Raw genomic sequence first — 225,536 nt, 5'->3', positions numbered from 1 at the left:
GAAGTGCTGACCCGCGTTCTGGGCCGTGGGGCCGTGGGCAAGATCGCCCTCATCCCCTGAACATCACCCTCCGATCCGGCCCACTTTCTGCACCATCTCGACCAGACGGGGGCCAAGGTCGTTCTCGATCCTGTCGCGCGGCAGGATATAGGCCGGACCGCCCAGATTGAAGGCCAGCATCGGCGCATCCCCCTGCGGCGAGCGATAGGGGACGGCGACCGAGTTCACATCCGATTGCCAGCTTCCCAGATTCGCATAGAAGCCGCGCGTGCGGATCTGTTCGGCGGCATCGGCAATCTCGTCCCGGATGCGGGGCCAATCGGCGGGATCGGTGCGGGCCTCGATCATCTCCATGATCTGGGCGCGTTCCACCGCATTGGTGCCCGCGATATAGGCCCGCCCCATGGCCGAGCGCGCCAAGGAGATGCGCGAGCCGACGTTGAGTTGCAGCGAAATCATCCCCCGCACCGCCCGCGCGCAGGCGATATAGGTCATCGAATGATCGTCGCGCCCGCCAAGGGCCACCATCACCCCGTCGCCGCAATCATCGGCCAGTTGCTGCATCAGGGGCTGTGCTGTTTCGCGCACTTTCAGACCGCCAAGGCAGGCATAGCCAAGGCTGAGCACGGGCACGCCCATACGGTAACGCCCCGTTCCCTCGTCATAGACAAGATAGCCCAGTTTCAGCAGCGTATAGGTCAGCCGGGATACGGTGGAATTGGGCAGCCCGGTCCGGTCGGCCAGATCACGGTTGCCAAGCCCCGACCGATCAGCAGGTGTGAAGGCGCGCAGGATGTCCAGACCACGATGCAGCGCGGTCACGAATTGCCTGTCTTCGCCGTGGTCCTTCTCGTCCACTTCGGGCGCTGTCTCTGCCGCTCTTTTCCTCACGCTGTCGTTCCTGTCCTGCTGTCTGTCTGTGCCGCGAATTCCGCTTCGGTCAGGACGCGCCACAGCACCTTGCCCGCGCCCGATTTCGGCAGGCTGTCCATGAAGGTCACCTGCGTAGGGCACTTATACGCGGCCATCTGTGTCTTGCACCAGTCGATCACATCCTGCCCTGTCAGCCGGTCTCGTGCAGCAGGGCTTGGCACGATGCAGGCCTTGACCGTCTCGCCCCGGCGGGGATCGGGGCTGGCGATGACGCAGACCTCGGCGATATCGGGATGCCGGTGCATCAGCGCCTCGACCTCGGCGGGCCAGACCTTGAAGCCAGACGCGTTGATCATCCGCTTCACGCGGTCCACCATGAAGAAATAGCCGTGCTTGTCGTAATAGCCCAGATCGCCGGTGCGAAAGAACGGCTTGCCGTCGATGGTCAGGAACGCCTCATCCGTGGCTTGTGGGTTGTTCCAGTAGCCAAGAAAGACCTGCGGACCGTGGGTCACGATCTCGCCCACCTCATCGGGGCCAAGTTCGGTGCCATCGGTCACCGACAGGATACGGCAATCCACATCGAACACGGGCACGCCAAGGCATTGCCGCTTGGGCGCGTGGACGGGGTTGATATGGGTCGCGGCCATGGTCTCGGACAGGCCATAACCTTCGATATAGTCCAGCCCCGTGATCGCCTTCAGCTTCGCCGCCACCGCCTCGGGCATCGCGGCCCCGCCGCCCCCCAGCGCCTTGAGGCTGCTCAGGTCATAGCTGGACACGTCCGGGTCGTTCACCAGATCAATCGCCATTGTCGAGATCGAACGCCAGCGCGTCACGCGATAGCGTTGTATCAGCCGCGCGGCATGGGCGCGGTTCCAGCGGATCAGGATGACGATGCAGCCGCCCGCAAGGATCGGGCCGTTCATCGCGGCCTGCATCCCCGTGACGTGGAAAAACGGCAGCGTCGCCAGATGCACATCGGTTTCGCGCGAGGGGTTCCAGACCACGCCGCCATAAGCCGTTTCCATCACCGTGCGGTGGCTGTGCATGCAGCCCTTGGGTTGGCCCGTCGTGCCGGAACTGTAGGGGATCAACGCCAGATCACCCGGCTTTGCCAGATGCGGGCCGGGGCGGTGCCCTGCGGCCAAGGCGTCAGCCCAGCGGGTCAGACCGGGTCCTGACACATCGGCGCTGTCCAGACCGGCCAGCATGTCGGGCAGCGGAATGTCATGGGCGGGGTCGGTTCCTGCGGCGTAGGTGGCAACCAGAACCCGGTCCAGCAGACCTGCCGCGATCAGCGGGGTCGCATCGTCCAGACCATCCTGACCGCCCAGCATCAGCCGTGCGCCGGTGTCGCGGGCCAGATGCTCAAGCTCTGCCCCCTTGCTCATGGGGTTGACGGGCACCACCACCGCATCGGCGCGCAGGATTGCATAATAACCGATCACGAAATGCGGGCTGTTTTGCAGGCAGAGCAACACCCGGTCACCGCGTGCGATCCCCGCCTCGGCCTGCATCCACCCGGCCAGCCGTTCGACCCTGTCCAGCAGATCGGCATAGGTGATCTCCTGCCCGTAGAACACCAGCGCCGGACGGTCGGGAAAGCGGGCGGCACTGGTGGCCAGATTGGCGAACATGGTCTGGTCGGGCGCGTTCAGGGACTTGGGCATCCCCTCGGGCCAGATCGCGTGATGCAGGGTCATTGCGGGCATCGGTCAGACCTTCATGCCGGGCAGATTGAGCGAGGCGGTATTGCCCCCGTCCACCGGAATCGCCTGCCCGGTGATATAGCTGGCGTCTTCGCTGGCAAGGAAGGCGATGACGGCCGCCACTTCCTCAGGCCGGCCATAGCGGCGCAACTCGCAGCGGGCGCCCAGACGGTCCTCTTTCCCGACGCTGCGGGCGTAGTCGAAGATCGGCTGAGTCATCCCCGTCTCGATCAGGCCGGGACAGACCGCATTCACGCGGATGCCATGCCCGCCCAGATCGCAGGCGGTGGTCTGGGTCAGGTTGATCACCCCGGCCTTCGACGCGGAATAGACATTGCCCCCCGCCCCCGACCTGATCCCCGCGACCGAGGCCGTGTTGACGATGGCACCACCGCCTTGGGCAATCATCGCGGGGGCGGCATGTTTGATGAAATGTGCGGTGCCGAACAGATTGACGCCCATCACGCGCGCCCAATCGTCCGAGTTGATCTCGGTGATCGGGGCATGTGTGCAGGTGATGCCCGCGTTGTTGCACAGCACGTCGATCCGCCCGAAACGCGCCAGCACGGTGGCGATGCAGGCTTTGACCTGCGCCTCATCCGCCACATCGCAGGGGACCGACAGATGCGGACCACCCGCCGTTGGCAGGGCGCAATCGACCAGATCGACCAGCACGACCGCTGCGCCCTCTGATGCCAGCCGGGCGGCTGTGGCACGTCCGATCCCCCCTGATGCGCCGGTGACCAGCGCAACCTTTCCTTGAAATCTCACCCGGTCCTCCCACCGTTTTGTCAAAGCTTGCACAAAGGCAAGGCCGGATCAACTGTGCGAAATTTCTTTCCGCAGGTCGGGATACGGCGCGGGTCCGGGCAACCGGCAGGCGTGGCGCGCGGATTCTGCGCCGGAATCCCCATCCTGCTGCATATTGGATTTTCCTTGCGCGCAACTTCGGATAACAAGGCGCCGATGCGGCGGGTCCGGATGACGGATGCCCCGCGCCTGCCCATGAAAGACGAGGAACCGGAACCGCCATGCCCGACACAGACACCGTCCTGTCCAGCCCGTTGATCCCCGCCGAACTCACCCCCGTGATGCAGGCGCTTTGCGCAGTGGGCGTGGAACTGGCAGGGATCATCGCACGCGGACCTCTGGGGCAATCGCTGGGGCATGAGGTCGGCGAGAACGCAGGCGGTGACGGGCAGAAGGCGCTGGACGTGCTGGCCGACGAGATGTTCGAAGCGGCGCTGCGCCAGACCTCCGTGCGCTGGTATGCATCGGAAGAGCAGGATGTTGTTCTGGCGCTGAACCCCAAGGGGCGTTACGCGCTGGCCATTGATCCGCTGGATGGATCGTCCAATATCGATGTGAACGTCTCCATCGGCACGATCTTTTCGATTTTTGAGGCCAAGGACGACGCGGATGCCAGTTTCCTCCGCCCTGCCTCGGAACAGGTGGCAGGTGGCTATATCATCTTCGGCCCGCAATGCTGCCTTGCCGTGACCTTTGGCAAGGGCACCCTGATGTTCGCGCTGGACCCTGCCACCGGGCAGTTCGTGCTGGTCAATGACGGGATGCAGACGCCGGGCATGTCCAAGGAATATGCCATCAACGCCTCGAACCACCGGCATTGGGATGCGGCGATCCGTTCCTATATAGAGGATTGTCAGGCCGGCAAGACCGGGCCGCACGGGCAGGACAGCAACATGCGCTGGGTCGCGTCTCTGGTGGCGGAAACCCACCGGATTCTGACTCGGGGGGGCATCTTCCTCTATCCCGGCGATGCGCGTCCGGGCTATGAGAAGGGACGCCTGCGCATGGTCTATGAGGTGGCGCCGATTGCCTTTCTGATCGAACAGGCTGGCGGTCTGGCGACCGATGGCCGGACACCCATCATGGAGCAGGCCGCAGATGCGCTGCACGCGCGCAGCCCGCTGGTTTTCGGCAGCCCCGAGAAGGTGCGCCAAGTGGCAGGATATTACGACAAGGCGCACTGATCGCAGTCGCCGCAACATTCACCGGACGCGCGGGCGCCGGGACATATCGACCTTGAGGGGATGACTACACATGGCACTTATCACGATGCGTCAACTGCTGGATCACGCGGCCGAGCATGGCTATGGCGTGCCGGCCTTCAACATCAACAACATGGAGCAGGGCCTTGCGATCATGAACGCGGCCAAGTCGGTTGATGCGCCCGTCATCATCCAGGCCAGCCGTGGCGCGCGCAAATACGCGGGCGATCTGATGCTGCGCCATATCATGATGGGTCTGGTCGAGATGTTCCCCAATATCCCTGTCTGCATGCATCAGGACCACGGCAACAACATGGGCACCTGCCTGAGCGCGATCCGCCACGGCTTTACCTCGGTCATGATGGATGGCAGCCTTGAAGAGGATATGAAAACCCCCTCGGACTATGACTACAACGTCGATGTCACCCGCCGCGTGACCGAAGCCGCCCATCTGGTCGGCGCCTCGGTCGAAGGGGAACTGGGCGTTCTGGGCAGCCTTGAAACCGGCGAGGCCGGTGAAGAGGATGGATCGGGCGCTGTTGGTAAACTCAGCCATGACCAACTTCTGACCGACCCGGATCAGGCCGTCGATTTCGTGATGAAGACCAAATGCGATGCGCTGGCCATTGCCTGCGGCACCAGCCACGGCGCCTACAAGTTCAGCCGCAAGCCCGATGGCGAGATCCTTGCCATGTCCACGATCGAGGCGATCCACGCCAAGCTGCCCGACACCCATCTGGTGATGCACGGATCAAGCTCGGTCCCGCAATACCTGCAGGACCTGATCAACGCCCATGGTGGGAAAATGCCCCAGACCTATGGCGTGCCGGTCGAGGAGATCGAGCGCGGCATCAAGATGGGCGTGCGCAAGGTCAATATCGACACCGATTGCCGCATGGCGATCACCGGGCAGTTCCGCAAGATCGCGATGGAACACCCCGACGAGTTCGACCCGCGCAAGTTCATGATCCCCGCCATGGCCGAGATGGAAGCGCTGTGCCGCGACCGTTTCGAGCGTTTCGGCACCGCTGGCCATGCCAGCGCGATCAAGGTGATCAGCATGGATGACATGGCCGCGCGCTATGCTTCCGGCAAACTCGACCCGCGCGCGACGGGCAGCAAGGCTGCGTAAGTCACGCGTGAAGGCGGGGGGCCTTGCCCCCCGCGTCGAACTGTGTTCGACGCTCCCCCCAGAATATTTGGGGCAAGATGAAGCAGGCTGACGTAGGAGAGACGACATGAGCCTTGATCGTTCCATCAAGATCGCGCCGTCGATCCTGTCGGCGGATTTCGCCAATTTCGGGGCCGAGATCCGCGCGATCGAAGCACAAGGCGCGGATTGGGTGCATGTGGACGTGATGGACGGGCATTTCGTGCCCAACCTGACCTTCGGCCCGCCCGCCGTGGCGGCCTTTCGCAAGCATGTGACCACCGTGATGGATGTGCATCTGATGATCGCACCCGTCGATCCCTATATCGCGGCCTTCGCCGAGGCGGGGGCCGATATCATCACTGCCCATGTCGAGGCGGGGCCGCATGTCCACCGCACGATGCAGGCGATCCGCGCGCACGGTATCAAGGCAGGCGTGGCGTTGAACCCCGGCACGCCGGTCGAGGCGGTGGATTACCTGCTTGATATGGTGGACATGGTGTGCGTGATGACGGTCAATCCCGGTTTCGGCGGGCAGAAGTTCATCCACAGCCAGATCGACAAGGTGGCCCGCCTGCGCGCCATGATCGGCGACCGGCCCATCCATATCGAGATCGACGGCGGCGTGACGGTGGAAACCGCCCCTCTGGTCGTGGCAGCGGGCGCCGATGTTCTGGTGGCGGGATCGGCCGTGTTCAAGGGCGGTTCGGTCGAGAACCCCGCGCCTTACGGCGACAATATCCGCGCTATCCGTCAAGCAGCCGAGGCCGCGCGGGGGTGAGGGCCATCGTCTTTGATCTGGACGGCACGCTGATCGACAGCGCGCCGGATATCCGCGCGGCGATCAACCGGACCCTGACGGATGAAGGCCATGCCGCGCTGGACCTGCCGACGGTGGTGTCCTTCATCGGGCATGGCCTGCCCAATCTGGTGGCCAAGGCGATGGGCGCGTGCGGGATTCCGATGGCTGACCATGCACGGCTGACCGCCGCAACACTTGCGCATTACAACGCGGCATCCAATGACCTCACGCGCCCCTATCCCGGCGTGATGACTGTGCTGGAGGGGTTGCGGCGTGATGGCCATCGCCTTGGCATCTGCACCAACAAGCCCGAAGCGCCCGCCCGCAAGGTTCTGGCGCAGTTCGGCGTGGCGCATTTGTTCGACGTTGTGGTAGGCGGCGATACGCTGGCCACCAAGAAACCCGATCCCGCGCCCCTGCACCATGCCTTCGCCGCGCTGGGCATGGACTCGGGCCTCTATGTCGGTGACAGCGAGGTGGACGCGGAGACGGCACAGGCGGCGGGCGTGCCCTTCGCCTTTTTCACCCAAGGCTATTGCCACATCCCGCATGCGGACGTGACCTGCATCGCGCGCTTTGATCACTTCGACACGCTGCCGGGGATCGTGGCAGAACTGGCCGCTACTGTCCCAGATCGCTGAGGCGCGCCAGCAGCAGCCCGGTATTGCGCACCTCGAATTTCCGCATCAGGCGGGCGCGCACATCCTCGATGGTGCGGGGCGACAGGCCCAGAACCTGCGCGATTTCCTTGGATGTCTTGCCGCGCGCCAACCATGTCACCACCTGCCGTTCGCGGGGCGTCAGGGTGGGGCCGTCGCGGCGTGTGGTGATGGGCGCAAAGCTCATCACCACACGGGCCAGCGGATCATCCGGCGTCAGGGTCCGGGCGCGAAAACGGCACCAGACGGCGTGACCATCGGCATGACGCAGCATCCGTTCATCGGCATAGTCCCCGGCGCGGCGCAGCGGTTCCAGCCCGATGTCGCGGATCTGGATGAACTCGGCCTCGGACCCGTAGAGCAGGCGGAAGCTTTGCCCCAGAAGCGCGGCGGAGGGATAGCCGGACAGATCGCAGAAGGTGGCGTTGCATTGTTCGATCACGCGGTGCCGGGTCATCACGATGCCGACCGGCGCGTGGTCAAAGGCGATGCGGGCGATGTCGTCCATAGGGCCTACCGTGGTTATACGGTATTGATACCGTAGTTGCGGCAAAGCATGCTGATCTTTCCAAGGCAAGGGTAAAGGAGCGTGCGATGTCCCTGACTGACAGGCTGGACGAAGCGGTGGTGGCGCGACGCGACGATCTGATCGCGCTGACACAGGACCTGATCCGTATCCCGACGCTGAACCCGCCCGGCGACAATTATCTTGAGATTTGCGAATACCTTGACCGCCGCCTTGGCGCGCAGGGGTTTCAGACCGAACTGGTGCGCGCCTTTGGTGCCCCCGGCGACAGCGACAAGCACCCGCGCTGGAACATCGTGGCGCGGCGCGAAGGGGCCTATAAAGGCGAATGCGTGCATTTCAACAGCCATATCGACGTGGTCGAGGTCGGGCGTGGCTGGACCACCGATCCCTTCGGCGGTGAACTGAAAGACGGCAAGATCTACGGACGTGGTGCCTGCGACATGAAGGGCGGGCTGGCGGCCAGCATCATCGCGGCCGAGGCGTTTCTGGCGATCTGCCCCGATTTTGCGGGCGCCATCGAGATCAGCGGGACGGCAGACGAGGAATCCGGCGGCTTCGGCGGTGTCGCCTATCTGGCCGAGAAGGGCTATTTCAGCCCCGAACGTGTGCAGCATGTCATCATCCCCGAACCCCTGAACAAGGACCGGATCTGTCTGGGCCATCGCGGTGTCTGGTGGGCCGAGATTGAAACCCATGGCGAGATCGCCCACGGTTCCATGCCTTTCCTTGGCGATTGCGCCGTGCGCCACATGGGCGCGGTGGTGGCCGAGATGGAAACCTCGCTCTTCCCGGCATTGGCGCAGAAACGCACGGATATGCCGGTGGTGCCGGACGGAGCCAAGCAATCCACGCTCAACATCAACTCGATCCATGGCGGCGAGGATGAGCAGGACGACGATTACACCGGCCTGCCCGCGCCCTGCGTGCCCGATAGCTGTCGCATGGTGATCGACCGCCGCTTCCTGATCGAGGAGGATATCGACGAGGTCCGCGAGGAGGTGATGCAGATCCTGCGCACCGTGGCCGAGCGGCGCGCGACGTTCCGCTATGACGTGACCGAATTGCACCGTGTCCTGCCCACGATGACCGAGAAATCCGCCCCCGTGGTGCAGGTCGTGGCAAAGGCCATCGCCGACACGATGGGACGCGAGGCGGAATATGTCGTCTCGCCGGGGACTTACGACCAAAAACATATCGACCGGATCGGCAAGCTGAAGAATTGCATTGCCTATGGTCCCGGCATTCTGGACCTTGCGCATAAACCGGATGAATATGTCGGCGTGGATGATATGCTGGATTCTGCAAAGGTGATGGGGCGGTCATTGATCGCATTGCTGGCACGGGACTGAGCAGCTTGCTCAACAGGGAGAGAACAACATGACTTATGTGAACTTCACGCGCGGGATGGTCAGTGCGCTGGCACTGGTGGCCGGTGTCGGCATGGCGCAGGCCAAGACGGATATCGTTGTCGGCATGCAGCTTGAACCGCCGCATCTGGACCCGACCAGTGCCGCCGCAGGTGCGATTGACTCGGTTCTCTATGCCAATGTGTTCGAGGGTTTGACCCGTTTCGGCCCGGATGGATCGGTGAATCCCGGTCTGGCCGAAAGCTGGGAGATCTCGGAGGACGGGACCGTCTATACCTTCAAGCTGCACGAGGGCGTGACCTTTCACGACGGCACCACGATGGACGCCGAGGATGTGAAGTTCAGCCTTGACCGTGCCCGCGCCGAGGATTCGGTGAACGCACAGAAGGCGCTGTTTGCCGGGATCACGGATGTGACCGTGGTCGATCCGCTGACCGTGCAGGTCACGCTGGCTGCGCCGAATGGCGCTTTCCTGTTCAACATGGCTTGGGGCGATGCTGTGATCGTGGCCCCCGAGAGCATCGAGAACATCAAGACCAACCCTGTGGGCACTGGTGCCTTCAAATTCGACAACTGGGTGCAGGGCGACCGCATCGACATCGTGAAGAACCCCGATTACTGGGGCGAGCCTGCCAAGCTGGACCGTGCCACCTTCAAGTTCATCAGCGATCCGACTGCGGCCTTTGCCGCCGTGATGGCCGAGGATGTGCACGCTTTCGCGGGCTTCCCGGCCCCCGAGAACCTGCCGCAATTCGATGCTGATCCGCGCTTTCAGGTGCTGGTCGGCTCGACCGAGGGCGAGACGATCCTGTCCACCAACAACAAGCAGGCCCCCTTTGACGATGTGCGCGTGCGCAAGGCTTTGGCCCATGCGATTGACCGTCAGGCGATCATCGACGGGGCCATGTTCGGCTATGGCACGCCCATCGGCAGCCATTTCGCACCGCATCATCCCGATTATGTCGATCTGACCGGCAATTCGGCCTATGACCCGGAACTGGCGAAATCGCTGTTGGCCGAGGCGGGTTTTCCCGATGGGTTCAGCACCACGCTGAAACTGCCGCCGCCGTCTTACGCGCGGCGCGGGGGCGAGATCATTGCGGCCCAGTTGCGCGCAGTGGGGATCGAGACCGAGATCACCAATCTGGAATGGGCGCAGTGGCTGGAGCAGGTGTTCACGGGCAAGGATTTCGGCCTGACCATCGTCAGCCATACCGAACCGATGGATATCGGGATCTATGCCAATCCCGAATATTACTTCCAGTATGACAATGCCGATTTCCAAAAGATCATGGCCGATCTGACGGCGGCAACCGATCCGGCCGCGCGTTCGGCGCTGCTGAAACAGGCGCAGGAGAAAATCTCGGCGGATTATGTGAACGGCTACCTGTTCCAACTGGCAGCACTCAGCGTGGCCAATGCCAAGGTCGTGGGCCTGTGGGAGAATGCGCCGACGCAGGCGACCGATCTGACAGCGGTTTATTGGCAAGACTGAACCCGTTCGCGCCGGAAAACCCCGCGTGCCTGTGGTGCGCGGGGGAGCGCGCCGCGCGGGAGTATTTTGGGCAAGATGAAGTTGAGGGCGCGCGCCACGGCTTGACCGGTCAGTTGCGCGCGAGAGACGGGGCGAATGCTGCGCTATGTGCTGAAACGGCTGGTGTCGCTGGTGATCTCGCTGGCCGTTGCAAGCCTCGTGATCTTTCTGGCGATCGAGGTCGTTCCGGGCGATCCGGCCGCCTATATGCTGGGCATGAACGCCCAAGCCGACACGCTGGCGGCGCTGCGCGAGCAATTGGGCCTGAACGGCACCATCCTTGAACGCTACCTGTCATGGGTCGGCGGTATGCTGACAGGGGATTTCGGCACCTCCTATACCTATCGCACACCCGTGGCCGAGATGATTTCAGAGCGCCTGTGGATCAGCCTGCCGCTGGCGCTGTATGCGTTGACGCTCAGCACGCTGATCGCCTTTCCGGCGGGTGTCTGGGCGGCCTCGCGGCGCGGGTCGGCGGTGGATATGGGGGTGATGGGGGTCACGCAGCTGGGTGTGGCGATCCCGAATTTCTGGTTCGCCATGCTGATGGTGCTGGTCTTTGCCATCAACCTGCGTTGGTTCTCGGCTGGCGGCTTCGCAGGCTGGGAGCAGGGGATCTGGCCAGCCATTAAAAGCCTGACGCTGCCCGCCATCGCGCTGGCCTTGCCGCAGGCCAGCATCCTGACGCGGGTGATGCGATCAAGCCTGCTGGATACGCTGTCCGAGGATTTCATCCGCACGGCGCGGGCCAAGGGCCTGACGCGGCGACAGGTCTTGTGGCGTCACGCGCTGCGCAATGCGATGATCCCGGTGCTGACGATCATCGGGATGCAGTTTTCATTCCTCATGGCGGGCGCGATCATCATCGAGAATGTGTTTTTCCTGCCGGGGCTGGGGCGGCTGGTCTTTCAGGCGATTTCCGCCCGCGATCTGATCGTGGTGGAATCCGTGGTGATGCTGCTGGTCTTTGCCGTGATCGTGGTGAATTTCGCCGTGGACGTGGCCTATGCCGCCGTCGATCCACGGCTGAGGGGGCGGCGATGATCCGCGCAGCCCTGACCAACCGCGCGCTCGTGATCGGGCTGGCGCTGTCGCTGATCTTCGTCGGCGCGGCGCTCATCAGTTTCATCTGGGTGCCGCAGGACGTGGGCGCGATGGATATTCCCAACAAGATGAAGCCCCCCTCGGCGGCGCATCCTTTGGGCACGGATCATTTCGGGCGCGATATCCTGTCGATGATCATGGTGGGCGCGCGCACCTCCATCGCCGTGGCGGTGGTCGCCGTGGTGATCGGCATGGGGCTGGGCGTGCCCTTGGGGCTGGCCGCCGCCGCGCGGCGCGGCAGCCTGCTGGACGAGGTGATCATGCGCGGCAATGATCTGGTCTTTGCCTTTCCGTCCCTGCTGATCGCCATCATGATTACCGCCGTGTTCGGGCCATCCGCGCTGAACGCGATCATCGCCATCGGCATCTTCAACATCCCCGTCTTCGCCCGCCTCACGCGCGGCGCGGCGCTCAGCCTGTGGACCCGCGATTACGTGCTGGCCGCACGTGTGGCGGGCAAGGGCGCGGTCCGGATCAGTGCCGAACATATCCTGCCTAATGTCACCAACCTGTTGATCGTGCAGGGCACGATCCAGTTCAGCCTTGGCATTCTGGCCGAAGCGGCGCTTTCCTATGTCGGCCTTGGCGCACAGCCGCCTATTCCCAGCTGGGGGCGGATGCTGGCCGACAGCCAGACGATGATCTCTCTCGCGCCGCATATGGCGATATTCCCCGGCATGGCGATCCTGCTGACGGTTCTGGGGCTGAACCTGATGGGCGACGGATTGCGCGACCTGTTCGATCCACGGATCAGGAGGGACCGGCGATGACCCTGCTGCGGATCGAGGCGTTGAACCTGGCCATCCATGATTATCCGATCCTGCATGACGTGTCCTTCACCGTCGCGCCGGGGCAGATCGTGGGCGTTATCGGCGAAAGCGGGTCCGGCAAATCCATGACCGCGCTGGCCGTGATGCGACTGCTGCCCGACGGCGCACGGGCCACGGGGCGGGTGATCCTTGACGGGCAGGATGTAGTGCACCTGTCCGAGCCAGAGCTGTGCGGGATGCGGGGCCGCGTCATGGGCATGGTGTTCCAAGAGCCGATGACGGCGCTGAACCCGATCCAGAGCATCGGCGATCAGGTGGCCGAAACCATTCTGGTGCACGAGCGCGTCAGCCGGGCCGAGGCGATGGAGCGCGCGCGGGTGGCGCTGGCGCGCGTCGAACTGCCCGAGGACCGTTTTCCCCTGACCCGCTATCCGCACGAGTTGTCGGGCGGGCAGCGCCAGCGCGTGGTCATCGCTATGGCCATCGCGCTGCGGCCCAAACTCCTGATTGCGGACGAGCCGACCACCGCGCTGGACGTGACAACCCAGGCGCAGATCCTGATCCTGCTCAAACGGCTGGTGCAGGAGGATGGGATGGGCCTGCTGATGATCAGCCACGATCTGGCCGTGGTGGCCGATATGGCCGATCATCTGGTCATCATGCGCCATGGCCGCGTGGTGGAAGCTGGGCCATCGCCCGCCTTGTTCCACCGCATGCAGCATCCCTATTCAAAGGCGCTGCTGGCCGCATCGACCCATCAACCCGACCGCGCCGCACAGCCGCAGGACACCCCGCTGTTGCAGGTGCAGGGCGTGATCCGCGACTATGCCACTGCCCGCAGGGGGATCTGGGGCAAGCCGGGCACGTTCCGCGCGGTCGATGATGTCAGCTTCCAGATCCGGCGCGGGGAATCGCTGGGGCTGGTCGGGGAATCCGGTTGTGGCAAATCCACCCTGACCCGCGCCATTCTGGGGCTGGAGGAGGTGCAGGGCGGCACGATCCAGTTGGACGGCCAGCCCGTCTTTACTGGTCATAAACCCAATCGCGCCGTGCGCCGCCGGATGCAGGTGGTGTTCCAGGACCCCTATGGCAGCTTCAACCCGCGCCACCGTGTGGACCGGCTGGTCAGCGAGCCGTTCCATCTGCTGGACACGCCCCCGCAGGGCACCGCGCGTGATGCCGCGATTGCCGAGGCGCTGGAAAGCGTGGGTCTGACGCCCGAGGATCGGCACAAGTATATCCATGAATTCTCCGGCGGGCAGCGCCAGCGCATCGCCATCGCCCGCGCGCTGATCATCAAGCCCGATCTGATCATTCTGGACGAGGCCGTGTCGGCGCTGGATGTGTCGATCCGGGCGCAGATCCTTGATCTGCTGGCCGATCTGGGGGATCGTCTGGGCCTGACCTATCTGTTCATCAGCCATGACCTGTCGGTGGTCAAACAGGTGACCGACCGCGTTCTGGTGATGCAAGCGGGCAAGATCGTGGAGCAGGGCGTGACAGCAGATGTGTTCGCGGCCCCAAGCCACCCCTATACACGGCAGCTTCTGGCCGCGACGCCACGCCTGCCGGAATTCGAGAATACCTGAGGAGGATGACGCATGAGCGATGATCTGGGACTGTGGTTCGACCCGTCCAAATGCCTGATTGCCGGGGAATGGGTGGCGCCCTCGGGTGGGCAATACCTGCCGCTGGAAAACCCGTCCACCGGCGAGGTGATCGGCCAGATCGCGCGCGGCACCGGGGCGGATATCGACGCGGCGGTGGCCGCCGCCGAGGCGGCGCGGCATGGCCCATGGGGGCGGATGAGCGCCGCCGAGCGGGGCCGCATCCTGATGACACTGGGCCGGATGGTTCTGGAGCGTGTCGATGATCTGGCCCGGATCGAGGCGCTGGATGTCGGCAAACCGCTGAAACAAGCCCGCGCCGATGCCGTGGCGCTTGCGCGGTATATGGAGTTCTACGGCGGGGCCGCCGACAAGCTGCATGGCGAGACGATCCCCTATCTGGACGGCTATACCGTCTATACCTTGCGCGAACCGCATGGGGTGACGGGGCATATCGTGCCGTGGAACTATCCGATGCAGATCATCGGGCGGTCGGTCGGGGCGGCCCTGGCCACGGGCAATGCCTGCGTTCTGAAACCTGCGGAGGATGCCTGCCTCACCGCGCTGGCCTTTGCGGAAATGGCCAAGGCAGCGGGCCTGCCCGATGGCGCGCTGAACGTGGTGCCGGGGCTTGGGTCCGAGGCAGGCGCGGCCCTGACCGCCCATCCCGGCGTGCATCACATCAGCTTCACCGGGTCGGTGGGCACCGGCGTGATGGTGCAGGAAGCAGCGGCGAAGAACGTGATCCCCGTCACGCTGGAACTGGGTGGCAAATCCCCGCAGGTCGTGTTCGAGGATGCCGATATCCCCGCCGCCCTGCCGTTTCTGGTCAATGCGGGCATCCAGAATGCGGGCCAGACCTGCTCTGCCTCATCCCGCATCCTTGTGCAGCGCAGCGTGTACGATCAGGTCGTGGAACGCATGGCCCTGCGCTATGACGCGCTGAAAGTGGGCCGCGCAATGGACGATCTGGACGTGGGGCCGCTGATCTCGGCCAAGCAGAAATCCATCGTCAGCGGCTTCATCGACAAGGGCGCCGATCTGCAGATCGCAGGGCAGGGACAGCTAGTCAGCGCCCCCAATGGCGGCAACTACGTGCGCCCGACGCTTTTCGCCAATGTCAGCCCCGATCACTGCCTTGCGCGGGATGAAATCTTCGGTCCTGTGCAGGTGATCATCCCCTTCGAGGATGAGGAGGAGGCCGTCACTATCGCCAATGGAACCGATTATGGCCTTGTCGCCAGCGTCTGGAGCCAGAACGGCGCGCGCCAGATGCGGATGGCGAAACGCATCCGTGCCGGGCAGATCTTCATCAACAACTATGGCGCGGGCGGTGGGGTCGAGCTGCCTTTCGGGGGCATGGGCAAATCCGGCCATGGCCGCGAAAAGGGCTTTGAGGCGATGTATGGCTTTACCGTGCTGAAAACCGTGGCCGCCTTTCACGGCTGATCCAGAGACAATGAAAAGGACAACACCATGAGACTGACAGGAAAAACCGCCATCGTGACAGGCGGCGCCAGCGGCTTTGGCGCAGGGATCGTTCGCAAATTCGCGGCTGAAGGCGCACGGGTGCTGGTCGTGGATATCAATGCCGATGGCGCGGCCTCGATGGCCGAGGAAGTGGGCAACGGTGCCCTCTCCATCGCCTGCAACGTGGCGGATGGCGCCAGCGTGGCCGAGATGGCCGCCTATGCCATCAAGGCATTCGGACAGGTTGATATTCTGGTCAATAACGCAGGCATCACCCATCTGCCCAAACCGATGGAGGATGTGACCGAGGAGGAATTCGACCGCGTCTTCGCGGTGAACTGCAAATCCGTCTACCTGACCGCGCGCGAACTGGTGCCGCATATGAAGGCCAATGGCGGCGCGATCCTCAATGTCGCCTCCACCGCCGGCCTCAGCCCGCGTCCGCGTCTGAACTGGTATAATGCTTCCAAGGGGTGGATGATTACCGCGACCAAAACCATGGCGGTGGAACTCGCCCCCATGAAACTGCGCGTCAACGCCATCTGCCCCGTGGCGGGCGAGACGCCGCTTCTGGCCAGCTTCATGGGCGAGGACACGCCCGAGATGCGCACCAAATTCCTCTCCACCATCCCGCTGGGCCGTTTTTCCACGCCCGAGGATATGGGCAATGCCGCCTGCTTCCTCTGCTCGGACGAGGCCAGCATGATCACCGGCGTCGCCATGGAAGTGGACGGCGGCCGCTGCATCTGACGCATACGGCCAGCGTTCAGGCGCTGGCCATTTCCTCTCCATCCGTCTCGCGGCGGAAGGGCTGCGTCGCGCGGACCGCCAGAACGCTCAGCCCGGCGACGGGCTGACCGGCATCCATGCGCAACGTGGCGCGGCTGAATTGGGGTGCTCCGAAGCCCGCCTGTTCCAGCAGACGCGCGACATAAGCGGCGGAATGGGCATAGCGGCGCGAGGGGCGCAGGCGCAGTTCGCCCTCATCCTCGGGCAATTCCTCCAGCGTGAAGGCCAGAACGCCACCCGGCGCAAGGCTTGCCGCAGCCCAGCCCACGATCTGCTCCAGCGCGCCGATATAGATGAAGACATCGGCGGCAAGGATCAGGTCGAAGCTTTCGTCTGTCAGGTCCAGACTGGACAGATCGCGTTTGTGCAGCGCGTCGTAGATGCCCTTGGCGCTTGCCTGCACCAGCATCCGGGCGGAAATGTCATAGCCCTCCAGCCAACCTGCATGGGGGCGGATCGCCTGCCCCATCAGCCCGGTGCCGCAGCCCAGATCCAGCACGCGCTCGAACCGCGTCCGTCCGGCCAGCAAGAGTGCCTCCACGATCTGCGCGGGGCCTTGATAGCCAAGCTGATCGACAAGCGAGGTCTCGAAACGCGCGGCATATTGATCGAACAGGGTTTCGACAAAGGCGGCGGGCATCGCTTCGGCCATCGGGACGCTGCGCGCCAGATCCAGCCGCAAGCCCGCGCCCAGATGATCCACCGGGTCAATCTCCAGAGCCTTGCGCCAACTGTCCCGCGCGGCATCTGCATCGCCCGTCGCCTCTTGCCATTCGCCAAGGCGGAACCATCCGGCAGCCCAACGCGGCGCAAGATCCAGCGCCTGTTGCATGAGGTCCAGCGCCGCAGGCAGGTCGCCCGCTTCGGCCAGCGCCAGCGCGTAATCCGCGCGGCGGTCGGCGATCAGATCGCCCGAGGAAAAATCATGTGGTGTCATCGGATGGCGGCGGCGAACCCCTGACCCGGTGCCTGTCATCCGGGTTGCCGATCAGATGCCCCTCTGGCCGCGTTCCGTCAAGTGGGTGCCCCGTCCACCGGTCAGAAATACACGCCGCAAGCCCAAGGTCACGAGTCCCGATCCATCACCTTTCGGCGGAAAAGCCATTTCAAAAACTGATCTTTTCATACCTTGCACAATTCTTGGGCACATGGCACCCAAAGGCGCGATTTCGGGGAGGAAATCTGATGCGTCTTGGCCTGATCCTGCTCTGTGCGGGTTACGTTCTTAGTCAGTTCTTCCGGGCCTTTCTTGCCGTTCTGAGCCGCGTTCTGGAACAGGATGTCGGCGCGGGGCCAGAGGATCTGGCCTTCGCCTCGGGCCTGTGGTTCCTGACCTTTGCAGCCGCCCAAATCCCCGTCGGCGCGGCGCTGGACCGGATAGGCCCACGCCGCACGGCGGCTGTGATCCTGGCCATCGGTGGCGGCGGGGGGGCGGCCCTGTTCGCCATGGCCACGACGCCCCTGCACATCTGGGTCGCGATGGGGCTGATCGGGGTGGGCTGCTCTCCCGTTCTCATGGCCTCCTACTTCATTTTCGCGCGGATGTTCCCCGCAGCGATGTTCGCAACATTGGGCGCTGTGATGATCGGTGTCGGCTCTCTGGGCAATCTGGCAGGGTCCGCCCCGCTGGCCTGGGCCATCGGCGCCTTTGGCTGGCGCGAGACGATCTGGGGGCTGGCAGCCCTGTCGCTGATCCTGTCCGTCGGGATCTGGCTGACGGTGCAGGACCCGCCCCGGATCGTGACCGATGCGAAAGGCTCGGTTCTGGATATCCTGAAGATGCCCGCGCTGTGGGTGATCTTTCCGCTTCTGATGGTGAACTATGCCCCTGCCGCCGGGTTGCGCGGGCTGTGGGTCGGGCCCTATCTGGCCGATGTGCACGGTGCGACCGAAGGTCTGATCGGCACCGGGACATTGGTCATGGGACTGGCCATGATCGCCGGGTCGTTTCTGTACGGACCATTGGACCGCATCTTCGGCACCCGCAAATGGGTGATTTTCGGCGGCAACGCGATGTCCTGCGCGGCTCTCACCGTTCTGGCGCTATGGCCGCAGCCGGGCTTCGTGACCGCCGTGATCCTCTTCGCGGTCATCGGCTTCTTCGGCATGTCCTTTCCCCTGATCATGGCGCATGGGCGCAGCTTCGTGCCGCCGCATCTGGCGGGCCGCGGCATTACGCTGATGAACCTGATCAGCATCGGTGGCGTCGGGGTCATGCAGATGACGACGGGACCGCTCTATCGCGCGGTGGCGGACCCTGCCGCCCCGGCGGCACAGCCCTATGCGGTGCTCTTCGGCTTCTTCGCGGCTCTCGTCCTGATCGGGCTCGTGGTCTATCTGTTCAGCCGCGACAGGCTGGACTAAGGCGAATCCGCTTTAATTCAGGGCCAAGCTGCGATATGAGCGCGACGTTCTGAACATAAGGAGTTGTCCCAGATGGGCTACAAGGTTGCCGTCGTCGGTGCCACGGGGAACGTGGGCCGTGAAATGCTGAACATACTGGACGAGCGCCAGTTTCCGGTGGATGAGATCGTGGCTCTGGCCAGCCGCAAATCCCTGGGCACCGAAATCAGCTTTGGCGACAAGACCCTCAAGACCAAGGATCTGGACACCTTCGATTTCACCGGATGGGACATCGCCCTGTTCGCCGTCGGGTCCGAGGCGACCAAGATCTATGCGCCCAAGGCCGCTGCGGCGGGATGTATCGTGATCGACAACTCGTCGCTCTATCGCTACGACCCGGATGTGCCGCTGATCGTGCCCGAGGTGAACGCCGATGCGATCCACGGCTATTCCAAGAAGAACATCATCGCCAATCCCAACTGCTCGACCGCGCAGATGGTCGTCGCGCTCAAGCCGCTGCATGACCGCGCGCGGATCAAACGGGTCGTCGTCAGCACCTATCAATCCGTCTCGGGTGCGGGCAAGGAAGGCATTGACGAGCTGTGGGACCAGACGAAAAGCATCTACAACCCCACCGACAACAAGCCGCCCAAAAAGTTCACCAAGCAGATCGCCTTCAACGTGATCCCGCATATCGACGTTTTCCTTGAGGATGGATCCACCAAGGAAGAATGGAAGATGGTGGCAGAGACAAAGAAGATCCTTGATCCCAGCATCAAGGTGACCGCGACCTGCGTGCGCGTGCCGGTTTTCGTGGGTCATTCGGAATCGATCAACATCGAATTCGAGGATCACCTGGACGAGGCCGAAGCCCGCGACATCCTGCGGGAATCGCCGGGGATCATGGTGATCGACAAGCGTGAGAACGGTGGCTACGTCACACCGGTCGAATGCGTTGGCGACTATGCGACCTTCATCAGCCGGATCCGTCAGGACAGCACGATCGACAATGGCATCAACCTGTGGTGCGTGTCCGACAACCTGCGCAAAGGGGCTGCGTTGAATGCGGTGCAAATCGCCGAAGTGCTGGGCCAGCGGGTTCTGAAAAAGGGCTGATCCACAACGGGATCACTCAAATTGACAGCGCAAGCCCCTCTGCCGGTGATATGGCAGGGGGCTTTCCTTTTCCGGTGTCCCGTCAGGGGCGGTGCCCGGTCAGACCGGCAGGAATTCCCGTTTGGCGGGGTCGAAATATTCCAGCGAGCCTTCGCCGATATCGGTCCACAGACCGTGAAGCGACAACTGCCCGCCTTTCACCTCTTCCGCGATCAACGGAAAAGTCATCAGGTTGTCCAGCGAGACAAGGACTGCCTGCTTCTCCAGCGCGCGCTGCTGGGTCTTGAGGTCGGCGATGTCCTTGATCCGCTCGTAACCGGGGCGCAGGATATCCATCCAGCGGCCCACGAAGCTGCTTTTCTGTTCCAGTTCCGGTGCCTTGCCGGTGCACATGTCCAGACAGCCCTGCACCCCACCACAGGACGAATGGCCCAGCACGATCAGATGCGCGACCTTGAGGACGCTGACCGCGTATTCCACGGCCGCAGATGTGCCATGCGCCTCGCCATCGGGCTCATAGGGCGGCACCAGATTGGCGATATTGCGATGGATGAAGAACTCGCCCTGATCCGCCCCGAAGATCGAGGTGACATGCACCCGGCTGTCGCAGCACGAGATCACCATCGCGCGCGGATGCTGGCCGACTTCGGCCAGACGGCGATACCAGCTCTGGTTTTCGGCATAGGAGGTGGCCTTCCACCCCTGATACCGCTGGAGCAGATAGCCGGGCAAAGGTTTGGCATGGTCCATCGGGTGATCTCTCGCTCTGGTTCCGGACTGCGGCGCGTGCCACTGGCTCGTGGTCTTAGTGCGTATTGTCCGAGAATTCGAGAGAAAACAGGCACCGACCTCAACCTTTTGGGAACCTCTGTGACGGCATGTTCAGCGCGCCGTGGGGGCGTGACGTCAAGGATGAGATGGTGGAACAGGTAGTGATGCTGATGCAGGACGAAAGGGTCCGGCTGGATCAGGACCGGCTGGCCGAACTTTATGCCCAATTGGGCGAGTCGGGGGCCGTAGATGTGATCTGTCGCGCGATGGAGGAACTGGCGGCGCGACTGTCGCATGCGGCACGCATGTATCGGCAAGGGCACGTTGCCGATATGCGCAAGAGCGTGCGGTCGATGGCCGCGATCTCCGAGCAGATCGGGATGCACATGCTGGCCCGGGTGGCGCGTGACGTGACCGGATGTATCGACGCGGGCGACGCCAACGCGCTGGCCGCCACATTGGCGCGGCTGATGCGGATCGGCGAGCGGTCGCTGACCGAGATCTGGGACTTGCAGGATATGACGCTCTGACCCCAACGGGTTACGCGCCCCTCTTGCGGTCGCGGGCAGGACGGATAGGCTGCGGGCCAAGCTGATGGCGGCCGCCCGCTGCCGCGACCCTGTGACAGTTCAAGACCGGAAAGGCCCGCAAATGACCATGACTTTCGCCGCCGACAGCACCGATGCGCTGCCCGTGCATGTGATTGATGCCGCAGCACTGGACGGCTGGCTGGCCGGGCAGGCCGACAAGGTGACAACCTGGGTGCAGGCGACAGGCTTTGCCGGCGCGCTGGGCAAACATGTGATCGTGCCGGATGCCGATGGCAAGCCTGCGATGGTTCTGGCCGGATATGGCAATCCGGCGCAGCGCGCGCGGGGCCGGTTCCATCTGGCGGCCGTGGCCAGCGCCCTGCCGGGCGGGACATACCGCATCGCCTCGGGTCTGCCGGAGGATCGCATGACGGAAGAGGCGTTGGGCTGGCTCTTGTCCGCCTATGCCTTTGACCGCTACCGCAGCCAGACCCGCAACCCGGCCCGTCTGGTGGCCCCCGCCGGTGTGGATGCCGCGCGGCTGGAGGCAATCGCAGCCGGTGAGGCGTTGACCCGAGATCTGATCAACACGCCCGCCAATGACATGGGGCCGGATGCGCTGGAGGCGGCCTGTCTGGATCTGGCCCATCGGTTCGGCGCCAATGCGCATGTGATCCGGGGCGACGCCTTGCTGGAACAGAACTTCCCCATGATCCACGCGGTCGGCCGCGCCGCCGCGCAAGCCCCCCGTCTGATCGACATGCGCTGGGGCGAGGCGGGCCCTGCCCTGACGCTTGTGGGCAAGGGCGTGTGTTTCGACACCGGCGGGCTGAACATCAAACCATCTTCCTCGATGGGGCTGATGAAAAAGGACATGGGCGGGGCGGCGAACGTGCTGGGTCTGGCGCAGATGATCATGGCGCTGGGTCTGCCGCTGCGGTTGCGGGTGCTGATCCCTGCGGTCGAGAACGCGATCAGCGCTGGCGCGATGCGGCCCGGTGACATCCTGCCCTCGCGCAAGGGTCTCACGGTCGAGATCAACAACACCGACGCCGAAGGACGGCTGGTGCTGGCCGATGCGCTGGCGCTGGGGGCCGAGGAAAATCCCGATCTCATGGTGTCCATGGCCACGCTGACCGGCGCCGCGCGGGTGGCGGTGGGGCCGGACCTGTCGCCATATTTCACCGATGATCCCGGCGTCGTTGCCGCGCTGGAAGGGGCGGCGGCGCGGGTCGCCGATCCGGTCTGGCGCCTGCCTTTCTGGACCCCTTACGAGGCGGATATCGAACCGGGCATTGCCGATCTGGACAATGCGCCCAAATCCGGCTTCGCTGGGGCGATCACGGCGGCCTTGTTCCTGCGCCGCTTCGCGGGCGATGCCGTGCGCTACACCCATTTCGACATCTACGGCTGGCAACCCAGCGCAGCGCCCGCCCGTCCCAAGGGCGGCGTCGGCATGGGGGCAAGGGCGCTGCTGGACGCGCTGCCCGAGGTGCTGGGGCTGTGAGCCCTGATCCGCGCTTGACCCCGGCCAATGGGCGCGTCGCCGCGCTGTCCCTCAAGGGGCAGGTAAAGGCTGCAACCTTTGTGGATGGCTGGACGCGCCATGTCGCGCGGCCCGTGGTGGCGCTGCGCAACGCACCGGACGGACGGCGCGAACGCGAACTGCTGCGCGGCGAGGCGGTGACCGTGTTCGAGGATCGGGACGGATGGTGTTTCGTGCAGGCCGCACGGGATGGCTATGTCGGCTATCTGCCCCGCGACGCGCTGCATGAGATGGACAGACCCGATCTGCGGGTCTGCGTGCGCGCCACCCATGCCTATGCGCGGGCTGATCTGAAATCACCGGATCTGATGACCCTGAGTTTCGGCAGCCGTCTGCGCCATTTGGGGCAGGAGGGGCGGTTCATCCTGACCGATGCGGGCCATGTGCCGGTCATGCATCTGGCCCCGGTCGAGCGGTGCGAGGATGATCCCGTCTCGGTCGCGACCCTGCTCTTGGGCACGCCCTACCTCTGGGGCGGCAACAGTGCCTTCGGAATCGACTGTTCAGGTCTGGTCCAGACGGCCTGTCTGGCCTGCGGGATTGCCTGCCCCGGTGACAGCGATCTGCAAGCCGCTGGATTGGGTCATGCCGTCACGGATGGCAGCGCGCCACGCCGGGGCGATTTGCTGTTCTGGAAAGGTCATGTGGCCTGGGTATCGGGCCCCGACACGATCCTGCATGCCAATGCGCATCACATGGCCGTCGCCTTCGAGGGGCTGGCCGAGGCGGTGACGCGGATCGATGCGCAGGGCGGCGGTCCGGTCACGGGCCACAGGCGTTTGGGCTGAGGACGCGGTTTTGAGTATTTGGGGAACAGTGAAGGGGGCGGATCACGCCCCCAGATCGCGTTTCAGCTTAGCCAGTGCCACCAAGGCCACGTCGCGACGGCGGGCCAGGTCTGCCGGGCTTTGTCCCTCGGTCGCCTCCTCAATCCCCGCGACAAGCGTTTCGATCAGCTCAGGAGTAAGGACAGGCGTGGTCTGATCCGCCCAACGTGCGACCTGCGTCGGTCCCAGATGATCGAGGTAATGGCGATACCCGCCCGCGCCGCCGCCCAGATGATAGGTCAGATGCGGCCCCATGAAGGCCCAGCGCATCCCCGGCCCATGGGCGATGGCGCGGTCCACATCCTCGACCGTGGCGACACCTTCGGCGACAAGGCTCACCGCCTCGCGATACAGCGCCGAGGTCAGGCGGTTCGCCAGATGACCCACCCGTTCCTGTCGCACCACGACCGTCACCCGACCAATACCGTCATAGAAAGCGCGGGCGGCGGCGATGCTGGCGGGATCGGTGGCGCGCCCTGCGACCAGTTCCACCAACGGCACCAGATGCGGCGGGTTCATCGGATGGGCCACAAGGATGCGCCCGGGATGGCGGGCCACGGTCTGAATGTCGCTGGCCATCAGAGACGAGGTCGAAGAGGCGATGATGGCATCAGGTCCCAGCGTGGTTTCGATCTGCGCCACGATCTGCTGTTTGATCGCGATGCGGTCGGGACCACATTCCTGCACCAAGTCGGCCTCTGCACAGGCCATGGCAATGTCCTGCGTGACATGCAGCATCTCAAATGGGGGGGCTGCGGCGATTTCGTCCAGTTGCGCCAGATCGTGCCACGCGGTCGTGATGAAGGCGGGCAGGCCGTCCAATGCCTGCCGGGACGGATCGCTGACCGTCACCCGCAGCCCCTTGGACAGGAACAGCGCGGCCCAGCTGGCCCCGATCAGGCCGGCACCGATGATGGCGACATGGCGGATCATGCTGTCTGGCTTTCACGGGTGGGCAAGGGTCAGTCCACCGCACGGATCAGCTTGCGTTCCAGCACATGCAGCACGGCCCGCAACTCGTGCCCGCGCTTGAGGACCTGCCCATCCATGCCGATGACGGCGTAGAGCCCCTGCTTGTTGCGCAGCTTGGGGCGTTTCTCGATCCGGTAGATCGGATTCTCCGCGGTGCGCCGGAAGATCGAGAATACGGCCACCTCGCGCAGATGGGAAATCCCGTAATCGCGCCATTCACCCAGCGCCACCATGCGACCATAGAGGGTCAGGATCTGACCAAGTTCCGTACGATCAAAAGCCACCTGTTCAGGGGCCTGCGTGGCGGCGAGGGGGATGGGAGGTGGCAAGGACATGCGCCCAGAGTTGCGCCGATATCCGCTGAAATCAAGCCCTATGCGGGCAAAGCCATGTGGAAGCGTCGGGCAAGGCTGCTGTCGGGCGGCGGCATGGCGGCGATTTCACCCTCGGCGCTGTCCAGCCAGTTTTCCGTGCCCGGTGTGAGATGCCGATAGACCGCCGCCACGCGGGCGCGCGGGTCCTCTTGGGCCAGATCACCGCTCAGCACCTCGGGGGGCAGGTCGGGATACCGCAGGACGATACGCCGCCAGCGATGCACCAGCAGGATGCGGGCGGCGGCATGGGTGAGCGGATCGCCTTGCAGGGTTGCAAGATGATCGAGGTCATCCAGCAGGCGGCGCAAGGCGGTGGCATGTTCGGCGCTGATCAGGCTGTCGCGCATGGCAGGCGTCAGATCGGTCAGGCGCCCGACAAGGCGGAAAGCGGGTTTGGCGGGCTGCGGCGTATCCGCCGGCGCAAGCCAGAGCCCGCCAAGCGCAAGGGCCGTTTGCGGCGTGCCGTCCGAAGACAGGGACCATGCGGTGACCGGCGACAGGCGGGGGGCGGCGTAAATGCGGCTGGTGGCTTCGGTGAACCGCGCCAGACCCGAGGGGCTCAGGCGGTAATGGCTGAGGCGTCCTGTGCGTTCGCTATCCACCCAGCCATCCCGTCCCAGACGCGAAAGGGCCGTGCGCAGCGCCCCCGGCTCTACACCGATGCGGCCCAGAAGCCGCCCGAGCCGCGCGGTCGAGATGGCCCCGCCGCGATGCTGCACGCAATCACCGAAAACGGTGATCACCAGCGACCAGACGCGCAGGCGGGATTCGGCGTGCAGCGCCGTGATGACAGGGTCAAGCGGGTCCATATCCGCCTGTTACACGCATTGCGCGCGCGATTGAACCGTTTGTCTGCGATGGCGCGGGCGGATGGATATTTGGAGCAAGAAGAAGCATCAGCCGCGCGTATAGGCCACCATGGTCAGAAGCTCGTATTGCGCCACCTGATCGCCATCCTGATTGGTCAGGGTCGCGTTCCACGCCACCTCGCCATAGCTGTCGGTGCGCCGCGTCTTGCGCTTGCAGGTCAGCGCCACGCGGATGCTGTCGCCGGGGCTGACAGGCTTCTGGAAGCTGAGGGCGTTGAGGCCGGTATTGGCCAGAACCGGGCCGGGATCGGGTTGCACGAACAGGCCCGCCGCAAAGCTGAGCAACAGATAGCCATGGGCGACGCGACCGGGGAAAAACGGGTTCGCGCGGGCGGCGTCCTCATCCATGTGGGCATAGAAGGTGTCGCCGGTGAAATGGGCGAAATGCTCGATATCCTCCAGCGTGACGGTGCGGGGATCGGTGTGGATCGTCTCGCCGATCTGGATCTCGGTGAAGGTCCGCTGGAACGGATGGGTGGCATTCGTCGTTTGTGCGCTGCCATTCACCCATGTGCCGGTGATGGCACTCAACATGTCGGGGCTGCCCTGAATGGCCGTGCGCTGCATGTAATGCAGCACGCCGCGCACGCCGCCCAATTCCTCGCCCCCTCCCGCGCGGCCCGGCCCGCCATGGATCATATGGGGCAGGGGGGAACCATGTCCCGTCGCCTCGGCCGCCGATGTGGCGTTGTTGATATAGATGCGCCCATGCCAGGCGGCGCTGTCCAGCACGATCTGACGCGCGACGCTTGGATCAGCGGTGAAGAGCGACGAGACAAGCGAGCCGCCGCCGCGATTGGCGAGCGAAGCCGCATGGGCCGTGTCGCGGTAGGGCATGAGGGTCGACAGCGGCCCGAATGCCTCCACCTCATGCACCGCACGCGCCGCATCGGGATCAGCGCAGGACAGCAGCATCGGCGGCAAGAACGCTTGATCGGGGTCCGCATCCACCAGCGTTATCTTGCCGGGATCGCCATGGATCAGCCGCGCCTCAGCCTGCAACTGCGCCAGTCGCGTCAGAACATCGGCCTTCTGCGCATGAGAGGCGAGCGCCCCCATCCGCACGCCCTCAGCCGCCGGATTGCCCACCGTGATCGAGGCCAGTTTCTCGGACAGCGCCTCGCCCACCGCCTCCATCATCGCCGCGGGCACGATCAAACGCCGCGTGGCGGTGCATTTCTGCCCGGCTTTCGTGGTGATCTCGGTCACGGCTTCCTTGATGAACAGGGCAAATTCCGCACTCTCCACCCCCGCATCCGGCCCAAGGATCGACGCGTTCAGACTGTCCTGCTCCGCCATGAACCGCGTCGAATGGCGCATCAACGCCGGATTGCTCCGCAGCATCAGCGCGGTATCCGCCGATCCGGTAAAGGCCACCACATCCTGAGCGCCCAGACGGTCCAGCATGTCCCCCGTCCGCCCGATCACCAGTTGCAGCGCACCCTCAGGCAGGATGCCGCTGTCAACGATCAGCCGCACGCAAGCCTCGGTCAGATAGCAGGTCTGCGTCGCAGGCTTGACGATCGACGGCACCCCCGCCAACAGGGCCGGGGCCAGCTTCTCAAGCATCCCCCAGACCGGGAAGTTGAAGGCGTTGATCTGCACCGCCACACCTTGCAAGGGCACCGCGATATGCTGCCCAAGGAAGGTGCCCTTGCGGCTGAGCATTTCCACATCGCCGTCGATATAGACATGACCATCGGGCATCTCGCGCCGCCCCTTGGCGGCGAACAGGCCCATTGTGCCGATCCCGCCGTCGATATCCACCCAGCCATCCCGCCGCGTCGCCCCGGTCATGGGGTTCAACGCATAAAGCTGCTCTTTTCGCTTATCCAGATACCCGGCCAGCGCCTTGATCATACGGGCACGGTCGTGAAATCCCATCGCGCGCAGGGCAGGGCCACCCACAAGCCGCGCATGATCCAGCATCGCCTGCATGTCGAGCGCGGCGCCACCCGCCCGCGCGATCACCTGGCCCGTGACGGGGCCGATGATATCCGCCGCCGCAGCGCCCGGCGCGATCCATTGGCCGCAGGCATAGCTATGGGGTCTGAGCATCGGAAATCCTCCCTTGAGATCGCGCATCATGCCGCGCAGCATGGCGCAGGTTGCAGGTCAAAGCAATACTCTTGACCGCGTGGTCGGTTTTGTGCAGGCTGCGGGAAATGTCAGGGGGAGGAGAGACCATGACGCCTCAGGAACGCGCCGAACGCTCGGCGGCTGCGATGTGGTCCACCGATGTGGCCTCGCAATCCCTTGACCTGAAACTCACCCGGATCGCCCCCGGTCAGGCCACGATGACCATGACCGTGCGGCCTGAACACTTGAACGGGCATGGCATCTGCCACGGCGGCTATATTTTCACGCTGGCCGATACCGCCTTTGCCTATGCCTGCAACAGCCACAACAAGCTGGTCGTCGCGCAGGAGAATACGATCACCTTCCTCAGCCCCGGCAAACCCGGCGAGGTGCTGACCGCGACAGCCACCGAGGTGCATCTGGCCGGACGTTCCGGCGTCTATGACGCACTGGTGACGGGCGAGGATGGGCGCAAGGTCGCCCTGTTCCGTGGCCTGTCGCGGCAGGTGTCCGGCGAACATTTCAAGGAAAAGACAACGGAGGACAAGGCATGAGAGAGGCATTCCTGTGCGAGGGGCTGCGCACCCCGATCGGCCGCTATGGCGGGGCACTGTCCTCGGTCCGGCCCGATGATCTGCTGGCCGGTGTGATCCGCGCCGTCACGGCGCAGTTTCCCGGCATGACGGTGGATGAATGCATCATGGGCTGCGCCAATCAGGCGGGCGAGGATAACCGCAACGTCGCCCGCATGGCCGTGCTGCTGGCGGGCCTTGGCGAAGGCGTGCCGGGCGTCACCGTGAACCGCCTCTGCGGCTCGGGCCTCGATGCCGTGGGCCAAGCCGCGCGCGCCATCAAGACGGGCGAGGCCGAGGTCGTTCTGGCAGGCGGCGTCGAATCGATGTCGCGCGCCCCCTTGGTGATGCCCAAGGCCGACAGCGCCTTTTCCCGCCGGGCCGAGATCTATGACACCACCATCGGCTGGCGATTCGTGAACCGGGCGATGCACAAGGCCTACGGCACCGATTCCATGCCTGAAACCGCCGAAAACGTGGCGGCGGATTTCAACATCTCCCGCGCCGATCAGGATGCCTTCGCCCTGCGCTCGCAGATGCGCGCCATTGCGGCCATCGAAAGCGGGCGGCTCGCGCGTGAGATTGCTCCTGTGACGATCCCGCAGCGCAAGGGCGATCCGGTGGTGGTCTCGCAGGACGAACACCCCCGCGCCACAACGATCGACAAGCTGGCCGCGCTGCCCACGCCCTTCCGCGAGGGCGGCTCGGTCACGGCGGGCAACGCCTCGGGCGTGAACGACGGGGCTGCGGCGCTGATCATTGCCTCTGCTGATGCGGTGGCGAAATACGGGCTGACGCCTAAGGCGCGGATCGTGTCGATGGCCACGGTCGGCGTGCCCCCCCGCATCATGGGCATCGGACCTGCACCCGCGTCGCAGGCTTTGCTGGACCGGCACGGGCTCAAGATCAGCGATATCGACTTTGTCGAGCTGAACGAGGCCTTTGCCGCCCAAGGTCTGGCCACGATGCGCCAACTGGGCCTGCCCGATGACGCGGATCACGTGAACCCCCACGGCGGGGCCATCGCGCTGGGCCATCCTTTGGGCATGTCCGGTGCGCGGCTGGCGCTGACGGCGGCGATCAACCTGTCGGATGCAGGGGCCAAACGCGCGATCTGCACCATGTGCATCGGCGTGGGCCAGGGCATCGCCCTGATGTTGGAGGCTGTGTGATGGAAGACCTCTCCCCGAAACCCGGCGATCTGGAACCGATCGAGACCGCCAGCCGGGACGAACTGTCGGCGCTGCAACTGGAGCGGATGAAATGGTCGCTGCGCCACGCCTATGACAACGTGCCCCATTACCGCGCCAGTTTCGACGCGGCGGGGGTGCACCCGGACGATCTGACATCCCTTTCCGATCTGGCGAAATTCCCGTTCACAACGAAAGCCGATCTGCGGGCCAATTACCCCTTCGGCATGTTCGCCGTGCCGCGTGAACAGGTCGCGCGGGTCCATGCCTCATCCGGCACGACCGGTCAGCCCACGGTGGTCGGTTATACCCGCGCCGATCTGGATGTCTGGGGCTCGGTCGTGGCGCGCAGCTTGCGCGCGGCGGGGCTGCGTCCGGGGCATATCCTGCACAACGCTTATGGCTATGGGCTTTTCACCGGCGGCTTGGGGATCCATCTGGGGGCAGACAAGCTGGGCCTGACCACGGTGCCGGTATCCGGTGGCATGACACCCCGGCAGGTCCGCCTGATCGAGGATTTCCGCGCCGACGGGATCACGGTGACGCCCTCCTACGCGCTGTCGATCCTGGACGAATACGCCAAACAGGGGCTCGACCCGCGCAAATCGCCGCTCAAGGTGGGGATCTTCGGGGCCGAGCCATGGACCAATGCCATGCGCCGCGAGATCGAGGATGCCTTTGATATGCATGCCGTCGATATCTACGGCCTGTCCGAGGTGATGGGGCCGGGGGTCGCCAATGAATGCGTGGAAACCAAGGACGGTCTGCATATCTGGGAAGATCACTTCTACCCCGAGGTGATCAACCCCGACACGGGCGAGGTGCTGCCGGATGGCGAGCTGGGCGAGCTGGTCTTCACCTCTCTCACCAAGGAGGCGTTCCCGATTGTCCGTTATCGCACCCGCGATCTGACCCGGCTGATGCCGGGCACGGCGCGCAGCATGCGGCGGATGGAAAAGATCACCGGGCGCAGCGACGACATGATCATCCTGCGCGGCGTCAACGTCTTCCCGACCCAGATCGAGGAAGTGCTGATGCAGGTCCGCGACCTTGCCCCGCATTTCCAGATCGAACTGCACCGCAAGGGGCGGATGGATGCGATGCGCGTGCTCTGCGAAGCCTGCGAGGGGGTCGGCCCCTCTGGACGTGAGGCGGCGGCACGGGACATGTCCCATCGGATCAAGCAGATGGTCGGCCTGTCCGTCGAAATCCATGTCTTCGATCCGGGCGGCGTGGCCCGCAGCGAAGGCAAGGCCGTGCGCATCATCGACAACCGCCCCAAGGGCGACTGACATGGCGGGCGACTGACATGGCGCGCGGACTGGCACGCGATCACGATGAAAAACGCGCCGCCCTGCGCAAAGGGGCGGCGGACTACTTTGCGCAGCATGGCTATGACCGGGCCTCGATGACCGGGGCCGCCAAACATTGCGGCGTGTCCAAGGCGTTGATCTATCACTATTATACCAGCAAGGAAGACCTGCTGTTCGATATTCTGGACGACCACCTGGGCGCGCTGGTCGATGTGGTTGAATCCGCCAGCGGCGAGGGGTTGCGCGGTGTGATCCGGGCCATTCTGTCCGCCTATGAAGATGCGGATGCCGAGCATAAACTGCAACTCGACGCGCTGGAGACACTGCCGCCCGAACGCCAGGCGCCCCTGATCGCCGCGCAGCGACGGCTGGTGACGGTGATGGCCGAGGCGGTGGACGCCGCGCGCCCCGGTCTGGACGCCGATCACCTGCGCGCTCTGACCATGTCGGTCTTCGGTATCCTCAACTGGTTCTACATGTGGCACCGCCCCGGCAAGGGCCTCAGCCGTGCCGCCTATGCCGATCTGGCAGCCGAATTCGTGCTGGGCGGCCTGCGCGCCGTCTGAGGCGTCGGATTTGAGTATTTGCAGCAAGATGAAGGGGCATGCGCGCCCCGCTTCATCTTGCCGTAAATACTCAATTCAGACCTGTCACGCAAAGCTGCCATGGCAGAACCAGCCACGCGACATGGCTGCCCCATGCGCAAAGTAGAGCCACAGACGGCTACCGCATGCGGTGGTGACGATCCAGTAATCCCGCGTGCCGCTGCGCCAGTCGGGCTCGTCCAGCCACCATTCCGGCGCGATGCGCTCGGGGCCTTGCGCGCAGGCCAGCGCCAGATCGCGCCGCCGCCAGCGAAACCGCGCGGGCGGGTGAGGGGTGTCCGGGGCCGTCACGGGTTCGGGCCGCCATAGCAGCGCCGGGCGCGGGGCGGCAGGGGCGGGCCAGTCGGGGGCGGGCTCCGACCATGCGGCGGCCAGGATTTGTGCCGCTTTCTCCGGGATATGGCTGTTGCCGGGATGATGGCGGGTGATCGCCTCCATCCCGATGCGGGCACCAAGGCGGGTCGTCAGATCCTCGATCGCGGTGTCACGCGCGGCGCGGCTGGCGGCGGCGCGGGCAGCCTCCAGATGGCCGCTGGACTGTTTGTCATGCAGCGGCTCGGTGCGCAGCGCCTCAAGCCGGAACATGTCGATCCCGAAACCCGCGTCAATCTGATCCAGCCGCATCGCCAGAAGTGGACGGATGCGGGCGGGGTCATGGCTGGCGCGGGCAAGGGTCAGGGTAATGTCCTGCCGCTGGCCATCGCTGCGATACGCCTCAAGCCGCAGGATGCGCGCACCCTGCCGCTTGTCGTGCAGCATCTCGCACAGGCGCGGCAGCAGACGGTCGAGGGCGGCCAGCATGTCCGCCTCAAGCCCGATGGGCTCCGGCAGGCTGAGGCGCGTGGCAAAGGCCGTGTCGGGGCGGGCGGGGCTGATCGGCTCGGGCGCGCTACCCAGGGCCTGATCCAGCCGCAGCACCAGCCCCTTGCCAAAGCGCCGTGCCAGCGCCGCGCGGGGTTGTCCGGTCAGATCGCCCACATGGCGCAGGCCCAGCCGCGTCAGTTCCGCCACCGTAGCGGGGTCCAGTCGCAGCGCCGCTACGGGCAGACGGGCCAGTGCGGAATGGGTCTGGCCAATCGCCGCGATGGCAGGGGCGAAGGTTGTGGCGCCGGGGCCGGGCGCATGGCGGGGCCGTGCCGCGGCGCGCGACCGGGTGGCGCGCGCCTCCTGCTGGATGGCGTCCCCGCTGCGGCCTGTCGCGGCGCGGCCTCCGGCATGCCGTGCCAGCGCCCAGGCGGCCCCCGGCGTATCGGCCAGACCCGCCTGCACCGACAGGCCCATGCCTTCAAGCGCGGCACCGATCCGCTCGACCATCGCCGCCTCGCCGCCGAACAGATGCGCGCAGCCCGTGATGTCAAGGGTCAGCGCATCGGGCGGCTCTTCCGCCACCAGCGGCGCGAATTGCCCGGCCCAGCGGCGCAGCCGCGTCAGGAACGCCGCCTCTGCCGCCGCATCCCGGGCCTGCGTCGCAAGCTGGGGGCAGATCGCCAGCGCATCGCGCAGCGGTTGACCCGGATAGACCCCCGCCCCCTGTGCCAGCACCGAGACCGAGGCGATCCGCTGCATCTGTCCGGTCTGTTCGACCACCGCGAAAGGCTTATCGGGCAGGCCGCGCATCGCGCGCAGCAGCCGTTCCGCGCCAAGGCGGGGAAACCAGAGCGAGAGGATTCGTTTGGGGGCCATGAGCAGCTTTACGGCAAAATGTTCACTATTTGTTCTTATCTAGCGCCGCCCCTGCACAGAGTCGAGTCCGCCAACGGTCTCAGCCGCACCAGATCCGCGTGATCCGGCCTTGGGCGTCATAGGTCACGTTCAAACGGTCGGGGCGATAATCCATCGTCATCGGACTGCCATCGGCCATGATGCGCCGGGCCGCGATCGCGGAAAAATCCTGATCGGCGACAGGCGCACCCAGCAACTGTTGCAGGGCGGCCGCGCCGCAGGCGTCCTCGGCGGGCAGGGCGACGTTCGGCTCTTCCGGCACGCAGGCGGCCAGAATGAGGATGGCGCCAAGGGCGGCGGGGGCGGGATGATGCATGATGTCGGCCTTTGCAGCATTTGATCCGCTTGCAGCCTAGACCGAAACCGCGCCGCCGGGTAGGAGGAGGTTGAATATCGGCGCGCTTTCGCAAAAGGTGGCGCCCAACAACAGGAGGACGCGAGACATGCGCACACGTGCCGCAGTGGCCCTTGAGGCCGGCAAACCGCTGGAAGTGATGGAAGTGAACCTTGAAGGACCGAAAAGGGGCGAAGTCCTGATCGAGGTCAAGGCGACCGGCATCTGCCACACGGATGAATTCACCCGCTCGGGCGCGGACCCGGAGGGGCTTTTCCCCTGCATCCTCGGCCATGAGGGCGCAGGGATCGTGATCGAGGTGGGCGAGGGCGTGACCACGCTGAAGCCGGGCGATCACGTGATCCCGCTTTATACGCCGGAATGCCGCGAATGCTATTCCTGCCTGTCCGGCAAGACCAACCTCTGCACCGCGATCCGCAACACCCAAGGGCAGGGTCTTATGCCCGATGGCACGACGCGGTTCTCGATGCTGGATGGCACCCCGATCTATCATTACATGGGTTGCTCGACCTTCGCCAATCACACGGTCATGCCTGAAATCGCGCTGGCCAAGGTGCGCGACGACGCGCCTTTCGACAAGATCTGCTATATCGGCTGCGGCGTGACGACAGGCATTGGTGCTGTGATCAACACGGCAGGAGTCGAGATCGGATCGACCGCGGCGGTCTTCGGTCTGGGCGGGATCGGCCTGAACGTGATTCAGGGCCTGCGGATGGCCGGGGCCGACATGATCATCGGTGTCGATCTGAACGACGACAAGGAAGCGATGGCCCGCAAATTCGGGATGACGCATTTCATCAACCCGAAGAAGATCGAAGGCTCGGTCGTGCAGGAAATCGTCAACCTGACCAAGCGCGGGATCGACCATATCGGCGGCGTGGATTACTCCTTCGACGCGACCGGCAACGTCAAGGTGATGCGCGACGCGCTGGAATGTTCGCATCGCGGCTGGGGCGTGTCGGTCATCATCGGCGTGGCCCCCGCAGGCGCGGAAATCAGCACCCGCCCCTTCCAGCTGGTCACGGGCCGCGTCTGGAAAGGCACGGCCTTCGGCGGCGCCAAGGGCCGCACGGATGTGCCGAAATTCGTGGACTGGTACATGGATGGCAAGATCGAGATCGACCCGATGATCACGCACACCCTCAGCCTTGATGAGATCAACCACGGCTTTGATCTGATGCATGAGGGCAAGTCGATCCGCGCGGTCGTCACCTATTGATCCCTACCCCGTCGGAGGCGTCTGGCCGCAGGGCCGGATGCGCTCCGCGCGGGGATATTTACAGCAAGAAGAAGCAGAGTTGCGCGATGAGTGACATAACGATGCGCGCGGCCACGGCGGCGGATCATGCAGCGGTCTGGGATATCCTGCGCCCGGTGTTCCGCGCGGGTGAAACCTATGCCATTGATCCGGCCATATCGCAGGCCGATGCGCTGGCCTATTGGTGCGGGCCGGGGCGTGAGGTGCGCGTGGCCGAGGCAGGCGGCGCGGTGCTTGGCAGCTATTACATCCGTCCCAATGCCGAAGGCGGCGGCGCGCATGTGTGCAACTGCGGCTTCGTGACGGCTGCGTCCGCGCAGGGCCGCGGCGTGGCGCGCGCCATGCTGGCTGATGCGCTGGACCGTGCGGCGCAATCAGGCTACCGTGCGATGCAGTTCAACTTCGTGATCAGCACAAATACCCGCGCCGTGGCCCTGTGGCAGACCGCCGGGTTCGATATCGTGGGACGCCTGCCCGGCGCCTATCTGCACCCGACACAGGGTTATGTGGATGCGCTGGTGATGTATCGCAGCCTGTTGCCCGACGTGGTAGCAGACGCAACCTGACAGACTGGACAGACCATGGACAACCCTTCCCGCCCGCCGCTTCTGGCCGTGCTGATCGACGCCGACAATACCTCGCCGCGCTGGACCCGCGCCATTTTCGAAGAGATTGCGGGCATGGGCGAGGCGAGCGTGCGCCGCGTCTATGGGGATTTCTCCAGCCCGCAGATGAATGGCTGGAACAAGGTGCAGGCCGAATTCGGTCTGGTGCCGCATCATCAGCCCGCCAATACCGTGGGCAAGAACGCATCCGATATCGCGCTGGTCATCGACGCGATGGACCTGATGCATTCGGGACGGTTCGACGGCTTCGTGCTGATCTCGTCCGACAGCGATTTCACGCGGCTGGCCAGTCGCATCCGCGAACAGGGCTTGGATGCCTTCGGCATCGGCGCGCAGAAAACGCCCGAGGCGTTCCGCAAGGCCTGCAAGCGGTTCATCTTCCTCGAAAACCTGATGGGCGCGGACCCGACCGACAAACCCGCCGCCAAGACCACGCCGTTGCCCGCCAGCAATCTGAGCGAGGCGCGCGATCTGATCCTCAAGGCGATGGACAGCATCGACCAGGAGGATGACTGGTATGCGCTGGGCCCCTTGGGCCAGTTCATCACGGCGGCCAATCCCGATTTCGACACGCGCAGCTATGGCAAGAAGAAGCTGAGCGATCTGGTCGCGGATCTGAAGATATTCGAGACCAAGCGCGGATCGGGCAATCAGCTTCTGGTGCGGCGGATCGACTGATCCGTCAAGGCTGCGTGCCGTACCGGGCAAGGAAGGTGGTCACGGCACCATCGACCACGCGGTCGATCTCGGCATCCGTGAAGCTGGTCTGAATCCCGAAGACAGCGCGTGTCCACAGATCAGCCTTGCACAGTTCGGCGAATTGATCGGCGGCCAGTTCCATATCGGCAATCGCCACTTCGCCGCGTCCGCGGGCCTGCGACAGATAATCCATGATCCGGGCACGCCCCAAGGCGGGGCCGCTGTCATAAAAGGCCTGCCCCAGTTCGGGAAAGCGGTCCGCCTCGGCCACGCAGACACGGAAGATGCGCTGCGCGAAATCGGACAGAAGAATGCGGATCAACCGATGCGCGGCAAGCCGGAGCACCTGTGCGGGCGGGGCGTTCATGTCGATCACCTGCAAGGCGGCGGCGGCCTGACGGCCACATTCGCGTTCGGCCATGGCCGTGAACATCAGCCGCTTGTCGGGGAAATAGCTGTAGAGCGTGGCCTTGGACACGCCCGCCGCGCGGGCGATATCATCGACCGAGGCCCCCTCGAACCCGGCCACAAGAAACACTTCGCGCGCGCCGTCCAGCACCTGGTCGTATTTGCGCCCCTTGCGGGGTTTTACACGCGTGTGAACCGCACTCATGTTCATGATGTTATCCCCCTGCACCCTCCAATAGCTTAAACTGATTGGTTCAGTTTCGACAAGCGATCTGCTGCGCGCCATCGCACTTGCCGCAGGATGGGGAATGGCTTAGATTAGAACAATTCTAATATTCCGGGAAGCCGATCCATGTCCTTTCTGTCCCATCGTCGCCAGTTCCGTGATCTGAGCGAGCGTGAGGTTCTGGCGCTGGCGATCTCGTCCGAGGAGGACGACGCCCGCATCTATCGCAGCTATGCCGAGCGTCTGCGCGCCGATTATCCCGACACCGCGGCGCTGTTCGACGGCATGGCGACCGAGGAGGACGGCCATCGCCGCCGCCTGATCGACCTGCACAGCGCCCGCTTTGGCGATGTCATCCCCTTGATCCGGCGCGAACACGTGGCGGGCTATTATGCCCGCCGCCCGGTCTGGCTGATCGAGAATCTGGGAATCGACCGCATCCGCGCCGAGGCCGAGGGGATGGAGCGCGAGGCGGAAGCCTTCTACCTCAAGGCCGCGCAGCGCAGCACGGATGCGGCCACGCGCAAATTGCTGGGCGATCTGGCCGCAGCCGAGGCGGGGCATCAGGCGGTGGCCGGTGATCTGGAATCGCGGCATCTGGCCGGTGATGCCAAAGCGGCCGAGGCGCGCACCTCGCACCGACAGTTCGTGCTGACATGGGTGCAGCCGGGCTTGGCCGGGTTGATGGACGGCTCGGTCTCGACCCTTGCGCCGATCTTTGCCACGGCCTTTGCCACGCAGGATACCTGGACCACGTTTCAGGTGGGTCTGGCGGCGTCCATCGGGGCAGGGATTTCGATGGGTTTCACCGAAGCGGCCTCGGATGACGGCGAATTGTCCGGGCGTGGATCGCCCGTCAAGCGGGGTGTCTCCTCTGGCGTCATGACCACAGTGGGCGGTTTGGGCCACGCGCTGCCCTATCTGATCACCGATTTCTGGACTGCGACAGTGATCGCCATCGCGGTCGTCTTTGTCGAGCTGTGGGCCATCGCATGGATCCAGAACCGCTATATGGAAACCCCGTTTTTCCGCGCCGCCTTGCAGGTGGTGCTGGGCGGGGCGCTGGTTCTGGCAGCGGGTGTGCTGATCGGCAGCGGGTGATCGGGCATGGGGCAGGGCGTGGGCATCTTCGGTCGCACGGGACGCGCGCATCTGAGATTGACGCCGCCCCCTGCCATGCTACCAACGGCTGATGTTCGAAATTTTCCTGAAGACCCTGCCTTTCTTCATGGTGATCGGCGTCGGCTACGGCGCGGGGCGGACCGGCTTTTTCACCGAGGCCGCGACGGCATGGCTGACCAAGTTCGTCTTCTATTTCGCATTGTCGGCCATGCTGTTCCGCTTTTCCGCGAACCTGTCGCTCGCGGCGGTCTTTGATCTGACCTTCGTGAAGGCCTATCTGTTGGGCACGGTGGTGGTCTATCTGCTGGCGACAGGCGTGGCGATCCTGCGCCGCATCCCGGTGCAGGAAGCCGCGGTCGAGGCGCAATGCGCCACTATCGGCAATGTCGGCTTTCTGGGCATCCCGATGCTGGTCCTGCTGCTGGGCGAGGCGGCGATTGCCCCTGTGATGCTGGTGCTGGCGGTCGATCTGATCGTGTTCGGCAGCCTGATCGTGATCATCATCACCGGCGCGCGCGACGGGCGGCTGTCCTTCGGCATCTTCCGCAGCATCGGGATCGGGCTGATCAAGAACCCGATGATCGTGTCCATCGTGCTGGGCCTGACATGGTCGGGGCTGCAAATCCCCATCCCGGGCCCGCTGAATGAATTCGTGATCCTGCTGGGCAATGCCGCCACCCCCGGCGCGCTGTTTGCCATCGGGGCCTCGCTCGCGTCGAAATCGGCGGAGCGGGTGTTCGTGGCGGGCTGGCTCTCGTTCTGCAAACTGGTCCTGCATCCGGCGGCGGTGGCCGTGGCGGCCCTCGTGATCTTTCCTGTCGAACCCTATGCGGCAGGTGTCATGATCGCGGCGGCAGCCCTGCCTGTGGCGGGCAATGTCTATATGCTGGCGCAGCATTACGGGATTGCACCGCATCGCGTCTCGTCCTCCATCCTGATTTCCACGGCGCTCAGCATCGTCACCGTCTCGCTGGTGATCGGCTGGGTCTCGCTGCTCTGACCAATGACCAACACCACAAAGGAGCGTTCACCCATGCAAACCATCTCGGAGAATGCCTGTTTCGGCGGTGTGCAGGGCGTCTATAAACACGCCTCCAAGGCCACGGGCACCGACATGACCTTCGGCCTGTTCCTTCCGGCCGAGGCGAAGGACGGCCCCGTCCCCGTCCTGTGGTATCTGTCGGGCCTGACCTGCACGCATGAAAACGCGATGGTCAAGGCCGGCGCGCAGGGTTGGGCGGCGGAACAGGGCATCGCCTTGGTCTTTCCCGACACCAGCCCGCGCGGCGAAGGCGTGGCCGATGACGCGGCCTATGATCTGGGGCAGGGGGCGGGCTTTTACGTCAACGCGACGCAGGCGCCATGGGCCCCGCATTTCCGCATGTGGGATTATGTGGCCGAGGATCTGCCGGGCCTGCTCTTCAACGAATTCGCCCTCGACCCGGAACGGCAGGCGATCACGGGGCATTCCATGGGTGGTCACGGCGCACTCACCCTCGCCATGGGCCTGCCGGGGCGCTTCCGTTCGGTCTCGGCCTTCGCGCCGATCTGCAACCCGACGGGCGCGGACTGGGGGCGCAAACAACTGACTGCTTATCTGGGCACGGACGAAAGCACTTGGGCGCGCCACGATGCCAGCCTGATGATGCGCGAGGTGGGTCTGGATATCCCGCTGCTCTGCGATACCGGCACCAAGGACCAGTTCCTTGACAACCTCCGCCCCGAAACGCTGGCCCATGCCGTGATGGCCCGCCGCGCGCAGGCCACCCTGCGCCTGCAACCGGGCTATGATCACAGCTATTTCTTCGTCTCCACCTTCATGGAGGATCACGTGACCTTCCACGCCGAGGCGCTTTATACGTGAGCACGCTCTTCATCGACGCCGACGCCTGCCCGGTCAAGGAAGAGGCTGAACGCGTGGCCACCCGCCACGGCATCGCGATGAAACTTGTCAGCAACGGCGGGCTGCGCCTTTCACGCAATCCGCTGGTCGAGGTGGTGATCGTGGATGCTGGCCCTGACGTGGCCGATATGTGGATCGCCGACCGCGCCGGGCCGGGCGATGTGGTGGTGACGGGCGATATCCCCTTGGCCGCGAAATGCGTGGCCGCTGGCGCGCGCGTGCTGAAACATAATGGCGAGGCGTTGACACAGGCGAATATCGGCAATGTTCTGGCAACGCGCGACCTGATGACCGACCTGCGCGCCGCCGATCCCTTCCGCCAAGGCGGTGGCAAGGGTTTTACAAAGGCGGATCGGTCGCGCTTTCTTGAGGCGCTGGACCGCGAACTCCGCGCGGCCCTCCGGCAGGGATAGCAGAGGGAGAGGCGAATGTCCGTTCAGGCCGTGATCTTCGATATCGGCAATGTGCTGATCGAATGGCAGCCCGAACGGTTCTATGACGCCACCATCGGCCCTGACCGCCGCCGCTCCATGTTCGCGGATGTGGACCTGCACGCGATGAACGACCGTGTCGACTCCGGTGGTGATTTCGCCGGGGAAATCCAACGCACCGCAAGCGAATTCCCTGCTCATGCCGAGGCGATCTTGATGTGGCACCAGCACTGGCTCGACATGGCCCGCCCCGACATCCCCCATTCCGTGCGCCTCATGCGGGCCCTGCGCGCCCGTGGCGTGCCGGTCTTTGCCCTGTCCAACTTCGGGCTGGAACCCTTCGCCATGGCGCGCGCCAGCTATCCCTTTCTTGATGAGTTCGACCAGCTGTACCTCTCGGGTGCGCTGGGTGTGACCAAACCCGCCCCGCGCATCTATGAACTGCTCGAACAGGACTGCGGCATCCCGCCCTCCGCGCTTTTGTTCACCGATGACCGGGCCGAGAATATCGCCGCCGCCGCCGCGCGCGGCTGGCAAACCCATCTCTTCGACGGACCCGAAGGCTGGGCCAACCGCCTGATATCCCAAGGTCTCTTGACCGCAAAGGAGGCCGCATGACCATCCCCATGATCCCCATGATCCCCATGATCCCCTTCACCGCCGAGGCGCATCTGGACTGGCTGGACCTGACCCGCGCCATCACCCACGGCCACACCCTGCCAAAGGCCGAGATTGCGGATACCTTCCTCTATCGCACCCCCGACACGCTGCTCAATCGCGCCGCATGGATCGACGGGCTGGGGCTGGCGGTGAAATCCGCCACGATCTTTCCGGGCAACGCCGCCATCGGCAAACCTGCCGTCAATGGCGGTGTCACCCTCTATTCCGACCGCGACGGCATGCTCGAGGCGATTGTCGATTTCCATCTGGTAACCAAGTGGAAAACCGCAGGCGACAGCCTCTGTGCCGCGCTGCGCCTTGCCCGCCCCGACAGCCGCAAAATCCTGATCGTGGGCGCAGGCACCGTGGGCCGCTCTCTCCGGCAGGCTTATGGCGCGGGCTTTCCCGACGCCCAGTTCACCGTCTGGAACCGCACAAGGGCCGGGGCCGAGGCTTTGGCCGCCGACTGGCCTGATATGACCGTGGCCGATGATCTGGCGCAGGCCGTGACACAGGCCGATATCATCACCTGCGCCACCATGAGCACGAACCCGATCATCAAGGGCGATTGGCTCCGCCCCGGTCAGCATCTTGACCTGATCGGCGCCTATCGGCCCGACATGCGTGAGGCCGACGACACCGCCCTGCAACGCGCCCGCATCTTCGTGGACAGCTACGACACCACCATCGGCCATATCGGCGAGATCAAGGACCCGCTCGCCCGCAACGTGATTTCGCGCGCCGATATCCTTGCCGATTATTACGCGCCCGACGCTTTCGCGCGCCGGTCAGAGGACGAGATCACCCTGTTCAAGAACGGCGGCGGCGCGCATCTGGACCTGATGACCAGCCGCTATATCCTTGACGCGTGGAGGGCGGCGCAATGACATGGGTCTTGTTACTGCTGGCCCTCGTGGCCGTCATCGCCCTGTTCCCCTTCGCCCGTGAGGCCATGCGCCAACCCATGAACGCAGAGGCGCGCCGCGATGCCCCCGGCGACGTCGTGCACCTGTCGCAAGGGATCACCCATTTCCGCTGGATCGGCCCCGTGCGCGGGCCTGTGGCCGTGTGTGTGCATGGCCTGACCACGCCGTCGATGGTCTGGGATGCGGTCGCCAAAGGTCTGGCGCTGATGGGCTTTCGGGTTCTGGTCTATGACCTCTACGGGCGCGGCTATTCCGACCGCGCGCCAGGTTTGCAGGATCAGGATTTCTTTATCCGTCAACTAGAGGATCTGCTGAACGATCAGGGCATCACCGAGGATGTGACCCTGCTGGGCTATTCCATGGGCGGGGCCATCGTCACCGCCTTTGCCGCGCGCCACCCCGAACGGGCGCGCCGCCTGATCCTGCTGGCCCCGGCGGGCATGGGTCATGATCTGGGCAAGATGGCCCGCTTCACCCGCGACACGCCGATCCTTGGCGATTGGCTGATGCTGTTGCGCTATCCCGCCGCCCATATGCAGGGCACCGAAGCCGAACGTGCCCTGCCATCCGAGGTCGAGGGCATCATCGATTATCAACAAGCGGAACTGTCCAAGCGCGGCTTCATCCCAGCCGTCCTCTCATCCCTGCGCGGGATCCTGCCCCGCTCGTTGGAGGAAGCACATCGCCAGATCAGCCGCGAAGGCATCCCCGTGCTGGCCATCTGGGGGCGCGAGGACAAGGTGATCCCGATCCGTGCCATGGGCCAACTGGCGCAATGGAACCGCACCGCGCGCCACGAGGTGATCGAGGGCGCGGGCCACGGCCTGACCTATACCCATGCCAGCGCCGTGCTGCGGGTGATCGAGGAAACCCTCACCGCCGAAGCGGTCGGTGACTGACAAAGCCCGCCTCAGGCCGCCGTCGCACCCAGCGGCATCGGCTTTTCGCGCACCGGCAGATGCACGATGGCGCTGAACGCCCCCACGCCCACGCCGATCCACCAGACCAGCGTGTAATCGCCCGTCAGGTCATACATCTTGCCACCCAGCCAGACGCCCATGAAGCTGCCCAACTGGTGGCTGAAAAAGACGATCCCATAGAGCGTGCCCATGTAGCGCAGCCCGTAGATATGCGCGATCAGCCCCGAGGTCAGCGGCACCGTGGCCAGCCACAGCGATCCCATCGCCGCCGAGAACAGCAACACGGTCGCAGGTGTGATCGGCGTCATGATGAAGGCCGCCGCCACCACTGTGCGCCCGGCATAGATCCCGGCCAGAAGGTACTTCTTGGAATAGCGCTTGCCCGCCCAGCCAGCCGTCAGCGTGCCCACGATATTGGCCAGACCGATCAGCGAAATCGCGACCGCCCCCAGCGCCGAGGTGGTTGTGACCCCGATGTTGTGCAGGATGTCACCCGGCATGATGGGGCCACACATTTCCGTCACGAAGGCCGGAAAATGCGCCGTGATGAAACCCAACTGATAACCACAGCTGAAAAAGCCAAGGAAGATCAGCGTATAGGACGGATCGCGGAACGCTTTGGTCAGGATCGCGCCCATGCTTTCCTCAAGCTCGGCCTTGCTGGCGGGCGGCGTCGGGGCGCGCATCAGGGGCAGGAACACCAGCATCCCGAGGATCGCCGCGGCAAAGACCAGAAACACGTTCTGCCAACTCATCATGGTCAGCAACCACTCCGCCAGCGGCGCGCCGAACACTTGCCCCGCCGATCCCGCAGCGGTGGCGATGGCAAGGCTCATCGACCGGTTCTCATCGCTGGACGCGCGCCCCACGACGGCCAGGATCACGCCAAAACCGGTCCCCGCCACGCCGAAGCCGACAAGGATCTCATAGATCTGATGTTCGGTCGGCGTCACGGCATAGGAGGACAGCACCAAACCTGCCGCATAGACCAGCGCACCAAGGATGATCGCCTTGCGGTTGCCCACCTTGTCGGCCATCGCCCCGAACAGCGGTTGTCCGATCCCCCACGCAAGGTTCTGGATGGCGATGGCAAGGCTGAACTCGGCCCGCAACCAGCCGAATTCCTCGGCAATCGGGATCTGGAACACGCCGAAACTGGCGCGCACCGCGAAAGAGACCATGATGATGAAGCAACCGACGATCAGCACCGGCGTGAAGATCGAAGCGGGTTTCGCGGGGGCAACACTGTGCATTTGGGAATTCCTGAAAGGCTCGGGCGAAACCTAAGCTATTCATTTGCAGCGTCAATTGACGAAATGTGAGGATGCGCCACAGCTTTGCTGATGGTGAGGCGTCTTTTCATGGATCAGGGCGCGGGCTAAGGAGAGGGCATGACAACACTGCTCCAGATCTACGAAGCCCGCGTCCGCGATGGCAGCCTGACCGCCGATGACGCGCAGCTTGAAGCGCTGCCCGAGTTCGAGCGTATCCGCGCCGCATTGGCCCAGCCGGTGAAGCGGGGCCTGTTCCGCAAACCCCCCGAACCGCCCAAGGGCCTGTATCTCTGGGGCGGTGTGGGACGCGGCAAGTCCATGCTGATGGACCTCTTCGTCGAGAATCTGGACGTGCCGGTGCGCCGGGTGCATTTTCACGCCTTCATGCAGGAAATCCACAACGGCATGCACAAGGCCCGCCAGCGCGGGGTCGAGGATGCGATTGCCCCGGTCGCCGCCGATGTCGCGGCCTCGGTCAAGGTTCTGGCCTTCGACGAGATGCAGATCACCGACATCACCGATGCCATGATCGTGGGCCGCCTGTTCGAGGCGCTGTTCAAGGCCGGTGTCGTGGTGGTGACCACGTCGAACCGTGTGCCGGATGACCTGTATAAACACGGGCTGAACCGGCAGATCTTCCTGCCCTTCATCGCGCTGCTGAAAGACCGGATGGTGGTGCATGAACTGGTCAGCCACCGCGATTACCGGCAGGATCGGCTTGAGGGCTCGCCCGTCTATTTCACACCGATCAACGATGCCGCCCGCACCGCCATCGCGCAGGTCTGGACCGATCTGACAGGCGGTGCGGCCGAACCCCTGACCCTGCATGTAAAGGGCCGGCAGGTCGAGATCCCGGCCTTCCGCAACGGTGTGGCACGCGCATCCTTCTATGACCTGTGCGGCAAGCCCCTCGGTGCGGCCGATTATCTGGCACTGGCCGAAGCCGCACGCGTGCTGGTGCTTGAGAATATCCCCAGTCTCGGGCGGTCGAATTTCAACGAGGCCAAGCGTTTCGTTACCTTGATCGACGCGCTCTACGAGGCGAAGGTCAGGCTGATCTGTTCCGCCGCCGCCCCACCGGAATATCTGTATCTCGAAGGCGAAGGCACCTTCGAGTTCGAACGCACGGCCAGCCGCCTGCGCGAGATGCAATCGGCGGATTGGGCGCGTCAGCCCGGCTGATCGGCATTCCCTTGCCGACGGTCAAAGAACCTGTTCTGTCAGCGCAGGCAGCAGAGTATCAGGTTTTCAGGTTTAATTTGTCCGAGGTCGTGATGGTATCCTTTTCCCGCCGTGCAGCCCTTGGTTTGATCATGTCCCTTGCCGTTGCGGCCTGCGGACGTGCGGACCGGGCCTCCGAGGAGGCGATGCCCTCCGGCGCGACGCCGCTCTATCCCAACGAAACCCCCGAGTTGCGACGCCTGATCGAGGCCGCCGCGCGCGAAAACGACGTGCCGGTGGCGCTGGTGCAGCGGGTAATCGTGCGCGAAAGCACCCACCGCCCCGGCGCGCGCAACGGCCCCTATTACGGACTGATGCAGATCCTGCCCGCGACCGCCCGCACGATGGGCTTCCGCGGTCAACCGTCCGATCTTCTGGATGCGGAAACCAACCTGCGCTACGCGGTGCGTTATCTGCGCGGGGCATGGCTTCTGGCGGATGGCAGCCATGATCGCGCGGTGATGTGGTACGCGCGCGGCTATTACTACGAGGCGAAACGGCGCGGAATGCTCCGTGAAACCGGCTTGCGCACCTAGATCTGCGGGATCGTGCCGCACAAAAAGAAAGGGGGCCGTTGAATCGACCCCTCTTTCGTTTCCTGCCTGCCTTGTCCTGTAACGCACAAGGCGCGCCGATTGACCGCAACTGAACCGCGCGCCGCAAATCCTGATCAACGTATAGGCGAATCGATTCGAATCAGTCAACAGAAAGTGATTCGCTTGCCCAGAGAATCGCACAAGTGAGTCCCGATATGCCTGTCGCGCGCGCCTAGCCGTTGTCGCGCAGCACGCCGCCCGCCAGATAAAGCGACCCGCAGATCAGGACGCGCGCCCGCGGATCATGCGCGGCGATATCACCCAGAGCCTCGGCCACCGAACCCGAGATCGTGGCCGCAATCCCCGCCGCTGTCGCGGCTTTCGCGGTTTCTTCGGCGGGCAGGGTGGCCGCCGTGTCAGGAATGCTGACGGCATGCAGGCTGGCGACATGCGGGGCCATCGGGCGAAGATAGCCACCGATATCCTTGGTGTTCAGCATCCCGCAGATCAGATGCGTAGGCCGCCGGGGCAGGGTCGCCAGGTGCGCGCCGATCGCCTCACCCGCCGCAGGGTTATGCCCGCCGTCCAGCCACAATTCGATCTCGGGGGCCAGATCCACCAACGGACCCTGCCGCAAGCGCTGCATCCTGGCCGGCCAGAAGGCGCGGGTCACGGCGGCCTCATATGTGACGTCAGACTGGCCCAGATGGCGCAAGGCGGCCAGCGCAGCCCCCGCGTTCTGGATCTGATGCGCGCCGGGCAGGTTCGGCAAAGGCAGGTCCAGCAGGCCGTTCTCATCCTGATAGACCATCCGGTCGCCTTCCCGCATTACATGCCAATGCTGCCCGTGGATCAGCAGCGGCGCACCAACACGCGCGGCAATCGTTTCAATCGCCTCAAGCCCTTCCTCGGATTGCGGCCCGACAACGCAAGGAACGCCGCGCTTGAGGATGCCTGCCTTCTCACCCGCGATCTTGGCAAGGGTGTCGCCAAGATACTGCTCATGGTCCATAGACACGGGCGTGATGATGCAAAGCGCGGGCTTTTCGACCACGTTCGTGGCATCCAGTCGCCCACCCAGACCAACCTCCAGCAAGGTGTAATCCGCAGGCGTCCGGGCAAAGGCCAGCAGGGCGGCGCAGGTCGTGATCTCGAAATAGGTGATGTTCGCGCCCGCATTGGCGGCGTAACACTCCTCCAGCAGCGCCGTCAGATCTTCCTCAGAGATCAACGCGCCTGCCAGCCGGATCCGTTCGTGAAACCGCGCCAGATGCGGTGAGGTATAGGCATGCACGCTGTGACCTGCCGCTTCCAGTCCGGCACGGATCATGGCCTGCGTGCTGCCCTTGCCATTGGTGCCCGCGATATGGATCACGGGCGGCAGCCGGTCCTGCGGATTGCCCAGGGCGTCCAGCAGACGCCAGACCCGATCCAGCGTCAGGTCGATGATCTTCGGGTGCAGCGCCATCATCCGTTCAAGGATGACGTCCGATCCGGGGGCTGTCATGGTCCGGTCAGGTCTTGCTGGCGGGTGCGGCAGGGGCCGCGTCCGGTGCGGGCAGATCTCCCCAGACGGCAGGCGTCTGGCGCAGCAGCATCCGGGTAATGGTGATCAACTCCTCGCGCAGTTTGGTCCGGGGTGTCACGCGGTCCAGCATCCCGTGATCCAGCAGATATTCGGCGCGCTGGAACCCTTCGGGCAGCTTCTCGCGGATCGTCTGTTCGATCACGCGGGGGCCGGCAAAGCAGATCAAGGCACCGGGTTCGGCGATCTGCACATCGCCCAGCATGGCATAGGACGCGGTCACGCCGCCCGTGGTCGGATGGGTCAGCACCACGATGTAAGGAAGCCCCGCCTCTTTCAGCATCTGGATCGCCACGGTGGACCGCGGCATCTGCATCAGGGACAGAATCCCCTCCTGCATGCGCGCGCCACCGGCAGCCGAAAACAGGATCAGCGGCCGCTTCAGCTTCACCGCCTCTTCGGCGGCGGCGATGATCGCATTGCCCACATACATGCCCATGGACCCGCCCATGAAGCTGAAATCCTGCGCCGCTGCCACGATGGGCGTGCGCCCGATCTCGCCCGCTGCCACCAGCATCGCGTCACGTTCGCCGGTGGATTTCTGCGCCGCCTTCATCCGTTCGGGATATTTCTTCTGGTCGCGGAACTGCAAAGGATCGGCCAGCGGCTCGGGCACGGCGACTTCGGTGAAGATGCCGCCGTCGAACAGCGCCTTGAACCGCGCGCGGGGCGTGATCGACATGTGATGTCCGCAGGACGTGCAGACATTCTGGTTGTCGCTCAGCTCACGGTGAAACAGCATCGTCCCGCAGGCATCGCATTTCGTCCAGAGGTTCTCGGGCACTTCACGGCGCGAGAAGATCGAGTTGATCCGCGGGCGGACGTAGTTGGTGATCCAGTTCATGGGCGGCGGGCCTTTTTACGGGGTCGTGTGTCCTGATGGACGCTTCAGGGGCCGAGTTAAGCCCTCGGGCGACAAATTGCAATCAGCGCCATATTGCAATCCGCGCCGCGATCCACAGCATCACGATACCCGCCATATCCAACACAAACACCAGATCAAAGGCGGGTGGGTCCACGAATGCCTCCTCCGGCAGGGCATCGGGAAAGGCACCGGGCGCCAATTCCGACGGAAACAGGAACAGCGCCAGACCGGAATCCATCCCCTGCGCCTCGCCATAGATCAGGAACGCCATGGCATTGTTCACAAGATGAAAGCCGATCGCGGGGCCCAGATGTCCGCTGCGCGCCGTCAGATCGGCGGCCGCCACCCCGAAACAGAAGGCCCATAGCAGGTATTGCACCGCCTCGACATAGGACATGTCCGGCGAAAAATGCGCCGCAGCGAACAGCAGGCTGGGCAGCACCATCCACACCCACGGCGTGTCATACCGCGCCGCCAGTTGTTGCTGCACATAGCCGCGATAGAACAGCTCCTCGGCCCCCGATTGCACCAGTATGGCCGCCAGCGACAACGGCAAGAGCGCCAGCCACGGCCCAAGGGGGCGCATCTCGGCATAGCGCAGCATCTCGGGGTCCAGCCACAGGATCTGCACTGCCAGCATCAGCCCGCCCGCGATCACCGTTACTTGCATGGTCTGGCGCAGCACCGGCCCAACCGGGCCAAGCAGGCTCAGGAAGCCGCGCCCATGAAGACGCCGCACCACCAGCACCACAGCCAGGCCGAGCGTGACAAAGCTGAATAATTGCACCCGCAGGCCTGCCGGAGTCGAGCCGTTCCTCACCTCATACGCGGGGATCACATCTAACAGCGTGAAAAAAGGGTCGATCAGATGCGACGTGGCCAGATAGATCACCTCGACCAGCAGAACACCCACCACCAGAAGGCGCAGATCAGACACCGCCCGCGCCGGTTCGATGAAACGCGCATGCGCGGCATAGGCGGCGCGCGGCATCAGCGGCGGATCGCCAGACGTGCGGCCAGCCAGCCGATCAGGATCATTGTCGCGTCGATCAGCAGATAGGGGCGCAAGGCCACCGGGTCGGCCATGTCGATCTGCAACCGGAACAGCGCCAGCCCCGACAGCGTCCCTTCCGCCGACAGGATCAGCAACGCACTGGCATTCGACATGAAATGCAGCCCGATCGCCGGCCCCAGAGTGCCCGCCCGCGCGGTCAGATCAGCCGCAGCCAGCGCAAAGCCGGCGGCCCAAAGCATGATCAACCCACCGTTGGCCCCGGCATCCGGGCGGTAATGCAACACCCCGAACAGCAGCGCAGGGACGACCATCCAGATCACCGGGCTACGAAACCGCGCTGCCAGTTGTTGTTGCAGATAGCCGCGGAACAAAATCTCCTCGGCCGATGTCTGGATCAGGACGGCCAAAAGCGCCAAAGGCAAAAGCAAAAGCCAACGCAAGGGGGGCAGGCCCGCGCTGACCGGATCGTCAAACCCCCATGGCGGCAACACCGCAATGGCGATTCCCAACGCGATCAGCACCGCCACCACCGCCCCGAATTGCCGCATCATCAAGGGGATCGGCCCCAAAAGGGTCAAAGGACTGCGCCGGTGCAACTGCGCGGTCACCACCACCACGGCCAGCGTCATGATCAGAAAGCTGTAAAGCAGGGTCAAGACCCCGGCGGCGGTCTGGCCCGTCCCCTCCAGCCGGGTGATGTCGCGGTGCAGCGCGTCACCGCCATAGGTCAGGACGGCCATGTGAAACAGAGCAGTCAGGCCAAGCACGATCGCCACGATCAGGACAAGCCCTAACAGCAGACGCCAGATCTCGGCCCGGCGGCGTGCGGGCGCGACAAAGGCGGAATGGGCATCATATCGCATCGGGGCGGCCTGCAAGACATTCTCCGCCCGAAACTAGCGCGCCGGACCGATGCCGAACAGGGGGGTCGTCCCCCGACATCATGTCTTTGCCTCAGGCCGGCCGGGACGAGGCGATGCGCAGCACGTCCAGATAGGTCTCGGCGATCTGCATCCGTGCCGCATGGCCCCGCGCCACCAGCATCCGGTGCAGACGTGGCAGGTTCCGCGCGGGCACATGCATCACCAGATGATGCTCAAGATGGTAATTGACCCAATAGGGCGCCACCAGCAGCCGCATCAACGGCCCCGCCTTCGTCGTGCGCGTGTTGCGCAAAGGATCATCCACCGCCTCGACCGCGCCATGTTCCGCGATATTGCGGATGCGCAGGACCAGCTGGAACCACGTCAGCAGCGGCAACACCCAGAAGGCCAGCCACCACCACCACGCGCCCACCGCCCACATCAGCGCGAACAGCACCGCATTGGCAATCAGCGCCCGCCCGATCACAGGGCCGGAAAACGCCTGCGCCAATTCCTGTGCGCCGGGCTGGCCTTCCACCTCGCCTGCCATCTTCAGCGCGAACATGATCTGCTGGCTGCGCTGCTTGATCCCCGTGCGCCCCGTGATGTCGCGCCACAGTTTGCGCCGCAGCGACGCGCGGGTCGTGGGAAAGGGTTTCGACAGGATCAGATCGGGGTCTTCCTCCGTCTGCGTATGCCGATGGTGTTTCAGGTGATAGCGCCGATATTCGGCCAGATCGGCCAGAATGGGCCGCCCGCACAGCCACTCGCCCACCCACTCATTCAGGGCGCGCGACCGGAACAGCGCGTTATGCGCCGCCTCATGCATCAGGATCGCCAGACCCAGCTGCCGCGACCCGATGATCACCACGGCCAGCAGGAATGTCAGCGGATTCGGCCACACCCCGAACAGCGCCAGCGCCAGCGCGATGGTGCCCCAGCAATGCAGGATCAGCCACCCGCCCCAAAGGTCGGATCGTTCCGCCAGCGCCCGGATCTCCTCGGTCGAAAAGAAGTCGCGCCCCAGCGCCTGATGGGACTTGCCCGCCATATCCATCGTGCTGTCCGGTGCCATCTCGTCCTCCCCTCCGCGATGATGGGCACAGTCTTTGCCTGCAAACCGCATGTGTCAACGCCGCAGCAGGCCCGCGCGCCCTGTGACGCCACGTCCGTCAATCACCCTTGTGCCATGCCAAACGCTTCTTTATTCCGAACCGGACACAGTTACCGGGGAGGCCGCCATGTCCACAAAACCGCGCATCGACAAATCCAAGTTGCCCAGCCGCTATGTGACCGAGGGGCCCGCGCGCGCGCCGCATCGGTCATATCTCTACGCCATGGGCCTGAACGAGGAAGAGATCCACCAGCCTCTGGTCGGCGTCGCGACCTGCTGGAACGAGGCCGCCCCCTGCAACATCGCCCTGAACCGTCAGGCGCAAGCCGTGAAGATGGGCGTCAAGCAAGCCTTCGGCACCCCGCGCGAATTCACCACGATCACCGTGACCGACGGCATCGCCATGGGTCACGAGGGGATGCGCTCATCCCTCGCCAGCCGCGAGGCGATTGCCGACACGGTTGAACTGACCATGCGCGGCCATTGCTATGATGCGATTGTCGGTCTGGCCGGCTGCGACAAATCCCTGCCCGGCATGATGATGGCCATGGTCCGCCTGAACGTGCCGTCCGTCTTCATCTATGGCGGGTCGATCCTGCCGGGCCGCCTGAACGGCAAGGACGTGACCGTGCAGGACGTGTTCGAAGCCGTGGGCCAGCATCAGGCCGGCAACATGTCCGATGCCGAGCTTGAAATTCTGGAACGCGTCGCTTGCCCGACCTCGGGGGCTTGCGGCGGTCAGTTCACCGCCAACACTATGGCCTGCGTGTCCGAAGCGATCGGCCTTGCGCTGATGAACTCCTCCGGCATGCCCGCCCCCTATGAAAGCCGCGACCAGTATGGCGAGGCGTCGGGACGTGCGGTCATGAACCTGATCGAAAAGAACATCCGCGCCCGTGACGTGGTCACGCTCAAGGCGCTGGAGAACGCGGCCCGCGTCGTGGCCTGCACCGGCGGCTCGACCAACGCGGGGCTGCACCTGCCCGCAATCGCCCACGAGGCCGGCATCGACTTCTATCTGGACGATGTCTGCGAAATCTTCCGCGACACCCCCTATTTCGTGAACCTCAAGCCGGGTGGCGATTACGTCGCCAAGGATCTTTATGAAGCGGGCGGCGTGCCGGTCGTGATGAAGGAACTGCGCAAGGCGGGTCTCATCCACGAGGATTGCATCACCGCCAGCGGCTACAGCATCGGCGAGGAACTGGACAAGATCACCCGCGAAGCGGATGGCAAGGTCATCCACACCGTTGCCAACCCGATCACCAAGACCGGCGGCGTCGTCGGCCTCAAGGGCAATCTGGCCCCCACCGGTGCTATCGTGAAAGTGGCGGGCATGTCCGAGGATCAGCAGTTCTTCACCGGCCCCGCCCGCGTCTTCGAATGCGAGGAAGACGCCTTCGCCGCCGTGCAGAAGCGCGACTACAAAGAAGGCGACGTCATCGTCATCCGCAACGAAGGCCCCGCAGGCGGCCCCGGCATGCGCGAGATGCTGGCCACCACCGCGGCCCTGTCCGGTCAGGGCATGGGCAAGAAGGTGGCGCTGATCACCGATGGCCGTTTCTCTGGCGCGACCCGTGGTTTCTGCGTCGGCCATGTCGGACCCGAGGCGGCGCATGGTGGCCCCATCGCCCTGATCAAGGATGGCGACATGATCACCCTGAACGCCATCAAGGGCGAAATCAGCGTCGCTCTGACCGATGCCGAACTTGAGGCGCGCAAAGCCGACTGGAAAGGCCCGCGCCCCACGATCTATGCCAGCGGCGCGCTCTGGAAGTACGCCCAGCAAGTCGGTGAAACCTACAAGGGTGCAGTCACCCATCCGGGTGCCAAGGCCGAGAAACATATCTATATGGATCTCTGACATCGGTATCCGGGTGCCAACACGGGCAGCGATTGCCCTGTCGCTGGTTATGATGCTGGCGGGCTGTCTTGCGATGACGGGCGGGCCTTCGGGCGTGCCCGTCCTGCGCGAGGCGACCTTGGCCGGCGGCGCAGTCGTTTTGAAACCGCCGCCCGGCTATTGCATCGACGCGCGCAGTTTCAGCGACAGGCCCGGCGGTGGCTTTGCCCTCATCGGCAGTTGCGCCAGCCTGACCGGCGAAGCGGCGGGCGTTCTGGTGGAACCCGCGATCATCACGATTTCGGCCTCCCCCGCCCAAGACGACGCGGTGGCGACCGACAGCCGCGCCTTCCAGACAGCTTTGGGGCGCGGGCGCATCCTCAAGGCCATCAGCCGCGACGACGGGCTCAGCCTCCTGCAGGTCGAAGGCGGGTCCCGCGTGCCGCCGAGCGCCGACCCGCGTCACTGGCGGGGACTGATGACGGTGCAGGGACAGGTTCTGGGCCTCGCGCTTTATGCCGGGATCGACAGCCCCATGGTCGCGGATCCGGGGATGCAGATGATGATCGATCTGGCCGATGCGATCCGCAGCGACAGTGCAGCCGCGGCGACAACGGCGGCGAATGCGGCCGAGTGATCGCCTCACAGCGTTTCCCGAATTGCATCAGTCGAAAGCGTCGTTAAATATTGTTTCTGTAAATGTCGTTACAGGCTTGCGGGTGGCGACAAGGGCCACAGGTCAGGCAACCGGGTAAAAGGGCGGATCAAGGCAATGGCAGAGTTGGGCGGCAAAATGTTTCAGGCAATCGCCTTCGCGCGCAGCCGCAACCGCTGGGCCAATGCCGCACGCCAGGCAGACAAGACCGACCTCTCCGAATTGCGCGTGCAACGCCAGCGCGCACGCCAGTTGCGCCGCCATCTGGACGAGCTGATTCATGTCGCCGAAAGCCGGCTTGCCCTGCCGATGATCGGCTCCACCGCCTTCCGCCGCCCGCATGGCTCGGACTGGGGATGGCGGCCCGAACTGTGGCGCGGCCCGCTGCCAACACCCGGTCTTGCCTCGGTCCAGAGCAAAAGCATGCTGGGCAGCGAAGTGACCCTGTTTCACGACTGCGACCGCTCCGAACTGACTCTACGCCAGCTACGCAACCGGCGCGAACAGGATCTCGCCCCCTTCGGCCTGCGGATGGATGTGTTCCGCTTCGATGGCTCCTTTCTGTCGCTTGTGGTGGATCTGCCGCCTGACGCGGTCGCGGGCCTCAAGCGGCGGCACCTGATCCGCATGAACACCATCGTCGAGATGGAAAAGCCGCTGGAAATCTTTGCCCGTCTGAACATCCGGCACGGCCCCAATACCGAACAGATCGTGCGCGAACTGCCCCTGCATGAAGAGGACATCATGGTCGAATTCGATCTGGCCTATTCCAACATGAACGAAAAGCGGGTCGAGAAAGCCTGGATCGACCTGATCTTCGAGGGCCCAGAAATGAACCAGGTCGTTCTGCGCGACCTGACTTTCAGCCGCCGCCCCCGCGCCGAACTCTAGAACCTGCCCAAGTCTCGTCATTTACCCGTAAGGATGGTCCCGTGAGCGATCTGAAAGTCACCAAGACACGCCTGTTTCAAGGCATATGGGAAGGGCTCGTCACAGGCACAGCCCCCGGCCACCGTCCTGCGATAGCCGTGACCCATCTGGAACAGCCCGTCCCCGGCGCCGAACTGCTTGAGGCACCTGAAACCGCAGGCGGCTGGCTCCTGCGCATCCCTGTCCCGCGTGAGGCGCTCAGCGACGGGATACACACCTTCCTGATCCGCAGCGCCGACACAGGCGAGACTCTGGCCAGTTTTGCCATTCTCGCGGGCGAAGCTCTGGCCGACGATATCCGCGCCGAAATGGACCTCCTGCGCGAGGAACTGGACCTTCTCAAGCGCGCCTTCCGGCGGCATTGTCTCGAGACGATGTAGAAAAGGACAGCCCCATGATCACCGAAATCGTCACCTTCCCGATCCCCGACGGCATGACCCGCGAACAGGTCATCGCCAATTTCGAGGCGACGATGCCCGGCTGGGCCGCCAATCCCGATCTGATCCGCAAGAACTACCTCTACGATCCCGAAGGGCGGCGCGGCGGCGGCGTCTACCTGTGGAAAACGCGTGAAGCCGCCCAATCAGGCCATGACGCGGCATGGTGCGAAAAGGTGCGCGGCATCTACGGCGCGCCACCCAGTTTCGCCTATTTCGAGACACCCTTCGTGCTGGACAACACCCTCTGACGGCGATGCCCGCCTCCTGACGCTGGGTTTCTGGTGACAAACGCCCCGTCCCGCGTTCAGATGCCCCCAAACCGGAGGGCTTCACCATGACCGATTATCCGCATCTTCTGGCCCCGCTCGATCTGGGCCACACCACGCTCAAGAACCGCGTCCTCATGGGCTCGATGCATACCGGGCTGGAGGAGACGAAGGATTGGAACCGCGTTGCTGAATTCTACGCCGCCCGCGCGCGCGGCGGGGTGGCGCTGATGGTGACGGGCGGCATGGCCCCCAACCGCGAAGGCGGTGTCTTTCCGGGCGCGGCGGGTCTGTTCACCGACAAGGACATCGCCAACCACCGCATCGTCACCGACCGGGTGCATGACGCAGATGGCAAGATCGCCATGCAGATCCTGCACGCGGGCCGCTACGCTTACGGCCCCGAATGTGTTTCGGCCAGCCCGATTAAATCCCCGATCTCGCCCTTCCCGCCCCGCGAACTGGACGAAGACGGGATCGAAAAACAGATACACGACATCGCCACCGCCGCCGCCCGCGCCCGCGAAGCCGGCTATGACGGGGTCGAAGTGATGGGCTCCGAGGGGTATTTCATCAACCAGTTCCTCGTCACCCACACCAACAAACGCACCGACCGCTGGGGCGGCTCCTATGAAAACCGCATGCGCTTGCCCATCGAAGTGGTCAAACGCGCCCGCGCCGCCGTGGGCGATGATTTCATCATCATCTACCGCCTCTCGATGATCGATCTGGTCCCCAACGGCTCCACCTTTGACGAGGTGGTCACCTTGGCCAAGGAAATCGAAAAAGCCGGGGCCAGCATCATCAACACCGGCATCGGATGGCACGAAGCCCGCGTGCCCACCATCGCCACCTCGGTCCCCCGCGCCGCCTTCGCATGGGTCACAAAGAAACTGATGGGGCAGGTGGGCATCCCCGTCATCACCTCGAACCGCATCAACACCCCCGAAGTGGCCGAGGATGTTCTGGCCACGGGTTGCGCCGACATGGTCTCGATGGCGCGCCCCCTGCTGGCCGATCCCGATTTCGTCGCCAAGGCCATGGCAGGCCGCGCCAAACAGATCGCCCCCTGCATCGCCTGCAATCAGGCCTGTCTGGATCACACCTTCTCGGGCAAGATCTCAAGCTGCCTCGTGAACCCGCGCGCCTGTTTTGAAACCGAACTGGTCATCGCCCCCGCCGCCACACCCAAAACCGTGGCCGTGGTGGGTGCAGGGCCTGCGGGCCTGTCGGTGGCCCTCACCGCCGCAGATCGCGGCCACAAGGTCACGCTGTTCGACCGCGGCGCACGCATCGGTGGACAGCTCAACATGGCGCGCCAGGTGCCGGGCAAGGAAGAATTTCACGGCCTTGTCGATTGGTATGAGGAGATGGTCGCGGCCTCCTCCATCGACCTGCGCCTGAACACCGACGTCACCGCCGATGATCTTGCAGGTTTTGACGAGGTGGTGATCGCCACCGGTGTCATCCCCCGCGACCCAAGCATCCCCGGTCAGGACCGGCCCAATGTGCTCTCCTATATCGACGTGCTGGCGGGCAAAGCCCCCGTCGGCAAAACCGTCGCCGTGGTGGGCGCGGGCGGCATCGGCTTCGACGTGTCCGAATACCTTGTCCACGAAGGACACAGCCCCACGGAAAGCATCCCCGACTGGATGCGCGAATGGGGTGTCACCGATCCTGCACAGGCCCGTGGTGGACTCGCGCCCGAAGGCCCCCGCCCCGACGCCCCCGCCCGGCAGGTCACGTTGCTGCAACGCAAGGCGGAACGCCCCGGCAAACGTCTGGGCAAGACCACCGGCTGGATTCACCGCGCTGCCCTCCAGATGAAGAATGTCCAGATGATCGGCGGCGTGAACTATGAGCGCATCGACGATGACGGCCTGCACATCACCTTCGGCGAGGCGCGCGAAAACCCCCGCGTGATCCCGGCCGAAACGGTCGTCCTCTGTGCCGGGCAACTGTCCGAGCGCAGCCTCGCCGACGCATTGGCCGAACGGGGGATCACCGCCCATGTCATAGGCGGCGCAGACGTGGCCGCCGAACTCGACGCCAAACGCGCCATAGATCAAGGCACAAGACTAGCCGCGACCCTCTAACCCCTCTTCATCTTGCCTAAAATACTCCGGGGTCCGGGGCAGCGCCCCGGCTCTGCCCCGGTATCACACAGTATGCAGATACAGATCGTAATCCACATCCGAAATCGTCCGCGCCACGCGGGCATATTCCGCCGCTTTCACCGCCACGAAGGTGCGGTGCATATCCTCGCCCAAAGCGCCCTTCAGAAAGCCCGAGTCCCGCGCCGCCGCGATCGCAGCGCCCCAGTCGCGCGGGATGCTGTCATCGCCCCCCGCCTCGTCATAGCCATTCCCGGTCGTCTCGGGCCCCGGATCCATCCGCTGCGCCAGCCCGTGCCTGATCCCCGCCAGCACGGTCGCCGCCACCAGATAGGGGTTTGCATCCACCCCCGCCGGGCGATGCTCGATCCGCCGCGCGCGCTTGTCGCCCGCCGGGATGCGCAGCGCCACGGAACGGTTATTGACCCCCCAACTGGTGGACACGGGCGCATAGCTCTGGTTGGCGAAGCGCCGCCATGAATTGGCATGGGGCGCGAACACCAGCATCGATTCCCCCATCGTGTCGCGCAACCCGCCCAAAGCGTGCAGCAAAGGCTCTGACCAAGCCCCTTCAACGCTTTCGGTAAATACATTCCGCCCCTCGGCGTCCTGCAAGGACACATGGAAATGCATCCCCGAACCGGCATAATCCTCGATCGGCTTGGCCATGAAACAGGCGGTCACCCCATGCGCCCGCGCCTGCGCCCGCACGATCCGCTTCAACCGCATCAGATCATCGGCGGCCTGCATCACATCAGTGCGGTAATGCAGCGTCAGCTCATATTGCCCCGGCGCATATTCCGAAATCATCGTCTCGGCCTTGATCCCGGCCTTTTCCGCGCCCGCGTAAATGTCGGAAAACAACGGTAGCATCCCATGCAGGTGATCGACCGAATAGACTTCCGTCCGGTGGCTCGCCCGCCCGTCCAGCACATCCGCCGCAGGGCGCACCCGCCCATCCGCCCCGCGCTCATTGGCCAGCAGGAAGAACTCCAATTCAAACGCGCCTGCGGGATAAAGCCCCTCCGCCGCCATCGCATCCACCTGCGCCTGCAAGGCATGGCGCGGGTCCGATGTCATCGGCTCCCCCTCCAGTGTATAAAGCGACATCAACACCTCGCCGCGCGGCGGCACGGTGCCGTGCAGGGGCTTGAGCGTGCCGGGAATGGGCCAGGCCCGCAGATCGCCGTCCCCCTGATCCCAGATCAGCCCGGTCTCATGCACATCCTCGCCGCAGATATCCAACCCCAGGATCGAGATCGGCAGAAACCGCCCCGACTGGTAGAACGCCAGCAGTTCGTGCCGCCGGATGATCTTGCCCCGCCCGATCCCGTTGGAATCATGCAGCACGATATCGAAGGCCTCGATCTCGGGGTGCGCCTCAAGAAAGGCTTCCGCCTCGGTCACACTCGCGCCCGAAGGGGCATGGGTCTTGTTCGTCATCTCAATCCTCATCCGGCTCGAACAGCAGGGCCAACGTCTCATCAAACGCGGCAATCAGCCGGTCGATCTGTGTCGTCGTGGTCACCGGGCTGACCAGCATCATGTTGTGAAAGGGCGCGATCAGACAGCCTCGGTTCAGAAGGCAGGTATGCACTACCCCCTCCACCTCCGGCTGATGCGCCGCCTCCGCCTCGGTCCCGTTGCGCAAAGGCCCCGGCGCACAGATGAATTCCACCCGCGCCCCCACCCGCACCACATGCCATGGCGCGCCATGCCGGGCGATGGCGGCACTTAACCCCGCCTCCAACCGCGCGGCTCCAGCCTCCATATGAGCATAAGCCTCCGGCGTCATCACCTCGGCCAGCGTCGCGCGCAAACAGGCGAATTGCATCGGGTTCGCCGACAGCGTGGTCCCCATCCCGGAATGGCCGGGTGCGCGCATGGCATTATAGGCGGCAAACCGCGTGGCCACATCATCCCGCAGCCCCCAGATGGCCGTCGGCATCCCGCCCGCCACGCATTTGCCCGCGACGAAAATATCAGGGTCCAGCCCATGCACGGAGGTGTAACCACCCAAGCCGCTGGACACCGTATGCGTCTCGTCAATGATGAGCAGCGCGCCATACTGCCGCGACAGCCGCCGCAGCCCCTCATGAAAGCCGGGATCGGGCAGGACCATGCAGGAATTCGTCATCACGGGTTCGGTCAGGATCGCCGCCACCTCGCCTGTGGCCAGCGCCGCCTCGACCCCTGCCAGATCGTTGAACTCCACCGCGACGGCGGTCCGGGTCAGATCTGCCACCTGCCCGGTCAGGCCGGGCCGCGCGACGGTCTGACCGTCCCGCAGGGCCACCATCGCCTCATCCACCGTGCCATGATAGCAGCCGTTGAACACCAGCACGCGTGGCCGCCCCGTCACCGCGCGTGCCACGCGCAGCGCGAAACGGTTGGCATCGGTCGCGGTCGTGGCGATCTGCCAGCGGAAATCCCCGAACCGTTCGACCAGCAGCCGCCCAGCCTCCAGCGCCGCTTCGGTCGGCAGCATATAGGTCAGCCCGTCCCTTGCTTGCCGCCTGATGGCGCGCGCGACAGGGGCAGGGGAATGGCCGAACATCGATCCGGTATCGCCCAGACAGAAATCGTCGATACGGTGCCCGTCCAGATCGGTCAGCCGCGCCTTGCGCGCGCGTGCCACCAGCATCGGAAAGGGCATCGGCCAGTCCTTCATCCAGTGCATCGGCACACCGTCCAGCCAAGCCTCCGTGCCATCGACCAGCGCCGCCTTTGTAACAGGACGCGCGGCGGCATAGACAGCCGCCTCACGCGCGCGCACCGTTTCCAGTCGCGCGACCCGCACGCCTGCGATGATATCCGCGCTCTGTTCCCTTACCCCGTCCATGGCGTCATCACCCCGGCTCAAGCCTCTTTCCTGCTGTATCCATATATTTGATCAAATGTGAATGGAACAATTTTGATCCATCTTGCTGATGTTCCTCTGAAATCCTTGTATTTGATCATATTTTCAGCCGCCTCTCTGCAAGAGGCCCCACGACAGGCGCAGCCTGTGCCCGGTTGATCCGCCGCGATTATGGATATTTCCGGCAAGAAGAAACAGACGGGTGACGGACTGTTTCCCCGTTTCCATGCCATTAACGATCCCTGACAATACCCTGATATTGTCCGCACCCTGCCGCAGTCGTGCCCGATTTCGACGCGATACCGGAAACAACGCAATGAAAAGGGTGTCGCGCATGGATCGTCTGACGGAAATGGAGGCCTTCGCCACGGTTGTGGATCAAGGTGGCTTCACCGATGCGGCCAAGAAGATGGGTATCTCGAAATCGGCCGTGTCCAAGCATGTGTCCAGCCTCGAGGCGCGTCTGGGGGCGCGTCTGCTGAACCGCACCACGCGCCGAGTCAGCCCGACCGAGATCGGCCTTGCCTATTACGACCGCGCCCGCCGCGTCCTGAACGATGCAGGCGAGGCGGATGCGCTTGTCACCTCGATGCAATCGGCGCCATCGGGTCTGTTGCGGATTTCGGTGGCCACGGATTTCGGGGTCAATCACCTGTCGCCGGTGCTGGGCGATTTCCTGTCGGAATTCCCTGATATCACCGTGAACATGGTGCTGAACAACCGCTATGTGGAACTGATCAGCGAGGGCTTCGACATGGCCGTGCGGATCGGCGAACTGGAGGACAGCACCCTGCGCGCCCGCAAGCTGACCGAGACGACCAAGCGGATGATCGCCAGCCCCAGCTATTTCGCCAAATATGGCCGCCCGCAGAAGATCGACGATCTGAACGATCACAAGCTGCTGCACTACTCCAACCAGTCCAACGGCAACGTCTGGAAACTGACCGCCCCTTCGGGCGAAAAACGGCAGGTCCGCACCGCGGGCTGGCTCAGCGTGAATGACGGCCAATCCCTGCTGAACGCCTGTGTCGCGGGGCTTGGCATCGCCTATCTGCCCAGCTTCCTCTATGCCGACGCGATGGAGAAAGGTCTGGTCGAGGATGCCATTCCCGACCTGCCGGTGGAAACCCAGGGCATCTACGCGGTCTATCCGCCGGGCCGGTTCACCCAGCCAAAGGTGCGCGCCTTCATCGACTTTCTGGTGCATGAATTCGCAGACAAGGGGCCGACCGAGTGGTGATCCTCATCTGATGACACGGCAAGCCCGCCCGCGCCCTCGGTGCGGGTTTGTCATTTCTGCGCGGCGCGTCCGGCGAAATGCGCGCGCAGCAGCGTGACCAGTCGCCGTTGCAGCGGGCGATGCCGCTGCCGCAGGGGCAGGGCGGCGAACACCGGCTGCGGAATACGCGGCGCACCCGTCACCGCATGGGCCTGACCTGACGTGATCAATGCCTGCGCCGTATCCTCCAGCACATAACCCGCGCCATCCAGCGCAAGGATCAACCCCGTGACGGTCGCGTTCTGCCCGCTCGACACCGGCGCAGCCGTCAGTTGCGGCAACAACCCCGCATGGGCGGCGCTGAACGCGGGCGAGATATTGGCCCGCACATAGCGTTCACCGGGCAAACCGGACAAAGTGACGGGACAGGTCGAGATCATGCGATAGGACAACTCCCCCACCGTCTCGAAATGCAGGTCCGGCTGCGGCTTCGGCGTGAACAAAAGCGCCAGATCCAGCGCCCCGCTGACCAGATCGGCACACATCTGCGCGGAATAATCCGCCTCGATATAAAACGCCGCCTCCGGCAATGCGGCGCGGAACTGGCGCATCCAGTCGCCGATATGATGATCCGTCAGATCGCGCTGCAACCCGATCCGCAGGGTCATGGCGCGGCTGCCCGACCCGGCGGTATCCTGCAACGCCTCGGTCCAGCCTTGGCGCAGCGCCCGCGCATGCGGCTCGAATCGCAGCCCCTCGGTCGTCAGCCCCGTGCCCGCGCGGGACCGATGAAACAGCCGACACCCCAACGCCGTCTCCAGCGCCCGCACCCGCCCCGAAATGGTGGATTGTGTCACCCCCAACCGATCCGCCGTGCGGTTGAAGCTGCGCGTCTCGCACAGGTCCAGAAAGGTTTCCAGAAGCTCGGTTTGCATCATCGCACCTGATCGGTTTTTCCGATCAATAAACCCAAGTGCTGCGGATTGATAGAGGGCGTGCCCGCGCCGATAGTCGCTCTGACAGACGACAAGGAGCAGGGCATGGCAGAGTTTCCGACACAGGCGCGCGTGGTCATCATCGGTGGCGGCGTGGTGGGGACTTCCGCGCTCTATCATCTGGCCAAGGCGGGATGGACCGACTCGCTTTTGCTGGAGCGCAACGAGCTGACCGCAGGCTCCACATGGCATGCCGCAGGCAATGTGCCGACCTTTTCGTCCAGTTGGTCGATCATGAACATGCAGCGCTATTCCGCAGACCTCTATCGCCGCTTGGGGGCCGAGGTGGATTATCCGATGAACTACCATGTCACCGGATCGCTGCGTCTGGGCCATTCCCGCGAACGGATGCAGGAATTCGCCCGCGTCGTCGGCATGGGCCGCTATCAGGGGATGGAGCTTGACCTGCTTGGCCCCTCCGAGATGCGCGGCCGCTATCCTTTCCTCGAAACCCACGATCTGCAAGGCGCGCTCTATGATCCCAATGATGGCGACATCGACCCCGCGCAACTGACGCAGGCTTTGGCCAAAGGCGCGCGGCAGATGGGCGCGCGGATCGAACGCTTTTGCCCCGTCACCGCTGTCCGCCGCGAAGGCGACGAATGGGTGATCGTGACGCCGAAGGGCGAGGTGCGCTGCGAAAAGGTCGTGAACGCCGCAGGCTATTACGCCCGCGACGTGGGCGCGATGTTCGGCCGCGACGTGCCCATGATGGTGATGAGCCATCAATATCTTCTCTTCGACACGATCCCCGAACTCGCCGAATGGTCCGCCACACAGGGCGCGAAACTGCCCCTCCTGCGCGATGTGGACAGCAGCTACTACCTGCGGCAGGAAAAGAACGGCTTCAACCTCGGCCCCTACGAATCCAACTGCCGCGCCCATTGGATCACGCCTGACGATCCCATGCCCGAAGATTTCAGCTTCCAGCTTTTCCCCGACGATCTGGAGCGGCTGGAATGGCATATCGCCGATGCCATGGCCCGCGTGCCCCTGCTGGAAAAGGCCGCGCTGCAAAAGGTGATCAACGGCCCGATCCCCTATACCCCCGATGGCAACCCGCTCATCGGCCCCATGCCCGGCTTGCCCAATGCGTTCGAGGCGTGCGTGTTCACCTTCGGCATCTGCCAGGGCGGTGGCGCGGGCAAGGTTCTGGCCGAATGGGTGACCGAAGGCGGCACCGAATGGGACATGTGGTCCTGCGACCCCCGCCGCTTCACAGGGTTCGAGGATCGCGATTACTGCATCGCCAAGGGGATGGAGGTTTACGGCCATGAATACGGCATGCACTTCCCCCATGCCCGCTGGCCCGCAGGCGCCGACAAGAAACTCTCGGCCCTGCACTCCCGCCTGAAAGACGAAGGCGCGCAATTCGGCGCCTATAACGGCTGGGAACGCGCCAACTGGTTTGCCGCCCCCGGCGATGACATCAGCTGGGACGGCAGCCAGACATGGGACCGCGCCGGCCCATGGGCGCCTCGCGTCGCCGCCGAATGCGCCGCCGTGCGTGATACATGCGGCGTGCTGGCGATTTCCGGCTTCACCCGCCTGTCGGTCGAAGGGCCGGGCGCGCAGGACTACGTCAATTCCCTCACCGCCTCGCGCATCCCGCGCGTGGGCCGCGTGGGTCTGGCCTATTTCGCCGATACCAAAGGCCGGATCGTCACGGAAATGTCCGTGATCCCGCGCAGCGCAGATTGCACATGGCTGATCACCGCAGGTGTCGCGCAAAGCCACGACCGCGAATGGATCGCGCGCACAGCCCCGGATGGCATCACCGTCCATGACCGCTCGGATAAATACGACTGCCTTCTGGTCACCGGCCCCAAGGCCCGCGCCATCCTCGCTCCGCTCACCGATGCCGACCTCACCCTGCCATGGCTCTCGGCCCAGGACGCCACCGTCTGCGGCGTCGATTGCACCCTGATGCGTGTCTCCTTCGCAGGCGAACTGGGCTGGGAAGTGCATTGCCCCGCCGCCGACGCCCCTGTGATCTGGGACGCCGTGACCGCTGCGGGAGCCAAACCCTTCGGCATGTTCGCCCTCAACGCCCTTCGCATCGAAAAGGGCTACCGCGCGTGGAAGGGGGATCTCTCCACCGATTATACCCTGCTGCAAGGCGGGCTCGATCGCTTCATCGACTGGTCCAAGGACTTTCCCGGCAAAGCCGCCCTGCTGGCCGAACAACAGGCTGGCGTCACCAAACGTTTCGTGACCCTCACGGTCGCAGCAGGCGATCAGGACGCGCCCTATATGTCCACCCTCTGGCATGACGGGCAGGTCGTGGGCGAAACCACCAGCGGCGCGTGGGGCTACCGCGTCAACGCATCCCTCGCGCTGGGCATGTTGCGCGCCGATCTGGCCCAACCGGGCACCCTGTTGGAGGTTGAAATCTTTGGTAAGCGTTATCCCGCAACAGTGATGCCGGATGGCCCGATCTGGGACCCGGCCAATGAAAGGATACGCGCATGACCAAGATCACACTTCTCGACGGTGGCATGGGGCAGGAACTGGTCCACCGCTCCGGCGACCGGCCCACCCCGCTGTGGTCCACCCAAGTCATGGTCGATCATCCGGGTATCGTGCAGGCTGTGCATGCCGATTACTTCGCCGCAGGGGCCACCATCGCCACCACCAACAGCTATGCCGTGCACCACGACCGCCTTGCTGGCACCCCGTTGGAAGGGCAATTCGACGCCCTCATCGCACTCTCGCTCGCCGAAGCACAAGCCGCCCGCGCCGCCCATGGGTCAGGCCGCATCGCAGGCAGCATCGGCCCGCTGATCGCCAGCTACCGGCCCGATATCCACCCCGCCCATGATATCGCCGTTCCCCTCTATGCCGAGGTGGCCAATGCGCTGGCCAAAGGCTGCGACCTGATCATCTGCGAAACCGTCGCCAGCATCGCTCATGCCAAAGCCGCACTTGAGGGCGCAAGCCAATCCGGCAAACCTGTCTGGCTCTCGCTGACCGTGAATGACACCGACGGCACCCGCCTGCGCTCGGGCGAGGCACTCTCGGATGTCCTCGCCATCGCGGGTGACGCCGCCGCGATCCTCATCAACTGCTCCATGCCCGAGGCGATCCCCGCCGCTCTGGATATCCTCGCACAAGGCGACAAACCCTTCGGCGCCTATGCCAACGGCTTCACCAAGATCACCGAAGCCTTCCTTGCCCACAAACCCACCGTCGATGCCCTCTCGGCCCGGCAGGATTTGGGACCAGAGGCTTACGCCAAACACGCCATGGGCTGGATCGCCCAAGGGTCCACCATCGTCGGCGGCTGCTGCGAAGTTGGCCCCGCCCATATCACCGAACTGGCAGCCCAGATCCGCGCTGCGGGACATGAGGTTGTCTGATGTCTGATCTTCCCGCCCGCGCACAGGCTGTCATCATCGGGGGCGGGGTTTCCGGCTGCTCCGTTGCCTATCATCTGGCCAAGGCTGGCTGGACCGATATCATCCTGCTGGAGCGTAAACAGCTCACCTCCGGCACCACATGGCACGCGGCGGGCCTCATCGGGCAGCTACGCGGCAGCCAGAACATGACCCGCCTCGCGAAATATTCCGCCGATCTCTATGTCAAACTGGAAGCGGAAACGGGTGTCGCCACCGGCATGCGCCAGACCGGGTCCATCTCGGTCGCCCTCACCCCACACCGGCTCGAAGAACTCCGCCGTCAAGCCACGCTCGCCCGCGCCTTCGACGTGGACGTGGCCGAAATCTCCCCGGCCGAGATCAAAGCCATGTATCCTCACCTTGAGGTCGGCGACGTGCTGGGCGGCGTCCACCTGCCGCTGGATGGCCAATGCGACCCCGCCAATATCGCCATGGCGCTGGCCAAAGGCGCACGCATGCGCGGCGCGCGCATCGTGGAAGGCGTCAAGGTCACCCGCGTCACTGACAATGGCACCAGCGTCACAGGCGTCGATTGGGAAACGGCGGACGGCCGCGGCCATATCGCCGCCGATGTCGTCATCAACTGCGGCGGCATGTGGGGCCGCGATTTGGCCGCGCAATCCGGCGTCACCCTGCCGCTGCATGCCTGCGAACATTTCTACCTGCTCACCGAACCCGTCGAAGGCTTGGGCCGTCTGCCCGTCCTGCGCGTCCCCGACGAATGCGCCTATTACAAGGAGGACGCAGGCAAGATGATGCTGGGGGCCTTCGAGCCGAAAGCCAAACCCTGGGGCATGCAGGGCATATCCGAGGATTTCTGCTTCGACAGCCTGCCCGAGGATTTCGACCATTTCCAACCCATCCTCGAACACGCCATGCACCGCATGCCCCTGTTCCAGACGGCGGGGATCCACACTTTCTTCAACGGCCCCGAAAGCTTCACCCCCGATGACCGCTACTATCTGGGCGAGGCCCCGGAAAAACGTGGCTACTGGATTGCCGCAGGCTACAACTCCATCGGCATCGTCTCATCCGGCGGGGCAGGGATGGCGCTGGCCCATTGGATCACTGAGGGCGCGCCGCCCTTTGACCTGTGGGAAGTGGACATCCGCCGCGCCCAACCGTTCCAGCGCAACCGCCGCTACCTGCGCGAACGCGTGACCGAAACGCTGGGTCTGCTCTACGCCGATCACTACCCCTACCGCCAGGTTGAGACCGCGCGCGGTATCCGCCGCTCGCCCCTGCACCAACATCTGGCCGACCGTGGCGCTGTTTTTGGCGAAGTCGCTGGCTGGGAACGCGCCAACTGGTTCGCCAAACCGGGGCAGGAGCGGGAATACCGCTACGACTGGCACCGCCAGAACTGGTTCGACAACCAGCACGCCGAACACATGGCCATCCGCAACGGTGTCGGCCTGTTCGACATGACCAGCTTCGGCAAGATCCGGGTCGAAGGGCCGGGCGCACTCCCCTTCCTGCAACGCCTCTGCGCCAATCAGATGGACGTGCCCGCAGGCCGCATCGTCTATACCCAGATGCTCAACGACCGGGGCGGGATCGAATCCGATCTGACCGTCACGCGCCTGTCGGAAACCGCCTTCCTTCTGGTCGTGCCGGGGGCCACGCTGCAACGCGATCTGGCATGGCTGCGCCGCCATCTGGGGGATGACCTCGCCGTCATCACCGATATGACCGCATCCGAGGCCGTGCTCTGCCTCATGGGGCCAAAATCCCGCGACCTGATGGCCCGCGTCAGTCCCGATGACATGGGCAATATCGCCCATCCTTTCGGCACCGCGCGCGAGATCGAGATCGGCATGGGCCTCGCCCGCGCGCATCGCGTCTCCTATGTCGGCGAACTGGGGTGGGAGCTGTATGTCAGCACCGACCAAGCCGCCCATGTCTTCGAGGCGCTGGAGGAGGCAGGGGCCGACATGGGCCTTACCCTCTGCGGTCTGCACACGCTGGACAGTTGCCGGATCGAGAAAGCCTATCGCCACTGGGGCCATGACATCACGGACGAGGATCACGTGCTGGAAGCGGGCCTTGGTTTTGCCACCCGCACGGGCAAGGGCGATTTCATCGGCCGCGACGCGGTGCTGCGCAAACGCGAGGCGGGTCTGAACCGCCGCATGGTGCAACTGCTGCTGCAAGACCCCGAACCGATGCTCTTTCATAACGAGGCGCTGGTGCGCAACGGGCAGATCGTCTCCATCGTCACCTCCGCCAATTACGGCCACGCGCTCGGTGGCGCGGTCGGCATGGCCTATGTGCCTTGCGCGGGCGAAACCGCCGAACAGGTGCTGGCCTCCACCTATGAAATCGAAGTGGCGGGGCGGCGCTATGCCGCCAAAGCCTCGCTTGACCCGCTGTATGACCCCAAGGGCGAAAGGATGAAGGCATGACTGAGCTGATTGTCGAAGGCTGCGCACCCGAACGTGCAAAGCGATCCGCGCTGCGGTCAGGCGGGCGGGCCGCCCGTGTCGCCGCACGCGGCGCACCCTTGGCGGATAACATCCGCCCCGTGCGACCGGGCATGTCCGGCGGGCAATACAAACCCCTGACCGAGGCCGGGATGCAGCGCATCCATCAAGCCGCTCTCGACGCGCTGGAAACCATCGGTTTGGCCGACGCGCCCCCAAGCGGCGTGGAAATCATGACCCGCGCAGGTGCGATCCTCGGCACCGATGGCCGCCTGCGCTTCCCGCGTGCCTTGGTCGAGGATATGCTGGCCCTCGCCGCCCGCGACATCACCCTGTTTGGCCGCGATGCGAAACATGATCTGCACCTGTCGGGCAGCAAGGTCCATTTCGGCACGGCGGGGGCGGCTGTGCATATCGTCGATCTGGAAACCAACAGCTACCGCGACAGCACGGCGCAAGACCTCTACAATGCCGCGCGCCTGACCCATCATCTGGACAATGTGCATTTCTTCCAGCGCGCCATGGTCTGCCGCGATGTGCTCGACAATTTCCAGATGGATATCAACACGCTCTACGCCTGCTGCGCGGGCACCACGAAACATGTGGGCACGTCCTTCTCGGACCCCTCCCATGTGGAGGGCTGCTTTGACCTGCTGCACATGATCGCGGGCGGCGAAGACGCATGGCGCGCCCGCCCCTTCGTCAGCAACTCCAACTGCTTTGTCGTGCCGCCGATGAAATTCGCGACCGAAAGCTGCCAGACGATGGAGGCTTGCATCCGCGCGGGTATGCCCGTCCTGCTTCTGTCCGCTGGCCAAGCCGGGGCCACCGCCCCCGCCCCCATCGCGCTGGCCATCGTGCAGGCGGTCGCAGAATGTCTGGCGGGCGTGGTCTATGTCAACGCCATGGCACCGGGCCATCCGGCCATCTTCGGCACATGGCCCTTCGTGTCCGACCTGCGCACAGGCTCCATGTCCGGCGGCAGTGCCGAACAGGCGCTGCTGACCGCAGGCTGCGCCCAGATGCACCAGTTCTACCGCCTGCCGGGCGGTGCCGCCGCTGGCATCGCCGACAGCAAACTTCCCGACATGCAGGCGGGTTGGGAACAGGGCATCTCCAACGTCCTCGCGGGCCTCTCCGGCCTGAACATGGTCTATGAGGCGGTGGGGATGCATGCCTCCCTCCTTGGCTTCTGCCTTGAATCGCTGGTTCTGGGCGATGACATGCTGGGCCAGGTCATGCGCTGCGTGCGCGGCATCGACGTGACCGAGGACAGCGTGAGCATCGAAGCGATGCGCCAGGTCTGCCTCGAAGGTCCCGGCCATTATCTCGGCTCCTCCCAAACGCTGGCCCTGATGCAGACCGAATATATCTACCCCGAAATCGCCAACCGCATGAGCCCAAAGGAATGGGCCGAGGCGGATAAACCCGACCTGCTCCGCGTGGCCCGCGCCCGCATGGACCGTATCCTTGCGCACTCAGGTTCGCTGATAGACCCCGCCACCGACGCAGCCGTGCGCGCCAAGTTCCAGATCGCCTTTGACGGACGGCCAGCATGATGCGGCTGGGTTTCATCGGTCTGGGCAATCTGGGCGGTCATCTGGCGGCAAGCCTCCTGCGCGCAGGGTTCCCCGTCACGGTCCACGACCGCGACCGCAGCTTGGGCGACCGGCTTCTGACGATGGGGGCCACATGGGCGGACAACGCCGCCGATGTGGCCGCCGCGTCGGATACCGTTCTGACCTGCCTGCCATCCCCCGCCGTGTCCGAGGCGGTGCTGCACCAGATGCTGCCCGCCATGAAACCGGGCAACACATGGGTCGAGATGTCCACGCTGGGCCGCGACGACATCCTGCGACTGGCGGCCATCGCCGGGGCGCATGGTGTGCGGATGCTGGAATCCCCCGTCACCGGCGGCGTCCATCTGGCCGCGCGGGGCGAGATCACCGTGCTGGCCGGTGGCGACAAGGACGTGTTCGAGGCGCATCGCACGGCGCTGAAGGCGATGGGCAACCGCATCTTCCACATCGGCCCCTTGGGATCGGCGGCGGTCATCAAGGTCATCACCAATATGCTGGCCTTCATCCATCTGGTCGCCGATGGCGAGGCCTTGATGCTGGCCAAACGTGCAGGGCTGGACCTCAAGACCGCGTGGGAGGCGATCTCCGCCTCCTCCGGCACCTCCTTCGTGCATGAAACCGAAGGCCAACTGATCCTGAACGGCAGCTACGACATCGCCTTCAGCATGGATCTGGCGCTGAAAGATCTGGGCTTCGCCATGGGCTTTGGTCAGGAATTCGGCGTCCCGCTGGATCTGGCGGGGCAGGTGCAGCAAACTTTCGTCAAGGGCCGCGCCGCCTACGGCGGTCAGGCGCAATCCACGCAGATCGTGAAACTGCTGGAAGATGTGCTGGGCACGGACCTGCGGGCCGAAGGCTTTCCGGCTCGGTTGGAATGAGTATTTTTGGCAAGATGAAAGGCAGGACGCACAAGCCTTAGCCTGTGATCCAAAACCCTGTCGCGCAAAACCGGATGGAGGTTCTGCGCGACAGGATCAAGGCGACCTTAGGCCGCCTGCAATTCCAGCCGCACCAGCGTCTGGTTCAGCAGCATATAGGCAATCTCGCCAAAGGTGACCGGCCCTGTGAAAGACCCGGTCGCCTTTCCCTCAAGCTCGCCATACAGGTAGTTGAGGATGCAATTGCAGGAATACTGCCCCTCGCCCCCCACGCCCAATTGCCGCGAAAAGGCGGCGGCATAGTCATCCAGCGGCTTGGCAAAGCGATATTCCACGCCCTGCATCACAGGCGCGTAGAACGCGACCTCGCCGGACTCGTGATTGACGCTTTGAACTGAAACATTGATCAGCGCGCCCCCGTAATTGGCGATCAGCGGCAGACGTGTGTCGATGTCATTGTCGCGCAGATAGGCGGCAAGCGACATCTCGCGCCCGTCGATCAGGGCGGTCTTGGCCGCGAAACCGCTTTGCGGGAAACGGAACGCGGGGGCGGTCGCGTCATTCTGGGCGAAAATATTGACGATATCGACCTGCGGGACCAGTCCCTCGGACAGGGACAGATGCATCACGACCGCTTCCTCCCCGTAGGATCTGCCGCTGCGGCCATCAAAGACCTTGGGTACGACACGTCCGATATCGTCAAGATGCACGCCCGAGATCCAGCCGACCAGCGGTTGGTTGAAAAAGCCGGCGTAGCTGGGACCATCCACGGCAAAGACGGAATGGGCCCTGGAAAAGGCGGGGATCAGGATGATGGACAACCCGCCCGTCGCATAGCCCTGTGCGATCTGCGGCAATTCATCTGCCCCCAGAACGCGGATCTGCGCCACCGTCGCCTCGGGCAAGGTGGTGCAATACAGCTTGTCGCGGATCACCGCCCCGCCCGCTTCAGTGACGAAATAGACCGAGGTGCCGCCGATCCAGTTGCCGCGCGGCAGTTGCGCCAGAAGCGCCTCATCGCCCGCGATGGTCATCACGGCACCCGTGGCAATACGCGCCGCCGCAGCGTCGAGTGAAAGAAGTTCGTTTTTCATGAGAGTGTCCGTCCGGTTCAGATATGGGCGAGATCGTCGGCGGCGTAGCGATTGACGCGCACGAACTCCATCAATTCGGTGACCTTGGCATCGATCAGGGTCGGGTTGTTGCGGACCTCGATCCGAAGGCGGCCAAGAAGGATGCGTGTCGCCAGTGAGGCGCTGGAAATGTTGTCCTCTGACTGGATGAGTGTTTTCAGCTTGCTGGGGTTTGGAAGTGCCATAAGGGGTGATGACTTTCTTTTGGGTTTCGTTTCGCGCGTGACCCAACAGAATGAACGGCCTTGCAGCGGTCCCGTTTAACGGATGGTCGATTATGTCGCAGCCCGTCGGGATATGCTGGCGGCCATGACACCAAAACAAAAGCCTGCCGTGTTGCTGGACACGGCAGGCTTCGATGGTCTTTTGACAGGAACGCGGTTTCCCGTTTCCCTCAGCCGCGCAGCGCGCCCCCGGTGGCCTTGGTCACCTTTTCGATGATCTTTGCCCCCACGGCCTCGATCTCGGCTTCCTTCAGGGTCTTTTCCGTCGGCTGAAGCCGCACGGTGATGGCCACGGATTTCTTGCCCGCCCCCATCTGCGCCTCGGCCTTGGGTCCGGTGAACTCGTCAAAGACGCGGACCTGATCGACCAGCGCCTTGTCGGCCCCAAGCGCGGCATTGACGATGGTCAGCGCCTCGACGTGGCTCTCCACGACAAAGGCGAAGTCACGCTCCACCGCCTGCAGGTCACGCATCACCAAGGCGGGGCGCGTCGCACCCGTCTTGCGCGGCGCGGGGATGGCCGCGGGCCAGAGGGTAAAGGCCACGGCGGGCCCCTTCACATCCATCGCAGCCAGCACGCGTGGGTGCACTTCGCCGAACACCGCCAGCGGGTTCTTGGGGCCAAGGCTGATCACCCCATGACGACCCGGATGCCACCACGCCGCGCCATTGCGAAGGATCTGCACCCGCTCGGGCGCGCCAAGCGCGGCCAGAACCGCCTCGGCATCGGCCTTGGCGTCGAACACATCCACCGCCCGTGCGCTTCCATGCGGATCACGCGGGCCGGTGCGCCCGACCAGCAACCCGGCCACCTGCACCACCTGCTCGCCCGGTTCACCGCCGGTGAAGGCATGGCCCACCTCGAACAGCGCCAGATCCGCGAACCCGCGCGCCTGATTGCGCGCCGCCGCCTGCAACAATCCGGCCAGCAGATCGGGGCGCATATGGGACATGTCGGCGCTGATCGGATTGGCCAGCATCGTCGCATCCGTGCCACCACCGAACAGCGCGGCCGCCGCCTGATCAATGAAGCTGTAGCTGACGCATTCGTTATAGCCCAAGGCGGCAACGGTCCGCCGCGCGATCTGCTCGCGCCGCTGGCCCAGCGACAGGATCGGCTTGGGCACACCCACATCCGCGCGCGGCAGGGGTCGACCGACCAGCTTGGTCAGCGACGCGATCCGCGCCACTTCCTCGACCAGATCAGCCTCGCCCAGCACATCGGGACGCCAGCTTGGCACCTGCGCCATATTGCCTTCCAGCTTGAAGCCCAGCTTCGTCAGGGTCTGGCGCTGCTCGCTTTCGGGAATGTCCATACCCACCAGAGACTGCACCCGCGCGGGGTCCAGCTTGTAGGCGCGGGTGACATCGGGCACCTTGCCCGCCACCACAACCTCGGACGCCTCGCCGCCGCACAGATCAAGGATCATCTGCGTTGCCAGATCGACCGCTTCCATGTTGAAGGCCGGATCAATCCCCCGTTCATTGCGGTACCGCGCATCCGAGTTGATCTTGAGCGCGCGCCCCGTCATCGCGATCTGCACGCGGTCCCAGACGGCGGCTTCAAGGAACACATTCACCGTGTCATGGGTGCAGCCCGTCGCCAGACCGCCCATGATCCCCGCAATGCTTTCCACGCCATGATCGTCCGAGATCACGACCTGACCCGCATCGAAACGATAGGTCTTGTCGTCCAGACCGACCAGAGTCTCGCCGCCTGTCGTGCGGTGGATACGCAGGTTGCCTTTCACCTTGTCCGCATCGAACACATGCAGGGGACGGTTGCGGTCGAAGGTGAAGAAGTTGGTCACATCCACGAGGGCCGAGATCGGGCGCAACCCGATGGCGCGCAGTCGCGTCTGCAACCAGTCCGGGCTGGGTCCGTTCTTGACGCCACGGATCAGACGGCCCGCAAAGACCTCGCAGCCACCGACGCGCGTATCGTCATCAATGCTCACACCGATGGGGCAGGGGAAGCTGCCCCGGATCTCTGCCTCTTTCGCGGGCTTCAACGTGCCAAGGCCCCGCGCCGCCAGATCGCGCGCAACCCCGCGCACGCCCAAGGCATCGGGCCGGTTCGGCGTGATCGCAATCTCGATCACCGGATCGACCTTGGCCGGATCGTTCTTCGCCAGCCAGTCGATGAAGCGCTCACCCACCTCGCCTGAGGGGAGTTCGATGATCCCGTCATGCTCTTCGGACAGTTCCATCTCGCGCTCGGAACACATCATCCCGAAACTCTCGATCCCGCGAATCTTGCCCACGCCGATGGTGGTGTCGATGCCGGGCACATAGGTCCCCGGCTTGGCCACCACAACGGTGATCCCTTCCCGCGCATTGGGCGCCCCGCAGATGATCTGCGTCTCGCCTTCATCCGTCAGCACCTTGCACACGCGCAGCTTGTCGGCATCGGGATGCTTTTCCGCATGCACCACCTTGCCGATGGTGAAATCAGCCAGACGCGCGGCAGGGTTCTCGACGCCTTCGACCTCAAGCCCCAGATCGGTCAGCGCATAGGTGATCTCATCCACCGAAGCGGTGGTGTCGAGATGTTCCTTCAGCCAGGAGAGGGTGAATTTCATGATACTGTCCCGTCTCGTTTGGTGGGATATGCCCCACCCATGTCCTTGATGCGCCGGGTTTTTCCCGCGCGTTGGTTATCGCGAAAGGCCGCCATGCAGCGTAGGCTGATCCAAGGATGCAAAGCCGTAATGCCGCAGCCAGCGCAGGTCTGAATCGAAGAAGGCCCGCAGATCGGGGATGCCGTATTTCAGCATCGCGATCCGGTCGATCCCCATGCCAAAGGCGAAACCCTGCCACTCATTGGGATCAATCCCGCCCGCCTGCAAGACCTTGGGGTGCACCATGCCCGAGCCCAGAATCTCCAGCCAGTCATCGCCTTCGCCCACTTTCAGCGTGCCACCCTCCCACGAGCAGCGGATATCCACTTCCGCCGACGGCTCGGTGAAGGGGAAATGCGAGGCGCGGAAGCGCAGCTCGACATTGTCCACCTCGAAAAACGCCTTCACGAATTCCTCAAGGCACCATTTCAGGTTGGCCATGGAAATATCGCGGTCAATCGCCAGCCCCTCGACCTGATGGAACATCGGCGTATGGGTCTGGTCGTAATCGGCGCGATACACACCGCCGGGGCAGATGATGCGGATGGGCGCGCCATGCGCCTCCATCGACCGGATCTGCACCGGGCTGGTATGGGTCCGCAGCACATGCGGCGGGCGCGGATCATCCGCGGCGCGGTGCATGTAGAACGTGTCCATCTCGGCCCGCGCCGGGTGATGCGAGGGGATGTTCAGCGCGTCGAAATTATACCAGTCCGTGTCGATGCGCGGGCCTTCCGCGACCGAGAATCCCATATCCGCAAAGATCGCCGCCACTTCCTCGGACACCTGGCTGATCGGATGGATCGTCCCGGCCCGGCGCCCACGCCCCGGCAGGGTCACGTCCAGCCACTCGGCCCGCAACCGCTCATCCAGCGCGGCATCGCCCAGGGCGGCCTTCTTCGCGGCCAAGGCACTCGTGATCTCATCCTTCAGCGCATTCAGCGCGGGACCGGCCACCTGCCGCTCCTCCGGGCTCATCTGGCCCAGTTCGCGCATCTTCAGGCTCAACTCGCCCTTCTTGCCCAACGCGGCAAGGCGCACATCCTCGATGCTGGCCTCATCCCCGGCGCTTGCGATCAGATCAAGATATTTGCGTTTCAGATCGTCCATCACATGGCGTCCCTTGCTGTTGTGACCCACCCCGAAAGGCATGGCCCGTTCATGCAAGAAGCCGCAAGACCCTGACAGGTCCGCGGCTTCCTTATTCTGCAACTCCGAAGAGGGAGTGGCTTACGCGAGCGCGGCCTTCGCCTGTGTGACGATGGCCCCAAATGCTTCGGGCTCATGCACGGCCAGATCGGCCAGAACCTTGCGGTCCACTTCGATCCCGGCCAGCGCCAGACCGTTGATGAAACGCGAATAGGTCATGGTCTCATCGAAGGCACGCACACCGGCGTTGATCCGCTGGATCCACAGCGCGCGGAAATTCCGCTTGCGGTTATGCCGGTCGCGGGTTGCGTACTGGTTGGCTTTATCCACGGCCTGTGCGGCAACGCGGAAGGTATTCTTGCGACGACCATAATAGCCTTTGGCGGCTTTGATGATCTTCTTGTGACGGGCGTGGGTGACTACACCGCTTTTGACGCGAGACATATCAGCTTCTCCTTAACGATCGTACGGCATCATCGACTTGATGATCTTCTCATCAGGGGCCGACATGACTGTGGTGCCGCGGGCGTTGCGGATGAACTTCTTGTGACGCTTGATCATGCCATGGCGCTTGCCGGCCTGCGCGGTCAGGATGCGTCCTGTCGCCGTCACCTTGAACCGCTTCTTGCAGCTCGACTTGGTCTTCATCTTGGGCATTTCCGTCTCCTTGACTTTGGGTCGGTTCACGCGCGACTCGGCATGCCACATTGGCCGGTCCCGCAGGTAAGAGCGCGCGATATACGAAGGATCGGCCCCACTGGCAAGCCCAAAGCGGCCCGGATGTCCGTGACTTTGCCGGGTTTTCGCAGAAATACCGCGGACGCGGGGGGCTGCCGCGTTTTCACAGCACGTCGGCGATCACCTTGATGAAGGCGCGTGGCACATCCTCGATCCGGTAGCCGCCGGGATTCTGCGTCAGCGCAAACAGCACCAGACCACCACCCAGCACAAGCGTCACCATGGCGGTGCGCGGTGTCCGCCCGTCCGAAAAGGCGCTGATGATGGCGGGGGCCGTAAAGATCAATATCATCAGGCCGATGACCAATGCCAGATCGGTATTCATCTCCGGGCCTCCGCCTGCACAGGATCGCGCCACGCTCGCGTAGGTGCAGATTACTCCGGATCGGTGGCGAAGATCAAACGTTCCTCGCAGGGGGCGACACGCAGGATGTTGGTCGTTCCCGCCTTGTTGAAGGGCACACCCGCGATGACCAGAATCTGATCCGTCTCGGTCGCATAACCCTGCGCACGGGCGGCGCGGGCGGCATTGACGACCGCCATCTTGAACCGGTCCAGCGCCCCGGTCATCACGCAATTGACGCCCCATGTCAGCGCCAGACGCCGCGCCGTGCCGCGCAGGCTTGTCATGGCGATGATCGGCACGCGGGGCCTTTCGCGGGCGGTCAGCAGCGCGGTCGTGCCCGACTGGGTATAGCAGCAGATCACCTTGATATCCGTGGTCTCGGCAATCTCGCGCGCGGCGGCGACGATCCCGTCGGCCACCGTGGTGCGCGTCGCTCTCCGGCTGGCCTCGATGATCTCGCGATAGGTGGGGTCGCTCTCCACTTCCACCGCGACATTGTTCATCGTGCTGACGGCTTCGACCGGGTAATGGCCCGCCGCCGACTCCGCGCTCAGCATGATCGCATCCGCCCCCTCATAGATGGCGGTGGCCACGTCCGACACCTCGGCCCGCGTGGGCATCGGGCTCTCGATCATCGATTCCAGCATCTGCGTCGCCACGATCACGGGTTTCGCCACGGCCCGGCAACGCCGCACCAGACGCTTCTGGATCGGCGGCACGTTCTGCACCGGCAGCTCCACCCCCAGATCACCGCGCGCGACCATGATCCCGTCGCTGACCGCCAGAATATCGTCAAAGCATTTCACCGCCGCCGGCTTCTCGATCTTGGACAGGATCGCAGCGCGCCCCGCAGCCAGTTCCCGCGCCTCGATCACATCCTCGGGGCGCTGCACAAAGGACAGCGCCAGCCAGTCCACGCCCAGCGCGCAGGCGAATTCCAGATCCTTGCGATCCTTGTCTGACAGGGCCGCCAGCGGCAGCACCACATCCGGCACATTCACCCCCTTGCGGTTCGAGATGGTGCCCCCCACCGCCACCGTGCAATCCGCGAAATCCGGCCCGCAGCGGTCCACCGTCAGGCGGATCTTGCCATCATTCACCAGAAGATTGGCACCCGGCTCCAGCGCCGCGAAAATCTCGGAATGTGGCAGGCAAACGCGGGTCGCATCCCCCTCGGCCGGGTCCAGATCCAGACGGAACCCAGCCCCCTCGACCAATTCCTCTTCACCCTTGGCAAAGCTGCCGACCCGCAGCTTCGGCCCCTGAAGATCGGCCAGAATGGCGATCGGGCTGTCCAGATCCTGTTCGATCTGCCGGATGATGGCATGGCGCGCGCGGATGTCGTCATGGGTGCCATGGCTCATGTTCAGGCGGAACACATCCGCCCCCGCCTCGTGCAAAGCGCGGATCATCGCGTAATCATTGGACGCAGGCCCAAGCGTTGCCACGATTTTCACATTCCGGTGCCGTCTCATGCTGTCATCCTCTGGTCTGCAACCTTGAATCTCATGTTATCGCTAACAATCGCTGAATCCCGACCGCTGTGCAATTCCATTCCGCCCTGTTCTGTCCTAGGTCTTCGCCAAAGGAAATGACAGCCCCATGACGCAGGTGACATGACATACGCCCCCTTTGAAATTTCCGGTGCGGACCGGGTCTCGCGCTGGCTGGTGACCTGCGACCACGCCGCCAATACCGTGCCCGCTTTCGTGAACGGCGGCGATCTGGGTCTGGCCCGGTGCGACATGGAACGCCACATCGCCTATGACGTGGGCGCCGCAGGCGTCAGCCGCGCCTTGGCCGATGCCTTGGGATGCCCCGCGATCCTGTCCAATTTCTCGCGCCTCGTGATCGACCCCAACCGGGGCGAGGATGATCCGACCCTGCTGATGAAACTCTATGACGGCACGATCATTCCGGCCAACCGCCACGCGGGGCGGGACGAACTGGAAACACGCCTCAACCGCTGCTACCGCCCCTATCACACGGCGCTGGCCGAACTGGCCGCGCGGCGCGACGATACCGTGATCGTCTCGATCCACAGCTTCACCCCGCAACTGATGGGCCGCCCGCCGCGCCCCTGGCATGTGGGCGTCCTCTATGCCGCCGACACCCGCTTCGCCCGCCCCCTGTTGGCGCGCCTCCGGGCCGAGGCTGATCTTTGCATCGGCGAGAATGAACCCTATGGTGGTCATCTGCCCGGCGACGCCATCGCCCGCCACGCCATTGCATGGCAACGCCTGAACGCGCTGATCGAGGTCCGCAACGACCTCATCACCAAACCCGACCAACAGGCCCGCTGGGCCGCCCGCCTTGCCCCGATCCTGCAACAGGCGCTGGCCGATACCGGCCAGTAAGCCACCAGAAGGAGACCGATCATGGACGACCAGACCCGTATCGAACTCGAGGCCGCCGCCTTCCGCGCCCTGCGCGATCACCTGATGGTCAAGCGCCCGGATGTGCAGAATATCGACATGATGAATCTGGCCGGCTTCTGCCGCAACTGCCTCAGCCGCTGGTATCAGGAGGCGGCGAACGAACGCGGCATCGCGATGACCAAGGACGAGGCCCGCGAAATCTACTACGGCATGCCCTACGACGACTGGCGCGCCCAGAACCAGACAGAGGCCAGCCCCGAAAAGCAGGCCGAATTCAAGGACGCCTTCGCCCGCAACGTGGGCAAACCCTAGTCTGCATCTTGCCTGTTCATCACGCGCTGTGACTCCGGCTTGTCGCTGGACACGACTGGCGAAAGCGTGAACACTCCGGCTGGTGATTCATGGTCCCGTCAAGGGGCCGGTGCCTGTGCAGGTGGTGTGATGAGTGTGCTGTTGCTGGTGTTCATGCCAATGCTGATGATGGCCGGCTACCTACTGGATGACGTCTTTTCCAACGAGGACGGAGACGATGCCGCGGCCGACACTTCGCCGGACTCCGGGATGGCCCCTCGCACCGACGACGATCTGCTGACGGGCACGGCAGGCAATGACGCCCTTGACGGTCAGTCAGGCGATGACACCCTCTCCGGCCTCGATGGCAATGACACGCTGATGGGCGGCGCGGGCGCAGATCTGCTGGAAGGCGGGGCAGGGGATGATCAACTCTCCGGCGGTGCCGGGGTCGACACCCTGTCCGGCGGTGATGGCGACGACAGTCTGGATGGCAACGGCGGCGACGACCTGATCGCCGGGGGCGCGGGCGAGGACACGCTGCAAGGCCAGTTCGGCGATGACACCCTGCGCGGCGGTGCGGACGACGACATCCTTTTCGGCGGCACAGGCAATGACCTGCTGGACGGCGGGGCCGGAAATGACGTGCTCACGGATTACGAAGGGGCCGATACGCTGCGCGGCGGCGGCGGCACTGACGCGCTTCTGGGCTTTGTCGCGGGGCGCTTCACACCTTACGGCGCGGAACTCTACGGCGATGCAGGCAATGACTGGTTGGTCGGAGACCGCCTCGACACCCTCACGGGCGGAGAAGGGTCAGACTCCTTCACAATCTACGATGTCGCCGATGGGGCCGCCCTCATCACCGATTTCGACCGGGCCACCGATTCCCTGCGGATCGTCGTGGATGGCGTCAGCGGCACCGACCCGGCCAGTCTCACGCTGCAACAGCGCCTTGCCGCCGATGGCAGCGGGCTTGAAATCGTTGTGAATGGTCAGGTGATGGCGAAACTCGCCGGTCTGGGCCTGACCCCGCCCATCACCGTCGATCTGGCGATCGAGGGGCTGACCTGACGGCCAGCCGCCCCTTGCCGCGTCAGACAGCCGCCTTCATGCTCTCATCCAGATAGATCTCGCGCAGCCGCGCCGCCACCTTGCCCGGCGCGCCGCTGCCGATCCTGGCCCCGTCGATCTCGACCACCGGCATCACGAAGGTCGAGGCCGATGTGATGAACGCCTCATCCGCGGCTTGCGCCTCGGCGATGGTAAAGGGCCGCTCCTCCACTTCCATCTGCGCCTCCTGCGCAAATCGCAGCACGGCGGCGCGGGTGATCCCGTGCAGGATGTCATGGCTCAACTGCCGCGTGATGATCTTGTTGCCCTTGACGATATAGGCATTGTTGCTGGTGCCCTCGGTCACCGCCCCATCCTCGACCATCCAGGCGTCATCGCACCCGGCTTTCTTGGCCATCATCTTGCCCATCGACGGATAGAGCAACTGCACCGTCTTGATGTCGCGCCGCCCCCAGCGGATATCCTCGATGCTGATGACCTTGATGCCCTTCTTGGCCACCGGATTGGCCGCCAGACCCGGCTTGTTCTGCGTGAACAGCACCAATGTCGGTTTGGTCACCTCCGGATCAGGGAAGGCGAAATCCCGGTCACCGGGCGCGCCCCGCGTCACCTGCAGATAGATCATCCCCTCCTCGATCCCGTTCAGCCGCACCAGTTCGCGGTGGATCTCCAGCAGGTCGTCGAACCCCTCGGGCTTGTCCATGTCCAGCTCCGACAAGGACCGCTCCAGCCGCTTCAGATGCCCGTCAAAGTCGATCAGCTTGCCGCCCAGCACGCTCGTCACCTCATAGACGCCATCGGCCATCAGGAACCCGCGATCAAAGATCGACACTTTCGCCTCATTCTCGGGCAGGTAGTCTCCGTTCACATAGACGGTGCGCATGATCTAATCTCCTTGCTGCGGGTCAGCCCCAAAGGCCCGGTTCGGGCGGATGCACGCCCGCCTCGTCGAACAGAAGCGGTGTGTCGCGGTCTTCGGCCAGAAGCAGCGGCCCGTCAAGATCCGTCACCATGGCCCCCTGCGCCACCAATGTCGCAGGCGCCATGGCAAGCGAGCTTCCGACCATGCAGCCGACCATGACCTTGAACCCCTGCGCCACCGCCGCATCGCGCAGCGCCAGCGCCTCGGTCAGGCCCCCGGTCTTGTCCAGCTTGATGTTCACCACATCATATTTCCCCGCCAGATGCGGCAGGCTGGCGCGGTCATGACAGCTTTCATCGGCGCAGACCGGTACAGGCCGGTCCATCCCGATCAGCGCCTCATCCTCACTGGCAGGCAGGGGCTGTTCCACCAGCGCCACGCCCAGCCGCACCAGATGCGGGGCCAGATCGGCATAAACAGCCGCCGACCAGCCTTCATTCGCGTCCACGATGATCGTCGACTTCGGTGCACCACGCCGCACCGCCTCCAGCCGGGGCATGTCGTCCGGCGTGCCCAGCTTGATCTTCAACAGCGGCCGAAAGGCGTGCTTGGCGGCCTGCGCCTCCATCTCGGCGGGCTCCGCCAGCGACAATGTATAGGCCGTCACCTCGGGTCCCGGCTTGGCCAACCCCGCCAATTCCCAAACCCGGCGACCCGTCCGCTTCGCTTCCAGATCCCACAGCGCGCAATCCACCGCATTCCGCGCCGCCCCTGCGGGCAACAGGTCATACAGCGCCGCCCGCGTCAGCGCCCCGGACAGACCCTCGATCTGCGCGGTCACAGACTCCAGCGTCTCGTCATACCGGGCATAGGGCACGCATTCCCCCCAACCCGTCACATCCCCATCCGTGATCCGCACCGTCAGCACCTTCGCCTCGGTCCGCGACCCGCGGCTGATGGTGAACACCTGCGCCAGCCTGAACACATCCCGCTCAACCGTGATCTGCATCGCCGCCCCCCTTCATCTTGCCAAAAATACTCAAATCCCCCGGCGCAGCTGCAGCGCGCCAGAGGATGCCTGTCCAAGACCTCTCAGATCGCGGCCAACGCGTCCACCAGCTTGTCCGCGCCATAGCGGAACGGGTCGGTGGCCGGCAAACCCAGCCGCGCCTCGACATCCGCCAGATAGGTCTGCGCCTCGTCTTCGGTCATGTGCTGGGTGTTGATCGCATAGCCGATCACCTGACAGGCGGGATTGGCCACCTTCGCCAGATCCAAGGCCATGTCCCGCACCTGCTCCAGCGTCGGCAGCTTGTATCCCGGCAGACCGCGCATATGCTCGCGCGTCGGCTCATGGCAGATGACCAGCGCATCGGGTTGCCCGCCATGGATCAGCGCCAGCGTCACCCCGGAATAGGAGACATGGAACAAACTCCCCTGTCCCTCGATCATGTCCCAATGATCCGCGTCATTGTCCGGCGTCAGCCATTCGATGGATCCGGCCATGAAATCCGCGATCACCGCATCCAGCGGCACGCCGTCCCCGGTGATCAGGATGCCGGTCTGCCCGGTGGCGCGGAAACTGGATTTCATCCCGCGCGCCTTCATCTCGCGGTCCATGCACAGCGCCGTATACATCTTCCCGACCGAGCAATCCGTGCCCACCGCCAGACAGCGCTTGCCGCTGCGCTTGACCCCATTGGCGATGGGATATTGCACGGAAGGCACCCGCACATCATGCAACTGCCGCCCGGTCGCCTTGGCCACCGCCACCAGATCAGGCTCGTCCCGCAGCAGGTTATGCAGACCCGAGGCCAGATCGAACCCTTCCTCCAAGGCCTGCACCAGCACCTTCTTCCACGCGGCCGAAATCACGCCGCCCCGGTTCGCCACACCGATCACCAGCGTTTTCGCCCCGGCGGCCCGCGCCTCTTCCAGCGTCATGTCGGGCAGGCGCATGTCGGCGCGGCACCCCTCCATCCGGAACTGGCCGACCGCGTTCTGCGGGCGCCAATCCTTGATGCCCTGCGCAACCTTGGCGGCCAAAGCGTCGGGCGCATCGCCCAGAAACAGAAGATATGGAGTCTCGATCATCGGGTTGCCCTTTCTCATGGCTTTGCGCCAGCGTTACGGATTCTGCATGGGATTGCATTGCAAATCCGCGGCTGTCGCAGCTATTTGCGCAAGATCCTCCGGTGCTTGCCGAAAATCTGCGCAGGATCTTCGCAGGTATCGCCTGTTCCGCGCCGGAGATGCGGCGTTGCGGCAAGAATGCCGCGTCTGCAAAAGCCGCTTGCACCCCTTGGCGCAATTTCATACCCAAGGGCGCCAGAAATAAGCAATATCCTTACCCGAAAGGACCAAGCCGATGAGCTTTCGCATCCAGCCTGCTGCCCCCGCCCGTCCGAACCGTTGCCAACTGTTCGGCCCCGGCTCGCGCCCCGCGATCTTCGAGAAGATGGCGACCAGTGCGGCGGATGTGATCAACATCGACCTCGAGGATTCGGTGGCCCCCTCCGACAAGGACAGCGCGCGCGCCAATGTCATCACGGCGCTCAATGACATGGACTGGGGCACCAAATACCTGTCGGTCCGGATCAACGGTCTGGACACACCATGGTGGTATCGCGACGTGGTCGATCTGCTGGAAAAGGGCGGCGAGCGTCTGAATCAGATCATGATCCCCAAGGTCGGCTGCGCCGAGGATGTCTATGCGGTCGATGCCCTCGTGACCGCCATCGAACGCGCCACAGGCCGCAAGACCCCCATCACCTTCGAGGTGATCATCGAATCCGCCGCCGGCATCGCCCATGTCGAAGCCATCGCCGCCTCCAGCCCCCGCCTGCAAGCCATGAGCCTTGGCGCTGCCGATTTCGCGGCCTCCATGGGGATGCAGACGACGGGCATCGGTGGCACGCAGGCCAATTACTACATGCTGCATGAGGGGGCCAAATACTGGTCCGATCCGTGGCATTGGGCACAAACCGCCATCGTCGCCGCCTGCCGCACCCATGGCATCCTGCCCGTGGATGGCCCCTATGGCGATTTCAGTGATGACGAAGGCTTCCGCGCACAGGCCCGCCGCTCTGCCACGCTGGGCATGGTCGGTAAATGGGCGATCCACCCCAAGCAGGTGGCGCTGGCCAACGAGATCTTCACCCCCTCCGACGAGGCCGTGGCCGAGGCCCGCGAAATCCTTGCCGCGATGGAGGCCGCCAAGGCCCGCGGCGAGGGCGCGACTGTCTACAAAGGCCGTCTGGTCGACATCGCCTCGATCAAGCAGGCCGAGGTGATCGTCCGCCAGTCCGAGATGATCGCCCGCTGATCCGCCGCGCCCCATCGCCCCGTCGCGCAGGCGGGGCGGTGGCGTCTTGGATATTTGAGGCAAGAAGAAGCAGAGCGGCGTGAATCGATCAGCCGCGCTCGTCCTTGGGAGAGCCCATCACCACAAAGGACGTGATCGAATTCACCTGCGGCAGCGTGCCCAGCACATCGGTGTGAAATCGTTTATAGGCCGCCAGATCCGCCGCCTCGATCCGCAGTAGATATTCCACATTGCCGGTGATGTTGTGACACTCCCGCACCTCGGGCGCGCGGGCAATGGCTTTCTCGAACGCCTCCTGCACGGATTTCGTATGCGCGTTCAGCCCGACGGTGATATAAGCGGTAAATCCCACGCCCATGGCCAGCGGGTCCAGAATGGCCCGGTAGCCACGGATCACCCCGCGCCGTTCAAGATCCTGAACGCGCCGCAGACAGGCCGATGGCGACAGACCGACGCGATCAGCCAGATCCGTATTGCTGATCCGGCCGTTGCGGGAAAGCTCTCGCAATATGTGTGCGTTGATTTTGTCTGTATCTGTCATTTGTTGTGATTATAGCGGTAGAATCGCTAAAAAAGCAACCAAATTGCGTCAGGCCTCGCATAGTGTTGCGCCATGATACCTGATGCGCTCCTGGCCCTCGCGGCCTTTGCCCTTGTCTCGTCTATCACGCCGGGACCCAACAACCTGATGCTCATGGCCTCGGGGGCCAATTTCGGTTTTCGCCGGACGGTGCCTCATATGCTGGGAATCGGGATCGGATTCGGGGTGATGATTCTGCTGGTCGGGCTGGGTCTGGTGCGGATTTTCGACGCCTTTCCGGTCGCGCATCTGGTGCTGTCCGTCATCGGCGTCACCTATCTTCTGTGGCTGGCATGGAAAATCGCCAATGCCGGCGCCCCTGACGCGGCGCGCAAGACAGCGCGCCCGTTCAGCTTTGTCCAAGCCGCCCTGTTCCAATGGGTCAACCCCAAGGCATGGCAGATGGCCCTGACGGCGATCACCCTCTATGCGCCGGATCGTTCCGCCGTGGCCATCCTCTGGGTGGCGCTGGTCTTTGCCCTGATCAACCTGCCCTCGGTCAGTGTCTGGACCGTCATGGGACAGCAGATGCGCCGCGTCCTGTCCAGTCCGGCCCGCCTGCGCGCGTTCAACTGGAGCATGGCGGGATTGCTGGTTCTGTCGCTGGTGCCGGTGCTTCTGCCTCTCGTCGCGTAAGCAAGGCGCGGCCCAATCCGCATGATCCCGTTGCATCCGGCGGCGGAGAAGGCCATATACCTCACGTTTACAGCCGGAGTGAGCGGATGACCAACTACCTCGATTTCGAACGCCCCCTTGCCGAGATCGAAGGCAAGGCCGAGGAACTGCGCGCCATGGCGCGGCAGAATGCCGAGATGGATATCGAAGCCGAGGCGGCGGCGCTGGACAAGAAAGCCGCCGATCTTCTGGTTTCGCTCTACAAGGATCTGTCGCCCTGGCGCAAATGTCAGGTGGCGCGCCATCCCGAGCGCCCCCATTGCAAAGACTATATCGAGGCGCTGTTCACCGAATACACGCCCTTGGCCGGTGACCGGAACTTTGCCGATGATCACGCGGTGATGGGCGGCCTTGCCCGCTTCAACGACATGCCGGTGATGGTGATCGGCCATGAAAAGGGCAATGACACCAAAAGCCGGATCGAACGCAACTTCGGCATGGCCCGGCCCGAAGGCTATCGCAAGGCGATCCGCCTGATGGATATGGCCCACCGTTTCGGCCTGCCGGTCATCACGCTGGTCGACACGCCCGGCGCCTATCCCGGCAAAGGCGCGGAAGAGCGCGGCCAGTCCGAAGCCATCGCCCGCTCCACCGAGAAATGCCTCCAGATCGGCGTGCCGCTGATCAGCGTCATCATCGGCGAGGGCGGCTCGGGCGGGGCTGTCGCCTTTGCCACGGCCAACCGTGTGGCGATGCTGGAACATTCGGTCTATTCCGTCATCAGCCCCGAAGGCTGCGCCTCGATCCTGTGGAAGGATTCCGAGAAGATGCGCGAAGCCGCCGAAGCCCTGCGCCTGACCGCGCAGGACCTCAAGAAACTGGGTGTGGCTGACCGGATCATCCCCGAACCCGTGGGTGGCGCGCATCGCGACAGCCACAAGACGATCCATGCCGTGGGCGAGACGATTGCCGCGATGCTGGCCGAACTGACCGACCTCAAAGGCAAGAAACTGGTCGAGGATCGGCGGCGCAAATATCTGGAGATGGGGAAAAAGGGTCTGGCCGCGTAAAGACCGCACAGATCAGCTTGCCAGCATCTTCAACCCCTGCGTCACATCCGACCTGACCGCCAGCCGCAGCCCCGGCTCATCCCCCGCCTTCAGCGCGGCGATGATCAGCCGGTGGTAATGCGGCGGGTCCTTGCGCTTCAGCCGCACATAAAGCGCCCGCATCGTCGGCCCCATCTGCAACCATACCGTTTCCGCCATGGCCAGCATCGCAGGGGCCTGCGCGCGCAAGTAAAGCGTGCGGTGAAATTCCAGATTGGTGCGGATATAGGCCACCGCATCCTGCCGCATCGCCGCATCGCCCACGGCGGCGTTGATGGTCTGCAACCGCTCGATCAGTGCCATATGCGCGCGGGGCAGGGCACGACTGGCCAGTTCCACCTCGATCAGCGAGCGCAATGCCGCCAGCTCCTCGATCCGCTCGTTGCTCAGCTCCGGCGTCGATACCCGCCCGGATGACGACAGCGTCAGCGCGCCTTCCGCCACCAGACGGCGCACGGATTCCCGCGCAGGCGTCATCGACACCCCGTATTCCTTGCCGATCCCCCGCAGCGTCAGCGCATGACCCGGCGCAATATCGCCATGCATGATCCGGCTCCGCAACCCGCGATAGACGCGGTCATGGGCAATCGGCAGGGGATCGGGGCGCGGCGGCGATGTCAGCATCCGCTCATGTGATCACATATCCCGGCAAGGTCAATCGCGGATCAGTCCCCAAAGCGGTAGCGGTGCAGATCGCCACCCTTTTCCCGCAACCAGCGGCGCGGGGCGCGGTAGTCGCCGTAAAGCCGCGTCACCACCGACCAGAAGGCATCGGAATGGTTCATCTCGGCCAGATGGGCCACCTCATGCGCGGCCACATAGGCCAGAACCTCCGGCGGGGCCATGACCAGCCGCCAGGAATACATCAAGCCGCCATCCGCCGTGCAGGACCCCCAGCGCGAGCGGGTGTCGCGCAGGCTCAGCCGCGCATAGCCTCGCCCCAACCGCGCGGCATAGTGATCCGAGGCGGCGGCCAGCCTGTCGCGCGCCGCCTGCTTGAGGAAACCCGACAACCGCGCCGCCACACGGTCCGCCGCGCCCGGCACCAGAAGCAGATCACCCTCGGGCCGCACCAGCCGACCGGAACCGGCCGCGATTCGCAGCAGGCGCCCTTCGAAAGGCAGCTCGCTGCCAATCCCGATACTGGCGGCGGCGGGTTGCACCGTCAGGTGATGGCGCAGCCAGTCAGCCTTCTCCTGCGCAAAGGCCAGCGCCTCGCGGTCGGGGGTGCGCAGCGGGCAGGTCAGTGTCACGCGCCCGTCAAGCCGCGAGATGCGCAGCGAAATGCGCCGCGCCTGTGCCGTCTTGCGAAGCGTGATTTCCACCGGGGGGTTGCCCGGCAGGACATGCTGTCCCATATGCTCTCCTCTGGCCGTGCCAAGCGCTCTGTTAAAGCCTTTGACAGTCGTGACCCGTTATGGCAGTTGGCGCGGATCGTCGACAAGACACAAGATTTGAAAGGGATATCCATGCCCAAGGAAGAATGGGGTGTGAAGCGCATCTGCCCGACAACCGGCAAGCGCTTTTACGACCTGAACAAGACCCCGATCGTCAGCCCCTACACAGGCGAAGTCGTGGAATTCGACATCGGCAAAAGCCGCATGATCGCCGCCGACGCCGAGGATGCTGCGACCAAGAAGATGAAGGTGGTCGATCTGGACGCCGATGAGGACGTTCTGGACGAAGATGAAGTCGATGTGGATCTGGATGATGATCTGCTGGACGACGACGAAGATGATAACGTCTCGCTGGACGATATCGCCGACGTCGCCTCGGATGACGACGAAATCTGACCCCGACAAGACACGACGCGGGCGGAATTTTCCGCTTGATCCCGCCCGCGCCATTGCCTAAAGAACCGCGACGGTCCGACAGGGCCGACAAGATGGGGCCTTAGCTCAGCTGGGAGAGCGCTTGCATGGCATGCAAGAGGTCAGGGGTTCGATCCCCCTAGGCTCCACCAAATCACTGTAATCCCGCACAATATGCCGCGTAGGCGCATCCTCTCCGGCACCGTTCCGGCGCTTGGGGTTGGCAACGCCGTCTGTCTGGCCCGCGCAGGATCGTTGCGCGTGACGGGTTCCCTGTGCATATCATGGGCCACAGCCTGATCCGGCAGATAAGCCGGACAGGTCCAGCCACGCGAAAGGGACGTAATGATTAAGGAATTCAGGGACTTCATCGCTCGCGGCAATGTCATGGACATGGCCGTCGGGATCATCATCGGGGCAGCCTTCACAGCCATCGTCAGTTCGATGGTGGCCGACCTCATCAACCCGATCATCAGCCTGTTCATCGGCGGGATCGACTTCTCGGGGATGTATGTGCTGCTGGGCAGCGGCGAATACGCCTCCATCGCCGCGGCCGAAGAGGCGGGGGCCGCCGTCTTTGCCTATGGGCGCTTCATCATGGCCGTGATCAATTTCCTGATCGTGGCCTTCGTGGTTTTCATGCTGGTCAAGGCGGTCAATCGCGCGCGTGAGGCCGCCGTGAAAAAGCCCGAGCCCGCCCCCGCGGCACCTGCCGGGCCGACCGAGCTCGAGATCCTGATGGAAATCCGGGATGCGCTGAAAAAGTGACCGAACCGGCACAGCAGCCCTTCAAAACAACGTGAAACCCAAGGCCCGCACTGCCCGTGCGGGCCTTTTCATGCGATCTGTGGCAGGTTCAGTGCGGATATGGCGCTGGGCCTGTGTTGCCTATTTCCGCCAAAAGGTTACCTGTTGACCCTGATTTGACATGCTGCCGACCGGATACTGACGCAGCCCCGTATCATGACCGCAGCGCCCGCGTTGCCCGCGACCGTCCGAGGAACCAAGATGTCCCTGTTCAAACAGACCCTCCTGTCTCTTGTGGCGCTGGCCGTTGCCCTTGCCGTCTGGATCGTCTTCGTGCCGTCGGCGCAACCCGTGCTGGACCGTCTGGGTGTGTATCGTCTTCTGGGGATGGAACCTGCGGCACAGGCTGCCCAAGGGGCAGGCGGCCCGGCCTTCGGCGGTGGTGGTCCGTCCAAGGTGGTGCTGGATACCGTCACCGAACAGGTGCTCAGTCAGCGTGTCAGCGCCATCGGTGATGGCCGCGCCCTGCGCTCCGTCAGTGTGCGGGCAGAGCGGACAGGCAGCGTGCGCGCGGTCGAAGTGACATCAGGCCAGTATGTCGACGCGGGCGCAGTCATGATTCGCCTTGAGGACCGGGCCGAGGTGATCGCGCTGGAACGGGCACGGCTCATGCTGGCCGATGCCGAAGATGAACTGCGGCGCCTGACCCAATTGGGGGATTCCGGGGCGGTGACAGCGGTCCGCATCCGCGAGGCCGAACTGGCGATGCAGAACGCCCGGCTGGCGATCCGTCAGGCCGAAGTCGATCTGGAGCAGACCGTCGTGACCGCCCCGATCTCGGGCTGGTTGGGTCTGGTCGAGGTCGAGGTCGGGGATCGCCTCTCCGCGCAGGATATTGTTGGTGTGCTGACCGACAGGTCACAGATCACCATCGATTTCCGGGTGCCCGAACGCGTGATCTCGGGCCTTGAACCGGGGATGCCTGTCGAACTGCGCTCGATGTCCGGTGTCCCGGTCCCGCTGGCGGGCACATTGACGGCGGTGGACAATATCGTCGACCGCGCCAGCCGGACATTGCGGGTGCAGGCTGTCGTGGAAAACACCGGGGACAGTCTGCGCGAAGGGATGGCCTTCGAGGTGACGATGGAGTTTCCGGGCGAAACCTATCCCTCCGTGGATGCGCTCGCCGTGCAATGGTCCAGCCAGGGATCTTTCGTCTGGCTGGCGCGCGAGGGCAAGGTGCAGCGTGTCCCCGTGGTGATCCGGCAGCGCAACCCCGACCGCGTTCTGGTCGAGGGCGATCTGACGGCGGGCGATGCCGTTGTGATCGAAGGGGTGCAAACCCTGCGCCCCGGCTCCGAGGTTGTTCCCGCCAACGAAGCAGCCGTGGCGCGTGACGCGGCCCCCTCCGCGGCGCAACTTTAGGGCAACCGGATGAAGAACCCCGCCACCCCCGCACCGACAACCGCCGGCACAGCAGTCTTCGTGCGCCGCCCGATTCTGGCCTTCGTGCTGAACGCGCTGATCGTGATTGCGGGTCTGGCCGCGCTATTCGGCGTCGAAGTGCGCGAATTGCCCGATGTGGACCGCCCCGTCGTCACCGTGACCACCAACTTCTCGGGGGCCTCGCCGGAAACCGTGGATCAGGAACTGACCGGCCGCATCGAAGGCGCCGTGGGCCGCGTGTCGGGCGTGCGCACCATCTCGTCCGAGTCCCGCTACGGACGCAGCCGTGTGACGCTGGAATTCACCGACGGCGTCGATCTCGACGTGGCCGCCAACGACACCCGCGATGCCGTCTCGCGGATTGCCAATGACCTGCCCGATGACGCGGACGAACCGCAGATCGTCAAGGCCGATGCCAATGCCGATGCGGTGATGCGGATCGCCGTCACCTCGGACACGCGCAGCCCGCAGGATCTGACCCAATTGGTGCGCGATCAGGTCGAAGACCGCCTGATCTCGATCCCCGGCGTGGCCGACCTGCAAGTCTATGGCGACCGCGAGGCGATCTTTCGCGTCGATATCGACCAGTTGGAACTGGCCAGCCGCGGCCTGACCCTCGCCGACATGGCCCGCGCCCTTGGCGACGTGGCCTTTGACGTGCCCGCCGGCGATCTGGAAGGCAGCCGCCAATCCATCAACGTGCGGACAACCGCCACGGTGATCACACCCGAAGCCTTCGAAGACCTCGAACTCAGCCCCAATGTCACCATCGGTGACGTGGCCCGCGTGACGCTGGGACCCGCCCCGAACGAAACCGTGCTGCGCGCCAATGGCGAAAGCGGCGTCGGCATGGGCATCATCCGCGCCGCCACCAGCAACACGCTCGAAATCTCCGAAGGCGTGCATCAGGCGATCGACGACTTGCAACGGATCCTGCCCGAGGACGTGAAGATCTTCGTCACCTCCGATGATGCGGTCTTCATCAATGGCTCCATCAAGGAAGTGATCACCACCCTGGGTCTGGCCATCGCCATCGTGGTGGCGATCATCTTCCTCTTCCTGCGCGACTGGCGCGCCACCCTGATCCCGACGCTGACCCTGCCCGTCGCACTGGTGGGCACCTTGGCCGCGATCTATCTGGTGGGCTTCTCGGTGAACATCCTCACCCTACTGGCACTGGTTCTGGCCACCGGCATGGTCGTCGATGATGCCATCGTCGTGCTGGAAAACATCGTCCGCCGCCGGTCCGAGGGGATGGGCCCCCGCGCCGCCGCCGTTCTGGGCACGCAGCAGGTGTTCTTCGCCGTCGTCACCACCACCGCCACACTCGCCGCCGTGTTCATCCCGCTCTCCTTCCTGCCCGGTCAGGCAGGCGGGCTCTTCCGCGAATTCGGCTTCACCCTCGCCATGGCCGTCATGCTCTCCTCGGTCGTCGCGCTCACACTCGCGCCCGTTCTGGCCAGCCGCCTGCTGACCCGCGCCGAAAGCGCCACCCCGCAAAAGGGACCGATGGTCAGCCTCGGCAACGGGCTGGCGAATATCTACGCCAGCACCCTGCGCTGGGCACTGGGCGCGCCCATGGTGGTGGTCCTCGTCGCCGGCCTCTTCGCCGTCACCGCCGTGATGGTCTCCGGCGGCATCCGTCAGGAACTCACCCCGCGCGAGGATCGCGCCGTCATCCTCATGTCGATCACCGCGCCCACGGGTGTCTCGCTCAACTACACCAGCTCCAAGCTGCAAGAGATCGAAACCGCCATGGCCCCGCTGCGCGACAGTGGCGAGATGACCAACATCTTCTCGATCACCGGCTTTGGCGCCTCCAACCGCGGCTTCGTCGTGATGACCCTGGCAAACTGGGATGACCGCAGCCGCAGCCAGCAAGAGATCGTGGGCGATGTGAACCGCAACCTCGGCAGTATCGTCGGCGTCAGGGCCTTCGTGATCCAGCCCAACTCCCTGCGCATCCGGGGGGCGGGGCGCGGACTCAGCTTTGCGATCACCGGCACCAATTACGAACAATTGTCCCAGGTCGCCGATGATCTGGTGGTCGCGATGCAGCAGAACCCGGCGATGGGGCAGGTCCGTCTGGAATATGAAACCACGCTGCCGCAGCTGTTCGTAGAAATCGACCGGACCCGCGCATCGGATCTGGGGATCAACATCACCGGTCTGGGCGAGGCGTTGCGCGCGGTTCTGGACGGGCGCAGCGTCGGCTCGGTCTTCATCGACGACACCTCCTATGACGTGCAGATGCTCTCCAGCTCGAACCCGGTCAACGACCCGACCGATCTGGAAAACATCTTCGTGCAGGCCTCCGACGGCAAAATGGTGCCGATGTCCAGCTTCGTGCAACTCGAAGAACGGGCCGTCGCCCCCGAACTGAAACGCGAAGGCAAGGCGCGGTCGGTCGAGATCACCGCGGGTCTGACCCCCGACATGTCCCTCGGCGACGCCATGGCCGAGGTGCAACGCCTGTCCGACGGCATCCTTGCCCCCGACAATACGATCGTGCCTCTGGCCGAAGCGGCAGCACTTGATCAGACATCCTCCGGCCTGTTCGTGACCTTCGGTTTCGCGATCCTCGTGGTCCTCCTGGTGCTGGCCGCGCAATTCGAAAGCTTCGTCTCCGCCGTGGTCGTCATGGCCACCGTGCCCTTGGGGCTGGCCTGCGCGATCTTCGCCCTCCTGCTCAGCGGGATGAGCCTGAACGTCTACAGCCAGATCGGGCTTGTGATGCTGATCGGCATCATGGCCAAGAACGGGATTCTGATCGTCGAATTCGCCAATCAGTTACGCGACAAGGGCGCGGATGTGAAACAGGCCATCTTCGACGCCTCGACCATCCGCCTGCGCCCCGTGATGATGACCATGACCTCTACCGTGCTGGGCGGGGTGCCGCTGATCCTGTCCTCCGGCGCAGGGGCCGAAGCACGCGAAGCGCTGGGCTGGGTCATCGTCGGCGGCTTGGGTCTGGCCACGCTCTCCACCCTCTACCTCACCCCCGTGGCCTATCTTCTGCTGGCACGGTTCAGCGCCCCCAAGGCCGAGGAAGAACGCCGCCTCACCCGCGAATTGGAAGAGGCGCAGCGGGTGTGATCCGCCGTAGGGTGCGTGCTTGCACGCACCATTCCCCCTCCGCCGCAAATAAACGGTGCGTGCTTTCACGCACCGTGAATTGATACCGAGGGCAATGGTGCGTGCAAGCACGCACCCTACGCCCGCTGACCCGCGAATTGGAGGAAGCGCAGAGGGTTTAACTGGTGATAGCGAGGGCACCAACAAACTCCAGTTTGCAACTTTTGGTTTGCAAATGTCTGTGTTCTGTTATTTGCCAGTTATAGCTCGAGGCGGGGGTGTTAATTTCTTGGTTTCACAGCTCCAGTTAGTGTCTACCACCGATCTCTACTACATCTGCCAGATGGTTGACGGCGTCACGCGGGACCCTGGTGCATATGTGCGGAATGTTGAAGACATATTCGGTGATATGTCATCATCTCTTCTTGTCCAAAAGTATCCAAAATGGACCAGTTTTCATGTGTTTGTAGAGTCACTCATTTCAAGCGTGATTTTTGATGACGTCGAGAGATCCGGAGGCAGTCCAGGCAAATACTGGATAGATTACCTGCTCCGATCAAACAGCATCAGCTACTCATCAGTTAACCCTTCTGACTTTGACCAGTACGACGGTTACGAGTATCTGGACGCTCTCCAGCAAGAAGACCTAGTCGCTGAAGTATGTGATACAGTATCAAAGCAGGTCTTTCACGTTTTGTTCTCGAATCGCGGGACTATGTCGGCTTTTGGGCATATGGTAAGCGACTACGTCCTGAACGCTGCTCCGACGTTCGTACCATACGCATTCAACAAAGCTGGTTATCTGTTAAGGGCGCCAATCCCAACATGGGCAAAGAGTGCCGTGTTTCATAGGGACAAGGGTCGATGCGTACTCTGTCAGACTAACCTCACCAAACTGTTCAGTCAGCAGTCACAGATCCATTACGACCATATCCTTCCATTAGCACTTGGAGGAATGAACTGCATAACGAACCTCCAATTGACTTGCTCAGGATGCAACCTAGGAAAGGGTGCGCGTTCAGCGGCTACCTCTCGAGAATATGAAGTTTGGTATGACTATTAATTTTCTTGGAGCCCCGCATGGCCGACCAACACTCCATGTCAGCAAAAAATATTGACAAAACCAGTTTTATAGTTTTTTATCTTCTCATGACAACCGCAAGCCCCATATCCCGCGCTCTGGCCGCTCTGGGTCATGATGTGCGCCTCGCGATCTACCGCCTTCTGGTCAAGGCGGGGCAGGGGGGCTTGAGCATCGGGGAGGTGATCGACCATCTGGACATCGCGCCCTCGACCTTGGCGCATCACCTCTCGACGCTGGTGGATGCCGGGCTTGTGACGCAGGAGAAACAGGGCCGCACGGTGATCAACCGGGTCGATTACGATGTAATGCACCGGACCGTCGATTTCCTGACCGCCGAGTGTTGCAGCGGCGTGACCCTGTCCAAGACATGCAAGGTGGCCTGATTTTTCCGGCCCTATATAACCATAAAATTAGGGATTTAGACATGACTGACGTAACCCTCGACCCCCGCCACCCGGCAGCTCTGGCGCGTGTGGTCTGGACCAGGCACCGGGTCTGGCTGGCATCAATCCTGATCCTTGCCGTGCTGGCCGTGACGGATGCAGCGCAGGCGCGGGAATCAGCGCAGTTCGCGGCGGCGGCCCTTCTGAAAACCGCGCCTTTCCTGCTTCTGTCCATCGGCATCGCCGCATGGGCGGGCGCGACCGGGGCCGACAACCTGATCGCGCGGGCCTTCACCGGCGCGCCCGCGCTGATGATCGTCATGGCCGCACTGGCCGGGGCCGTCTCGCCCTTCTGCTCCTGTGGTGTGATCCCGTTGATCGCCGCACTTCTGGCCATGGGCGTGCCCCTCTCGGCGGTCATGGCCTTCTGGCTGGCCTCGCCGGTCATGGACCCCTCGATGTTCGTGCTGACCGCTGGCGTGCTGGGCGTTGAATTCGCACTGGCCAAGACATTGGCGGCCATCGGCTTGGGCCTGATGGGCGGCGCCGTGGTGCATTGGATCACCAGCGCAAGCGGCCTCGTCACGCCCTTGCGCGACGGCATCGGCAACGGCGGCTGCGGCGGCGCGCGCGTCCGCGCCCCCAAGCCCGTCGTCTGGCGCTTCTGGGATGATCCGGCGCGGCGCGGCAAATTCGGGCGCGAGGCGCTGAATGTGACCCTGTTCCTGACCAAATGGCTGCTGCTGGCCTTCCTGCTGGAAAGCCTGATGCTGGCCTTCATCCCCGCGGAAACCGTCACCTCCGTGCTGGGCGGGACGGGTATCGCCCCCATCGCCATCGGTACGCTTGTGGGTGTGCCCGCCTACCTCAACGGCTACGCCGCCTTGCCTCTGGTCGGTGGTCTGGTCGCCCAGGGCATGGCCCCCGGCGCGGGTCTGGCCTTCCTCGTGGCCGGCGGCGTCACATCGCTGCCCGCCGCCATCGCCGTCTGGGCGCTGGTCCGCCCGCCGGTCTTCGCGCTCTACCTCGCGCTATCCCTGACCGGCGCGTTCCTGTCCGGCATCCTCTTCCACCTCTGGACGCTGGCCTGACCAAAAGGGCGCGGCAGGTTCCCCCCGCCGCGCCCCCGCAGATCACGCCACCAAGGACCGCGGATCGACCGTCGCCATCCCCAACGCCTCGCCCACCGCGGCATAGGTCAACTGCCCCGCATGCACGTTCAACCCGGCCAACAGATGCGCATCCTCGGCGCAAGCCCGCTTCCACCCCTTGTCCGCCAAGGCCAGCATGAAGGGCATCGTCGCATTCCCCAGGGCCAGCGTCGATGTCCGCGCCACGGCACCCGGCATATTCGCCACGCAGTAATGCATGATCCCGTCCACCTCATAGATCGGGTCCTGATGCGTCGTGGCGCGCGATGTCTCGAAACATCCGCCCTGATCGATCGCCACATCCACCAGCACGGCACCGGGCTTCATCACCCCCAACTGCGCCCGTGTGATCAGCTTGGGCGCCGCCGCCCCGGGGATCAGCACCGCCCCCACGACCATATCCGCCTGCGGCAGCAACTCCGCCAGCAACCCGGCCGAGGAATAGCCCGTCTTGAACTGCCCCCCGAACACATCATCCAGATAACGCAAGCGCGGCAGCGACCGGTCCAGCACCGTCACATCCGCGCCCATCCCCGCCGCGATCTTGGCCGCATGCGTCCCCACGACGCCGCCCCCGATCACCAGCACCTTCGCGGGTCCCACGCCGGGCACGCCGCCCATCAGAACCCCACGCCCGCCATTGGCCTTCTGCAAGGTCCATGCCCCGACCTGCGGCGCCAACCGCCCCGCCACCTCCGACATCGGCGCCAAGAGCGGCAACCCGCCCGCCCGGTCCGTCACCGTCTCATAGGCAATCGCCGTGCAGCCCGAGGCCAGCAGATCCCGCGTCTGCTCCGGGTCCGGCGCCAGATGCAGATAGGTGAACAACACCTGCCCCGGGCGCAGCATCTTGCGCTCCCCGGCCTGCGGTTCCTTGACCTTCACGATCATGTCCGCCTGCGCGAACACCTCCGCCGCCGTGCCGATGATCACAGCCCCCGCCGCGACGTAATCCGCATCGGCAAAGCCCGCGCCCACACCCGCGCCGGTCTCGATCATGACTTGATGGCCATGCGCCACAGCCTCCATCGCCGCATTGGGCGTCATGCCCACGCGGAATTCCTGCGGTTTGATTTCCTTCGGGCATCCGATTTTCATGGTGGTCCTCTCCCTTGTTGGTTTTGTTTTCCCCATCATCGCGCGAAACACACGCAAATCCCTTGATTTCGGGGTCGCATTTCAGGCCGATTTGCGGATATCCTTCGATCAACTGGCCCATTCATCGAAGGAATCTGCGTTTCATGGCGCTTGACCCGACGGATCGACGTATTCTTGCGGTGCTGCAACGCCGGGGCCGCATCTCGAACGCGGACCTCTCCGAGGAAGTGAACCTCTCCGCCTCCGCCTGCCACCGCCGCGTCCAGCGGCTTGAGGAAGAGGGCTATATCAGTAGCTACGTTGCTCTGCTCGACCTGCGCAAGATGGGTCTGCCCACGCTGGTCTTTGTCGAGATCACGCTGTCCGGCCAGGCGGATGAACTGCTCGACGCCTTTGAAAAGGCCGTCTCGCGCATCCCTGATGTGCTGGAATGTCACCTGATGGCAGGCACCGCCGATTACATCCTCAAGATCGTGGCCGAGGATACCGAGGATTTCGCCCGCATCCACCGACAGCACCTCTCGCGCCTGCCCGGTGTCGCCCAGATGCAAAGCAGCTTCGCCCTGCGCACCGTGTTCAAAACCACCGCGATCCCGGTCTGATCCGACCGCGACCAAGGAGAAACGCCGCAATGAGCTGGGATTACATCATCGTGGGGGCGGGCAGCGCGGGTTGCGTCCTTGCCAAACGGTTGACCGACGCCGGGCACCGTGTCCTCCTGCTCGAAGCGGGCGGCACCGACACCTATCACTGGGTGCATATCCCGATGGGATATCTCTACTGCATCGGCAATCCGCGCACCGACTGGATGTATCGCACTGCCAATGAACCGGGCCTGAACGGGCGCTCCCTGATCTATCCGCGCGGCAAGGTGCTGGGGGGCTGCTCCTCGATCAACGGGATGCTGTATCTGCGCGGTCAAGCCGCCGATTATGACGGCTGGCGGCAAATGGGCCTGACGGGCTGGGGCTGGGATGATGTCCTGCCCTATTTCAAGAAGTCCGAGGATTTCGTGGATGGCCCCTCCGACATGCACGGCGCGGGCGGCGAATGGCGGGTGGATAACCAGCGCCTCCATTGGGACGTGCTGGACGACTGGAAAGCCGCCGCCGTGGCCGCGGGCCTGCCCGAAACCACCGATTTCAACACCGGCGACAACGAAGGCGTCGGCTATTTCCGCGTCAATCAGCGCAAAGGCTGGCGGATGAACACGGCCCGCGCCTTTCTGCGGACCCGCACAGGGCAGGGCTTGCAGGTCGAAACCCACGCACAAACCCGCCGCGTGCTGATCGAGGATGGTCGCGCGGTCGGCGTCGAATACCTGCAAGGAGGGCAGGTCAAGACCGCCCGCGCTGGGGCCGAGGTGATCCTCTCCGCAGGCAGCATCGGATCGGTGCAGGTGCTGCAACTCTCGGGGCTGGGGCCCGCCGATCTGCTGGCGCGCCATGGGATCAACGTGATCCGCGATATGCCCGGCATCGGCGCGAACCTTCAGGATCATCTGCAACTGCGCTGCGCGTGGAAGCTGAAAGGGGCCAAGACCCTGAACACCACGGCGAACTCCCTCTGGGGCAAGGCGATGATCGGGCTGGAATATGTGCTGCGCCGTTCGGGGCCGATGTCGATGGCACCCAGCCAGTTGGGGGCCTTCTCCCGTTCGCGCCCGGATCTGGCCACCGCCGATCTGGAATATCACGTCCAACCCCTGACGCTCGAGGCATTCGGCCAGCCCCTGCACGACTTCCCCGCCATGACCGCGTCAGTCTGCAACCTGCGCCCCGAAAGCCGCGGCACGGTGGAAATCACCAGCAATGATCCGCGCGACGCGCCGCGCATCGCGCCCAATTACCTCAGCACCGAAGGTGACCGCCGTGTCGCCGTGGACGCGATCCGGCAGGCGCGGCAGATCATGGCGCAATCGCCCATGGCGAAATATGCGCCCGAAGAAATGAAACCCGGCCTCACCGCCCAAACCGATGCGGAACTGGCGCAGGCCGCAGGCGATATCGGCACCACGATCTTCCATCCCGTCGGCACCGTGCGGATGGGCACCGATGACGCCGCGCCCCTCGACGGTCAGTTGCGTCTGCGCGGTGTGGCCGGTCTGCGGGTCGTCGATGCCAGCGTGATGCCGCTCATCACCTCGGGCAACACCAACTCACCCACCATCATGATCGCGGAAAAAGCCGCCGACATGATCCTTGCGGAGGCACGCTGATGGCGGGAAATGTGGCGATCCCCTACGACTCCGGGCGCGGCCATACGCTGCGTCTGGCCGAAGTGATCGCGGCCGCGCTGGGCGAGGGCGGCTGTGACGCGCGACTGATCAACGTCAACACGATGGACGAGACCGACTGGCACGCCCTCGATGCCGCCGATGCCATCGTCATGGGCGCGCCCACCTATATGGGCAGCGCCTCCGCCGGGTTCAAAACCTTCATGGATGCCAGCGGCGAAATCTGGGCGGCGCAGGGCTGGGCCGATAAACTCGCCGCAGGCTTCACCGTCGCCACCTTTCCCGGCGGCGACAAGCTGAACACGCTGATGCAACTCAGCATCTTCGCCGCGCAGCATGGCATGGTCTGGATCGGTCAGGACCAGATCGGCGCGCCTGCGAACAAGGACAACCCCGGCATCAACGCCAGCGGCGTCTGGCTGGGTCTGGGGGCCACATCCTCGCGCGACAAGGCGCTGATGGTGGAAGCGGGCGATCTGGAAACCGCCCACCGCTTCGGCCTGCGCATCGCCCGTCTGGTGCGGCGCTGGCAGGTGTGAACATAGCCGTCACGAAGGTTGAAATTCGGTAAACGCGGCCGCGTAACCCTTTGATATCGCTTGATCCGCAAAATGTCCCACGGTGGGACACCATGGCCCCGGACAAAAACAAACCCCCGGGCACAGGGCACGGGGGTCGTCATCTTCTAGCGTTCAGGCTGTTGAGAGAAGGAGGCTTAAAGCCCGCCTTCGCGCTGGGCTTTCTTACGCGCCAGTTTCCGGGCACGGCGAACAGCTTCGGCTTTCTCGCGCGCTTTTTTGACGGAGGGTTTCTCGAAATGCTGCTTGAGCTTCATTTCGCGGAACACGCCTTCACGCTGCAGCTTTTTCTTCAGAGCCCGAAGGGCCTGATCGACATTGTTGTCACGAACACTAACCTGCATGTGGTTTTCACCACCTTTCTAAGTTTGAGTTGCAAGAATTTGCAGGAGGTGGCCGTATAGCAAAGCGTGCCCTACTTGTCTAGGGTAAGCCCGGTGCGCCGCAGCGGGCATGACGGACAAGAAGGAACCCCGGATGACCGACACAGATGTGAAAGACCGGCTGCTGGACGCAGCCCTGATCCATGTGCCCTTCGACGGCTGGTCCGAAGCGACCTTCGCCGCCGCGATCCGCGATGCGGGCCTCGACCGCACAGTGGCGCGGGCGGCCTGCCCACGCGGCGCGGTGGATCTGGCGCTGGCCTATCATCAGCGCGGCGACGCGCAAATGCTGGCGCGACTGGCCGCCACGGACCTGTCGGCCTTGCGGTTTCGCGACCGCGTGGCGCTGGCGGTCCGCTACCGGCTGGAAGCGGCAGAGGACAAGGAACTGGTGCGCCGGGGAACCACGCTGTTTTCCCTGCCGGTCTATGCCCCCGACGGCGCGCGGGCCATATGGAACACCTGCGACCAGATCTGGACCGCACTCGGTGACACCTCCGATGATATCAACTGGTACACCAAGCGCGCGACCCTCTCGGGCGTCTATGGGGCCACGGTCCTGTTCTGGTTGGGAGATGATTCGCTGGATCATCAGGCCACATGGGCCTTTCTGGACCGTCGGATCGACGACGTGATGCGGATCGAGAAGTTCAAGGCGAGCGTGCGTGACAACAAGGCGCTCAGCAGCCTGCTGTCCGCGCCGATGGCCGTGCTTGGCAAAATCCGCGCCCCCGGCAAAACTGCGCCCGAGGGTGGTTGGCCGGGCCGATGGGATGGCCGGGGCTGAGGAGCAGACACAGAAGATGAAGGACAGACAATGACCCAGACCATGCGCGCCGTCGAGATTTCCGAACCCGGCGGACCCGAAGTGCTGCGCCCCTGCACCCGCCCGGTCCCGGAGCCCGGCCCCGGACAGGTCGTGCTGAAACTGGCCTATGCCGGGGTGAACCGGCCCGATGCCCTGCAACGCGCGGGTCTTTACGCGCCGCCGCCCACCGCCAGCGATCTGCCGGGACTTGAGGGCGCGGGCGAGGTCGTGGCTTTGGGGGCCGGTGTCAGCGATCTGTCGGTGGGCGATCAGGTCTGCGCCCTGCTGCCCGGCGGCGGTTATGCCGAATATGTGGCGACACCCGCCGCGCATTGCCTGCCTGTGCCGAAAGGGATGGACCTGAAACAGGCAGCCTGCCTGCCCGAGACGTTCTTCACCGTCTGGTCCAATGTGTTTCAAAGGGGCGGCCTGCGCGCCGGTGAGCGGTTTCTGATCCATGGCGGATCAAGCGGAATCGGCACCACGGCGATCCAGTTGGCCCGCGCGTTTGGCGCGCGTGTTTTCGTGACGGTCGGGTCCAACGACAAGGCCCGCGCCTGCGCCGATCTGGGGGCCGAGCGTGCCATCATCTACCGTGAGGAAGACTTCGTCGAGGTGATGCGGGGCGAAGGTGGGGCGGACCTGATCCTTGATATGGTCGGCGGCCTTTATATTCCACGCAATTTCCGGGCGCTGGCCGATGATGGACGTCTGGTGCAGATCGCCTTTCTGCAAGGTGCCAAGGTCGAAGTGAATTTCAGTGATCTGATGCGTCGTCGCCTGACCATGACCGGCAGCACGCTGCGGCCGCAAAGCGACCTGGCCAAGGCCCGTATTGCAGATGATCTGCGCGCCGAAGTCTGGCCCCTGCTGACTGCGGGGCGCGTTGCCCCGGTGATGGACAGCGAGTTCGCGCTGGACGACGCCGCCGCCGCGCATGACCGGATGGAAAAAGGCGCGCATATCGGAAAGATCGTCCTCAAGGTCGCGTGACCTGACCGGACAGTGAAGACAAAGACCAAGGGAAGAGGAACCCATATGACGACCATGGCCAAGACAGTGGTGATCGAGGAATTCGGTGGCCCGGAAAAGATGAAGCTGGTGGACCGCGAGGTCGGCGAGCCGGGGCCGGGGCAGGTGCGTATCCGCCACCATGCCTGTGGACTGAATTTCATCGACGTCTACCAGCGCACGGGACTTTATCCGCTGCCGCTGCCCCATGCTTTGGGGATGGAAGCCGCCGGTGTGATCGAGGCAGTGGGAGAGGGTGTGACCCATCTCAAGGTCGGTGACCGCGCGGCCTATACCTCACAGCCGCCGGGCAGTTATGCCGAGGCGCGGGTGATGCCTGCCGCACAAGTCTGCCCGCTGCCCGAGGGGATTTCCTTCGAGCAGGGCGCCGCCATGATGCTGAAAGGCATGACGGTGGAATACCTGTTCCACCGCACGGTTCCGTTGAAACGCGGTGATACTGTTCTGTTTCAAGCGGCTGCGGGTGGGGTCGGGCTGATTGCCTGCCAATGGGCCCGTTCTGAGGGGATCACGCTGATCGGCACCGCGGGGACGGATGAAAAATGTCAACTGGCGCTGGATCACGGTGCAAGTCATTGCCTGAATTACCGCGAGGGTGATTTTGCGGCGAAAGTCCGCGAATTGACCGATGGAAAAGGTGTCGATGCGGTCATGGATGCTGTCGGAAAGGATACATTCGAGGGGTCGCTGAACAGTTTGCGCCCGCTGGGAATGATGATTTCCTTTGGCAACGCTTCGGGGAAAGTGCCGCCCTTTGATTTGGGTATCCTTGGTGCGAAGGGATCATTGAAACTGACGCGTCCGACGATTTTCACGCATATTTCCGATCACGCCACCTGTCAGGCGATGGCCGCGCATCTGTTCGAAAAAGTCCAGTCCGGCGATGTTGCGATCCGCATCGACCAGCATTTCCCGCTGGCCGAGGTCGCTGCCGCCCACAGAGCGCTTGAAGCGCGGGAAACAACGGGCAGCACGATCCTGCGACCCTGATCTCCGTCAATTGAAGCAACGGGAAGGGAGGCCGCCGGGCCTCCCTTTTTTCATGAGCTACTCTGTGATTCGGTCAGGGTGAGCGCATGAAAGATCGCACTATGATTGCGCGATATGTCAGCAATTCATCCATAACGATCATGAATTCGGGAATAAGAATGGAAATTGATGACGAATTAGCGATAACTTTTGGCAATTCTTTCGGTATTCGATAATTTCGTTTTGCCTTATCTAAACTGGCGAGTATGGTCCGGCCCATACAGAGTGCTGCCGAAGTGAGGCAGCATCGCTTTTGCGAAAACCCTGTTTTTTGGTGTAATGAATGGATCTATCCCTGATGGCACATATCGACCTCGAAGAAATGTCTCTGGCCGACCTGAAAGCTCTGCAGAAGAAAGTGGCGAAAGCCATTGAAGGATTTGAAGAGCGTCAGAAACTTCAAGCACTGGCCGCTCTGGAAGCGAAAGCCAAGGAAATGGGCTTTTCCCTTTCGGAATTGACCGGCGCGCCGCAGGGCAAAACAAAGCGCAAGCCCGCCGCCCCGAAATACCGTCATCCGGATGATGCCAGCATCACATGGACCGGCAAGGGCCGTCAGCCTGCATGGTTCAAGACCGCCGTGACTTCGGGCGTATCGCCCGACGATCTGCTGGTCTGATGTGACCTAGCGCAGCGGGTCGAACAACGCGTCCCGCAGCGTGCAGTCACGGACAACATCGCGCCCGCACGGCACCGGGTTCAGGTCTTTGGACAGGCACAGACGCGCCTCCTGAATCCGGCCTTCGCGGCAGGTGATGGTCAGCATGTCCGGCTCTAGACCGGGATTGTCGCGCAGAAACGCCTCTTCGATCAGGCTGGCAGGCAGGCGGACGGGGCGTTCAAGCTGTCTGAACACGTCCGGCCGCGTGATGCTGTCATAGGCCCGTCGCGACAGATCGAAATAGGCCCGCGCCGACAGCCCGCTGCAGACCCCATGCTTGCGCCACTGATGCCAAGCGAGGCCCGGCGTGCCCATGATATCGGCCATCGCTGCGGTCATGGCCGGGGTGGGCTGCGGCTCGGTCGTGCGGCAAAAGCTGGGCCAGCCGCGATGATATTGCGGCCACAGGCCGTGCAGCATCCAGCCATGCCCGCTATCCGCGCGACATTGCGGAGAGCGGCGCGCGTCTCCCTCCAGCGCACACCAGTTGGGCGACCAACTCAGCGCCATGACGTAATAGTCGAACTCTCCGGGTCTTTCGCCGTCGGCGCGCAGGGGCGCGGATGTCAGGCTTGCGGGAATGATCAGTAGGGCAAGGATCAGGCGAAAGAGGACGGTCATCGGCTCTCCGGCGGCGGGGTGGGTCATCAGGGCTGGGGCCGCCCGATTCATTCGGGCTTTTCTTGGCGCGGCTTCTCTACTATATAGCCGTCAAGTTCCCCGACAACGGTAACCCGCCCCGACCGGGGCAGCCTTTTCAGGCGGCGGGAAAGATTTGTCGCAAGGGGAGGTTTTCGGGTCAAGGAGATGATGACATGACCAAACCGATCATGGCCAGGGCAACCGCTGTCTGGCTGGTGGACAACACCACGCTGTCCTTCAAGCAGATCGCCGACTTCACCGGCATGCACGAGCTTGAGGTTCAGGGCATTGCCGATGGTGATGTGGCCACGGGCGTCAAGGGGTTTGATCCCATTGCCAACAATCAGCTGACCCAGGACGAGATCGACAAGGGGCAGGCCAATCCGCTGCACAAGCTGAAGCTCAAGTTCAACCCCGCCGCGGTGGGCGAGGAAACCCGTCGCGGCCCGCGCTACACCCCGCTCAGCAAGCGTCAGGACCGCCCTGCCGCGATCTACTGGCTGGTAAAGTTCCATCCCGAACTGACCGACGGTCAGATCGGCAAGCTGGTGGGCACAACCAAGCCGACCATTCAGGCGATTCGTGAGCGGACCCACTGGAACATCGGGAACATCTCGCCGATCGACCCCGTGGCCCTGGGGCTGTGCAAGCAGTCCGAACTGGATGCCGCCGTGCAGAAAGCCGCCGCCAAGCGTGCCGCCGAGGGCGTGGTGATGAGCGATGACGAGCGTCGCAAGCTGGTGAGCACCGAGCAGTCGCTGGGCATGGATGACGCGCCCCGTCTGCCCACCGCCATCGAAGGGCTGGAAAGCTTTACCCTGCGCGAAGACGACGAGGACGAGAAGCCCGAGACGAAGTATGACGCGGACAGCTTCTTCAACCTGCCCGATTCCGACGATGACGAAGATGACGAGGATCAGGGCAGCCGCCGCTGATCCACTGACGTTAGCCGATCGTTCAAGCCCGGGCCTTCTGCCCGGGCTTTTTCATGCGGATGAGTGGGTTCCGGCTTGGCAGCAGACGCCGCCTTGGGCAGTCTGGGCCGAACATCTGAGCAGGAGGGCAGAATGGTCATAGCCGTGATCGGCGCAGGGATGATCGGGGCCGCCGCCGCCCGCCATCTGACGCAGGACGGACATGAGGTTGTGCTGATCGGTCCGCCCGAACCGCAGGATAAATCCACGCATCACGGCGTCTTCGGCAGTCATTACGATGAAGGCAGGATCACCCGTGCGCTGGACCCCTGGCCATTCTGGAGCAGGGCCAGTCGCGCCAGTATCGCCCGCTATCGCCAGATCGAGGCTGACAGCGGCATCCGTTTTTTCCATGAGACAGGCACGGTCATGGCCGGGGATGAGGACAGCCCCTATATCCGCCGCCTCTGTCAGGTGCAGCAGGATCAGGCCCTGCCTTGCGACAGGCTGCAAGGCGACGAGTTGGCGCGACGCTTTCCCTTCTTCCAGTTCGATCCGGGCACGCTGGCACTGTTCGAGGGGCAAGGGGCGGGGCATATCAACCCGCGTGCGCTGGTCCGGGCCCAGATCAGGATCGCCGAACGCGCGGGGGCGCGACGTCTGCCCGATACCGTTCTGGGACTGGACGAGACAGCGACAGGCCTTCGTATCCGAACCGATCAGGGTGATGTGCTGGCCAGTCAGGTGCTGGTGGCGGCGGGTGGCTTTGCCAACATGATCCTGCCCCAGCCTCTGCCGCTGGTTGTCTATGCGCGCACGGTTGTGCTGTTGGAGATTGACGCGGCTGAAACCGCGCGTCTTGCCGCGATGCCCTCGCTGATCTGGCTGGAGCCGGATGGCAATGATCCATACCTGTTGCCGCCGATCCGCTATCCTGACGGCCGTACTTACCTCAAGATGGGGGGCGATGTGGTGGATGTGGTCTTGCGTGACACGCAAGATATTCAGGATTGGTTCCGCGGGGGCGGCAATGCCGCTGTGGGCCGGATGCTTGAGGCGCAGGTGAAGGCAAGGATGCCGGGACTTGTGGTGCAATCCGCGCATGTGCAGCCCTGCGTGACCACCTTCACCCCGCAGAACATCCCCGCGCTGGACCGGCTCAGCCCGCGCCTTTCCGTCGCTGTCGGGGGCTGTGGCCGGGGTGCCAAATGCAGTGACGAACTGGGTCGTCTGGGGGCCGAACTGGCGCTGGGGCGCAACCTGCCGGCCTGGGCGAAAGAGGCGGCGGTGCCCACGTGATGAACAGGCCCGCCGACCCGCGACAGAGGCGCGTGAGGTATTTTTTCGAGGGGTTCCTGAAAACATCTTGCGCCAGAACGGAACTGGACTTAAGTGCGCGACCATAGACGCCAACGCACGCGCCTCTGGCCGAGGGACCGAAAGCCCTCATGTGTTTACGTAGCGACGGTAACGTCTCCTTTTTGAACTGGTCGGGCCGATGGCCCGGGTCCTATTGGAGATGACCATGAACGCCTACGTGAACCCCCATCTGGGTGGCGATGCCGTCCGCGCATCCCATCGCATCGAGTCCTATATCCGCCAGACATCCTTCGACCGCCCCACGCTGGTTCTGGATACGCAGATCGTGGCGGATCAGTATCGCGCGCTCAAGGCCGGTCTGGGCCGGGCCGACATCCATTATGCCGTCAAGGCGAACCCGGCGCGGGGCATCCTGTCGACGCTCATCGCGGAAGGCTGCCATTTCGACGCAGCCTCGCGCGGCGAGATCGAACTCTGCCTGAGCCTTGGGGCCCGGCCCGAGACGATCTCGTTCGGCAATACCGTGAAACGCGCTGCGGACATCGCCTTTGCCCATGCCGCCGGGATCACCATCTTTGCCGCTGACGCAGAAGAAGAGCTGGAAAAACTGGCCCTGCACGCCCCTGGTGCGCAGGTCTATATCCGATTGCTCGTCGGCTCGACCGAGGCTGACTGGCCGCTTAGCCGCAAGTTCGGCTGCGCGCCGGAAATGGTCGTGCCGCTGATGACGCGCGCCACCGCATTGGGCTTGCGGCCTGTGGGTCTGTCCTTCCATGTCGGCAGCCAGACCCGTCGCGCCGAGATGTGGACAAGCACGCTGGATCATGTCGCCGCCGCATGGGCCACGGCCCGCGCGGCCGGGTTCGATCTGGACCTGCTGAACATCGGTGGCGGCTTTCCCGCCTTCTATGGCGAAGAGATCGAGGCGCCCTCCATCTATGCCGCCCGCGTGATGGAGATGGTCGAGGCGCGGTTCGACGGTGCCGCCCGCGTCATGGCCGAACCCGGCCGTGGCATGGTGGCCGAAGCCGGGATGATCGCCGCCGAGGTGCTGCTGGTTTCGCGCAAGTCGGAGGATGACATCTGTCGTTGGGTTTACCTGGATATCGGCAAGTTCTCGGGTCTGGCCGAAACCATGGACGAGGCGATCCGCTATCAGTTCATCACTGACCGGGACCATGAGGAAACAGGCGCCTGCATTCTGGCCGGTCCGTCCTGCGACAGCGCCGACGTGCTTTACGAAAAGCGCCCGGTGCAGTTGCCGGTCGGTTTGCGCGCGGGGGATCGCTTCATCATCCGCAACTGCGGGGCATATACATCGACCTATTCCTCGGTCTGCTTCAATGGCTTTCCGCCGCTGGACGTGGTCGAGATCTGACAGCCTGCAGGCGCGCGCTGCAAGTCCGCGCGCCTGCTTCTTCTTGCTGTAAATATCCATTGCACAGCCTGTGCCACGCAGCGGGTCGCTTGGGTCGGGTCAAACCTTCCGCCGCGCGTTCAGGGCTGCCGTGATGGTGCCATCGTCCAGATAATCCAACTCGCCCCCGATCGGGACGCCCTGCGCCAAAGAGGTGAGCGCGACCCGGTCTTCAAGCTGATCGGCGATATAATGGGCGGTGGTCTGGCCATCCACGGTAGCGTTCAGGGCCAGGATGACTTCGGTCACGCCTTCGCTTTCGACCCGGTCGATCAGGCGCGGGATGCGCAGCTGTTCCGGGCCGATCTGATCCAGCGCCGAGAGTGTGCCGCCCAGAACATGATACCGTCCCTTGAACACACCAGAGCGTTCCAGCGCCCAAAGGTCGGCCACATCCTCGACCACGCAGATCATGCCATTCGCGCGCTTCTCCGAGGCGCAGATGTCGCAGATATCGCCCGTTCCGATATTGCCGCAGTTCAGACATTCGCGCGCACTGGCGGCCACCTTCTGCATCAGGTCGGCCAGCGGTGTCATCAACAGGCTTCGCTTGCGGATCATGTGGAGCACCGCCCGCCGTGCCGAGCGCGGGCCGAGGCCCGGCAGCCTTGCCATCATGTCGATCAGGGCCTCGATCTCGCGCGTGGCGCTCATGTGCGGTTGTCCGGTCCGGGGCTGGAGAGTGGAATGAGTGAGAGCAGAACGATGACAGGGCCGGGTTCTGAGCAGGTCAGAAGGGCAGCTTCATGTCCTTGGGCAGTCCCAGACCTTCGGTCAGTTTGCCCATCTTGGCCTGCGCTTTCTCGGACGCCTTGCCTTGCGCATCCTTGATCGCGGCAAGGATCAGGTCCTCGACGACTTCCTTTTCATCCGGGTTGAAGATCGACGGGTCGATGTCCAGCCCCTTCAATTCGCCCTTCACGGTGCAGGTGGCCTTGACCAGCCCGGCGCCGGATTCGCCGGTGACGGTCATCTGCTGCATCTCTTCCTGCAGTTGCGCCATCTTCTGCTGCATGTCCTGCGCGGCTTTCATCATCTTGGCCATGTCGCCAAGCCCGCCTAGTCCCTTGAGCATCGTGTCATTCCTTTTTTGTGCGTTGTGGTTGCGGAGCGTTCAGTCATCCTCGAACGGGTCCCATTCATCCTCGACCTCGGGCAGGGCCTCGGTCTGTGCGGCGGCGGCCAGTTTGTCGGGTGTGCGGATTTCAGTGATCCGGGCCTTGGGAAAGGCGCTGAGCACTGCCTGCATCATCGGATGCGCCTCCACTTCGGCCTTAAGGTTGGCCTCGGTCGCGTCGCGCGCGGCAGCGATGGAGGGGGCACCGCCTTCGTTCACAAGGCTGACCGCCCAGCGGTTGCCGGTCCAGAGTTGCAGCCGCTGGCCCAGCCGCTGCGCCAGATCAGAGGCGGCCCCTTCGGCGGGGACGAATTCGATGCGACCGGGGCGGTAGGCCGCCAACTGGACGCCGGTTTCCACCTCGACCAGCAATTTCACATCGCGATTGGCGCGGATCAGATCGACCACATGGTCAAAGGTCGGAAAGCGCGCCAGCGCCTGATCGGCGTCCAATGCCACAGCCTGCACCGTGCTGCCGCCACCATTTCCCGAGGGAACGCTGCCCCCCCGCGTCATGGCCGACGCGCCGCTATCCATTCCGCCTGCGACCATGCCACCGCCGGGGCCACCGCCCGGAGAGGGTGGAGGCAGGTCGGGCAGTTTGCGCACCAGTTCTTCGGGCGTGGGCAGGTCGGCGACATGGGTCAGGCGGATCACGGCCATCTCGGCGGCCATCATGGCGTTGGGGGCCTGCGCCACCTCGTCCAGTGCCTTGAGCAGCATCTGCCACATCCGCGCCAGCGCCCGCAGGGGCAAGCCTTCGGCCATCGTCTGCCCGCGCGCACGCTCGTCCGGGCCCACGGTCGGGTCCTCGGCGGCATCCGGGGTGATCTTGACCACGGAAATCCAGTGCGTCACCTCGGCCAGATCGCGCAGGACCGCCATCGGATCCGCCCCGTCGGCATATTGCGCGCCCAGTTCGGCCAATGCGCCGCCCGCATCGCCGCGCATGATCATGTCGAACAGATCCAGCACCCGGCCACGATCCGCCAGCCCCAGCATCGCGCGCACCTGATCGGCGGTCGTTTCGCCCGCGCCATGGGAGATTGCCTGATCCAGCAGCGACGTGGCATCGCGGGCCGAGCCTTCGGCGGCGCGCGTGATCAGGGCCAGCGCGTCATCGCTGATCTGTGCGCCCTCGGCCCCGGCGATCTTGCGCAGCAGGGCGATCATCACCTCGGGTTCGATCCGGCGCAGGTCGAATCGCTGGCAGCGGGACAGGACGGTGACCGGCACCTTGCGGATTTCGGTCGTGGCGAAGATGAACTTCACATGCGCGGGCGGCTCTTCCAGCGTCTTGAGCAGCGCGTTGAACGCGCTGGTCGAGAGCATGTGCACCTCGTCGATGATGTAGATCTTGTAGCGGGCCGAGGCGGCGCGGTAATGCACGCTTTCGATGATCTCGCGGATGTCGCCCACGCCGGTGCGGGAGGCGGCGTCCATTTCCATCACATCGACGTGGCGGCCTTCCATGATCGCTACGCAATGTTCGCACTGGCCACAGGGATCTGTGGTAGGCCCACCTGTTCCGTCCACACCGATGCAGTTCATTCCCTTGGCGATGATCCGCGCGGTTGTGGTCTTTCCGGTGCCCCTGATGCCGGTCATGATGAAGGCCTGCGCGATACGGTCGGCGGCAAAGGCATTGCGAAGGGTGCGCACCATGGCATCCTGACCGACCAGATCGGCAAAGGTTTCGGGCCGGTATTTCCGGGCCAGAACGCGGTAGCCGGTGGCTTGTGTCTGGGTCATGGGGCCTCGGGTTCAGGGGTCAGACCTCAACCTAGGCAATCGGCCCGCCCGCGTCCAGACGTGGCCGCACAAGAGGCAAGGTGAATCCGGGCTTTTCCGCTACCGTCTTTGGTGTAGTCTGGTCTGGTCATGCTGGGTTCCGGGGGGGATCGACGATGCGGCTCAAGGACGTGCGGCGCAGCCGCAATATCGAGGACCGGCGCGGTCAGGCGCGGCGCGTCGGCGGAAAGGCGGGCCTGAGCGGCGTAGGCCTGCTTGTGGTGCTGGCCATCGGGTATTTCGCAGGGATCGACGTGACGCCCCTGTTGCAGGATCAGGACCCGCGCGGTCAGATCACCCAGCGCACGCCCACCGAGGCCGAGAATCATGCCGCCGACTTCACGGCCCGCGTTCTGGCCACGACCGAGGCCGTCTGGGATCAGGTCATGCCCGCGCAAGCAGGGGTGGATTATGTTCCGCCGGTGCTGGTGCTGTATTCCGGTGTGACGCAAAGCCCCTGCGGCGGAGCGTCAGGGGCGACGGGACCGTTCTACTGTCCGGCGGATCGCAAAGCCTATCTTGATACGGAATTCTTCGCCACGCTGTCGCGCGAATTGGGGGCCAAGGGTGATTTCGCGGCCGCCTATGTCATCGCTCATGAAGTGGCGCATCACATCCAGAACGAGCTTGGCATTCTGGGAGAGGTGCATCGCGCCCGGCAGGCGGCCAGCACGGCCGAGGGCAATGCCCTGACCGTGCGGTTGGAGCTTCAGGCGGATTGCCTGTCGGGTGTCTGGGCGCGGGCGGTAGACGGTCTTCTGGAGCCCGGTGATCTGGAAGAGGCGTTGAATGCTGCGCGGATGATCGGGGATGATCTGCTGCAAAAGCGGGCAGGGCGCGTGCCGCAGCCCCATACATTCACCCATGGCACCAGTGAACAGCGCGCGCGCTGGTTCACCATCGGTTATGACAGCGGCGAGATCGGGCGCTGTGACACCTTTGGGGCAAGGACGCTCTGACATGTCGTCGCTGGTCATCCATGCACTGCCCGTGGCTGGTGGCATTCTTGCCATCGCTCCCATGCCGGGCGGGCGTGGCGACTATGCTGCGGACCTTGCGCATCTGCGCGAATGGCAGCCTGCGTTGTTGATCAGCCTGACCACGCGGATCGAATTGATCGAAACCGGATCGGAGCGACTGGGTCAGGACATGCAGGAACGCGGCGCGCGCTGGGTGCATCTGCCGATCGCGGATTTCGGCATACCCGATCGCGAGACCGATGCCCGCTGGCGCGAGGTCAGCGCCATGGCGTTGAAAGCGCTGTCCGGCGGCGGCCGGGTGCTGGTGCATTGCAAGGGAGGTTGCGGGCGGTCCGGCATGATCGCCCTGCGCCTGATGATCGAGGCGGGAGAGGCGGCGGGACCGGCCCTGAAACGCCTGCGGGCCTTGCGCCCCTGCGCGATCGAGACCGAGGCCCAGATGGATTGGGCGTTGCGGCGGCGGACGAAAGCCCGCTCCTAGCCCTTGCGGGGCCCCTTGCCGGGCTTGGGAGCTTTGGCGTTGCGGTTCGCGTCTTGTTCGGCTTTGTGGGCGCGGGTCAGGGCACGCGCGCGGCGGCGGCTGACGGTCATAGAGGTCGTGTTGAGCGCATCCTCGGATGTCAGTTTCCGCCAGCGATCCAGCCGCGCAGGGTCCACGGTGCCTGCGGCGACCGCAGCCTGCACCGCGCAGCCTGGCTCGGCCATGTGCTTGCAGTCGCGGAATTTGCATTGCGTTGTGAGAAGGGTGATATCCTCGAACAGCTCGGCGATGCCGCCAGCCACGTCATGCAGTCCCAGCTCGCGCATTCCCGGCATGTCGATGACCAGCCCACCGCCCGCGATCAGGTGCAGCGAGCGCGCCGTGGTGGTGTGGCGGCCCTTGGCATCGTCCTGCCGCATGTCGGCGGTGGCCTGCACGCTGCCGGTCAGGGCATTGATCAACGTGGATTTGCCGACACCTGATGATCCGACAAAGGCCACGGTGCGACCCGTGCCGCACCATGCGGACAGCAGCGTGATCTGCGAAGGGTCCTTGGCATTCAGGGCGATCACGCCGTCCAGCTTGTCTGACAGGGCGCGGGCCTGATCGACATAGCGCTGGGCATCTTCGGTCTGGTCCGTCTTGGTCAGCACGATCACGGGGGCCACACCGGCATCAAGGGCCAGCACAAGATACCTCTCAAGCCGCGCCGGGTTGAAATCTGCATTGCAGGAGGTTGTGATGAAGAGCGTATCGACATTTGCCGCCAGAAGCTGCGGCTTGGCCTCAACCCCTGCGGCGCGGCGGCTGAGAACAGACAAACGTTCCAGCACCTTTGCGATCCGGCCCGTGTCGGGATCGACCAGCACCCAGTCCCCAACGGCCAGTCCGCCCGCCCGCAATTCCGGAGGGAACCCCAAGGGGTGTTCGCCATCCGGATCAAGCCCGGTCGCCATTGCGCGCTGGACCGAGATGATCCGCATCGGCAACAAGGCCGCCGCATCCTCGCATTGATCCGCGAAATATGCGGACCAGCCCAGATCCGACAGCGTCAGCGCGGCGCCGGTCGGGTCTGGCAAGAGGGGTTCGTCGTGCATCTGCGCCTTTCAGGCAAGGTTCCGGGTCAGCCATGATGCTTGGCCCGTTTCGGTCGCGCACGCAAGGGGCGCGGCACAGTGTCGTTGAAAGGGGGGTAAGGTGAGAGGCTGGACAACGACCCAAGCGGGGCTCGTTACGGCTGCTTCCTTCCGGACCTGACCGGGTTGGCGAGGTGCCTGCCCGCGCCAACCTCTCGACGCTTCATATAGGGGGCAGGGGCCGGATATGCAAGACGGTGCTTGATCTGCGACACCTGACCTGATCCGGGTCAGAAATGCAGTCGGAACCGGGCAAAGCCGTCTGGCGCCGTGCCGGCCCGTTCGATGCAGATCCCGTTCAATTCATGAAGCGTATCAGCGGCGGCCGGGGCGCTGTCGAACAGGACAGAGGTGCCGGGCGATGGCGCAAACCGCCAGACGGGTCGTGTGACGGGGATGACCACGCCACAACGGGCGACATAGTTGGCCAGCACTTCGGGGATGGTCTCGGGCGCATAGGGGCTGCCAGCATCCAGCGCGACGGAGTGCATCTCGACGGCAGCGGCAAAACCACCACCACCGCTGGCGCGATAGCTGTTGGTCGCCACGACGAACTGGTCATCCGCCGCCACCGGGTTGCCGTTCCAGGTGATGTCACCCACCCGCCGCGCGTCCGGGTTGATCAATCGCCCGTCAGGGGCAAAGCGGGCGGGTTGCGAGGGGTCGATGACATAGCGCAATCCGCAGATCACATCGAAATTGTAGCTGGGCACAGCCGGATCCCGCAACATCTGGTCCTGTCCGCCATGCAAGATCTGGTTGAACTGCCCCGCCGCGTGTTCCAGCCAGTCCGACAGCGCCGCCCCGGTGACCTGCACCGCGCACAGGCGGTTCGGAAAGAGGTATAGATCGGCCAGATTGCGCACGCGCAGAGGACCTGCCGGCACATCGGTGAAATGGTCTGGGCCTGCGGGACCGCCAGCCTTGAACGGGGCGACGGCGGACAGCAGGGGCAAATGCGCGCTTTCGGTTCCATGCAGAAGCTCTGCCACCCGTGCCCGCTGCGCTTCGGCAACCAATTGGATCGAGGGGTCGTCGGCCACCAAAGCAAAGAAGGAATGGACAGGCTTGCTGACATGGCCGAGCGGGCGGCGGATATGGGCCAGGGTCCGGGAATGAACGGCGCGGGCCAGCGCAAGAACGGCGGGATCATCCGCCACCAGCGCGCGCCTGCGTCCGCCCGCCATGTCCTGCCGGCAGATTGGGCGCAGGCTGACGCGATGGCGCGCCACATGCCACCCTGTGGCATCGCGTTCAAGGGTCAGGTCGATCAGCCCAAGATGCGAGCCCCAGAACCCCGCCATCACCGCCGGGGTGCCATGCAGCGTGCCCGCCGCGTTGTCCACGCCAGTGATTCCGGCAAAGGATGGGCCCGGAAAGCTTTCATGCTGATGCCCGCAGAGGATCGCATCGACACCCGGAAGCGCCGCCAACGCGAGGGCGGCATTTTCCAACCGCCCGGTGCCACCTTCGGGCGCGATCCCGGAATGGCACAGGATCACGACCAGATCCGCGCCCGCCTCGCGCAGCCGAGGCAGGTGCGCCCTGGCGGTCTGCACCATGTCGCGGGTTTGCAGGCAGCCCTCAAATTGGGGCCTGTCCCAGATCTCGATCTGCGGCGGCAGAAGGCCGATCATCCCTATTCTCAGATCATGCCATACACCGTCCCGATCCTGCACCCTGCGGGTCAGGATCGCCGAGGGTGGCAATAGTGTCTCATCCTCGCAGGGTGTGGGGCCAAGGCTGCGGGCGACATTGGCACAGAGCATGGGAAACGCGGCTTGCCCAAGGCTGCGCATCAGGAATGCGACGCCATGGTCGAAATCGTGATTGCCGGGCGTTCCCGCATCATAGCGCAGGTGGTTCATGGCCGCGATCATCGGATGCACCCGGTCCCGTGTTGCCATGCGTGGCATTGCACAGAGATCGCCAAGAGCATTCCCCTGCAACAGATCGCCCGTGTCCAGCAGCAGGCTGTTTGCTGCCTCCTTCCGGGCGGCGCGGATCAGGCTGGCCAGACGGGACAGCCCCATCCTGTCGGACTCGCGGTCCGACAGATAGTCATAAGCCAGCAGATGTGCGTGAAGGTCCGTGGTCTGCATCAGGCGCAGATCCAGGGGCGCAAACGAAGGTCCTGACCGGGGCAGTCCGGTCACCGGGGAAAAAGACACGTGCTACCACACAAAAACGACGCCGGTGCCGGACCTGCGACCAAAGATCAACGGATCGCGCGAGGGCGTGGCGCGTTCCGTCTGGTAGTATACGGGATCAATTTACTACCGGAAAGCGAAAATGATTGAAAGCGGTGCGGATGCTTTGCATTCCCCTTGCTGCAATGCCAATCTTGCGCAGAAAAACGCGGCAAGACGGGTTCAGAGGCGCAAGGCAGAATGAAAATAGCGGAAACGGTGACTTTCGGAGGCTCTGGTCTGGACAGGGCGGCCGAGTTGCGAGGCGATGCCGCAGCACTGACCAGTGCATTGGCGGCGGCTGACAGCCGCACTGTCCTGTTCTGGCGTGGCAAGCCGCTGCTGGCTGATGGCCCCGAAGGCCGGACATTGGCGCGACTGCCATTGTCTCACCCGGTGCTGGCCGAGGCCGCGCCCGACCCGTTTTTTCTGGGGCGCGAGGATGGTGCGGCGGTCTTTGCGCATGATCTGGCCGACTGGACACCTGCCGATCAGGACCTGTCATCCGTCAACAGCTTTGTCGATCGCAGCGAGCAGGTCCATCCCGCCTTGCCCGAGACGCACCGTTTCGCCGAACTGCGCACCGTGATGACACGGATCAGCCCGCGCGATGCCGAACTGGCGGCCAGCGCCCGCGCGCTTTTGAACTGGCATGCCACGCATGGGTTCTGCGCTGTCTGCGGGGGGCGCAGCCACGTGGCCAAAGCGGGCTGGCAACGCGATTGCGCTGCCTGTGGCGCGCATCATTTTCCGCGCACAGACCCTGTTGTCATCATGCTGATAACCCATGGGAATTCGGTTCTGATGGGACGCTCGCATGGCTGGCCCGAGGGGATGTATTCCCTGCTTGCAGGTTTCATCGAACCCGGCGAGACGATCGAGGCCGCCGTGCGCCGTGAAGTCTGGGAAGAAGCGGGTGTCCGCGTGGGGCAGGTGGACTATCTGGCCAGCCAGCCCTGGCCCTTTCCGTCATCCCTGATGCTGGGTTGCCGTGGCGAGGCGACGAGTCGCGACATCACCATTGATCCGGTTGAGATCGAGGATGCGATCTGGGTCAGTCGTGACGAGATGCTGGAGGCTTTTGCCGGGCGTCATCCCAAATTGCTGCCGGCACGCAAAGGGGCGATCGCCCATTTCATCATCAGCCATTGGCTTGCGGACAGGCTTGATTGACATGGGCTTGCGCACTGGCCCCTGTGTCCGCTATGCGCGATCCGGATCAACGTCCGGTCCGTTGTCCTTCCACCCCGTTGCGCCAGGAGCAGGTCCTGCCGTAGATATGTTTGATGAGTGATCCGTCATGAAGTTCTCTGCGAAAGAAGATATCGAGGCGCCGATCGAGCAGGTCTTTGCGCTGGTCAGCGATTTTGCAGCATTGGAGCGCGCCGCCTTGCGGCGTGGTGCCGAGGTGCAGCGGACCGACAGCCTTCACAAGCCCGGTGTCGGCATGAGCTGGACAGCCGCCTTCATGGCGCGCGGACGTCAGCGCAAGCTGGATATCGTGATGACCACCTATGAGCCGCCCCACGCCATGAGATTCGACTCGGTCGCACAGGGATTGCATTCCAACATGACGGTAGAGCTGGTGGCCCTGTCGCGTGGCCGGACCCGCCTGAGCGTGGACCTTGAGCTGAAACCCAAGTCGATTTCGGCACGGCTGTTCGTGCAATCGCTCAAGCTGGCGCGGAATACCCTGAACAAGAAGTTCCATCTGCGGATGGCAGACTATGCCAGCGATCTGGAAGATCGGGCCAGGCGCGCGACCTGAGGCGTGGATCACTTTTGCGGACTGGCCTCGGGATTGGCCATGTGGATTGGCGCGCCTTCTTGGAACGCGTTGATCTGGTCGTAGATATCACCGAATTGCATGTCCAGCTCATCCTCGGTCACATAGCCTATATGGGGCGTGCAGATCACGTTGGGATGCGACATCAGCGGATCGGCAGGATTGGTCAGCGGTTCCGTGTCGAACACATCCAATGCGGCGATGCCGGGATGCCCGGCATTCAGCCCGTCAAGCAAGGCCCCCGGAGCGATCAGACCCGAGCGTGAGGTGTTGACCAGAACCGAACCCGCCCGCATCTGTGCCAGATCGGCGGCGGTGATGATCCCGCGTGTCTGTGGCGTCAGTTTCACATGCAGGCTGATCACGTCGCAACCGCCAAAGAACGCCTCGCGGCTGTCAGGCACATGCAGACCGTCCGAGCGCGCGCGGATACGGGCGTCGTCGGACCCCCACACATGCACCGGCATCCCGAAGGCGCGCGCATAGCCGGCCACCACGCCGGAGACCCGACCATAGCCATAAAGTCCCAGCGGTCTGCCACGCAGCGTGCGCCCCACACCCATCTGCCAGTCGCCGGCACGGAGCGAGGCCATCTGCTGCGGTATCTGGCGCATCGCCGCCAGGATCAGACCCCATGTCAGCTCTGCCGCCGCATAAGAGGGCAGACCCGCGCTCATGTTGGATGACAGCAACACGCCATGGGCCGTGCAGGCTGCCACATCCACATGCGGATAAGGTCCGCGTTGCGAGATCAGGCGCAGACCGGGCAACCGTTCCAGCAGCGCCGCCGTGACGGGCGTACGCTCGCGGAACAACACCAGCACCTCGGCCTCTGCCAGTCGCTGGGCCAGCACATCCACATCCTCGACATGATCGGTCCAGACCGTCACGTCATGGCCCTGAAGCTTTGCGAACGAGGGCAGGCCACGCAGCGTATCGAACCAGTCGTCGAGGATATGGACTTTCATGGAGTTCCTTTCATCCGTCTGCGTGGGGTGCATCAGAACCGCTTGGGGTCGGCGGGATAGACACCCAGGATCGTCAGCTCATTGGTGAAATAGCGCAACTCTTCCAAAGCCAGTCGGACATTGGCATCTTCGGGGTGTCCTTCGATATCGGCGTAGAACTGTGTCGCGGTGAAGGAGCCGCCCACCATGTAGCTTTCCAGTTTGGTCATGTTGACGCCATTGGTCGCAAAACCACCCATCGCCTTGTAAAGCGCGGCCGGAATGTTGCGGACCTGAAAGATGAAAGTGGTCATCATGTGGTCCGACCGGCGGCTGAGATCGGCTTTGGGTGCCATCAGCAGGAATCGCGTGGTGTTGTGTCCGTGATCCTCGATGTCGCGGGCCAGCACTTCGAGGCCGTGAATCTTTGCCGCCAGTTCGCTGGCCAGCACACCCTGATCTGCGGCACCGCCACGCGCCAGTTCGGCAGCAGCGCCGGCGCTGTCTGCGGCGGCTTCGGCGGCTATGCCGCGGGCGTCAAGGAAGGCGCGGGCCTGCGGGATCAGCACCAGATGGGCGCGCACCTTGCGTATCTTGTCCAATGGCGTGCCCGGCCGTGCCATCAGGCAGATGCGGACGCGCACGAAAACCTCGTCCACGATGTGCAAGCCGGACTCGGGCAGCAACCTATGGATATCGGCGACCCGGCCATAGGTCGAGTTCTCGACCGGCAGCATCGCCATCTGAGCGCGTCCGGAATTGACCGCCTCGATCACGTCCTCGAAGGTCCGGCAGGGCAGCGCCTCCATGTCCGGGCGCGCCGCGACACAGGCCTCGTGCGAATAGGCGCCGAGGTCTCCCTGAAAGGCGATACGATTGCTCATATGGGTCAATTCCTGTCGAATGCGGCTCACTTTTTGCCCACAAGGGCGTTTGGTCGCGGTAACTATACCTTGCCACGCAGAAGGGGAAGCAATAGATACCCGCCCGATAGCGACAAACAGCAAACCGATTCAAAACGGACGGGCCAGACATGCTTGACACGATGACCTTCACCAAGACCCTGGGTGCTTTCTGTGGTGCCCTGCTGATTTTCCTGCTGGCCAAATGGGGCGCGGAAGAACTTTATCACACGGGCGGTGGTCATGGTGACGTGCAGCAGGCCTATGTGATCGACACCGGTGAAGAGGAAGTTGCCGCAGAGGCCGAAGAAGAGGTTGATTTCGCAACCCTGCTTGCGTCGGCCGACGTCGGTGCGGGTGCGCGGCAGTTCAACAAATGCGCCGCCTGCCACAAGCTGGAAGAGGGCGCGAACGGCACCGGGCCGCATCTGTATGGCGTGGTTGGCCGTCCCAAGGCGTCGGTGGATGGTTTCGGTTATTCGGGCGCCATCGGCACCGATGACGTGTGGTCGCCCGAGAATCTGTCTGCTTTCATCGAAAATCCCCGCGGTTATGCCCCCGGCACCTCGATGGCTTTTGCTGGTTTGAAGTCGCCCGAGGATCGCGCCGACCTGATTGCCTATCTGGACAGCATCGACAACTGATCTATCGCTGGGTCACATCGTTTCGAAAGACCGCCGCTGCGCTGCACCGGCGGTCTTTTTCATGAACGCTTGCCGGCTTTCGCGTCGATCACGGAAAGATCACCTAATCTGAACTTGAATATGGTTATTCTCGGCCTTTAGCTTAGGTAGATCATGCAAGACCGGATCGCACCGGTCGCGTCAGCAGGAGGATGAGCACTTGAACCGGCCCCGCAACAGCGCCGCCGCGCGCACCGTCCCACCCTTTTCGTTCCTGCCTATGCCGGCCTTCATGGCGCTGGTCGCGGCCTGTGTTGTGATGATGACGGCGATAGCGCCTGTCAGGGCGGAAGAACGTATCATCCGCGCTCACGGCATTTCCACTTTTGGCGAGCTGAAATATCCCGAAGGTTTCGCCCATTTCGACTACGTCAACCCTGAGGCACCCAAGGGCGGCACGTTCTCGACCTGGGGTTTCGGCACTTTTGACAGCCTTTCGCCCTATATCCTCAAGGGCAACGCGGCGGCGCTGTCCAGCGTGTTCTTCGACACGCTGATGACCGGATCGCTGGATGAGCCTGACGCGATGTACGGGCTTGTCGCCCATACGATCGAGTATCCGGAAAGCCGGGAATGGGCGATCTTCTACATGCGGCCCGAAGCGACATTCTCTGACGGAACGCCCGTGACGGCCCATGACGTGGTCTTCAGCTACGAAGTGTTGCGCGACAAGGGTCAGCCTTCCTATCGCGTGCTGTTCAGGGATTTCCAGTCGGTCGAGGCGCTGGATGACCACACGGTGAAGTTCACATTCAACCCCGATGGCGCCCTGCGCGAATTGCCGATGAGCGCGGCGGGCCTGCCTATCTTTTCGCGCGCCTATTACGAGACACGCGACTTCGCGGAATCCACGCTGGAACCGCCGCTCGGGTCCGGGCCCTATGCGCTGAACCGTGTCGATCCGGGCCGGTCGGTCAGCTATAAGCGGCGCGATGATTATTGGGCGCGCGATCTGAACGTGAACGTGGGCCAGAACAATTTCGACATTCTGCAGGTCGAGTATTTCGCCGATTACACGACCGCGTTCGAAGCCTTCAAGGCCGGTGCCTATATGTACCGTGAAGAATTCATGTCTCTGATCTGGGCCACCGGCTATGATTTCCCGGCCGTGCAAAGTGAAGCGGTGAAGGTCGAGACGCTACCCGATGGCCGTCCCGCCGGCACGCAGGGGTTCTGGTTCAACCTGCGCCGGCCCATTTTCGAAGATGCGCGCGTGCGTCAGGCACTGGGCATGGCCTTCAACTTCGAATGGGCCAACGAAAGCCTGTTCTACGGTATCTACAAGCGGACGGACAGTTTCTGGGAAAACTCGACCATGCAGGCCGAGGGACTGCCCTCGGATGCGGAACTGGCGCTGCTGGAACCGCTGCGTGCGCATATCCCCGAGAGCGTCTTCACAGAACCGGCCTTCAGCCCCGCCGAGTCCGATCCGTCGAGCGTGGCGGACCGGCGTGCCCTGCGTCAGGCGGGCCGCCTGCTGGAGGAAGCGGGTTGGACCGTGGGTGCTGACGGCATTCGCGTCAACGCCGACGGAGAGCGCCTGCGGATCGAGGTGCTGAATGACAGCGCCAGTTTTGAGCGCATCATCAACCCCTATGTCGAGAACCTGCGCCGCCTTGGCGTGGACGCGGTTTATGTGCGCGTCGATGCCGCCCAGTCGCAAGAGCGGGAAAAGACCTTCGATTTCGACATCGTGACGCGGCGCTATGCCATGTCGCAGACACCGGGGATCGAACTGCGCGGAATCTTTGGTGGTGAGGCCGCGAATGTCGAGGGATCGAACAACATCGCTGGCGTCAACAATCCGGCCGTGGATTCGCTGATCCGCACGATCGAGAACGCGACCAGTCGCGAAGATCTGGAAGCTGCTGTTTCGGCGCTGGACCGGGTGCTGCGCGCGATGCACATCTGGGTGCCCCAGTGGTACAAGGGCGAGCACAACATCGCCTATTTCGACATGTACGAGCGTCCCTATACCGATACCCCGCCGCCCAACGGCATGGGAGAATTGTCGATCTGGTGGTTCAACCCCGAGAAAGCGCAGGCCCTTCGGGCGTCCGGCGCGATCCGCTAGGGACCACGACATGGGCGCCTATATCCTCCGCCGTCTGGCGTTGATCATCCCCACGCTGCTGGGGATCATGATCATCAACTTTGCGCTGGTGCAGTTCGTGCCCGGGGGGCCGATCGAACAGATCATCGCGCAGGTGCAGGGGCAGGGCGACGTGTTCGAGGGGTTCGCAGGCGGTGGTGACGCAGGTGTCAGTGCAGGGGCCGGATCAGACAGCGAATATGCCGGTGCGCGCGGTCTGCCGCCCGAGTTCATCGCACAGTTGGAGGCCGAGTTCGGCTTCGACAAGCCGCCGCTGGAGCGGTTCTTCACGATGCTGTGGAATTACATGCGGCTGGATTTCGGTGACAGCTACTTCCGCTCGATCAGCGTGATTGATCTGGTTCTGGAAAAAATGCCCGTGTCGATCACGCTGGGCCTTTGGTCGACGCTGATCGCCTATGCGGTGTCGATCCCGTTGGGAATCCGCAAGGCTGTCAAGGATGGCTCGCCCTTCGATACATGGACATCCGGCATGATCATCGTGGCCTATGCCATTCCCGGCTTCCTGTTCGCGATCCTTCTGCTGGTGCTGTTCGCGGGCGGGTCCTATTTCCAGATCTTCCCGCTGCGCGGCCTGACCTCGGATAATTTCGATGAACTGTCCCTGCTGGGCAAGGTGGCTGACTACTTCTGGCACATCGCATTGCCGGTGACAGCCTCGACGATCTCGGCCTTTGCCACGCTGACCCTGTTGACGAAGAACAGTTTTCTGGACGAGATCAAGAAGCACTATGTCATGACGGCACGCGCCAAAGGGCTGTCGGAAAAGAAGGTGCTGTATGGCCATGTCTTCCGCAATGCGATGCTGATCGTGATCGCGGGATTTCCGGCCGTCTTCATCGGTGTGTTCTTCGGAGGATCGCTGATCATCGAGACGATCTTCTCGCTGGATGGTCTGGGACGGCTTGGGTTCGAGGCGGCGGTGGCGCGCGACTATCCGGTGATCTTCGGCACGCTGTTCATCTTTGGCCTGATCGGGCTGGTGGTGGGCATCCTGTCGGACCTGATGTATGTGCTGGTCGATCCGCGCATCGACTTTGAAAAAAGGGAGGGCTGAGCGATGGCGACCCTGCCTGATCCGACTGTGACACCCGCGCCCATGCCCGCCGATCTGGCCGCGCCCAAGAAGGCGTTTCTGTCGCCGCTCAACCAGCGCCGCTGGAACAATTTCAAGCGTAACCGGCGCGCCTTCTGGTCGTTGATCATCTTTTCGGTGCTGTTCGGCCTGTCCCTGTTCGCCGAGTTCATCGCCAATGACAAACCGATCCTCGTGAAATATCAGGGCGAGTTCTATACGCCGATCTTCCGCTTCTACCCTGAAACCACCTTTGGCGGCGATTTTCAGACCGAAGCACCTTATCGCGATATCGAGGTGCAGTGCCTTATCGCATCGGGCGGACTGGAAGCGTGCTTCGACGATCCCGAAGGCATCAAGGCGCAGGCCGAAACGGGCATGGTGGACGGTCAGGCAATCGAGCAAGGCTGGGCCATTTGGCCGATCATCCCCTACAGCTACCGCACGACCGTGGACCGTCCCGGTGCCGCACCCCTGCCGCCCAACAGTCAGAACTGGCTGGGCACGGATGATACGAAACGCGATGTGATGGCGCGTGTCATCTATGGTTTCCGCCTGTCGATCCTGTTCACGCTGATCGTGACGACTCTGGCCTCGCTTGTCGGGATCGCGGCCGGGGCCATTCAGGGCTACTTCGGGGGGTGGGTCGATCTGATCTTTCAGCGCATTATCGAGATCTGGGGGGCGACCCCGGCGCTTTATGTCATCATCATCCTGTTCGCTATTCTGGGGCGAAGTTTCTGGCTGTTGGTGTTTATCACCGTGCTGTTCGGCTGGACGGCGCTGGTGGGTGTGGTGCGGGCGGAATTCCTGCGGGCGCGCAACCTTGAATATGTCCGCGCGGCCAAGGCGCTGGGCGTCAGCAACACCACGATCATGTTCCGCCACATGCTGCCCAATGCGATGGTGGCGACCGTGACGATGCTGCCCTTCATCGTGACAGGCACGATTGCCACCTTGGCAGGGCTGGATTTTCTGGGTTTTGGCCTGCCATCCTCCTCACCGTCTTTGGGAGAGTTGACGCTTCAGGCCAAACAGAACCTGCAGGCGCCTTGGCTGGGTTTCACCGCGTTTTTCGTTTTTGCCATCATGCTGTCGCTGCTTGTCTTCATTTTCGAAGGCGTGCGTGATGCCTTCGATCCCAGAAAGACTTTTCAATGAGCCTTCTTGAGGTCAAGGATCTGAACGTCTCGTTCCGTCAGGATGGCAAGCTGACACATGCCGTGCGTGGAGTCGGCTTCACGCTTGAGCGGGGCGAAACCGTTGCCCTGGTCGGTGAAAGCGGATCGGGCAAGTCCGTAACCGCGCTGAGCACCGTGTCCCTGTTGGGGGAGTCCGCGCAGGTCTCGGGGTCGGTGACCTATGATGGTCAGCAGATGATCGGTGCGGATGACGCGCTACTGCGCAAAGTGCGCGGCAATGACATCAGTTTCATCTTTCAGGAACCGATGACCAGCCTGAACCCGCTGCATACGCTCGAACGGCAGTTGTCCGAGTCCTTGGCGCTGCATCAGGGGATTGTCGGCGAGGCGGCGCGGATTCGCATCATCGAGTTGCTGGAAAAGGTCGGTATCCGGGACGCCGAAAGCCGCCTTGGCGCCTATCCGCATCAATTGTCGGGCGGGCAGCGCCAGCGGGTGATGATTGCCATGGCACTGGCCAACAAACCCGATGTGCTGATCGCGGATGAACCGACCACGGCGCTTGACGTGACCATTCAGGCGCAGATCCTTGACCTGCTGGCCGAATTGAAGCGGACCGAGAATATGGGGCTGCTGTTCATCACCCATGATCTGGGGATCGTGCGTCGCATCGCCGACAAGGTTTGCGTCATGAAGGGCGGCGAGATAGTCGAGCAGGGCCCGACCGCCGAGATTTTCGCCAATCCGCAGCACGACTACACCCGCAAGCTGCTGGCCGCGCGTGCCGTGGGCACGCCTGCCCCCGTGGCGGCGGATGCGAAAGAGTTGATCCGCACTGATCATCTGAAAGTCTGGTTTCCCATCCAGCGCGGCTTTCTGAAACGCACCGTGGGTCATGTGAAGGCCGTGAATGACGCGACGATCAGCGTCCGCGCGGGCGAGACTTTGGGCATCGTTGGCGAAAGCGGCTCAGGCAAGACAACGCTGGCATTGGCCATCATGCGGCTGATCGCATCAGAGGGCGGTATCACCTTCGACGGGCAGGACGTGCGCGGCTGGTCCACGTCGCGGCTGCGCGCGCTGCGCAAGGACATGCAGATCGTGTTTCAGGACCCTTTCGGCAGCCTGTCCCCGCGCATGACCTGCGAACAGATCATCGCCGAAGGTCTGGGTGTGCACGGTGTCGCACCGGGACAGGACAAGCGCCAGATGGTGGCCGAAATCATGGCGGAGGTGGGGTTGGACCCTGCCACCATGCACCGCTATCCGCACGAGTTTTCCGGCGGTCAGCGCCAGCGCATCGCCATTGCCCGTGCCATGATCCTGCGGCCAAAGCTGCTGGTGCTGGACGAGCCCACGTCGGCCCTGGATATGACCGTGCAGGTGCAGATCGTCGATCTGTTGCGCGCGTTGCAGGTGAAATACGGGCTGGCCTATCTGTTCATCAGCCACGACCTGAACGTGGTACGCGCCATGAGCCACAAGATGATCGTGATGAAACAGGGCGACGTGGTCGAAGCGGGTGACGCGCAGACCTTGTTTGCCGATCCGCAGACCGATTACGCCCGCAGCCTGCTGGCGGCGGCACTGGATCTGACCGCCGCCTGAAGGGGCTTCGGTCAGATCGCGGAACTGTGTCCGGCCTTGCTCATGTCATAGGCGTCGAAACTGCGGGCGATCATGCGGGTCAGGGGACGGGCCGCGACAGGGATGCTCAAAATGCCGTCAGCCATATGCAGGATGCCGGGAAACTGGGCGGTCGCCCGGTCGAACAACTGCTGCACCTGCGCTTGGGTGACACCGAAACGCGTCTGCAATTCGGCACTGTCGATGCGGAAATCACACATCAAGGCTTCGATCATCCGGCTGCGCAGCTTGTCCTCGGCAGAGAAGGCATGCCCTTTCGAGACCGAGAAGCGCCCCTCGCGGATAGCCCCTGTATGGGCCCCGGTGGCAGGCGCGTTCTGCGCATATCCTTGCGGAAACTTCGAGATGGACGACGCCCCGACACCGATCAGCACATCGGCAGGGTCATCGGTATAGCCCTGAAAGTTCCGCCGCAGTTTCCCGGCCTTCTGCGCCACGGTCAGACCATCGGTCTGGGTGGCGAAATGGTCGATGCCGATTTCGGCATAGCCATCCCACAGGAACAGCTTGCGCGCCGTCTCGAACAACTCCAGCCGCTCTTCCGGTGTGGGCAGCGCGTCCGACGGGATCATCTGCTGGCGCTTGGCCATCCATGGGACATGGGCATAGCCGTAGAGCGCCACCCGGTCCGGGTTCAGGGACAGCAGTTTCTGTACACTTTCGGTGATCCGCGCGCGCGACTGATGAGGCAGACCGAAAAGGATGTCGGCATTCAGGCTTTTGACACCGCGCGCCCTGATTTCGTTCACGGCATCGCGTGTGATGTCATAGCTTTGCAGGCGTCCGATGGTTTGCTGGATCGCCTCGTCAAAATCCTGCACCCCGATCGAGGCCCTGTTCATGCCGGCCGCCGCCAAAGCATCCAGGCGCGCCGCGTCGATCTCGTTCGGGTCAATCTCGACCGAGAATTCGCCATCCGGGGCCATCGGTGCCACATCAAAGATTGCGCCAGCCAGATCGGTCATCATCGCGGGCGACAAGAGCGTCGGCGTGCCGCCACCCCAGTGCAGGCGTGACAGCCGCACGCCGTCGGGCAGGATCTGACGGAGGAGTGTCAACTCTGCCTTCAGCGTCTCAAGATAGGCGGCTACCGGCGCATCGCTCTGCGTGCCCTGTGTCCGGCAGGCGCAGAACCAGCACAACCTGCGACAAAACGGAACATGCACGTAAAGAGATATATCCGAACTTGGGCTTATTGCCTTGATCCAATTGGAAAAATCCGACGCGCCAATCCCGTTCGAGAAATGTGGCGCGGTGGGGTAACTGGTATACCGCGGCACTTTCGCGTCGAACAGGCCCAGTTTTGCGAGTTGCTTTTTCATCATCATCTGTCTAGTCTTCTGGACATTGGGGAAAAATTCTTTGACCCAGATCAAGTGCGCGAAGTGTCAACATGCTGAATGAGAAAACCGTGTCTCACTCGGTCGAGTGTGGCGATTGCCCTATCAGACACAGAGCGGTTTGCGCGCGTTGCGAAAGCGACGAACTCGAACGGCTGGAAGAGATCAAATACTACCGATCCTTTGAAGCAGGTCAGACCGTGATCTGGTCCGGTGACCGGATGGATTTCGTAGGCTCGGTCGTGACAGGCATCGCAACGCTGACCCAGACGATGGAGGATGGCCGCACCCAGATGGTGGGGCTGTTGTTGCCTTCGGATTTCGTGGGACGTCCGGGGCGTGAAGGTTCGGCCTATGACGTGGTTGCCACCACCGATCTGGTGATGTGCTGCTTCCGCAAGAAACCCTTCGAAGCCTTGATGGAGCGCACGCCCCATATCGCCCATCGCCTGTTGGAGATGACGCTGGACGAGCTGGATGCAGCGCGGGAGTGGATGCTGGTGCTGGGACGCAAGACTGCGCGCGAAAAGATCGCCTCGCTTCTGACGATCATCGCGCGGCGTGACGCGTCGCTGAAACTGCAAACCCCCAAAGGATCCATGGTCTTTGATCTGCCGCTGACCCGGGAGGCGATGGCCGACTATCTGGGCCTGACGCTGGAAACGGTCAGCCGCCAGATTTCAGCGCTCAAGCGGGATGGCGTGATCTCACTACAGGGCAAGCGGCATGTGACCGTGCCGGATTTCGGACGCCTTCTGGAAGAAGCAGGCGACGACAGCGATGGCGGAATGCTGGCCTGACACGGGCCGGATGACGAAAGGCGCGACTGGCAACCGCCAGCCGCGCCTTGTCATTCAATGTGCAAGAAACACCGGGATCTTGGCATGCTCCAGCATGTTGCGCGTGGCACCACCAAGAATCGCCTCGCGGAAGCGCGAGTGGCCGTAGGCGCCCATCACGATCATGTCCGCCTCGACATCCGCGGCATGGCGCATCAGGACATCCGACACGCGCGGCAGTGTCTTGGACAGGACGTCAATTTCGCAATTGACCCCGTGACGGGACAGGTATTGTGACAGCAAGCCGCCGGGATCTGACCGTGTCGGGCTATGAACCGGCGGGTCGATCACCACGATCCGCACGCTATCGGCCTGTATCAAAAGGGGCAGGGCGGTGCGGGCAGCTTCCAACGCCTCGTCGCTTTCGTTCCAGGCCAGCAGAATACGCTGAGGCGCGGTGACGATCTGTCCGGCCTCGGGCACCATCAGGACCGGGGCCGCCCCGTCGAACATCGCGGATTCCAGAATCGGTTCCAGTTCGACGCCGCGTTTTTCCCCATAAGGTTTCGGCAGGATCACCAGATCCGAGAAGCGCGCCCGCTGAGCGACGTGTCGCCCCATATCGGCCAGTTGCGCGACGCCGCTGTCCAGACCCCAGCGCACGTCGCTGGCCTCAAGGATCTTGCGCACATGCGCTTCAACCGCGCGCGCCTCGTCCTGGGCGCGTGTGATCGTCTCTTGCAGGATCAGCGCATTGGCTCCGGCATAGTAGAAGCCGGTCTGCGTGCGATCCAGACCCATGCACAATACGTCCAGATGGGCATCCCAAGCTGTCGCCATGGCGATTGCCTGATCCAGTACGGGACCCGCCAGCGCGGTATCCGTTATCACCGAAAACAATGTCTTGTACGCCATGTCACTCTCCTTTGAAGTCCAGTCATGACCCTCACTACCATGTCGGGACTGCCGCCACTTTGACACGCGTCAAAGACGCAGCGTTCCAGCCTTGACACAGATCAAGGCGATCCAGACCGCAAGACCGCATGACTGGCCCAGTCTGGAGAACCCCCGCGATCAACACGAATCATCGGGACAGGACAAAAGGGACGCAAAATGTTGAATTATATCAAGCTGATCGTGCTTGGCCTTATCACGCTGTTCGCGCTGATTGCGGCCAATTTCGCACGTGACCTGGCCTATCTGGTGAACGCCCTGATCGTGGCGGCCGCAGCGGGCGGGGTCTTTCTCTGGGTCTTGCGAGGGATCGACGAACCCGTCGTGAAGCGCGATCTGTCCGGAGAATACATGGACGGCGTCGTGCGCGCCGGTGTGATCGCCACTGCCGGGTGGGGGGTTGTCGGGTTTCTGGTGGGCGTGATCATCGCCTTTCAGCTTGCTTTCCCGGTGCTCAACTTCGAATGGGCGCAGGGCTATCTGAACTTTGGACGGCTGCGCCCGCTGCATACATCGGCGGTGATTTTCGCCTTTGGCGGCAACGCGCTGATCGCGACCTCGTTCTATGTGGTCCAGCGCACAAGCGCCGCGCGCCTGTGGGGCGGTAACCTCGCGTGGTTCGTCTTCTGGGGCTATCAGCTGGTGATCGTTCTGGCGGCAACCGGCTATCTTCTGGGGGCGACACAGTCCAAGGAATATGCCGAGCCCGAATGGTATGTGGACTGGTGGCTGACCATCGTCTGGCTGGCCTATCTGGCGGTGTTCATGGGCACGCTGGTCAAGCGCAAGGAACCCCACATCTATGTGGCCAACTGGTTCTACCTGTCCTTCATCATCACCGTGGCGATGCTGCATGTGGTCAACAACCTCAGCATTCCGGTGTCGCTCCTCGGTTCCAAGTCCGTGCAGGTCTTCTCGGGCGTGCAGGATGCGATGGTGCAGTGGTGGTATGGCCACAACGCGGTTGGCTTCTTCCTGACGGCCGGTTTCCTTGGCATGATGTATTACTTCGTGCCGAAGCAGGCCGAACGCCCCGTCTTCAGCTATAAACTGTCGATCATCCACTTCTGGGCGCTGATCTTCATCTATATCTGGGCCGGTCCGCACCATCTGCACTACACGGCGCTGCCGGATTGGGCATCGACCCTTGGCATGGTGTTCTCGATCGTGCTGTGGATGCCGTCCTGGGGTGGCATGATCAACGGTCTGATGACGCTGTCCGGCGCATGGGACAAGCTGCGCACCGATCCGATCATCCGCATGATGGTCATCTCGGTGGGTTTCTACGGGATGTCCACCTTTGAGGGTCCCATGATGTCGATCCGCGCGGTGAACTCCTTGTCGCACTACACGGACTGGACCATTGGCCATGTGCACTCGGGTGCGCTGGGCTGGAACGGCATGATCACCTTCGGCGCGCTCTACTTCCTTGTGCCGAAACTGTGGAACCGTGAACGGCTTTACAGCCTCAGCCTTGTCTCCTGGCACTTCTGGTTGGCGACCATCGGCATCATTCTCTACGCCGCCGCCATGTGGGTGACCGGGATCATGGAGGGCCTGATGTGGCGCGAAGTCGATGCCAACGGTTTCCTGGTGAACAGCTTTGCCGACACCGTGGCCGCCAAATTCCCGATGTATGTGGTGCGCGGTCTGGGCGGGGTCATGTTCCTCACCGGTGCCATCATCATGTGCTACAACCTCTGGATGACTGTGAAAAGCGCGCCGGCTGTCAAATCCGCGCACGCCGCAGTCCCGGCTGAATAAGGAGGGCCGGACCAATGGCAATTCTCGACAAACACGCCGTTCTTGAAAAGAACGTCACGCTTTTGGCCATCTTCGCCTTCCTTGTGGTGACTGTGGGCGGGATCGTGCAGATCGCCCCGCTGTTCTGGCTGGAAAACACCATCGAGGATGTAGAGGGCGTGCGCCCCTACTCTCCGCTGGAACTGGCCGGGCGTGACATCTACATCCGTGAAGGGTGCTATGTCTGCCACAGCCAGATGATCCGCCCGATGCGCGACGAGGTGGAACGCTATGGCCACTACAGCCTCGCTGCGGAAAGCAAGTACGACCACCCGTTCCAGTGGGGCTCCAAGCGCACCGGACCGGATCTGGCCCGTGTCGGCGGGCGCTACTCGGACAGCTGGCACGTGGATCACCTGCGTGACCCGCAATCGGTGGTGCCGGAATCCGTGATGCCGAAATACGGCTTTCTGGAAAACCGGCTGATCGATGGCGAGTATATCCAGGACCTTCTGGAAACCCACCGGATGATCGGTGTGCCCTATACAGACGACATGATCGCGAACGCCCGCGCCGACTTTGCGGTGCAGGCCGATCCTGACGGTGACTGGGACGGTCTGGTGGAACGCTATCCCGGCGCGCAGGTGCGCAACTTCGACGCTCAGCCCGGGATTTCCGAGACCGATGCGCTGATCGCCTATCTTCAGATGTTGGGCACGTTGGTCGATTTCTCGACCTTCACGCCCGATGCAAGCCGGTAAGGGGGACGACAGATGGAAACCTATTCCCTTCTGCGCGAATTCGCCGACAGCTGGATGCTTCTTGCGCTGTTCCTGTTCTTTATAGGGGTCGTCCTGTTCGTGATGCGCCCCGGCAGCAGCAAGACCTATCGCGACGTAGCCGATATCCCGTTCCGGCATGAAGACAAACCCGCCGCCGCAGGGGACATACCTGCACGCGCCCGTGACGCCAAGGAGGCGTGAGGACATGGCAAAGCAACCGCAGAAATCCACAAAGAAGCCCGACGTGGACACGACGGGCCACAGCTGGGACGGGATCGAGGAGTTCAACAACCCGCTGCCGCGCTGGTGGCTCTGGACCTTCTACGCCACGATCTTCTGGGCCGTTCTCTATACCATCGCCTATCCGGCCTGGCCGGGGATCAAGGCGGCTACACCCGGCCTGCTGGGCTGGTCTACCCGCGCGAATGTCCAGACCGAGATCGAGGCCGCCGAAGCGGCCAATGCCCAGATCAACACGCAACTGGCCTCGGTCGAACTGACAGCGATCGCCGATGATCCCGAGCTGCGCGGCTATGCCACCTCGGCCGGGGCTGCCGTGTTCCGCACATGGTGCGCACAGTGCCATGGTTCGGGTGCAGCAGGCGTTGCCGCATCCGGCTATCCGAACCTGCTGGACGATGACTGGCTTTGGGGTGGTGACATCGAGGCCATTCATACAACAATCGCGCATGGCATCCGGAACGAGGAAGATCCCGACGCCCGTTGGTCCCAGATGCCTGCCTTCGGCGACATTCTGGCGTCCGAGGAGATCGACCAGGTGGTGAACTATGTCATGTCGCTGTCGGGAACGCCGCAGGATGCGTCCTTGGTCGAAGCCGGGGCAACGGTCTATGCCGACAACTGTGCCTCTTGCCATATGGATGACGGCACGGGTGATCGTGCGCAGGGGGCACCGAACCTGACCGACGCGATCTGGCTCTATGGCGGTTCGCACGAGACGCTGATGCAGACCGTGACCTATTCGCGCTTCGGCGTGATGCCCTCTTGGACAAACCGTCTGAGCGAGGCCGAGATCCGCGCGGTCGCGACTTACGTCCACCAACTGGGTGGCGGCGAGTAACCGCCCACAAGAGACACCCATGGGCGCCACAAACGCCCATGGGTCGGTGCCGACCTTCCGTCCTGTTCGCGCGTTTCCTGGAAGGTCGGCGCCATCTGATCCCGAAACGGCCCATAGCGCAAGTCTGTGGGCCGTTTCGCATCACGGTGCCGTGCTCTCGTGTCGAATAGATACCCCGCAGATGCAATAATTGATGCAGGTCAAGGTTGCCGATCGCCTTCCCTGTGACAAAGGGCAAAACGCAGATCATTGCCGGAGCGATTCCCCCGTGTCCCAGACTGAACCCGAAGTCCCGCCAAGCCTCTATGCCGCACGCGAACCGATCTTTCCGCGTCGTGTCTCGGGCAAGTTCCGCAATCTGAAATGGGTCATCATGGCCGTGACTTTGGGGATCTATTACCTGACGCCCTGGATTCGCTGGGACCGTGGCCCGAACCTGCCGGATCAGGCTGTCCTGATCGACCTTGCCAACCGGCGCTTCTTTTTCTTCTGGATCGAGATATGGCCGCATGAATTCTATTTCATCGCGGGCCTTCTGGTCATGGCCGGGCTGGGGCTGTTCCTGTTCACCTCGGCACTGGGCCGAGTCTGGTGCGGTTATGCCTGCCCGCAGACCGTCTGGACCGATCTGTTCATCCTGGTGGAGCGCTGGATCGAAGGGGATCGCAATGCACGCCTGCGACTGCACCGGCAAGAGAAGTGGGACCTTCGCAAGGCGCGGCTACGACTGACGAAATGGACAAGCTGGTTCCTGATCGGTCTGGCGACAGGCGGGGCCTGGGTGTTCTATTTCACCGACGCCCCCACTCTGGCGCGTGATCTGGTGACGCTGAACGCCCATCCCGTCGCCTATACGACCATGCTGATCCTGACGATGACGACCTTTTTCTTCGGCGGTTTCGCGCGCGAGCAGATCTGTATCTATGCCTGCCCATGGCCCCGCATTCAGGCAGCCATGATGGACGAGGATACGCTGACCGTCGCCTATCGGGAATGGCGGGGCGAGCCGCGTGGCAAGCTGACAAAGGGCGACGCGGCCCAGACGCAGGGCGATTGCATTGACTGCATGGCCTGCGTCAACGTCTGCCCGATGGGGATCGACATCCGCGACGGCCAGCAGATGGAGTGCATCACCTGCGCGCTGTGCATCGACGCCTGCGATGATGTGATGGACAAGATCGGCAAGCCGCGCGGATTGATCGACTATATGGCTTTGACGGACGAGACGGCGGAACGCGCGGGCAGCCAGCCCAAGCCGATCTGGAAGCATGTCCTGCGCCCGCGCACGATGCTTTATACCGCGCTGTGGTCCCTTGTTGGTGTCGGTCTTGTCGTGGCGCTGTTCATCCGCTCGGATATCGAGATGACCGTGGCCCCGATCCGCAACCCGACCTTCGTGGTGCTGTCGGATGGCTCGATCCGCAACACCTATGACGTGCGCTTGCTGAACAAGCAGGGCGAGGACCGGCCGTTCAAGGTCACCGTGGTCGCGGATCAACCGCTTGAGGTCACGCTGGAATCCGTCGAAGGTGATACTGTCATGGTCCCCGCCGACACGACGTTCCTGCAGCGGGTCTATGTCGTTGCCGCGTCCGACAGCGGTGCTGCCAGCAGTGAGCGTGTCGATATCCGCCTCTGGGTCGAGGACCTGACCAATGGCGAGCGCGTCTACAAGGACACCATCTTCAACGGAAGGGATAACTGACCATGACCAAGCAACTGACAGGTCGCCATGTTCTGATGATCTTCTGCGGAGCCTTCGGCATCATCATCGGGGTGAATCTTCTTCTGGCCTGGTCCGCAGTCAGCACCTTTCCGGGGCTTGAAGTGAAGAACTCCTACGTCGCCAGCCAGCAATTCGACGAGCGCAAGGCCGCGCAGGAGGCGCTGGGATGGACGGTCCGCGCCGATGCCGCAGAGGGAGAAGTGATCCTGCGTTTCACGGATGCCCAAGGCTTGCCCGTGCGGGTCGGTGCGCTGGATGCCGTGGTGGGGCGCGCGACGCATGTGGCCGATGACATCCGCCCCGAGTTCATCTTCGACGGTGTGGCCTATGTCGCGCCGGTCCATCTGGCCGATGGCAACTGGAACATCCGCCTGACGGCCCTTGCCGAGAATGGCACCCAGTTCTCGCAACGCGTCATTCTCCACGTCAAACGCTGAGCTGAAAGGTTCGCATCATGACCGCCGCCATTCGCCCCTCGATTTCGGCCTGTCCTGCCTGTGTCGCCGCACCCGGCGCGCAGGCGCTGGCCGAGCAGGGATTGCACAAGGATGCTCGCATTGCGCTGTCATTGCCGACCATCCACTGTTCGGCCTGCATCTCGACAGTCGAGCGCAGTCTGGCCGCCGTCCCGGGCGTCAAGTCGGCGCGCGTGAACCTTACCCTCAAGCGCGCCACCATCGAGGCCGAGGCGGGCGTCACACCCGACCAACTGGTCACGTTGCTGCGGCAAACGGGCTATGAGGCGCATGAACTGGACGCGGGCACACTGTCTCTGACCCAGAATGACAAGGTGGGCCGCGATCTGCTGATGCGCATGGCCGTTTCGGGCTTTGCCATGATGAATGTGATGCTGCTGTCAGTGGCCGTCTGGTCCGGTGCCACTGATGCCACGCGGGATCTGTTTCACTGGATTTCCGCCGCGATCGCGCTGCCCACGCTCGCCTTCTCGGGTGTGCCCTTCTACAAAAGCGCATGGTCGGCCCTGCGGGTGCGCCGGTCCAACATGGATGTCCCGATCGTGACGGCGCTGCTATTGGCTGTGGTTGCCTCGATCTGGGAAACGGCGCTTTCTGGCCATCATGCCTATTTCGACGCCGCCGTGGCACTGGTCTTCTTCCTGTTGACCGGACGCTATCTGGACCACCGCACCCGTGCCATCGCGCGCTCCGCCGCGCAGGAGTTGTCCGCGCTCGAAGTGCCGCGTGCCACCGCGCTGCGGGATGGGGCCGAGGTGGTCATGCCCGTGGCCGACCTGCGCATCGGGGACCTGATCCTCGTGCGGCCCGGCGGGCGGATGCCTGTGGATGGCGTGATCACCGAGGGCCGCTCCGAGATCGACCGCTCTCTCCTGACGGGCGAAACGCTGCCCGTCTTTGCCGAACCGGGCCGTCCCGTCAGCGCGGGCGAGGTCAACCTGACCGGGCCCCTGAGCATTAGGGCCACGGCGGTCGGGCGCGAAACATCGTTGCACCGCATGGCCGATCTGGTGGCCATCGCCGAAAGTGGCCGCTCGCGCTATACGTCGCTGGCGGACAGCACGGCCAAATATTACACACCCGGCGTTCTGTTCCTGTCGATGGCCAGTTTCATTGGGTGGTATCTGTATTCCGCCGACATGCGCACCGCGCTGAACATTGCCGCTGCCGTGCTGATCATCACCTGCCCTTGTGCGCTGGGTCTGGCGGTGCCTGCGGTGACGACGGCCGCTTCGGGCAAGCTGTTCCGCCGGGGCATGCTGATCAAGGACGCCACCGCGCTTGAGCGGCTGGCCAAGGTGGATACGGTCGTTTTCGACAAGACCGGCACGCTCACTGCAGGAACGCCGGAACTGGTCAATCTGAGCGATCACAGCCCCCGTGATCTGGCCATTGCGCTGGCGCTGGCCGAGGGGTCTTCACATCCGCTGTCGGTCTCTCTGGCGGCTGCGGCACGCGCGGCGGGAATCGCGCCCGCACCCATTACCGAACTGACCGAAGTGCCGGGCTACGGCACCAAAGGGCTTTGGCAGGGACAGCCCGTCCGGTTGGGGCGCGCGTCTTGGACAGGGGCCGTGCCGGGGGCCGAGACTGCGGCATGGCTTGCCATCGGAACGGAAACGCCGCGCGCCTTTACCTTCACCGACCGTCTACGCCCCGGCGCTGCCGAGGCGGTGCGCAACCTGATGGCCAAGGGCATACGTGTCCTGCTGATCTCGGGCGACAGCGCCGCCGTTGTCGAGGCCTTGGCCCGGCGTCTGGGCATTCCCGAATGGTTGGCTGAATCCCTGCCTGCGGAAAAGGCCGCCCGCATCACCGCGCTACAAGACGAAGGGCGGCATGTGCTGATGGTGGGGGATGGCCTGAACGATACCGCCGCGCTGACGGCGGCCAATGTCTCGATCTCGCCCGCCTCGGCGCTGGATGCGGCGCGCGTGGCCTCGGATATCGTGTTGCTGGGCAGCGACCTGTCGCCCATTGCCGATGCGGTGACAACCGCCCAATCCGCCGTGCGGCGCATCCGCGAGAATTTCAACATCGCCACTCTCTACAACGTGATCGCAGTGCCGATCGCCATCGCCGGGTTCGCCACGCCGCTGGTGGCCGCTCTGGCCATGTCCTCCTCGTCGATCACCGTGGCCCTCAATGCAATAAGGCTCAAGTGATCCGATGGAAGTCCTGTCCTATCTGATTCCGATCTCTCTGCTGTTGGGCGGTGTGGGGCTTGTCGCCTTCATCTACACCGTGCGCACCAACCAATATGACGACCCCGAGGGCGACGCCCGTCGCATCCTGAACGACGATTGGGACGATCACCCCAAGCCGTGACACGGGGTCCGCGTTGCCTCTTGAATGAGCTATCCTCCGGGGTGGCGGAAAGCCCCTGAACCGTCTGCCGTGATCAGCTTGGCCCGATCATGAAGCACTGCACCTGACGGGCTTGCAGGCGACGGCAGGCCAGATCCGCGCTTTCGCGGGTCATGCCCATGAAATTGGCATCAAATCCGCCATTTCCCTGCACGATCTTGCGGAGGGTTCCGTCCAGCGTATTGACCTCTTTCAAGGCGGTCTGGAGCAGGACCTTCTCGGCGGCGTGGCGACTTCCGAAGCGACCCACATTGATACCCCAGTGACGACCACCCGAGGTGCTGATCCGTGTGACGACCTCCGGTTCGGGCGCGGTCGCCATCTCGGCTACGGCGGCGGGTGCGTCGGTGCGCACGGTCTCTTCGCTGGGCAGGCTGGCCAGAACGACCAGACCCTCGGGCCGGGCGCGGGGTTTGATGGCGGCAGGAGGCGCGGTCCGGGACACAGCTACCTCGACAGCCGCCTCTGGCGCAGCAGATGTTTCGGCAAGGGCTGCGGGTGCCTCAGGCAGCGCGTCGGCCACTGCTTCCGCCAGTTCTGCGATCTCTGTCGTCTCCTCGGACGTGTCCGCGGCCAGAGCCAGCGCTGTATCCGGCACTTCGGCGGCGGGCGCTGTGGTGTTGTCTGCGACAGCAACGGGACGCTCTGGAATGGCGAGCGGCGGGTTAATGGCGGCCAAGGCCGGAACCGGCTCTGCGGCGGGCACCTGCTTCTGTGCCACTTCAACCGCGGCGGTCTGGGCCGCGACCTCGGTCAAGGCTTGGGTGATGTCATCCTTGAGCGCCACGATGACGGGGGCAGGCGCGCCCGATCCTGGTCGCGCGACGGGGCGAAGGCTGGACGAAACGGCGGTCACCAGCCGGATCGTCTTGCCCGCAGCCGGACGTCCGCTGACCGAGGCTACAACCGCTGCGACCTGGTTCTCGACATCGCCCTCGCTGGGGCCGCGACCTGGTATGGCATCCGGTTTTGCAGGTTTGCGCAGCGCCACGCGGGACGGGGCCTTCTTGAAGCCAAGATCAAGCAGTTCTGCCACGCGTTGGTTGCGTGACACGGTCGAACGTCCGCCGAACACCGTCGCAATGATCCGGGTGCCGCCACGTTCCGCCGAGGCGACAAGGTTGAACCCCGCTGCACGGGTATATCCCGTCTTGATCCCGTCCGCGCCACGATAGGCATCCAGAAGGCGGCGGTTGGTGTTGTTCACATGCGCAATGCCCGCATCGGTCGAGCGGCGCGAGAACAGATTATAATACTCGGGAAAATCATAAAGCATGTGACGACCAAGGATCGTCATGTCGCGCGCCGTGGACATATGCCCCTCGGCTGTCAGCCCGTGCATGTTCTTGAAGGTCGTGCGCGTCATGCCCATCGCGGCCGCGGTGCGGTTCATCCGGCGGGCATAGGCCGCCTCGGACCCTTCGATGGCCACTCCGATGGCATGGGCCGCGTCATTGGCCGATTTGATCGCCGCGGCACGAATCAGATAACGCAGCTTGATTTTCTGACCTGCGCGCAATCCCAGCTTGCTGGGCGGCTCGGCTGCGGCCTCGCGCGTGATCGTCACATCGGTGTCAAGGCTGATCTCGCCCCGCTCAATGGCCTGAAACGCGACATAGAGCGTCATCATCTTGGTCAGAGAGGCCGGATGCAATCGGGTGTCGGCATTCTCGGAATGGAGCACTTCTCCATTCCGCGCATCCATGACCATTGCCGCATATGGCGCTGCCCTCACGCTGAGCGGAAGCACAACGATCAACCATATGGCTGTGAATAGAAATAGCCCGTATCGGGCCGGCTGCCTACGCCGCACCTTCATTGTCACTGCCTTCTGCCTCAAGCCGCCGATATTTCGGTCGGTCATTTTTATATGAGTTCAGGCTAACACAGGCACAAAGTTGAATAAAGTGTTCATTTGTAAAGCGTTTCACGGTGAGGTTGCATCATCTAGACCGGATTTCGCAACATGTGGTAGGTATGCAGGCGGACATCCTCAACCCATGGCCTGAATGGGGGACGAGGAAGGTCACGACCGGGCGCGGGTTCACGCCGATGTCAGGCAAGAGACCGGTCAATTGTGACCCTATTGCTGCAATTCTCAGCCGATTTCACGAACCAGATCGGCCAAAGCACCCAGATCTGGCAGTTCCCGATACCGTGGCGCGGTGCTGGGTGTTTCGGCTATCTCGATCTCCCAGACCAGACCATGTGGCACATGCACACCCCAACCGCCCGCCTCGATTACGGGCACCACGTCCGAACGCATCGAATTGCCCACCATCATCGCGCGTGCGGCCCCGTCACCATGGCGTGCAAAAATTCCCTCATAGACAGGCGTCGTCTTGGCCGAAACGATTTCGACACCGTCGAACAGATCGCCAAGTCCGGATTGTGCCAGCTTGCGTTCCTGATCCAGCAGATCGCCCTTGGTGATCAGAAGCACACGGTGCGTGCCCGCCACGGCGGTGACGGCCTCGCGCGCATGCGGCAGAAGTTCGATCGGATGGCGCAGCATGTCTTGCCCGGCGGCGATCAGTTCCGCGATGACGCTGGCGGGCACCCGCTGCGCGGTCACTTCGATTGCGGTCTCGATCATCGACAGGACAAAGCCCTTGATCCCGAAACCGTAGTGGCCAAGGTTCCGTTTTTCCGCCTCGAGGAGACGCGCCATCAGATGATCGGTATCCGCATGATCGCGCAGCAGGTCGGCAAATCGTTCTTGTGTCAGCCGGAAGAAGCGCTCGTTCTGCCAGAGGGTATCGTCGGCATCAAAGCCTATTGTGGTCAAATTCTGCATCACTTCCCCGCCGATCCCGGCGCACCCTCTTTTCTAAACGCCCCCGGAGGTTATATAACCCGGTCAAAGCCAGCCAAACATGCATGCCAAACCAAAGTAGCGCCAGATGATCCAGCGGCCCCTTCATATGTCTGACAAGAAAGACGCCGACGGTGATGCCTCGGTCGTGGTGCAGACTCGGCCCAAGACCAAGCGACCGCCGCTTTACAAGGTTTTGTTGCTGAATGACGACTATACGCCGATGGAGTTCGTCGTGCATGTGCTGGAACGATTTTTCGGCATGTCACACGCGCAGGCTTTCGAGATCATGCTGACGGTGCATAAAAAGGGGCTGGCCGTTGTCGGCGTGTTCAGCCATGAGATTGCAGAGACAAAGGTGACACAGGTGATGGATTTTGCCCGGCGTCACCAGCACCCGCTGCAATGCACGATGGAAAAAGAATAATCCCATGTTGACCGAACGCCTGTCGCTGGCCCTGTCGGGTGGCGACCTGATCCTGCCGACGACCGGCCGTATCGCCGTGTTCGCGCCGCGTGCGGGGACGGATCTGACGATTCTGCCGCAGGACCGTGTGCAGGTGATCACCGGCTTCAAACCCGATCATGACGCCTTCACCGCCGCGCAATATGCCTGTGCGCGGCAGCCTGAGGGCAGCTACGCCGCCGCTCTGGTCTGTCTGCCCCGTGCCAAGGCGCAAGGGCGGGCCTTGCTGGCGCAGGCCTGCGCGGTGGTGGGGACCGGTGGGCTGATCATCGTGGACGGCCAGAAGACCGACGGGATCGAGTCGATGCTGCGTGACCTACGAGGGCAGGGCGTTCAGCCCTCGGTTCTGTCCAAGGCGCATGGCAAGATCATCTGGTTTCACGCCCGACCCATGCCCGCCGATTGGCACGCCCGCGGCCCGCAGCCTGTTGAGGGTGGTTTTGTCACCGCCGAGGGCGTCTTTTCTGCCGACGGAATTGATCCGGCCTCGCGGCTTCTGGCGGACAGCCTGCCAGATAAACTCGGCGCGCATCTTGTCGATCTGGGCGGCGGCTGGGGCTATCTTGCCGCGCGTATCCTGGAACGGGATAGCGTCCAAAGCCTTGATCTGGTCGAGGCGGACCATGCCGCCCTGGATTGCGCGCGCAGCAATGTGAGCGACCCGCGTGCGCGGTTTCACTGGGCCGATGCCACCACATGGCGGCCGGGCACACCGGTGGACGGGGTCGTCATGAATCCCCCTTTCCACGCAGGTCGCGCGGCTGACCCAGATCTGGGTCGTGCTTTCATTGCTGCCGCTGCCGCGATGTTGACGGCTCAGGGTCGGCTGTGGATGGTAGCCAATCGCCATCTGCCTTATGAGGCGGCGCTGACTCAACATTTCGCCGAAGTGTCAGAACTGACCGGCGACAACCGGTTCAAGATTTTGCTTGCCGCGCGCCCTCTGGTTGCGAAGTCTCGCACCCGGCGCTGAAATCGGCTAGCGTCCCCGGAACAACGGAGATCCCCCATGTCCTTTTCCATCATTGGCAAGACCGCGATCGTGACCGGAGGCGCCTATGGTATCGGCCATGCCATCGGGCGACACTTTCTGGACAAGGGCGCCAATGTCGTCTTTGCCGATCTGGACGAAGACCGCCTGCGCAAGGAACTTGGTCCCAATGAAGATGGCAACAGCCACCGCTATTTCGCAGGCGACCTGCGCGAGAGGCTGACAATTGCCAACCTGCTTTCGGCCACGATCGACGCCTTCGACCGGGTCGATATTCTGGTGAACGGCGCGCGGCAGATCACAACGACCGATGCGCTGGACCCCGAAGACAGCTCTGTCGATACTTTGCTTGAGCAGAACCTGCTCACCTCCCTGCGCCTGTCGCAGATGGTGGCCCGGCGCATGATCAAACAGGCCGAGGATCTGGAAGAGAATGAACCGGCTGGCACCATCGTCAACATCTCTTGCCTTGCGGCACAGCGCACGCATCCTGATCTGATGGGCTATTCCATTTCGACCGCCGCGCTGGATCAGATGACCCGGTCGCTTGCGCTGGCGCTGGCTCCGCACCGGATCCGGGTGAACGCCGTGGCCTTCGGCTCCGTCATGTCGGCCAGCCTCAAGGCGGCGATCAAGGACAACCCCGATTACCGCGACCAGATCATCGCACGCACGCCCTTGGGTCGGATCGCGCCGCCTTCGGAACTGGCCGAGGCGGTGCAATATCTGGCTTCTGATTGCTCCAGTTTCATGACCGGTCAGATCATGACCGTCGATGGTGGACGCGGGCTGCTGGACCCGGTGATCGCACCGGCCCATTGACCGGCGCTGACGGATGGGGGCGCTGCCCCCGTCCTGCGGACTCCCCCGGGATATTTGCTGTAAGAAGAAACAGACTTGGGACAATGGGCGTCTGGCGCTGTGTGTTTCCGGCTGCTAGGTTTTCCGGCAGAGAGATCATCCACACAGGACGCCGTAATGACCCAGACCTCCGCTCTTGCCCCGGCCATGCAGACCGAGAAGGAGACCGCCGCCGCATGGTTCCGTCAGTTGCGGGATGACATCGTGGCCGCATTCGAGAAGTTGGAGGATACGCAGACCGAAGGCCCCACCGCCAGCTTGCCGGCAGGTCGGTTCGAGGTGACGCAGACGAAACGGTCCTCCGAAGACGGATCGGACGCGGGTGGCGGATTGATGAGCGTGATGCGCGGCGGTCGCGTGTTCGAGAAGGTGGGCGTCAATATCTCGACTGTCTATGGCACGCTGGGCGCGCGCGCGCAGAAGGCTATGGCCGCGCGCGGCGTGCCGGGGATGGAGGATGATCCACGTTTCTGGGCGTCCGGCATCAGCCTTGTGGCGCATATGCAGAATCCCCATTGCCCGGCGGTCCATATGAACACGCGCATGTTCTGGACCCCCGGCGCATGGTGGTTCGGTGGCGGGTCCGACCTGAACCCCTGCATCGAATATGCCGAGGATACGGCCCATTTTCACGATGTGCAGAAGGCTCATCTGGACCCGCACGGAGAAGCGCATTACCCGCGGCTGAAGGCTTGGGCGGATGAGTATTTCTTTGTCCCGCATCGCGGCCGCGCGCGTGGTGTGGGGGGCATCTTTCTGGACGACCACAATACGGGCGATTGGGCACGGGATTTCACCCTGATTCAGGATATCGGCCGGGCCTTCCTGCCGGCCTATCTGCCGCTGGTGGAAAGGCGCCGCACCCAGCCCTGGACGGAAGCCGACAAGGACGTGCAACTGGTGCATCGCGGCCTCTATGCCGAATACAATCTGGTCTATGACCGTGGGACCAAATTCGGGCTGGAAACGGGCCATGACGCCAATGCCGTGCTCATGAGCCTGCCGCCGCTGGCCAAATGGGTCTGACCGTTCGGCAATGACGCAGCGGAAGGGAAAAGGGGCCGAAAAGCCCCCTTTCTCTCAGCTGGCAATAATGCCTTATCAAATTGATATCTTTTGATATTCGACAGTTTGCTTGACCCATGTCAAGGCGGCCTGCCCCCGAACATGCGATTCTGTGCATATGGATACGTGCGAGTTCCTATTCGGGTTCTGGAGGCCCAAGCGATGAAAAAATCCATTCTGACATTTGCGGCTGCGTTCGCCCTGTCAGTCATGCCCCAACTGGCCGGGGCGTCCGATCTGCGCGAGGCCGCGCTTGAGATGTTCAAGCCGCTTCCCTCGACCTTGCCTGCGCTGAACAACAACACCATTACCCCCGAGAAGGTCGCGCTGGGCAAGGCTCTGTTCTTCGATCCGCGCATGTCTGCCTCGGGCGTGTTTTCCTGCAACTCCTGTCACAACCTTGCGACGGGTGGGGATGACAACATGGAGACCTCTATCGGTCACGCCTGGCAGAAGGGGCCGCGCAACTCTCCGACGGTGTTGAACTCTGTTTTCAACGAGGCGCAGTTCTGGGACGGCCGCGCCGCTGACCTTGCCGAGCAGGCCAAGGGGCCGGTGCAGGCTGGTGTCGAAATGGCGAACACGCCAGCAAACGTGATCGCAACGCTGAACTCGATGCCGCAATATGTGGACTGGTTCAAGGCCGCCTTCCCCGCAGAGGCCGATCCTGTGACCTTCGACAACTTTGCCAAGGCGATCGAAGCCTATGAGGCGACGCTGATCACCCCCTCGCCCTTTGATGCCTTCCTGAATGGCGACGATGGTGCCTTGAACGAGATTGAGCGCGCCGGGCTGGAGCTGTTCATGGACAAGGGCTGCGCCGCTTGCCACAACGGTGTGAACATTGGCGGCAATGGCTATTACCCGTTCGGCCTGATCGAGAAACCGGGTGCGGATGTCTTGCCGCCGGATGACAAGGGTCGCTACCAAGTCACAGCGACAGCGGACGATTCCTACGTGTTCCGCGCCTCGCCCCTGCGCAACATCGACCAGACAGCGCCGTATTTCCACTCGGGCAAGGTGTGGGATCTGCGGGTCGCCGTAGCGATTATGGGCACGTCGCAGTTGGGTGAAGAGCTGAACGATCAGGAAGTCGATCAGATCGTGGCCTTCCTCGGTTCGCTGACCGGAGCCATGCCTGAGGTGGTCTATCCCGTCCTGCCACCAGAAACCGCAGCCACGCCGCGGCCCACGGGCGAGGTGAAGTGAACCCGACCGCAATCTGACAGAAAACGAGAACGCGCAAGGTTGCCCTTGCGCGTTCTTTTGGCTCGCCGATGTCCGCGCGTCAGTTCCCGCGCACCGTGTCGATCATCAGCTGCACATTGGCCGGGTCCGCATCAGGTGTGATCCCGTGGCCGAGGTTGAAGATATGCGGGCCGTTCTTCAGGGCCTGCACGATCCGCCGTGTTTCATCCACCAGCGCCTGACCGCCCGTCACCATATGCGATGACTTGAGGTTGCCCTGCACGCAACTGTCGGGCTGCACATGCTGTGCCACCCATGCCGCATCCACCGAATCGTCCACAGCCACGCAATCGGCCCCGGTCGCCTTGGCAAAGCCGACATACTTGTCGCCGGCCTCCCGCGGGAAGGCGATGACGGGGATGCCGGGGTGTCTGGCCTTCAGCGCCGCGATGATTTCTTTCGCGGGTTCAAGCGCATAGGCGTCGAAATCAGCACCTTTGAGCGATCCCGCCCAACTGTCGAACAGTTTGACCACTTCGGCCCCGGCGTCGATCTGCGCGGACAGATATTCGATGGTGGCGGCGGTGATCCGCGCCAGAAGCGCTTCGAACACCGGGCGGTTCTCGGCCTTCAAGGCGTGGGCCGGGCCTTGATCCTTGGTGCCCTGTCCCGCGATCATGTAGGTCGCAACCGTCCATGGCGCGCCCGCGAATCCGATCAGCGTCGTTTCACGCGGCAGTTCGCGGCTGAGGATCCGCACGGTTTCATAAACCGGGTTCAGCGTCTCATGGATGGCGTCCACGGGTTTGAGCGCATCCACACCAGCCTGCGTGGTGATGGTGGACAGGCGCGGCCCTTCGCCGGTGACAAACCAAAGATCCGCACCCAAAGCCTGCGGCACCAGCAGAATGTCGGCAAACAAGATCGCCGCATCAAACCCGTAGCGGCGGATCGGCTGCAGCGTCACCTCGGCCGCCAATTCGCTGTTGTAGCACAGCGACAGGAAATCACCGGCCTTCTCGCGCGTGGCGCGGTATTCGGGCAGGTAACGCCCCGCTTGCCGCATCATCCAGATCGGCGGCGTGTCCAATGTTTCCCCGGCCAGCGCCCGCAAAATCGTTTTATTGGTCATATCTGTTCCCTTCGGTTGACAGTTTCGTCCCCTCTGGGCGGCAAGATGTCAAGCATCTGGTGCTTGTCAGGTCTGCTTTACATGACTAACAACTGTCTCATGACACTGACACGCCCCACCCCCGCCTCACCGCTGAAGATCGGCACCCGTGGTTCCCCGCTGGCGCTGGCCCAGGCGCATGAGACGCGCGCCCGCCTGATGGCGGCTTTCGACCTTCCCGAAGAGGCATTTGCCATTGTGGTGATCAAGGTCACCGGCGATGCGATTCAGGACCGCCCGTTGAAAGAGATCGGTGGCAAGGGTCTCTTCACCCGCGAGATCGAGGAGGCGTTGCTCGACGGCACCATCGATATCGCGGTTCACTCGATGAAGGACATGCCGGTCCTGCAACCGATGGGGCTATTGCTGGACACATATCTGCCGCGGGAGGACGTGCGCGATGCCTTTGTCGCACAGGACGTGGCGGCGCTGAAGGATCTGCCGGACGGCGCGCGCGTCGGCTCCTCGTCTCTGCGCCGCCGCGCGCAGCTTCTCAACGCGTTTCCGCATCTGGAAGTGGTCGAGTTTCGCGGCAACGTGCAGACACGGCTCAAGAAACTGGCCGATGGCGTGGCGTCTGCAACCTTTCTGGCGCAGGCGGGGCTCAACCGGCTTGGAATGGCCCATGTTGCGCGCGGTGCCATTTCGCCCGATGAGATGCTGCCTGCCGTGGCACAGGGTGCCATTGGCATCGAACGGCGCGCCGATGACACCAACACCGCCGCCATGTTGGAGGCCATCCATCACACCGAAACCGGCCAGCGTCTTGCGGCCGAACGCGCCTTTCTGGCAACGCTGGACGGCTCTTGCGAAACGCCCATCGCCGGGCTGGCCGAGTTGAACGGCACAACGCTTCGCCTCCGTGGCGAGGTGCTGCGTCCCGACGGCTCCGAGAAGATCGCCGATGACCGCAGCGCACCCATTGCAGATGCGCCCGACATGGCCCGCGACATGGCGCAGACCCTTCTGAAACAGGCAGGACCCGGCTTTTTCGACTGGCGCTGAGCCGCCGTTTCTTCTTGCCGTAAATATCCCCGCCGGAGGCGCATCTGTCAGTCTGGCAGCACCTTGCCGGGATTGAGGATGCCTTTCGGATCAAGCGCCCCCTTGATCGCGCGCATGGCGGCAAGTGCCACCTTGTTCTTGCGTCGCGCCATCGAGGGCAGTTTCGACGTGCCGATCCCGTGCTCGGCCGAGAAACTGCCGCCCAGATCCAGCACCACATCCTCGACCGCTTCCATGATCGCATCATGCACGGCGGGGTCCTGAGACACCGGCCAGACTGTGTAATGCACGTTCCCGTCCCCCAGATGCGACACGGTCAATTCCTTCGCCCCCGCATCCAGCCCCGCCAGCCGGTCATGGATGCGCGACAGGAACACCGCGACCTTGTCCAGCGGCACAGCCACATCGTTGTTCACGATGGGCCGCCGGGTCAGAGCTATCTCGGCGGCTGCCTCGCGGCGCTGCCACATCTCGGCGCGCTGGGCCTGTGACTGGGCCACGACCGCGTCCAGGATCATGCCCTCCTCGAACATGCCTTCTAGCACCTCTTCCAGATGCACGGCCACGGGCACGCGCCCGTCCGGCCCCGGTGTGCAGTCACGCGGGGCGGTGGCGCCCACCTCGACAAGGATATTGACGTCATGCATCTGGTCAAAAGGCGGCTTGGCGCCGGGGAACTTGTCCAGATGCCCCTCGACATAGGCGCGCGGCATATACTCGAACGCCTCGACCCCGCCGCCTGTCGCCTCTTGCAGCCGGTTCAGCAACACCAGCGCCTGATCCAGCGAGGGGGCCGCCACCATGGCCGTTGCATAGGCGCGCGGTTTCGGTGCCAGTTTCAGCACGGCGGCGGTAATGATGCCCAGCGTGCCCTCTGCTCCGATCATCAGGTGTTTCAGGTTGTAGCCCGAGTTGTCCTTGTGCAGTTCGCTCATCAGATCCATCACCTCGCCCGTGGGCAGGACAACTTCCAGCCCCAGACACAAATCGCGCGTGTTGCCATAGCGCAGCACGTTGGACCCGCCCGCATTGGTGGACAGGAAACCGCCCACCATGGCCGATCCGCGCGCGCCAAAGGTCAGTGGAAAGATCATGCCATGGGCATCCGCCGCCTCATGCAGGCTGGACAGGATCACCCCCGCCTCGACAATGGCGATGCGCGCGGCAGGCCGCACCTCGCGGATGCGGTTCATCCGGTCCAGTGACAGCATGATGGCGCCCTCGGCCTTTGTGCCGCCCGCCAGCCCGGTATTGCCAGACACCGGCACGACGGCGGTGCCCGTCTCATTGGCCAGTCGCAGGATTGCGGCGACCTCTGCGGTCGATCCGGGGCGCACGACGGCCAGCGGGGTCCAGGTGTAGACACCGGTCCAGTCACGCGACCAGCGCGCCAGATCGCTGCCCTGCACCACATTGGCCTTGCCCACGATCTCTTCCAGCCTGTCCTGCATCCCGCTCTCCTCCTCTATCCGGCATCTGCGTCGCCATCTGAGGCAGAAGCGCGGGTGAAGGCAAGCCGTGCCTGTCCCGCAAGCTCCGCGACACCTTGCCGATTGCCTTTGCGGCACTGGACACCGTCGCTGGAACACCTATGTGCGCAAGGCAGCAGGGCATCGTCCCTGCCGCCAGACGCGGGAGTCCAAGATGATGACATTTCTTCAGAAAGCCTATCCAGCCATTCTGCTAAGCATGCTGCTGGCGGTTGCTTCTCTGATCCTGACCTATCCGGCGCAGGCGCGTGGCCCGTTTGTCTTCGACTCGATAGACGGGGGAACCTTGTCCCTTGACGACTGGCGGGGACAGCCCGTTCTGGTGGTGAACACGGCGTCCCGCTGTGGCTATGTGAACCAGTTCGACGATCTGCAGGCGTTGTATGACCGCTACCGTGAGCAGGGTCTGGTGGTTCTGGCCGTCCCGTCCAATGACTTTCGGCAGGAATTGTCCACGAATGAAGCGGTGGCTGACTTCTGCGAGATGAATTTCGGGATCGACATGCCGATGACAACCATAACCCATGTGAAAGGTGCCGGCGCACACCCTTTCTACCAGTGGCTCGCACAATCGGCGGATTTCACGCCGGGTTGGAATTTCAACAAGGTTTTGCTGGCCCCTGATGGATCGGTTGCAGGCACCTATGGTGCCCCGGTCAAGCCGCTGTCCGGCCAGATCACCAGCCTGATCGAGGCGATGCTGGTCAAGGGCTGACTGGCCCATGCCTGACGACGTGCGTCCTGTCTTCATCGGGTCGGAAATCTATCGCGGCTCCAGCTATGGCGACTGGCACCCGTTGCGGGTGCCGCGCGTTTCCACCGTGATGGACCTGTCGCGCGCCTTGGGCTGGCTGCCGCCCGCGCAATACATCAGCAGCCCCCGGGCCAAGCCTGCGGCCCTGTCAGTCTGGCACGACCCGGCCTATATCGCGGCGCTGCAACAGGCCGAGGCCGACGGCGCTGTGTCCGAGGCGGTGCGCGCCCGCCACAACATCGGTACCCACGCCAATCCCGTCTTCCCCGAGGTGTTCCGCAGGCCAGCCACATCAGCGGGCGGTGCGCTTCTGGCGGGCGAGTTGCTGGCCCGGCCCGGTGTGGTCTATGCCCCGGCAGGGGGCACCCATCACGGGATGCCCGACCATGCCAACGGGTTTTGCTATTTCAACGATCCTGTTCTGGCGATCCTGTCGCTGCGCCGTCAGGGGATGCGCCGCATCGCCTATGTCGATATCGACGCGCATCACTGTGATGGGGTGGATCATGCGTTTCGCAGCGACGCCGAGATCTTGCTGGTCTCGACACATGAAGAAAACCGTTGGCCCCGCACCGGCGCGTTGGAAGATGCGGGCGTGGGCAACGTCTTCAACCTGCCCCTGCCCAAGGGAGTGCATGATAGCGACATGGCATTGATCCTTGATCGGCTGATCCTGCCTGCCGTGGCCGACTTCCGCCCGGATGCCATCGTCCTGCAATGCGGGGCCGACGCCGTGGCCGAGGATCCGCAATCCCGCCTGATGCTGACCAATACAGCGCTGTGGTCCGTCGTGGCCGCGTTGCGCCCGTTGTCGGACCGCTACCTCGTGTTGGGCGGCGGCGGCTATAACCCCTGGTCCGTGGGGCGGGCCTGGACGGGGGTCTGGGCCACGTTGACCGGACAGGAGATACCTGACCACCTTCCATCCGAGGCTGAGGCCGTGCTGCGCGCGCTGATCTGGCGCGGTAACCGGCGGGGGCGGACCCCTCCTGAACACTGGTTCACCACGCTGCGTGACACGCCACGCAGCGGTCCTGTTGATGAGAGGGTGCGGGCACGGGTTGACCAAGTGACCGCACGGCTGAAGGCGACAGTGTGATCAGCCGGCTTTGCCTTCATAGGCAGTCCGAAACACAGCCATGATCTGACGCGCGACGGTGCGCGCATCATGACCCTTCGCCGTGTCGAACCAGATCGGAGCCCAGTTCAGCGCTCCGAACAGATGCAGCCGCAGCAAGGTGCGATCCACACCCTGTGGCAAGGTCAGGCCGCTGAACATATCGCGGAATATCTGCTCGTAGCGCCGACGTTCTGCCCGAATCGCGGCGCTGATTCCCTCGCGCTCGCCCAGAAACTCGGGCGAGACGATGGCGACAAGGTTGCCCGTCTCGATCAGCCCTTCCAGATGGGCGGTAGCCGCAGCCTCAAGCCGGTCCCAAGGGCCAAGGCCAGCTTGATCCGCCTCGGTCAATGCGGCGCGGACCCGCGCTTCCATCACGGCGACCACACGCTGGTGCAGCGCCAGAAACAGCGACTCCTTTGAATCGAAATGATAATAGAGCGAACCCGGCAGCATCCCTACGGCGCTGGCGATGTCGCGCATGGAGGTGCCGTCATAGCCTTTGGCCGCCATGAGTTCGCCCGCGCGATCCAGCAACTCCTCGCGGCGATTGGTAGGGGTCTGACCTGTGGTCTGGGTGTTTGTCTGGGCGTCTGTCATACTGGGTACTTGTCTTGTGCCGGAATGGGGGTTGCAGGAAAGGGCGGTTCAGGTCGATATAGCGGACAAACGAACGATTGTTAACCTGTCCACAAAAAATAGGTGCAACTTGACCGAGAACACGATCCACGCCGTTGAAGCAACAGGAAATGGTCTGAAGGACATTGTGGTTGTGACAAAATCTGCCCCGCCCAAACCGGGACCGGGCGAGGTGACGGTCGATCTGCTGGTCGTGACGATCAATCCTGCCGATCTTCTGATGCTGGAAGGCCGCTATGGTGTGCGCCCACCCGCGCCCTTCATCCCCGGCAGCGAAGGCGTAGGGCGCATCAGCGCGGTGGGTGAAGATGTGGCTTTGAAGGTCGGTGATATCGTGATGCCGATGCCCGGCAATACATGGGTTGAACAGATCACCTTACCCGCGCGTCATGTGGTGCCTTTGGCGGCATCCGTCGATCTGGATCAGGCCGCGATGCTGAAGGCCAATCCGGCGACGGCGCTGGTGATGCTGGAGGATATCATCCCGATGCGGGCAGGCGACTGGGTGATCATGAATGCCGCAAATTCCGCCGTGGGGCAGAATGTGGTCAAGGTGGGCCATGCGCTAGGCTTGCGCGTGGCCTGTGTGGTGCGGCGCGCGGCCGCGGCGCAGGCGCTGCGCGATCTGGGGGCCGAGGTGGTCATTGTCGATGACGGCACGCGGGCAGTACTGTCGTTGCCCGGAGGGGCAAAGGCCCGTCTGGGGCTGGACGCGATTGGCGGGGCCGCAACCGAGCGTTTGGCGGCCTGCGTGGCCGATGGGGGCACGGTGGTCAACTATGGTTTGCTGTCCGGGGAAAGTCCGCGCCTCAGCGCCCATGATCTGGTGTTTCGCGGCCTGACCCTGCGCGGCTTCTGGCTGGCGTCATGGTTCGCCAAGGCAGGGCCGTCGCGGATCAAGCAGGTATACGGCCAGCTTGTGATATGGCTGGACGAGGGGAGGATCGGCGCCAAAGTCGATGCGCGCTACCCGATCGGCAAGGCCGCAGAAGCCGTGGCCCATGCCGCCCGCGAAGGGCGGGACGGCAAGGTTCTGATGACCACCCGCTTCTATACCGGCTGAGCGGTTTTAAGGCTCGCGGATATCGCCGCCATTGCAGTTCATCCGGGCCATGAGTTCAATGGCGTCCGGCTTCACCATCAGGTCGCAGAACAGCGTGCGCTCCATCGCCAACCGGTCCGGGTCAGGCGTGGTTCCCCGGATCAGACGCTTGATATGGGCCAGCGCCAAGGGCGGTTTCGCCACCATCTGCCTGGCCATGTCCAGCGCATGATCCAGCACCGCGCCCTGCACGCAGGCGTTCACAAGGCCTGCCGCGGCGGCCTCATGCGGCTGAAACGTCCGGCCGGTCAGGCAATACTCCAAGGCACGCGCCTGACCGACCAGAAGAGGCAGACGTTGCGTCCCTCCGGCACCGGGCAGGATGCCCAAGTTCACTTCCGGCAAGCCGATTGGGTAATTTCCTGCCTGTGCCAGCCGGATATCGCAGGCCAGCGCCAGTTCGTAGCCGCCTCCCATCGCGGTGCCGTTGATAGCCGCGATATAGGGCTTCGCGCTGCTTTCGATCCGGCGCATGTTGCGATGCAGCGCAGGCTCGGGCACCGGGCGGTCGGGGCTGAACACCATCCCGCGCGCAGCCAGTGCACGGGATCGCGCCTCAAGCACCCGGACATCGTAATGCCGGATGAACGCGCCATCCTGAGCGCCCGTCAGGATCACGGCACGGACGGATTCGTCCGCCTCCACCTGATCTATCGCAGCGGTCAGCCCGGCTTCGGTCCCTTCGTCCATGAACCCTTCGGGAGGATTTGCAAAGCGGATCACCGCGATCGCGCCTGCTATGGATACATGGACTGTGCCTGTGTCGGGTCCGCTCATGTGCGTGCCTTTCGGATGTTCGCCTTCGCCTCGCGCAGGTCGATGGCCGCAGGATCGGCGCAAGGGTCCACGCCATCGGGATACAGGCGGTGTTTTTGCACCTTCTGTGTGCCTGTGACCGGCAGAGCGTCGCGGAACACGATCCAGCCCGGCAATTTGTAATAGGCGATCTTCTCGCGGGCGAAATCCAGAACCGCTTCAGCCGTGGCAAGATCGCCCGTATGGCCTTGGGCTGGGACGATGGCGGCAAACACCTCTTCGTCGCGCATGGCATCGGGCACGGCGATCACGGCGACCGCACCCACGGCGGGGCAATCAATCAACGCATTCTCGACCTCGGCGGCCGAGATATTCTCGCCGGAACGGCGGATGATGTTCTTGGCGCGCTCGACGAACATCAGCATCCCGTCCTCGGTCTGCATCACCACGTCGCCGGTGTGGAACCAACCGTCGCGCCATGCCTCTTCGGTCGCTTGGTCGTTCTTGAGATAGCCTTTGAAGAAACCCTGTCGCGGATCGGGGCCGGGGGCGCGCACGACCAACTCGCCCGCCACACCGCGCGGCACTTCGGCCCCTTGGTCGTCCACCACCTTGGCCAGCAGGTGATCCGGCAAGGGGCGGCCAAAGGCGCGGGTGTCGATCTGACGGGGGGCGTGACAATCGGCCAGGAACCGGCCTGTCTCGGTCATGCCCCAGACCTCGACCATGGGCAGGTTGAACCGCTCCTCGAACGCACGATGGATCGCCGGGTCCAGCCCGGCGCCAAGCCCATAGCGCAGACCATGGCTGCGGTCGCGCGCGCTGGGCGGTGCCTTCATCAGTACGGGCGGAATGATTCCCAGATAGTGAATCGCCGTCGCGCGGGTGGCGGCCAGATCATCCCACCACGTTTCAGCGTGAAAACGGTCGGGCACGATCAGGCAAACGCCCTTGAGCAGCGCCATGGCGATGGTGTTGATGCCCGCGTTCACATGGAAATAGGGTAGAGGGATGAAGATGCGTTCCATCCCATCCCGCACTGTCAGGGCGCCGCCATGTTCCGCATAGACCCTGCCCACGGCGAAGGCATAGTCATTGTCGATGATCGCCCCCTTGGGCCGCGAGGTCGTGCCAGAGGTGTAGATCAGCGCGATTTCCGTATGCAGGTCAGGAACATGATCCAGTGCAGCGCGCGGGGCAACGGGTGGCACGAAACCGGTGGGGGTGCTGGCATCGTCCCAGCCCACCACGGGGATATCAGCCACATCGGTGATCTTGTCGCGGTTCCACGGCAGGCTGACAGCAGCGTCCACCTCGGAATGATCCAGAAGATACGCCATCTCGTGCCGCAGATAGTAAGGATTGACAGGGACTTGCGATACACCCAAGCGGTTGAGGGCCAGAAAATGCATCACATGCGCAGGGTGATTGTCCAGCGCCAGCGCGACGCGGTGACCAGGCCCCCACCCAGCCTTGGCCCATGCCTCGGCAAGGGTATCGACTGCCCCCAGCATGCCAGCAAAGCTGATCTCGGTCCCCTCAGGCAAATAAGGGCGGCCCGCGCGCGGTGGCACACACAGGAACGGGCGATTTCCGTGTTCCGAGACGATCCGTGACAGGGCGTCATAGAGGGATTGCATCATACCCTCTCGATCAGCATGGCCATGCCTTGTCCGGCACCAAGACACATCGACAGGATCGCGCGGCGCCCGCCGGTGTCCTCAAGGTGTTGCATCGCGGTCAGGCACATGCGCACGCCGGTGACGCCGGGCGGATGGCCCAGACTGATCCCGCCGCCATAGAGGTTGTGGATCTCGCGCGGGATGCCCAACTGCCCCTCGGCATGGATATTGACGGCGGCAAACGCTTCGTTGATCTCGACATAGTCGATATCGGCCATGCGCAAGCCCTGCTTGTCCAGCAGCGCGCGGATCGCAGGCACCGGGCCGTGGCCCATGATGCGGGGGGGCACGCCGACGACGGTCCAATCCACGATGCGGGCGCGCGGCGCAATCCCCTTGCCCTCCAGCGTGGAACGGTCACCCACCAGAACGAAAGCCGCCGCATCATTCACGGTCGAGGCATTGCCCGCCGTGACCTTTCCCCCTTCGCGAAAAGCCGGGCGCAGACGGGCCAGCTTTTCCTGCGTCGCATCCGCGCGTACGCATTCATCAGTATCGAAGATGCGGGTCACCCCTTTGCCAGCCGCCGGATCAGCCACCGAAACGCCCATGATCTGCCGTGCCAGAAACCCCGAAGCTTGCGCCGCCAACGCGCGCTGCTGGCTCAGAACGCCCCAGTCGTCCATCGCGGCGCGGGTCAGCCCAAAGTCCTCGGCCAGATTTTCAGCCGTTTCGCCCATGTATTCCTGACTGAAGGGGCAACGATAGGCCCAGTCAAGCATGTCCTCGACCACGGTCGGGCCGCGCTTGACGCCGCCGCGCAGGGTAGTGATGGCATGGGGAACACGGGAATAGCTTTCGGCCCCGCCCGCGATGGCCAGCCGCGAATGGCCGCTATCCACCTGCTGTGTGGCCGAAAGGATCGCTTGCAGACCCGAGGCACAGGCCCGCACCACGGCAAGTGCGCCCGAGGATTCGGGCAAGCCCGCTTTCAACCCCACAACGCGCGCGCCGAACAGGCTGTCCCGCCCCGAGGGCACAGTCGACGCCAGCACGATGTGATCCACCTCGCTGGCGGTGATCCCGGCCCTTTCGATGCAGCCAGCGGCCACCGTGGCGGCAAGGTCTGTCATCTCGATCCCGCTAAGTGCGCCGTCGAACGCGCCGAGCGCGCTGCGGATACCCCCTGCGATGACTGTGTCGGTCATGGTTCTGTTCCTTGAATGAAAGGGGACGCCGCTTCCGTGAGTGGTGTCTGCGTCGGTCCGTTGTCGTCAACCCAGTTCTACCGGCATCACGCGCGGCCCGCGCATGATGATCGTCGCGTGCCAGTCGATCGGCTCTGCCGCAAGTTTCAGCTTGGGCAGCCGTTGCACAAGGCGCGGAAAGGTCACCTCTCCCTCAAGACGGGCAAGAGCCGCCCCCATGCAGAAATGCACCCCATAGCCAAAGGTCAGATGGCGGTTCGGTTTTCGTTCGATATCGAAATACTGCGCCTTCTCGAACATCGACGGGTCCTGATTGGCGGTGTTGATCATGGCAAAGACACGCTCTCCGGGTCGCAGGGTCTTGCCGTGCAACTCATGCTCGACCGCCACCAGCCTTGCCATTGACCCCGACGGGCCGTCCAGCCGGAGACATTCCTCGACCGCCGACTTCGCCAGTTCCGGCCTGTCGGCCAGAAGGCGGGCGGCCTCGGGGTTGGTGATGAATTTGGCCATCCCGCCCGCAAGCAGGTTTGCGGTGGTCTCATGCCCGCCAAACATCACCAGCATGCAGGCGGCGACCAGTTCGTCCTCGGTCATTTCGTCATCGGCTTCGCGTGCGGCGATGAAGGCCGAGATCAGATCATCACGCGGCTCTGCCCGGCGTTCTGCAATCAGCCCACGGAACAGGGTTGCCATTTCATGCGCGCCTTCGGCGGCACGTTCGTATTTGTACGGTGCATTGCGGGCCGAGCCGATGAAAAGCTGCATCCTGTCCGAACAGGACTTGAGGTGGAACATATGTTCGCGCGGCACACCCAGCAGATCCATGATCACCATGGCAGGTAGTTGCATGGCGAAATCATTGACGAAATCGAAGGGCTGCCCACGCGGCAGGCGGTCGGCCAGGATATCGCAGATTTCTTCGACACCGGGGCGCAGGACCTCGACCGCGCGCATGGTGAAGGCGCGCCCCATCAATTGCCGCAGGCGCGTGTGTTCAGGCGGATCGCGGAACACCAGCCAGAGTGTCAGATAGCGCATCAACTCGCTGAGGGCCGACTGCTCCTGTGCCGGCAGGCTTTCGTAGAATGGCTTGATCCGATCCACTGACATGTCCGCCGAGGTCAGCGCTGACTTAACATCGTCATAGCGGGTCAGCACCCATGCCTTGAGTTTGGGGCTCCAATGGGCGGGGTCGTGTTCCTGCAACGCCAGAAGTGCGGGGTAGGGATCCCGGACAACATGCGGAAGCGTCGGGTCATACTGCGGGAGCGCAGATTTCAACGGATTGTTCACAGGTATCCTCCCAAGTCTGCCACCTTGGTCGATTCGCCACAGGGTTGCGGCGTCGGCTCAAAGTTTCGCCTGTCTATCGTCAGATTATTTACCAAGCAATCGTTTGCTTGACTATTACATCGGCTTTTCGCATTGTCCAGACATGGCGCGTCGGGGAGGACGAGTTGCCAGCCGTGCAGGGCAGGATCCCTGACGGCTTGAAGGGCGCAAAGCGCCCGAAACATGTCATGTGGGGAGGAAAAACATGGCACTGAACCGCAGAAATTTCGTGATGGCGGCCGCAGCCGCACCAGCGGCGGCCCTGGCGGCACCCGCAATCGCACAAGGTAATCGCAAGCTTCAGATGGTGATGAGCTGGCCGCACAACTTTCCGGGCCTGGCCTCGATCGCCTATAATTTCGCCAAATATGTGGGCGAGTTGACGAATGGCGAATTGACCGTCGAAGTCGCTGCCGCAGGTGAGCTTGTGGCTGCATTCGAGGTGTTCGATGCGGTGGGGTCAGGTGCGGCGGATTGTTATCATTCCACCCCCGTTTATCTGGCGGGGCAGTGGCAACCTTCGGTTTTCTTCGCGCAGGTGCCCTTCGGCTTCACCGCCACTGAACATCTGGGCTGGATGTATCATGGCGGTGGACAGGAATTGCAGCAAAAGCATTTCCGCGAACTGTTCAACGTCGTTCCCTTCACTTGCGGCCAGACCGGCCTGCAAATGGCAGGATGGTTCAACAAGGAAGTCAACAATCTGGACGACTTCCGCGGCCTGACCATCCGCCTGCCCGGTCTGGGCGGCGAGGTGATGCGCCGTGTCGGCGCCAATGCCGTGCTGATCCCCGCGCAGGAGATTTTTCCCGCCCTGCAGGCTGGCACCATTGATGCCACCGAATTGCAGGGGCCTTGGCTGGACACATCTTCGGGCTTCCATCAGGTGACCAAGTTCTATTACGCCCCCGGCTGGCAAGAGGTGAACTCGGCCGGTGAGATCGGCCTGAACGCGGAAGTCTGGGACAGTCTGTCGGATCAGCACAAGGCTGCCGTGCAGCGCGCGATCGAGGCGGCGAATTCGATCAACGTGGGCGAATGGGCCTATAACAACGCGATGTTCTTCCAGACCCTGCTGAACGAGCACAAGGTCGATGTGCGCGCTTTCCCCGACGACGTGATCGACGCGCTGGCCAAGACTTCGGCCGAGGTGGTGGCGGAACTGGCCACGGTGGACGAGCGCGGCAAGGAAGTGCACGACAGCTATATGGACTATTTCAAAATGGCACTGGAATATTCCGTCAAGACCGAGGCACCCTTCTTCGCGTCACGCGCACGGCAATTCGCGGCGCTTTGAAAACGGTGTAAATTCCTCAGGGCGGCGGCAACTCTTGCTGCCGCCTGTTCTGTCCCGAAAGGTTGCCATGGACCCCGTCATCCGCTTTCTGGACCGCATCACCATCGGCTTTGCCAAGCTGGTGGCCGTGCTTGTCATTCCGATGGTCCTTCTGGTCTTTGCCAATGCGCTGCTGCGCTATGTCTTTGGTTATGGATCGGTGTGGCTCTATGAATCCGTGATCTATTGCTTCGTGCTGGTGATGGCCGGACTGGCCGGATGGACCCTGACCACGAATGAACATGTGCGTGTCGACATCCTGTATGCGGCTCTGCCCGCCCGGTTTCAGGGATTGATCGACCTTGTCGGCGCGACCGTTTTGATGGGGCCGTTCCTGTGGCTCATGTGGGACCGTTCGCTCCCTTATGTTCAAAGGTCATGGAATATTCGGGAAGGCTCGATGGAAATCTCGGGTATCCCCTATGTCTGGCTTCTGAAAACCGCCTTGTTGGTCTTTGTCGTCGTTCTGGCTGTTGCGGGCCTGTCCTTTCTGCTGAGGGCCTTGCAGAAGGTGATCGGGGGGCGTGGATGATCGACTTTCTGGCGGCCCATCTGGATGTGGCTCTGTTCGGAGCGGCCATCATCCTGATGATGTTCGGGTTTCCCGTGGCTTTCACTCTGGCTGGTGTCGCGCTTGGTTTTGCTTGGCTCGGGGCCGAGGTCGGCGTCTTTCGTTGGGCGCAACTGAATTTCCTGCCGCAGCGGGTTTGGGCGATCCTCAACAACTCGGTCTTGGTCGCGGCACCATTGTTCATCTTCATGGGGCTCGTTCTGGAACGCTGCCGTCTGGCCGAGGACATGCTGACCGCGATGGCGCGTCTGTTCGGAACGCGGCCCGGCGGTCTTTTGATCGCCACGACAGTGGTGGGCGCATTGATGGCGGCCTCGACCGGCATCGTTGGGGCGACCGTGGTGACGATGGGCCTGCTCGCGCTGCCGGTGATGCTCAAGAACGGTTACGATCCGGTTGCGGCTTGCGGCGCGATCTGTGCCTCTGGAACCTTGGGGCAAATCATCCCGCCTTCCATCGTTCTGGTGTTTCTGGGTGATTTCCTGACCCTGGCCAATCAGCAAGCCAATCTCATCAGCGGCAATCCGACGGGCCGGTCGGTGGGTGTGGCCGACCTGTTCGCGGGCGCGTTGCTGCCCGGTCTGGCGCTGGTCGGCTGCTACATCATCTACCAGTTGCTGCTGACATGGCGCCGCCCGCAAGTGGCCCCGCCTCTGCCGCCGCGCGCATTGGAGGAGGTCGGCGGTGCCAGTGGCGAATCCGACATCGCGCTGTTCCTGCGCGCACTTGTGGCACCGCTTTTGCTGATCGTGGCCGTTCTGGGGTCGATCCTGGGAGGCGTGGCGACACCGACCGAGGCCGCAGGGGTCGGGGCTGTCGGCGCGATCCTTCTGGCTGCGTGGCGTGCCGCGCCGCACCTGCGGGTCGTTCTGGCGGCAGGCCTGTTCGCGGCTATCGGTATTCTTGCGTTGCTGGCAGTATTCGACCTGCGTGTAGGCCGCACCGATACGGCCCCGGCCGAGCTTTGGGCGATCCGTGCCGCTGCCGCTTTGCTCTTGCTGATCTGTATCTCGGTTGCGACTGCCCTTTGGGTGACATTCCGCGATGGCGCGCTGATGGACGTCACCTTCCGCACGGCGCGGATCACTGCGATGATCTTCACCGTTTTGATCGGGGCCACACTCTTCACTCTGGTGTTCCGTGGACTGGGCGGCGAGGAAACCATCAAGCACCTGCTGGAGGGGCTGCCCGGCGGGCTGATGGGCGCGATGATCTTCACGATGCTGTTGATGTTCCTACTGGGGTTCTTTCTGGATTTCCTTGAGATCATCTTCATCCTTGTGCCCATCCTGTGCCCTGTGCTGATCATGATGGGGGCTGACCCCGTCTGGCTGGGTGTGATGATCGCGATGAACCTGCAAACGTCCTTTCTGACGCCACCTTTCGGTTTCGCCTTGTTCTATTTGCGCGCCGCAGCCCCTGCCAGCGTGAAGACGACACAGATCTGGCGGGGGGCGGTGCCCTATATCGGCTTGCAGCTTGTGGCCTTGATGCTGGTCGCGGTCTTCCCGGTTCTCGCGACGGGACTACCCACGTGGATGCTGGGCAACTGACGGAGTGTTTCGATGATTCTCTTCACCAATCTGACTTCGCCTTTCGCAAGGCTGGCGCGTATCGCAGTGATCGAAAAGGGGCTGGCCGACAGGGTCGAGGTCCGTGTGATCGACCCTTGGGGTGGCGATCCTGGTTTTGTTGGCAGCAATGCGCATGAGCGGGTGCCTTCGCTGATCACGGATGATGGCACGGGACTCTCGGAAAGCGCGATGGTTCTGCATTGGCTGGACCATGTGGCACCGGAACCGCCGCTGTTCCCGCAGAATGATCTGGCGCTGATGCTCCGTCAGGCGGGGGCGGCGCTGGGGGCGATTGACGTGATGGCGGCGATCATCATCACGCGCAAATCGGCCCCGGATTTCGATACGAATACGATCGGCCAGAAACGGTTTCGCACGATCAATGCGGCTTTCGATCGGCTTGAGAAGGCACCGCCCCGCGATCTGGCCGACAGCCCGGATATGGCCGCCATCGCGACGGCCACGGCGCTGGATTACGCCGCTTTCCGTTTCCCCGACAAGGATTGGCTGGGCGCGCGCCCCGCGCTGGCCGCATGGCGCAAGCGGCAGGCAGGGCGCACCTCGCTCGACACCACGATGCCGCGCGAGGCGTAATTCCTCAGGCCAGCCTGACCGCTCCGTCAAGGCGGAAGGTCGTTCCGTTCACCATCTGGTTGCCGATGATGAACGCCACCATATCGGCGAATTCCGCAGGCTGGCCCTCGCGCTTGGGGAAGGGCACGCCGTCGGTGATGGATTTTCGCCATTCTGGCTCTACGGTATAGAACATCGGTGTGCCGAAAACCCCCGGTGCTATGCAGGCGACCCGGATCCCATGACGCGCCAGTTCGCGCGAGGCTGGCAAAGTCAGGCCCATCACTCCTGCTTTCGAGGCGGCATAGGCGGCTTGACCGACCTGCCCTTCATACCCCGCGACCGAGGCTGTCGTGACGATCACGCCACGCTCGCCCCCTTCCAGCGCGTCTGCCTTTGCCATCTCGGCGGAGGCAAGGCGCAAGGTATTGAAAGTCCCGCTCAGGTTCACGGACAGCACGCTGTCAAAAGCCTCCAGCGGCATGGGATCCCCGTCCCGTGACAGGATCTTGCGCGACGGGCCGACGCCCGCGCAGGCCACACAGATGCGCGCAGGGCCATGAGCGGCCCGGGCCTGTGCAAAGCCCGCTTCCATCCCGGCCGCATCGGTCACGTCGCAGGCAATGGCGATTCCGCCTATATCACTGGCCACGCGCTGCGCGGCTGCCGCGTCGCGGTCCATCACCGCCACCCGCGCGCCATCGGCTGCCAGACGCCGCGCCACAGCCTCGCCCAGACCCGAGCCTGCGCCGGTTACGACGGCGGCCATTCCTGCACTCTTCATATCTTCGCCTCGCTCCAATAGGGGTCGCGGAGCAGGCGCTTGAGCACCTTGCCCAACGCGTTGCGGGGAAAATCCTGCCGCAGCTCCACCGCGTGAAGCCGCTGGTATTTCGCCAGCCGCTCATTCGCCCAATCCTTGATCGCGGCGGGGTCGGCATCGCCGCGCGGGATCACAAGGGCCAGACAAGTCTCGCCCCATTTGTCATGGGGCACGCCGATCACGCAGACATCGGCCACATTCGGGTGCTGGCCCACGACAGCCTCGACATCTGTGGGAAAGACGTTGAAGCCGCCCGAGATGATCATGTCCTTCTTGCGGTCGATGATCGTCAGATAGCCGTCCTCGTCCAGCATGCCCACATCGCCGGACCGGATGAAGGTGCGCCCATGTGCGTCGCGCCAGATCAGCGCCTCGGTCAGTTCCGGCTGGCCGTTATATTCGCGCAGCATGCCCGCGCCGTAACCCACGATCTCGCCCGGCTGACCGGGCGGGCATTCACGCCCCTCTTCGTCGATCACGCGCATGTCGAACCCCATCACCGGCGTGCCGACGGTGGCGAATTTGTCATCCGTCTCGCCCGGCTTCAGGATCGCGGCGAAGCCTTCGGAAAACCCGTAAAGCTCGCATAACCCCGGTGTCAGGCGTTCCAGGACCTTCTTCTTCACATCCCGCCGCAAGGGTGATCCCGCGCACAGCACCTTTTGCAGCGACGACGTATCCGCCCCCGCCATCGCGGGATGATCCAGGATCATGATGAACTGCGCGGGCACCATGAAGCTATGGGTGATCCGCTCGCGCTTGACCGTGTCCAGAAACCCCGCCGGATCGAAGGATGGCATGACATGCAGCGTGCCCCCCGCAAAAAGCGTGGGCAGCATCACGATCCATGTCCCGTTGGAATAGAGCGAGGTCGTGGTCAGCGTGCGCGCATCCGAGGTGATGCCCAGCTCGATCGCGTTGGAAAAGGCGAAATGCAACCGCGCGGCATGGGTCTGCACGATCCCCTTGGGCAGGCCCGTGGTGCCCGAGGAATAGATGATGTTCAGATCATCCCCAGGACGGTGGCGTATGCCGGGCAGGGCGGTGGGTTGGCCTGCGGTGAAATCGGCAAGCGTCGTCCATCCCGCACCGTCAAAACCGAAACCGACCCAAAGCGTGACTTGCTCCAATCCGCTGCGCACACCCTCCAACCGCTCGCGGAACCCGCTGCTGGCGAAGGCGCGGGTGGCGCGGCTGTCGGTGATCAGCCCGGCCATCTGCTCGCCCGTCAGCAGGCCAGACAGCGGCACTGCACAGCCGCCCGCGCGGATCACGCCAAAGACGACCTCCAGCATGTCCACCGAGTTGTCCATCAGCACCGCCACCCGGTCCCCGCGCTGCAGTCCGTCGGCGATCAGGGCATGCGCCACCCGGCTGATGCCTGCGTCGAAGTCGCCCCAGGTCCGGCGCACTTCGCCACAGACCACAGCCAGACGCCGCGCCTTGAAGCGCCCGTGTTGCGCCAGCATGTCGCTGATGTTCACGAATGGCTGATCCAGCACTTCGGTCATGTCCTTGTCCTTCTTACATTGTCTTGGGCAGCCATGTGATCAGCGCCGGAAAGGCGATCAGCAGGCCCAGCACCACGAATTCGATCAAGATGAAGGGGGTGATCCCCCGAAACAACTCACCCGGTTTCAGCGCGCCGTTGGCCGCTGCCAGCACGGCATAGAGGTTAAGCCCCACGGGCGGCGTGATGGCGGCGATCTCGATCAACTTGATGATGATCACGGCGAACCAGATCGGGTCGATCCCCAGCGCTTGCGAGATCGGGTAGAGGAATGGCACCGCGATCACTAGAAGCGAGACAGAGTCGATGAACATCCCAAGGATCAGGAAGATGGCGATGGTGGCGATCAGAAAGCCGGTGACACCCAGTTCGCTGGCGATGACGAAGGCGCGCACCTCGCCGATGAAACCGCTGATCAGAAGAAAGCGGCTGAAGATCAACCCCGCAATGACAATGGCAAAGATCATGGCCGAGATGCGGGCCGCTTCCAGCAGCGCCTCCCAGACCTCGCGCCCGCCGATCCGCCGCATCGAGAGCGCGATCACCAAAGCGCCTGCGGCGCCGACTGCCCCAGCTGCCGAAGGCGGATAATAGCCTGCGTAGATACCGCCCATGACAAGCGTCATCAGCAAAAGCACACTCCAGACCTTCGCCAGGGCGCGGCCCCGCATCCCCCATGTGATCGTCAGTTTTGACGGTGGTGCCCATTCTGGCCGGAAAATCAGCATGACACGCACGCCGACCATATAGGCCACGGCTGTCAGACCGCCGGGGATAATGCCCGCGATCAGCAATTCGCCCACCGGCTGCGTCGTCAGCATCGCGTAAAGCACCATCGCGATGGAGGGCGGGATCAACCCCGCCAGCGTGCCCGCCGCCGCGATGCAACCGCCCGCAATCCCGCCATTGTAGCCGAATTTCAGCATCTCGGGCAGGGCCATGCGGGTGAACACACTGGATGCGACGACGGTCGAACCGGAAGCCGCCGCAAAGCCCGCCTGCGCGATGATCGTCGCCATCAGCAGGCTGCCCTTGATCCGGTCCAGCATGTAATGCGCGGCCGTGTACAAATCCGCGATGATACCCGCGCGCCCGGCGATCCCACCCATCAGCACGAACATGGGCACAACGACAAAAGTGTAATCGCTGGTCAGCGTATAGGGCGTGGTCTGGAATGTCGTGTAAAGGAACGTGACGCCTACGGTCAGATACATGCCCGCTGCGGCCACCAATCCCAGAGCAAAAGCCACAGGGACACCCATAGCCAGCAACGCAAGAAGCGCCGCGAAGGCGATCAGACCTGTCTCAAGACCGCCCATCACACAGGCTCCTTGCCGGATATCGCATCCCGGATCAGCCGGATCAGTTGCAGCGTGATGACCAGCAACACCAGGCTGGCCCCCACCGCGCAGGCCAGCTTTGCGGGCCAGATCGGATAACCCAGCGTTGCGGCCGATTTCTCGCGTATGGCAAGACTGTCCAACGCCAGAACCCAGGTGCCTCGCGCGATCAGGGCAAAGACGATGAACCCTGCCAGCTTTGCAATAATCTCGCGTGGAATAACGCTCCAGCGCGGGAATATCCCGCTGAAAAGGTCTACATTGATGTGTTCGTTGCGTGATTGGACCAGTGGCCAGGCAAGGAAAATGGCCGCAGCCGTCAAGGTGCCGGACATGTCAACCTTGAAGGCCAGAAATACACCCAGAAACTCTCCCGCCACGATATCTATCACGCCCACCAGCATCACCATGGCCAAGGCGATGGCGGCAATCCCGCTTGCGATCCGTTCAAACAGCATGGACAGCTCCCCTGCATCTGGTTGCAAGCGGGCGGCAAGTCAGGAACCTGCCGCCCGCCTGTCGACTCTGCAGATCAGTTCTGGAAAGACGTCTGCGCTTCCCGCATCGGACCCACAAGCGGTGCGATCTTGTCACCCATGCCGGCAGCGGTCATCCGCTCTTCCCAGACGCTGATCATGTCTGGCGATTTTGCCACCAGCGCGTCCATATCGGACAGGTTCACGATCTGCCCGCCAGCGGCCTTGTAGGCCTCGACGGCCTTGGCAGCCACCCCTTCCAGCGCAGCCTGATCCTTGGCCATCGCCTCTGCCGCGACCTCTGTCATCAGATCGCGCACCTCTTGCGGAAAGCCGTCCCATGCGGTTTTTGACACATAGAGCTGGAACGTGGTGAAACTGCCAGTGTTGATGTCCGACCAATACGGGGCGGCCGTTTCAAACCCCGAGAATGTCGCCCATTCGATCGGCCCGAAGTTGCAATCCAGCGTGCCGCGGGTCAGCCCCTCGCGCACTTCAGTAGCCTGCACCCGCGTCGGCACCATCCCGAAGGTTTCCATCCAGATCGGCACATAGGCGCCGCCCACCGCGCGCACGCGCAGACCGGCAAGATCGGCCGTGCTGTTCACCGGCTTGTTGCACTGCAGGGTATAGGTCGACGGCACGGTCCATTTCAGGACATGCAGGTTCTGCGCGGCCAGTTCTTCGCTGATTGGCGCTGTCGCATACATCTCGCGCGCCAGTTCATCAGCCACGGCTGGCGTGGCGGACACGCGGTTCAGCAAGCCTGCGGAAACTGCGGTGAGCGGCAATTCCTCGGCGTGAACCGCCTGAGCAAAGACACCCATATCGACCGCGCCGGTTGACACGAGCGACTTGATCTCGGTCAGCCCGCCGATCTGCCCGGCCCAGAACACCTCGATCTGGATCTTTCCCCCTGACCGCCGCTCCACTTCCTCGGCCCACCAACCATCCCATTCAGCGGCGGGCCATGTCTCGGGCAGCGGATGCGCCATCCGCAGCGACAGCGACGGATAGTCCTGTGCCATGGCCCCGCCCGCGAATCCCGCCAGCAGGCCCGACATGGCGCCTGTCACGACAATGGTCTTGAAAACTGCTTTCATTTCAACGTCCTCCCTGATCGTTGGTTGATCTTTCGGCGGCAATGACTGCATCATTCCTCGGTGGTGCAGCACTGGTCCTTGTTGGTTTGGTATCGCCAAACAACTGTTTGCTCAAGCCTTCTGTGCAAGTGAATGACGCGAACGCCATCTTGATGCGGACATTTTTCCATGACATAAATCAAATGATTGTTTGGCACGCTGTCTGAGATCGACCGGAAGGATCACCCATGCGCGACGTCTATGTCATCGGCACTTCTTGCACCGCCTTCGGCAAGCGGCCCGAGATCGGCTTCAAGGACCTGACGCGTGAGGCCTATCTTGAGGCGCTCGCCGATGCAGGGCTGGAGACCGGCGCGGATATCGAGATGGGCTGGTTCGGCAATTGCGGCATGGGCACCTTCGGGCAGCGCAATATCAGGGGGCAGGTCTGCTTCACGCCTTTGGTGCGCGAGGGGCTGTTTCCCGAACGCGTCGGCATGATCAATGTGGAAGGCGGCTGCGCGACCGCCTCCATGGCTTTTCATGGGGCGTGGAAGGATATCCTGTCCGGCCAGGCCGAGGTGTCGCTGGCCATCGGTGTGGAAAAGACATTCTTTCCCGGCGACGCCGCCCGCACGCAGGAAATCTTCGACGGCGGCATCGACCAGCTCGACCCCGAGGAATGGCACGTCTATTACGCAGCACGCGGGGCCGAGGCGGGCAAGCCTTTCGGTGCCAAGGCCGGTGGTGGCACGGTCTTCATGGACACCTATGCCATGCAGGCCGCGTGGCATATGCGCAAATACGGCACAACACAGCGCCAGATCGCGATCGCCGCATCAAAGAACCATCACCACGGATCGTTGAACCCCAAGGCGCAGTATCGTTTCGAGGTGCCTGTGGAGGACGTTCTGGCGGATCGCCCGATCTCCTATCCGCTGACCCGCTCCATGTGCGCGCCCATCGGCGATGGCGCCGCGGCGGCGATCCTGTGTTCCGGGGATTTCCTGCGTGCCCAGCCTGCCGATGTGCAGGCCCGCGCGGTCAAGGTGCGCGCCTCTGTGCTGACGGGCGGCAAGTATCGCGCGCCGGACGAGCCGGGCCTGTCCCGCGTCGCCGCGCAGAAGGCCTATGCCGCCTCCGGCCTGACCCCCGCAGACGTGGATCTGGCCGAGGTGCATGACGCCACATCCTTCTGCGAGATATTCCAGGCCGAAATGCTGGGCTTCTGCGATGACGGAAAAGGCGGCGACCTGATCGAATCCGGGGCGACGGCATTGGGGGGGCGCCTGCCCATCAACCTGTCGGGTGGGCTGGTCTCGAAGGGTCATCCGGTCGGTGCCACCGGCTTGTCGATGATCCATGAACTGACCCTGCAACTGCGCCAAGAGGCCGGCGCGCGGCAAGCCAAACGCGCCCGTATCGCCTTGGCCGAAAACGGCGGCGGTGTCATCGGCTTTGACGAGGCCGCCTGCTCCGTCATCCTGCTCGAGGCCCCAAAAGGCGCCTGACGGGCAGTATCTACTTGCCGAAAATATCCCCGCCGGAGGCTCCGACCTCTCGACCGGCGATCGGGTTCTGGATCAAAGCCCCCCGATCGTCTTGATCAGGCCGATCACATCCTCCAGCCCCTCGCCCTTGCGCAGGGCGGCAAAGACGAAAGGCCGCTCGCCGCGCATCCGCGTCGCATCGCGCTGCATGACCTCCAGCGACGCCCCGACATGCGGGGCCAGATCGGTCTTGTTGATCACCAGAATGTCCGACCGTGTAATGGCTGGCCCACCCTTGCGCGGGATTTCCTCGCCCGCCGCCACGTCGATCACATAGATCGTCAGATCCGCCAGTTCCGGGCTGAAGGTCGCCGACAAATTGTCCCCGCCGCTTTCGATCAGCACCACCTCAACCTCGGGGTGGCGCGCGCGCATCTCGGCCACGGCAGCAAGGTTGATCGAGGCGTCCTCGCGGATCGCCGTATGCGGGCAGCCGCCGGTTTCGACCCCGATGATCCGGTCCAGCGGCAGAACCTGCATCCGCATCAGCGCCTCGGCATCCTCTTGGGTGTAGATGTCATTCGTGATCGCCCCCACGGAATAATCGTCGCGCAAGGCACGGCATAGGGCAGCGGTCAGCGTAGTCTTGCCCGCGCCAACAGGTCCACCGATGCCGATCCGCAAGGGGCCATGGGGTGATGTCATGATCTGAACAGCCTTGTATATTGGGTTTCATGTTTCATCGCGGCGATATCGGCCATCACCGTGCAGCCGCCCAGATCATCCAGCCCCGCACCTGCCAGTGCCTCTTGCGCCAGCAGATCGCACAGCGGCGTCATCGCCGCCAGAACGCGCTGTCCCTCGGTCTGGCCCAAAGGCACCAGCCGCATCGCCGCCCCGGTCAGGTTCGATGCGAAGCCGTGCAGGTAAAGCGGCAGGACCTGTTCCAGCCCCACCCCGATCAGTGCCGCCGCGCGCCCCACCGCCACGGGATAGCATAGGGCCGGCAGGTCCATGTCCCAGATCTCAGCGGTCGTGCGCACGAAGGCCGCGCCCTGTGCTGTCGTCTCCAGCAAGCGCTCGGACGAGGGAGCAAGCGCGCGGGCTACGGCGTCCACATGGGCAAGGGTGGCCGCATCCTCTGCGCGGTACGCTGCGGCCAGAAGGATCGCATCGTTGCGCCCGGTGCCATATTCCAGCACATCCGCCAGCCAGGCCTGAAACCCTGCCGCTTCCGTCACGTCCCCGGCCGCCACGGCCCATTCCAGCCCATGCGAATAGCTGAACCCACCCACCGGATAGGACGGAGAGAGCCATTGCATCAAAGTGACGAGGTGCGGTGTCGGGGTCATCTCAGTGCTCATGCCTCTGATGGTGGTGATGCTCATGCTCATGTTCATGCGCGTGCCCGTGATCATGCGCATGCTTCACCACCGGGTTCCCCTGTGCATCGCCATGATGATGCCCATGGGTGCGGCCAAGTCCGTATGCGCCACCTTCGGGGGTAAAGGGTTCCGTTACCTCAACCACCTCGGCCCCCAGCAGGGCCAGCATGTCGCGCATGACCTTATCCCGCTGGATCAGCAGGCGATCCCCCTCGATCTGGCAGGGAGTGTGGCGGTTGCCGATATGCCAGGCCAGCCGCACCAAATCGGCCCCGCGCACTTCCAGCAGCGCCTCGGCGGCGGCCTGGACCGCGATCACACGGCCATCCGACAGGATGAACCCATCGCCTTGATCCACCGAGACAGTCTGCGCCAGATCGATCAGAAAGGGCACACCCGTCACCGTCTCAAGCCGTTTGCGCCGGAGAAACCGCGCGTCGTAGGTCAGCAAGCAGTGATCATCAGCAGCAGGGATATCGGCCGCACGGGTCAGATGATGGGCATGAGGCAGGGACATCGGATCGGCCTTTCGGGATCAATACAGGAAATAGCGCTGCGCCATCGGCAGCACGGTTGCAGGCTCGCAGGTCAGCAATTCGCCATCCGCGCGCACCTCATAGGTTTCGGGGTTCACCTCGATATGCGGCGTTGCCGTGTTCAGCTTCAGATCCGCCTTGCCGATCCGGCGCGTGTTGGTCACCGCCAAGGTCTGTTTCGCCAGACCCAGCTTGCCGCGTATCCCGTCAGCCTGCGCCGCCTCGGACACGAAGGTCACCGCCGTATGCTCCAGAGCGCGGCCATACGCCCCGAACATCGGCCGGGAATAGACCGGCTGCGGCGTGGGGATCGAGGCATTGGGGTCGCCCATCTGCGCAAGCACGATGCTGCCCGCCATCAGGACCATCTCGGGTTTCACGCCAAAGAAGGCCGGGTTCCACAGCACCAGATCGGCGCGCTTGCCTAGCTCGATACTGCCGATATGCGCCGAGATCCCATGCGCGATGGCCGGGTTGATCGTGTATTTGGCGATATAGCGGCGCACGCGGAAATTGTCGTTCTCGCCCGTCTCCTCGGGCAGGCGTCCGCGCTGCTTGCGCATCTTGTCGGCGGTCTGCCATGTGCGGATCAGCACCTCGCCCACACGCCCCATCGCCTGACTGTCGCTCGCGATGATCGAGAACGCCCCCATGTCATGCAGGATATCTTCGGCGGCAATCGTCTCGCGCCGGATACGGCTTTCGGCAAAGGCCACGTCTTCGGGGATAGACTTGTCGAGGTGATGACAGACCATCAGCATGTCCAGATGCTCGTCAACCGTATTGACGGTGAAGGGCCGCGTCGGATTGGTGGATGAGGGCAGGACATGCGGCAGCCCGCAGATCTTGATGATGTCGGGAGCATGACCGCCCCCCGCGCCTTCGGTGTGAAATGCGTGGATCGTGCGCCCCTTCAGCGCCGCCACGGTATGTTCCACAAAACCGCTTTCATTCAGCGTATCGGTGTGGATCATCACCTGCACATCCATGGCATCCGCGACGGACAGGCAGCAATCTATGGCCGCAGGCGTAGTGCCCCAATCCTCGTGCAGTTTCAGCGCACAGGCACCCGCCAGTATCTGCTCCTCCAGCGCTGCGGGACGCGAGGCATTGCCCTTGCCCGCGAAGGCAAGATTCATCGGAAAGGCATCCGCCGCCTGCAACATCCGCGCCATGTGCCACGGCCCGGGCGTAACTGTCGTGGCCAGCGTGCCATGCGCGGGACCAGTGCCGCCACCCAGCATCGTGGTCACGCCGGAATGCAGCGCATCCTCCATCTGCTGCGGGCAGATGTAGTGGATATGGCTGTCAAACCCGCCCGCCGTCAGGATGCGCCCTTCGCCCGCGATCACCTCGGTTCCCGGTCCCACGACGATCGTGACACCCGGTTGCGTATCAGGGTTGCCTGCCTTGCCGATGGCATGGATACGCCCGTCCCGCAGGCCGACATCCGCCTTATAAATCCCGGTCCAGTCCACGATCAGCGCATTGGTGATGACCGTATCCACCGCCCCGCCTGCGCGCGTCATCTGAGACTGCCCCATCCCGTCGCGGATCACCTTGCCGCCGCCGAACTTGACCTCTTCGCCATAGATCGTCAGGTCGCGCTCCACCTCGATGATCAGATCGGTATCGGCCAGCCGTAGCCTGTCGCCCGTGGTCGGGCCATACATCGCGGCATAGTCGGGGCGGGAAATCTTGACGGGCATCGGAACGATCCTTTGACGAATGATATGCGCGGCAGGGCCTAGAGCGGCCCCATCACCGCCTGATTGAAGCCCTGCACGATCCGGTCCCCGGCATAGGGGATCAATTGCACCTCGCGCCGCTGACCGGGTTCGAACCGCACGGCGGTGCCGGCGGCGATGTCCAGCCGCATCCCGCGCGCAGCCACGCGGTCAAAGTCCAGCGCCGGATTCGTTTCGGCGAAATGGTAATGACTGCCCACCTGTACCGGGCGGTCGCCGGTATTGGCGACCATCAGCGTAATGGCCTCGCGCCCGGCGTTCAGGGTCAGATCACTGGATGCGGGAAACAGCTCGCCGGGGATCATCTGCGCCGCCATGCAAGATAGGCCGCAGCACCCACCACAGCCGATGCCAGCACGATCAGCGACCACGCCGGGTGATCGGCATGAGGATGCAGATGCATCCCGTCATGCGCCAGAAGTGGCGTGGCCCAGAGGGTGGCGGCTATCAGGATCATTCGTTTCATCAGTTGGGCTCCTTGCGAAAATCAGCGGATCGGATTGTGGACGGTCACCAGCTTGGTGCCATCAGGGAAGGTCGCCTCGACCTGAACCTCGTGGATCATCTCGGGCACGCCCTCCATGCAATCGGCGCGGGTGATCACCTGTGCGCCTGCTTGCATCATGTCGGCCACGGACCGCCCATCGCGCGCCCCTTCGACCACCGTGTCGGTGATCAGGGCAATCGCCTCGGGGTGGTTCAGCTTGACGCCGCGCGCCAGACGTTTGCGCGCCACCTCGGCGGCCATCGCGATCAGCAGCTTGTCTTTTTCGCGGGGGGTCAGGTTCATCTCAGATCATCCATGTGCGGGGCAGGGGGCCGTCATTCAGCTGTGCCAAGAGGGGCAGCAGCCTGCGGCGCAGGTTGAAACTGTCTGATGCCGTCAGGCGCAGAAACAGGAGGCCCGGACGGATCAGCGATGCGCCAGCCCCGGCGGGCAAATCCTGGCGCAGGCGGTCCAGATGTGCGGCGGCCTCGGGGCTGTCCTCAGGGGTTGCGAAAAGCACGCTGGCCATCGCCACGGCACCGGCACCAGTGGCACGGCGTGCCAATAGATCAGCCGCATCTCCTGCAAGGCGCATCCTGTCGATGAAAAGCGGCGCGCCGTCTCGCCAGACCTCGATCCGGTCGGAGAGGTGCAAGGCGCGCACGCGCTCGCCCATGGCCTTTCGACCGAAAACCAGTGTCTCGACCAGAAGGCAGCGCGCATCCGCGGCCAGATCGACACGCAAACGCCGATCCAGCCGGGCGGCGTCGAAGAGGATCGTTTCCTGCGGCAGCCAATCCAGTCGGCCCCCTGCGGCCACAATGATCCTTGTGGTGACGCGCGCGGGCTCAATCCCGCTGGCGCGGTAAATCCGTTCAGCCGCCTGCGATGTCAGGCTCAGACGGCTGTCCACACCCACGTGCCCCTCGATTCGCAGGTCGTCGCCGCCCGTGACCCCACCTGACGTGTTGACGATGACGGCACTCAGTCGATCCGCCGGGCCTCGCGGAAACAGCGCCTTCAGGCATCCGGCATGGCGCAGGTCGTCAAGAACCGGAGCGCCGCTGCTGACCTGCGCCTTGCTGTGCAACAGCAACGTGCCGATGGCGCGCTGGGCCCGGGTCGGACCGTCGAGCGGCAAGACCTGCGCTGCATCCAGAATGATCGCCTCCCCCGGCTGCGTTGACCCATCGCGCGCCTTGAAGAAAGCCCCAGAGCCGGGCAGCGCCACGTGATCATGGCGGGGGAGATGGGCGGGAAACATCCGCCGACCTGCATTTCCATCGCGTATCCGGCTGATTTGCCTGAAAAGAGGGCGCGAAGATGAAAATTTCAGCAATCACGAAACCGCCATGTCCGCCAGAAAGGTGCGTCCGGGCCACTCCCCTGATGGTCAAGCAGCGGCGTTCGGGGATGACAGGTCCGCGCCGGTTTTTTCTGATTCACCGCAGCAGATGCGGTTTCGCCCTTGACGGGCCAACCGTGCTTTCGTAAAGCCCGTCACGCTTCGGCGGAGTAGCTCAGTTGGTTAGAGCAGCGGAATCATAATCCGCGTGTCGGGGGTTCGAGTCCCTCCTCCGCTACCAAGCTTTCCTTACAGTTGATGACCACGGATAGGGCCACAATACTGGTCAGTCCGCTCTATAAGGCGCGGGCATTGCTTCCGCCGAGACGGCGTGGCTGCCGTGGGCAACCGGACCGTTCTTGAATGCAGGTGCGTTCATCAGGACAGTCAAGATCAGTGCAAACACCGATGCAGCCGCGATCATGATCCGGAAAAGGGGATAGTGCTGTCCGTCCAAGACGCCAAGCGCGGCAAAAAGGATGCCTGATGTCGGGTCAAAAAAGGCATGCGCCGCTCACCTTGGGTGCGAACGGCGCATGATCAAGACCGGGGATCGCGAGGGCCGGTCAAAAGGTAAGCTGTCTCGGATCGTAGTGGACTTCGCCTGAACGCTTCAGCGCAGGCCCAGGAACCCGAGGATAAACAGGACGATTACCACAAGGCCGACGATATAAATGATCTGGTTCATTTGATTTCTTGCTCCGTTCTGACTGCGTGTCATCAGCACTCCGGTGAGACCGGCCGGAAAGCTCCCGCCGGCGTCTTAGGCTGAATCGAGTTCACAGCGTGGTTTGCTTCACCGCCGGGGCGTGGCGACGATCATTCAGTTAACGCGGATGAAACGGGTTCAGTTCCCGAGACGGCCACCAATCACCCCACAGTCCGCAGCGCGGTGCATGCAAGCGGCGATGATCCGCCGAGCAAGCGCTATCTGTTGCCGGGCGTGGAACCAGAGCGCATGCGAGATGGTTAATCCATACGAGCCGCCAACATCCGTGGCGACAGTGACAGTCCACAACACCCCAGCCATTGGCCAGCGGCGTTCACAGCGTGTGACTGCGGCCACTCATGAAGGAGAAAGACAATGGACGAATCGAAAGTGCAGAGACCTTCGACGACCACCCATACAACGATCAACCGCACCGCGCCCAAGCCCTCGGGCGGTGGTGGCACGATGTGGTTCCTGCTGGGAGGTGTGATCGTCGCGGTCGCCGTCATCGCCTACCTGGTTCTGGGTGGATCACAGATCACCACAGACACGGCAGAACCCGCTGGTGGCAACACATCCATCAGCGTCGAGACCACGGACACGCCCGCAAGTGATCCGGCGCAGGCTCCTGCAGCAGATACGCAGACTCCTGATGCACCAGCCACCGACGCACCAGCCGCCGACGCACCGGCAACCGATGCACCGACCGAGACCGCACCGGTGCCGCAAAGCGACTGATCTTCGCTGTCGGAAAGCCAATCCCCGCGCCACCTGTCCTTGACGCGTCGCGCGGGTTCTCCCTGTTCTTATGTCTTGCCGCGCATCGCTTGCAGAAGGGCCGCGCCAAGCGCGTTGTTGGCGTCAGGCGCAGACCGGCCTGCTTGCTCCGACGGTTTCGGTTGCCCCACCTTGCCGCCCGGCGCCGACTTGCGCGGCGCCTTGGCGTCTGCGGTGGTTTTCGCAGCCGGGCGCTCAGCCCCGGACGTGCTTGCAGCCCCTGCATCCTTGCGCATGGATAGCCCGATCCGTTTGCGGGGGATATCGACCTCGGTCACGCGCACCTTGACCACATCCCCGGCCTTGACCACCTCATGCGGGTCCTTGACGAAGCGGTCGGCCAACTGGCTGACATGAACCAGCCCGTCCTGATGCACCCCGATATCAACGAAGGCCCCGAAGGCCGCGACATTGGTCACCGTGCCTTCCAGCAACATGCCGGGGCGCAGATCCTTGATGTCATCCACCCCATCGGCAAAGCGGGCCGTGACAAAGCTGGGCCTTGGGTCGCGACCGGGTTTTTCCAGTTCAGACAGGATGTCGCGCACCGTGGGCAGGCCGAAGGTGTCATCGACAAACTGTTCCGCGCGCAAACCGCGCAGAGCAGCAGGCTCTCCCATGATCTCGCGAATGTCGCGGCCGCAGGCCTGCACGATCCGGCGCGCCACGCCATAGGCTTCCGGATGGACAGAGGTCGCATCCAGCGGCTCGGCACTGTCGCGCAGACGCAAGAAGCCTGCGCATTGCTCGAACGCCTTGGGACCAAGGCCCGCCACCTTGAGCAGCGCCTTGCGCGAGGGAAAGGGTCCCTGGGCATCCCGATGCGCCACGATCGCCTGTGCCAGTGACGCCCCCACGCCCGCCACCCGCGCCAGCAGCGGGGCCGAGGCCATGTTCAATTCAACCCCTACGGCGTTCACGGCGTCTTCCACCACAGCATCCAGTGCCTGCGTCAGCCGCCGCTGATCCACGTCATGCTGATACTGCCCCACGCCGATGGATTGCGGGGTGATCTTCACCAGTTCCGCCAGCGGGTCCTGCAGGCGGCGGGCGATGGATACGGCTCCGCGCAAACTGACGTCCAGATCGGGAAACTCCTTCGCCGCCAGTTCCGAGGCGGAATAGACCGACGCCCCCGCCTCGGACACGATGACACTGGACGGGCGCTTGGCGGCTTGAGGCAAGAGTTTCAGGGTTTCCGCCACCAGCTTTTCTGTCTCCCGGCTGGCTGTGCCGTTTCCGATGGCGACCAGTTCCACACCGTGTTTGCGGATCAGTTCGACAATCGTGGCCTGTGCGCCGCGCAGATCGTTCTTGGGTTGAAAAGGATACAGCGTGGCCGTTTCCAGCAGTTTGCCCGTCGCATCGACAACCGCCGCCTTCACGCCCGTGCGGATGCCGGGATCAAGACCCAGCGTCGGCCTTGGCCCAGCAGGTGCCGCCAGCAGCAGGTCCTTGAGGTTGCGCGCAAACACCGCAATCGCCTCGTCATGGGCGCGTTGGCGCAATTCGCCCATCAGATCAACATACATCGACAGGCTGAGTTTCACGCGCCATGTCCAGCCCGCCGCCTTGCGCAGCCAGTCGTCGCCGGGACCATCTCCGCTGATGCCAATGGCGGCCGCGACCATGTTGACGGCACGGGCCGCGCCGGTTTCGGGATCGGGTGCGATATCGACGGTCACCACTTCTTCCTTGGCGGCGCGCAGGATCGCAAGGGCGCGGTGCGAGGGGATCTTGCCCCAAGCCTCGCAGTGATCGAAATAGTCCGAGAACTTCGCGCCGGCGTCTTCCTTGCCGGGCACGACCTTGGCGGTGATCAGCGCTTCGGCTCGCATGAAATCCCGCAGTCGGCCCAGAAGGGCTGCATTCTCGCTCAAATCCTCGACCAGAATATCGCGCGCGCCGTCCAGCGCTTCCTTCACACCGGGAACGGCATCGGACAAATAGCCTGCGGCCAGCGCCTCGGGGGGAACGTTGCGATCCGCCAAAATCGCCTGCAACAGCGGTTCCAGCCCGTTCTCGCGGGCGATCATCGCCTTTGTTCGCCGCTTTGGCTTGAAAGGCAGATAGATATCTTCCAGCGCGGCCTTTGTCTCGGCCCCGGCAATGGCGCGTGCCAAAGCATCCGTCAGCTTGCCCTGCTCTTTGATTGAACCAAGAATGACACCCCGTCGCGCCTCCAGTTCCCGCAGATAGGCCAGACGGTCCGCCAGATTGCGCAGCTGCGTGTCATCCAGCCCGCCCGTCACCTCCTTGCGATAGCGGGCGATGAAGGGCACGGTCGCGCCCCCGTCCAGCAGGGTCACCGCAGCGGTCACCTGCGCGGGGCGGGCGTCGATTTCGGCGGCGATACTGCGGGCGATACGGTCGGCGGTGTCAGTCACTGGCAAGATCCTTCGATGGTTCCGGAAAGCCGTGATAATCGCTGCGCCGCCCCGCGCCAAGTGGCCGAGATTGGCCAGCGGGGAAAATCGCCGGGATCAGTGCGGGCCTATGGGGCCAGCCATTGCCCGGCCCAACCATCCGCACGATCAAACCGCGCACGACGGTGCTGCGGGCCAAGATGAACGATATCCATCGCCTGCACCGCGCAGCGAAGCACGGCGAAACTGTCCGGATCGGCGGGTTTGGCATAGGCCAGCGCCTCGGCAATGGGCGTTCCCGGCGCGGGTGACGTGCCATAGCTTTGCCGTGACGGATCGGGCACCCTGGCCCATGTCGCCGCCACGGCCCCGCCCGACAGGATCGTCACTTCGCTCTGAAGCCTGATCTGAAGATGCGCGGAGGCGTCCCACACATGAAACGCAGCTTGGGGATTGGCGCGCAACGCCGCTACCTTGGCCGAATGCAGATCGGTATGCACCTCAAGCAGCGCCGCCACAGGATCAGCCGCGCGCAGCACGACCGTCCGCGCCTCGGGCCAGCCCTGGGGCGAGACGGTGGCAAAGGTAGGATGCCGCGCTGGCGCGTGGCGGTCGTTGACGCCCCGCACCAGCCGCGCCCAGACCTGCGCCAACAGCCCGTCCAACCTGGCCGCCCAAGGATGCGGATCAGTCACCATAACCTGTCATCTCCAGATAGCCGACACCCTCATGGCTGCCGCTGATCGTCACCGGACCCTCCCAGTAAGGCACGGACGTCTGCATCCATGCTCCGGGGTTCAGGGCTGTCACCGTCACATCCACACCCCTGGCGGGCAGACGCGCGCGCCATATCACAGGCACCTCGCGTCCCGCCACCTCATGCCATTCCTGCGGCGCGGCGACAAAGGCCCCATCGGGAAAAGCGGTCGCCTGCCCATCGGCGCTGATCCATGTCGCGGCGGTGTAATCGGTGCTGCCGCGCAGCACAAAGCCCATCATCTTGTCGCCCGTCTCGAAGGACAAAGAGAACCAGTCCCAGCCCGACTGATCCGCGGCCAAGGGTTGAGAAGACCATTCCCGGTCCAGCCATGCCTGCCCCGTCACGGGGATATCGCCACCCGGCAGAGTCAACGTCCCCGCCAGATCGAAAAAGGGCTGCGAGTAGTAATAGCTGGCCTGCCCGGCGGCGGATTTCACGGAATAGCCGTTCTGCCCATGCGTGATCAGCGGCCCCGTCGCGCGCAATGCCACGTCATAGGCAAAGTCCGCCCCCGAAGCCCGCAGGCGCAGATTGTCGAAATCCGGGCCCTCCATCACCCAGTCGTCGATCCAGGCCGAGAAGGGATCAGCCTCCACACCGGCCTGTCCAATGCCGCCGCGTGCTAGCCGTTCGGCCACGAAATGCGCCTCTGGCGTCGTGACGGCGGCATGTCCCATCCAAAGTTGCGGCGTTTCCCACCCCTGCCCATCGCGCGGGGCAAGGGCCGAGCGGAACAGCGTCCATTGCAACCCGTAGGGCGTGCCGTCGGGGCCGGTCATGTTGGCGGTCAGATACCACCATTCGATGCGATAGGCGGGATGCGCGCCGTGATCGACAGGAAACTCCAGCACGCGGCCGGGGACAGGGACCGCGAAATCCTCGACAGCAGCGCCAAGCCCGGCAAAGCCCTGTGCCATGGCCTGCATCGGCAGCAGAATGGCAAGAATAAAGGTCCTAGCGTTCATGGCGGAACACCCCCAACAGTTGCGCGGGCGGAGTGTGGGACAGGCGCCACGCTGGCCAGAGCGCGGCCAATGCCGCCGCCACCAAAGCCAGAGCACCCAGCCTCAGATAATCCAGCGGAAACAGATACATGGGCAGGCGCCAGCCGAACGCCTCGACATTGACGACCGCGAGCAGCGCCCAGGCCAGCGCCAGACCCAGCGGCAAGGCCAGCGCCCCTGTCAGCGCCGCCAGCACAATGGCGCGGACCAGATCCAGCCCCGCCAGCCTGCGCCGGGTCAGACCCAAGGCCCAGACCGGGGCCAGTTGTGGCAAGCGCATCGCGGCCAGTGTCAGAAGGCTCATGAGAATGGCGAAACCTGCGACCGCCAAGGTCAACACGTTCAGGGCGGTGGTCACCGTGAAGGTGCGTTCAAAGACTGCCAGCGACATCGCCTTGAGCGCCGCCTGATCAACCATCGCGGTATCCGGCAGATCCGCCTCATTTCGCAGGGATACCCGCAGGGATTCGACCCGCTCAGGATCGCTGCGCAGACCGAAACGCAGGGCCGTGATCTGCGGAAACTGGCTGCGGAACAGATCTTCTGTCACGATGACCTGACCGATGGGATTGCCATAGTCGCCATAGACGCCAAGGACCGGCAGGGTCAGCCCTGCGCCGACAGGCACCATCATGCCCAGGTCCAACCCGGCACGCCGATAGAGTTGTTCATTGACCAGCACGCCTTCGCCGCGCGCCAGCACATCCCAGACCGCCGGGACTGCCTGAAGAAACTGCCAGTTCTCGCGGTAGGTGGCGTGGTCACGCGCGCCATAGATCTGCGCGGGCAACCCTGCCAAGGTTACCTCTGCGGACAGCAGGGGCAGAATGGCATCCGCATCGCGCGCGGCGACCGCGATGATCGCCTCGGCCTGCGCGGTGTCTGCGGCGGTGACATACAGCTCGGACGCCAGACGCTGATCCAGAAAGCCCGTGAAGGTCAGCCGGAAGGACGATACCATGGTCGACACGCCCACATTCGCCGCCATGGCCAGCAAGAGCGCCATCAGCGCCAATGACAGGCCCGGCACCTGCTGTCTTGTGTCAGCCCAGAACCATTGCGCCATGGGGGCTTGGGAAAGGCGTTCGGCCCATCGCAACACCTGCGTCAACAGCGGCGGCAGGGCCAGCGCGCCGCCGATCAACAGAGCGCCCAGCATCGTGAACCCCGCCATCAACCCTTCTCCCCAGACCGCCAGCGTCCCTGCCAGCCCCAACAGGGCCAGTGCCGCGACCGCCTGGCTTCTGCTTTGGCGACCCATGGCCCATGCCCGCGGATGCGCGCCACTCAGCAGCGGCATCCGCGCCAGCGACCAGAGCGCGCCGCCTGCCGCCACGGCGGTGCCGCCCATCGCGATAGCCAGACCCGACAGCCACCAAGCCGGACGCAGGCTCAACTGTCCCGCTACATCCGCCCCGTAAAGCCCGCGCAATGTGGCCGCGACATCGGGCAGCAGGGCCGCAGCGATGACATAGCCAAGCCCCACCCCGATCAGTCCTGCAATCAAGGCCAGCACCGCCAGTTCGACCGCCATCAGCGCGATCAGCCGCCGCAATGGCGCGCCCAAGGCACGCAACGTCCGCACCATCGGGCGGCGCTGCTCAAAGGCCAGACCGATGGCGCCATGCACGATGAACAACCCGACGGCAAAGGACAAAAGACCAAAGGCCGTGAGGTTGAGATGGAAACTGTCGGTCAGCCGGGCCACATCGCCGCCCTCGGGAGGGGGGCTCTCAACCAACTCCGGGGCGACTTGGGCCAGTGATGCCCGTGTCAATGGCTGCACGTTGGCCACGATCAGACGATCAATCTCTCCTGCGCGGCCCAGAAGGCGCTGCGCCAGACCGATATCCGTCAGCGCCGTATTGGGCGCGACATCAGGCGAGGGGACCTTTTGTGCCCCGGTGTCCGACAGGCGCGCCAAGGTTTCTGTGCGCGCAAGGATCTGTCCCTCACCCGACAGAAAGGCCCCAAGATCCGCGCCTTCGTCCAGTCGTACCGGTCCCAGACCGCCGGGCGCGGTCAAAGGTTCCAGCCCGATCAGTCGCACGCCTTCCAGCCGTCCTTCGATCACCGGCGACACCGCCCATCCCACGCGGCGCAACGCCACATAAGTGGCTTGCGGTATCGCGCCTCCGTCGCGCGCCGTGATCTGCGCGAATTGCCCTTCACCCAGCGTGGCGGCAGCGGCGTCATAGCTGGCACGCGCTTCGGCATTGATCGCTTGCACCCCAGACCATAGCGCAGTCGCCAAGGCCAGACCCGCAAGCAGCGTCATCAATTGCATCGGGTTTCGCCGCCAGTGCGAGGCCAGCGCGGACAGGATCGCAGCCGTCACGCCAAAAGCCCCGCGCGCAGATGCAACCGTCGCGGCATCAGCGCGGCCAGCCGTTCCGAATGAGTCACAAGGATAAGGCCCGCGCCTGTCTCTGCCACCAAGTCACGCAGCAACGTCAGCACGGCATCGGCGGTCGCCTCGTCCAGATTGCCCGTCGGCTCGTCCGCCAGAACCAAGGCCGGGCGTGGTGACAGCGTCCGGGCAATCGCCACGCGCTGCTGTTGCCCGCCCGACAGTTGCTCGGGGTATTTGTGCAGATGATCCGAAAGCCCCAGACGTTCCGTCAGGATCCGGTCACGCGCCGGATCATGCCGCCCGGCCAACCGCGCCTGAAAGGCAATGTTCGCAGCCACGTTGAGCGAGGGGATGAGGTTGAATTGCTGAAAGATGACACCCACGATGCCCCGCCGCAGCGCTGCTCTTCCGACATCGTCCAGCGGTGTCAGATCGGTGCCATTGATCGCGACCACACCCTTGTCCGCCGTATCCAGTCCGCCGATCAGATGCAGAAGAGTGCTTTTCCCCGACCCGGACTCGCCTGTCAGCGCCAGCATCCCGCCGCGATCCAGATCGAAGGACACGCCACGCAGAACCGGCGCCTCGGTTCCCGGATAGGTCTTGGTTACATCGCGCAGGTTCAACAGCATATCGTCACCTCTGACACCGGACATAAGCCAAGGCAAGCAACTGAAAAGGGCGACAACCTGCGCAGGTTTGGCCAGTGAGTTCAACTCACTACCACGGCACGGGGCAGTTTTGCCATTAGTGGGCGGAGTGCGGCCCGATCATTGGTTGTCGGAAGCCGGGGGCCTGGTTGGAACCGGCAAGGAAAACTCGCTTCAATTCCGGAAAAGTCATGATTCGATTTCACAAAGCCATTCTATATATCCTTAAGTATAGAATTGCGCCAAATTGCTGCGGATTATTGAGGATGTTGTTTTTAAACACATTTCTCAATCGCTTTAAATAATGGGAAATTCCGCTTTCTTTTCGTCAATTCATGCCTGCTTCTTTGCGGTGCCAAACATTTAACACAATTCAAGGTCAGTCATATGCCGGTTAGCGGGATGAGTTTGCGGTGCCAGTATGTCGCCAGGATTCTGACCGGAGGACCCAATGAGAATCTCAGCCAAGACACCCGGTTCGCTGCGAGGCGAGACGCGTGACGGACGCGTCTGCTTCGCCACGGGACCAAATCTTAGGACGTCCAACACGTTCAAAGCCGCCCTGAATCGCTTTGCCCGCTGTGAGGCGGGAAGCTATACGATCGAAAGTGTGATCTGGCTTCCGATCTATGTGTTCGTGCTGGCCCTGATGATGAACATCTCGATGGTGTTCTTCAACGAGTCCCAGATCCTGCGGGTCGTTCAGGACAGCAACCGCTCATTTGCGGTGGGACGCATCAGTTCGCTTGAGGCGGCAGAGCAATATGTGATTGATCGTATCGCCTATCTGAATGTCACGCCGTCCGTGAATTCGCAGCTTGTGGATGGGATCATTTACACCAACCTCAGCATCCCCGCGACCCAGCTGATGCCCTTCGGCATGCTGCACAAGTTCTTCCAAGGCACGAATATCGTCGTCTCCGCACAGCAGATCGTGGAGTTCTGAGACATGGAACGTTCACGCCTGCGCCGTGTCCTGCGGGATGTCATCAGGGATGAAAGCGGCACCGCCACCATCATGGCGCTGTTCTTCTTCTTGATTTCAGCCGTTCTCGGCGGTCTCGCCGTTGATTTCAACAAGGCGATGGCGCGACGGACACATCTTCAAGTTACCGTGGACGCCGTGGCACACGCGGCACTCTACACCCGCGAACGCAAGACCAAGGAGGAGGCCATCGCCAAGGCGCTGGAAATCGCTGCGGTGAATCTGCCCGTAGCGCGTAATGGCAATGCGCTTCTGCCGCAGGATATCGAATTCGGCGTCTGGGACCCGGATACGCGCACCTTCACGCCCGACCCCGGTGCCAAGGGGGCGGTGCGGGTCAGTGCCTACCGCATTCTCGAACGTGATAATGCCGTGAAAAACATCCTTCTGCGGATGATCGGTTTCGATACCTTCGATCTCAGGCGCGCGGCGGTCTATGTCACCTATCAGCCGACCTGTTTCCGCGAAGGTTTCGTGGCCAGAGGGATGGTCGATGTCCAAAGCAACAACGCCTTCCAGAATGGTTTCTGTATCCATTCCAACGATCATGTGAAGGTCAGTTCAAACAACTATTTCGGCGAGGACACGATCGTGTCGATGCCGAACACGGATCACCTGCAATTGCCCCGGTCGGGTTTCGAGACGAACCAGGGACTCGAGGAGGCGCTGCGCGATAACGGCTATCACATCCGCGTCTTGAACAAACTCGACGAGATCATCGCCAATCTGGCGACCAACTCTGCCGAAACCCGTCCAGAATATGTCGGATCGGGCGTGGTCGAGGTGCTGGACGGCAGGACCGTCGGCGGTAGCGAGTTCCTGCCCGGCAAGGCCTATGTGGTCACCTGCAACGGCGGGGGCAGCATGTTCATCAATGATGCTGTGGTGATCCGGGACACGACAGTCGTGACCAATTGCCCGATCAAGTTCGGGCAGGGCACCACGCTTGAAAACGCTGTCATCGCCACGACGAATACCAGTACGAAATCCATCTCGGCGCCCTCTACCCTGCAAATCGGCAAGAATGACAGTTGCGCGGATGGCGGCGGAGCGCAGATCCTGACTCTTGGCGGGGTCGATCTTGCGGCTGACATGCGGATGTATGGCGGGCAGATCATTGCCAAGGGCGATGTGGCCTTTGCCGCCAACGCCAACGGGATCGAAGGTGCGTCGATCATTGCCGGTGGCACGATCAGCGGCACCTCGAACATGACCATGGGCTTTTGCGGCGATGGCATGGAAGACAGTTTCCGGGCCGAGTATTTCCGTCTCGTTCAGTGATCTTCGCGAGGGTCGCGGGCTGACCCCGTCCTTGTGACGGGGTCGTTCGCGCCTTTCGGCTTGGCAATCGCACGCGGGCCCTATATGCCGCGTCGCAGCGAACATGGACTTGGGTGCAATCCCCGAGTGGCTCTTCCGGCCGCCGATCCGCCGGACAAACCGAACACGCCCTGACCAAGGCCATCGACAGCATCGGGCAACGGTGCAGGTCGACGATGAACGGATTGCAGATGATTTCACTTGATGCCTACCGCGCGCAATGGACGGACAACGTCCGCGCTGACCTGATCGCGGGCCTTGTCGTGGCGCTGGCCCTGATCCCCGAAGCGATTGCCTTTTCCATCATCGCAGGCGTCGACCCAAAGGTGGGGCTCTATGCCAGTTTTTCCATCGCGGTGCTGGTGGCGATCACGGGTGGGCGGCCCGGCATGATCTCGGCCGCGACGGCGGCCACAGCGGTGCTGATGGTGACATTGGTCAAGGATCACGGCCTGCAATACCTGCTGGCGGCCACGGTGCTGGCGGGGCTGATCCAGATCGCGATGGGTCTGCTGCGACTGGGTTTCGTGATGCGCTATGTGTCGAAATCGGTGATGACGGGTTTCGTGAACGCACTGGCCATCCTGATCTTCATGGCGCAATTGCCAGAACTGGACCCCCGCAACGTCACATGGCTGACCTATGCGCTGGTGGCGGCTGGTCTGGCGATCATCTACCTTTTTCCGCTGCTAACAAAGGCCGTGCCATCACCGCTTGTCACCATTGTCGTCCTGACCGCGTTGACCCTGCTGTTCGGCTGGGATGTGCGCACCGTGGGCGACATGGGCGCGCTGCCGGACACGCTGCCAGTGTTCCTGATCCCCGACATTCCGCTGACGCTTGAGACGCTGATGATCATCCTGCCCTATTCCGTGGCGGTGGCTGTGGTCGGTCTGCTGGAAAGCCTGATGACACAGAACATCGTCGATGACCTGACCGACACCAAGTCAAACCGCAATCAGGAATGCATCGGCCAAGGCATTGCCAATACCGCCACGGGCTTCATCGGCGGCATGGCTGGTTGCGCCATGATCGGCCAGTCGATCATCAACGTCAAATCCGGCGGGCGCGGGCGCTTGTCCTGCTTCACCGCAGGAGTGGTTCTGTTGATCCTTGTCGTGTTTCTGGGCGATCTGGTCAGTCAGATCCCGATGCCCGCACTTGTGGCGATCATGATCATGGTGTCGATCGGCACCTTCTCATGGTCCTCGATCAAGGCGCTTCGGACACATCCGCGCTCGTCCTCGATCGTGATGATCGCGACGGTGGCGACCGTGGTCTATACCCACAACCTTGCCATCGGCGTGCTGGTCGGCGTGCTGCTGTCAGGTATCTTCTTTGCCGGCAAAATCGCGCAACTGTTCAAGGTCACCTCGACCATGTCCAAGGATGGGCGGCAGCGCACCTATGTCATCGAAGGGCAGATGTTCTACGGCTCGGTCGAGGATTTCATGAACGCGTTCGACTTCAAGGAGGCGTTGGACAAGGTGACCATCGACGTCAGCCGCGCGCATATCTGGGATATCTCAAGCGTGCAGGCGCTTGATATGGCTGTGCTCAAGTTCCGCCGCGACGGGGCCGAGGTCGAGATCGTGGGTATGAACGAAGCTTCAGAAACCATCGTCGACAAGCTTGCCATTCACGACAAGCCGGGTGCGATGGACAAGCTGATGGCGCATTGAGGGAGCACGCACCATGACACAGAAGATCATCGCAATGGTGGATGGCTCGGTCTATTCGGCCTCGGTCTGCGACCACGCGGCGTGGATCGCGCAACGCACGGGTGCGCCGGTGGAATTGATCCACGTCCTTGGCCGCCGCGAGGCGCCCCAGACTCAGGATCACTCCGGCACGATCAAGCTGGGTGCGCGCACGGCGCTGCTGGAGGAATTGGCCGCACTCGACGCGCAGCGCGCCAAGCTCATCAGCCATCGAGGCCGCGCGATACTGGACGATGCCCGCGCCATTCTGGAAAAGCACGGTGTGAGCGATGTCACCACCCGCCTGCGTCACGGCGATATCGTCGAGGCCGTGGCCGAGGTTGAAACCGATGCCCGCGTCATCATCATCGGCAAGCGTGGCGAGGCGGCGGATTTCGCCAAGGGCCATCTGGGGTCAAACCTTGAACGGATCGTCCGCGCCAGCCACAAACCGGTTTTCGTGGCCTCTCGCGCCTTCCGGCCGATCTCAAAGGTGCTGGTCGCCTATGACGGCGGCGTATCGGCGATGAAGGCGGTGGGTCACATTGCCAACAGCCCGCTGTTTCAAGGGTTGGAGGTTCATGTCGCCACGGTCGGCACCGCCTCGCCCGAGGTCACGAAGGGGCTTGAGGATGCCAAAGCCCTGCTTAAGGCCGCAGATCTGACGGCAGACACATCCATCCTGCCGGGCCAGCCCGAAACAGCACTGGGCAAGCTGGTGGATGAAGCAGGGTTCGACATGCTGGTGATGGGCGCTTACGGCCATTCCCGCATCCGCAGCCTGATCATCGGCTCCACCACCACCGCGATGATCCGCTCCTGCAAGGTGCCTGTCGTTCTGATGCGATAAGGCAGACCAAGCAGGGGCTTGCACCTTGGCGCAGGGCTTGGCAGCTTGCAGGCGACGGCATCCCGATGCGGGAGGGCCAGAGGACATTGGCCCGATGATGCAGACCCGTCCCCTCATATCAACCTGCCCACAGGGCCAGCGGGCATGAACGCGCCGCTTGCCCGCCCATGGCTGGTGCTGACAGGTCTGGCGCTGGGCGTCACCGTGACCAATGGTTTCGCCCGTTTCGCCTATGGTCTGATCCTGCCCGCCATGAAATCCGAGATGGGCTGGACCTACGCGCAGGCGGGTTGGCTGAACACCGCCAATGCCTTGGGCTATATCGCAGGGGCGCTGCTGACCATGGCGCTGATCCGCCATATCCCGCCCACGCGCCTCTTTGCCATCGGCCTTGTCACAACCACGCTGGCCTTGCTGGCGACGGGGCTTCATGCCGCTCTGTGGTGGCAGACGGTCTGGCGCATCACGGCGGGCGTTGTGGGTGCCATGTCCTTTTCCACGGCGGGCGCGCTGGCGGCAGGCTTGTTTCAAGGCGATCCACGCCGCAACGCATTGGCTATCGCGATCCTGTTCGGATCGGGCGGAGGCTTGGGGATCGTGCTCGCGGGTGCGGCGCTGCCCCTGATGCTGGATGCTTGGGGGGCAGCCTCGTGGCCGCTTGGCTGGATCGTGATCGGTGCCATGAGCCTGTCTTTCGTGCCCTTGGGCCTCTGGGCCGCGTTCCAACTGCGCGCGCCGGTCCAGAAACAAGGCAAGCCTGTGCCGCTCCCGATCCGGCGGATGCTGCCGGAACTGCTGGGCTATGCGGGCTTCGGGCTGGGCTATATCGTCTACCTCACCTTCCTGTCGGCATGGATGACGGAACAGCAGGCCAGCGCCCCCTTCATCGCGCTGGTCTGGGTGGTCCTGGGCGTCAGCATCTGCCTGTCGCCCCTCGTTTGGCGGCCCATACTGGCACGTTTTGCCTCGGGCGTGCCGCTGGCCATGATCCTCACGGGGATCGCCATCGGTTCAGCCCTGCCGGTCCTTCTGCCCAAAGGGCCGGTGCTGCTAATCTCGGCGGTGGTGTTCGGTCTGTCGGTCTTCATGGCGCCGGGGGCTGTCACGAACTTCGCCCGCCAGAATCTGCCGGCAGAAAGCTGGGGCCGCGCGATCAGCCTGTTTACGGTCGTGTTTGCCGTGGCCCAGACAGCGGGTCCTTATGGCGCAGGGCTGGTGGGTGACCTCTTCGGCAATATCGGCATCAGCCTGCTGGCTGCATCGGGACTTCTGATGCTGGGCGCGTTCGCGGCGCTGATGCAGAAGCCGCTGGACGATCGCCCCTAAAGATACAAATCGCGTGGACGGTTCTCGAGGATTCCTTCCATAGAGAACAACCCCGTCACCGTCGTGAAATCGAACCCGGTGATGAGCCGCTGATAGAACTGGTCATAGCCGCGCATCCCCCGGCAGACGACCTTGAGCATATAGTCCCAATCCCCCCCGATCCGGTAGAAATCCACCACCTCGGGCAGGCTCTTGACGTGGCGGGCAAAGATCTCGGCCCAGTCTTTCGAATGGTGGCTGGTGCGGATCATGACAAACACGGTCAAATCCATCCCCAGCCGCGACAGATCCACCGTCACCCGCGCATTGCTGATGAGCCCTGACGACTGGAGCCGTTGCAGCCGCCGCCAGCAGGCATTCTGCGAAAGCCCGACACGATCCGCCAGTTCGCGCTGCGACAGCGAGGCGTCCTTTTGCAGGCAGGTCAGAATTTTCAGATCAAGATCATCAATTTGGTCCATAAATTCGATCATATGACACATAATATCAGGTCAACAACCAAAAATTTGGGATAAATCCCGTCCTTCCGTGCGTTACCCTCACCCCAGCGAACAGGAGGACCCATGCGCGACCTGACAGGCATCACCACATCCCCGATCGAGGCGTTTCGCGCCGCGCTGATGACTGATGACCGGTTGGCCGACCTGCGTGCCGATCTGGTCGGTGAAGGCGTCATGATTGACGGCCCCTGCGGCCCGAAACCGCTGGTCTATGCCGACTACACTGCTTCAGGCCGCGCGCTGATGCAGGTGGAGCGCTTCGTGATGGAGCATGTGCTGCCCTTCTACGCCAATAGTCATACCGAGGCGTCCTTCTGCGGCAGTGCCATGACCCGCCTGCGGGCCGAGGCGCGGACCACCATTGCGCAGGCCTGCGGGGCAGGGTCCGAACATGCGGTGATCTTCTGCGGGGCAGGGGCCACGGCAGGGATCAATCGTCTGGTGGCGCTGCTGGGCGCGGATGATCGCAGAACGCCTGTCCGCGTGATCCTCGGCCCCTATGAGCATCACTCCAACATCTTGCCGTGGCGCGAAAGCGGGGCCGAGATCGTGACCCTGCCCGAAGCATCCACAGGCGGCCCGGACCGCGACGCCCTTGCGCAAGCCATGCGTGATGCCCCCGGTCGCGTGATCTGTGCCTTCTCCGCCGCGTCCAACATCACCGGGATCGTGGCCGATGTCGAAGCCATCACCCGTGAGGTCAAGGCGGCAGGTGCGCTGATGGTCTGGGATTACGCGGGCGGCGGCCCCTATCTGCCGATCCACATGACACCTGCGCCGGATGCGCCCATCGACGCCATCGTGACCTCGCCACACAAATTCACCGGCGGGCCTGCCGCATCCGGCGTCATGATCCTGCGCCGCGATGCGGTGCGAACCCACTCTCCCACATGGCCGGGTGGCGGCACGGTGCGTTTCGTCTCGCCCGACAGTCACGATTACAGCAGCAGCCTTGAAGCGCGCGAGGAAGCGGGCACCCCTGACGTGATCGGTGACATCCGCGCCGCGCTCGCCTTTGTCGTGAAGGACGTGATTGGCACCGATCTAATTGCCGCGCGCAACCGCGCCCTGATCGCGCGGGCCGAGGCGCGGTGGCGACACCATCCACGCATCGACGTGTTGGGACCGGCCTTGCCAGACCGACTCCCGATACTGTCTTTCCGCATCCGCGACGGACAGGGCGGCTATGTGCATCAGCAACTGGTCACACGGATGCTGAGCGATCACTACGGCATACAGGCGCGCGGTGGCTGCGCCTGTGCCGGGCCTTATGTGCATGACCTCTTGGGAATCGACGCCGCCGCGTCAAGCGGGCTGCGCGCGGCGATCATGTCGGGGCAGGAGGTGGCGAAACCTGGCTTCACCCGGCTGAACCTGAGTGTGCTGATGACCGAGGCCAAGGTGGACTTCATTCTGGACAGTGTCGCCGCACTGGCGGACCACGCGGCGGAACTGGGCAGCGACTATGCCTGCGACACATCCCGTGCGATCTTCGTTCCGCGTCACCACACGACCAAAGGACAGAAACCAGCCGCCTGATCGTCTGGATGGGATGGTCACTCCTTTTTTGGTCCGACCGCGTTGGGCCCCTTGATCGCGGCGGGGACAAGGATCACAAAAGACGGGATCAAGCCGTTTGAACACAAACAACTCATCCGCGAAAACAACAACAGGAGGTTCCCATGACTGCCCGCATTCTGACCGCTGTATCCGCCCTGACCCTTGGCCTGACAGCGACCATTGCCGCTGCTGAAGCCGTGACATGGCGCTTCAACAACAACTATGCACCGACCCGCCCCGAATCTGCCCATATCCGCAACTTCGCCGAGAATGTCGCGGCGAATTCCGGAGGAGATTTCACGATCAACGTGATCGAAGGCGGCGGGATGAATCTCAAGGATGCGGATGCGCTGCGCTGGATGCAGACGGGCACACCCGAGATCGCCTTCATCTGGCCCACCTTCATCGGTCGCGATGCGCCGGATCTGGCCAGCCTCTATGTCTATGGGTCGGTTTCGACCGCCGAGGAACATCTCCGCGCCCTACCCGCCGTGGAAGAGGCGCTGACCACCGGTTTTGCCGAACGCAACATCCCCGTTGTCGGCTTCATGGCGCTGCCGATGATCGACGCCTCGCTCTTCTGCCGCGAACCCGTGCAGACGCTGGACGAGCTGAAGACCCGCAAGCTGCGCGTCGGCTCGCGCGAGCAGGTAGAGACGTTCACAGCCCTTGGCGTCGCCGCGCAGATCGTGCCCCAGAACGAGCTTTATGCCGCCCTGCAAACCGGCGTGGTGGATTGCGCGCTTTATGCCGCGCGCTTCGCCAAGTCGATCTCCTTGCAGGAAGTGGCGAAACACGCGGTCTATACCGGTTTCCCCTTCCCGCCCGCGCCCTATGCCATCGTCGCCCACAAAGCCACGCTCGAGGGCCTGAGCGCCGAGAATCGCGCGGCTTTGGACAAGGCACTGGTCACCTTGAAGGAAGACTCCTTCCAGTTCGACGGCGACGCCGAAGCCGAAGCGGCCGCGCGCGCCGATCTGACGGCGGCGGGTGTGACATGGTATGACGATTTCAGCGAGGCCGATGTGGCCGCCATCCGTGAAGCCGCAGCGGCCACATGGCTGAAACTGTCCGAAGAGGGCGGCGAGGCGGCTGTTGCTTACCGCGCCAAGATCCTTGACCTGATCGGCCAGTAAGGCCGTATCGGTGGCATCCTTGCCCGAACAGACGGACCGGGTGATCCTGTGGATCACCCGCGCCTTGGGGGCGCTGGGTGCAGCCTGCATCGCGGCCATGGCTGTGCTGACGGTGCTGGCCGTGGTGATGCGCTATGCCGTCGGCGCGCCCTTCGCCTTTACCGAGGATCTGGCCGGTCTGATGCTGGTCAGCGCCGTCTTTCTGGGGATGCCCTATGCGCTGGCGACCCATGCCCATATCCGGGTGAACATTGCCTATGACCGCACCCGTGGCTGGCTGCGGCGATGTCTGTTCGTGCTTGGGCAACTGGTCTTTCTGGCCTTTGCAGCCGTATTTTTCCGCGATGCGCGGGCTGACCTGAACCTGACCATGATGCTGAACCTCAAGTCCGAGGTGGCGCGCATACCGCTTGCGCCATTCGTGGCGATGATGTCGATCGGTGTGGCGCTGGCGGCACTGGTCGCAGCATGGCAGATGCTTCGCCCACCGCCAGAAGGCATGGCTGGCCCTGATCTGCCTGAGAAAGGCTTCGAGCCATGATCTGGCTGGCGATGGGGGGAACGCTTCTCGGCACGGTGTTGACCGGGGCGATCCTTGGGGCGTCTCTTGGCCTGACAGGGTTCGTGATCCTCCATGTCTGGTCGGGTGGTGCCACAAGCCTGGGTGTTCAGGCCGTCTGGAACACCTTCAACAGCTTCACCCTGACGGCGATCCCGCTCTTCATCCTGCTGGGGGAACTCCTTGTCGCATCGGGCCTTGCGCGCGGTGTCTACCGCGCAATGTCGCCGGTTTTCGCCCGCCTGCCGGGAGGATTGCTGCATACGAATATCGCGGTCTGCGGCCTGTTCGGGGCCGTTAGCGGATCGTCCATGGCTGTGGCGGCGGCGGTGGGTTCGGTCGCCTATCCCGAACTGACCCGGCGCGGCTATGACAAGGCGACCGTGGTGGGCAGTCTGGCGGGGGGCGGCACCTTGGGCCTTCTGATCCCGCCCAGCCTCAGCCTGCTGATCTATGGCGCCTTCACTGAAACCTCCATCGGCAAGCTGTTTCTGGCGGGGATCATCCCCGGCATGCTGGCGGCCCTGCTGTTCATGCTCTGGATTGTGGTTTCGTCCATGCGCAACCCGCATTTGGCCCCGGAACCGACACCGGACCAAAGCCTAGGCCGCGCGCTGCTGGGTCTGGTGCATATCTGGCCTCTGCTGGCATTGATCGGTGCGGTGCTCGGCAGCCTTTTCGCCGGTCTGGCCACACCGACGGAATCCGCCGGTGTCGGCGTGCTGGGGGCCATCGTCATCGGCTATCTGGCAGGCGACCTGAATCTGCGTGGAATCCTGCAAGCCTTGATGAACACATTGGTCACCTTCTGCGTGATCGGCATGGTCTTCATGGGAGCAGTGATCCTGGCCCAATCCATCAGCGTGCTGGGACTGCCGCAAGAATTGCTGCGCGGCGTCGAGGGGCTGGGGATCGGGCCCTTGGGCATCCTTGGGCTTGTCGTGCTGCTCTACATCGTGATGGGCACGATCTTCGACGGCCTGTCTATGATGATCATGACCCTGCCCATCGTGTTCCCGCTGCTGGTGGGGTTGGGCTATGATCCGGTCTGGCTGGGCGTGCTGATCACCCTGCTGATCGAAATCGGGATGCTGACACCGCCCGTCGGCATGAACATCTTTGTCCTGACAGGCATGACCGGCGGGCAGGTCAAACTGGGGCAGGCGGCAGTTGCGGCCTTGCCCTATTGGCTGGCTTTGCTCTTGCTGATCGGGCTGATCGTGGCCTTTCCCTGGCTTGTCACATGGCTGCCAAGCCTCGTTTCACTCTGAAGGATCTGACCATGCCCGCATTTCTGGACAGGACCCGTGCGCAAAACCTCATGGCAGAGGCCGGGATCGACGCGCTGATCCTTCTCTCGCCCGAGGCATTCCGTTATGCGACTGGTGCCCCCGCGGGCGTGGCGACCATGTGGCGCAGGGCAGGGGCCGTGGCTGTGCTGGTCCCTGCGGATGTGGGCCTTCCTGAAATGGCTGTGGCCAGTGACCTGTTCGCGCCAACCTTCCGTGCCGTCAGCCATATCACCGACCTGCGCGAAAGCCCCATCTGGGTCGAGGCGCTGGAGGCCGAAGGCTTCGATCCGAACGCTCCCGCCGCCCCTCAGATTGCCGCGCGCCGCGCCGCGCGTCCGGGGCCGGCGGCGCGTCCCTCGACCTTTGACGCAGGCCAGACCTATGCCCATCTGCGCGATGCGCTGGCCGAGCGCGGTCTGGGGCATGCCCGGATCGGGGTCGAGATGTCAGCAATATCGGCCGAGGATCTGCCGCTCTTGCAGCACTCCCTTGCGGATGTGACGCTGATTGATGCCACCCGAGTCATTCAGCGGCTCCGTGCGATCAAGACACCGGGCGAGGTGGCGCGGCTGCGTCAGGCCGTGACACTGGCCGAAACGGGCATCCGCGCGGTGCAGGCCGCCATCCGCCCCGGCATGAGTCGCGACGCGCTGGCCGGTGTCTGGTCCGACACGATCCGCGCCAATGCGACCGGTCTGCCCCTGACAAGCGCATGGGAATACATCGCGGTCGGGCGCAACCCGTGGGGTGGCAACGCGGTGGCGGAACCGGGGGATCTGATCAAGGTGGATGTTGGCTGTCTGATGGACGGCTATACCTCGGACACGGGCCGCACCTTCGTGCTGGGCCAGCCGCCCCGCGCCGCGACCGAGATCCACGCGGCCCTCTTGGCCGGTTTCCATGCCGGCTTCGCCCAACTCACACCGGGCACGCCACTGTCCGAGGTGCACCGCATCACCACCCAAGCCATCCGCGCCCACGGCTTTGACAGCTATGCGCGCGGTCATTTCGGTCACGGGCTTGGCACCGGACCGGGCAGCGAGGAATGGCCTTTCATCGCGTCGGATTCCACCGAAGTGGTCACGCCCGGCATGGTTCTGGCCTTCGAATGCCCGTGGTATGTCACCGGTCTTGGCGGCTTCATCATCGAAGATCAGGTCGAGATCACACCGGATGGACCCAAATCCATGAATACCCTGTCATGTGATCTGATATCGCTCTGAGGACGCGACGATATTGGAAAAGATCAATCTGTCGTCTTGCGGGCAATATAGAACCCGTAGCTGACATAGTCGGCATTGCGTTCATAAAGCGCGATCTCGGCCTCCTCTGCGGCCACAAGCTCTGCGGCCATCGGGTCCGCCGCATGACGTGACAGGAAATTCGCAAATCGCGCCTGCAAGGGGCGGTAGTAGTTGTCCAGCCAGCAGTGCCGGGGCAGGGCGAAATAGCCTGTCGGGGCAAAACCGTCGTCTTCGAGCACCGCCATCTTGGCCGATGCGGTGTCAACCTCGGGGTATGCGCGCATCCAGTGATCGGTCAGTTCGGCGGGGCGCTCCCGTGTCAGCCACGTCAGTTCCGACACCGCCAGTATCCCGCCCGGCTTGAGAAACCGGCGCCAGCTCTGGATACCCTGGGCAAAACCCATGTTGTAGATCGCCCCTTCCGACCATATCGCATCAAGAGATGCATCGGCAAAGGACAGCGCCTCCATCGAGGCGGCATGCGTTGTGATCCTGTGATCCAGACCCGCCGCCTGCGCGGTGCGATCCAGCTTTTCCAGAAAATCCGGCAGGAAATCCACCGCCGTCACGTCGGCCTTCAGATCCTGCGCCAGAACAAGGGAAGACGCGCCGGTGCCGCAGCCGATATCTGCGATCTTCAGCCCCGTCCCGGCACGCAGGCCGGACAGCCTGATGGCCAGACGTGTTTCCTCCACCCCGCCCGGACCCTGACGCTGACCCTCGCGGTGCAGATCTGCAAGAAGGCTCAACTCGTCCATTGTCGTGCTCCTGCTGGGCCATGCCTGATCTTTTCTAGCGGCGATGATGCGGCGTGCAAAGATTCCAACGCTCCCCGATACGGTCCGCGCCAAGATCACGTCACCGCGAGACTGGCGCGATCCGGTAACAGAACCGCAGTCCAGACGTAGTGCCAGACAAGAAACCGGGTTCGCCCCCATGCGCAACAGGACAGGACCAAGGCCATGTTGGAGATCGCCCAAGGCGACACTGTCCATGAACTGCTGTCGTCTCCCTCCGGCGGCACCAATGCGTGCAGCCATATCCTCATCACCAAGATATCAGGCGACATGGACAAGGGTTTTGCGGCAAACTCTGCCGGACAGTCACGGACATCGGGCATGACGGATCGCGAAACGGAACTGGCTGACCTGCTGCGCGCGGCCCTGTCCGGGGATCAACGCGCCTATGCCCGTTTCTTGCAGACGATCACCCCGATCCTGCGTGGTATCGTGCGGGCGCGCGGCGGCCAGTTCGGACCCGAGGCGCAGGAGGATATCGTGCAGGATATCCTGCTCTCGGTCCATGCCAAGCGCCATACATGGACAGCGACAGCCCCCGTCCTTCCGTGGCTCTATGCGATCACCCGCTACAAGGTGATCGACGCGCAACGGCGAAAGCGTCATCGCGACCACGAACCGATCGACCCCATGATCAACCAGATCGAGGCCGAACCCCATGCCGATGACGTCACCGCCGCCATGGCCGCCCGCGACAGCGCCGCGCTGATCGACCATTTGGATACACGGTCGGCCCGGATCGTGCGCGCCGTCAGCCTTGAGGGCGATACAACAGCAGAGGTCGGCCAGCGTCTGTCGATGACCGAAGGCGCCGTGCGCGTCGCCTTGCACCGCGCGATCAAGAGGTTGGGCGCCATCGCCCGGAAGGACAATACATGAGAACCGAAGACCTTATTGCCGCATTGGCGCAGGATCCGGCTGCCACACCGCTCAGATCAGGACGCATCGGCGCGGCGGTCATTGGCATCATCGCGCTATGCGTTGGGGTTTTTCTGACCGTGATCGGTCTGCGTGCCGACCTGGCGACAGTTCTGACCACACCGCTGCTGGCATCCAAGACCCTTTTGCCCGCCGTTCTGTCCCTCGCAGCACTTCCCGTCGTGGTGCGCCTGATGCGACCCGAGGAAACCGGGCCAGTCCTCGGCCGCGCAATACTGTGGACGGCCCTTGCCGTGGCGGCTCTTCTCTACGCGGTCGGGTTTGCCACGCAGAGCCGCGCGCGGTGGTTTGCCGATGTCAGCCCGGCCTCAGTCCTGCAATGCCTTGGATTCATCCTGCTTATCTCATTGCCGGCACTCGGCCTGTGCTTTGCATTGGTGCGTCAGGGGGCGACCACCGCCCCGGCGCGTAGCGGCGCGATGCTGGGCCTTGCCGTATCAGCCGGGGCCACGGCGGGCTATTCGCTCTATTGCACGCAGGACAACCCGATTTTCTTCGTCACCTGGTATGGTCTGGCAATTCTGATCGTGACCATTCTGGGCGCAGTTGCCGGCACGCGGTTGCTGCGTTGGTAGGACGTTGACGCAACATCTGCATCACGGTCTGTCACCGATACCATCCCGCAGCGGATCAAAGATCCTTCCATCTGGACAGGCGATAGCGACGACGCTGGATCGCGACGAAGGTTCCGAAGGCCGCGCCGAACACCGATCCTGACACAAGGACGCCGATCAGCGGGCCGACAAGGTCATCGCTGTGCCGCCATGACAGCAGATACATGCCACCGCCATAGGAGAGGCTGAAATAAAGGCCGCCGAACAGCGCGACCTGCCACGGGCTGTAATAGTTCAGCGGGCGCAGGCGCAACCCGCAGCGGCGCATCAAGCGATCGAACCAGGAGTCACGGTAATCTTGCTGAAGAGAGGCGACCTTCATTTCTTCAAGCGCGCGGGCCAGTCTGCGCTCATATGCAGAGAAATCGTTCATGGCTGCCAACCCCGCAGCACAGGCAAAACCCTCGCCCGATCCTTGTGGCCGTTGCACAGGACGGAAAAGGGAAGAACTGACAAAACACAACCCAACATGGCATACCGGCACGTTATCAAAATCGTGATAACGCTACACAATGCCGGGGAACAAAGCAATCTCGCACAGCCTAGGGATGTATCTTCCCGCCAGGATTAAATCGAGACTCAATGACAAACCGGGGGTGCAGCCACGCTAGTGATGCCATTTGGTTATCAATGGATCAGCCCTTTCCATTATACCGGACCTTTCCCCTGCTTTACCCCAGTGTGCAGGAGACCCCCAAGCCACAGGTGCGGCGGCTCTGCCAGGAGGAGGAAAACCCATGTTTCACGTCACCAAAGGCCTGTCCGCAGGCCTGATCTTCGCCGTCGCGTCCTTTGGCGCGGCACCCGTCATGGCCGATACCTATATTGTCGCTGTCGGCGCGGCATCCAACAGCCTGCAAGGCCGCAGCGCCGCGCGGTTTGCCGAAGAATTGCAAGCCAAGCTGGGCGATGCGCACAAGGTCGAGTTCTACGCCGACGCCCAGCTTGGCGATGAAAAGGAGCTGATGCAGAAGCTGCGCCTTGGCACTGTCCAGTTCACGCTGATCTCGTCGATCATGACCAACGTGGCACCCGAATTCGGCCTGTTCGAGATGCCGTTTCTGGTCAAGGACCGCGCCCATCTGAAAGCGATCGACGCCGAGATCGTGCGCAACGAACTGGCTCCCAAGGCCGAGGAGCAGGGCCTGCATGTCATCTCGACATGGGAAAACGGCTTTCGCCATATCACCAACAATGCGCGCCCCATCAACACGCCTGCCGATCTGGCCGGGTTGAAGATCCGCACGCCCTCGTCCGAATGGCGCGTGGCGATGTTCCAGGAATGGGGCGCGAACCCCACTGCCATGTCCTTTTCCGAGGTCTTCGTGGCGTTGCAGACCGGCACCATGGACGGTCAGGAAAACCCCCTGACCAATATCGTCGGCGCCAATTTTCAGGAAGTTCAGAAGTTCCTCAGCATGACCGGCCATGTCTATTCGCCGACCTATCTGACGACCGGTCTCAAGGTCTGGGAAGACCTGCCCGAGGACGTGCGGACCGCGGTCAACGAAGTCGCCGCGGGGGTGCAGGACTGGTCGTTGGCCGAGGGCGAAACTGCGGACAACGAACTTGTCGCCAAGGTCGAAGCCGCCGGTGCCGCCGTGAACCAGGCGGACAAGGCGGCCTTCATCGCCGCCTCTGCCCCCGTCTATGCGGCCTTTGCCGCACAGGTGCCGGGTGGGGCCGAACTGATCAGTCGCGCGCAGGCTCTGGCCAACTGATCCGTCGCCTGTCCTCATGACCAAGCGCCGGCCGGATCATGATCCGGTCGGCCCGAACATGGCCGCAAACACATGCTCACACTCATCGAAAAGACGCTTCTGCGTGTGGTCGAGACCATCGGTCTGGCCCTGCTGCTGGCGCTGACCTTCGCGATCATCTATTCCACGACCATGCGCTATTTCGGCGCTTCGCCCAGCTGGTATGACGAACTGGCCAGCGTTCTTCTGGCATGGCTGACCTACTTTGGCGCCACCTATGCCGTCTTCATGCGCGCCCATATGGGGTTCGGCGGGCTTGTCACGGCGCTGCCCCGCGGGGTTGCCGTCGCGCTCACCCTCGTGTCCGAGGTGCTGGTGCTGACCTTCTTCGCCCTGATCGCCTGGTTCGGCTATCACGTTCTGGCCGTCGCCGCCTATGACTCCCTGCTCAGCCTGCCATGGCTGACCTTGGACATCGTGCAGGCGGTGATCCCGCTGACGGCCGTTCTGATGATCATCGGCACCCTGCTGACCCTGCCGCGCGCCCTGCGGGATGCTGCCGCCGGGATCGACGCCGATCACGCCGAAATCGCCCATGCCATCGCCGAGGCCGAGGCCGAGATCCGGCAAGACAAGGACAAATCGAAATGATCCTTCTTCTGACAACCCTGGCCCTGATCACGCTGATCATGATCAACGTGCCCATTGCCGTTGCCATCGGGATGGTCGCCGTCGGCGGCTTCCTCATGACCTCGGGCACCTCCAGCCTCTATGACGTGGCCATCGCGCTCTATACCGGCGCCACGTCCTTTCCCTTGATCGCGATTCCGCTTTTCATTCTTGCGGGCAACCTGATGAACACCTCCGGCATTTCCGTCCGGCTGATCAACTTCGTCACCTCCCTCATCGGCTTCGTGCGGGGCGGTCTGGGCATGGTCAATATCGGCGTCTCGATGGTCTTTGCGGAAATCTCCGGCTCGGCCGTGGCCGATGTCGCCGCCACCGGCACCGTGCTCATCCCCGAGATGAAAAAGCGTGGCTATTCCCGCACCATGGCCGCGGCGATCACCTCCTCCTCGGCCTCGCTGGCGATTATCATCCCCCCCTCGATCCCGATGATCCTCTATGGCGCGATTGCCGAAGTGTCGGTTCTCAAGCTGTTCGTGGCCGGTATCGTGCCCGGCGTGCTGGGTGGCTTTCTGCTGATGGTCGTGACCTATCTTCTGGCCGTCCGCTACGACCTGCCGCGCGATGAAAGGTTCGATCTCTGCAATGTCTGGCGCAGCTTCCGCGAGGCGTTCTGGGCGCTGACCATGCCGGTCATCATTCTTGGCGGTATCTTCTCGGGTCTGGTCACCGCGACAGAAGGCGCAGGCCTGGCCGTTCTGGCGGCCCTTGTGATCGGCCTGTTCATCTACCGCGATCTGGACGTGCGACGCCTGCGCCGCGTGATGCTGGACGGGATCAGCCAGACCGGCGTGGTCATGTTCCTTGTCGCCACATCCGCCGCGCTGGGTCTGTTCCTGACCCAGGCCCAGGTGCCGCAGCAACTCGCGGCGCAGATCACCGAGTTCACGACCAATCCGTTGGTGGTTCTGGCCTTGCTGAACCTGCTTCTCTTCGTGCTGGGCATGTTCCTGCATGGTGCGGCGGCCATCATCCTTGTGGTGCCCATCGTGCTGCCACTGGTGCGAGAGGTGGGGATCGACCCGATCCACTTCGGCATCATCGTGACGCTGAACCTTGCCATCGGGCAACAGACCCCGCCGGTCGCATCGGTGCTGATCACGGCCTGTTCCATCGCCAAGGCGGGTATCTGGGAAACCACCCGCACCAACCTGCCCTTCATCGGCGTGCTGGCCTTCATCCTGCTGCTGGTCACCTACGTGCCCTTCGTGTCGCTGGGCCTGACGGAGTATCTGCAATGACCGACCCCAAACCCCGCCTGATCCTGACCCTTGGCGATCCTGCCGGGATCGGGTCCGAACTGGTGGCGAAACTTCTGGCCGACGCCGAGGCACGCGACATGGCCCATGTTCTGATCCTTGGGGATGAGGACGAGTTGCAGGACGGCATGGCGATTGCCGGGGCAGACTTCCCCTATCGCCGTGTCAGCGATCCATCGGCACTGGGCCAAGCCCCCGACGTGCCGCTGTTCCTGCCCAAGGGGCGCACGGCGCCCAAGGGGGGATGGGCGCGGGGCGAAGCCACGGCCGAAGGGGGGCAGCATTGCCTCGATACGCTGGGCTATGGTCTGGATCTGGTCGCGCGCGGGCAGGCTGATGCATTGGTCTTTGCGCCGCTCAACAAGGCGTCTCTGCACGCGGCAGGCATGACCCAATCGGACGAGCTGCACTGGTTTGCAGACCGCCTCGGCCATAACGGCACCGTGTCCGAGATCAACGTGATGGAGGGTCTCTGGACCAGCCGCGTCACCAGTCATGTCGCCCTGCGTGACGTGGCCGACCTGATCACCGGGGACAAGATCATCGAAGCCGCCCGCCTGATCCATGCTGCGCTGCGCGAGGCCGGGCATGAAAACCCCCGCATCGGCGTCTGCGGGCTAAACCCGCATAACGGCGACAACGGCAATTTCGGGACCGAGGAAATCACCATCATCGGCCCCGCCGTCGAAAAGGCAAAGGCCATGGGTCTGCCGGTCGAGGGGCCCTATCCCTCGGACACGATCTTCCTCAAGGCGGTGGCCAAGGAACTCGATGCCATCGTGACCCTTTACCATGATCAGGGCCAGATCGCGATCAAGCTTCTGGGCTTCTGGCAGGGCGTCACAGTGCAGGGCGGTCTGCCCGTGCCTATTACAACTCCGGCGCATGGCACCGCCTTCGATATCCGCGGCCAAGGCAAGGCCCATGTCGGCCCGATGCGCGCGGCATGGACCATCGCCAGCACCATGGGCCGTCGCGCCCGTTCCTTCACATCATCATAACAAGTGGACTGACCCATGAAGATCAAATCTGTTCGCACCCGCGTCTGGAACTGGACCGGCCCGACTGTCCCGCCGCAGGGCAATTTCTGCACCAACGCGTCGGACGCGCTCTGGATCAAGGGGGATGCCATGTCATCCTTCCGGTTCCACCAGTGGTTGACCTGCGAGGTGGAAACCGAAGACGGCACCATCGGCATCGGCAACGCGGCGCTGGCTCCCACGGTGGTGAAAAAGGCCATCGACGACTGGTTCGCCCCGCTGGTGATCGGCGAAGACCCCTTCGATTACGCCTATATCTGGGAAAAAATGTATCGCCGCAGCCATGCTTGGGGCCGCAAGGGCATCGGCATGACCGCGATTTCCGCCATCGACATCGCGATCTGGGATCTGATGGGCAAGCTGACGGGCAAGCCGGTGTTCAAGCTGCTCGGTGGGCGCACCAAGGAAAAGATCCCGGTTTATTATTCCAAACTCTACGCCGCCTCGATCGAAGAGATGCAGCGCGAGGCACAGGAGGCCGTGGATGCCGGCTATCAAGGCTTCAAAACGCGCTTCGGATATGGCCCCAAGGACGGCATGAAAGGCATGCGAGAGAACCTCAAGCGGGTCGAGGCCGTGCGCGAGGTGATCGGCTGGGACCGCGACATCATGCTGGAATGCTACATGGGCTGGAACCTTGACTATGCCAAGCGGATGCTGCCGAAGCTGGCCAAATATGAACCCCGCTGGCTGGAGGAGCCCGTCATCGCGGATGACGTGAACGGCTACCGCGAGTTGAACGCCATGAACATCGTGCCCATCTCGGGCGGCGAGCATGAGTTTTCCGTCATCGGTTGCGCCGATCTGATCCGCTCGGGCGCCGTCAGCGTGATGCAGTATGATACCAACCGCGTGGGCGGCATCACCGCCGCGCAGAAGATCAACGCGATTGCCGAGGCGTTTCAGGTCCCCGTCATCCCGCATGCCGGGCAGATGCACAATTATCACCTGACCATGGCAAACGTGAACTGCCCGATCAGCGAATACTTCCCGGTCTTCGATGTCGAAGTCGGCAATGAGCTGTTCTACTACATCTTCGAAGGCGATCCCGATGCGGTGGATGGTTTCATTGATCTGGACGACACCAAGCCCGGCCTTGGCATCACGATCACCGACAAGCACCTGCACCATTTTCAGATCACGGAATGACCATGGCCCCGTTTCAGAACCTGATCGGCGGCCAATGGGTTGCCGGTGTCGATACCGCCCCGAACATCAACCCGTCCGATACTGGCGACATCATCGGCCATTACGCGCGCGGCGATGCATCCAGCGTCGATGCGGCGGTCGAGGCTGCTCGCGCCGCCTTTCCGGGCTGGGCCTGGGCAAGCCCGCAACTGCGCCATGACGTGCTGGAAGGGGCGGCGGCCCGCATCCTTGCCCGCAAGGACGAACTGGGCCGCCTGTTGTCACGCGAGGAAGGCAAAACCCTTGCCGAAGGCATCGGCGAGGTCACCCGCGCCGCACAGATCTTCCGCTTCTTCGCAGGCGAGGCACTCCGCCTGACCGGGGATGTGGTACAATCCGTCCGTCCGGGCGTCGAAGCTTTTGTCGAACGCGAACCCTTGGGTGTTGTCGGCCTTATCACACCGTGGAACTTCCCCATCGCGATCCCGGTCTGGAAGGCGGCACCCGCGCTGGCCTACGGTAACTGCGTGATCCTGAAACCGGCGGATCTGACACCCGGCTGCGCGTGGGAAATCGCCAGCATCCTCAAGGAGGCCGGCTGCCCGGACGGGGTGTTCAACCTTGTCATGGGGCGCGGCAGCAACGTGGGCGCGCGCATGGTCGAACATCCCGGTATCGACGCGATCAGCTTTACCGGATCGGTCGCCACGGGCTGCCGGATCGGGCTGCAATGCATGGAGGCAGGGAAAAAGGTCCAGATGGAAATGGGCGGCAAGAATCCGATGGTCGTGCTGGACGACGCCGATCTGGATGTCGCGGTGGGGGCCTGTGTGAATGGTGCTTTCTATTCCACCGGGCAACGCTGCACGGCCTCGTCCCGCCTGATCGTGACCGACCGCATCCACGATGCCTTTCTGGACAAGCTGACCGCCGCGACCACCGCCCTGCGCGTGGGCGATGCGCTGGACCCGGCCACCCAGATCGGCCCCGTGGTGGACCAAAGCCAGCTTGAGCAGAACCTGCGCTACGTCGAACTTGCGCGCGAAGAAGGCTGCGACGTGATCGGGGGCGAGTCGTTGGACGGGCAGGGCTACTTCCAGCGCCCCGCGATCTTTGCCGGGGCCACCAATGCCATGCGCTCCAGCCGCGAGGAAATCTTTGGCCCCTGCGCGAGCGTGATACGCGTCGCGGATTATGACGCGGCGCTGGCCACCGCCAATGACACGGACTTCGGCCTGTCGGCTGGCATCTGCACGACCTCGCTGAAACACGCCAGCCACTTCCGTCGCCATGCGCAGGCGGGGATGGTCATGGTCAATCTGCCCACGGCCGGCGTGGATTACCACGTGCCCTTCGGCGGGCGCAAAGGATCCAGCTACGGCCCCCGCGAACAGGGCAGCTATGCCCGTGAATTCTACACCCATGTCAAAACGAGCTATGTCGCCCCATGAGCAAATACACTGGAATATGGCCCGTCGCGCCGACGCCCTTTCTCGACGATGGCAGCATCGACACCGAAGGGATGCGCCGCGTCCTTGACTGCCTGATTGACCAGGGCGCGGATGGAATCTGCATCCTTGCCAATTTCTCGGAGCAGTTCCTGATCGCCGATGACGAACGCGCGATGCTGACACGCCTGTGCCTTGATCATGTAGCGGGCCGCGTGCCGGTGATCGTCACGATCAGCCATTTCGCCACGCAGATCGCGGTCGAACGCGCGCGCTATGCCAAGGATCTGGGCGCGGCGATGGTGATGATGATGCCGCCCTATCACGGCGCGGTTTTGAAGGGGAATCCCAAGCAGACCTTCGAGCAGTTTCAGGCCGTGGGCGAGGTGGGCATCCCCATCATGATACAGGATGCCCCCATGTCCGGCGTCGATCTGCCCGTGCCCTTGCTGGTCAAGATGGCGCGCGAGATCGAGATGGTGAAACTCTTCAAGATCGAGGTGCCGCAGGCCGCAAACAAGCTGCGCGCGCTGATTGCCGAAGGCGGTGACGCCATCGAAGGCCCGTTTGACGGCGAGGAAGCGATCACTCTGCTGGCCGATCTGGACGCAGGTGCCACCGGATCGATGACTTCGGGCATGATCGTCGATCAGATCAAGCCCGTGATCACCGACTACCATGCAGGCCGGATCGACGCGGCGGTCGCTGGCTATGCCCGCATCCTGCCTGCGGTGAACCATGAAAACCGCCAATGCGGTTGGCGGTCCTGCAAGGCCGCCATGGTGGAAGGCGGCGTGATCCGCTCGGAATACTGTCGCCATCCGATCGACCCCCTCCACCCCGAGATCCGCAGTCGGCTGATCAGCCTGCTGCGCCCTCTGGATCCTCTGGTCTTGCGCTGGGGGCATTGAACCGTCCGGCCCCGTACGGGGCCGGGCCTTTCCCTTTCACATGAAGTTAAGGCTCGAAAACCGACAGATGCGAATGCTAGACTGTTCTTCAGTGGCGACCGACCCGGACCGGCCCGAGGTGCAGCGCCCCGCGTCGCGAAGGACATTCAGCGTGCATAGCGGTTTTGACATGGCGACCCTGTCGCGCCTGCGCTTCAAGCAGCTTGCGCTGGTGGCCAGCCTGACCGAGACACGCAACCTGCATGCATCGGCCCGAGATCTGAACCTTTCTCAGCCCGGCGCCACCAAACTTCTGAAAGAGGTGGAGCGCACGCTGGGGGTCGAACTGTTCCACCGCGGCGTCAAGGGAATGGAGCCCACGTCTTTCGGTCTGGCCGTGGCCCGTCACGCTCGCACGATCCTGTCGGAAACCGCCCGATTGAAATCGCAGGTCGATGCCATGGCGCGCGGTGAATTGGGCACCGTCCGTCTGGGCGCGATCATGGAAGCCGTGCCCGATGTGCTGACCCGTATCTTTTCAACGGTCATGGCCGATGGCGCGGGACCTTTGGTAAACCTGACCGTTTCGACCTCGGACCACCTGATTGCCGCCATGAACGAAGGTCAACTTGATCTGGCCCTCGGGCGGCCGGTCGAACATCTGGATATGGGCAATATCCGGTTTGAACCTCTCTGGCTTGAGGAACTGTCCATCGTCGCCGCCGCGCACCATCCGTTGATAGGACAGGCCGATCTGTCTTTGCAAACCCTGCAAGGTTTCGAGTGGATCCTACAACCAAGGCCCAGCCCCATGAGAACGTCTATCGAGCTGGCCTTTGCCCGGGCGGGGCTGCCGCTGCCGGTGAACAGGCTGGAAACGGCGTCCATGCTGATGACGACAGTCATGATCAGCCGCAGTGCCTTTCTGGCGGTGTTGCCGCGGTCTGTCGCGCAGTTCTATATCGAAACCGGCATGATCGCCGAGATAGACGTTCCGCTGGAAGGCTTCATCGGTCGCTACGGGCTTTTGTTGCCCAACAAGGACGAACCCGATCCCGCGATCGAAGCGCTGGTGCGCCAGATCCATCTGGCCGCCTCTGGCGTGGTGTGACGGCGGGCTGGCCTCTTCTCAGGCGATCCGTTCAACAGCGCCCGTGTTCGACGATTCAAGTGGCAATACAATCGTGATCGTCGTGCCGTGACCGGGCTGGCTGACCAGATCAATCTCGCCATCCATCAACTCGACCAACCGCTTGACCATCGCCATGCCAAGACCCGTGCCACCGTATTTGCGTGCAATGCGTGGACCAGCCTGTTCGAATTCGTCAAATATGGCACCCTGCAAGGCCGCAGGGATCCCGATCCCGGTATCCGCAACCTCGATCTTCACATTGCCATAGCTGTCATGCGACAGCCTGATCCCGGCATGACCCTTCTCGGTGAACTTGACCGCATTGGCAAAAAGGTTGTCCAGAACCGACGCCAGCGCCATCCGGTCGACCAGATAGGTCAGTCCCGACAGATCTCCGCTGACCCATACATCGACCGACTTGAGCGCCGCAGCCGGGCGATGGCTGTCAACAATATCCTGCGCGATCCCGTGCAGATCACAGTCGTCCTGCGCGATCCGGAACGTGCCCGCATCCATCCGCGACAGATCCATCGTGTCATTCACGATATCCAGCAATCGCAGCGATGAGCGGTTCAAGAGGGCAACCAGATCCCCCGCCATGCCGGTCAGGTGCAACTTGTCCAGCAGACGGATCGAACCGACCATCCCCGTCAGAGGCGTCCGGATCTCGTGGCTGATATGGGTGACGAAACTGGACCTTGCCCCCGCAATCGCCCTGAGCTTGCGATTGGCCTTCTGCTCTTCGATCTGAAGGGTCTTCAGCGCGATCAGGTCGTCCACGCAAGCGGCCAGTTGCTCCATCGTCTCGATCTGGCTGTCGGTCCAGTCGCAGACCTCTGTCTTGATACAGCAGAGCGCGCCGATGGTTTGACCTGCCGTGGTGTGGATCGGCACACCGATATAGGAGCGCAGGCCATGTGCCTGCACCAAAGCATTCGCTGCGGTGCGCGGATCGTCCAGCAGGTCCTGAATCACGACCGTCTTGCCACTTTCCTGCACATGGCGACAGATCGACAGGTCCAACGGCACTTGCCGCGACTCGGCCAGATCATCGGGCAACCCCTCCCACGAGGAAATGAACTGACGTCCAAGATGTGGCTGCATCACGGACACCATGGCAACCGGGGCACCGATCACCGTCGTGACCAGCCGCGTGATGGCATCCAGTCGCAGATGCCTGTGTTCCGCGACAAGTCCCAACGATTCGTACGTGTTGATTTTTCCCAAGATTCTGGCTTCCGGCTAAAACCTCACCATTCCGCATACTTGGCCTTTGTCGCAGACCGAAGTCGCCTGGCCCCATGGTGACCTGTGTCGGGCTAAAGGAGTATCTACAATATCGCTAATGGCGGATACTAGGGCCGAACGTCCAATCATCGGTCGAACACGCCATTTTCCGCTCAATCATGAGGATAATCTGCCACGGTTCCCAAACAGACCGTCCGGCGTCTGTCCTTCGCCCGTTGGATGGCCTTTTCTGACCTTACCGCTGGGCAACCCTCATGCCTTGACCTGCTGTACGTCAGCAGCAGTCAGATGGCGCTCGATCTGCTCGAAAAGCAATTGCCGCTTCACCGGCTTGGCAATCACATCGACAAACCCGGCGGCCAGATGTTCGGCGATCTGATGCGGCATCAGATTGGCAGTGAAGGCAATGGCAGGTGGCAGATAGCGCCCCTCGCGCGCAGCGATCTCCGCCATTTGCCGCAAGGCTGCGGGGCCGTCGATCACCGGCATCGAAATATCCAGCAAAAGCATGTCGAAGGACCCGTCCTTGAAGGTCTCGACTGCCTGCTTCCCGTTGCGGGCCAGCACCAGAGAGACCCCCGTATCCTCCAGCATGGCCGCCAGCACATCAAGGTTCACTTCGTTGTCATCCGCGGCAAGGATGCGCCGACCGCTCAGGTCAAGCGTGGCGGCGGCCCGTGGTGCGAGGGTGGTGACGGCGCTTTCGCTCCGCGCTTCGGGCAGCGACAACGTCACCTTGATACGGGTGCCGCTCCCCATTTCGGACTGAAGGCTCAATGTCCCGCCCATCATGCCCGTCAGGCTTCGCACGATGGACATGCCCAGACCGGTGCCGCCGAACCGCCGGGTCATCGACCCATCGGCTTGCACGAATTCATCAAAAACTCTTTCCTGCTGCGCCTGAGTCATGCCGATACCTGTATCGACCACCTCGATCTGCACATCATCGCCGCGCAGCACGCTGATCCAGACCGTGACCTTGCCCTTGTCGGTGAACTTGATCGCATTGCTGACAAGGTTGTGCAGGATCTGCGTCACCCGATGCGGATCACCCATGCGGGGCAGGCTGGCGCGGCTGTCGGTAAAGACCTCAAGCCTCAAACCCTTGTCCTGCGCCTTGAGGCGATGCAGCGCCTCGATCCGCAATGCCACCTCGTCCAGCCGGAACGGGATGACCTCCAGTTCCAGCTTGTCAGCCTCGATCTTGGACAGATCCAGAATATCGTTCAGGATCGCCATCAGGGACTCGCCGCTGCTGCGGATCACACCGATCATCTGCTTCTGCGCAGGTTCCTCAAGCGACCGCTCAAGGATCTCGGCCATCCCCAGAATGCCGTTCATCGGCGTGCGGATCTCATGGCTCATATTGGCAAGGAACATCGACTTGACGCGATTGGCCTGTTCGGCCTCAACCACGGCGGCATGGATACTGGTGACATCCGCTCCCGCCCCGCGATACCCCGCGAACTGCCCCTCGGCGTCCAGGATCGGCGTGCCGCTGATCATCAGCCACAGATCACGCCCGTCCTTGGCACGGAAGCCGTAGCTGAATTCGCTGAACGGTTCGTGGTTTCTGATCCGCTCCTCCAGCCACGCCCAATCGGTGCCACTCAGAACATTGGACCATGTCGCGCGGAATTCGGCGCGGGTCTTGCCCAGAAGGTCATCCGGACTGAACCCCGTAACCGAGGCAAAGCCGCTCGACAGATGCGTGAAGCGCAGATCGGCATCCTGCTCCCAGACCCATGACCGGCTGATCTCGGTCACTTCCAAGAAATGCGCGTTGATCTGTTCCTGCCGCTCCAGCGCCTCCCGCAACTGGTGCTCGGTCGTCTGCTGTCTGGCGCGCGCCTCTTCCAGCGCGGTCATCTGATCGCTCAGCGCTGCGTTGGACGATTGCAGATCGGCGATGTTGCGCTGCCGCTCCTCGATCAGGCGCCCCATCAGAACGCTTGGCAGCAACAGCAGCAATCCGGCCGCCAGCATGACCCCGCGCAGGATGGGCGTGCTGGGCGGGACAGTGTTCCAGCCTTCAACCGGCACCGCTGAAATCCGCCAACTGCCGCTGGGCAGCAGCACCGACAATGTCACCGGGTCTTCGTCCATGATGGATGGATCGCCAAAGAAGACATCTCCTCGCCCGACAAGACCGTCACGCCCCGACAGGGCGATCCGCATCGTCAGATCCGGGTTCAGCAAACCCGCCTCGCGATACAGCGACTGTTCGTCCAGCACAGCCGAGACGATACCCCAGAAACGTGGCTCTTCCCCCGGGCTGGGGACGAAAACCGGGAAACGCCCGACAAATCCCGTGCCGCCCTGCACCAGATCGACAGGCCCGGCCAGCACCAGCTCGCCAGTGTCCCGCGCACGGATCGCAGCATCCCGCTGCACGTCGTTGGCAAGGTAATCCAGTCCGATGGCAGCCTCGTTCCCCGCGACCGGATAGACCATCCGGATCACCATATCGGGTGCCGCAGCCACATTCCGCACCACCGTATCGCTGCCGATCAGGCCGGCGGCGATGCTGGCAAAACGGTCCTGCTGCATATCGGGCTCAGTGATCAAGGTCGCGATCAGGCCACGCACCAGCTGCACATCGGCATTGACTGTGCCTTCAAGCTGCGTGCGCAGAACGGTCAGATCCTGAAGCAGGTCGATCCGCAACTCCTGTGCATGAAACATCCTGTTGCGGATTTCAGCAGCGACCCACAGGCCGGTGATCACCAGCAACGCCAGAATGACTGCAAGATTCGTGGGACGCATCAGGGCACGCCATCTGTCCGGAGCAGGCTGCCGGTCCGTGTCGGGCCGTTCGGTCATACGTTCTTCCTAGAGGCGCGGCGGTTGAGGGGTCAAAACGGAACCGATGGGAAGCACGCGAAATACATGCAGCCGATGCTAATGGCCACAGGTCAGGAAAGCGATAGAAGATTGCGCGGCATACCCGCATTTCTGCACCGGATGATGCAAAACAAGGCAAGGACACCTGCTACGCGCCCTTGCCTGTGATGGCTCAGCTGTCCTCACCCTGCGGGGCTTCCCCGTCAGCGTCCCTCGCTTCATCCGGCGCGTTGCGCGCCTCGGCATCGCTCAGCGCCGCAAGGGTGAACTCCATCTCAAGGGAATAGCGCCCCGCGCTTTCCTCACGCCGCAACTCGCCCCCGATCTGCTGGGCGAAAGCCTCCAGCAGTTGCGATCCAAGCCCTGTCGGCTCGTCCAGATCTCCGGCCAGTTCGGCTTCGGGTGAGGGCGTCTTGCCCATGCTGTTGACGATGCTCAGAATGGCGCGCGTGTCCGATATGCTTTTCAGGCGCACGTCCAGATAGGGCAGGGTATCTCCGTCCTGTCCGGCATACTTCATCGCATTTGTCAGCGCTTCGGTCAGAAACAGGGAAAGCGGCACCGCCTGATCCGGGGTCAGGCGAACAGGTTCGAAATCTTGCTCGATGGTCATGCGGCGACCCGGTCCCGTGGCCATGTTGACCAACTGCCGCAGGATATCCGACAAAAGCTCATCCGCCCGGATATCGGTCAATCCACTGGTCTGATACAATCCTCGGTGAATCGTGGCCAGACTCATCACCCGGTCACGGACCCCCTTCATCAGCCATTTGGCCTCAGGCGACCGGGCTTGCCGTATCTGCATGTTCAGGATCGAGGCGATCAATTGAAGGTTGTTCTTCACCCGGTGATGCACCTCGCGCAGCAGAACCTCTTTCTGGTGAACGGCATCCTCAAGTTCAGCCTCGTCATGCAGCACCGTATGGGTCATCTGCATGAACGCATCCGACAGCTGTCGCAGTTCCAGTGGCGCCCCCGAAACGTCGATGGGCCGCACCGCCCTGTCGCCGCCCGCAAAGGCCCCGATGGCGCCGCGCAACCGGTAGACATGGCGCGTCACCAGCTGACCTGCCGCCAGCCAGCCCACGATCAGGCTGGCCGTCCACATCAGGGCAGGAAACATCGCCGCAGGCAGGGCGTCCAGCGCCTGTATCCGGTTCCCCTCGCTGGGCCATGTGCCAAGCGCGTAAAGGTTCTCTTCGATCAGCGGCACGACGGAATAGGTCCGTTCCAGCCCGTAATTCGACCGCCCGGTAAAGGCCAGCGGTCGTGCCCCGACCAAAGCCTTGAGGGCGCGGTTGCGCGGCAGCAACTGGTTCACACCGTCCATGCCTTGCGACGAAGTCAACACCTCGCCATTGGCATTGAAAGTCAGGATCGCCGCGCCTTGTCCTTCGGGCATGGGAAGCGGCAGGTTGTCGGGGGGAAAGCTGGAATTCTCGTTCAGCGACATATGCGGCAGCACGATCGACACGACAGCCAAGACGGTATCGGCCGCATCGATCCGCGTGGCGGGGCGGGTAATCGGATGGCTGATGACGATGGCCGATCCCGTGCCAAGCAACCCCTCGCTGTCCAGAACCACATCCGGCTCGCCGTTTTGCATCAGCTTTTCAAACAGGGCGGTGCCGTCCAGATTGTCGACCGTGACGCTGGGCGGGCAGATCACACGCCCGTCCGCCCCGATGATCACAGCATCGGCCTCTTGCGCCAGTTGCGCCTGCACCAGTGGCAGGATCCGGGTACACCTGTCCAGAGGGTTCTCGCCGTTGGCCAGATCCGGCAGCGTGTCGGGGATATCCCAGACCTCGCCCGCGATGGCTGCGGCCATGCCCTGTGCCCGCTGGATCAGGCGCAGTTCGGACTGCACGATCATCAAGGTATCGCCCATCAGAGCGGCTTCGGATCTGGCCCGCGCCTCCTTCAGCAGGGTGATGGATTGCAGGACCGCGATCAAACCCACCGGCAGAAGCGCCATCGACAACAGCAGCGCCAGTCGCACGCCAAGCCGCGCCGGCAGGCGTTTCAGCCGAACAAGCGCAGTGCTCATGCGGCCTGCGTGCCCGATTTGGACATGACCGCCGCCGTCGAACCGTCGATTCCGTCCAGCATATGCTCTCCCACCTCCATGCCAAGCAGCGCGCAAAGCCGCGCCCTCGCGCGGCTGGCGCGGCTTTTCACGGTGCCCTCGGCAATACCGATCATCTCTGCCGCCTCGTGGGTCGAGAAGCCCGAGGCACCGACAAGCAGCAGAACCTCGCGATGCTCGTCCGACAGTTTGGCAAAGGCGACGCGGAAATCTGTCATCGCCAGTTTGCTGTCATGGGCGGGCTTTTCATACAGCCCCGCCGCGTGAATCCCCTCGGGGTCCGGCTGCTCGCGCTTGTGCTTGCGCCGATAGGAATAAAAGGTGTTGCGCAGGATCGTGAACAGCCAGGCGCGCATATTGGTGCCGGGCTTGAAGCTTTCGATATTGGTCCAGGCCTTGACGATCGTGTCCTGCACCATGTCATCGGCCAGCGCCACATTGCCTGTCAGGCTGATCGCAAAGGCGCGCAGCGCAGGCAGATGTGTGGGCAGCGCATCACGTGGGTCAGTGGTGTCAGCGATCACATCTTGCGGCGTGGTGGCTGTCATTGACTGCCCTCCTGTTGACGCAGGCGATTCAGAAGATCCTTGAACCGATCAGGCACATCCTCTTCAAGCACGGACTCGTAGACCCGCTTCAGGTTTTCGTCGATCTGATGGTTCAGACCCTGCTTCCTGCGTTTCCCGGTCTGCTCGTCCTGCGTCATCCGCGCCCCCATGCCTTGCACCGCCTGTTTTTTGCATCCTACAGGGAACCGAACGCGTCAACAGGCGTTTGGTTCCCGACAAAACTGTAGACCGAGGGAAAAACATGTCATCAGACACCATGTCCGATCTTGCCGATCTTGTCGCGGCAAGCCTGCCCTACCTGCGCCGCTATGCCCGCGCCCTGACCGGAAGCCAGGAAACCGGCGACCGTTATGCTGCGGCCACGCTTGAGGCGATCCTTGCAGAGCGCAGTTTCATTGGCGAGATGTCCTCTCCCAAAGTGGCCTTGTTCCGGGCCTTTCACGTGGTCTGGTCCAGCGCCGGTGCCCCGTTGGGCGAGGCGGATGACAATCTGTCGGCCCGCGCGCAGCATCATATGGCGCATCTGACCGCCAACACCCGCGAGGCGCTGTTGCTGCACTCCATCGAAGGTTTCACGACAGCCGAGGTTGCCGCCATCATGAAGATCACCACGGAAGAGGCGCATGACCTGATCGACATCGCCCATGCCGAGATGCGGTCCTCGATTGCCGGCCGCGTCATGATCATCGAGGATGAGCCGATCATCGCAGTCGATTTGCGGGCCATCGTCACCGACATGGGGCACGAGGTTACTGGAATCGCCCGCACCCGGACCGAGGCCGTTGCCCTGGCCAAGCAAACGCCGCCCGATCTGGTGCTGGCGGATATTCAGTTGGCCGACAAATCCTCGGGGATTGATGCGGTGCATGATATCCTGACCGCGCTGGGCGACCGCCCGGTGATTTTCATCACGGCCTTCCCCGAACGTCTCCTGACGGGCGCGCGCCCGGAACCAGCCTTCCTGATCACCAAACCCTATGACGAGGATCAGGTTCGCTCGGCAGTCAGTCAGGCCATGTTCTTCGCCTCGACAGCCACGCTGACCGCGTGACGGTGTTACAGGGCCACAACCATGTGACCTTTCCAGACGACCCTGAAATTGCCAAAGCAGCGCCCCGCGACGGTCGGGCGCTGCTTTTCGTTTCTGTCCGGTCGCAGGCGCTCGTTCTCATTTCCGGCCCATCGACCGAAAAAGACAAATTTCCCGCCTATCACGCCTATGTGAGCGATGCGTTCCGCCAGAAAAGGGAACTGTCCGGGCGGATGGGATGTTGTTCTTTCATAGCGTCGCGGACATACCGTGATGCCCCAAAATGAAGGAGACGACAATGTTTCTGAAATCTGGAGTTCTTGTTCCAACCCTTGCCTCTCTGACGCTTGGTTTGGCCCTGAGTGGGCCTGTCCTGGCCGCAGATGACCGTGGCGTTGCCAATCTGAGCGTCGATGTCGAGCCGGAATCTGCCCAAGGCGCGGCTGCGGCCAACCGGATCACGATCGTGGATGAGGATATCGAAGCTGCGATCACCCGTCGGATCGAAGAACGTCTGGCCGCTGCTGGCATCAACGTGTCCGTCGATCTGGAGCGCATCGAAGTGGCCACCGGCTACGATGCCCTGATGGGGACCGACCAGTCGGTCATCGCGGGCCGGGTTGATCTGCGTGACGTGCGTGAAGTGCCCGTGCACAAAAGCTTCGACGTGACGGCGACGGCTGCGCAGGTCAATGCGCCCTCCATGGACCCTGACTTGACGGTGCTGCCCGCCAGCAGCTCGCAGTTTTACGACGCGATGGTCGAGGCCTTTGCCCTAGGCGTGACCCAGACGATCGACGAATTGCCGATGCCGCCGCGACTTCCCTGATCGCGCATCGCAACACGATATGCGCACCACCGCGACCTGAGGTCCGCCCTTTCACGGGCGGGCCCTTCCTTTTACCGCTCGGGCATAATTTTTTTGGCGCTTGTCGCAATTTTCCGATGTTTCAGGGGGAACCCTTTCAGGGGTCAGGTGTTGTGTAGATGACGGCACAGAGGGTGCCGAGATCGAAGTGAAAAGGAGACCGACATGCTGGGATGGGCCCTTACGTTTCTGGTGATCGCATTGATTGCCGCCCTCTTTGGCTTTGGCGGCGTCGCCTCAGCCTCTGCCGGGATCGCTCAGATCCTGTTCTTCGTCTTCATCGTGCTCTTTGTGATCGCGATGCTGGCGCGTGCCCTGCGCGGCAGACCGCCGATGTAACGGCGCGTCGGGATGTCGGGCGCGTCACCGTCCCTCGGTTGTGTCCGGCATCCCGTTCCGCAGATTCGAAACTTTTTGATCACGTCACGGCACCGTTTTGAGGGTGCCGTATTACCCTGAATGGAGGCCGATATGGCACAACCCGAAACCAAAGCTGCTGCTGACGATCTGTCGAAACAACTGGAAACCCTGCGCGCTGATGTCGCCAGCCTGACCGAGGCGATCGGCAATCTGACCCGCGCCGAGGCCCGCGAAGCGGCCGACGGCGCAAGGCGTGTAGTGCGCAAAGCCCGTGACGGGGTCGAGCACGAGTATGAAAAACTGCAGCATCAGGCCGTCGAAGCCGTCGATCACGCCGATGCGCTGATCCGCGAAAAGCCCGCCATGGCGATGGGTATCGCCGCAGGCGTCGGATTGCTGGTCGGTCTGATGATGTCGCGGAGATCGTGATGTTCGATCCGGCTGCACAGCTTGAAGCGGCCGTGACGGCGCGTGCCCGAAAGGGCGCGCGCCGCGCCGGTTTGCTGATCCTCAGCGGATTGCTGCTGGCCACCGGCGCAGGATTTCTGACGGTGGCGATCTGGATCGTGGCCTCGACCGCATGGTCGCCCCAGGCCGCCGCGCTCATGCTGGGTGTCATCTATCTGGGCCTCGGCGGAATTGTCATCGCGATCGCCTCCACACCGCAACGGGATCAAAGCCACGTGACCGATCAAACTGCGGCCCATGGCGTCAAATCCGGGACAGCAAATCCTTATCCTCCACTGGCCGAAGCCTTCGTTTTCGGTCTGGACACTGCCTTGCGCCTGCGTCGCGGGCGGGACCGCTGATCCGGTCCGCCGATGAACAGATCCACCGATCTGCCGGTCTTCCCCCGCGCAGCCACCTCGGCTTTGGTCATCATGGCCAGCCTGATGATCCTCAGCACCCTGCAAGAGGTGCGCAGCTTCGCCATTCCCACGGTTCTCGCGCTGCTGGCGGCCATCGCTCTGGAACCCATCGCCCGCCACGCCGACAAGATGCATATTCCCCGCAGCCTGTCCGCCGCGGTGATCGTCATCACCTCCATCGCGGCGATCAGTGCGTTGGTCTATTATGTCCTGCCCACCGCTGAAGAATGGAACCGCCGCGCCCCGGACGTTCTGCGCAAGCTGGATGATCTGATGCGAAACGCCATCAGCGGATTGACCGACGCCATTCAAGGCCCCCGCTTCGACAGCGACGGCGAGGAAGTCGACCCGATCGAGCAACTGACCAGTTCCAGCGGCTCCCTGCTGGCCGGTCTTGCCCTGACTGTCCCGATGGTCATCGGCGGCGCGATCTATGCCGCGATCCTCACATTCTTCATGCTGCGCGAGAGGGCGCTTCTGGCCAGATGGATCATGCTGCTGGGAGCATCGCAGCGCCGCCGCCGCGCGCTGGGCAGGGCGATCCGCGATATCCAGAGCAATGTCTCGTCCTATCTGCTGGCGATCACGATCATCAATACCGGTCTTGGTCTGGTCGCCACCTTCATGTTCTGGCTCTTCGGCCTGCCGAACCCGTTCCTCTGGGGGCTGCTGATGGGGGTGCTGAACTTCATGCCCTATATCGGTCCGGCCATCATGGCCGTTATCATTTTCGGTGTCGGCATCGTCAGCTTTCCGCGACCCGAGATGGCCTTTCTGCCCGTCCTCTCCCTGCTTGTCCTGAATACGGTCGAGGGCCAGTTCGTGACGCCGATGCTGGTGGGCCGCCAGATGCGCCAGTCGGCCATGACGATCTTCATGGCGATCACCTTCGGGGCTTGGCTTTGGGGGCCGGCCGGGGCACTTCTGGCTACGCCGGTGCTGCTCGTGGCTTCGGCCTTTACCCGCCGCTGGAAGTTCCCGCGCCGGCAGGCGGGCCGGGTGCCACCACCTGTTCAGCCCGCGCTCAACCGCTCCAGATAGATCCGCACGGCCTCCTGGACATGACGGAAACGGTCGCCGCCCAGGTGCTTGCCGCCATACCAGCGCGTCACGACGACCAGATGGTCATGGACGCCCTCGCGTTCCAGCATCCGCAGGATCACCAGCCCGGCACCGGCTTCTCCATCGTCGGTCTTGATCGCCTGTTCCGCTGTCAGCAGTGCCCAGCTGTGATGCGTCGCGCGGGCGAATTTCTTGCGCGCCCGCAACGCCTTGATCAACGCCTTGGCCTCGGCCTCCGACGTGCAGGGCGCACCCGAGACAGCATAGCGCGACCCGCGATCACTGATGATGTTCTCAAGCACAAGCATGACGCAGGGCTACAGCCGCGCAGTCGTCTGGGCAAGTCGTCCTCTGCGCTCAGGCCGCGCCGGACAGTTTCGGGCCACGTGGCGGATAGGCGGGCTGAACAGGCAGGTCGAAATGGCGCGCCTCGATCTTCATGTCGGCCAGAGTATAGTCGTCAAAGGTTGTCAGGAAATTGTCCAGCGCCTTGTTCAGCACCATCGGCAAACGACAAGCCTGTATGATCCGGCAGGCATTGCCCGGCAGAAAGCACTCGACCATGCCGAAATCCGGCTCGGTCACCCGGATCAGTTCCCCAAGATTGATGTCCTCTGCGCGACGCGCCAGCCTGTAACCGCCGGTGCGCCCGCGCACCCCTTCCAGATAGCCGGTCTGCGTCAGCAAAAGCACGACCTTCTTCAGGTGGGCCCGCGATATATCAAAGACCTTGGCGGTCTCCTCGATCGTCGCCAGCTTGTCTCCCTCAAGGCTGGCTGCATAAAGCAGAACCCGCAAGGAATAATCGGTGAACTTCGTCAGGCGCATCACTATCTCCTGTTTGCGCCATCCTCTGCGCCGCGCGACATTTGGCAAGCGAAACCAGCAGCGACAGTTTGTCTTTGCGCCATTGACACGACCGGCACGCGGCGGAAGATGCGCCCCTGCCACAGAATTGAAAAAGCAGGACAGCCCATGACACCCGATCAGGACCGTATCACCGCCGTCGCACAGGCGCAGCCGCCCTTTGCCGTGACACTGGGCCTGCGCGTGACCCACGCCACGCCGGACCGGGTGGAGGCGGAACTGCCTGTGACCGGGGCGCTGGCCAACCGCAACAACACGCTGCATGGCGGGGCCTTCATGGCGCTGGCCGACAATCTGGGCGGCACGGCCACTTTCCTGAACCTGAAAGAGGGCGAGGGGACCAGCACCATTGAAAGCAAGACCAACTTCTTCCGCCCCGTCGCCATCGGCGATACGGCCCGCGCGGTGACCGTGCCACTGCACAAAGGCCGCTCGACGATGGTCTGGCAAACCACGATCACCACGGGCGAGGGGAAGTTGGCCGCCATCGTGACCCAGACCCAGATGATCCTGCGCCCCTGATCCGGGGTCAGCCGGCCATCGCCTGCGGCACCAGCCACGGCCCGCGCGCAGGCACGGCATTGACCCGGACCGCGCAGCCATAGGCGCGGCTCAGATGCGCATCGGTCAGAACCGTGTCCGCTGCTCCCTGGGCCAGCATCCGCCCGTCCAGCAGCAAGGCGATGTGATCGGCAAACATGGCCGACAGGTTCAGGTCGTGCATCACGGCCACCACCCCGCCGCCCGCATCGGCATAGGCGCGGGCCAGGGTCATGACGGTCAACTGATGCCCGATATCAAGTGCGGCCACCGGCTCATCCAGAAACAGCCAGCGTGGCCCCTGATGGGTCACGGGCTCCCAGACCTGCACCAGCACGCGGGCCAGATGCACCCGCGCCTGTTCGCCCCCCGACAGGGTCTGCACATCGCGCGGGCCATATCCCGACAGCCCCACCTTCTCCAGCGCGCGGCCTGGCAAGTTGTCACCTTCCGTCTGCACGCCTGAGGTCAGGCCAAGGCGCACCACCTCATCCACCGTGAAGGGAAAGGCCAGTTGCGTCGATTGTGCCAGAACGGCCCGGATCGCTGCCATGCGACGCGCCGGCGTCTCGCTCACCTCATGACCGTTCAGCCGTGCTGTCCCCGCATAGCTCAGGTCGCCCGTCAACGCGCGCAGCAGCGTAGTCTTGCCCGACCCGTTCGGCCCCACGATGGCGGTGACCGTGCCGGGGGCGGCGGTCAGGTTGATCCCGTGCAGGATCGGACGACCCGACAGGCAAGCCGACAGCGACGATACCTCCAGCATCACAGCCCCCCCAATCCGCGCCGCTTCAACAGGATCCACAGGAACACCGGCGCGCCGACGGTGGCAGTGATGATCCCGATGGGCAGCTCCGCCGGGCTGACGATCACCCGCGCGATCATGTCGGCGCCCACCAGCAGGCTTGCCCCCAGCAGCGCCGCATTGGGCAAGAGGTAGCGGTGATCCGGCCCCGTCGCTAGACGCAGCAGATGCGGCACCACGATCCCGATGAACCCGATGCCCCCCGCCACAGCCACGGCCGCCCCGGCCGCCGCCGCGACCCCCAGGATCGCCAGACGTTTCACCGTCTCGACGTGAATACCCAGATGCGTCGCCTGCGCCTCACCCAGGGCCAGCGCGTTCAGCCCCCGCGCCAGCAAGGGCGACAGCAGCAGCACCGGCAGGATCAGCGGCAGGCTTGCCCCCAGCTTGGGCCAGCTTGCCCCCGCCAGCGATCCCATGTTCCAGAAGGTCAGGTCGCGCAACTGCGTGTCATCGGCCAGATAGACCAGAATACCCGTCAACGCCCCGGCCAGCGCCCCCAACGCGATCCCGGCCAGAAGCATCGTCGCGACAGAGGTTTGCCCGCCCTTGGTCGCAACCCGGTAGAGCAACAGGGTCGAGGCCCAGCCACCCAGAAACGCTGCCACCGGCACCAGATGCGTCCCCACTAGCGCGGCCAATCCCACGGGCAGAAGTCCGCCCAGAACGATGGCCAGCACCGCCCCCAGACCCGCGCCCGCGCCCACGCCGACGATCCCCGGATCGGCCAGCGGATTGCGGAACAGCCCCTGCATCAGCGCACCCGACATCGCCAGCGCCGCACCGATCAACAGACCCATCGCCAGACGTGGCAAGCGGATATCCATCAGGATCACTTGGTCACGCTGCGACAGCCCCTCGCCGCTGATCAGGTCGCGTGCCATGCCGAACAGGGACAGCCCCGCCGCCCCGGTGCCCAGTGACAGAACCGACACGACGATCAGCAGCACCACCAGCGCGCGCGAGGTCAGTGCCGCCCGCGCCGCGCGGTCACGCGGGGCAGGGGCTTCTCTTTCCAACGACAGGGCAACCATGCCTCAACCTTCCGCCTGATAAAGCGCGTCGTAAAGCGCCGTGGCCGCTTCAGGCGTGCGCGGACCAAAACCCAGCAGCAGCATCCCGTTCATCCGCACGATCCGCCCCTTTTCGGCGGCAGGCGTCAGACCCAGCGCAGGATGCGCCTGCACATCCTCGGCCGTGATCGACAGATCACCTTCGCGGTCCATCATCAGGATCAGGTCAGGGGCGGCGGCGATCACCGCCTCATCCGTCATCTGCTTGTATCCCTGAAACCCGGTCGCGGCATTGACGCCCCCGGCAAGCGTGATGATTCCTTCGGCCGACGATCCCTCGCCCCCCGCCATCACGCGCCCGCCTTGCAGCGACAAAACGAACAGCACCCGTTGCCGGTCCGTCACAGTATCGGCCCGCGCCTGTGCCGCATCCAGCCCGGCGGCTACCTCTGCTTTCAGCGCGGCCCCCTCGGCAGGCAGGCGCAGCGCCATGGCCACGGCATCGATCTTGTCCAGCACCCCCTGCGGGGTCGGATCATCGGGCATGGTCACGAATTCCACCCCCGCCGCTTCCAGCACGGCGATGGCTTCCGCAGGCCCGGCCCCTTGCTCGGACAGGATCAGATCGGGGGCCACCGACAGCACCCCCTCGGGCGACAGCGCGCGGACATAGCCCACATCGGGCAGGTCCATCACCGACGCCGGATAGGTCGAGGTCGAATCCCGCGCGATCAACTGATCCCCGGCCCCCAGCGCCACGGCGATCTCGGTCACCGCGCCGCCCAGCGTCACGACGCGCGGCGCATCCACGGCCTGCGCACGCGGTGCCAGCGGCAGCGCCATCAGCCCCACCGCCAGCAATCCGGCCCCCAGCCCCAGATGCAGCGTTGTCACGGTCAACCTCATGCCATCACCTCTTCGCGTTCGGGCAGGCTGGCGCACAACGCGTCCCAAGCCGCCGGGTCCACATCCTTGCGATACCCGAAGATCTGCAAGATCAATGCGCCCTCCGCATCAAACGCCTCGATGCTGACAGCATCCCCTGTCTTGGTCGGTTTGGTCACGCACCACACCTCGGCGATATGGTCGGCCCGCAAATGCAGGTTGAAGCGCGGGTCCATCACGTTGATCCACGGACCCATCGGCACGATCTTTTCGATCCGGCCACCATGGATCTGGATACAGCCCGCATTGCCCACAAAGATCATCACCGGAATCGCATGATCCGCCGCCCCGCGCAGGGCCAGCGTCACCGCCTCAGCCGTCAGCGCGCGAACATGCGGGGCACCGGCCACGCGATAGGCGCCCAACCGGTTCATCTTCAGTTTCCGCACCAGTTTAAGGAATTGATGCGTGTCGGTCATCCTGTCCCATTCAGCACGCAGCACATCGGCGCGGGACGCATCGGCACGTGCCCCCTCGACCAAAGCGCGCGGCCCCAATGACAGGCTGTCCGCCTGCGCCTCCAGCCGCAGATCGGCCACCATCCGGTCGAACACAGCCACATCCGAGGCCGGTTTCAGATGCACCTTGTGCACCGCATCCCCCGCCGCATCGAACACCTGAATGCTGCGCTTGATGCCATCCTCACCCGCCTCCTGCACGGCAAACGCATGTACCCAGTGTGACGGAAAGATCCGCAGATCGATCTCGGACCCCAGCACCATCTGCGCGTGGGGGCCTGCGTGATAAACCTCATAGGTGCCGATGCGTTCATGCACGCAAGACGCGTTGCGCGTCAGCGCCATCACATCGCCCATCTGGGCGATCCACGGCATCAACCCGTCTGGCGTGGCGTCGATTGCGGTCGCCCAGTGGCCCACATGGGCGGCGACCAGATCGGCTTCGGCAAGCCCGTGCATCTGCGCGAAATCGCGGGCGCGGGCTGTGGAGTTTTCGGCGCGCAGGGCGCGAATCTGATCTGGATGAAGCAAAGCGTGGTCGGCCATGACGGCGATCCTTTCATATTGCGGAAGGGCGCGGATCTGGCGGGCCGAAGGGCTTGGCTGGAGCGCAGGAGGCGTCAAACATATCTCCCGGATATACTTGACAGTTACAGTCGGAATATCTAGAAGCCTTTTTCTGACAGTTCAAGTCAGATATTTCTGCCGCCAGCCAAAGCGTGACCGCAGGCCAGCTTCCCCGCAGACAACAACACCAAGGGACGCTCATGCCTGCTTACATCCTCGCCCCCAAGGGGCGCCTTCTGCTTTCCGTCACCCTTGCCGCGCTGGCCACCACACCCGCCGTGGCGCAAGAGGCCGCAACGGGTGGCTTCACCCCGCTGGGCCGCCTGATTCTGGGCGCGGGTGCCGAAAAAGTCGCCATCGACACGCCACAAGCCGTGACTTCCGTCGAACAGGAGGATCTGGACCGCGACCAGCCCGCCACTGTGACCGAGCTGTTCAAATCTGTTCCCGGTGTGCAGGGCGCGGGTGCCTCGGCACGTCCGGCAGGACAGGCCTTCAACATCCGTGGTATCGGTAACAGCGAACAGACCGCCTCAGAGGCGCGGATCATCGTCAACGTGGATGGTGCCCCCAAGTTCTTTGAACAATACCGGATGGGCTCGTTCTTCGGTGATCTGGAACTTTACAAGCGTGTCGAGGTGCTGCGCGGTCCGGCCTCCTCCACCCTCTATGGCACCGGGGCCATCGGCGGTGTGATCAACTTCACCACCAAGGATGCCAGCGACTTTCTGGAACCCGGCGACACGCAGGCCCTCCGTTTCAAGACCGGCTATGACAGCAACGGCGAAGGTCTTCGCGCGGGTGTGATCTTTGCCAGCCGTCCGTCGGAAAATGTCGAACTCCTTGGGGCCATCAACACCGCCACAAGCGACGATGTCGAGGACGGGTCCGGCGCTACGCTGCCCGGCACCGCCTATGAACGCTGGTCAGGTCTGGCCAAGGGCACCTACCGCTTCGGCAATGACAGCGATCAGTCGATGACCCTGATGCTGTCGCGCACCGACACGCGTCTGGATGACACTGTCGTGGCCCAGACCGGCGGCGCGGCGGTGGCAGGCTTCGGCACAAACGACACCCGCGCCATCGACGATACTGCAACCCTGACATGGCGTCACGAAGCCTCGGCCAACCCGCTGGTAGACCTGACCATCGGCCTGTCCGTCACGGATACGCAGGTCCGGAAGGACGATTTTTCGCTGGGCATGATGTGCGCACCCGGAACATTCCAGGTGCTCTGCGACAGCGAATTCGGCTATCGCACCACCAGCCTGAAGATCGAGAATACCGCCGACCTCTCCAGCGGCGCGTGGCAGAACGTCCTGACGCTTGGTCTGCAACTCTCCGAGCAGAAACGCTCCGCGACGTCGATCCTTGGTCCGCTTGGCTTCCATCCCGAAGGCACCGATCAGAAACTGGGCCTCTACGCGCAGGGCGAACTGGTCTGGAATGACCGCCTGACCCTGATCCCCGGAATTCGCGTCGATTTCGGGGAACTGACCCCCAGCGATGCGGCAAGCGCCGCAGGCGCGCGCAAGCAGTCTGAAACCACGGTCTCGCCCAAGCTGGCGGCCATGTACAAGTTCAACGACAGCTGGGCGGTTTTCGGCTCTCTGGCCCGGACCGAACGGATGCCCACGCTGGATGAGCTTTTCTCGACCGAGGCCGCAGGCCGCTTGCCACAGCGTCTGCCCAGCCTGAATCTGGACAAGGAAAGTGCTGACACGATCGAACTGGGCTTCACCTTCCAGCGCTTTGACCTGCTGTCCGAAGGCGATAGTTTCCAGATCAAGGCCACGGCATTCCATAACGACATCTCAAACCTGATCGCGGTCACACCGCGGGTGACGGGTGGTCCGGCTGTGCCCTATTTCTCGAATATCAACGCAGCGGAAATCTGGGGCGCTGAACTGGAAGCCAGCTATGATGCCGAGCGCTGGTTTGCGCAGCTTGCCTATTCGCAGGTCCGCAGCGAGGATCGCAGCACCGGACTGACGCTGGCCGATACGCCAGCCGAAAATGCCGTGCTGACGTTGGGTGCGAAACTGCCCGAGCAAAACCTGACGATCGGCTGGCGCGCCTCGTACTTCGACGAGATCACCACGTCATCCGCCACGACCTCTGCACCCGCCTATGACACCCATGACATCTTCGCCACATGGTCACCGGATCGCGGCGCATTGCAGGGGCTGGAGGTCAATCTTGCAATAGACAACGTTTTTGATGCCACTTACCGCAATAATCTTGCGCTGGATAACGCGCCCGGCCGCACGATCAGCCTCACTCTCGCCAAAACCTTCTAGGGAGAAACCGATGCGCGCATCCGCATTTCCCCTCATGATGGCTGCCAGTCTGGCAGGGGCACCGCTCCACGCGGAAGCGCCATCCCTTATGCTGGAAATGAACGCGGTGACGGAACAGGACAGCGGATGCCGCGTCACCTTCGTCGCCACGAATAAGCTGGCGGCGGATGTCTCGGCCCTCGTGGTCGAAGCGGTGATCTT

The 225,536-nt window shown here is 63.4% G+C and carries 220 protein-coding genes, 2 tRNA genes, 1 other RNA gene and 1 other annotated feature (2 of these 224 running past the window's edge); of the genes, 132 read left to right on the top strand and 91 right to left on the bottom strand.

Annotation, left to right across the window (positions count from 1 at the left end):
- Positions 1-60: the end of an NADPH:quinone oxidoreductase family protein gene (locus PVW27_RS01385; RefSeq protein WP_274554738.1), read on the top strand. 906 nt of this gene lie to the left of the window's left edge; only the last 60 of its 966 coding nucleotides appear in the window; its start codon lies off the left edge, out of view; it ends in the stop codon at positions 58-60.
- 3 nt (positions 61-63) lie between these two features.
- Here the strand turns inward: PVW27_RS01385 and PVW27_RS01380 are convergent, their stop codons facing one another.
- From PVW27_RS01380 to PVW27_RS01370, 3 genes are read right to left on the bottom strand one after another with little or no spacing between them, the layout of a single operon-like run.
- Positions 64-891, bottom strand: coding sequence for an IclR family transcriptional regulator (locus PVW27_RS01380; protein ID WP_274554737.1), 828 nt, complete (start codon positions 889-891; stop codon positions 64-66).
- Positions 888-2,588, bottom strand: a complete 1,701-nt coding sequence (locus tag PVW27_RS01375) for a long-chain-fatty-acid--CoA ligase (RefSeq protein ID WP_274554736.1) — start codon at positions 2,586-2,588, stop codon at positions 888-890. Before PVW27_RS01375 ends, PVW27_RS01380 begins: the two co-directional genes overlap by 4 nt.
- A 3-nt stretch (positions 2,589-2,591) precedes the next feature.
- Positions 2,592-3,356, bottom strand: coding sequence for an SDR family NAD(P)-dependent oxidoreductase (locus tag PVW27_RS01370; protein ID WP_274554735.1), 765 nt, complete (start codon positions 3,354-3,356; stop codon positions 2,592-2,594).
- A gap of 260 nt (positions 3,357-3,616) precedes the next feature.
- On the opposite strand from PVW27_RS01370, the gene PVW27_RS01365 reads away from it, so the two are divergent.
- The 4 genes from PVW27_RS01365 (at position 3,617) to gph (ending at position 7,190) form a co-directional block, all read left to right on the top strand.
- Positions 3,617-4,579, top strand: a complete 963-nt coding sequence (locus PVW27_RS01365; protein ID WP_274554734.1) for a class 1 fructose-bisphosphatase — start codon at positions 3,617-3,619, stop codon at positions 4,577-4,579.
- Between the two features lie 70 nt (positions 4,580-4,649).
- Entirely contained in the window at positions 4,650-5,729 is a 1,080-nt protein-coding gene (gene fba, locus PVW27_RS01360; protein ID WP_274554733.1) for a class II fructose-bisphosphate aldolase, read from the top strand.
- A 106-nt stretch (positions 5,730-5,835) separates the two neighbouring features.
- A complete protein-coding gene (gene rpe / locus PVW27_RS01355) occupies positions 5,836-6,528 on the top strand; it encodes a ribulose-phosphate 3-epimerase (protein WP_274554732.1) in 693 nt (230 codons plus the stop codon).
- Positions 6,525-7,190: a phosphoglycolate phosphatase gene (gene gph / locus PVW27_RS01350; RefSeq protein ID WP_274554731.1), complete on the top strand. Its 666-nt coding sequence runs from the start codon at positions 6,525-6,527 to the stop codon at positions 7,188-7,190. The genes rpe and gph overlap by 4 nt, the downstream gene beginning before the upstream one ends.
- On the opposite strand, the gene PVW27_RS01345 is transcribed toward gph, so the two are convergent.
- Positions 7,171-7,716, bottom strand: coding sequence for a PAS and helix-turn-helix domain-containing protein (locus PVW27_RS01345; protein WP_274554730.1), 546 nt, complete (start codon positions 7,714-7,716; stop codon positions 7,171-7,173). The genes gph and PVW27_RS01345 overlap by 20 nt on opposite strands.
- An 86-nt stretch (positions 7,717-7,802) precedes the next feature.
- On the opposite strand from PVW27_RS01345, the gene PVW27_RS01340 reads away from it, so the two are divergent.
- The 7 genes from PVW27_RS01340 (at position 7,803) to PVW27_RS01310 (ending at position 16,339) form a co-directional block, all read left to right on the top strand.
- Entirely contained in the window at positions 7,803-9,086 is a 1,284-nt protein-coding gene (locus PVW27_RS01340; RefSeq protein WP_274554729.1) for an acetylornithine deacetylase/succinyl-diaminopimelate desuccinylase family protein, read from the top strand.
- A 28-nt stretch (positions 9,087-9,114) separates the two neighbouring features.
- A complete protein-coding gene (locus PVW27_RS01335; RefSeq protein WP_274554728.1) occupies positions 9,115-10,599 on the top strand; it encodes an ABC transporter substrate-binding protein in 1,485 nt (494 codons plus the stop codon).
- Between the two features lie 135 nt (positions 10,600-10,734).
- Positions 10,735-11,682 carry an ABC transporter permease gene (locus PVW27_RS01330; protein ID WP_274554727.1) on the top strand — a complete coding sequence of 316 codons (948 nt, stop codon included), beginning with the start codon at positions 10,735-10,737 and terminating at the stop codon, positions 11,680-11,682.
- The gene (locus PVW27_RS01325; protein WP_274554726.1) at positions 11,679-12,512 is read left to right on the top strand and encodes an ABC transporter permease; all 834 of its coding nucleotides are present in this window, start codon (positions 11,679-11,681) and stop codon (positions 12,510-12,512) included. Before PVW27_RS01330 ends, PVW27_RS01325 begins: the two co-directional genes overlap by 4 nt.
- Positions 12,509-14,101, top strand: a complete 1,593-nt coding sequence (locus PVW27_RS01320; protein WP_274554725.1) for an ABC transporter ATP-binding protein — start codon at positions 12,509-12,511, stop codon at positions 14,099-14,101. Before PVW27_RS01325 ends, PVW27_RS01320 begins: the two co-directional genes overlap by 4 nt.
- A gap of 12 nt (positions 14,102-14,113) precedes the next feature.
- The gene (locus PVW27_RS01315; RefSeq protein WP_274554724.1) at positions 14,114-15,568 is read left to right on the top strand and encodes an aldehyde dehydrogenase family protein; all 1,455 of its coding nucleotides are present in this window, start codon (positions 14,114-14,116) and stop codon (positions 15,566-15,568) included.
- 27 nt (positions 15,569-15,595) lie between these two features.
- Positions 15,596-16,339: an SDR family oxidoreductase gene (locus PVW27_RS01310; protein ID WP_274554723.1), complete on the top strand. Its 744-nt coding sequence runs from the start codon at positions 15,596-15,598 to the stop codon at positions 16,337-16,339.
- Positions 16,340-16,355: 16 nt separating this feature from the next.
- Here the strand turns inward: PVW27_RS01310 and PVW27_RS01305 are convergent, their stop codons facing one another.
- The gene (locus PVW27_RS01305) at positions 16,356-17,315 is read right to left on the bottom strand and encodes a methyltransferase domain-containing protein (protein WP_274554722.1); all 960 of its coding nucleotides are present in this window, start codon (positions 17,313-17,315) and stop codon (positions 16,356-16,358) included.
- Positions 17,316-17,563: 248 nt separating this feature from the next.
- Between PVW27_RS01305 and PVW27_RS01300 the strand changes: the two genes are divergently transcribed.
- Positions 17,564-18,742 carry an MFS transporter gene (locus tag PVW27_RS01300; RefSeq protein ID WP_274554721.1) on the top strand — a complete coding sequence of 393 codons (1,179 nt, stop codon included), beginning with the start codon at positions 17,564-17,566 and terminating at the stop codon, positions 18,740-18,742.
- A gap of 72 nt (positions 18,743-18,814) precedes the next feature.
- The gene (locus PVW27_RS01295) at positions 18,815-19,837 is read left to right on the top strand and encodes an aspartate-semialdehyde dehydrogenase (RefSeq protein WP_274554720.1); all 1,023 of its coding nucleotides are present in this window, start codon (positions 18,815-18,817) and stop codon (positions 19,835-19,837) included.
- 99 nt (positions 19,838-19,936) lie between these two features.
- Here the strand turns inward: PVW27_RS01295 and PVW27_RS01290 are convergent, their stop codons facing one another.
- The gene (locus PVW27_RS01290; protein ID WP_274554719.1) at positions 19,937-20,587 is read right to left on the bottom strand and encodes a carbonic anhydrase; all 651 of its coding nucleotides are present in this window, start codon (positions 20,585-20,587) and stop codon (positions 19,937-19,939) included.
- A 167-nt stretch (positions 20,588-20,754) separates the two neighbouring features.
- On the opposite strand from PVW27_RS01290, the gene PVW27_RS01285 reads away from it, so the two are divergent.
- From PVW27_RS01285 to PVW27_RS01275, 3 genes are all read left to right on the top strand, one after another.
- Positions 20,755-21,138 (top strand): hypothetical protein, encoded by a 384-nt coding sequence (locus PVW27_RS01285; RefSeq protein WP_274554718.1) that lies wholly within the window; start codon positions 20,755-20,757, stop codon positions 21,136-21,138.
- 121 nt (positions 21,139-21,259) lie between these two features.
- The gene (locus tag PVW27_RS01280; RefSeq protein ID WP_274554717.1) at positions 21,260-22,645 is read left to right on the top strand and encodes a leucyl aminopeptidase family protein; all 1,386 of its coding nucleotides are present in this window, start codon (positions 21,260-21,262) and stop codon (positions 22,643-22,645) included.
- Complete coding sequence (locus tag PVW27_RS01275; RefSeq protein WP_274554716.1) at positions 22,642-23,472, top strand: C40 family peptidase; 831 nt, start codon at positions 22,642-22,644, stop codon at positions 23,470-23,472. The genes PVW27_RS01280 and PVW27_RS01275 overlap by 4 nt, the downstream gene beginning before the upstream one ends.
- Positions 23,473-23,514: 42 nt before the next feature.
- Here the strand turns inward: PVW27_RS01275 and PVW27_RS01270 are convergent, their stop codons facing one another.
- The 4 genes from PVW27_RS01270 to paaZ form a co-directional block, all read right to left on the bottom strand.
- Positions 23,515-24,444: a 3-hydroxyacyl-CoA dehydrogenase NAD-binding domain-containing protein gene (locus PVW27_RS01270; protein ID WP_274554715.1), complete on the bottom strand. Its 930-nt coding sequence runs from the start codon at positions 24,442-24,444 to the stop codon at positions 23,515-23,517.
- A 29-nt stretch (positions 24,445-24,473) separates the two neighbouring features.
- Positions 24,474-24,818 (bottom strand): DUF2794 domain-containing protein, encoded by a 345-nt coding sequence (locus tag PVW27_RS01265; RefSeq protein WP_274554714.1) that lies wholly within the window; start codon positions 24,816-24,818, stop codon positions 24,474-24,476.
- 38 nt (positions 24,819-24,856) lie between these two features.
- A complete protein-coding gene (locus PVW27_RS01260) occupies positions 24,857-25,666 on the bottom strand; it encodes a PaaX family transcriptional regulator C-terminal domain-containing protein (RefSeq protein ID WP_274554713.1) in 810 nt (269 codons plus the stop codon).
- An 87-nt stretch (positions 25,667-25,753) separates the two neighbouring features.
- A complete protein-coding gene (gene paaZ, locus PVW27_RS01255) occupies positions 25,754-27,784 on the bottom strand; it encodes a phenylacetic acid degradation bifunctional protein PaaZ (protein WP_274554712.1) in 2,031 nt (676 codons plus the stop codon).
- 128 nt (positions 27,785-27,912) lie between these two features.
- Here paaZ and paaI point away from each other — a divergent pair, with 128 nt between their 5' ends.
- Genes paaI through PVW27_RS01235 form a run of 4 tightly spaced genes read left to right on the top strand, consistent with a single transcriptional unit; the run spans position 27,913 to position 31,446 of the window.
- Positions 27,913-28,359, top strand: coding sequence for a hydroxyphenylacetyl-CoA thioesterase PaaI (paaI, locus tag PVW27_RS01250; protein WP_274554711.1), 447 nt, complete (start codon positions 27,913-27,915; stop codon positions 28,357-28,359).
- Complete coding sequence (gene pcaF / locus PVW27_RS01245; RefSeq protein WP_274554709.1) at positions 28,356-29,549, top strand: 3-oxoadipyl-CoA thiolase; 1,194 nt, start codon at positions 28,356-28,358, stop codon at positions 29,547-29,549. Before paaI ends, pcaF begins: the two co-directional genes overlap by 4 nt.
- Positions 29,549-30,859 (top strand): phenylacetate--CoA ligase PaaK, encoded by a 1,311-nt coding sequence (paaK, locus tag PVW27_RS01240; protein ID WP_274554707.1) that lies wholly within the window; start codon positions 29,549-29,551, stop codon positions 30,857-30,859. The genes pcaF and paaK overlap by 1 nt, the downstream gene beginning before the upstream one ends.
- 17 nt (positions 30,860-30,876) lie before the next feature.
- Entirely contained in the window at positions 30,877-31,446 is a 570-nt protein-coding gene (locus PVW27_RS01235) for a TetR/AcrR family transcriptional regulator (RefSeq protein ID WP_274554705.1), read from the top strand.
- Positions 31,447-31,530: 84 nt separating this feature from the next.
- Here PVW27_RS01235 and PVW27_RS01230 read toward each other — a convergent pair whose 3' ends face one another.
- Both PVW27_RS01230 and PVW27_RS01225 read right to left on the bottom strand, forming a co-directional pair.
- Complete coding sequence (locus PVW27_RS01230) at positions 31,531-33,168, bottom strand: Y-family DNA polymerase (RefSeq protein WP_274554704.1); 1,638 nt, start codon at positions 33,166-33,168, stop codon at positions 31,531-31,533.
- Between the two features lie 79 nt (positions 33,169-33,247).
- On the bottom strand, positions 33,248-33,523 hold the full coding sequence (locus PVW27_RS01225; RefSeq protein ID WP_274554703.1) for an I78 family peptidase inhibitor: 276 nt from the start codon (positions 33,521-33,523) through the stop codon (positions 33,248-33,250).
- A 127-nt stretch (positions 33,524-33,650) separates the two neighbouring features.
- Between PVW27_RS01225 and PVW27_RS01220 the strand changes: the two genes are divergently transcribed.
- The 3 genes from PVW27_RS01220 to PVW27_RS01210 all read left to right on the top strand — a co-directional run bounded on the left by PVW27_RS01220 (position 33,651) and on the right by PVW27_RS01210 (position 36,124).
- A complete protein-coding gene (locus tag PVW27_RS01220) occupies positions 33,651-34,781 on the top strand; it encodes an S-(hydroxymethyl)glutathione dehydrogenase/class III alcohol dehydrogenase (protein WP_274554702.1) in 1,131 nt (376 codons plus the stop codon).
- A gap of 86 nt (positions 34,782-34,867) precedes the next feature.
- On the top strand, positions 34,868-35,386 hold the full coding sequence (locus PVW27_RS01215) for a GNAT family N-acetyltransferase (protein WP_274554701.1): 519 nt from the start codon (positions 34,868-34,870) through the stop codon (positions 35,384-35,386).
- Positions 35,387-35,401: 15 nt separating this feature from the next.
- Positions 35,402-36,124: an NYN domain-containing protein gene (locus PVW27_RS01210; protein WP_274554700.1), complete on the top strand. Its 723-nt coding sequence runs from the start codon at positions 35,402-35,404 to the stop codon at positions 36,122-36,124.
- Between the two features lie 4 nt (positions 36,125-36,128).
- Here PVW27_RS01210 and PVW27_RS01205 read toward each other — a convergent pair whose 3' ends face one another.
- Positions 36,129-36,764 (bottom strand): TetR/AcrR family transcriptional regulator, encoded by a 636-nt coding sequence (locus tag PVW27_RS01205; protein WP_274554698.1) that lies wholly within the window; start codon positions 36,762-36,764, stop codon positions 36,129-36,131.
- A gap of 141 nt (positions 36,765-36,905) precedes the next feature.
- Between PVW27_RS01205 and mbfA the strand changes: the two genes are divergently transcribed.
- From mbfA to PVW27_RS01170, 7 genes are all read left to right on the top strand, one after another.
- Positions 36,906-37,880 carry an iron exporter MbfA gene (gene mbfA / locus PVW27_RS01200; protein WP_274554697.1) on the top strand — a complete coding sequence of 325 codons (975 nt, stop codon included), beginning with the start codon at positions 36,906-36,908 and terminating at the stop codon, positions 37,878-37,880.
- Positions 37,881-37,971: 91 nt separating this feature from the next.
- Positions 37,972-38,901, top strand: a complete 930-nt coding sequence (locus tag PVW27_RS01195; protein WP_274554696.1) for an AEC family transporter — start codon at positions 37,972-37,974, stop codon at positions 38,899-38,901.
- Between the two features lie 33 nt (positions 38,902-38,934).
- Positions 38,935-39,765 carry an S-formylglutathione hydrolase gene (fghA, locus tag PVW27_RS01190; RefSeq protein ID WP_274554695.1) on the top strand — a complete coding sequence of 277 codons (831 nt, stop codon included), beginning with the start codon at positions 38,935-38,937 and terminating at the stop codon, positions 39,763-39,765.
- Positions 39,762-40,217 (top strand): YaiI/YqxD family protein, encoded by a 456-nt coding sequence (locus PVW27_RS01185; protein ID WP_274554693.1) that lies wholly within the window; start codon positions 39,762-39,764, stop codon positions 40,215-40,217. Before fghA ends, PVW27_RS01185 begins: the two co-directional genes overlap by 4 nt.
- Positions 40,218-40,232: 15 nt before the next feature.
- Positions 40,233-40,853, top strand: coding sequence for an HAD family hydrolase (locus PVW27_RS01180; RefSeq protein ID WP_274554692.1), 621 nt, complete (start codon positions 40,233-40,235; stop codon positions 40,851-40,853).
- A complete protein-coding gene (locus tag PVW27_RS01175) occupies positions 40,850-41,782 on the top strand; it encodes an ornithine cyclodeaminase family protein (RefSeq protein WP_274554690.1) in 933 nt (310 codons plus the stop codon). The genes PVW27_RS01180 and PVW27_RS01175 overlap by 4 nt, the downstream gene beginning before the upstream one ends.
- Positions 41,779-42,720 (top strand): alpha/beta fold hydrolase, encoded by a 942-nt coding sequence (locus PVW27_RS01170; protein WP_274554689.1) that lies wholly within the window; start codon positions 41,779-41,781, stop codon positions 42,718-42,720. Before PVW27_RS01175 ends, PVW27_RS01170 begins: the two co-directional genes overlap by 4 nt.
- Before the next feature lie 11 nt (positions 42,721-42,731).
- Here the strand turns inward: PVW27_RS01170 and PVW27_RS01165 are convergent, their stop codons facing one another.
- The gene (locus tag PVW27_RS01165; RefSeq protein WP_274554688.1) at positions 42,732-43,994 is read right to left on the bottom strand and encodes an MFS transporter; all 1,263 of its coding nucleotides are present in this window, start codon (positions 43,992-43,994) and stop codon (positions 42,732-42,734) included.
- Between the two features lie 138 nt (positions 43,995-44,132).
- Here PVW27_RS01165 and zapE point away from each other — a divergent pair, with 138 nt between their 5' ends.
- Positions 44,133-45,197, top strand: a complete 1,065-nt coding sequence (gene zapE, locus PVW27_RS01160) for a cell division protein ZapE (protein WP_274554687.1) — start codon at positions 44,133-44,135, stop codon at positions 45,195-45,197.
- 131 nt (positions 45,198-45,328) lie between these two features.
- Positions 45,329-45,772, top strand: a complete 444-nt coding sequence (locus PVW27_RS01155; RefSeq protein WP_338019920.1) for a lytic transglycosylase domain-containing protein — start codon at positions 45,329-45,331, stop codon at positions 45,770-45,772.
- A gap of 232 nt (positions 45,773-46,004) precedes the next feature.
- On the opposite strand, the gene PVW27_RS01150 is transcribed toward PVW27_RS01155, so the two are convergent.
- The 5 genes from PVW27_RS01150 to PVW27_RS01130 all read right to left on the bottom strand — a co-directional run bounded on the left by PVW27_RS01150 (position 46,005) and on the right by PVW27_RS01130 (position 51,175).
- Positions 46,005-47,279 (bottom strand): bifunctional folylpolyglutamate synthase/dihydrofolate synthase, encoded by a 1,275-nt coding sequence (locus tag PVW27_RS01150; protein ID WP_274554685.1) that lies wholly within the window; start codon positions 47,277-47,279, stop codon positions 46,005-46,007.
- A gap of 7 nt (positions 47,280-47,286) precedes the next feature.
- Positions 47,287-48,201 carry an acetyl-CoA carboxylase, carboxyltransferase subunit beta gene (gene accD, locus PVW27_RS01145; RefSeq protein WP_274554684.1) on the bottom strand — a complete coding sequence of 305 codons (915 nt, stop codon included), beginning with the start codon at positions 48,199-48,201 and terminating at the stop codon, positions 47,287-47,289.
- Between the two features lie 82 nt (positions 48,202-48,283).
- On the bottom strand, positions 48,284-49,213 hold the full coding sequence (locus PVW27_RS01140; RefSeq protein ID WP_274554682.1) for a CPBP family intramembrane glutamic endopeptidase: 930 nt from the start codon (positions 49,211-49,213) through the stop codon (positions 48,284-48,286).
- Positions 49,213-50,100, bottom strand: a complete 888-nt coding sequence (locus PVW27_RS01135; protein WP_274554681.1) for a CPBP family intramembrane glutamic endopeptidase — start codon at positions 50,098-50,100, stop codon at positions 49,213-49,215. The genes PVW27_RS01140 and PVW27_RS01135 overlap by 1 nt, the downstream gene beginning before the upstream one ends.
- Positions 50,101-50,191: 91 nt before the next feature.
- Positions 50,192-51,175 (bottom strand): fatty acid desaturase family protein, encoded by a 984-nt coding sequence (locus tag PVW27_RS01130; RefSeq protein ID WP_274554680.1) that lies wholly within the window; start codon positions 51,173-51,175, stop codon positions 50,192-50,194.
- 166 nt (positions 51,176-51,341) lie between these two features.
- Between PVW27_RS01130 and ilvD the strand changes: the two genes are divergently transcribed.
- From ilvD to PVW27_RS01100, 6 genes are all read left to right on the top strand, one after another.
- Positions 51,342-53,078, top strand: coding sequence for a dihydroxy-acid dehydratase (gene ilvD, locus PVW27_RS01125; RefSeq protein ID WP_274554678.1), 1,737 nt, complete (start codon positions 51,342-51,344; stop codon positions 53,076-53,078).
- Positions 53,079-53,091: 13 nt separating this feature from the next.
- Positions 53,092-53,694 (top strand): hypothetical protein, encoded by a 603-nt coding sequence (locus PVW27_RS01120; RefSeq protein WP_274554677.1) that lies wholly within the window; start codon positions 53,092-53,094, stop codon positions 53,692-53,694.
- Between the two features lie 135 nt (positions 53,695-53,829).
- The gene (locus PVW27_RS01115; RefSeq protein ID WP_274554675.1) at positions 53,830-54,603 is read left to right on the top strand and encodes a DUF6478 family protein; all 774 of its coding nucleotides are present in this window, start codon (positions 53,830-53,832) and stop codon (positions 54,601-54,603) included.
- Between the two features lie 41 nt (positions 54,604-54,644).
- Positions 54,645-55,022, top strand: a complete 378-nt coding sequence (locus PVW27_RS01110; protein WP_274554673.1) for a hypothetical protein — start codon at positions 54,645-54,647, stop codon at positions 55,020-55,022.
- A 14-nt stretch (positions 55,023-55,036) separates the two neighbouring features.
- Positions 55,037-55,330, top strand: coding sequence for a hypothetical protein (locus tag PVW27_RS01105; RefSeq protein ID WP_274554672.1), 294 nt, complete (start codon positions 55,037-55,039; stop codon positions 55,328-55,330).
- 86 nt (positions 55,331-55,416) lie between these two features.
- Positions 55,417-57,444, top strand: coding sequence for an NADPH-dependent 2,4-dienoyl-CoA reductase (locus PVW27_RS01100; RefSeq protein WP_274554671.1), 2,028 nt, complete (start codon positions 55,417-55,419; stop codon positions 57,442-57,444).
- Between the two features lie 63 nt (positions 57,445-57,507).
- Here PVW27_RS01100 and PVW27_RS01095 read toward each other — a convergent pair whose 3' ends face one another.
- The 3 genes from PVW27_RS01095 to PVW27_RS01085 form a co-directional block, all read right to left on the bottom strand.
- Positions 57,508-58,905: a glutamine synthetase family protein gene (locus PVW27_RS01095; RefSeq protein WP_274554670.1), complete on the bottom strand. Its 1,398-nt coding sequence runs from the start codon at positions 58,903-58,905 to the stop codon at positions 57,508-57,510.
- 1 nt (position 58,906) lies between these two features.
- Complete coding sequence (locus PVW27_RS01090; RefSeq protein WP_432762077.1) at positions 58,907-60,304, bottom strand: aspartate aminotransferase family protein; 1,398 nt, start codon at positions 60,302-60,304, stop codon at positions 58,907-58,909.
- A 123-nt stretch (positions 60,305-60,427) separates the two neighbouring features.
- Entirely contained in the window at positions 60,428-60,658 is a 231-nt protein-coding gene (locus PVW27_RS01085; protein ID WP_274554668.1) for a hypothetical protein, read from the bottom strand.
- Between PVW27_RS01085 and PVW27_RS01080 the strand changes: the two genes are divergently transcribed.
- A complete protein-coding gene (locus tag PVW27_RS01080) occupies positions 60,657-61,562 on the top strand; it encodes a LysR family transcriptional regulator (protein WP_274554667.1) in 906 nt (301 codons plus the stop codon). The two genes, PVW27_RS01085 and PVW27_RS01080, sit on opposite strands and share 2 nt — an antisense overlap.
- 50 nt (positions 61,563-61,612) lie before the next feature.
- Here the strand turns inward: PVW27_RS01080 and PVW27_RS01075 are convergent, their stop codons facing one another.
- Positions 61,613-62,476 (bottom strand): LysR family transcriptional regulator, encoded by an 864-nt coding sequence (locus tag PVW27_RS01075; RefSeq protein ID WP_274554666.1) that lies wholly within the window; start codon positions 62,474-62,476, stop codon positions 61,613-61,615.
- Positions 62,477-62,581: 105 nt separating this feature from the next.
- Here PVW27_RS01075 and PVW27_RS01070 point away from each other — a divergent pair, with 105 nt between their 5' ends.
- The 5 genes from PVW27_RS01070 to PVW27_RS01050 are packed head-to-tail and all read left to right on the top strand — an operon-like array spanning position 62,582 to position 70,815.
- A complete protein-coding gene (locus tag PVW27_RS01070; RefSeq protein ID WP_274554665.1) occupies positions 62,582-65,008 on the top strand; it encodes a GcvT family protein in 2,427 nt (808 codons plus the stop codon).
- Complete coding sequence (locus PVW27_RS01065) at positions 65,005-65,895, top strand: homocysteine S-methyltransferase family protein (RefSeq protein ID WP_274554664.1); 891 nt, start codon at positions 65,005-65,007, stop codon at positions 65,893-65,895. The genes PVW27_RS01070 and PVW27_RS01065 overlap by 4 nt, the downstream gene beginning before the upstream one ends.
- Positions 65,895-68,339, top strand: coding sequence for a GcvT family protein (locus PVW27_RS01060; protein ID WP_274554663.1), 2,445 nt, complete (start codon positions 65,895-65,897; stop codon positions 68,337-68,339). Before PVW27_RS01065 ends, PVW27_RS01060 begins: the two co-directional genes overlap by 1 nt.
- The gene (locus PVW27_RS01055) at positions 68,336-69,916 is read left to right on the top strand and encodes a trimethylamine methyltransferase family protein (protein WP_274554662.1); all 1,581 of its coding nucleotides are present in this window, start codon (positions 68,336-68,338) and stop codon (positions 69,914-69,916) included. Before PVW27_RS01060 ends, PVW27_RS01055 begins: the two co-directional genes overlap by 4 nt.
- Positions 69,913-70,815, top strand: coding sequence for an NAD(P)-dependent oxidoreductase (locus tag PVW27_RS01050; protein WP_274554661.1), 903 nt, complete (start codon positions 69,913-69,915; stop codon positions 70,813-70,815). Before PVW27_RS01055 ends, PVW27_RS01050 begins: the two co-directional genes overlap by 4 nt.
- A gap of 107 nt (positions 70,816-70,922) precedes the next feature.
- On the opposite strand, the gene PVW27_RS01045 is transcribed toward PVW27_RS01050, so the two are convergent.
- The 8 genes from PVW27_RS01045 to pyk all read right to left on the bottom strand — a co-directional run bounded on the left by PVW27_RS01045 (position 70,923) and on the right by pyk (position 78,501).
- Positions 70,923-71,909 carry a DUF6976 family protein gene (locus PVW27_RS01045; protein ID WP_274554660.1) on the bottom strand — a complete coding sequence of 329 codons (987 nt, stop codon included), beginning with the start codon at positions 71,907-71,909 and terminating at the stop codon, positions 70,923-70,925.
- Positions 71,910-71,926: 17 nt separating this feature from the next.
- On the bottom strand, positions 71,927-72,133 hold the full coding sequence (locus PVW27_RS01040) for a hypothetical protein (RefSeq protein ID WP_274554659.1): 207 nt from the start codon (positions 72,131-72,133) through the stop codon (positions 71,927-71,929).
- 209 nt (positions 72,134-72,342) lie between these two features.
- Positions 72,343-74,754, bottom strand: a complete 2,412-nt coding sequence (pheT, locus tag PVW27_RS01035; protein WP_274554658.1) for a phenylalanine--tRNA ligase subunit beta — start codon at positions 74,752-74,754, stop codon at positions 72,343-72,345.
- A 75-nt stretch (positions 74,755-74,829) separates the two neighbouring features.
- Positions 74,830-75,903, bottom strand: a complete 1,074-nt coding sequence (gene pheS / locus PVW27_RS01030; protein WP_274554657.1) for a phenylalanine--tRNA ligase subunit alpha — start codon at positions 75,901-75,903, stop codon at positions 74,830-74,832.
- A 120-nt stretch (positions 75,904-76,023) separates the two neighbouring features.
- On the bottom strand, positions 76,024-76,386 hold the full coding sequence (gene rplT, locus PVW27_RS01025) for a 50S ribosomal protein L20 (RefSeq protein ID WP_230799531.1): 363 nt from the start codon (positions 76,384-76,386) through the stop codon (positions 76,024-76,026).
- A gap of 12 nt (positions 76,387-76,398) precedes the next feature.
- Entirely contained in the window at positions 76,399-76,599 is a 201-nt protein-coding gene (rpmI, locus tag PVW27_RS01020; protein WP_068294390.1) for a 50S ribosomal protein L35, read from the bottom strand.
- Between the two features lie 184 nt (positions 76,600-76,783).
- On the bottom strand, positions 76,784-77,005 hold the full coding sequence (locus PVW27_RS01015) for a hypothetical protein (protein WP_274554654.1): 222 nt from the start codon (positions 77,003-77,005) through the stop codon (positions 76,784-76,786).
- Positions 77,006-77,055: 50 nt separating this feature from the next.
- Complete coding sequence (gene pyk / locus PVW27_RS01010) at positions 77,056-78,501, bottom strand: pyruvate kinase (protein ID WP_274554653.1); 1,446 nt, start codon at positions 78,499-78,501, stop codon at positions 77,056-77,058.
- 141 nt (positions 78,502-78,642) lie between these two features.
- On the opposite strand from pyk, the gene PVW27_RS01005 reads away from it, so the two are divergent.
- The 3 genes from PVW27_RS01005 (at position 78,643) to PVW27_RS00995 (ending at position 80,769) form a co-directional block, all read left to right on the top strand.
- On the top strand, positions 78,643-79,383 hold the full coding sequence (locus tag PVW27_RS01005; protein WP_274554650.1) for an N-formylglutamate amidohydrolase: 741 nt from the start codon (positions 78,643-78,645) through the stop codon (positions 79,381-79,383).
- A gap of 21 nt (positions 79,384-79,404) precedes the next feature.
- Positions 79,405-79,716, top strand: a complete 312-nt coding sequence (locus PVW27_RS01000; RefSeq protein ID WP_274554649.1) for a DUF1244 domain-containing protein — start codon at positions 79,405-79,407, stop codon at positions 79,714-79,716.
- Positions 79,717-79,845: 129 nt separating this feature from the next.
- Positions 79,846-80,769, top strand: coding sequence for a calcium-binding protein (locus tag PVW27_RS00995; RefSeq protein ID WP_274554648.1), 924 nt, complete (start codon positions 79,846-79,848; stop codon positions 80,767-80,769).
- A 22-nt stretch (positions 80,770-80,791) separates the two neighbouring features.
- Here PVW27_RS00995 and PVW27_RS00990 read toward each other — a convergent pair whose 3' ends face one another.
- From PVW27_RS00990 to dgcN, 3 genes are all read right to left on the bottom strand, one after another.
- Entirely contained in the window at positions 80,792-81,652 is an 861-nt protein-coding gene (locus PVW27_RS00990; RefSeq protein ID WP_274554646.1) for a D-amino-acid transaminase, read from the bottom strand.
- A 22-nt stretch (positions 81,653-81,674) separates the two neighbouring features.
- Positions 81,675-82,640, bottom strand: a complete 966-nt coding sequence (gene dgcA, locus PVW27_RS00985; RefSeq protein ID WP_274554645.1) for an N-acetyl-D-Glu racemase DgcA — start codon at positions 82,638-82,640, stop codon at positions 81,675-81,677.
- An 83-nt stretch (positions 82,641-82,723) separates the two neighbouring features.
- Positions 82,724-83,725: an N-acetyltransferase DgcN gene (gene dgcN / locus PVW27_RS00980; protein ID WP_274554644.1), complete on the bottom strand. Its 1,002-nt coding sequence runs from the start codon at positions 83,723-83,725 to the stop codon at positions 82,724-82,726.
- Between the two features lie 274 nt (positions 83,726-83,999).
- Between dgcN and PVW27_RS00975 the strand changes: the two genes are divergently transcribed.
- A complete protein-coding gene (locus PVW27_RS00975; protein WP_274554643.1) occupies positions 84,000-84,956 on the top strand; it encodes an L-malyl-CoA/beta-methylmalyl-CoA lyase in 957 nt (318 codons plus the stop codon).
- 88 nt (positions 84,957-85,044) lie between these two features.
- Here the strand turns inward: PVW27_RS00975 and PVW27_RS00970 are convergent, their stop codons facing one another.
- The gene (locus tag PVW27_RS00970) at positions 85,045-85,497 is read right to left on the bottom strand and encodes an Lrp/AsnC family transcriptional regulator (RefSeq protein WP_274554642.1); all 453 of its coding nucleotides are present in this window, start codon (positions 85,495-85,497) and stop codon (positions 85,045-85,047) included.
- 72 nt (positions 85,498-85,569) lie between these two features.
- Between PVW27_RS00970 and PVW27_RS00965 the strand changes: the two genes are divergently transcribed.
- Positions 85,570-86,172 (top strand): LysE family translocator, encoded by a 603-nt coding sequence (locus tag PVW27_RS00965; RefSeq protein WP_274554641.1) that lies wholly within the window; start codon positions 85,570-85,572, stop codon positions 86,170-86,172.
- 86 nt (positions 86,173-86,258) lie between these two features.
- Complete coding sequence (locus PVW27_RS00960; protein WP_274554639.1) at positions 86,259-87,221, top strand: acetyl-CoA carboxylase carboxyltransferase subunit alpha; 963 nt, start codon at positions 86,259-86,261, stop codon at positions 87,219-87,221.
- A 12-nt stretch (positions 87,222-87,233) separates the two neighbouring features.
- Here the strand turns inward: PVW27_RS00960 and PVW27_RS00955 are convergent, their stop codons facing one another.
- Positions 87,234-87,881: a GntR family transcriptional regulator gene (locus PVW27_RS00955; RefSeq protein ID WP_274554790.1), complete on the bottom strand. Its 648-nt coding sequence runs from the start codon at positions 87,879-87,881 to the stop codon at positions 87,234-87,236.
- 44 nt (positions 87,882-87,925) lie between these two features.
- Positions 87,926-88,618 (bottom strand): M48 family metallopeptidase, encoded by a 693-nt coding sequence (locus PVW27_RS00950; protein WP_274554638.1) that lies wholly within the window; start codon positions 88,616-88,618, stop codon positions 87,926-87,928.
- 111 nt (positions 88,619-88,729) lie between these two features.
- On the opposite strand from PVW27_RS00950, the gene PVW27_RS00945 reads away from it, so the two are divergent.
- The 8 genes from PVW27_RS00945 (at position 88,730) to PVW27_RS00915 (ending at position 96,897) form a co-directional block, all read left to right on the top strand.
- Entirely contained in the window at positions 88,730-89,053 is a 324-nt protein-coding gene (locus tag PVW27_RS00945) for a TIGR02300 family protein (protein ID WP_274554636.1), read from the top strand.
- A 94-nt stretch (positions 89,054-89,147) separates the two neighbouring features.
- Positions 89,148-89,223 (top strand) — tRNA-Ala (locus PVW27_RS00940).
- Between the two features lie 193 nt (positions 89,224-89,416).
- Positions 89,417-89,839 (top strand): large conductance mechanosensitive channel protein MscL, encoded by a 423-nt coding sequence (gene mscL / locus PVW27_RS00935; protein WP_274554635.1) that lies wholly within the window; start codon positions 89,417-89,419, stop codon positions 89,837-89,839.
- Positions 89,840-90,079: 240 nt separating this feature from the next.
- Positions 90,080-91,243, top strand: coding sequence for an efflux RND transporter periplasmic adaptor subunit (locus PVW27_RS00930; RefSeq protein WP_274554634.1), 1,164 nt, complete (start codon positions 90,080-90,082; stop codon positions 91,241-91,243).
- A 9-nt stretch (positions 91,244-91,252) separates the two neighbouring features.
- Complete coding sequence (locus PVW27_RS00925; RefSeq protein ID WP_274554633.1) at positions 91,253-94,360, top strand: efflux RND transporter permease subunit; 3,108 nt, start codon at positions 91,253-91,255, stop codon at positions 94,358-94,360.
- 94 nt (positions 94,361-94,454) lie between these two features.
- Complete coding sequence (locus tag PVW27_RS21590) at positions 94,455-95,402, top strand: HNH endonuclease (RefSeq protein WP_432762063.1); 948 nt, start codon at positions 94,455-94,457, stop codon at positions 95,400-95,402.
- Between the two features lie 86 nt (positions 95,403-95,488).
- Entirely contained in the window at positions 95,489-95,806 is a 318-nt protein-coding gene (locus tag PVW27_RS00920) for an ArsR/SmtB family transcription factor (protein WP_274554632.1), read from the top strand.
- A gap of 41 nt (positions 95,807-95,847) precedes the next feature.
- Complete coding sequence (locus tag PVW27_RS00915; protein WP_274554631.1) at positions 95,848-96,897, top strand: permease; 1,050 nt, start codon at positions 95,848-95,850, stop codon at positions 96,895-96,897.
- Positions 96,898-96,939: 42 nt separating this feature from the next.
- Here PVW27_RS00915 and ald read toward each other — a convergent pair whose 3' ends face one another.
- The gene (gene ald, locus PVW27_RS00910; RefSeq protein ID WP_274554630.1) at positions 96,940-98,055 is read right to left on the bottom strand and encodes an alanine dehydrogenase; all 1,116 of its coding nucleotides are present in this window, start codon (positions 98,053-98,055) and stop codon (positions 96,940-96,942) included.
- Positions 98,056-98,198: 143 nt separating this feature from the next.
- Here ald and PVW27_RS00905 point away from each other — a divergent pair, with 143 nt between their 5' ends.
- Genes PVW27_RS00905 through PVW27_RS00895 form a run of 3 tightly spaced genes read left to right on the top strand, consistent with a single transcriptional unit; the run spans position 98,199 to position 100,830 of the window.
- Positions 98,199-98,657 carry an Lrp/AsnC family transcriptional regulator gene (locus tag PVW27_RS00905; protein ID WP_274554629.1) on the top strand — a complete coding sequence of 153 codons (459 nt, stop codon included), beginning with the start codon at positions 98,199-98,201 and terminating at the stop codon, positions 98,655-98,657.
- Positions 98,658-98,686: 29 nt separating this feature from the next.
- A complete protein-coding gene (locus PVW27_RS00900; protein ID WP_274554628.1) occupies positions 98,687-100,273 on the top strand; it encodes a GMC family oxidoreductase in 1,587 nt (528 codons plus the stop codon).
- A complete protein-coding gene (locus tag PVW27_RS00895) occupies positions 100,273-100,830 on the top strand; it encodes a flavodoxin family protein (protein WP_274554627.1) in 558 nt (185 codons plus the stop codon). The genes PVW27_RS00900 and PVW27_RS00895 overlap by 1 nt, the downstream gene beginning before the upstream one ends.
- A gap of 176 nt (positions 100,831-101,006) precedes the next feature.
- Here the strand turns inward: PVW27_RS00895 and rpsU are convergent, their stop codons facing one another.
- On the bottom strand, positions 101,007-101,213 hold the full coding sequence (rpsU, locus tag PVW27_RS00890) for a 30S ribosomal protein S21 (RefSeq protein ID WP_082896406.1): 207 nt from the start codon (positions 101,211-101,213) through the stop codon (positions 101,007-101,009).
- A gap of 133 nt (positions 101,214-101,346) precedes the next feature.
- Between rpsU and PVW27_RS00885 the strand changes: the two genes are divergently transcribed.
- The 4 genes from PVW27_RS00885 (at position 101,347) to PVW27_RS00870 (ending at position 104,740) form a co-directional block, all read left to right on the top strand.
- The gene (locus PVW27_RS00885) at positions 101,347-102,039 is read left to right on the top strand and encodes a COQ9 family protein (protein ID WP_274554626.1); all 693 of its coding nucleotides are present in this window, start codon (positions 101,347-101,349) and stop codon (positions 102,037-102,039) included.
- A 30-nt stretch (positions 102,040-102,069) separates the two neighbouring features.
- Positions 102,070-103,053 carry an NAD(P)H-quinone oxidoreductase gene (locus PVW27_RS00880; protein WP_274554625.1) on the top strand — a complete coding sequence of 328 codons (984 nt, stop codon included), beginning with the start codon at positions 102,070-102,072 and terminating at the stop codon, positions 103,051-103,053.
- A gap of 45 nt (positions 103,054-103,098) precedes the next feature.
- Positions 103,099-104,082: a quinone oxidoreductase family protein gene (locus PVW27_RS00875; RefSeq protein WP_274554624.1), complete on the top strand. Its 984-nt coding sequence runs from the start codon at positions 103,099-103,101 to the stop codon at positions 104,080-104,082.
- 337 nt (positions 104,083-104,419) lie between these two features.
- On the top strand, positions 104,420-104,740 hold the full coding sequence (locus PVW27_RS00870; RefSeq protein ID WP_274554623.1) for an H-NS histone family protein: 321 nt from the start codon (positions 104,420-104,422) through the stop codon (positions 104,738-104,740).
- Between the two features lie 6 nt (positions 104,741-104,746).
- On the opposite strand, the gene PVW27_RS00865 is transcribed toward PVW27_RS00870, so the two are convergent.
- Entirely contained in the window at positions 104,747-105,430 is a 684-nt protein-coding gene (locus PVW27_RS00865; protein ID WP_274554622.1) for a ribonuclease T2, read from the bottom strand.
- 167 nt (positions 105,431-105,597) lie between these two features.
- Here PVW27_RS00865 and PVW27_RS00860 point away from each other — a divergent pair, with 167 nt between their 5' ends.
- The 3 genes from PVW27_RS00860 (at position 105,598) to PVW27_RS00850 (ending at position 109,036) form a co-directional block, all read left to right on the top strand.
- Positions 105,598-106,359: a DUF1013 domain-containing protein gene (locus tag PVW27_RS00860; protein ID WP_274554621.1), complete on the top strand. Its 762-nt coding sequence runs from the start codon at positions 105,598-105,600 to the stop codon at positions 106,357-106,359.
- Between the two features lie 132 nt (positions 106,360-106,491).
- On the top strand, positions 106,492-107,637 hold the full coding sequence (locus tag PVW27_RS00855) for an FAD-dependent oxidoreductase (protein ID WP_274554620.1): 1,146 nt from the start codon (positions 106,492-106,494) through the stop codon (positions 107,635-107,637).
- A gap of 226 nt (positions 107,638-107,863) precedes the next feature.
- The gene (locus PVW27_RS00850; RefSeq protein ID WP_274554619.1) at positions 107,864-109,036 is read left to right on the top strand and encodes a type III PLP-dependent enzyme; all 1,173 of its coding nucleotides are present in this window, start codon (positions 107,864-107,866) and stop codon (positions 109,034-109,036) included.
- Positions 109,037-109,135: 99 nt separating this feature from the next.
- On the opposite strand, the gene recR is transcribed toward PVW27_RS00850, so the two are convergent.
- From recR to PVW27_RS00835, 3 genes are all read right to left on the bottom strand, one after another.
- Positions 109,136-109,729, bottom strand: a complete 594-nt coding sequence (gene recR, locus PVW27_RS00845; RefSeq protein ID WP_274554618.1) for a recombination mediator RecR — start codon at positions 109,727-109,729, stop codon at positions 109,136-109,138.
- A gap of 76 nt (positions 109,730-109,805) precedes the next feature.
- Positions 109,806-110,150 (bottom strand): YbaB/EbfC family nucleoid-associated protein, encoded by a 345-nt coding sequence (locus PVW27_RS00840; RefSeq protein WP_274554617.1) that lies wholly within the window; start codon positions 110,148-110,150, stop codon positions 109,806-109,808.
- A 39-nt stretch (positions 110,151-110,189) separates the two neighbouring features.
- Complete coding sequence (locus tag PVW27_RS00835) at positions 110,190-111,944, bottom strand: DNA polymerase III subunit gamma/tau (protein WP_274554616.1); 1,755 nt, start codon at positions 111,942-111,944, stop codon at positions 110,190-110,192.
- 155 nt (positions 111,945-112,099) lie between these two features.
- On the opposite strand from PVW27_RS00835, the gene ypfJ reads away from it, so the two are divergent.
- Both ypfJ and PVW27_RS00825 read left to right on the top strand, forming a co-directional pair.
- Positions 112,100-112,942: a KPN_02809 family neutral zinc metallopeptidase gene (gene ypfJ / locus PVW27_RS00830; RefSeq protein ID WP_274554615.1), complete on the top strand. Its 843-nt coding sequence runs from the start codon at positions 112,100-112,102 to the stop codon at positions 112,940-112,942.
- A 1-nt stretch (position 112,943) separates the two neighbouring features.
- Positions 112,944-113,444, top strand: a complete 501-nt coding sequence (locus tag PVW27_RS00825) for a phosphatase domain-containing protein (protein ID WP_274554614.1) — start codon at positions 112,944-112,946, stop codon at positions 113,442-113,444.
- On the opposite strand, the gene rsgA is transcribed toward PVW27_RS00825, so the two are convergent.
- The 3 genes from rsgA to PVW27_RS00810 form a co-directional block, all read right to left on the bottom strand.
- Positions 113,441-114,541 (bottom strand): ribosome small subunit-dependent GTPase A, encoded by a 1,101-nt coding sequence (gene rsgA / locus PVW27_RS00820; RefSeq protein WP_274554613.1) that lies wholly within the window; start codon positions 114,539-114,541, stop codon positions 113,441-113,443. The two genes, PVW27_RS00825 and rsgA, sit on opposite strands and share 4 nt — an antisense overlap.
- A gap of 99 nt (positions 114,542-114,640) precedes the next feature.
- Positions 114,641-114,737: signal recognition particle sRNA small type (ffs, locus tag PVW27_RS00815), an RNA gene on the bottom strand.
- A 73-nt stretch (positions 114,738-114,810) separates the two neighbouring features.
- Complete coding sequence (locus PVW27_RS00810; protein WP_274554612.1) at positions 114,811-116,736, bottom strand: bifunctional 2',3'-cyclic-nucleotide 2'-phosphodiesterase/3'-nucleotidase; 1,926 nt, start codon at positions 116,734-116,736, stop codon at positions 114,811-114,813.
- Between the two features lie 234 nt (positions 116,737-116,970).
- On the opposite strand from PVW27_RS00810, the gene nudC reads away from it, so the two are divergent.
- Positions 116,971-117,942 carry an NAD(+) diphosphatase gene (gene nudC / locus PVW27_RS00805; protein WP_274554611.1) on the top strand — a complete coding sequence of 324 codons (972 nt, stop codon included), beginning with the start codon at positions 116,971-116,973 and terminating at the stop codon, positions 117,940-117,942.
- A 127-nt stretch (positions 117,943-118,069) separates the two neighbouring features.
- Positions 118,070-118,537: an SRPBCC family protein gene (locus tag PVW27_RS00800; protein WP_274554610.1), complete on the top strand. Its 468-nt coding sequence runs from the start codon at positions 118,070-118,072 to the stop codon at positions 118,535-118,537.
- A gap of 8 nt (positions 118,538-118,545) precedes the next feature.
- Here PVW27_RS00800 and PVW27_RS00795 read toward each other — a convergent pair whose 3' ends face one another.
- Positions 118,546-119,523, bottom strand: coding sequence for a D-2-hydroxyacid dehydrogenase family protein (locus PVW27_RS00795; RefSeq protein ID WP_274554609.1), 978 nt, complete (start codon positions 119,521-119,523; stop codon positions 118,546-118,548).
- 32 nt (positions 119,524-119,555) lie between these two features.
- Positions 119,556-120,386 carry a prephenate dehydratase gene (locus PVW27_RS00790; RefSeq protein WP_274554608.1) on the bottom strand — a complete coding sequence of 277 codons (831 nt, stop codon included), beginning with the start codon at positions 120,384-120,386 and terminating at the stop codon, positions 119,556-119,558.
- A 149-nt stretch (positions 120,387-120,535) separates the two neighbouring features.
- Between PVW27_RS00790 and PVW27_RS00785 the strand changes: the two genes are divergently transcribed.
- The 5 genes from PVW27_RS00785 (at position 120,536) to PVW27_RS00765 (ending at position 127,025) form a co-directional block, all read left to right on the top strand.
- Positions 120,536-121,048, top strand: coding sequence for a c-type cytochrome (locus PVW27_RS00785; RefSeq protein WP_274554606.1), 513 nt, complete (start codon positions 120,536-120,538; stop codon positions 121,046-121,048).
- Positions 121,049-121,247: 199 nt separating this feature from the next.
- Positions 121,248-123,161: an extracellular solute-binding protein gene (locus PVW27_RS00780; protein ID WP_274554605.1), complete on the top strand. Its 1,914-nt coding sequence runs from the start codon at positions 121,248-121,250 to the stop codon at positions 123,159-123,161.
- Between the two features lie 10 nt (positions 123,162-123,171).
- Complete coding sequence (locus PVW27_RS00775) at positions 123,172-124,257, top strand: microcin C ABC transporter permease YejB (RefSeq protein WP_274554604.1); 1,086 nt, start codon at positions 123,172-123,174, stop codon at positions 124,255-124,257.
- A 42-nt stretch (positions 124,258-124,299) separates the two neighbouring features.
- Complete coding sequence (locus PVW27_RS00770) at positions 124,300-125,436, top strand: ABC transporter permease (protein WP_274554789.1); 1,137 nt, start codon at positions 124,300-124,302, stop codon at positions 125,434-125,436.
- On the top strand, positions 125,433-127,025 hold the full coding sequence (locus PVW27_RS00765) for an ABC transporter ATP-binding protein (RefSeq protein ID WP_274554602.1): 1,593 nt from the start codon (positions 125,433-125,435) through the stop codon (positions 127,023-127,025). Before PVW27_RS00770 ends, PVW27_RS00765 begins: the two co-directional genes overlap by 4 nt.
- Positions 127,026-127,036: 11 nt before the next feature.
- On the opposite strand, the gene hemN is transcribed toward PVW27_RS00765, so the two are convergent.
- A complete protein-coding gene (gene hemN / locus PVW27_RS00760; RefSeq protein ID WP_274554600.1) occupies positions 127,037-128,392 on the bottom strand; it encodes an oxygen-independent coproporphyrinogen III oxidase in 1,356 nt (451 codons plus the stop codon).
- Positions 128,393-128,457: 65 nt separating this feature from the next.
- Here hemN and fnrL point away from each other — a divergent pair, with 65 nt between their 5' ends.
- On the top strand, positions 128,458-129,204 hold the full coding sequence (fnrL, locus tag PVW27_RS00755) for a transcriptional regulator FnrL (RefSeq protein WP_274554598.1): 747 nt from the start codon (positions 128,458-128,460) through the stop codon (positions 129,202-129,204).
- A gap of 54 nt (positions 129,205-129,258) precedes the next feature.
- Here the strand turns inward: fnrL and PVW27_RS00750 are convergent, their stop codons facing one another.
- Positions 129,259-130,098 (bottom strand): universal stress protein, encoded by an 840-nt coding sequence (locus PVW27_RS00750; protein WP_274554597.1) that lies wholly within the window; start codon positions 130,096-130,098, stop codon positions 129,259-129,261.
- A 198-nt stretch (positions 130,099-130,296) separates the two neighbouring features.
- Here PVW27_RS00750 and ccoN point away from each other — a divergent pair, with 198 nt between their 5' ends.
- The 8 genes from ccoN to ccoS all read left to right on the top strand — a co-directional run bounded on the left by ccoN (position 130,297) and on the right by ccoS (position 138,273).
- Entirely contained in the window at positions 130,297-131,901 is a 1,605-nt protein-coding gene (gene ccoN / locus PVW27_RS00745) for a cytochrome-c oxidase, cbb3-type subunit I (RefSeq protein ID WP_274554596.1), read from the top strand.
- A gap of 14 nt (positions 131,902-131,915) precedes the next feature.
- On the top strand, positions 131,916-132,641 hold the full coding sequence (gene ccoO / locus PVW27_RS00740; protein WP_274554594.1) for a cytochrome-c oxidase, cbb3-type subunit II: 726 nt from the start codon (positions 131,916-131,918) through the stop codon (positions 132,639-132,641).
- Between the two features lie 12 nt (positions 132,642-132,653).
- On the top strand, positions 132,654-132,863 hold the full coding sequence (locus PVW27_RS00735) for a cbb3-type cytochrome c oxidase subunit 3 (RefSeq protein ID WP_274554593.1): 210 nt from the start codon (positions 132,654-132,656) through the stop codon (positions 132,861-132,863).
- A 4-nt stretch (positions 132,864-132,867) separates the two neighbouring features.
- Positions 132,868-133,743, top strand: a complete 876-nt coding sequence (gene ccoP / locus PVW27_RS00730) for a cytochrome-c oxidase, cbb3-type subunit III (RefSeq protein ID WP_274554592.1) — start codon at positions 132,868-132,870, stop codon at positions 133,741-133,743.
- Positions 133,744-133,936: 193 nt separating this feature from the next.
- Entirely contained in the window at positions 133,937-135,448 is a 1,512-nt protein-coding gene (ccoG, locus tag PVW27_RS00725; RefSeq protein WP_432762062.1) for a cytochrome c oxidase accessory protein CcoG, read from the top strand.
- A gap of 2 nt (positions 135,449-135,450) precedes the next feature.
- Positions 135,451-135,906, top strand: a complete 456-nt coding sequence (locus tag PVW27_RS00720) for a FixH family protein (RefSeq protein ID WP_274554590.1) — start codon at positions 135,451-135,453, stop codon at positions 135,904-135,906.
- 17 nt (positions 135,907-135,923) lie between these two features.
- A complete protein-coding gene (locus PVW27_RS00715; RefSeq protein ID WP_274554588.1) occupies positions 135,924-138,110 on the top strand; it encodes a heavy metal translocating P-type ATPase in 2,187 nt (728 codons plus the stop codon).
- A gap of 4 nt (positions 138,111-138,114) precedes the next feature.
- Positions 138,115-138,273 (top strand): cbb3-type cytochrome oxidase assembly protein CcoS, encoded by a 159-nt coding sequence (gene ccoS, locus PVW27_RS00710; RefSeq protein WP_274554582.1) that lies wholly within the window; start codon positions 138,115-138,117, stop codon positions 138,271-138,273.
- Between the two features lie 73 nt (positions 138,274-138,346).
- Here the strand turns inward: ccoS and PVW27_RS00705 are convergent, their stop codons facing one another.
- Both PVW27_RS00705 and PVW27_RS00700 read right to left on the bottom strand, forming a co-directional pair.
- Positions 138,347-140,131, bottom strand: coding sequence for a D-alanyl-D-alanine carboxypeptidase family protein (locus PVW27_RS00705; protein WP_274554580.1), 1,785 nt, complete (start codon positions 140,129-140,131; stop codon positions 138,347-138,349).
- A 279-nt stretch (positions 140,132-140,410) separates the two neighbouring features.
- Positions 140,411-141,109: an HAD family hydrolase gene (locus PVW27_RS00700; protein WP_274554579.1), complete on the bottom strand. Its 699-nt coding sequence runs from the start codon at positions 141,107-141,109 to the stop codon at positions 140,411-140,413.
- 106 nt (positions 141,110-141,215) lie between these two features.
- On the opposite strand from PVW27_RS00700, the gene clpS reads away from it, so the two are divergent.
- From clpS to PVW27_RS00675, 5 genes are all read left to right on the top strand, one after another.
- Complete coding sequence (gene clpS / locus PVW27_RS00695) at positions 141,216-141,554, top strand: ATP-dependent Clp protease adapter ClpS (protein WP_274554578.1); 339 nt, start codon at positions 141,216-141,218, stop codon at positions 141,552-141,554.
- Positions 141,555-141,558: 4 nt separating this feature from the next.
- A complete protein-coding gene (locus PVW27_RS00690) occupies positions 141,559-142,566 on the top strand; it encodes a class I SAM-dependent methyltransferase (RefSeq protein WP_274554577.1) in 1,008 nt (335 codons plus the stop codon).
- A gap of 36 nt (positions 142,567-142,602) precedes the next feature.
- The gene (locus tag PVW27_RS00685; RefSeq protein ID WP_274554576.1) at positions 142,603-143,406 is read left to right on the top strand and encodes an SDR family NAD(P)-dependent oxidoreductase; all 804 of its coding nucleotides are present in this window, start codon (positions 142,603-142,605) and stop codon (positions 143,404-143,406) included.
- 156 nt (positions 143,407-143,562) lie between these two features.
- Positions 143,563-144,471, top strand: a complete 909-nt coding sequence (hemF, locus tag PVW27_RS00680; protein WP_274554575.1) for an oxygen-dependent coproporphyrinogen oxidase — start codon at positions 143,563-143,565, stop codon at positions 144,469-144,471.
- A 249-nt stretch (positions 144,472-144,720) separates the two neighbouring features.
- Positions 144,721-145,719, top strand: a complete 999-nt coding sequence (locus PVW27_RS00675; protein WP_274554788.1) for a cytochrome-c peroxidase — start codon at positions 144,721-144,723, stop codon at positions 145,717-145,719.
- 79 nt (positions 145,720-145,798) lie between these two features.
- Here the strand turns inward: PVW27_RS00675 and hemE are convergent, their stop codons facing one another.
- Positions 145,799-146,830: a uroporphyrinogen decarboxylase gene (hemE, locus tag PVW27_RS00670; RefSeq protein WP_274554574.1), complete on the bottom strand. Its 1,032-nt coding sequence runs from the start codon at positions 146,828-146,830 to the stop codon at positions 145,799-145,801.
- Positions 146,831-146,929: 99 nt separating this feature from the next.
- On the opposite strand from hemE, the gene hemC reads away from it, so the two are divergent.
- The gene (hemC, locus tag PVW27_RS00665) at positions 146,930-147,874 is read left to right on the top strand and encodes a hydroxymethylbilane synthase (RefSeq protein ID WP_274554573.1); all 945 of its coding nucleotides are present in this window, start codon (positions 146,930-146,932) and stop codon (positions 147,872-147,874) included.
- A 47-nt stretch (positions 147,875-147,921) separates the two neighbouring features.
- Here hemC and PVW27_RS00660 read toward each other — a convergent pair whose 3' ends face one another.
- A complete protein-coding gene (locus PVW27_RS00660; protein ID WP_274554572.1) occupies positions 147,922-149,325 on the bottom strand; it encodes an FAD-binding oxidoreductase in 1,404 nt (467 codons plus the stop codon).
- A gap of 193 nt (positions 149,326-149,518) precedes the next feature.
- Between PVW27_RS00660 and PVW27_RS00655 the strand changes: the two genes are divergently transcribed.
- Together PVW27_RS00655 and PVW27_RS00650 are read left to right on the top strand one after the other, a co-directional pair.
- Complete coding sequence (locus tag PVW27_RS00655) at positions 149,519-150,079, top strand: glutathione peroxidase (protein ID WP_274554570.1); 561 nt, start codon at positions 149,519-149,521, stop codon at positions 150,077-150,079.
- 7 nt (positions 150,080-150,086) lie between these two features.
- Positions 150,087-151,217 (top strand): acetoin utilization protein AcuC, encoded by a 1,131-nt coding sequence (locus PVW27_RS00650; protein WP_274554569.1) that lies wholly within the window; start codon positions 150,087-150,089, stop codon positions 151,215-151,217.
- Here the strand turns inward: PVW27_RS00650 and PVW27_RS00645 are convergent, their stop codons facing one another.
- Positions 151,218-151,838 carry a TetR/AcrR family transcriptional regulator gene (locus PVW27_RS00645; RefSeq protein ID WP_274554568.1) on the bottom strand — a complete coding sequence of 207 codons (621 nt, stop codon included), beginning with the start codon at positions 151,836-151,838 and terminating at the stop codon, positions 151,218-151,220.
- Between the two features lie 172 nt (positions 151,839-152,010).
- Here PVW27_RS00645 and PVW27_RS00640 point away from each other — a divergent pair, with 172 nt between their 5' ends.
- The gene (locus PVW27_RS00640; protein ID WP_274554567.1) at positions 152,011-152,940 is read left to right on the top strand and encodes a zinc-dependent alcohol dehydrogenase family protein; all 930 of its coding nucleotides are present in this window, start codon (positions 152,011-152,013) and stop codon (positions 152,938-152,940) included.
- A gap of 6 nt (positions 152,941-152,946) precedes the next feature.
- On the opposite strand, the gene PVW27_RS00635 is transcribed toward PVW27_RS00640, so the two are convergent.
- The 4 genes from PVW27_RS00635 to PVW27_RS00620 form a co-directional block, all read right to left on the bottom strand.
- Positions 152,947-153,756, bottom strand: a complete 810-nt coding sequence (locus PVW27_RS00635; RefSeq protein ID WP_274554565.1) for an enoyl-CoA hydratase/isomerase family protein — start codon at positions 153,754-153,756, stop codon at positions 152,947-152,949.
- A complete protein-coding gene (locus PVW27_RS00630) occupies positions 153,753-155,378 on the bottom strand; it encodes an AMP-binding protein (protein ID WP_274554564.1) in 1,626 nt (541 codons plus the stop codon). The genes PVW27_RS00635 and PVW27_RS00630 overlap by 4 nt, the downstream gene beginning before the upstream one ends.
- The gene (locus PVW27_RS00625; RefSeq protein WP_274554563.1) at positions 155,375-156,565 is read right to left on the bottom strand and encodes a thiolase family protein; all 1,191 of its coding nucleotides are present in this window, start codon (positions 156,563-156,565) and stop codon (positions 155,375-155,377) included. Before PVW27_RS00625 ends, PVW27_RS00630 begins: the two co-directional genes overlap by 4 nt.
- A 66-nt stretch (positions 156,566-156,631) precedes the next feature.
- Positions 156,632-157,861, bottom strand: a complete 1,230-nt coding sequence (locus tag PVW27_RS00620) for a cytochrome P450 (RefSeq protein ID WP_274554562.1) — start codon at positions 157,859-157,861, stop codon at positions 156,632-156,634.
- A gap of 244 nt (positions 157,862-158,105) precedes the next feature.
- Between PVW27_RS00620 and PVW27_RS00615 the strand changes: the two genes are divergently transcribed.
- The 4 genes from PVW27_RS00615 (at position 158,106) to PVW27_RS00600 (ending at position 161,975) form a co-directional block, all read left to right on the top strand.
- Complete coding sequence (locus tag PVW27_RS00615; protein ID WP_274554560.1) at positions 158,106-159,197, top strand: TRAP transporter substrate-binding protein; 1,092 nt, start codon at positions 158,106-158,108, stop codon at positions 159,195-159,197.
- A 67-nt stretch (positions 159,198-159,264) separates the two neighbouring features.
- Positions 159,265-159,768: a TRAP transporter small permease subunit gene (locus tag PVW27_RS00610; protein ID WP_274554559.1), complete on the top strand. Its 504-nt coding sequence runs from the start codon at positions 159,265-159,267 to the stop codon at positions 159,766-159,768.
- Positions 159,765-161,360 carry a TRAP transporter large permease gene (locus tag PVW27_RS00605; protein WP_274554558.1) on the top strand — a complete coding sequence of 532 codons (1,596 nt, stop codon included), beginning with the start codon at positions 159,765-159,767 and terminating at the stop codon, positions 161,358-161,360. The genes PVW27_RS00610 and PVW27_RS00605 overlap by 4 nt, the downstream gene beginning before the upstream one ends.
- A 12-nt stretch (positions 161,361-161,372) precedes the next feature.
- Positions 161,373-161,975 (top strand): glutathione S-transferase N-terminal domain-containing protein, encoded by a 603-nt coding sequence (locus tag PVW27_RS00600; protein ID WP_274554557.1) that lies wholly within the window; start codon positions 161,373-161,375, stop codon positions 161,973-161,975.
- A gap of 4 nt (positions 161,976-161,979) precedes the next feature.
- On the opposite strand, the gene PVW27_RS00595 is transcribed toward PVW27_RS00600, so the two are convergent.
- The 5 genes from PVW27_RS00595 to dctP all read right to left on the bottom strand — a co-directional run bounded on the left by PVW27_RS00595 (position 161,980) and on the right by dctP (position 167,206).
- Positions 161,980-162,723, bottom strand: coding sequence for an SDR family NAD(P)-dependent oxidoreductase (locus tag PVW27_RS00595; protein ID WP_274554556.1), 744 nt, complete (start codon positions 162,721-162,723; stop codon positions 161,980-161,982).
- A gap of 11 nt (positions 162,724-162,734) precedes the next feature.
- Positions 162,735-164,288: a class I adenylate-forming enzyme family protein gene (locus PVW27_RS00590; protein WP_274554555.1), complete on the bottom strand. Its 1,554-nt coding sequence runs from the start codon at positions 164,286-164,288 to the stop codon at positions 162,735-162,737.
- A 13-nt stretch (positions 164,289-164,301) separates the two neighbouring features.
- A complete protein-coding gene (locus PVW27_RS00585) occupies positions 164,302-165,606 on the bottom strand; it encodes a TRAP transporter large permease (RefSeq protein ID WP_274554554.1) in 1,305 nt (434 codons plus the stop codon).
- Entirely contained in the window at positions 165,606-166,085 is a 480-nt protein-coding gene (locus PVW27_RS00580) for a TRAP transporter small permease (RefSeq protein WP_274554553.1), read from the bottom strand. The genes PVW27_RS00585 and PVW27_RS00580 overlap by 1 nt, the downstream gene beginning before the upstream one ends.
- Positions 166,086-166,159: 74 nt before the next feature.
- A complete protein-coding gene (gene dctP / locus PVW27_RS00575) occupies positions 166,160-167,206 on the bottom strand; it encodes a TRAP transporter substrate-binding protein DctP (protein ID WP_274554552.1) in 1,047 nt (348 codons plus the stop codon).
- 227 nt (positions 167,207-167,433) lie between these two features.
- Between dctP and PVW27_RS00570 the strand changes: the two genes are divergently transcribed.
- Entirely contained in the window at positions 167,434-168,696 is a 1,263-nt protein-coding gene (locus tag PVW27_RS00570; protein ID WP_274554551.1) for a thiolase family protein, read from the top strand.
- Between the two features lie 72 nt (positions 168,697-168,768).
- Here the strand turns inward: PVW27_RS00570 and ureG are convergent, their stop codons facing one another.
- The 8 genes from ureG to PVW27_RS00530 are packed head-to-tail and all read right to left on the bottom strand — an operon-like array spanning position 168,769 to position 174,095.
- Positions 168,769-169,380, bottom strand: coding sequence for an urease accessory protein UreG (ureG, locus tag PVW27_RS00565; protein ID WP_274554549.1), 612 nt, complete (start codon positions 169,378-169,380; stop codon positions 168,769-168,771).
- On the bottom strand, positions 169,377-170,063 hold the full coding sequence (locus PVW27_RS00560) for an urease accessory protein UreF (RefSeq protein ID WP_274554548.1): 687 nt from the start codon (positions 170,061-170,063) through the stop codon (positions 169,377-169,379). Before PVW27_RS00560 ends, ureG begins: the two co-directional genes overlap by 4 nt.
- Positions 170,029-170,577 (bottom strand): urease accessory protein UreE, encoded by a 549-nt coding sequence (locus tag PVW27_RS00555; RefSeq protein ID WP_274554547.1) that lies wholly within the window; start codon positions 170,575-170,577, stop codon positions 170,029-170,031. Before PVW27_RS00555 ends, PVW27_RS00560 begins: the two co-directional genes overlap by 35 nt.
- Positions 170,578-170,595: 18 nt before the next feature.
- Positions 170,596-172,305: an urease subunit alpha gene (gene ureC, locus PVW27_RS00550; RefSeq protein WP_274554546.1), complete on the bottom strand. Its 1,710-nt coding sequence runs from the start codon at positions 172,303-172,305 to the stop codon at positions 170,596-170,598.
- 38 nt (positions 172,306-172,343) lie between these two features.
- Positions 172,344-172,649, bottom strand: a complete 306-nt coding sequence (locus PVW27_RS00545; RefSeq protein ID WP_274554787.1) for an urease subunit beta — start codon at positions 172,647-172,649, stop codon at positions 172,344-172,346.
- Positions 172,646-172,810, bottom strand: a complete 165-nt coding sequence (locus PVW27_RS00540) for a peptidase M23 (RefSeq protein ID WP_274554545.1) — start codon at positions 172,808-172,810, stop codon at positions 172,646-172,648. The genes PVW27_RS00545 and PVW27_RS00540 overlap by 4 nt, the downstream gene beginning before the upstream one ends.
- Before the next feature lie 21 nt (positions 172,811-172,831).
- Positions 172,832-173,134 carry an urease subunit gamma gene (locus PVW27_RS00535; RefSeq protein WP_274554543.1) on the bottom strand — a complete coding sequence of 101 codons (303 nt, stop codon included), beginning with the start codon at positions 173,132-173,134 and terminating at the stop codon, positions 172,832-172,834.
- 1 nt (position 173,135) lies between these two features.
- Positions 173,136-174,095: an urease accessory protein UreD gene (locus PVW27_RS00530; RefSeq protein WP_274554542.1), complete on the bottom strand. Its 960-nt coding sequence runs from the start codon at positions 174,093-174,095 to the stop codon at positions 173,136-173,138.
- A 245-nt stretch (positions 174,096-174,340) separates the two neighbouring features.
- Here PVW27_RS00530 and PVW27_RS00525 point away from each other — a divergent pair.
- Together PVW27_RS00525 and PVW27_RS00520 are read left to right on the top strand one after the other, a co-directional pair.
- Positions 174,341-174,417 (top strand) — tRNA-Met (locus PVW27_RS00525).
- An 843-nt stretch (positions 174,418-175,260) separates the two neighbouring features.
- The gene (locus tag PVW27_RS00520; protein ID WP_274554541.1) at positions 175,261-175,623 is read left to right on the top strand and encodes a hypothetical protein; all 363 of its coding nucleotides are present in this window, start codon (positions 175,261-175,263) and stop codon (positions 175,621-175,623) included.
- A gap of 68 nt (positions 175,624-175,691) precedes the next feature.
- Here the strand turns inward: PVW27_RS00520 and PVW27_RS00515 are convergent, their stop codons facing one another.
- The 5 genes from PVW27_RS00515 to PVW27_RS00495 form a co-directional block, all read right to left on the bottom strand.
- Positions 175,692-178,049, bottom strand: a complete 2,358-nt coding sequence (locus PVW27_RS00515) for a Tex family protein (protein ID WP_274554539.1) — start codon at positions 178,047-178,049, stop codon at positions 175,692-175,694.
- 107 nt (positions 178,050-178,156) lie between these two features.
- Positions 178,157-178,726, bottom strand: a complete 570-nt coding sequence (locus PVW27_RS00510) for a pyridoxamine 5'-phosphate oxidase family protein (protein WP_274554538.1) — start codon at positions 178,724-178,726, stop codon at positions 178,157-178,159.
- Positions 178,716-179,753 (bottom strand): lipocalin-like domain-containing protein, encoded by a 1,038-nt coding sequence (locus PVW27_RS00505; RefSeq protein WP_274554536.1) that lies wholly within the window; start codon positions 179,751-179,753, stop codon positions 178,716-178,718. The genes PVW27_RS00510 and PVW27_RS00505 overlap by 11 nt, the downstream gene beginning before the upstream one ends.
- Positions 179,743-182,130, bottom strand: a complete 2,388-nt coding sequence (locus tag PVW27_RS00500) for an FtsX-like permease family protein (RefSeq protein WP_274554534.1) — start codon at positions 182,128-182,130, stop codon at positions 179,743-179,745. Before PVW27_RS00500 ends, PVW27_RS00505 begins: the two co-directional genes overlap by 11 nt.
- The gene (locus PVW27_RS00495) at positions 182,127-182,777 is read right to left on the bottom strand and encodes an ABC transporter ATP-binding protein (RefSeq protein WP_274554533.1); all 651 of its coding nucleotides are present in this window, start codon (positions 182,775-182,777) and stop codon (positions 182,127-182,129) included. The genes PVW27_RS00500 and PVW27_RS00495 overlap by 4 nt, the downstream gene beginning before the upstream one ends.
- 469 nt (positions 182,778-183,246) lie before the next feature.
- Here PVW27_RS00495 and PVW27_RS00490 point away from each other — a divergent pair, with 469 nt between their 5' ends.
- From PVW27_RS00490 to PVW27_RS00470, 5 genes are all read left to right on the top strand, one after another.
- Positions 183,247-183,741, top strand: a complete 495-nt coding sequence (locus PVW27_RS00490; RefSeq protein WP_274554531.1) for a TadE/TadG family type IV pilus assembly protein — start codon at positions 183,247-183,249, stop codon at positions 183,739-183,741.
- Positions 183,742-183,744: 3 nt separating this feature from the next.
- The gene (locus tag PVW27_RS00485) at positions 183,745-185,061 is read left to right on the top strand and encodes a TadE/TadG family type IV pilus assembly protein (protein WP_274554530.1); all 1,317 of its coding nucleotides are present in this window, start codon (positions 183,745-183,747) and stop codon (positions 185,059-185,061) included.
- 102 nt (positions 185,062-185,163) lie between these two features.
- Positions 185,164-185,221, top strand: a sequence feature (sul1 is cis-regulatory element that is thought to sense ions involved in sulfur or methionine metabolism; They are found in Alphaproteobacteria).
- Between the two features lie 70 nt (positions 185,222-185,291).
- A complete protein-coding gene (locus PVW27_RS00480; RefSeq protein ID WP_274554529.1) occupies positions 185,292-186,782 on the top strand; it encodes a SulP family inorganic anion transporter in 1,491 nt (496 codons plus the stop codon).
- Positions 186,783-186,795: 13 nt separating this feature from the next.
- The gene (locus PVW27_RS00475) at positions 186,796-187,650 is read left to right on the top strand and encodes a universal stress protein (protein ID WP_274554528.1); all 855 of its coding nucleotides are present in this window, start codon (positions 186,796-186,798) and stop codon (positions 187,648-187,650) included.
- A 144-nt stretch (positions 187,651-187,794) separates the two neighbouring features.
- On the top strand, positions 187,795-188,976 hold the full coding sequence (locus PVW27_RS00470) for a YbfB/YjiJ family MFS transporter (RefSeq protein ID WP_274554527.1): 1,182 nt from the start codon (positions 187,795-187,797) through the stop codon (positions 188,974-188,976).
- On the opposite strand, the gene PVW27_RS00465 is transcribed toward PVW27_RS00470, so the two are convergent.
- Positions 188,973-189,437: an Lrp/AsnC family transcriptional regulator gene (locus PVW27_RS00465; protein WP_274554526.1), complete on the bottom strand. Its 465-nt coding sequence runs from the start codon at positions 189,435-189,437 to the stop codon at positions 188,973-188,975. The two genes, PVW27_RS00470 and PVW27_RS00465, sit on opposite strands and share 4 nt — an antisense overlap.
- 102 nt (positions 189,438-189,539) lie before the next feature.
- Here PVW27_RS00465 and PVW27_RS00460 point away from each other — a divergent pair, with 102 nt between their 5' ends.
- The 5 genes from PVW27_RS00460 to PVW27_RS00440 all read left to right on the top strand — a co-directional run bounded on the left by PVW27_RS00460 (position 189,540) and on the right by PVW27_RS00440 (position 195,246).
- Positions 189,540-191,015, top strand: a complete 1,476-nt coding sequence (locus PVW27_RS00460; protein ID WP_432762061.1) for an aminotransferase class V-fold PLP-dependent enzyme — start codon at positions 189,540-189,542, stop codon at positions 191,013-191,015.
- Between the two features lie 143 nt (positions 191,016-191,158).
- Complete coding sequence (locus PVW27_RS00455; RefSeq protein ID WP_274554525.1) at positions 191,159-192,172, top strand: TRAP transporter substrate-binding protein; 1,014 nt, start codon at positions 191,159-191,161, stop codon at positions 192,170-192,172.
- A 19-nt stretch (positions 192,173-192,191) separates the two neighbouring features.
- The gene (locus PVW27_RS00450) at positions 192,192-192,713 is read left to right on the top strand and encodes a TRAP transporter small permease (RefSeq protein WP_274554523.1); all 522 of its coding nucleotides are present in this window, start codon (positions 192,192-192,194) and stop codon (positions 192,711-192,713) included.
- On the top strand, positions 192,710-194,002 hold the full coding sequence (locus tag PVW27_RS00445; protein WP_274554522.1) for a TRAP transporter large permease: 1,293 nt from the start codon (positions 192,710-192,712) through the stop codon (positions 194,000-194,002). The genes PVW27_RS00450 and PVW27_RS00445 overlap by 4 nt, the downstream gene beginning before the upstream one ends.
- A gap of 11 nt (positions 194,003-194,013) precedes the next feature.
- A complete protein-coding gene (locus PVW27_RS00440; RefSeq protein ID WP_274554521.1) occupies positions 194,014-195,246 on the top strand; it encodes a M24 family metallopeptidase in 1,233 nt (410 codons plus the stop codon).
- Positions 195,247-195,269: 23 nt separating this feature from the next.
- Here PVW27_RS00440 and PVW27_RS00435 read toward each other — a convergent pair whose 3' ends face one another.
- The gene (locus PVW27_RS00435) at positions 195,270-196,025 is read right to left on the bottom strand and encodes a class I SAM-dependent methyltransferase (protein ID WP_274554520.1); all 756 of its coding nucleotides are present in this window, start codon (positions 196,023-196,025) and stop codon (positions 195,270-195,272) included.
- 204 nt (positions 196,026-196,229) lie between these two features.
- Between PVW27_RS00435 and PVW27_RS00430 the strand changes: the two genes are divergently transcribed.
- Complete coding sequence (locus PVW27_RS00430; protein WP_274554519.1) at positions 196,230-196,943, top strand: sigma-70 family RNA polymerase sigma factor; 714 nt, start codon at positions 196,230-196,232, stop codon at positions 196,941-196,943.
- Positions 196,940-197,578, top strand: coding sequence for an NrsF family protein (locus tag PVW27_RS00425; RefSeq protein ID WP_274554518.1), 639 nt, complete (start codon positions 196,940-196,942; stop codon positions 197,576-197,578). The genes PVW27_RS00430 and PVW27_RS00425 overlap by 4 nt, the downstream gene beginning before the upstream one ends.
- A gap of 55 nt (positions 197,579-197,633) precedes the next feature.
- On the opposite strand, the gene PVW27_RS00420 is transcribed toward PVW27_RS00425, so the two are convergent.
- A complete protein-coding gene (locus tag PVW27_RS00420; protein WP_274554517.1) occupies positions 197,634-197,990 on the bottom strand; it encodes a DUF6404 family protein in 357 nt (118 codons plus the stop codon).
- A 364-nt stretch (positions 197,991-198,354) separates the two neighbouring features.
- Between PVW27_RS00420 and PVW27_RS00415 the strand changes: the two genes are divergently transcribed.
- From PVW27_RS00415 to PVW27_RS00380, 8 genes are all read left to right on the top strand, one after another.
- On the top strand, positions 198,355-199,338 hold the full coding sequence (locus tag PVW27_RS00415; protein WP_274554516.1) for a TRAP transporter substrate-binding protein: 984 nt from the start codon (positions 198,355-198,357) through the stop codon (positions 199,336-199,338).
- A 72-nt stretch (positions 199,339-199,410) separates the two neighbouring features.
- Positions 199,411-199,968, top strand: coding sequence for a TRAP transporter small permease (locus tag PVW27_RS00410; RefSeq protein ID WP_274554515.1), 558 nt, complete (start codon positions 199,411-199,413; stop codon positions 199,966-199,968).
- On the top strand, positions 199,965-201,245 hold the full coding sequence (locus PVW27_RS00405) for a TRAP transporter large permease (RefSeq protein ID WP_274554514.1): 1,281 nt from the start codon (positions 199,965-199,967) through the stop codon (positions 201,243-201,245). Before PVW27_RS00410 ends, PVW27_RS00405 begins: the two co-directional genes overlap by 4 nt.
- Positions 201,242-202,264, top strand: a complete 1,023-nt coding sequence (locus PVW27_RS00400; RefSeq protein WP_274554513.1) for a 4-hydroxythreonine-4-phosphate dehydrogenase PdxA — start codon at positions 201,242-201,244, stop codon at positions 202,262-202,264. Before PVW27_RS00405 ends, PVW27_RS00400 begins: the two co-directional genes overlap by 4 nt.
- 15 nt (positions 202,265-202,279) lie before the next feature.
- The gene (locus PVW27_RS00395; RefSeq protein ID WP_274554512.1) at positions 202,280-203,452 is read left to right on the top strand and encodes an L-rhamnonate dehydratase; all 1,173 of its coding nucleotides are present in this window, start codon (positions 202,280-202,282) and stop codon (positions 203,450-203,452) included.
- A gap of 2 nt (positions 203,453-203,454) precedes the next feature.
- Positions 203,455-204,882, top strand: coding sequence for an aldehyde dehydrogenase family protein (locus PVW27_RS00390; RefSeq protein WP_274554511.1), 1,428 nt, complete (start codon positions 203,455-203,457; stop codon positions 204,880-204,882).
- Positions 204,879-205,790: a dihydrodipicolinate synthase family protein gene (locus PVW27_RS00385; protein ID WP_274554510.1), complete on the top strand. Its 912-nt coding sequence runs from the start codon at positions 204,879-204,881 to the stop codon at positions 205,788-205,790. The genes PVW27_RS00390 and PVW27_RS00385 overlap by 4 nt, the downstream gene beginning before the upstream one ends.
- A gap of 151 nt (positions 205,791-205,941) precedes the next feature.
- Positions 205,942-206,880 (top strand): LysR family transcriptional regulator, encoded by a 939-nt coding sequence (locus tag PVW27_RS00380; protein WP_274554509.1) that lies wholly within the window; start codon positions 205,942-205,944, stop codon positions 206,878-206,880.
- An 18-nt stretch (positions 206,881-206,898) separates the two neighbouring features.
- Here PVW27_RS00380 and PVW27_RS00375 read toward each other — a convergent pair whose 3' ends face one another.
- The 5 genes from PVW27_RS00375 to PVW27_RS00355 all read right to left on the bottom strand — a co-directional run bounded on the left by PVW27_RS00375 (position 206,899) and on the right by PVW27_RS00355 (position 213,800).
- Positions 206,899-208,128: a GAF domain-containing sensor histidine kinase gene (locus tag PVW27_RS00375; protein ID WP_274554508.1), complete on the bottom strand. Its 1,230-nt coding sequence runs from the start codon at positions 208,126-208,128 to the stop codon at positions 206,899-206,901.
- A gap of 273 nt (positions 208,129-208,401) precedes the next feature.
- Positions 208,402-210,972, bottom strand: coding sequence for an ATP-binding protein (locus tag PVW27_RS00370; protein ID WP_274554507.1), 2,571 nt, complete (start codon positions 210,970-210,972; stop codon positions 208,402-208,404).
- Between the two features lie 193 nt (positions 210,973-211,165).
- A complete protein-coding gene (locus PVW27_RS00365; protein WP_274554506.1) occupies positions 211,166-213,043 on the bottom strand; it encodes a sensor histidine kinase in 1,878 nt (625 codons plus the stop codon).
- Complete coding sequence (locus PVW27_RS00360; protein ID WP_274554505.1) at positions 213,040-213,630, bottom strand: RNA polymerase sigma factor; 591 nt, start codon at positions 213,628-213,630, stop codon at positions 213,040-213,042. Before PVW27_RS00360 ends, PVW27_RS00365 begins: the two co-directional genes overlap by 4 nt.
- A complete protein-coding gene (locus tag PVW27_RS00355) occupies positions 213,627-213,800 on the bottom strand; it encodes a NepR family anti-sigma factor (RefSeq protein ID WP_274554504.1) in 174 nt (57 codons plus the stop codon). Before PVW27_RS00355 ends, PVW27_RS00360 begins: the two co-directional genes overlap by 4 nt.
- Positions 213,801-213,892: 92 nt before the next feature.
- On the opposite strand from PVW27_RS00355, the gene PVW27_RS00350 reads away from it, so the two are divergent.
- The 6 genes from PVW27_RS00350 to PVW27_RS00325 all read left to right on the top strand — a co-directional run bounded on the left by PVW27_RS00350 (position 213,893) and on the right by PVW27_RS00325 (position 217,819).
- A complete protein-coding gene (locus PVW27_RS00350) occupies positions 213,893-214,702 on the top strand; it encodes a response regulator (RefSeq protein WP_274554503.1) in 810 nt (269 codons plus the stop codon).
- A 277-nt stretch (positions 214,703-214,979) separates the two neighbouring features.
- Positions 214,980-215,510: a hypothetical protein gene (locus tag PVW27_RS00345; RefSeq protein ID WP_274554502.1), complete on the top strand. Its 531-nt coding sequence runs from the start codon at positions 214,980-214,982 to the stop codon at positions 215,508-215,510.
- A 204-nt stretch (positions 215,511-215,714) separates the two neighbouring features.
- Positions 215,715-215,888, top strand: a complete 174-nt coding sequence (locus tag PVW27_RS00340) for a DUF1328 domain-containing protein (protein ID WP_274554501.1) — start codon at positions 215,715-215,717, stop codon at positions 215,886-215,888.
- 132 nt (positions 215,889-216,020) lie between these two features.
- Complete coding sequence (locus PVW27_RS00335) at positions 216,021-216,338, top strand: DUF883 family protein (RefSeq protein ID WP_274554500.1); 318 nt, start codon at positions 216,021-216,023, stop codon at positions 216,336-216,338.
- A complete protein-coding gene (locus PVW27_RS00330; protein WP_274554499.1) occupies positions 216,338-216,718 on the top strand; it encodes a phage holin family protein in 381 nt (126 codons plus the stop codon). Before PVW27_RS00335 ends, PVW27_RS00330 begins: the two co-directional genes overlap by 1 nt.
- Before the next feature lie 12 nt (positions 216,719-216,730).
- A complete protein-coding gene (locus PVW27_RS00325; protein ID WP_274554498.1) occupies positions 216,731-217,819 on the top strand; it encodes an AI-2E family transporter in 1,089 nt (362 codons plus the stop codon).
- On the opposite strand, the gene PVW27_RS00320 is transcribed toward PVW27_RS00325, so the two are convergent.
- The gene (locus PVW27_RS00320) at positions 217,792-218,148 is read right to left on the bottom strand and encodes a YigZ family protein (RefSeq protein WP_274554497.1); all 357 of its coding nucleotides are present in this window, start codon (positions 218,146-218,148) and stop codon (positions 217,792-217,794) included. The two genes, PVW27_RS00325 and PVW27_RS00320, sit on opposite strands and share 28 nt — an antisense overlap.
- A gap of 49 nt (positions 218,149-218,197) precedes the next feature.
- Positions 218,198-218,668 carry an RrF2 family transcriptional regulator gene (locus tag PVW27_RS00315; RefSeq protein ID WP_274554496.1) on the bottom strand — a complete coding sequence of 157 codons (471 nt, stop codon included), beginning with the start codon at positions 218,666-218,668 and terminating at the stop codon, positions 218,198-218,200.
- Between the two features lie 147 nt (positions 218,669-218,815).
- Between PVW27_RS00315 and PVW27_RS00310 the strand changes: the two genes are divergently transcribed.
- Positions 218,816-219,229 (top strand): PaaI family thioesterase, encoded by a 414-nt coding sequence (locus PVW27_RS00310; RefSeq protein WP_274554495.1) that lies wholly within the window; start codon positions 218,816-218,818, stop codon positions 219,227-219,229.
- Positions 219,230-219,236: 7 nt separating this feature from the next.
- Here the strand turns inward: PVW27_RS00310 and PVW27_RS00305 are convergent, their stop codons facing one another.
- The 4 genes from PVW27_RS00305 to PVW27_RS00290 are packed head-to-tail and all read right to left on the bottom strand — an operon-like array spanning position 219,237 to position 223,014.
- Complete coding sequence (locus PVW27_RS00305; RefSeq protein ID WP_274554494.1) at positions 219,237-220,013, bottom strand: heme ABC transporter ATP-binding protein; 777 nt, start codon at positions 220,011-220,013, stop codon at positions 219,237-219,239.
- Positions 220,013-221,086 (bottom strand): FecCD family ABC transporter permease, encoded by a 1,074-nt coding sequence (locus PVW27_RS00300; protein ID WP_274554493.1) that lies wholly within the window; start codon positions 221,084-221,086, stop codon positions 220,013-220,015. The genes PVW27_RS00305 and PVW27_RS00300 overlap by 1 nt, the downstream gene beginning before the upstream one ends.
- Positions 221,087-221,089: 3 nt before the next feature.
- A complete protein-coding gene (locus PVW27_RS00295; protein ID WP_274554492.1) occupies positions 221,090-221,971 on the bottom strand; it encodes a heme/hemin ABC transporter substrate-binding protein in 882 nt (293 codons plus the stop codon).
- Positions 221,968-223,014 carry a hemin-degrading factor gene (locus PVW27_RS00290; RefSeq protein ID WP_274554491.1) on the bottom strand — a complete coding sequence of 349 codons (1,047 nt, stop codon included), beginning with the start codon at positions 223,012-223,014 and terminating at the stop codon, positions 221,968-221,970. The genes PVW27_RS00295 and PVW27_RS00290 overlap by 4 nt, the downstream gene beginning before the upstream one ends.
- A gap of 221 nt (positions 223,015-223,235) precedes the next feature.
- Between PVW27_RS00290 and PVW27_RS00285 the strand changes: the two genes are divergently transcribed.
- Together PVW27_RS00285 and PVW27_RS00280 are read left to right on the top strand one after the other, a co-directional pair.
- Positions 223,236-225,335 carry a TonB-dependent receptor domain-containing protein gene (locus PVW27_RS00285; protein ID WP_274554490.1) on the top strand — a complete coding sequence of 700 codons (2,100 nt, stop codon included), beginning with the start codon at positions 223,236-223,238 and terminating at the stop codon, positions 225,333-225,335.
- A 10-nt stretch (positions 225,336-225,345) separates the two neighbouring features.
- A protein-coding gene (locus PVW27_RS00280) for a hypothetical protein (RefSeq protein WP_274554489.1) crosses the window boundary here: on the top strand, positions 225,346-225,536 show its 5' end (the start). It continues 229 nt past the right edge of the window; only the first 191 of its 420 coding nucleotides appear in the window; it begins with the start codon at positions 225,346-225,348; its stop codon lies off the right edge, out of view.

The sequence above is a fragment of the Seohaeicola sp. 4SK31 genome, assembly GCF_028802875.1.
Taxonomy (GTDB): domain Bacteria; phylum Pseudomonadota; class Alphaproteobacteria; order Rhodobacterales; family Rhodobacteraceae; genus Seohaeicola.
The sequence above is the reverse complement of the archived record's forward strand: the minus strand, read 5'-3'. Positions and strand labels throughout refer to the sequence as shown.

Coding starts and splice junctions, on each gene's coding strand:
- PVW27_RS01375 (WP_274554736.1), bottom strand. CDS start 2,588: ATGCCCGCAATGACCCTGCATCACGCGATCTGGCCCGAGGGGATGCCC.
- PVW27_RS01365 (WP_274554734.1), top strand. CDS start 3,617: ATGCCCGACACAGACACCGTCCTGTCCAGCCCGTTGATCCCCGCCGAA.
- fba (WP_274554733.1), top strand. CDS start 4,650: ATGGCACTTATCACGATGCGTCAACTGCTGGATCACGCGGCCGAGCAT.
- rpe (WP_274554732.1), top strand. CDS start 5,836: ATGAGCCTTGATCGTTCCATCAAGATCGCGCCGTCGATCCTGTCGGCG.
- PVW27_RS01345 (WP_274554730.1), bottom strand. CDS start 7,716: ATGGACGACATCGCCCGCATCGCCTTTGACCACGCGCCGGTCGGCATC.
- PVW27_RS01340 (WP_274554729.1), top strand. CDS start 7,803: ATGTCCCTGACTGACAGGCTGGACGAAGCGGTGGTGGCGCGACGCGAC.
- PVW27_RS01335 (WP_274554728.1), top strand. CDS start 9,115: ATGACTTATGTGAACTTCACGCGCGGGATGGTCAGTGCGCTGGCACTG.
- PVW27_RS01330 (WP_274554727.1), top strand. CDS start 10,735: ATGCTGCGCTATGTGCTGAAACGGCTGGTGTCGCTGGTGATCTCGCTG.
- PVW27_RS01325 (WP_274554726.1), top strand. CDS start 11,679: ATGATCCGCGCAGCCCTGACCAACCGCGCGCTCGTGATCGGGCTGGCG.
- PVW27_RS01320 (WP_274554725.1), top strand. CDS start 12,509: ATGACCCTGCTGCGGATCGAGGCGTTGAACCTGGCCATCCATGATTAT.
- PVW27_RS01315 (WP_274554724.1), top strand. CDS start 14,114: ATGAGCGATGATCTGGGACTGTGGTTCGACCCGTCCAAATGCCTGATT.
- PVW27_RS01310 (WP_274554723.1), top strand. CDS start 15,596: ATGAGACTGACAGGAAAAACCGCCATCGTGACAGGCGGCGCCAGCGGC.
- PVW27_RS01305 (WP_274554722.1), bottom strand. CDS start 17,315: ATGACACCACATGATTTTTCCTCGGGCGATCTGATCGCCGACCGCCGC.
- PVW27_RS01300 (WP_274554721.1), top strand. CDS start 17,564: ATGCGTCTTGGCCTGATCCTGCTCTGTGCGGGTTACGTTCTTAGTCAG.
- PVW27_RS01295 (WP_274554720.1), top strand. CDS start 18,815: ATGGGCTACAAGGTTGCCGTCGTCGGTGCCACGGGGAACGTGGGCCGT.
- PVW27_RS01290 (WP_274554719.1), bottom strand. CDS start 20,587: ATGGACCATGCCAAACCTTTGCCCGGCTATCTGCTCCAGCGGTATCAG.
- PVW27_RS01285 (WP_274554718.1), top strand. CDS start 20,755: ATGGTGGAACAGGTAGTGATGCTGATGCAGGACGAAAGGGTCCGGCTG.
- PVW27_RS01280 (WP_274554717.1), top strand. CDS start 21,260: ATGACCATGACTTTCGCCGCCGACAGCACCGATGCGCTGCCCGTGCAT.
- PVW27_RS01270 (WP_274554715.1), bottom strand. CDS start 24,444: ATGATCCGCCATGTCGCCATCATCGGTGCCGGCCTGATCGGGGCCAGC.
- PVW27_RS01265 (WP_274554714.1), bottom strand. CDS start 24,818: ATGTCCTTGCCACCTCCCATCCCCCTCGCCGCCACGCAGGCCCCTGAA.
- PVW27_RS01260 (WP_274554713.1), bottom strand. CDS start 25,666: ATGGACCCGCTTGACCCTGTCATCACGGCGCTGCACGCCGAATCCCGC.
- paaZ (WP_274554712.1), bottom strand. CDS start 27,784: ATGCTCAGACCCCATAGCTATGCCTGCGGCCAATGGATCGCGCCGGGC.
- paaI (WP_274554711.1), top strand. CDS start 27,913: ATGACGCCTCAGGAACGCGCCGAACGCTCGGCGGCTGCGATGTGGTCC.
- pcaF (WP_274554709.1), top strand. CDS start 28,356: ATGAGAGAGGCATTCCTGTGCGAGGGGCTGCGCACCCCGATCGGCCGC.
- paaK (WP_274554707.1), top strand. CDS start 29,549: ATGGAAGACCTCTCCCCGAAACCCGGCGATCTGGAACCGATCGAGACC.
- PVW27_RS01235 (WP_274554705.1), top strand. CDS start 30,877: ATGGCGCGCGGACTGGCACGCGATCACGATGAAAAACGCGCCGCCCTG.
- PVW27_RS01230 (WP_274554704.1), bottom strand. CDS start 33,168: ATGGCCCCCAAACGAATCCTCTCGCTCTGGTTTCCCCGCCTTGGCGCG.
- PVW27_RS01225 (WP_274554703.1), bottom strand. CDS start 33,523: ATGCATCATCCCGCCCCCGCCGCCCTTGGCGCCATCCTCATTCTGGCC.
- PVW27_RS01220 (WP_274554702.1), top strand. CDS start 33,651: ATGCGCACACGTGCCGCAGTGGCCCTTGAGGCCGGCAAACCGCTGGAA.
- PVW27_RS01215 (WP_274554701.1), top strand. CDS start 34,868: ATGAGTGACATAACGATGCGCGCGGCCACGGCGGCGGATCATGCAGCG.
- PVW27_RS01210 (WP_274554700.1), top strand. CDS start 35,402: ATGGACAACCCTTCCCGCCCGCCGCTTCTGGCCGTGCTGATCGACGCC.
- PVW27_RS01205 (WP_274554698.1), bottom strand. CDS start 36,764: ATGAACATGAGTGCGGTTCACACGCGTGTAAAACCCCGCAAGGGGCGC.
- mbfA (WP_274554697.1), top strand. CDS start 36,906: ATGTCCTTTCTGTCCCATCGTCGCCAGTTCCGTGATCTGAGCGAGCGT.
- PVW27_RS01195 (WP_274554696.1), top strand. CDS start 37,972: ATGTTCGAAATTTTCCTGAAGACCCTGCCTTTCTTCATGGTGATCGGC.
- fghA (WP_274554695.1), top strand. CDS start 38,935: ATGCAAACCATCTCGGAGAATGCCTGTTTCGGCGGTGTGCAGGGCGTC.
- PVW27_RS01180 (WP_274554692.1), top strand. CDS start 40,233: ATGTCCGTTCAGGCCGTGATCTTCGATATCGGCAATGTGCTGATCGAA.
- PVW27_RS01175 (WP_274554690.1), top strand. CDS start 40,850: ATGACCATCCCCATGATCCCCATGATCCCCATGATCCCCTTCACCGCC.
- PVW27_RS01170 (WP_274554689.1), top strand. CDS start 41,779: ATGACATGGGTCTTGTTACTGCTGGCCCTCGTGGCCGTCATCGCCCTG.
- PVW27_RS01165 (WP_274554688.1), bottom strand. CDS start 43,994: ATGCACAGTGTTGCCCCCGCGAAACCCGCTTCGATCTTCACGCCGGTG.
- zapE (WP_274554687.1), top strand. CDS start 44,133: ATGACAACACTGCTCCAGATCTACGAAGCCCGCGTCCGCGATGGCAGC.
- PVW27_RS01155 (WP_338019920.1), top strand. CDS start 45,329: ATGTCCCTTGCCGTTGCGGCCTGCGGACGTGCGGACCGGGCCTCCGAG.
- PVW27_RS01150 (WP_274554685.1), bottom strand. CDS start 47,279: ATGACAGCCCCCGGATCGGACGTCATCCTTGAACGGATGATGGCGCTG.
- accD (WP_274554684.1), bottom strand. CDS start 48,201: ATGAACTGGATCACCAACTACGTCCGCCCGCGGATCAACTCGATCTTC.
- PVW27_RS01140 (WP_274554682.1), bottom strand. CDS start 49,213: ATGCCGCGCGCCGCCTATGCCGCGCATGCGCGTTTCATCGAACCGGCG.
- PVW27_RS01135 (WP_274554681.1), bottom strand. CDS start 50,100: ATGCGATATGATGCCCATTCCGCCTTTGTCGCGCCCGCACGCCGCCGG.
- PVW27_RS01130 (WP_274554680.1), bottom strand. CDS start 51,175: ATGGCACCGGACAGCACGATGGATATGGCGGGCAAGTCCCATCAGGCG.
- ilvD (WP_274554678.1), top strand. CDS start 51,342: ATGTCCACAAAACCGCGCATCGACAAATCCAAGTTGCCCAGCCGCTAT.
- PVW27_RS01115 (WP_274554675.1), top strand. CDS start 53,830: ATGGCAGAGTTGGGCGGCAAAATGTTTCAGGCAATCGCCTTCGCGCGC.
- PVW27_RS01105 (WP_274554672.1), top strand. CDS start 55,037: ATGATCACCGAAATCGTCACCTTCCCGATCCCCGACGGCATGACCCGC.
- PVW27_RS01100 (WP_274554671.1), top strand. CDS start 55,417: ATGACCGATTATCCGCATCTTCTGGCCCCGCTCGATCTGGGCCACACC.
- PVW27_RS01095 (WP_274554670.1), bottom strand. CDS start 58,905: ATGACGAACAAGACCCATGCCCCTTCGGGCGCGAGTGTGACCGAGGCG.
- PVW27_RS01090 (WP_432762077.1), bottom strand. CDS start 60,304: ATGGACGGGGTAAGGGAACAGAGCGCGGATATCATCGCAGGCGTGCGG.
- PVW27_RS01080 (WP_274554667.1), top strand. CDS start 60,657: ATGGATCGTCTGACGGAAATGGAGGCCTTCGCCACGGTTGTGGATCAA.
- PVW27_RS01085 (WP_274554668.1), bottom strand. CDS start 60,658: ATGCGCGACACCCTTTTCATTGCGTTGTTTCCGGTATCGCGTCGAAAT.
- PVW27_RS01075 (WP_274554666.1), bottom strand. CDS start 62,476: ATGCAAACCGAGCTTCTGGAAACCTTTCTGGACCTGTGCGAGACGCGC.
- PVW27_RS01070 (WP_274554665.1), top strand. CDS start 62,582: ATGGCAGAGTTTCCGACACAGGCGCGCGTGGTCATCATCGGTGGCGGC.
- PVW27_RS01065 (WP_274554664.1), top strand. CDS start 65,005: ATGACCAAGATCACACTTCTCGACGGTGGCATGGGGCAGGAACTGGTC.
- PVW27_RS01060 (WP_274554663.1), top strand. CDS start 65,895: ATGTCTGATCTTCCCGCCCGCGCACAGGCTGTCATCATCGGGGGCGGG.
- PVW27_RS01055 (WP_274554662.1), top strand. CDS start 68,336: ATGACTGAGCTGATTGTCGAAGGCTGCGCACCCGAACGTGCAAAGCGA.
- PVW27_RS01050 (WP_274554661.1), top strand. CDS start 69,913: ATGATGCGGCTGGGTTTCATCGGTCTGGGCAATCTGGGCGGTCATCTG.
- PVW27_RS01045 (WP_274554660.1), bottom strand. CDS start 71,909: ATGAAAAACGAACTTCTTTCACTCGACGCTGCGGCGGCGCGTATTGCC.
- PVW27_RS01040 (WP_274554659.1), bottom strand. CDS start 72,133: ATGGCACTTCCAAACCCCAGCAAGCTGAAAACACTCATCCAGTCAGAG.
- pheT (WP_274554658.1), bottom strand. CDS start 74,754: ATGAAATTCACCCTCTCCTGGCTGAAGGAACATCTCGACACCACCGCT.
- pheS (WP_274554657.1), bottom strand. CDS start 75,903: ATGGACGATCTGAAACGCAAATATCTTGATCTGATCGCAAGCGCCGGG.
- rplT (WP_230799531.1), bottom strand. CDS start 76,386: ATGTCTCGCGTCAAAAGCGGTGTAGTCACCCACGCCCGTCACAAGAAG.
- rpmI (WP_068294390.1), bottom strand. CDS start 76,599: ATGCCCAAGATGAAGACCAAGTCGAGCTGCAAGAAGCGGTTCAAGGTG.
- PVW27_RS01015 (WP_274554654.1), bottom strand. CDS start 77,005: ATGAATACCGATCTGGCATTGGTCATCGGCCTGATGATATTGATCTTT.
- pyk (WP_274554653.1), bottom strand. CDS start 78,501: ATGAGACGGCACCGGAATGTGAAAATCGTGGCAACGCTTGGGCCTGCG.
- PVW27_RS01005 (WP_274554650.1), top strand. CDS start 78,643: ATGACATACGCCCCCTTTGAAATTTCCGGTGCGGACCGGGTCTCGCGC.
- PVW27_RS01000 (WP_274554649.1), top strand. CDS start 79,405: ATGGACGACCAGACCCGTATCGAACTCGAGGCCGCCGCCTTCCGCGCC.
- PVW27_RS00995 (WP_274554648.1), top strand. CDS start 79,846: ATGAGTGTGCTGTTGCTGGTGTTCATGCCAATGCTGATGATGGCCGGC.
- PVW27_RS00990 (WP_274554646.1), bottom strand. CDS start 81,652: ATGCGCACCGTCTATGTGAACGGAGACTACCTGCCCGAGAATGAGGCG.
- dgcA (WP_274554645.1), bottom strand. CDS start 82,640: ATGCAGATCACGGTTGAGCGGGATGTGTTCAGGCTGGCGCAGGTGTTC.
- dgcN (WP_274554644.1), bottom strand. CDS start 83,725: ATGATCGAGACTCCATATCTTCTGTTTCTGGGCGATGCGCCCGACGCT.
- PVW27_RS00975 (WP_274554643.1), top strand. CDS start 84,000: ATGAGCTTTCGCATCCAGCCTGCTGCCCCCGCCCGTCCGAACCGTTGC.
- PVW27_RS00970 (WP_274554642.1), bottom strand. CDS start 85,497: ATGACAGATACAGACAAAATCAACGCACACATATTGCGAGAGCTTTCC.
- PVW27_RS00965 (WP_274554641.1), top strand. CDS start 85,570: ATGATACCTGATGCGCTCCTGGCCCTCGCGGCCTTTGCCCTTGTCTCG.
- PVW27_RS00960 (WP_274554639.1), top strand. CDS start 86,259: ATGACCAACTACCTCGATTTCGAACGCCCCCTTGCCGAGATCGAAGGC.
- PVW27_RS00950 (WP_274554638.1), bottom strand. CDS start 88,618: ATGGGACAGCATGTCCTGCCGGGCAACCCCCCGGTGGAAATCACGCTT.
- PVW27_RS00945 (WP_274554636.1), top strand. CDS start 88,730: ATGCCCAAGGAAGAATGGGGTGTGAAGCGCATCTGCCCGACAACCGGC.
- mscL (WP_274554635.1), top strand. CDS start 89,417: ATGATTAAGGAATTCAGGGACTTCATCGCTCGCGGCAATGTCATGGAC.
- PVW27_RS00930 (WP_274554634.1), top strand. CDS start 90,080: ATGTCCCTGTTCAAACAGACCCTCCTGTCTCTTGTGGCGCTGGCCGTT.
- PVW27_RS00925 (WP_274554633.1), top strand. CDS start 91,253: ATGAAGAACCCCGCCACCCCCGCACCGACAACCGCCGGCACAGCAGTC.
- PVW27_RS21590 (WP_432762063.1), top strand. CDS start 94,455: ATGGTGCGTGCAAGCACGCACCCTACGCCCGCTGACCCGCGAATTGGA.
- PVW27_RS00920 (WP_274554632.1), top strand. CDS start 95,489: ATGACAACCGCAAGCCCCATATCCCGCGCTCTGGCCGCTCTGGGTCAT.
- PVW27_RS00915 (WP_274554631.1), top strand. CDS start 95,848: ATGACTGACGTAACCCTCGACCCCCGCCACCCGGCAGCTCTGGCGCGT.
- ald (WP_274554630.1), bottom strand. CDS start 98,055: ATGAAAATCGGATGCCCGAAGGAAATCAAACCGCAGGAATTCCGCGTG.
- PVW27_RS00905 (WP_274554629.1), top strand. CDS start 98,199: ATGGCGCTTGACCCGACGGATCGACGTATTCTTGCGGTGCTGCAACGC.
- PVW27_RS00900 (WP_274554628.1), top strand. CDS start 98,687: ATGAGCTGGGATTACATCATCGTGGGGGCGGGCAGCGCGGGTTGCGTC.
- PVW27_RS00895 (WP_274554627.1), top strand. CDS start 100,273: ATGGCGGGAAATGTGGCGATCCCCTACGACTCCGGGCGCGGCCATACG.
- rpsU (WP_082896406.1), bottom strand. CDS start 101,213: ATGCAGGTTAGTGTTCGTGACAACAATGTCGATCAGGCCCTTCGGGCT.
- PVW27_RS00885 (WP_274554626.1), top strand. CDS start 101,347: ATGACCGACACAGATGTGAAAGACCGGCTGCTGGACGCAGCCCTGATC.
- PVW27_RS00880 (WP_274554625.1), top strand. CDS start 102,070: ATGACCCAGACCATGCGCGCCGTCGAGATTTCCGAACCCGGCGGACCC.
- PVW27_RS00875 (WP_274554624.1), top strand. CDS start 103,099: ATGACGACCATGGCCAAGACAGTGGTGATCGAGGAATTCGGTGGCCCG.
- PVW27_RS00870 (WP_274554623.1), top strand. CDS start 104,420: ATGGCACATATCGACCTCGAAGAAATGTCTCTGGCCGACCTGAAAGCT.
- PVW27_RS00865 (WP_274554622.1), bottom strand. CDS start 105,430: ATGACCCACCCCGCCGCCGGAGAGCCGATGACCGTCCTCTTTCGCCTG.
- PVW27_RS00860 (WP_274554621.1), top strand. CDS start 105,598: ATGACCAAACCGATCATGGCCAGGGCAACCGCTGTCTGGCTGGTGGAC.
- PVW27_RS00855 (WP_274554620.1), top strand. CDS start 106,492: ATGGTCATAGCCGTGATCGGCGCAGGGATGATCGGGGCCGCCGCCGCC.
- PVW27_RS00850 (WP_274554619.1), top strand. CDS start 107,864: ATGAACGCCTACGTGAACCCCCATCTGGGTGGCGATGCCGTCCGCGCA.
- recR (WP_274554618.1), bottom strand. CDS start 109,729: ATGAGCGCCACGCGCGAGATCGAGGCCCTGATCGACATGATGGCAAGG.
- PVW27_RS00840 (WP_274554617.1), bottom strand. CDS start 110,150: ATGCTCAAGGGACTAGGCGGGCTTGGCGACATGGCCAAGATGATGAAA.
- PVW27_RS00835 (WP_274554616.1), bottom strand. CDS start 111,944: ATGACCCAGACACAAGCCACCGGCTACCGCGTTCTGGCCCGGAAATAC.
- ypfJ (WP_274554615.1), top strand. CDS start 112,100: ATGCGGCTCAAGGACGTGCGGCGCAGCCGCAATATCGAGGACCGGCGC.
- PVW27_RS00825 (WP_274554614.1), top strand. CDS start 112,944: ATGTCGTCGCTGGTCATCCATGCACTGCCCGTGGCTGGTGGCATTCTT.
- rsgA (WP_274554613.1), bottom strand. CDS start 114,541: ATGCACGACGAACCCCTCTTGCCAGACCCGACCGGCGCCGCGCTGACG.
- nudC (WP_274554611.1), top strand. CDS start 116,971: ATGAAAATAGCGGAAACGGTGACTTTCGGAGGCTCTGGTCTGGACAGG.
- PVW27_RS00800 (WP_274554610.1), top strand. CDS start 118,070: ATGAAGTTCTCTGCGAAAGAAGATATCGAGGCGCCGATCGAGCAGGTC.
- PVW27_RS00795 (WP_274554609.1), bottom strand. CDS start 119,523: ATGAAAGTCCATATCCTCGACGACTGGTTCGATACGCTGCGTGGCCTG.
- PVW27_RS00790 (WP_274554608.1), bottom strand. CDS start 120,386: ATGAGCAATCGTATCGCCTTTCAGGGAGACCTCGGCGCCTATTCGCAC.
- PVW27_RS00785 (WP_274554606.1), top strand. CDS start 120,536: ATGCTTGACACGATGACCTTCACCAAGACCCTGGGTGCTTTCTGTGGT.
- PVW27_RS00775 (WP_274554604.1), top strand. CDS start 123,172: ATGGGCGCCTATATCCTCCGCCGTCTGGCGTTGATCATCCCCACGCTG.
- PVW27_RS00770 (WP_274554789.1), top strand. CDS start 124,300: ATGCCCGCCGATCTGGCCGCGCCCAAGAAGGCGTTTCTGTCGCCGCTC.
- PVW27_RS00765 (WP_274554602.1), top strand. CDS start 125,433: ATGAGCCTTCTTGAGGTCAAGGATCTGAACGTCTCGTTCCGTCAGGAT.
- hemN (WP_274554600.1), bottom strand. CDS start 128,392: ATGATGATGAAAAAGCAACTCGCAAAACTGGGCCTGTTCGACGCGAAA.
- fnrL (WP_274554598.1), top strand. CDS start 128,458: ATGCTGAATGAGAAAACCGTGTCTCACTCGGTCGAGTGTGGCGATTGC.
- PVW27_RS00750 (WP_274554597.1), bottom strand. CDS start 130,098: ATGGCGTACAAGACATTGTTTTCGGTGATAACGGATACCGCGCTGGCG.
- ccoN (WP_274554596.1), top strand. CDS start 130,297: ATGTTGAATTATATCAAGCTGATCGTGCTTGGCCTTATCACGCTGTTC.
- ccoO (WP_274554594.1), top strand. CDS start 131,916: ATGGCAATTCTCGACAAACACGCCGTTCTTGAAAAGAACGTCACGCTT.
- PVW27_RS00735 (WP_274554593.1), top strand. CDS start 132,654: ATGGAAACCTATTCCCTTCTGCGCGAATTCGCCGACAGCTGGATGCTT.
- ccoP (WP_274554592.1), top strand. CDS start 132,868: ATGGCAAAGCAACCGCAGAAATCCACAAAGAAGCCCGACGTGGACACG.
- ccoG (WP_432762062.1), top strand. CDS start 133,937: ATGCAGGTCAAGGTTGCCGATCGCCTTCCCTGTGACAAAGGGCAAAAC.
- PVW27_RS00720 (WP_274554590.1), top strand. CDS start 135,451: ATGACCAAGCAACTGACAGGTCGCCATGTTCTGATGATCTTCTGCGGA.
- PVW27_RS00715 (WP_274554588.1), top strand. CDS start 135,924: ATGACCGCCGCCATTCGCCCCTCGATTTCGGCCTGTCCTGCCTGTGTC.
- ccoS (WP_274554582.1), top strand. CDS start 138,115: ATGGAAGTCCTGTCCTATCTGATTCCGATCTCTCTGCTGTTGGGCGGT.
- PVW27_RS00705 (WP_274554580.1), bottom strand. CDS start 140,131: ATGAAGGTGCGGCGTAGGCAGCCGGCCCGATACGGGCTATTTCTATTC.
- PVW27_RS00700 (WP_274554579.1), bottom strand. CDS start 141,109: ATGCAGAATTTGACCACAATAGGCTTTGATGCCGACGATACCCTCTGG.
- clpS (WP_274554578.1), top strand. CDS start 141,216: ATGATCCAGCGGCCCCTTCATATGTCTGACAAGAAAGACGCCGACGGT.
- PVW27_RS00690 (WP_274554577.1), top strand. CDS start 141,559: ATGTTGACCGAACGCCTGTCGCTGGCCCTGTCGGGTGGCGACCTGATC.
- PVW27_RS00685 (WP_274554576.1), top strand. CDS start 142,603: ATGTCCTTTTCCATCATTGGCAAGACCGCGATCGTGACCGGAGGCGCC.
- hemF (WP_274554575.1), top strand. CDS start 143,563: ATGACCCAGACCTCCGCTCTTGCCCCGGCCATGCAGACCGAGAAGGAG.
- PVW27_RS00675 (WP_274554788.1), top strand. CDS start 144,721: ATGCCCCAACTGGCCGGGGCGTCCGATCTGCGCGAGGCCGCGCTTGAG.
- hemE (WP_274554574.1), bottom strand. CDS start 146,830: ATGACCAATAAAACGATTTTGCGGGCGCTGGCCGGGGAAACATTGGAC.
- hemC (WP_274554573.1), top strand. CDS start 146,930: ATGACACTGACACGCCCCACCCCCGCCTCACCGCTGAAGATCGGCACC.
- PVW27_RS00660 (WP_274554572.1), bottom strand. CDS start 149,325: ATGCAGGACAGGCTGGAAGAGATCGTGGGCAAGGCCAATGTGGTGCAG.
- PVW27_RS00655 (WP_274554570.1), top strand. CDS start 149,519: ATGATGACATTTCTTCAGAAAGCCTATCCAGCCATTCTGCTAAGCATG.
- PVW27_RS00650 (WP_274554569.1), top strand. CDS start 150,087: ATGCCTGACGACGTGCGTCCTGTCTTCATCGGGTCGGAAATCTATCGC.
- PVW27_RS00645 (WP_274554568.1), bottom strand. CDS start 151,838: ATGACAGACGCCCAGACAAACACCCAGACCACAGGTCAGACCCCTACC.
- PVW27_RS00635 (WP_274554565.1), bottom strand. CDS start 153,756: ATGAGCGGACCCGACACAGGCACAGTCCATGTATCCATAGCAGGCGCG.
- PVW27_RS00630 (WP_274554564.1), bottom strand. CDS start 155,378: ATGATGCAATCCCTCTATGACGCCCTGTCACGGATCGTCTCGGAACAC.
- PVW27_RS00625 (WP_274554563.1), bottom strand. CDS start 156,565: ATGACCGACACAGTCATCGCAGGGGGTATCCGCAGCGCGCTCGGCGCG.
- PVW27_RS00615 (WP_274554560.1), top strand. CDS start 158,106: ATGGCACTGAACCGCAGAAATTTCGTGATGGCGGCCGCAGCCGCACCA.
- PVW27_RS00610 (WP_274554559.1), top strand. CDS start 159,265: ATGGACCCCGTCATCCGCTTTCTGGACCGCATCACCATCGGCTTTGCC.
- PVW27_RS00605 (WP_274554558.1), top strand. CDS start 159,765: ATGATCGACTTTCTGGCGGCCCATCTGGATGTGGCTCTGTTCGGAGCG.
- PVW27_RS00600 (WP_274554557.1), top strand. CDS start 161,373: ATGATTCTCTTCACCAATCTGACTTCGCCTTTCGCAAGGCTGGCGCGT.
- PVW27_RS00595 (WP_274554556.1), bottom strand. CDS start 162,723: ATGGCCGCCGTCGTAACCGGCGCAGGCTCGGGTCTGGGCGAGGCTGTG.
- PVW27_RS00590 (WP_274554555.1), bottom strand. CDS start 164,288: ATGACCGAAGTGCTGGATCAGCCATTCGTGAACATCAGCGACATGCTG.
- PVW27_RS00585 (WP_274554554.1), bottom strand. CDS start 165,606: ATGGGCGGTCTTGAGACAGGTCTGATCGCCTTCGCGGCGCTTCTTGCG.
- PVW27_RS00580 (WP_274554553.1), bottom strand. CDS start 166,085: ATGCTGTTTGAACGGATCGCAAGCGGGATTGCCGCCATCGCCTTGGCC.
- dctP (WP_274554552.1), bottom strand. CDS start 167,206: ATGAAAGCAGTTTTCAAGACCATTGTCGTGACAGGCGCCATGTCGGGC.
- PVW27_RS00570 (WP_274554551.1), top strand. CDS start 167,434: ATGCGCGACGTCTATGTCATCGGCACTTCTTGCACCGCCTTCGGCAAG.
- ureG (WP_274554549.1), bottom strand. CDS start 169,380: ATGACATCACCCCATGGCCCCTTGCGGATCGGCATCGGTGGACCTGTT.
- PVW27_RS00560 (WP_274554548.1), bottom strand. CDS start 170,063: ATGAGCATCACCACCATCAGAGGCATGAGCACTGAGATGACCCCGACA.
- PVW27_RS00555 (WP_274554547.1), bottom strand. CDS start 170,577: ATGTCCCTGCCTCATGCCCATCATCTGACCCGTGCGGCCGATATCCCT.
- ureC (WP_274554546.1), bottom strand. CDS start 172,305: ATGCCCGTCAAGATTTCCCGCCCCGACTATGCCGCGATGTATGGCCCG.
- PVW27_RS00545 (WP_274554787.1), bottom strand. CDS start 172,649: ATGATCCCCGGCGAGCTGTTTCCCGCATCCAGTGATCTGACCCTGAAC.
- PVW27_RS00540 (WP_274554545.1), bottom strand. CDS start 172,810: ATGAAACGAATGATCCTGATAGCCGCCACCCTCTGGGCCACGCCACTT.
- PVW27_RS00535 (WP_274554543.1), bottom strand. CDS start 173,134: ATGAACCTGACCCCCCGCGAAAAAGACAAGCTGCTGATCGCGATGGCC.
- PVW27_RS00530 (WP_274554542.1), bottom strand. CDS start 174,095: ATGTTTCCCGCCCATCTCCCCCGCCATGATCACGTGGCGCTGCCCGGC.
- PVW27_RS00520 (WP_274554541.1), top strand. CDS start 175,261: ATGGACGAATCGAAAGTGCAGAGACCTTCGACGACCACCCATACAACG.
- PVW27_RS00510 (WP_274554538.1), bottom strand. CDS start 178,726: ATGGTGACTGATCCGCATCCTTGGGCGGCCAGGTTGGACGGGCTGTTG.
- PVW27_RS00505 (WP_274554536.1), bottom strand. CDS start 179,753: ATGAACGCTAGGACCTTTATTCTTGCCATTCTGCTGCCGATGCAGGCC.
- PVW27_RS00495 (WP_274554533.1), bottom strand. CDS start 182,777: ATGCTGTTGAACCTGCGCGATGTAACCAAGACCTATCCGGGAACCGAG.
- PVW27_RS00490 (WP_274554531.1), top strand. CDS start 183,247: ATGAGAATCTCAGCCAAGACACCCGGTTCGCTGCGAGGCGAGACGCGT.
- PVW27_RS00485 (WP_274554530.1), top strand. CDS start 183,745: ATGGAACGTTCACGCCTGCGCCGTGTCCTGCGGGATGTCATCAGGGAT.
- PVW27_RS00480 (WP_274554529.1), top strand. CDS start 185,292: ATGATTTCACTTGATGCCTACCGCGCGCAATGGACGGACAACGTCCGC.
- PVW27_RS00475 (WP_274554528.1), top strand. CDS start 186,796: ATGACACAGAAGATCATCGCAATGGTGGATGGCTCGGTCTATTCGGCC.
- PVW27_RS00470 (WP_274554527.1), top strand. CDS start 187,795: ATGAACGCGCCGCTTGCCCGCCCATGGCTGGTGCTGACAGGTCTGGCG.
- PVW27_RS00465 (WP_274554526.1), bottom strand. CDS start 189,437: ATGGACCAAATTGATGATCTTGATCTGAAAATTCTGACCTGCCTGCAA.
- PVW27_RS00460 (WP_432762061.1), top strand. CDS start 189,540: ATGCGCGACCTGACAGGCATCACCACATCCCCGATCGAGGCGTTTCGC.
- PVW27_RS00455 (WP_274554525.1), top strand. CDS start 191,159: ATGACTGCCCGCATTCTGACCGCTGTATCCGCCCTGACCCTTGGCCTG.
- PVW27_RS00445 (WP_274554522.1), top strand. CDS start 192,710: ATGATCTGGCTGGCGATGGGGGGAACGCTTCTCGGCACGGTGTTGACC.
- PVW27_RS00440 (WP_274554521.1), top strand. CDS start 194,014: ATGCCCGCATTTCTGGACAGGACCCGTGCGCAAAACCTCATGGCAGAG.
- PVW27_RS00435 (WP_274554520.1), bottom strand. CDS start 196,025: ATGGACGAGTTGAGCCTTCTTGCAGATCTGCACCGCGAGGGTCAGCGT.
- PVW27_RS00430 (WP_274554519.1), top strand. CDS start 196,230: ATGTTGGAGATCGCCCAAGGCGACACTGTCCATGAACTGCTGTCGTCT.
- PVW27_RS00425 (WP_274554518.1), top strand. CDS start 196,940: ATGAGAACCGAAGACCTTATTGCCGCATTGGCGCAGGATCCGGCTGCC.
- PVW27_RS00420 (WP_274554517.1), bottom strand. CDS start 197,990: ATGAACGATTTCTCTGCATATGAGCGCAGACTGGCCCGCGCGCTTGAA.
- PVW27_RS00415 (WP_274554516.1), top strand. CDS start 198,355: ATGTTTCACGTCACCAAAGGCCTGTCCGCAGGCCTGATCTTCGCCGTC.
- PVW27_RS00410 (WP_274554515.1), top strand. CDS start 199,411: ATGCTCACACTCATCGAAAAGACGCTTCTGCGTGTGGTCGAGACCATC.
- PVW27_RS00405 (WP_274554514.1), top strand. CDS start 199,965: ATGATCCTTCTTCTGACAACCCTGGCCCTGATCACGCTGATCATGATC.
- PVW27_RS00400 (WP_274554513.1), top strand. CDS start 201,242: ATGACCGACCCCAAACCCCGCCTGATCCTGACCCTTGGCGATCCTGCC.
- PVW27_RS00395 (WP_274554512.1), top strand. CDS start 202,280: ATGAAGATCAAATCTGTTCGCACCCGCGTCTGGAACTGGACCGGCCCG.
- PVW27_RS00390 (WP_274554511.1), top strand. CDS start 203,455: ATGGCCCCGTTTCAGAACCTGATCGGCGGCCAATGGGTTGCCGGTGTC.
- PVW27_RS00385 (WP_274554510.1), top strand. CDS start 204,879: ATGAGCAAATACACTGGAATATGGCCCGTCGCGCCGACGCCCTTTCTC.
- PVW27_RS00370 (WP_274554507.1), bottom strand. CDS start 210,972: ATGACCGAACGGCCCGACACGGACCGGCAGCCTGCTCCGGACAGATGG.
- PVW27_RS00365 (WP_274554506.1), bottom strand. CDS start 213,043: ATGAGCACTGCGCTTGTTCGGCTGAAACGCCTGCCGGCGCGGCTTGGC.
- PVW27_RS00360 (WP_274554505.1), bottom strand. CDS start 213,630: ATGACAGCCACCACGCCGCAAGATGTGATCGCTGACACCACTGACCCA.
- PVW27_RS00355 (WP_274554504.1), bottom strand. CDS start 213,800: ATGGGGGCGCGGATGACGCAGGACGAGCAGACCGGGAAACGCAGGAAG.
- PVW27_RS00350 (WP_274554503.1), top strand. CDS start 213,893: ATGTCATCAGACACCATGTCCGATCTTGCCGATCTTGTCGCGGCAAGC.
- PVW27_RS00345 (WP_274554502.1), top strand. CDS start 214,980: ATGTTTCTGAAATCTGGAGTTCTTGTTCCAACCCTTGCCTCTCTGACG.
- PVW27_RS00340 (WP_274554501.1), top strand. CDS start 215,715: ATGCTGGGATGGGCCCTTACGTTTCTGGTGATCGCATTGATTGCCGCC.
- PVW27_RS00335 (WP_274554500.1), top strand. CDS start 216,021: ATGGCACAACCCGAAACCAAAGCTGCTGCTGACGATCTGTCGAAACAA.
- PVW27_RS00330 (WP_274554499.1), top strand. CDS start 216,338: ATGTTCGATCCGGCTGCACAGCTTGAAGCGGCCGTGACGGCGCGTGCC.
- PVW27_RS00325 (WP_274554498.1), top strand. CDS start 216,731: ATGAACAGATCCACCGATCTGCCGGTCTTCCCCCGCGCAGCCACCTCG.
- PVW27_RS00320 (WP_274554497.1), bottom strand. CDS start 218,148: ATGCTTGTGCTTGAGAACATCATCAGTGATCGCGGGTCGCGCTATGCT.
- PVW27_RS00315 (WP_274554496.1), bottom strand. CDS start 218,668: ATGCGCCTGACGAAGTTCACCGATTATTCCTTGCGGGTTCTGCTTTAT.
- PVW27_RS00310 (WP_274554495.1), top strand. CDS start 218,816: ATGACACCCGATCAGGACCGTATCACCGCCGTCGCACAGGCGCAGCCG.
- PVW27_RS00305 (WP_274554494.1), bottom strand. CDS start 220,013: ATGCTGGAGGTATCGTCGCTGTCGGCTTGCCTGTCGGGTCGTCCGATC.
- PVW27_RS00300 (WP_274554493.1), bottom strand. CDS start 221,086: ATGGTTGCCCTGTCGTTGGAAAGAGAAGCCCCTGCCCCGCGTGACCGC.
- PVW27_RS00295 (WP_274554492.1), bottom strand. CDS start 221,971: ATGAGGTTGACCGTGACAACGCTGCATCTGGGGCTGGGGGCCGGATTG.
- PVW27_RS00290 (WP_274554491.1), bottom strand. CDS start 223,014: ATGGCCGACCACGCTTTGCTTCATCCAGATCAGATTCGCGCCCTGCGC.
- PVW27_RS00285 (WP_274554490.1), top strand. CDS start 223,236: ATGCCTGCTTACATCCTCGCCCCCAAGGGGCGCCTTCTGCTTTCCGTC.